General features: G+C 49.5%; 193 protein-coding genes, 5 rRNA genes and 12 pseudogenes (2 of these 210 running past the window's edge). 95 read left to right on the top strand and 115 right to left on the bottom strand.

Going from position 1 to position 230,686, the window contains the following annotated elements:
• Nucleotides 1-35: the beginning of a hypothetical protein gene (locus O3276_RS15960; protein ID WP_269672214.1), read on the bottom strand. 1,240 nt of this gene lie to the left of the window's left edge; the window shows 35 of its 1,275 coding nt (coding positions 1-35); its start codon is at nt 33-35; the stop codon falls past the left edge of the window.
• 271 nt (nt 36-306) lie between these two features.
• Between O3276_RS15960 and O3276_RS15955 the strand changes: the two genes are divergently transcribed.
• Nucleotides 307-1,017, top strand: a complete 711-nt coding sequence (locus O3276_RS15955; protein WP_269672213.1) for a hypothetical protein — start codon at nt 307-309, stop codon at nt 1,015-1,017.
• Nucleotides 1,018-1,778: 761 nt separating this feature from the next.
• Entirely contained in the window at nt 1,779-2,108 is a 330-nt protein-coding gene (locus O3276_RS15950) for a hypothetical protein (RefSeq protein WP_269672212.1), read from the top strand.
• 60 nt (nt 2,109-2,168) lie between these two features.
• On the opposite strand, the gene O3276_RS15945 is transcribed toward O3276_RS15950, so the two are convergent.
• The 13 genes and pseudogenes from O3276_RS15945 to O3276_RS15885 form a co-directional block, all read right to left on the bottom strand.
• The gene (locus O3276_RS15945; RefSeq protein ID WP_269672211.1) at nt 2,169-3,401 is read right to left on the bottom strand and encodes a BaiN/RdsA family NAD(P)/FAD-dependent oxidoreductase; all 1,233 of its coding nucleotides are present in this window, start codon (nt 3,399-3,401) and stop codon (nt 2,169-2,171) included.
• Nucleotides 3,402-3,630: 229 nt separating this feature from the next.
• The gene (asd, locus tag O3276_RS15940; protein WP_269672210.1) at nt 3,631-4,116 is read right to left on the bottom strand and encodes an archaetidylserine decarboxylase; all 486 of its coding nucleotides are present in this window, start codon (nt 4,114-4,116) and stop codon (nt 3,631-3,633) included.
• Nucleotides 4,067-4,618 (bottom strand): phosphatidylserine decarboxylase, encoded by a 552-nt coding sequence (locus O3276_RS15935; protein WP_269672209.1) that lies wholly within the window; start codon nt 4,616-4,618, stop codon nt 4,067-4,069. The genes asd and O3276_RS15935 overlap by 50 nt, the downstream gene beginning before the upstream one ends.
• Before the next feature lie 288 nt (nt 4,619-4,906).
• Nucleotides 4,907-5,332: a F0F1 ATP synthase subunit epsilon gene (locus tag O3276_RS15930; RefSeq protein ID WP_269672208.1), complete on the bottom strand. Its 426-nt coding sequence runs from the start codon at nt 5,330-5,332 to the stop codon at nt 4,907-4,909.
• Between the two features lie 82 nt (nt 5,333-5,414).
• A complete protein-coding gene (atpD, locus tag O3276_RS15925; protein WP_101747441.1) occupies nt 5,415-6,791 on the bottom strand; it encodes a F0F1 ATP synthase subunit beta in 1,377 nt (458 codons plus the stop codon).
• 40 nt (nt 6,792-6,831) lie between these two features.
• A pseudogene (atpG, locus tag O3276_RS15920) lies at nt 6,832-7,693 on the bottom strand (F0F1 ATP synthase subunit gamma).
• 99 nt (nt 7,694-7,792) lie between these two features.
• Nucleotides 7,793-9,337: a F0F1 ATP synthase subunit alpha gene (gene atpA, locus O3276_RS15915; RefSeq protein WP_209276722.1), complete on the bottom strand. Its 1,545-nt coding sequence runs from the start codon at nt 9,335-9,337 to the stop codon at nt 7,793-7,795.
• Between the two features lie 186 nt (nt 9,338-9,523).
• Complete coding sequence (locus O3276_RS15910) at nt 9,524-10,063, bottom strand: F0F1 ATP synthase subunit delta (RefSeq protein WP_286196553.1); 540 nt, start codon at nt 10,061-10,063, stop codon at nt 9,524-9,526.
• 14 nt (nt 10,064-10,077) lie between these two features.
• Entirely contained in the window at nt 10,078-10,548 is a 471-nt protein-coding gene (locus tag O3276_RS15905; protein WP_269672207.1) for a F0F1 ATP synthase subunit B, read from the bottom strand.
• 125 nt (nt 10,549-10,673) lie between these two features.
• Entirely contained in the window at nt 10,674-10,925 is a 252-nt protein-coding gene (gene atpE / locus O3276_RS15900) for a F0F1 ATP synthase subunit C (RefSeq protein WP_020581950.1), read from the bottom strand.
• A 110-nt stretch (nt 10,926-11,035) separates the two neighbouring features.
• On the bottom strand, nt 11,036-11,917 hold the full coding sequence (gene atpB / locus O3276_RS15895) for a F0F1 ATP synthase subunit A (protein ID WP_269672206.1): 882 nt from the start codon (nt 11,915-11,917) through the stop codon (nt 11,036-11,038).
• 153 nt (nt 11,918-12,070) lie between these two features.
• Entirely contained in the window at nt 12,071-12,556 is a 486-nt protein-coding gene (locus O3276_RS15890) for a F0F1 ATP synthase subunit I (RefSeq protein ID WP_269672205.1), read from the bottom strand.
• Nucleotides 12,557-12,895: 339 nt separating this feature from the next.
• Nucleotides 12,896-13,798 carry a LysR substrate-binding domain-containing protein gene (locus tag O3276_RS15885; RefSeq protein WP_269672204.1) on the bottom strand — a complete coding sequence of 301 codons (903 nt, stop codon included), beginning with the start codon at nt 13,796-13,798 and terminating at the stop codon, nt 12,896-12,898.
• 874 nt (nt 13,799-14,672) lie between these two features.
• Between O3276_RS15885 and O3276_RS15880 the strand changes: the two genes are divergently transcribed.
• Nucleotides 14,673-15,323, top strand: a complete 651-nt coding sequence (locus O3276_RS15880; RefSeq protein WP_269672203.1) for an outer membrane beta-barrel protein — start codon at nt 14,673-14,675, stop codon at nt 15,321-15,323.
• 50 nt (nt 15,324-15,373) lie between these two features.
• On the opposite strand, the gene O3276_RS15875 is transcribed toward O3276_RS15880, so the two are convergent.
• The 4 genes and pseudogenes from O3276_RS15875 to O3276_RS15860 all read right to left on the bottom strand — a co-directional run.
• Nucleotides 15,374-16,546, bottom strand: coding sequence for a glutathionylspermidine synthase family protein (locus tag O3276_RS15875; protein ID WP_269672202.1), 1,173 nt, complete (start codon nt 16,544-16,546; stop codon nt 15,374-15,376).
• Nucleotides 16,546-17,082: a DUF1190 domain-containing protein gene (locus O3276_RS15870; RefSeq protein WP_269672201.1), complete on the bottom strand. Its 537-nt coding sequence runs from the start codon at nt 17,080-17,082 to the stop codon at nt 16,546-16,548. Before O3276_RS15870 ends, O3276_RS15875 begins: the two co-directional genes overlap by 1 nt.
• 19 nt (nt 17,083-17,101) lie before the next feature.
• Nucleotides 17,102-17,512, bottom strand: coding sequence for a DUF350 domain-containing protein (locus O3276_RS15865; protein ID WP_101747451.1), 411 nt, complete (start codon nt 17,510-17,512; stop codon nt 17,102-17,104).
• 80 nt (nt 17,513-17,592) lie between these two features.
• A pseudogene (locus O3276_RS15860) lies at nt 17,593-18,186 on the bottom strand (DUF2491 family protein); the annotation flags it as partial.
• Between the two features lie 159 nt (nt 18,187-18,345).
• On the opposite strand from O3276_RS15860, the gene O3276_RS15855 reads away from it, so the two are divergent.
• Nucleotides 18,346-18,978 (top strand): LysE family translocator, encoded by a 633-nt coding sequence (locus O3276_RS15855; protein ID WP_101747453.1) that lies wholly within the window; start codon nt 18,346-18,348, stop codon nt 18,976-18,978.
• On the opposite strand, the gene O3276_RS15850 is transcribed toward O3276_RS15855, so the two are convergent.
• The 3 genes from O3276_RS15850 to O3276_RS15840 form a co-directional block, all read right to left on the bottom strand.
• Nucleotides 18,979-19,668 (bottom strand): PspA/IM30 family protein, encoded by a 690-nt coding sequence (locus O3276_RS15850; RefSeq protein ID WP_269672200.1) that lies wholly within the window; start codon nt 19,666-19,668, stop codon nt 18,979-18,981.
• 30 nt (nt 19,669-19,698) lie between these two features.
• On the bottom strand, nt 19,699-20,325 hold the full coding sequence (locus O3276_RS15845; protein WP_269672199.1) for a YjfI family protein: 627 nt from the start codon (nt 20,323-20,325) through the stop codon (nt 19,699-19,701).
• A 155-nt stretch (nt 20,326-20,480) separates the two neighbouring features.
• A complete protein-coding gene (locus O3276_RS15840) occupies nt 20,481-21,884 on the bottom strand; it encodes a TrkH family potassium uptake protein (RefSeq protein ID WP_269672198.1) in 1,404 nt (467 codons plus the stop codon).
• A 449-nt stretch (nt 21,885-22,333) separates the two neighbouring features.
• Here O3276_RS15840 and O3276_RS15835 point away from each other — a divergent pair, with 449 nt between their 5' ends.
• The gene (locus O3276_RS15835) at nt 22,334-22,549 is read left to right on the top strand and encodes a hypothetical protein (RefSeq protein ID WP_269672197.1); all 216 of its coding nucleotides are present in this window, start codon (nt 22,334-22,336) and stop codon (nt 22,547-22,549) included.
• A 194-nt stretch (nt 22,550-22,743) separates the two neighbouring features.
• Here O3276_RS15835 and O3276_RS15830 read toward each other — a convergent pair whose 3' ends face one another.
• The 4 genes from O3276_RS15830 to O3276_RS15815 form a co-directional block, all read right to left on the bottom strand.
• Nucleotides 22,744-23,028, bottom strand: a complete 285-nt coding sequence (locus O3276_RS15830) for a hypothetical protein (protein ID WP_269672196.1) — start codon at nt 23,026-23,028, stop codon at nt 22,744-22,746.
• Nucleotides 23,029-23,076: 48 nt separating this feature from the next.
• Nucleotides 23,077-23,826 (bottom strand): hypothetical protein, encoded by a 750-nt coding sequence (locus tag O3276_RS15825; RefSeq protein ID WP_269672195.1) that lies wholly within the window; start codon nt 23,824-23,826, stop codon nt 23,077-23,079.
• Between the two features lie 119 nt (nt 23,827-23,945).
• On the bottom strand, nt 23,946-24,299 hold the full coding sequence (locus tag O3276_RS15820; RefSeq protein WP_269672194.1) for a hypothetical protein: 354 nt from the start codon (nt 24,297-24,299) through the stop codon (nt 23,946-23,948).
• 9 nt (nt 24,300-24,308) lie between these two features.
• Complete coding sequence (locus O3276_RS15815) at nt 24,309-24,503, bottom strand: hypothetical protein (RefSeq protein WP_269672193.1); 195 nt, start codon at nt 24,501-24,503, stop codon at nt 24,309-24,311.
• Here O3276_RS15815 and O3276_RS15810 point away from each other — a divergent pair.
• Nucleotides 24,503-24,682, top strand: a complete 180-nt coding sequence (locus O3276_RS15810; protein ID WP_269672192.1) for a DUF29 family protein — start codon at nt 24,503-24,505, stop codon at nt 24,680-24,682. The two genes, O3276_RS15815 and O3276_RS15810, sit on opposite strands and share 1 nt — an antisense overlap.
• Here O3276_RS15810 and O3276_RS15805 read toward each other — a convergent pair.
• Together O3276_RS15805 and O3276_RS15800 are read right to left on the bottom strand one after the other, a co-directional pair.
• Nucleotides 24,675-25,451, bottom strand: a complete 777-nt coding sequence (locus O3276_RS15805; RefSeq protein ID WP_269671653.1) for an IS5 family transposase — start codon at nt 25,449-25,451, stop codon at nt 24,675-24,677. The two genes, O3276_RS15810 and O3276_RS15805, sit on opposite strands and share 8 nt — an antisense overlap.
• Nucleotides 25,452-25,572: 121 nt before the next feature.
• Nucleotides 25,573-26,826 (bottom strand): ISL3 family transposase, encoded by a 1,254-nt coding sequence (locus tag O3276_RS15800; RefSeq protein ID WP_269672191.1) that lies wholly within the window; start codon nt 26,824-26,826, stop codon nt 25,573-25,575.
• 99 nt (nt 26,827-26,925) lie between these two features.
• On the opposite strand from O3276_RS15800, the gene O3276_RS15795 reads away from it, so the two are divergent.
• Complete coding sequence (locus O3276_RS15795; protein ID WP_332328277.1) at nt 26,926-27,267, top strand: DUF29 family protein; 342 nt, start codon at nt 26,926-26,928, stop codon at nt 27,265-27,267.
• Between the two features lie 239 nt (nt 27,268-27,506).
• Here the strand turns inward: O3276_RS15795 and rrf are convergent.
• From rrf to O3276_RS15780, 3 genes are all read right to left on the bottom strand, one after another.
• Nucleotides 27,507-27,622: ribosomal RNA gene (gene rrf, locus O3276_RS15790) — 5S ribosomal RNA — on the bottom strand.
• 168 nt (nt 27,623-27,790) lie between these two features.
• Nucleotides 27,791-30,819: ribosomal RNA gene (locus tag O3276_RS15785) — 23S ribosomal RNA — on the bottom strand.
• 305 nt (nt 30,820-31,124) lie between these two features.
• Nucleotides 31,125-32,666, bottom strand: a 16S ribosomal RNA gene (locus tag O3276_RS15780).
• Nucleotides 32,667-33,847: 1,181 nt separating this feature from the next.
• Between O3276_RS15780 and O3276_RS15775 the strand changes: the two genes are divergently transcribed.
• On the top strand, nt 33,848-34,735 hold the full coding sequence (locus O3276_RS15775) for a hypothetical protein (protein WP_269672190.1): 888 nt from the start codon (nt 33,848-33,850) through the stop codon (nt 34,733-34,735).
• A 133-nt stretch (nt 34,736-34,868) separates the two neighbouring features.
• On the opposite strand, the gene O3276_RS15770 is transcribed toward O3276_RS15775, so the two are convergent.
• The 11 genes and pseudogenes from O3276_RS15770 to O3276_RS15720 form a co-directional block, all read right to left on the bottom strand.
• Entirely contained in the window at nt 34,869-36,620 is a 1,752-nt protein-coding gene (locus O3276_RS15770; protein WP_269672189.1) for an ankyrin repeat domain-containing protein, read from the bottom strand.
• A 179-nt stretch (nt 36,621-36,799) separates the two neighbouring features.
• The gene (locus tag O3276_RS15765; RefSeq protein ID WP_101747000.1) at nt 36,800-37,690 is read right to left on the bottom strand and encodes a ParB/RepB/Spo0J family partition protein; all 891 of its coding nucleotides are present in this window, start codon (nt 37,688-37,690) and stop codon (nt 36,800-36,802) included.
• Nucleotides 37,691-37,693: 3 nt separating this feature from the next.
• Nucleotides 37,694-38,504 (bottom strand): annotated as a pseudogene (locus O3276_RS15760) (ParA family protein).
• Between the two features lie 16 nt (nt 38,505-38,520).
• Nucleotides 38,521-39,195: a 16S rRNA (guanine(527)-N(7))-methyltransferase RsmG gene (rsmG, locus tag O3276_RS15755; protein ID WP_269672188.1), complete on the bottom strand. Its 675-nt coding sequence runs from the start codon at nt 39,193-39,195 to the stop codon at nt 38,521-38,523.
• 126 nt (nt 39,196-39,321) lie between these two features.
• Nucleotides 39,322-40,176 (bottom strand): hypothetical protein, encoded by an 855-nt coding sequence (locus tag O3276_RS15750; RefSeq protein ID WP_269672187.1) that lies wholly within the window; start codon nt 40,174-40,176, stop codon nt 39,322-39,324.
• A 215-nt stretch (nt 40,177-40,391) separates the two neighbouring features.
• Nucleotides 40,392-41,084 carry a YiiX/YebB-like N1pC/P60 family cysteine hydrolase gene (locus O3276_RS15745; RefSeq protein WP_269672186.1) on the bottom strand — a complete coding sequence of 231 codons (693 nt, stop codon included), beginning with the start codon at nt 41,082-41,084 and terminating at the stop codon, nt 40,392-40,394.
• A gap of 80 nt (nt 41,085-41,164) precedes the next feature.
• Nucleotides 41,165-41,989, bottom strand: coding sequence for a shikimate dehydrogenase (gene aroE, locus O3276_RS15740; protein ID WP_269672185.1), 825 nt, complete (start codon nt 41,987-41,989; stop codon nt 41,165-41,167).
• 18 nt (nt 41,990-42,007) lie between these two features.
• Nucleotides 42,008-42,931, bottom strand: a complete 924-nt coding sequence (gene hemF / locus O3276_RS15735) for an oxygen-dependent coproporphyrinogen oxidase (RefSeq protein WP_269672184.1) — start codon at nt 42,929-42,931, stop codon at nt 42,008-42,010.
• A gap of 29 nt (nt 42,932-42,960) precedes the next feature.
• A complete protein-coding gene (locus tag O3276_RS15730) occupies nt 42,961-43,515 on the bottom strand; it encodes an L-threonylcarbamoyladenylate synthase type 1 TsaC (protein ID WP_269672183.1) in 555 nt (184 codons plus the stop codon).
• A gap of 240 nt (nt 43,516-43,755) precedes the next feature.
• Complete coding sequence (gene dprA / locus O3276_RS15725; protein ID WP_269672182.1) at nt 43,756-44,889, bottom strand: DNA-processing protein DprA; 1,134 nt, start codon at nt 44,887-44,889, stop codon at nt 43,756-43,758.
• A gap of 119 nt (nt 44,890-45,008) precedes the next feature.
• Nucleotides 45,009-46,010 carry a LysM peptidoglycan-binding domain-containing protein gene (locus tag O3276_RS15720; protein ID WP_269672181.1) on the bottom strand — a complete coding sequence of 334 codons (1,002 nt, stop codon included), beginning with the start codon at nt 46,008-46,010 and terminating at the stop codon, nt 45,009-45,011.
• Nucleotides 46,011-46,353: 343 nt separating this feature from the next.
• Between O3276_RS15720 and O3276_RS15715 the strand changes: the two genes are divergently transcribed.
• The 7 genes from O3276_RS15715 to O3276_RS15685 all read left to right on the top strand — a co-directional run bounded on the left by O3276_RS15715 (nt 46,354) and on the right by O3276_RS15685 (nt 54,568).
• Nucleotides 46,354-48,195 (top strand): extracellular solute-binding protein, encoded by a 1,842-nt coding sequence (locus tag O3276_RS15715; RefSeq protein ID WP_269672180.1) that lies wholly within the window; start codon nt 46,354-46,356, stop codon nt 48,193-48,195.
• Nucleotides 48,196-48,278: 83 nt separating this feature from the next.
• A complete protein-coding gene (gene def, locus O3276_RS15710; protein ID WP_101746989.1) occupies nt 48,279-48,776 on the top strand; it encodes a peptide deformylase in 498 nt (165 codons plus the stop codon).
• Nucleotides 48,776-49,720: a methionyl-tRNA formyltransferase gene (gene fmt, locus O3276_RS15705; protein WP_332328120.1), complete on the top strand. Its 945-nt coding sequence runs from the start codon at nt 48,776-48,778 to the stop codon at nt 49,718-49,720. Before def (O3276_RS15710) ends, fmt begins: the two co-directional genes overlap by 1 nt.
• Before the next feature lie 17 nt (nt 49,721-49,737).
• Entirely contained in the window at nt 49,738-51,057 is a 1,320-nt protein-coding gene (gene rsmB / locus O3276_RS15700; RefSeq protein ID WP_269672179.1) for a 16S rRNA (cytosine(967)-C(5))-methyltransferase RsmB, read from the top strand.
• Nucleotides 51,058-52,431, top strand: coding sequence for a Trk system potassium transporter TrkA (gene trkA, locus O3276_RS15695; protein WP_269672178.1), 1,374 nt, complete (start codon nt 51,058-51,060; stop codon nt 52,429-52,431).
• A 92-nt stretch (nt 52,432-52,523) separates the two neighbouring features.
• Nucleotides 52,524-52,928, top strand: a complete 405-nt coding sequence (locus tag O3276_RS15690; protein WP_269672177.1) for a hypothetical protein — start codon at nt 52,524-52,526, stop codon at nt 52,926-52,928.
• A 188-nt stretch (nt 52,929-53,116) separates the two neighbouring features.
• A complete protein-coding gene (locus tag O3276_RS15685; RefSeq protein ID WP_269672176.1) occupies nt 53,117-54,568 on the top strand; it encodes a TrkH family potassium uptake protein in 1,452 nt (483 codons plus the stop codon).
• Between the two features lie 111 nt (nt 54,569-54,679).
• Here the strand turns inward: O3276_RS15685 and O3276_RS15680 are convergent, their stop codons facing one another.
• Nucleotides 54,680-55,474: an HMG-box domain-containing protein gene (locus tag O3276_RS15680; protein WP_269672175.1), complete on the bottom strand. Its 795-nt coding sequence runs from the start codon at nt 55,472-55,474 to the stop codon at nt 54,680-54,682.
• A gap of 450 nt (nt 55,475-55,924) precedes the next feature.
• On the opposite strand from O3276_RS15680, the gene glyQ reads away from it, so the two are divergent.
• From glyQ to O3276_RS15650, 6 genes are all read left to right on the top strand, one after another.
• On the top strand, nt 55,925-56,890 hold the full coding sequence (glyQ, locus tag O3276_RS15675; RefSeq protein WP_269672174.1) for a glycine--tRNA ligase subunit alpha: 966 nt from the start codon (nt 55,925-55,927) through the stop codon (nt 56,888-56,890).
• Nucleotides 56,890-59,001, top strand: a complete 2,112-nt coding sequence (gene glyS / locus O3276_RS15670) for a glycine--tRNA ligase subunit beta (RefSeq protein WP_269672173.1) — start codon at nt 56,890-56,892, stop codon at nt 58,999-59,001. The genes glyQ and glyS overlap by 1 nt, the downstream gene beginning before the upstream one ends.
• A gap of 57 nt (nt 59,002-59,058) precedes the next feature.
• On the top strand, nt 59,059-59,637 hold the full coding sequence (gmhB, locus tag O3276_RS15665) for a D-glycero-beta-D-manno-heptose 1,7-bisphosphate 7-phosphatase (protein ID WP_269672172.1): 579 nt from the start codon (nt 59,059-59,061) through the stop codon (nt 59,635-59,637).
• Entirely contained in the window at nt 59,637-60,407 is a 771-nt protein-coding gene (locus O3276_RS15660) for a lysophospholipid acyltransferase family protein (RefSeq protein WP_269672171.1), read from the top strand. The genes gmhB and O3276_RS15660 overlap by 1 nt, the downstream gene beginning before the upstream one ends.
• 589 nt (nt 60,408-60,996) lie before the next feature.
• Nucleotides 60,997-63,786 (top strand): tetratricopeptide repeat protein, encoded by a 2,790-nt coding sequence (locus O3276_RS15655; protein WP_269672170.1) that lies wholly within the window; start codon nt 60,997-60,999, stop codon nt 63,784-63,786.
• A gap of 87 nt (nt 63,787-63,873) precedes the next feature.
• A complete protein-coding gene (locus tag O3276_RS15650) occupies nt 63,874-64,545 on the top strand; it encodes an RING finger protein (RefSeq protein ID WP_269672169.1) in 672 nt (223 codons plus the stop codon).
• Nucleotides 64,546-64,614: 69 nt separating this feature from the next.
• Here O3276_RS15650 and lpcA read toward each other — a convergent pair whose 3' ends face one another.
• The 5 genes from lpcA to dnaA form a co-directional block, all read right to left on the bottom strand.
• Nucleotides 64,615-65,199, bottom strand: coding sequence for a D-sedoheptulose 7-phosphate isomerase (gene lpcA, locus O3276_RS15645; protein WP_269672168.1), 585 nt, complete (start codon nt 65,197-65,199; stop codon nt 64,615-64,617).
• Between the two features lie 65 nt (nt 65,200-65,264).
• Nucleotides 65,265-67,679 carry a DNA topoisomerase (ATP-hydrolyzing) subunit B gene (gene gyrB, locus O3276_RS15640; protein ID WP_269672167.1) on the bottom strand — a complete coding sequence of 805 codons (2,415 nt, stop codon included), beginning with the start codon at nt 67,677-67,679 and terminating at the stop codon, nt 65,265-65,267.
• On the bottom strand, nt 67,672-68,898 hold the full coding sequence (gene recF / locus O3276_RS15635) for a DNA replication/repair protein RecF (protein ID WP_442876526.1): 1,227 nt from the start codon (nt 68,896-68,898) through the stop codon (nt 67,672-67,674). The genes gyrB and recF overlap by 8 nt, the downstream gene beginning before the upstream one ends.
• Nucleotides 68,899-68,921: 23 nt before the next feature.
• The gene (gene dnaN, locus O3276_RS15630; protein ID WP_269672166.1) at nt 68,922-70,025 is read right to left on the bottom strand and encodes a DNA polymerase III subunit beta; all 1,104 of its coding nucleotides are present in this window, start codon (nt 70,023-70,025) and stop codon (nt 68,922-68,924) included.
• A gap of 62 nt (nt 70,026-70,087) precedes the next feature.
• The gene (gene dnaA, locus O3276_RS15625) at nt 70,088-71,722 is read right to left on the bottom strand and encodes a chromosomal replication initiator protein DnaA (RefSeq protein ID WP_442876525.1); all 1,635 of its coding nucleotides are present in this window, start codon (nt 71,720-71,722) and stop codon (nt 70,088-70,090) included.
• A gap of 1,143 nt (nt 71,723-72,865) precedes the next feature.
• Here dnaA and O3276_RS15620 point away from each other — a divergent pair.
• The 12 genes from O3276_RS15620 to O3276_RS15565 all read left to right on the top strand — a co-directional run bounded on the left by O3276_RS15620 (nt 72,866) and on the right by O3276_RS15565 (nt 87,896).
• On the top strand, nt 72,866-75,091 hold the full coding sequence (locus O3276_RS15620) for a hypothetical protein (protein ID WP_269672165.1): 2,226 nt from the start codon (nt 72,866-72,868) through the stop codon (nt 75,089-75,091).
• A gap of 170 nt (nt 75,092-75,261) precedes the next feature.
• Nucleotides 75,262-75,396, top strand: a complete 135-nt coding sequence (rpmH, locus tag O3276_RS15615) for a 50S ribosomal protein L34 (protein WP_081622094.1) — start codon at nt 75,262-75,264, stop codon at nt 75,394-75,396.
• 30 nt (nt 75,397-75,426) lie between these two features.
• The gene (rnpA, locus tag O3276_RS15610) at nt 75,427-75,804 is read left to right on the top strand and encodes a ribonuclease P protein component (RefSeq protein ID WP_101748624.1); all 378 of its coding nucleotides are present in this window, start codon (nt 75,427-75,429) and stop codon (nt 75,802-75,804) included.
• A gap of 223 nt (nt 75,805-76,027) precedes the next feature.
• A complete protein-coding gene (yidD, locus tag O3276_RS15605) occupies nt 76,028-76,366 on the top strand; it encodes a membrane protein insertion efficiency factor YidD (RefSeq protein WP_347710303.1) in 339 nt (112 codons plus the stop codon).
• Nucleotides 76,342-78,006 carry a membrane protein insertase YidC gene (yidC, locus tag O3276_RS15600; protein WP_269672163.1) on the top strand — a complete coding sequence of 555 codons (1,665 nt, stop codon included), beginning with the start codon at nt 76,342-76,344 and terminating at the stop codon, nt 78,004-78,006. Before yidD ends, yidC begins: the two co-directional genes overlap by 25 nt.
• A gap of 218 nt (nt 78,007-78,224) precedes the next feature.
• Nucleotides 78,225-79,493 carry a type IV pilus assembly protein FimV gene (locus O3276_RS15595; RefSeq protein WP_269672162.1) on the top strand — a complete coding sequence of 423 codons (1,269 nt, stop codon included), beginning with the start codon at nt 78,225-78,227 and terminating at the stop codon, nt 79,491-79,493.
• Nucleotides 79,481-80,980: a LysM peptidoglycan-binding domain-containing protein gene (locus tag O3276_RS15590; RefSeq protein ID WP_269672161.1), complete on the top strand. Its 1,500-nt coding sequence runs from the start codon at nt 79,481-79,483 to the stop codon at nt 80,978-80,980. Before O3276_RS15595 ends, O3276_RS15590 begins: the two co-directional genes overlap by 13 nt.
• Nucleotides 80,977-81,285, top strand: coding sequence for a LysM peptidoglycan-binding domain-containing protein (locus O3276_RS15585; RefSeq protein WP_269672160.1), 309 nt, complete (start codon nt 80,977-80,979; stop codon nt 81,283-81,285). Before O3276_RS15590 ends, O3276_RS15585 begins: the two co-directional genes overlap by 4 nt.
• Nucleotides 81,286-81,351: 66 nt before the next feature.
• Nucleotides 81,352-82,740, top strand: coding sequence for a tRNA uridine-5-carboxymethylaminomethyl(34) synthesis GTPase MnmE (mnmE, locus tag O3276_RS15580; RefSeq protein ID WP_269672159.1), 1,389 nt, complete (start codon nt 81,352-81,354; stop codon nt 82,738-82,740).
• Nucleotides 82,741-82,867: 127 nt separating this feature from the next.
• Entirely contained in the window at nt 82,868-84,295 is a 1,428-nt protein-coding gene (locus tag O3276_RS15575) for an F-box/WD repeat-containing protein (RefSeq protein WP_269672158.1), read from the top strand.
• A gap of 252 nt (nt 84,296-84,547) precedes the next feature.
• Entirely contained in the window at nt 84,548-86,056 is a 1,509-nt protein-coding gene (locus tag O3276_RS15570) for an F-box/WD repeat-containing protein (RefSeq protein ID WP_269672157.1), read from the top strand.
• 367 nt (nt 86,057-86,423) lie between these two features.
• Complete coding sequence (locus tag O3276_RS15565; protein ID WP_269672156.1) at nt 86,424-87,896, top strand: WD40 repeat domain-containing protein; 1,473 nt, start codon at nt 86,424-86,426, stop codon at nt 87,894-87,896.
• An 86-nt stretch (nt 87,897-87,982) separates the two neighbouring features.
• Here the strand turns inward: O3276_RS15565 and O3276_RS15560 are convergent, their stop codons facing one another.
• From O3276_RS15560 to O3276_RS15530, 7 genes and pseudogenes are all read right to left on the bottom strand, one after another.
• Entirely contained in the window at nt 87,983-90,190 is a 2,208-nt protein-coding gene (locus O3276_RS15560; protein ID WP_269672155.1) for a TonB-dependent receptor, read from the bottom strand.
• A 116-nt stretch (nt 90,191-90,306) separates the two neighbouring features.
• Nucleotides 90,307-91,422 (bottom strand): iron chelate uptake ABC transporter family permease subunit, encoded by a 1,116-nt coding sequence (locus O3276_RS15555; protein ID WP_269672154.1) that lies wholly within the window; start codon nt 91,420-91,422, stop codon nt 90,307-90,309.
• Nucleotides 91,406-92,234: pseudogene (locus tag O3276_RS15550) on the bottom strand (iron chelate uptake ABC transporter family permease subunit). The gene O3276_RS15555 and the pseudogene O3276_RS15550 overlap by 17 nt, the downstream one beginning before the upstream one ends.
• A gap of 83 nt (nt 92,235-92,317) precedes the next feature.
• Nucleotides 92,318-93,241 carry an iron-siderophore ABC transporter substrate-binding protein gene (locus O3276_RS15545; RefSeq protein ID WP_269672153.1) on the bottom strand — a complete coding sequence of 308 codons (924 nt, stop codon included), beginning with the start codon at nt 93,239-93,241 and terminating at the stop codon, nt 92,318-92,320.
• Nucleotides 93,242-94,072 (bottom strand): ABC transporter ATP-binding protein, encoded by an 831-nt coding sequence (locus O3276_RS15540; protein ID WP_269672152.1) that lies wholly within the window; start codon nt 94,070-94,072, stop codon nt 93,242-93,244.
• Nucleotides 94,073-94,189: 117 nt separating this feature from the next.
• The gene (locus tag O3276_RS15535) at nt 94,190-94,582 is read right to left on the bottom strand and encodes a hypothetical protein (RefSeq protein WP_269672151.1); all 393 of its coding nucleotides are present in this window, start codon (nt 94,580-94,582) and stop codon (nt 94,190-94,192) included.
• Nucleotides 94,564-95,838, bottom strand: coding sequence for an MFS transporter (locus O3276_RS15530; RefSeq protein ID WP_269672150.1), 1,275 nt, complete (start codon nt 95,836-95,838; stop codon nt 94,564-94,566). The genes O3276_RS15535 and O3276_RS15530 overlap by 19 nt, the downstream gene beginning before the upstream one ends.
• A gap of 247 nt (nt 95,839-96,085) precedes the next feature.
• Between O3276_RS15530 and O3276_RS15525 the strand changes: the two genes are divergently transcribed.
• From O3276_RS15525 to O3276_RS15505, 5 genes are read left to right on the top strand one after another with little or no spacing between them, the layout of a single operon-like run.
• Nucleotides 96,086-97,960 carry an IucA/IucC family protein gene (locus O3276_RS15525; RefSeq protein WP_269672149.1) on the top strand — a complete coding sequence of 625 codons (1,875 nt, stop codon included), beginning with the start codon at nt 96,086-96,088 and terminating at the stop codon, nt 97,958-97,960.
• 29 nt (nt 97,961-97,989) lie between these two features.
• Complete coding sequence (locus tag O3276_RS15520) at nt 97,990-98,259, top strand: hypothetical protein (RefSeq protein ID WP_269672148.1); 270 nt, start codon at nt 97,990-97,992, stop codon at nt 98,257-98,259.
• The gene (locus tag O3276_RS15515; protein ID WP_269672147.1) at nt 98,229-99,017 is read left to right on the top strand and encodes a GNAT family N-acetyltransferase; all 789 of its coding nucleotides are present in this window, start codon (nt 98,229-98,231) and stop codon (nt 99,015-99,017) included. The genes O3276_RS15520 and O3276_RS15515 overlap by 31 nt, the downstream gene beginning before the upstream one ends.
• Nucleotides 99,014-100,840, top strand: coding sequence for an IucA/IucC family protein (locus O3276_RS15510; RefSeq protein ID WP_269672146.1), 1,827 nt, complete (start codon nt 99,014-99,016; stop codon nt 100,838-100,840). The genes O3276_RS15515 and O3276_RS15510 overlap by 4 nt, the downstream gene beginning before the upstream one ends.
• On the top strand, nt 100,837-102,174 hold the full coding sequence (locus O3276_RS15505; RefSeq protein ID WP_269672145.1) for a lysine N(6)-hydroxylase/L-ornithine N(5)-oxygenase family protein: 1,338 nt from the start codon (nt 100,837-100,839) through the stop codon (nt 102,172-102,174). The genes O3276_RS15510 and O3276_RS15505 overlap by 4 nt, the downstream gene beginning before the upstream one ends.
• A gap of 143 nt (nt 102,175-102,317) precedes the next feature.
• Here the strand turns inward: O3276_RS15505 and O3276_RS15500 are convergent, their stop codons facing one another.
• From O3276_RS15500 to O3276_RS15485, 4 genes are all read right to left on the bottom strand, one after another.
• Complete coding sequence (locus tag O3276_RS15500; RefSeq protein ID WP_269672144.1) at nt 102,318-104,387, bottom strand: F-box/WD repeat-containing protein; 2,070 nt, start codon at nt 104,385-104,387, stop codon at nt 102,318-102,320.
• A 201-nt stretch (nt 104,388-104,588) separates the two neighbouring features.
• Complete coding sequence (locus O3276_RS15495) at nt 104,589-105,788, bottom strand: ABC transporter ATP-binding protein (RefSeq protein WP_269672143.1); 1,200 nt, start codon at nt 105,786-105,788, stop codon at nt 104,589-104,591.
• On the bottom strand, nt 105,785-107,269 hold the full coding sequence (locus O3276_RS15490) for an ABC transporter permease (protein WP_269672142.1): 1,485 nt from the start codon (nt 107,267-107,269) through the stop codon (nt 105,785-105,787). The genes O3276_RS15495 and O3276_RS15490 overlap by 4 nt, the downstream gene beginning before the upstream one ends.
• A gap of 167 nt (nt 107,270-107,436) precedes the next feature.
• A complete protein-coding gene (locus O3276_RS15485; protein ID WP_269672141.1) occupies nt 107,437-108,447 on the bottom strand; it encodes a Fe(3+) ABC transporter substrate-binding protein in 1,011 nt (336 codons plus the stop codon).
• A 671-nt stretch (nt 108,448-109,118) separates the two neighbouring features.
• Here O3276_RS15485 and mnmG point away from each other — a divergent pair.
• The 5 genes and pseudogenes from mnmG (at nt 109,119) to O3276_RS15465 (ending at nt 113,523) form a co-directional block, all read left to right on the top strand.
• A pseudogene (gene mnmG, locus O3276_RS15480) lies at nt 109,119-110,998 on the top strand (tRNA uridine-5-carboxymethylaminomethyl(34) synthesis enzyme MnmG).
• Between the two features lie 296 nt (nt 110,999-111,294).
• Nucleotides 111,295-111,483: pseudogene (locus tag O3276_RS25815) on the top strand (Tn3 family transposase); the annotation flags it as partial.
• A 354-nt stretch (nt 111,484-111,837) separates the two neighbouring features.
• Complete coding sequence (locus tag O3276_RS15475; protein WP_269672140.1) at nt 111,838-112,404, top strand: TetR/AcrR family transcriptional regulator; 567 nt, start codon at nt 111,838-111,840, stop codon at nt 112,402-112,404.
• Nucleotides 112,405-112,412: 8 nt separating this feature from the next.
• Nucleotides 112,413-112,919 carry a GNAT family N-acetyltransferase gene (locus O3276_RS15470; RefSeq protein WP_269672139.1) on the top strand — a complete coding sequence of 169 codons (507 nt, stop codon included), beginning with the start codon at nt 112,413-112,415 and terminating at the stop codon, nt 112,917-112,919.
• 265 nt (nt 112,920-113,184) lie between these two features.
• Nucleotides 113,185-113,523: a YjhX family toxin gene (locus O3276_RS15465; protein ID WP_269672138.1), complete on the top strand. Its 339-nt coding sequence runs from the start codon at nt 113,185-113,187 to the stop codon at nt 113,521-113,523.
• Nucleotides 113,524-113,712: 189 nt separating this feature from the next.
• Here O3276_RS15465 and O3276_RS15460 read toward each other — a convergent pair whose 3' ends face one another.
• The 4 genes from O3276_RS15460 to O3276_RS15445 form a co-directional block, all read right to left on the bottom strand.
• The gene (locus tag O3276_RS15460) at nt 113,713-114,006 is read right to left on the bottom strand and encodes an ArsR/SmtB family transcription factor (RefSeq protein ID WP_269672137.1); all 294 of its coding nucleotides are present in this window, start codon (nt 114,004-114,006) and stop codon (nt 113,713-113,715) included.
• Between the two features lie 112 nt (nt 114,007-114,118).
• Nucleotides 114,119-114,709 carry a YhgN family NAAT transporter gene (locus O3276_RS15455; RefSeq protein ID WP_101745362.1) on the bottom strand — a complete coding sequence of 197 codons (591 nt, stop codon included), beginning with the start codon at nt 114,707-114,709 and terminating at the stop codon, nt 114,119-114,121.
• Nucleotides 114,710-114,802: 93 nt separating this feature from the next.
• Complete coding sequence (locus O3276_RS15450; RefSeq protein WP_145999792.1) at nt 114,803-115,033, bottom strand: hypothetical protein; 231 nt, start codon at nt 115,031-115,033, stop codon at nt 114,803-114,805.
• Between the two features lie 191 nt (nt 115,034-115,224).
• Complete coding sequence (locus O3276_RS15445) at nt 115,225-115,791, bottom strand: gamma carbonic anhydrase family protein (RefSeq protein ID WP_269672136.1); 567 nt, start codon at nt 115,789-115,791, stop codon at nt 115,225-115,227.
• A gap of 310 nt (nt 115,792-116,101) precedes the next feature.
• Here O3276_RS15445 and prlC point away from each other — a divergent pair.
• Both prlC and O3276_RS15435 read left to right on the top strand, forming a co-directional pair.
• Nucleotides 116,102-118,134: pseudogene (gene prlC, locus O3276_RS15440) on the top strand (oligopeptidase A).
• Between the two features lie 141 nt (nt 118,135-118,275).
• Nucleotides 118,276-118,530 (top strand): YheV family putative zinc ribbon protein, encoded by a 255-nt coding sequence (locus O3276_RS15435; protein WP_269672135.1) that lies wholly within the window; start codon nt 118,276-118,278, stop codon nt 118,528-118,530.
• Between the two features lie 315 nt (nt 118,531-118,845).
• Here O3276_RS15435 and O3276_RS15430 read toward each other — a convergent pair whose 3' ends face one another.
• Entirely contained in the window at nt 118,846-119,496 is a 651-nt protein-coding gene (locus O3276_RS15430; protein WP_101745357.1) for a hypothetical protein, read from the bottom strand.
• A 416-nt stretch (nt 119,497-119,912) separates the two neighbouring features.
• Between O3276_RS15430 and O3276_RS15425 the strand changes: the two genes are divergently transcribed.
• From O3276_RS15425 to O3276_RS15400, 6 genes and pseudogenes are all read left to right on the top strand, one after another.
• Entirely contained in the window at nt 119,913-120,818 is a 906-nt protein-coding gene (locus O3276_RS15425) for a hypothetical protein (RefSeq protein ID WP_269672134.1), read from the top strand.
• A 204-nt stretch (nt 120,819-121,022) separates the two neighbouring features.
• Nucleotides 121,023-121,952, top strand: a complete 930-nt coding sequence (locus tag O3276_RS15420; RefSeq protein ID WP_269672133.1) for a hypothetical protein — start codon at nt 121,023-121,025, stop codon at nt 121,950-121,952.
• Between the two features lie 774 nt (nt 121,953-122,726).
• Nucleotides 122,727-123,914 carry a cytochrome c oxidase subunit II gene (gene coxB, locus O3276_RS15415; protein WP_269672132.1) on the top strand — a complete coding sequence of 396 codons (1,188 nt, stop codon included), beginning with the start codon at nt 122,727-122,729 and terminating at the stop codon, nt 123,912-123,914.
• 11 nt (nt 123,915-123,925) lie between these two features.
• Nucleotides 123,926-125,519, top strand: a pseudogene (ctaD, locus tag O3276_RS15410) (cytochrome c oxidase subunit I).
• Nucleotides 125,520-125,534: 15 nt separating this feature from the next.
• Nucleotides 125,535-126,098, top strand: a complete 564-nt coding sequence (locus O3276_RS15405) for a cytochrome c oxidase assembly protein (RefSeq protein WP_269672131.1) — start codon at nt 125,535-125,537, stop codon at nt 126,096-126,098.
• Nucleotides 126,099-126,184: 86 nt separating this feature from the next.
• Nucleotides 126,185-127,075, top strand: a complete 891-nt coding sequence (locus tag O3276_RS15400; RefSeq protein WP_269672130.1) for a cytochrome c oxidase subunit 3 — start codon at nt 126,185-126,187, stop codon at nt 127,073-127,075.
• A gap of 3 nt (nt 127,076-127,078) precedes the next feature.
• Here the strand turns inward: O3276_RS15400 and O3276_RS15395 are convergent, their stop codons facing one another.
• Entirely contained in the window at nt 127,079-127,294 is a 216-nt protein-coding gene (locus O3276_RS15395) for a DUF2909 domain-containing protein (RefSeq protein WP_101745351.1), read from the bottom strand.
• A 117-nt stretch (nt 127,295-127,411) separates the two neighbouring features.
• Between O3276_RS15395 and O3276_RS15390 the strand changes: the two genes are divergently transcribed.
• The 5 genes from O3276_RS15390 (at nt 127,412) to O3276_RS15370 (ending at nt 131,441) form a co-directional block, all read left to right on the top strand.
• Nucleotides 127,412-128,113, top strand: coding sequence for an SURF1 family protein (locus tag O3276_RS15390; protein ID WP_269672129.1), 702 nt, complete (start codon nt 127,412-127,414; stop codon nt 128,111-128,113).
• Between the two features lie 7 nt (nt 128,114-128,120).
• Nucleotides 128,121-128,705 (top strand): redox-active disulfide-containing membrane protein, encoded by a 585-nt coding sequence (locus O3276_RS15385; protein WP_269672128.1) that lies wholly within the window; start codon nt 128,121-128,123, stop codon nt 128,703-128,705.
• 73 nt (nt 128,706-128,778) lie between these two features.
• Entirely contained in the window at nt 128,779-129,870 is a 1,092-nt protein-coding gene (locus O3276_RS15380; RefSeq protein ID WP_269672127.1) for a COX15/CtaA family protein, read from the top strand.
• Between the two features lie 2 nt (nt 129,871-129,872).
• Nucleotides 129,873-130,775 (top strand): heme o synthase, encoded by a 903-nt coding sequence (gene cyoE, locus O3276_RS15375; protein ID WP_269672126.1) that lies wholly within the window; start codon nt 129,873-129,875, stop codon nt 130,773-130,775.
• 9 nt (nt 130,776-130,784) lie between these two features.
• Complete coding sequence (locus O3276_RS15370; RefSeq protein ID WP_269672125.1) at nt 130,785-131,441, top strand: SCO family protein; 657 nt, start codon at nt 130,785-130,787, stop codon at nt 131,439-131,441.
• 118 nt (nt 131,442-131,559) lie between these two features.
• Here the strand turns inward: O3276_RS15370 and O3276_RS15365 are convergent, their stop codons facing one another.
• The 7 genes from O3276_RS15365 to O3276_RS15335 all read right to left on the bottom strand — a co-directional run bounded on the left by O3276_RS15365 (nt 131,560) and on the right by O3276_RS15335 (nt 138,883).
• Nucleotides 131,560-132,804: a hypothetical protein gene (locus tag O3276_RS15365; protein WP_269672124.1), complete on the bottom strand. Its 1,245-nt coding sequence runs from the start codon at nt 132,802-132,804 to the stop codon at nt 131,560-131,562.
• 284 nt (nt 132,805-133,088) lie between these two features.
• Nucleotides 133,089-134,642: a hypothetical protein gene (locus O3276_RS15360; RefSeq protein WP_269672123.1), complete on the bottom strand. Its 1,554-nt coding sequence runs from the start codon at nt 134,640-134,642 to the stop codon at nt 133,089-133,091.
• A gap of 615 nt (nt 134,643-135,257) precedes the next feature.
• Entirely contained in the window at nt 135,258-136,040 is a 783-nt protein-coding gene (gene znuB, locus O3276_RS15355) for a zinc ABC transporter permease subunit ZnuB (protein WP_269675998.1), read from the bottom strand.
• Nucleotides 136,040-136,813, bottom strand: coding sequence for a zinc ABC transporter ATP-binding protein ZnuC (znuC, locus tag O3276_RS15350; RefSeq protein ID WP_269672122.1), 774 nt, complete (start codon nt 136,811-136,813; stop codon nt 136,040-136,042). The genes znuB and znuC overlap by 1 nt, the downstream gene beginning before the upstream one ends.
• 13 nt (nt 136,814-136,826) lie before the next feature.
• Nucleotides 136,827-137,306, bottom strand: coding sequence for a Fur family transcriptional regulator (locus tag O3276_RS15345; protein WP_269672121.1), 480 nt, complete (start codon nt 137,304-137,306; stop codon nt 136,827-136,829).
• A 134-nt stretch (nt 137,307-137,440) separates the two neighbouring features.
• Nucleotides 137,441-138,430 carry a homoserine kinase gene (locus tag O3276_RS15340; RefSeq protein ID WP_269672120.1) on the bottom strand — a complete coding sequence of 330 codons (990 nt, stop codon included), beginning with the start codon at nt 138,428-138,430 and terminating at the stop codon, nt 137,441-137,443.
• Nucleotides 138,431-138,475: 45 nt separating this feature from the next.
• Complete coding sequence (locus tag O3276_RS15335; RefSeq protein WP_269672119.1) at nt 138,476-138,883, bottom strand: DUF2782 domain-containing protein; 408 nt, start codon at nt 138,881-138,883, stop codon at nt 138,476-138,478.
• A gap of 93 nt (nt 138,884-138,976) precedes the next feature.
• On the opposite strand from O3276_RS15335, the gene polA reads away from it, so the two are divergent.
• Nucleotides 138,977-141,724, top strand: a complete 2,748-nt coding sequence (polA, locus tag O3276_RS15330) for a DNA polymerase I (RefSeq protein ID WP_269672118.1) — start codon at nt 138,977-138,979, stop codon at nt 141,722-141,724.
• Nucleotides 141,725-142,625: 901 nt separating this feature from the next.
• Here the strand turns inward: polA and O3276_RS15325 are convergent.
• Both O3276_RS15325 and O3276_RS25810 read right to left on the bottom strand, forming a co-directional pair.
• Nucleotides 142,626-146,516: pseudogene (locus O3276_RS15325) on the bottom strand (NAD-glutamate dehydrogenase domain-containing protein); the annotation flags it as partial.
• 455 nt (nt 146,517-146,971) lie between these two features.
• Nucleotides 146,972-147,406: pseudogene (locus tag O3276_RS25810) on the bottom strand (hypothetical protein); the annotation flags it as partial.
• 800 nt (nt 147,407-148,206) lie between these two features.
• Here O3276_RS25810 and rpmB point away from each other — a divergent pair.
• The 4 genes from rpmB to O3276_RS15305 all read left to right on the top strand — a co-directional run bounded on the left by rpmB (nt 148,207) and on the right by O3276_RS15305 (nt 150,878).
• Entirely contained in the window at nt 148,207-148,443 is a 237-nt protein-coding gene (rpmB, locus tag O3276_RS15320) for a 50S ribosomal protein L28 (protein ID WP_101745336.1), read from the top strand.
• A 33-nt stretch (nt 148,444-148,476) separates the two neighbouring features.
• Nucleotides 148,477-148,644, top strand: coding sequence for a 50S ribosomal protein L33 (gene rpmG, locus O3276_RS15315; RefSeq protein WP_034834535.1), 168 nt, complete (start codon nt 148,477-148,479; stop codon nt 148,642-148,644).
• A 211-nt stretch (nt 148,645-148,855) separates the two neighbouring features.
• On the top strand, nt 148,856-150,181 hold the full coding sequence (gene trhP / locus O3276_RS15310) for a prephenate-dependent tRNA uridine(34) hydroxylase TrhP (protein WP_269672117.1): 1,326 nt from the start codon (nt 148,856-148,858) through the stop codon (nt 150,179-150,181).
• 31 nt (nt 150,182-150,212) lie between these two features.
• Nucleotides 150,213-150,878 carry a hypothetical protein gene (locus O3276_RS15305; RefSeq protein ID WP_269672116.1) on the top strand — a complete coding sequence of 222 codons (666 nt, stop codon included), beginning with the start codon at nt 150,213-150,215 and terminating at the stop codon, nt 150,876-150,878.
• Nucleotides 150,879-150,928: 50 nt separating this feature from the next.
• Here the strand turns inward: O3276_RS15305 and O3276_RS15300 are convergent, their stop codons facing one another.
• On the bottom strand, nt 150,929-151,351 hold the full coding sequence (locus O3276_RS15300; RefSeq protein ID WP_101745333.1) for an H-NS family histone-like protein: 423 nt from the start codon (nt 151,349-151,351) through the stop codon (nt 150,929-150,931).
• A 429-nt stretch (nt 151,352-151,780) separates the two neighbouring features.
• Here O3276_RS15300 and O3276_RS15295 point away from each other — a divergent pair, with 429 nt between their 5' ends.
• Complete coding sequence (locus tag O3276_RS15295; protein WP_269672115.1) at nt 151,781-153,625, top strand: Na/Pi cotransporter family protein; 1,845 nt, start codon at nt 151,781-151,783, stop codon at nt 153,623-153,625.
• A 128-nt stretch (nt 153,626-153,753) separates the two neighbouring features.
• Here the strand turns inward: O3276_RS15295 and O3276_RS15290 are convergent, their stop codons facing one another.
• Nucleotides 153,754-154,800, bottom strand: coding sequence for a hypothetical protein (locus O3276_RS15290; RefSeq protein WP_269672114.1), 1,047 nt, complete (start codon nt 154,798-154,800; stop codon nt 153,754-153,756).
• 312 nt (nt 154,801-155,112) lie between these two features.
• On the opposite strand from O3276_RS15290, the gene O3276_RS15285 reads away from it, so the two are divergent.
• The 3 genes from O3276_RS15285 to O3276_RS15275 are packed head-to-tail and all read left to right on the top strand — an operon-like array spanning nt 155,113 to nt 157,063.
• Complete coding sequence (locus O3276_RS15285) at nt 155,113-155,865, top strand: site-specific integrase (RefSeq protein WP_269672113.1); 753 nt, start codon at nt 155,113-155,115, stop codon at nt 155,863-155,865.
• Nucleotides 155,862-156,014, top strand: a complete 153-nt coding sequence (locus tag O3276_RS25805; RefSeq protein ID WP_269672112.1) for a hypothetical protein — start codon at nt 155,862-155,864, stop codon at nt 156,012-156,014. Before O3276_RS15285 ends, O3276_RS25805 begins: the two co-directional genes overlap by 4 nt.
• Nucleotides 156,011-157,063, top strand: a complete 1,053-nt coding sequence (locus O3276_RS15275) for an IS91 family transposase (protein ID WP_269672111.1) — start codon at nt 156,011-156,013, stop codon at nt 157,061-157,063. The genes O3276_RS25805 and O3276_RS15275 overlap by 4 nt, the downstream gene beginning before the upstream one ends.
• Nucleotides 157,064-157,324: 261 nt before the next feature.
• On the opposite strand, the gene O3276_RS15270 is transcribed toward O3276_RS15275, so the two are convergent.
• The 3 genes from O3276_RS15270 to O3276_RS15260 are packed head-to-tail and all read right to left on the bottom strand — an operon-like array spanning nt 157,325 to nt 158,811.
• Entirely contained in the window at nt 157,325-157,627 is a 303-nt protein-coding gene (locus tag O3276_RS15270) for a hypothetical protein (protein ID WP_269672110.1), read from the bottom strand.
• 51 nt (nt 157,628-157,678) lie between these two features.
• A complete protein-coding gene (locus tag O3276_RS15265; RefSeq protein ID WP_269676063.1) occupies nt 157,679-158,245 on the bottom strand; it encodes a hypothetical protein in 567 nt (188 codons plus the stop codon).
• Entirely contained in the window at nt 158,185-158,811 is a 627-nt protein-coding gene (locus tag O3276_RS15260) for a ShET2/EspL2 family type III secretion system effector toxin (protein ID WP_269672109.1), read from the bottom strand. The genes O3276_RS15265 and O3276_RS15260 overlap by 61 nt, the downstream gene beginning before the upstream one ends.
• A gap of 144 nt (nt 158,812-158,955) precedes the next feature.
• Here O3276_RS15260 and O3276_RS15255 point away from each other — a divergent pair.
• Nucleotides 158,956-160,396, top strand: a protein-coding gene (locus O3276_RS15255; RefSeq protein WP_442876524.1) for an ISNCY family transposase whose coding sequence is annotated in 2 segments (ribosomal slippage) — nt 158,956-159,395 and nt 159,394-160,396 — 1,443 coding nt in all. Because the reading frame shifts where the segments join, the coding sequence is not laid out codon by codon here.
• A gap of 94 nt (nt 160,397-160,490) precedes the next feature.
• Here the strand turns inward: O3276_RS15255 and O3276_RS15250 are convergent.
• Both O3276_RS15250 and O3276_RS15245 read right to left on the bottom strand, forming a co-directional pair.
• On the bottom strand, nt 160,491-161,267 hold the full coding sequence (locus O3276_RS15250; protein WP_269671653.1) for an IS5 family transposase: 777 nt from the start codon (nt 161,265-161,267) through the stop codon (nt 160,491-160,493).
• A gap of 179 nt (nt 161,268-161,446) precedes the next feature.
• Nucleotides 161,447-161,728, bottom strand: a complete 282-nt coding sequence (locus O3276_RS15245; protein ID WP_269672108.1) for a hypothetical protein — start codon at nt 161,726-161,728, stop codon at nt 161,447-161,449.
• Between the two features lie 456 nt (nt 161,729-162,184).
• Here O3276_RS15245 and O3276_RS15240 point away from each other — a divergent pair.
• Nucleotides 162,185-162,366 (top strand): annotated as a pseudogene (locus O3276_RS15240) (transposase zinc-binding domain-containing protein); the annotation flags it as partial.
• Nucleotides 162,367-162,443: 77 nt separating this feature from the next.
• Here O3276_RS15240 and O3276_RS15235 read toward each other — a convergent pair.
• Nucleotides 162,444-163,949 (bottom strand): Ppx/GppA phosphatase family protein, encoded by a 1,506-nt coding sequence (locus O3276_RS15235; RefSeq protein ID WP_269672106.1) that lies wholly within the window; start codon nt 163,947-163,949, stop codon nt 162,444-162,446.
• 408 nt (nt 163,950-164,357) lie between these two features.
• Between O3276_RS15235 and trxA the strand changes: the two genes are divergently transcribed.
• The 5 genes from trxA to O3276_RS15210 all read left to right on the top strand — a co-directional run bounded on the left by trxA (nt 164,358) and on the right by O3276_RS15210 (nt 169,660).
• Nucleotides 164,358-164,681 (top strand): thioredoxin TrxA, encoded by a 324-nt coding sequence (trxA, locus tag O3276_RS15230; protein ID WP_101745329.1) that lies wholly within the window; start codon nt 164,358-164,360, stop codon nt 164,679-164,681.
• 331 nt (nt 164,682-165,012) lie between these two features.
• Nucleotides 165,013-166,272 (top strand): transcription termination factor Rho, encoded by a 1,260-nt coding sequence (rho, locus tag O3276_RS15225; protein ID WP_101745328.1) that lies wholly within the window; start codon nt 165,013-165,015, stop codon nt 166,270-166,272.
• A gap of 312 nt (nt 166,273-166,584) precedes the next feature.
• A complete protein-coding gene (gene ubiD, locus O3276_RS15220; RefSeq protein ID WP_269672105.1) occupies nt 166,585-168,054 on the top strand; it encodes a 4-hydroxy-3-polyprenylbenzoate decarboxylase in 1,470 nt (489 codons plus the stop codon).
• Nucleotides 168,055-168,415: 361 nt separating this feature from the next.
• Complete coding sequence (locus O3276_RS15215; RefSeq protein WP_269672104.1) at nt 168,416-168,853, top strand: hypothetical protein; 438 nt, start codon at nt 168,416-168,418, stop codon at nt 168,851-168,853.
• Nucleotides 168,854-169,012: 159 nt separating this feature from the next.
• Nucleotides 169,013-169,660 carry a TetR/AcrR family transcriptional regulator gene (locus O3276_RS15210; RefSeq protein WP_269672103.1) on the top strand — a complete coding sequence of 216 codons (648 nt, stop codon included), beginning with the start codon at nt 169,013-169,015 and terminating at the stop codon, nt 169,658-169,660.
• Between the two features lie 108 nt (nt 169,661-169,768).
• Here the strand turns inward: O3276_RS15210 and parC are convergent, their stop codons facing one another.
• The 6 genes from parC to cdd form a co-directional block, all read right to left on the bottom strand.
• A complete protein-coding gene (parC, locus tag O3276_RS15205; protein ID WP_269672102.1) occupies nt 169,769-172,024 on the bottom strand; it encodes a DNA topoisomerase IV subunit A in 2,256 nt (751 codons plus the stop codon).
• 114 nt (nt 172,025-172,138) lie between these two features.
• Entirely contained in the window at nt 172,139-173,599 is a 1,461-nt protein-coding gene (locus O3276_RS15200) for a di-heme oxidoreductase family protein (protein WP_269672101.1), read from the bottom strand.
• A gap of 250 nt (nt 173,600-173,849) precedes the next feature.
• Entirely contained in the window at nt 173,850-174,632 is a 783-nt protein-coding gene (locus O3276_RS15195; protein ID WP_269672100.1) for an FAD-dependent monooxygenase, read from the bottom strand.
• Nucleotides 174,633-174,637: 5 nt separating this feature from the next.
• Nucleotides 174,638-175,135, bottom strand: coding sequence for an FAD-dependent monooxygenase (locus tag O3276_RS15190; RefSeq protein WP_269672099.1), 498 nt, complete (start codon nt 175,133-175,135; stop codon nt 174,638-174,640).
• A 190-nt stretch (nt 175,136-175,325) separates the two neighbouring features.
• A complete protein-coding gene (locus O3276_RS15185) occupies nt 175,326-175,589 on the bottom strand; it encodes a hypothetical protein (protein ID WP_269672098.1) in 264 nt (87 codons plus the stop codon).
• 35 nt (nt 175,590-175,624) lie between these two features.
• Nucleotides 175,625-176,533 carry a cytidine deaminase gene (gene cdd / locus O3276_RS15180; RefSeq protein ID WP_269672097.1) on the bottom strand — a complete coding sequence of 303 codons (909 nt, stop codon included), beginning with the start codon at nt 176,531-176,533 and terminating at the stop codon, nt 175,625-175,627.
• A gap of 172 nt (nt 176,534-176,705) precedes the next feature.
• Here cdd and O3276_RS15175 point away from each other — a divergent pair, with 172 nt between their 5' ends.
• Nucleotides 176,706-177,692, top strand: coding sequence for an ankyrin repeat domain-containing protein (locus tag O3276_RS15175; RefSeq protein ID WP_269672096.1), 987 nt, complete (start codon nt 176,706-176,708; stop codon nt 177,690-177,692).
• A 287-nt stretch (nt 177,693-177,979) separates the two neighbouring features.
• Complete coding sequence (gene murI, locus O3276_RS15170; RefSeq protein WP_269672095.1) at nt 177,980-178,870, top strand: glutamate racemase; 891 nt, start codon at nt 177,980-177,982, stop codon at nt 178,868-178,870.
• Here the strand turns inward: murI and O3276_RS15165 are convergent.
• A pseudogene (locus O3276_RS15165) lies at nt 178,846-179,966 on the bottom strand (TRAP transporter substrate-binding protein). The gene murI and the pseudogene O3276_RS15165 overlap by 25 nt on opposite strands.
• Nucleotides 179,967-180,180: 214 nt before the next feature.
• On the opposite strand from O3276_RS15165, the gene O3276_RS15160 reads away from it, so the two are divergent.
• Entirely contained in the window at nt 180,181-181,170 is a 990-nt protein-coding gene (locus O3276_RS15160) for an ankyrin repeat domain-containing protein (protein ID WP_269672094.1), read from the top strand.
• A 118-nt stretch (nt 181,171-181,288) separates the two neighbouring features.
• Here O3276_RS15160 and uvrD read toward each other — a convergent pair whose 3' ends face one another.
• Nucleotides 181,289-183,466, bottom strand: coding sequence for a DNA helicase II (uvrD, locus tag O3276_RS15155; protein ID WP_269672093.1), 2,178 nt, complete (start codon nt 183,464-183,466; stop codon nt 181,289-181,291).
• Nucleotides 183,467-183,693: 227 nt separating this feature from the next.
• Here uvrD and O3276_RS15150 point away from each other — a divergent pair, with 227 nt between their 5' ends.
• Entirely contained in the window at nt 183,694-183,870 is a 177-nt protein-coding gene (locus O3276_RS15150; RefSeq protein ID WP_163372284.1) for a hypothetical protein, read from the top strand.
• Between the two features lie 243 nt (nt 183,871-184,113).
• On the opposite strand, the gene O3276_RS15145 is transcribed toward O3276_RS15150, so the two are convergent.
• On the bottom strand, nt 184,114-184,764 hold the full coding sequence (locus O3276_RS15145; protein WP_269672092.1) for a hypothetical protein: 651 nt from the start codon (nt 184,762-184,764) through the stop codon (nt 184,114-184,116).
• A 209-nt stretch (nt 184,765-184,973) separates the two neighbouring features.
• Between O3276_RS15145 and znuA the strand changes: the two genes are divergently transcribed.
• On the top strand, nt 184,974-185,915 hold the full coding sequence (znuA, locus tag O3276_RS15140; protein ID WP_269672091.1) for a zinc ABC transporter substrate-binding protein ZnuA: 942 nt from the start codon (nt 184,974-184,976) through the stop codon (nt 185,913-185,915).
• Here the strand turns inward: znuA and O3276_RS15135 are convergent.
• Nucleotides 185,908-186,192 (bottom strand): Lar family restriction alleviation protein, encoded by a 285-nt coding sequence (locus O3276_RS15135; RefSeq protein ID WP_269672090.1) that lies wholly within the window; start codon nt 186,190-186,192, stop codon nt 185,908-185,910. The two genes, znuA and O3276_RS15135, sit on opposite strands and share 8 nt — an antisense overlap.
• Before the next feature lie 110 nt (nt 186,193-186,302).
• Nucleotides 186,303-187,157, bottom strand: coding sequence for a formyltetrahydrofolate deformylase (gene purU, locus O3276_RS15130; RefSeq protein WP_269672089.1), 855 nt, complete (start codon nt 187,155-187,157; stop codon nt 186,303-186,305).
• Nucleotides 187,158-187,318: 161 nt separating this feature from the next.
• Between purU and def (O3276_RS15125) the strand changes: the two genes are divergently transcribed.
• Nucleotides 187,319-187,930 carry a peptide deformylase gene (gene def, locus O3276_RS15125; RefSeq protein WP_269672088.1) on the top strand — a complete coding sequence of 204 codons (612 nt, stop codon included), beginning with the start codon at nt 187,319-187,321 and terminating at the stop codon, nt 187,928-187,930.
• Between the two features lie 65 nt (nt 187,931-187,995).
• On the opposite strand, the gene O3276_RS15120 is transcribed toward def (O3276_RS15125), so the two are convergent.
• The 8 genes from O3276_RS15120 to O3276_RS15090 form a co-directional block, all read right to left on the bottom strand.
• Nucleotides 187,996-188,340 (bottom strand): hypothetical protein, encoded by a 345-nt coding sequence (locus tag O3276_RS15120; protein WP_269672087.1) that lies wholly within the window; start codon nt 188,338-188,340, stop codon nt 187,996-187,998.
• A gap of 47 nt (nt 188,341-188,387) precedes the next feature.
• A complete protein-coding gene (locus tag O3276_RS15115) occupies nt 188,388-188,969 on the bottom strand; it encodes a hypothetical protein (protein WP_269672086.1) in 582 nt (193 codons plus the stop codon).
• Entirely contained in the window at nt 188,944-189,558 is a 615-nt protein-coding gene (locus O3276_RS15110) for an NUDIX domain-containing protein (protein WP_269672085.1), read from the bottom strand. The genes O3276_RS15115 and O3276_RS15110 overlap by 26 nt, the downstream gene beginning before the upstream one ends.
• Complete coding sequence (locus tag O3276_RS15105) at nt 189,555-190,130, bottom strand: nucleotidyl transferase family protein (RefSeq protein ID WP_269672084.1); 576 nt, start codon at nt 190,128-190,130, stop codon at nt 189,555-189,557. The genes O3276_RS15110 and O3276_RS15105 overlap by 4 nt, the downstream gene beginning before the upstream one ends.
• Before the next feature lie 365 nt (nt 190,131-190,495).
• Nucleotides 190,496-191,371 carry an endonuclease/exonuclease/phosphatase family protein gene (locus O3276_RS15100; RefSeq protein WP_269672083.1) on the bottom strand — a complete coding sequence of 292 codons (876 nt, stop codon included), beginning with the start codon at nt 191,369-191,371 and terminating at the stop codon, nt 190,496-190,498.
• Nucleotides 191,372-191,522: 151 nt separating this feature from the next.
• Nucleotides 191,523-192,305, bottom strand: coding sequence for a thiol:disulfide interchange protein DsbA/DsbL (locus O3276_RS15095; protein ID WP_269672082.1), 783 nt, complete (start codon nt 192,303-192,305; stop codon nt 191,523-191,525).
• Between the two features lie 174 nt (nt 192,306-192,479).
• Nucleotides 192,480-192,758 (bottom strand): c-type cytochrome, encoded by a 279-nt coding sequence (locus O3276_RS25800; RefSeq protein ID WP_442876523.1) that lies wholly within the window; start codon nt 192,756-192,758, stop codon nt 192,480-192,482.
• Nucleotides 192,670-193,086, bottom strand: coding sequence for a c-type cytochrome (locus O3276_RS15090; protein ID WP_442876522.1), 417 nt, complete (start codon nt 193,084-193,086; stop codon nt 192,670-192,672). The genes O3276_RS25800 and O3276_RS15090 overlap by 89 nt, the downstream gene beginning before the upstream one ends.
• 350 nt (nt 193,087-193,436) lie before the next feature.
• Between O3276_RS15090 and yihA the strand changes: the two genes are divergently transcribed.
• A complete protein-coding gene (gene yihA, locus O3276_RS15085) occupies nt 193,437-194,096 on the top strand; it encodes a ribosome biogenesis GTP-binding protein YihA/YsxC (protein WP_269672081.1) in 660 nt (219 codons plus the stop codon).
• Between the two features lie 23 nt (nt 194,097-194,119).
• Here yihA and radC read toward each other — a convergent pair whose 3' ends face one another.
• Entirely contained in the window at nt 194,120-194,791 is a 672-nt protein-coding gene (gene radC / locus O3276_RS15080) for a RadC family protein (protein WP_332328273.1), read from the bottom strand.
• A 130-nt stretch (nt 194,792-194,921) separates the two neighbouring features.
• On the opposite strand from radC, the gene coaBC reads away from it, so the two are divergent.
• The 4 genes from coaBC (at nt 194,922) to slmA (ending at nt 198,335) form a co-directional block, all read left to right on the top strand.
• Nucleotides 194,922-196,172 carry a bifunctional phosphopantothenoylcysteine decarboxylase/phosphopantothenate--cysteine ligase CoaBC gene (gene coaBC, locus O3276_RS15075; protein ID WP_269672080.1) on the top strand — a complete coding sequence of 417 codons (1,251 nt, stop codon included), beginning with the start codon at nt 194,922-194,924 and terminating at the stop codon, nt 196,170-196,172.
• A 38-nt stretch (nt 196,173-196,210) separates the two neighbouring features.
• The gene (gene dut / locus O3276_RS15070; protein WP_269672079.1) at nt 196,211-196,666 is read left to right on the top strand and encodes a dUTP diphosphatase; all 456 of its coding nucleotides are present in this window, start codon (nt 196,211-196,213) and stop codon (nt 196,664-196,666) included.
• Between the two features lie 167 nt (nt 196,667-196,833).
• A complete protein-coding gene (gene argB, locus O3276_RS15065) occupies nt 196,834-197,736 on the top strand; it encodes an acetylglutamate kinase (protein ID WP_269672078.1) in 903 nt (300 codons plus the stop codon).
• 8 nt (nt 197,737-197,744) lie between these two features.
• Nucleotides 197,745-198,335, top strand: a complete 591-nt coding sequence (gene slmA / locus O3276_RS15060; protein WP_269672077.1) for a nucleoid occlusion factor SlmA — start codon at nt 197,745-197,747, stop codon at nt 198,333-198,335.
• 60 nt (nt 198,336-198,395) lie between these two features.
• Here slmA and O3276_RS15055 read toward each other — a convergent pair whose 3' ends face one another.
• The 6 genes from O3276_RS15055 to pyrE form a co-directional block, all read right to left on the bottom strand.
• Nucleotides 198,396-199,337 (bottom strand): hypothetical protein, encoded by a 942-nt coding sequence (locus O3276_RS15055; RefSeq protein ID WP_269672076.1) that lies wholly within the window; start codon nt 199,335-199,337, stop codon nt 198,396-198,398.
• A gap of 90 nt (nt 199,338-199,427) precedes the next feature.
• Nucleotides 199,428-200,021, bottom strand: a complete 594-nt coding sequence (locus O3276_RS15050; RefSeq protein WP_269672075.1) for a nucleotidyltransferase family protein — start codon at nt 200,019-200,021, stop codon at nt 199,428-199,430.
• On the bottom strand, nt 200,008-201,009 hold the full coding sequence (locus O3276_RS15045) for an XdhC family protein (RefSeq protein WP_269672074.1): 1,002 nt from the start codon (nt 201,007-201,009) through the stop codon (nt 200,008-200,010). Before O3276_RS15045 ends, O3276_RS15050 begins: the two co-directional genes overlap by 14 nt.
• A gap of 243 nt (nt 201,010-201,252) precedes the next feature.
• Nucleotides 201,253-203,508, bottom strand: a complete 2,256-nt coding sequence (locus tag O3276_RS15040; protein ID WP_269672073.1) for a xanthine dehydrogenase family protein molybdopterin-binding subunit — start codon at nt 203,506-203,508, stop codon at nt 201,253-201,255.
• On the bottom strand, nt 203,505-204,044 hold the full coding sequence (locus O3276_RS15035; protein ID WP_269672072.1) for a (2Fe-2S)-binding protein: 540 nt from the start codon (nt 204,042-204,044) through the stop codon (nt 203,505-203,507). The genes O3276_RS15040 and O3276_RS15035 overlap by 4 nt, the downstream gene beginning before the upstream one ends.
• Before the next feature lie 152 nt (nt 204,045-204,196).
• Nucleotides 204,197-204,874 carry an orotate phosphoribosyltransferase gene (gene pyrE / locus O3276_RS15030; RefSeq protein ID WP_269672071.1) on the bottom strand — a complete coding sequence of 226 codons (678 nt, stop codon included), beginning with the start codon at nt 204,872-204,874 and terminating at the stop codon, nt 204,197-204,199.
• Nucleotides 204,875-205,437: 563 nt separating this feature from the next.
• Here pyrE and O3276_RS15025 point away from each other — a divergent pair.
• Nucleotides 205,438-206,211: an exodeoxyribonuclease III gene (locus tag O3276_RS15025; RefSeq protein ID WP_101746440.1), complete on the top strand. Its 774-nt coding sequence runs from the start codon at nt 205,438-205,440 to the stop codon at nt 206,209-206,211.
• A gap of 491 nt (nt 206,212-206,702) precedes the next feature.
• Complete coding sequence (locus tag O3276_RS15020) at nt 206,703-207,917, top strand: hypothetical protein (RefSeq protein ID WP_269672070.1); 1,215 nt, start codon at nt 206,703-206,705, stop codon at nt 207,915-207,917.
• A gap of 88 nt (nt 207,918-208,005) precedes the next feature.
• On the opposite strand, the gene O3276_RS15015 is transcribed toward O3276_RS15020, so the two are convergent.
• Both O3276_RS15015 and rph read right to left on the bottom strand, forming a co-directional pair.
• A complete protein-coding gene (locus O3276_RS15015) occupies nt 208,006-208,593 on the bottom strand; it encodes an AAA family ATPase (RefSeq protein ID WP_269672069.1) in 588 nt (195 codons plus the stop codon).
• Between the two features lie 296 nt (nt 208,594-208,889).
• On the bottom strand, nt 208,890-209,606 hold the full coding sequence (gene rph, locus O3276_RS15010; RefSeq protein ID WP_163372308.1) for a ribonuclease PH: 717 nt from the start codon (nt 209,604-209,606) through the stop codon (nt 208,890-208,892).
• Nucleotides 209,607-209,868: 262 nt separating this feature from the next.
• Between rph and O3276_RS15005 the strand changes: the two genes are divergently transcribed.
• From O3276_RS15005 to O3276_RS14995, 3 genes are all read left to right on the top strand, one after another.
• Nucleotides 209,869-210,738 carry a YicC/YloC family endoribonuclease gene (locus tag O3276_RS15005; RefSeq protein WP_269672068.1) on the top strand — a complete coding sequence of 290 codons (870 nt, stop codon included), beginning with the start codon at nt 209,869-209,871 and terminating at the stop codon, nt 210,736-210,738.
• A 119-nt stretch (nt 210,739-210,857) separates the two neighbouring features.
• Nucleotides 210,858-211,472 (top strand): guanylate kinase, encoded by a 615-nt coding sequence (gene gmk, locus O3276_RS15000; RefSeq protein WP_101748579.1) that lies wholly within the window; start codon nt 210,858-210,860, stop codon nt 211,470-211,472.
• Nucleotides 211,473-211,617: 145 nt separating this feature from the next.
• Nucleotides 211,618-213,174 carry a hypothetical protein gene (locus O3276_RS14995; RefSeq protein WP_269672067.1) on the top strand — a complete coding sequence of 519 codons (1,557 nt, stop codon included), beginning with the start codon at nt 211,618-211,620 and terminating at the stop codon, nt 213,172-213,174.
• 143 nt (nt 213,175-213,317) lie between these two features.
• Here O3276_RS14995 and O3276_RS14990 read toward each other — a convergent pair whose 3' ends face one another.
• Nucleotides 213,318-215,135: an aminopeptidase P family protein gene (locus tag O3276_RS14990; protein ID WP_269672066.1), complete on the bottom strand. Its 1,818-nt coding sequence runs from the start codon at nt 215,133-215,135 to the stop codon at nt 213,318-213,320.
• Nucleotides 215,136-215,356: 221 nt separating this feature from the next.
• Here O3276_RS14990 and rpoZ point away from each other — a divergent pair, with 221 nt between their 5' ends.
• From rpoZ to O3276_RS14975, 3 genes are all read left to right on the top strand, one after another.
• Nucleotides 215,357-215,608, top strand: a complete 252-nt coding sequence (gene rpoZ, locus O3276_RS14985) for a DNA-directed RNA polymerase subunit omega (protein ID WP_066016900.1) — start codon at nt 215,357-215,359, stop codon at nt 215,606-215,608.
• Nucleotides 215,609-215,693: 85 nt separating this feature from the next.
• Nucleotides 215,694-217,826 carry a bifunctional GTP diphosphokinase/guanosine-3',5'-bis pyrophosphate 3'-pyrophosphohydrolase gene (gene spoT / locus O3276_RS14980; protein ID WP_269672065.1) on the top strand — a complete coding sequence of 711 codons (2,133 nt, stop codon included), beginning with the start codon at nt 215,694-215,696 and terminating at the stop codon, nt 217,824-217,826.
• 174 nt (nt 217,827-218,000) lie between these two features.
• Nucleotides 218,001-218,387 carry a RidA family protein gene (locus O3276_RS14975; protein ID WP_101748583.1) on the top strand — a complete coding sequence of 129 codons (387 nt, stop codon included), beginning with the start codon at nt 218,001-218,003 and terminating at the stop codon, nt 218,385-218,387.
• Between the two features lie 669 nt (nt 218,388-219,056).
• On the opposite strand, the gene O3276_RS14970 is transcribed toward O3276_RS14975, so the two are convergent.
• The gene (locus O3276_RS14970) at nt 219,057-219,914 is read right to left on the bottom strand and encodes an SDR family oxidoreductase (protein WP_269672064.1); all 858 of its coding nucleotides are present in this window, start codon (nt 219,912-219,914) and stop codon (nt 219,057-219,059) included.
• Between the two features lie 195 nt (nt 219,915-220,109).
• Between O3276_RS14970 and O3276_RS14965 the strand changes: the two genes are divergently transcribed.
• Both O3276_RS14965 and recG read left to right on the top strand, forming a co-directional pair.
• Nucleotides 220,110-221,018 (top strand): hydrogen peroxide-inducible genes activator, encoded by a 909-nt coding sequence (locus tag O3276_RS14965; RefSeq protein ID WP_269672063.1) that lies wholly within the window; start codon nt 220,110-220,112, stop codon nt 221,016-221,018.
• A 17-nt stretch (nt 221,019-221,035) separates the two neighbouring features.
• On the top strand, nt 221,036-223,120 hold the full coding sequence (recG, locus tag O3276_RS14960; RefSeq protein ID WP_269672062.1) for an ATP-dependent DNA helicase RecG: 2,085 nt from the start codon (nt 221,036-221,038) through the stop codon (nt 223,118-223,120).
• 36 nt (nt 223,121-223,156) lie between these two features.
• On the opposite strand, the gene O3276_RS14955 is transcribed toward recG, so the two are convergent.
• From O3276_RS14955 to O3276_RS14940, 4 genes are all read right to left on the bottom strand, one after another.
• The gene (locus O3276_RS14955; protein WP_269672061.1) at nt 223,157-223,603 is read right to left on the bottom strand and encodes a hypothetical protein; all 447 of its coding nucleotides are present in this window, start codon (nt 223,601-223,603) and stop codon (nt 223,157-223,159) included.
• A gap of 55 nt (nt 223,604-223,658) precedes the next feature.
• Complete coding sequence (locus tag O3276_RS14950; protein WP_269672060.1) at nt 223,659-225,116, bottom strand: hypothetical protein; 1,458 nt, start codon at nt 225,114-225,116, stop codon at nt 223,659-223,661.
• A 268-nt stretch (nt 225,117-225,384) separates the two neighbouring features.
• Nucleotides 225,385-225,810, bottom strand: coding sequence for an Mpo1 family 2-hydroxy fatty acid dioxygenase (locus O3276_RS14945; protein ID WP_269672059.1), 426 nt, complete (start codon nt 225,808-225,810; stop codon nt 225,385-225,387).
• Between the two features lie 164 nt (nt 225,811-225,974).
• Complete coding sequence (locus tag O3276_RS14940) at nt 225,975-227,534, bottom strand: SulP family inorganic anion transporter (protein WP_269672058.1); 1,560 nt, start codon at nt 227,532-227,534, stop codon at nt 225,975-225,977.
• Between the two features lie 905 nt (nt 227,535-228,439).
• Here O3276_RS14940 and O3276_RS14935 point away from each other — a divergent pair.
• Nucleotides 228,440-229,981 (top strand): 16S ribosomal RNA (locus O3276_RS14935).
• Between the two features lie 305 nt (nt 229,982-230,286).
• Nucleotides 230,287-230,686: ribosomal RNA gene (locus O3276_RS14930) — 23S ribosomal RNA — on the top strand (it continues 2,727 nt past the right edge of the window).

Genomic DNA, 230,686 nt, shown 5'->3' with positions numbered 1-230,686 from the left:
GGCGTATTTACCGACTGGGCACGGCTGGCATCCACAGCTTCTCTCCTCTATTGGCTCCTATGACTTGTTTTCAAACAGGTCCCTCTGATTCACCTTTCAGTTTTAATTATCAGTAAGATCTGTCAACTCAGAGCAAGGAGCGCCATGTAGCCAGATTATGTCTGTATCCTGCGAGACTGTTATGACCTGCCGTTCCAAGTCAAAAAAACCAAGGTTAATAATGATAGGTAGTATTCTTACTGCTTGAAAGTCCGATTGTCTTAGGGCCTGTTTCTTGCAGATGCCCTAAAACCAGGAGTCGTTTCCATGCCCATACAACGTTCCACTTCTCTCCAAAACCTCGCACAATCCCGGTACGTTCATGAGCTGGCCAGCAGAACAGCTCCCAAACAACCAAGCATTGCGCAGGCCGCTTTGCGTTTTGCCAATGTCCATACATCTTTAGGCTCTGGTAATATTGGGATTGGTCATTTAAGTACGATAAAACCCTGGACACCCAGCTTACCTGATGCAGATGAGGTCAATGACATCATCCATGCATCACGACAGAAAAGAAAAAAATATAACTTCGAAGAATATATCTCAGAAGTTAAAAAAGTTAAGGCGGGTAACTGTGGCGAAAAAAGCAATCTTGTCTGTTATTTTCTGTCACAACAACCCGGTCCGCTGATTTACTACCGCGTCTCCCTCTGGCCGAATGGTCATTGCTTTGTGGTAATGGACCAGAAGCCCAATGTAGAGGGGGTGTTCCCCAATAATTTTAACGATTGGAATGACCAGGCCGTAATTATTGATCCATGGGCCGGTATCTGTGCACCCGCACGACACTACCCCGAACTATGGCATATGAAGGTTGATACGATGGCTGCAGTGGGCATTGAGCTAAGAGCCCCTGCCCATGAAGAAGGCCAGTGGCTGAAGGCTGATGTACCCTATTGGAAAAACATGCTGGAAAAAAATAAAAAATATGTGTCCGCCAAACGCCCTCCGCTGCCATCCTGGTGTCGGTTGGTGTAGAGCCAGTCTATACCCGTCACCTTTCAAATGGTTACAAAGTGCCCAAAAAGCACTTGTCATCTCCATATTGAATTGTGTGTGTTGGAGAGGAACTTTTAGCAGAAAGAATAGTCTTGAACTTTAATTCAACAATTCAATAATTTAATAACTCAATGGATATTTTTGATAGCTCACCTTCATGCAATCTTGCTTTTACCGATATTTATTTTGGCTCATTAGATTTAATTGAACAAAGATATCAATTTGCTACCAGGAAACGACCCTCAACCTATCAGGGAAGGTCTGTTCAGCCCCTGTGCCATTCTTGCTCTTTTAACCATCTTCAGTCAGACATACACCAACAGAATCCTCATTCATTGCATGAATTTGATATTAAAACTCTAATACTTTCCTATGCAGTCGACGCAGCGCTTCCTGAAATACCACAATCAGTTCTTGATGAACATATTCCCTGGCATACTGATAAGGACCCCGATAAATTCTCATCAACGCCAAATACTCCTTTTATTCAGCAGACATGCTTATCAGGGAGTGAATCTGAGATCAGGGAGCCAATACCAGACAGCCATTCAAGTCCAGATGATCAGTTAACCAATCTTCCTGTCGTATCCTTCAGTCCACAAGATTTACCATCAATTACTGCAGCTGACCCGCTAAACCTGAATCAAACTGCAAGTGATAAACAAACGAACCTGGCAAGAGAAATTGTTGATGATAAAGCTTCAATAATTGAGCGCAGAAGGGTGTACAAAAGGGAGTACATGAGACAACTTCGCAAAAACCCCGTTTACCTTGAGCGCCAAAGGGAGCGCCAAAGGGAGCGCATGAGAGTGCTTCGCAAAGATCCCATTTACACCGAGCGCCATAAGCAGCGCCAAAGGGAGCGCTACCGGAATGATCCCGATTTTGCAGAACGCATAAGGAAGCGCCAAAGGGAGAACCAAAGAAAGCTCTACCTCGTAGAGCACAAAAGGAAGTACCAAAAAGAATGCCGAAAAGAGCGCTACCAGAATGATCCCGATTTCGCAGAACGTGTAAGGAAACGCAACAGGGAGTACAAAAGGAAGCTTCGCAAGAAATCCGGCTGTTGAAGATGGCTGCGCAGTTCATGTTTAGAAGGCGGAATTGGTATTATTCCCCCGGCAATAAATTCACACATACAACCCGGCACAGTACCCCGAAGCCCAGGCCCACTGGAAGTTGAACCCGCCGAGGTGGCCGGTGACATCCAGTACTTCACCCACAAAATAAAGCCCTGGCTGGTTCTGGCTTTCGAAGGTTTTCGATGAAATATTGTTGGTAGCTACGCCGCCCAGAGTGACTTCGGCTTTTTTATAACCTTCAGTGCCCGCTGGCATAAATACCCAGGATTCCAGGCTTTCGGCCAGGCGTTGCAGCTCAGTTGCAGAAAACTGGTTCATGGGCTTACGACCACTGTCTGTCAATTTTTGCAGCTCTCCATAAGTGCATAGAGCGGTTGTCAGACGTTTGGTTAATTTATCGGAGAGTACTGAGCGAATTTCAGCCCTGGGTTTTGCTTCTCTGAGTTCATTCAACCAGTCTTCTATGGCGATACCAGGTAGCCAGTTGATGGAAACTTTATTGCCAGGCCGCCAGTAGGAGGAGATCTGCAATATGGCAGGCCCACTCAGTCCTCGGTGGGTAAAGAGGACATTCTCCCGAAAGCTCTGGCCATTGCAGCTGGCGACGACATCGGCACTCACACCGGATAACTCAATAAAGTGGGCCAGCCACTGTTTGTCCATGGTGAATGGCACCAGGCCTGGCATCCTTTCAATTAAATGATGACCGAACTGCTCAGCCAGTTCATAGCCAAGACCGGAAGCGCCCATAGTGGGGAATGACAAGCCACCGGTGGCCACCACTAACGATGTGCAGCGGATTTCTCCCAATGTGGTGTCCAGCATAAAGCCTTCTGCATCATCCAATGGTTTAACGTGATGTAATGCTGTTTTCAGGCGAATGGTGACACCGGACTTTCTGCACTCTTCCACCAGCATCTCTACGATGTCGCTGGATTGCTGGTTGCAGAACAGCTGCCCCAGGGTTTTCTCATGCCAGGGAATCTGGTGCTTATCCACCAGCGCCTGAAAATCCCACTGGGTGTAGCGGGCCAGTGCCGATTTGCAGAAATGGGGATTTTTGGAGAGGTAGTTTGCCGGTTCAGCGTACATATTGGTGTAGTTGCAGCGGCCACCACCGGAAATCAGAATTTTCTTGCCAATCTTGTTGGCATGGTCGACGACCAGTACCCTTCGGCCACGATCACCTGCCGTCAGTGCACACATCAACCCGGAAGCCCCCGCTCCCATAATAACGGCATCGTATTGCATGGATGGTAATAAGGGTTGATTTACTGGCATAGAGGTCTTGCATCTGATAATGGGAGGCGCGAACTATAGCGAATATAAGAAGAAGGTTCCAGAATCCGATTTTTTTGGCACAGAGTGCACATACTTCAAAACAAACAGCCATTTATGCATAGGAATACATCAGGCTTTTTTTCCGGAAGCTGCTTCGGTCCCATTCAGGTGTATCATCGCGAAACCTCCTGACCAATGACTGAGGATGATGTTTACCCGTTTTCCATGCTTATTTGAGAGAGCCTATTGCCTCTCCCATTTTAATTTTCTTACCTGTGATTAAACTCTCTTGCCAATCAACCTTATCTTTTCCAAAAAGACATATCACGGTTGAGCCAATACGAAACGCCCCCAGATCATCTCCAATACGAAAGGGTAAATCATTAAAACTCTTTTCATGAATGTGTGCACGTTTCCCACCTTTTCGATGAGGCTCAATTACCCCATTCTCCCAAACGGTTTCAATACTGGATACATTAATTGCCCCTACCATAATCATTGCCATAGGGCCCTGGGCTGTATCAAAAATACAAACTAACCGCTCATTCTTGACGAACAAATTATCAATATTTTTTGCCGATTTGGGACTAACGGAATATAACTTACCCGGAATATGGATCGTCTTTTTCAGTTTTCCGGATATGGGCATATGAAAACGGTGATAATCACCAGGTGATAAATAGATATTGGCAAAACTCCCCCCCCTGGAAAGCATCAGAAAGCTCCTGATCTCCACCTAATAAATCTTTGATATTGTATGTATGTCCTTTGGCCTGGATAAGTTCTCCTGAATCTATTTTCCCGGCCTGGCTAATTGTTCCATCAACAGGTGAGGCAACTTCTGTCATTGAAGCAATGGGTCTGGCATCTTTTTCCAACTTTCTCGTAAAAAAGTCATTGAAACATTCAAAATCTTCAGCTCGCTTTTTAGTCGCCTCTTGAAGATTAATGTTATGCATCCAGATAAATTTGCGGATTAACCAGTTTTTTATAACCTTTGTTTTGCATTCAGCTAATTTTCCAAACAGGTTGGAGAAAGTTTTGTGTGGTAACTTCATCTGAAGCTTAATCGTCAGTTTTTCAAAAGAGTTTGCTGCGATTTTTCTTACTTTCAATCCTGCCCATTTTTTCTTTCTGACATTTGTCTTATGAACATCTTCAGGACTAAATGTAACTTGCCGGGCTGTTTTTTCAGGTATGATAGCTGACGGATTCATAATTAATTCTTCCTTGATTTATTGAGTACTTCAACAAATTAATCAGGTTGATGTGAAGCAATTATCCACTATTAATTTATTACTCAAATGCCTGGTATAGGTTTGCCCATAAGAAGTGTCTTGATACGATAAGGTAAGCTCACTAAATACTATTTACTATTAAACTTTAGTCTCCATAAAGTAGCTTTATTTGTTAACTCAATGATTAATAAGATAAAAATCAAGATATGATTTAATTGAAAAAAAACCCTGCAAAAGCAGGGTTCTTTGACAGCACAAGAACTGGACTTATTTGCCCAGTTTCTTGCGAACCGCCTGAAGGGTTCTGAGCTGGGCAGCTGCTTCAGCCAGTTGGGTGGCTGCCCTGGAGTAGTCGAATTCGCCACTTTGGTGTTCCAAGGCTTTTTCTGCCTGACGCTTGGCTTCTTCAGCCGCCGCTTCATTCATGTCGTCGGCTCGCAGTGCCGTATCCGCCAGGATCTTGACCTGGTTTGGCTGGACTTCCAGGAAGCCACCGGACACGTAGAAGACCTCTTCTTCACCATTTTGGGTAATGAGTCGGATCGGTCCGGGTCTCAGTTCGGTCAGCAGCGGAGTATGCCCGGGGGTAATGCCCAGGTCTCCCATGGAGCCGGTAGCAATCAACATCTCTACCTGACCTTTGAAGATCGCCTGCTCGGCACTGACGATGTCACAATCTACGGTTGATGCCATTGGGTGCTATCTCCTCAGAGTTGCCCGCTGCCCGCCTCCCGTAGGAACATGAGTCTTTTCGGGCAGCGAGCAGCGGTCTTATTTACATGGACTTGGCTTTTTCAACCGCTTCGTCAATGGAACCGACCATATAGAAAGCCTGTTCTGGCAGCGCATCAAACTCACCTTCCAGGATGCCCTTGAAGGCACGAATGGTGTCTTTCAATGGCACATATTTACCCGGAGAGCCGGTGAACACTTCTGCTACGAAGAAGGGCTGAGACAGGAATCGCTCAATCTTACGGGCGCGGGATACGGTCTGTTTGTCTTCTTCAGACAGTTCGTCCATACCCAGAATGGCAATGATGTCTTTCAGCTCTTTGTAGCGCTGCAGTACTGTCTGCACACCACGGGCGACGTCGTAGTGCTCCTGGCCAATGACCAGAGGGTCCAGCTGGCGAGAGGTAGAGTCCAGTGGGTCGATGGCCGGGTAAATACCCTTGGAAGCGATATCACGGCTCAGTACTACGGTGGCATCCAGGTGGGAGAATGTCGTTGCAGGGGATGGGTCAGTCAAGTCATCCGCCGGTACGTATACCGCCTGAATAGAGGTGATGGAACCGGTCTTGGTGGAGGTAATCCGTTCCTGCAGTACGCCCATCTCTTCCGCCAGGGTTGGCTGGTAACCTACCGCAGACGGCATACGGCCCAGCAGTGCCGATACTTCGGTGCCCGCCAGGGTGTAACGGTAGATGTTATCGATAAACAGCAGTACGTCACGGCCTTCATCACGGAATTTTTCCGCCATGGTCAGACCGGTCAGGGCGACACGCAGACGGTTTCCGGGTGGCTCGTTCATCTGGCCGTACACCAGCGATACTTTGTCGATAACGTTGGAGTCGGTCATTTCATGGTAGAAGTCGTTACCTTCCCGGGTGCGCTCCCCGACACCGGCAAATACCGAGTAACCGGAGTGCTCGATGGCGATGTTACGGATCAGCTCCATCATGTTGACGGTTTTACCCACACCGGCACCACCGAACAGACCCACCTTACCACCCTTGGCAAATGGGCAAACCAGGTCGATGACCTTGATCCCGGTTTCCAGCAGCTCGTTGGTGGCGGCCTGATCCGCGTAACTGGGTGCCTTACGGTGAATGGCCGCTCTCTCTTCTTCACCAATAGGGCCTTTTTCATCAATAGGATTACCCAGGACGTCCATGATACGTCCCAGGGTTTTGGTACCCACAGGCACCTGAATCGGTGCTCCCGTGTTGGCAACGTTCAAACCACGGGCAACCCCTTCGGTAGAGCCCATGGCAATGGAACGAACGACACCGTCACCCAGCTGCTGCTGAACTTCCAGTACCAGATCCTTGCCATCAACATTCAGTGCGTCATACACTTTGGGCACGCTGTCCCGTGGGAATTCGACGTCGATGACGGCACCGATAATTTGTACGATACGACCGCTACTCATAGTCTTTCCTCACCCCTTAATCTTTTAAACGGCCACGCTTTTAAACAGCCGCAGCACCGCTGACAATTTCAGACAATTCCTGTGTGATCGCAGCCTGACGGGCCTTGTTGTAGACCAATTGCAGGTCATCAATCAGGTTTCCGGCATTATCGGTGGCACTCTTCATGGCCACCATTCGAGCCGCCTGTTCACAGGCATTATTTTCAACCACCGCCTGGAACACCTGAGACTCGATATAACGTACCAGCAGGCCATCCAGCAGCTCTTTGGCATCAGGCTCATACAGGTAGTCCCAGGGTCTCTTCAGGGACGCGTCATCATCTGGTACCAATGGCAGCAGTTGCTGCACTTGCGGCGTTTGGGTCATGGTGTTGACGAAGTCATTGTGCACCACAAACAGACGGTCAATTTGCCCCTCGTCGTAACGGTCCAGCATCACTTTAACCCCACCAATCAGGTCGGCAATGTTGGGTGAGTCCCCAATATGCGCCATGGCTGCCACGACGTTACCACCATAGCTGCGGAAAAAGGCGGCAGCCTTGCTGCCAATCAGACAGAGGTCGATGCCGACACCCTGGTCAGTCCACGCCTTCATGCTTTCTACAGTCTTCTTGAACAGGTTAATGTTCAAGCCACCGCAGAGACCACGGTCAGTGGAGACGATAATGAAGCCAACACGTTTGACCTCACGCTCAACCATAAAGCTGTGCTCGTACTCTGCATTTCGCGTTGGCGATGTGTCCTACCACCTGACGAATACGCTCAGCGTATGGGCGGCTGGTTTCCATCCGCTCCTGGGCCTTACGCATCTTGCTGGCAGCCACCATTTCCATGGCGCTGGTAATTTTCTGTGTGCTTTTAATGGACGATATCTGCGTCCGTATCTCTTTTGCCCCGGCCATAATCAGTTTCCAGTTGTCAGTGATCAGTGGTCAGTTATGGGTGGCCAGTTGCCAGTCAGGCTGTTCACTGCCCACTGACAACTGCCCACTGACAACTGATCACCATGTCTGGGTGGCCTTGAACTTCTCAATAACTTCTTTAAGGCCTGCTTCAATCTCGCCGTTGTAGTCCCCGGACTCATTGATGGTCGCCATCAGCGCACTGTGCTCAGCATTGGCATAGCTGATCAGGGCGGCTTCAAAGTCACCAATCTTGTTCAGGGCCACATCTGCCAGGAACCCTTTCTCAGCGGCAAAGATGACCAGCCCCATTTCCGCTACCGACATGGGGGCGTACTGGGTCTGCTTCATCAGCTCAGTCACCCGCTGACCATGCTCCAACTGCTTACGGGTGGCTTCATCCAGGTCAGAAGCAAACTGGGCAAACGCCTGCAGTTCACGGTACTGGGCCAGTGCCAGACGGATACCACCGCCGAGCTTCTTGATGATCTTGGTCTGGGCCGCACCACCTACCCGCGATACCGAGACACCGGCGTTCATGGCAGGACGGATACCGGCGTTGAACAGGTCGGTTTCCAGGAAGATCTGACCGTCGGTGATGGAGATAACGTTGGTGGGTACGAAGGCTGATACGTCACCGGCCTGGGTTTCGATGATGGGCAGTGCGGTCAGGGAACCGGTCTTGCCTTTCACTTCACCGTTGGTGAACTTCTCAACGTAATCCGCATTCACCCGTGCCGCACGCTCCAGCAGACGGGAGTGCAGGTAGAAGACATCGCCAGGATAAGCTTCACGGCCCGGTGGACGACGGAGCAGCAGGGAAATCTGACGATAAGCCCAAGCCTGTTTGGTCAGGTCATCGTAGACGATCAGGGCATCTTCACCACGGTCACGGAAGTATTCCCCCATGGAGCAGCCGGCAAACGGTGCCAGAAACTGCATGGCCGCAGGATCAGCCGCACCGGCTGCCACCACAATGGTGTGGTCCATGGCACCGTGCTCTTCCAGCTTGCGCACCACGTTGGCAATGGTGGACTGCTTCTGACCCACAGCAACATAGACACACTTAACGCCTGTGCCTTTCTGGTTGATGATGGCATCAATAGCCAGCGCGGTTTTACCAGTCTGACGGTCGCCGATGATCAGCTCACGCTGGCCACGGCCGATGGGCACCATGGAGTCAACGGCCTTGTAACCGGTTTGCACCGGCTCATCCACCGACTGACGGGCGATAACGCCGGGTGCTACTTTTTCCAGGGGAGAGGTCTGCCCGGTTTGCAGGGCACCTTTACCATCAATGGGGTTACCCAGGGCATCGACTACACGCCCGAGCAGTTCATTGCCCACGGGTACTTCAAGAATTCGACCGGTGCACTGAACGGTCTGGCCTTCAGCCAGATCGCCGTAGTCACCCAGGACCACTGCACCGACAGAGTCACGCTCAAGGTTCAGCGCCATACCGTAGACATTGCCCGGGAACTTGATCATCTCCCCGTACATGGCATCCGCCAGACCATGAATACGTACAATACCGTCAGTTACGCTGACAATCGTGCCCTCATTCTGGGCTTCACTGGACACATCAAGCTGCTCGATTCTGCTCTTGATGATGTCACTGATCTCGGAAGGATTCAGTTGCTGCATAGCTTACCTGCCCCACTTAACCACAAAAGTACAGTTTTATTGATTCTCAACCCGATGGCTTATTCCGCCCTGGGCACTATTGCTGTTGGCACCTGACAGAAGCCTGAGTGAAAAACTGCACCTTTGGGCTCATGAGCGCCGCGGCCTCCTACTCTCTATTGTTGAGCTCAAGGCTGTATTGATTACTCAGGAAATCATCGCATCGGCCAGCTTGCCCAGCCGGGCACGGAGACTGCCATCAATGACCAGGTCACCCGCTTTGACGATAACGCCACCTAAAATGCTACTGTCGATCTCTGTCACCAGTTGCACAGAACGTCCAAGTCTGGCCGCCATTTTTTCTGCCAGTTTATCTTGCTGCTCCTGACTCAGGGGATACGCTGACGTCACCTGCACCTGCTGGGAACGTTCTTCTTCCGCTCGCAACCGGGCATACAGGACAGCAATTTCAGGCAGCAGTTGCAGACGACGATGTTCTGACAACACCCGAAGGTAATTCTCAAACGGCTGATCCAGTGAACCGTCGCCCTGACACAGTCCGATAATGGTTTCTGCCTGTTGCGCACCACTCAATTGCGGATTACCCAGCAGCTCAACCACTTTCTGGTATGCGCTCACACTGGCACAGAGCGAGAGCATGTCAGACCATTCGCTCAAACGTGATGCATCACGGGCATATTCAAATGCCGCTTTGGCGTAGGGACGGGCACAGGTTGTTAATTCCATGATCTCCAGCCCTCTTAAAGTTCCGCCGCCAGATCATCAACCAGCTTGCTGTTCGCTGCCTCGTCCAGACGTTCACCCAGAATTCGTTCGGCACCGGCAATAGCGAGGCTTGCCACCTGCGTCCGCAATGCTTCACGAGCCCGGTTAGCGTCCTGCTCAATTTCAGCAGCAGCAGCGGCCTTCAGGCGGTCACCTTCAGCACGGGCCTGTTCTTTGGCGTCATCGACAATCTGGTTTGCGCGCTTGTTGGCTGACTCAATGATGCCCTGGGCTTCAGCTCTTGCTTCTTTCAGCAGTTCAGCAACCTTGTCATTGGCCTGAGCCAGGTCTTTTTCTGCTTTATCAGCAGCAGCCAGACCATCGGCTATTTTTTGCTGTCGGTCACTCAGCGCTTTGGTCAGAGGTGGCCACACATATTTCATGCAGAACCACACAAAGAACATAAAAGCGATGGATTGGCCGATCAGAGTTGCATTTAAATTCACGCCAACACCTCTTTTAGTTAATGTCGTTGGCTCCTTTCAGAGCCTGGCCTTTTCTCAACGCAGGTCGGCTCCCGGGGGAACCGACCTGCGTGGCTTGGCACCTGGTCGGGCATTAACGTCTTTGCTTAGAGCAGTCCAACGAACGGGTTAGCAAAGGTGAAGAACAGGGCAATACCAACGGCAATCATTGGGATCGCATCCAGCAGACCCGCAACGATGAACATTTTGGTTTGCAGCATAGGTGCAGTTTCCGGTTGACGGGCAACCCCTTCCAGGAATTTGCCGCCCAGCAGGGCAAAGCCAATACCCGTTGCCAGCGCCGCTACACCCAGCATGATGGCAACACTGATTACTGTCAGACCAACTACCAGTTCCATATTTCCTCCCGACTTTTCAGGTCGTGTGTTGTGAGATTCAGTGGTTAGTTAAAGTAAATTTATCCAGTGGGCAGCTCTCCTGAAGGATACGCTGCCCGGTTACCTTTCACTCAGTGTTCTTCATGAACGCTGCTCAGATAAACAATGGTCAGGGTCATGAAGATGTAAGCCTGAAGGGTAATAACCAGAATGTGCAGGACAGCCCAGCCAAAATGCAGTGGCAGCTGCGCCCAGCCAATCATGGCAATCAGGATAAATATCAGTTCACCGGCATACATATTGCCGAACAGTCGCAGCCCCAGGGAAACGGGTTTGGCTAACAGGGACACCGTTTCCAGCAGCAGGTTGACAGGAATCAGAATAACCTTCGCCAGCGGATTCTTGCTGGAGAATGGGTGTAAAGCCAGATCAGAGAACAGGCCAGACACACCTTTCACCTTGATCCAGAAGAAGAGCATCAGGAAGAAGACACTGATCGACATGGACATGGTGATGTTCGGGTCTGTCGATGGCACGATCTTCATGTAGGGAATGCCTGCCAGTGTTGCCAGACCGGGAATCCAGTCCACAGGAATCAGGTCCATCAGGTTCATGAAGAAGATCCAGACAAAAATGGTCAGGGCCAGGGGTGCAATCAGTGGGTTTTTGCCATGGAACGATTCGCGAACGCTGGTGTCAACAAATTCGACAATGGACTCAATGGCATTTTGCAGCTTACCGGGAACGCCAGCTGTGGCATTTTTGGCAACAAAGCGGAACAGGAGAACAAACACAAAGCCGAGGAACACCGACCAGAGCATGCTGTCTACATGAATTGCCCAGAACCCCATTTCTTTGGCTTCAGCGGGGGTCAGAGCAAAAGTCCAGGTTGGCTCGGTGAGAACACCCTGAGGATGCCCATAAGCATCAACTCGCTGATAACCAGCAGGCAGCTGACCATACGTCAAATTCTGCAAGTGGTGCTGTATGTATTCAGTAGCAGTATTTGCCATGGCTAATCCTGTTCATCATCCATTACATTGTCAATATCAAAGCTGCCCGACCCTCAACATCCGATCTGAAATCAGACCAGGCCGTAAGCAGCTTTTCCACTTAAACACTCTTCAGCAATCAACCGCCATGGGCGGGGCGTTGTCTACCAACCATTACTTGACTGGCTTTTGCCGACGAACCACCAGCAATGGAGCAAACCAGCTGACTGCCTGAACCATGATAAACGTTCCAAACAGTGCCAGGGGTTCCAGCGGTTTAACCAGGGTAAACACCAGAATAAAACCCGCTGTGGTCAGAACCAGTTTGCCAGCTTCTCCACGGTAAAATGAGCTGACAATCAGTTTTGCCGAGCGTGCGCCACGATAGCGGAACGCTCGCCATACAAAATATGCATTGGGCAGTGAGCAACAGAGTCCTCCCAGAAACGAAGACAATGCAAAAGTGATTCCCAGGGGAAGCAGTGCCAGGGCCAGCACCGCGGATACCACCAACTGGGCGACAATAACACGATGCACTGGTGGCTGTTGGAGCCACATGTATTGACGATGATCAGAACGACCGGACTTGCGGCTGGCAAATCCAGACCAGTCATCACGACCCATTGCTATCTGCTGCTTCCAGGCTTTTGCTTCTGACATACTTCCGTTAACTACTGCTCAGTTATCTTTCCCCGCTTTCATCAGGAAAAGGGGGAGCAAAAGATTATTGCATGCACACCGCGTAATACTTTGTTGGATTATGTCAGTACCTGTTATTTGATTGATGATTTCTGACATCCCAGCGGCCGCAGTATATGGGTAATAGTACCTATATTCAACCGAAACCATACCTACCAATTAATATTTCACAAAGTCATAAAACATAGAATTCGGTAGAACAGCCGGTCAGCACGCGCCGTATAAGGGAAAAGGGAATATGCCCTGACATTTAGCTGGTAAAAGCAGCGTCTGAGAAATCAAATGCCCTGTGTATAGAAATCAAACGTTTTCAAAGGGCTTGCTTGCAAGGATGAATTGGCACAGCTGAGTAAAAACTGTACTTTTGTACTTTCTCTTATGGGTCAAAAGATAAAAATGACGCTTCAGGTTCAGCCCTGTCACCCCAATCGTTGCCATATGCCCGGTATCCAGAGTGGACTTTGCCGCCAGACTTGAAATACAGGCGATGCCAACACCGTCACTGACCGCCTGTTTCACCGCTTCTGAACGGTTCAGCACCATGGCAACCTTAGGCGACGACAACTGAGTAGCAATCATCTCATCGAACAGTTCCCGCGTACCCGAGCCCGGTTCTCTTAATACCCACAACTCATTGGCCAGTGAAGAGAGTGGAATATTGCCCTTATTGGCCAATGGATGATCCGGACTGCAAATAATCACCAGCTCATCTTCCAGCCATGTGGTTACCTCGATATCCGGATGCAGGCAGACACCCTCAACGACCGCAAGATCTGTGTTGAAATCCAGCAGCCGCTGCTCAATGACGCGGGTATTATCAATTTCCAGATCAATTCTGATACCGGGATAACTCTCCCTGAATCGGGCAAGCATTTTGGGCAACAGGTTATTGCCTATGGTGGAGCTGGCATTCAAAACCAGAGAACCCGACTCATAGGATCCATCCCCGGCAAACTGGTTTTCCAGCTCCTTTGCGCGATCAATCAATTCGGATGCCTTTGGCAACAGGGCACGACCGGAATCATTCATCTTCAAACCTGCGCCCTGATTACGGTCAAACAGTGGTCCCAGGTGTTTTTCCAGTTCCGATAACGCCATGCTGGCCGCTGGTTGAGAAATATGCAAACTCTCAGCAGCACCAGTCACCCTTGCGTACTGAGCCACCGCCCGAAATATTTCCAGCTGACGAAGCGTAATATGCATTTAATGTACAGCCTATTCCATCAACAGAATCAAGGCATAAGAATACTTGATAGGCTCACAAAGTATTATTGATTTTTATAATAATTTCACCGACATATACTAAAATCATTGTTATCCCATCACTGAATTTATTCAGTTAATTCGAGTTGTATCATGAAAAACAGTGGTATCAGCGGCTGGGTTGAGCTGAAGAAACAGACCCCCTATTTTGAAACGATCGTAACTTGCAGACGCATTCTCAGAAAGACAACGCCGTGGAATGATATGGCACTCTTCTTTAAAGAAGCTGACAAGCATATTAAGTAGTCCTCAATTAGTATCTTGGTAAAGTTGTTAATATCAGCCACTTTTAAGTGGCTTTTTTATTATTGTCAAAACAAAAACGCATAATACATCAAACCAGAACAACCGCTATCGATATTAATCTGAAAATTCTAAAAAGCATTAAAAACAAATATTAATTTCCACATCTTGAACAAAAATAAAATTGCATAAATGTTTTAGCGATATTTTCAATATTCCAAAATATATTCAAAACTTCTATCTTAGCAATCAAATTCAAAAAAGAAATTTCACCAGCTTTTTAATTTACACTCACCGTGTTTATGCTTTAGAACCAACCACCCTTAATAAAAATTGTACCTTAGTACACTAAATGAAAATGGCAGAAACCAAATTTGTGTTCTATATAAACTCATTGATTAATAACGAAACGCTGTTTTTAATAGTTACTATGAGTTCAAACTTTAAGGTGTCCTATCTTATTTACTCAGAAATTAAGCTATTTTAGCAACGATTCCTTATTTCGAGTCTGAGCTATTGCACATAGATAAGGCTCGTAATTTCTTATACACACATTTGATATGGAATAACCATGAAAAAGATAACGTCACTATTAACCGCGCTTGCGGTTTCTGCGGTTTCTTCATTTGCCCTGGCTACCGGGTGGGATGATGGCTGGACGGATAATGATATTTTTGTTGGCCTTGAAGGTGGCTATGCCAAGACCAAAGTAAAGCTTGACGGTACCGGCTCATCGGTTGATGACAGTGACAATACTGGCTTTTTCGGGCTTCGCCTTGGCGGCTTTATGGATGACGAGGCCAGAGTCTATTTCACTGCTGGTTATCTTAAGCCGAAAGACGCTCAATGGGGCTCTAACGGTGTCGATTTTAAAGTTCACGACATTAAGCAGCTTAACCTTCTGGTTTCTGCCGATTATCTGTTTATGCCTGAATGGGATGTTCAGCCGTTTATTGGTTTAACCCTTGGTGCCACAGAAACAAAAGCCAGTGGGTCTTTTACTTCAGGCGGCACGTCAGTTGAAGACAGTTTTAAAAAGAAATGGGGCTTTGCCTACGGTGCCCAGGCAGGGGTAATTTATCAGATTGACAATATCGATCTGGAAGCTGGTGTAAAATACCTGACTAACGGCATTTCTAACCATTTTCAGGGGCTTGAGGATACCAAACTGAAAGTAAACGACTCTTGCCAAGCTTACGTTGCCGCATCCATCCACTTTTAAATGACTCACCAAAGGCCCTGCTCCGTTATCAAGTCAGGGTCTTTTTTTAACTACTCCCTGATTACATGCGGCACAAACCTTGAGCTGTCCCGGGTTATCACCGAGTTATCTTCCCTTATACCGATACCTGCAGGACGATCAGCAATAACCCAGCTGCCGATCAGAGTATGATTTCCGGCAAATACCGGCAGAGGCTGATATTTCTGTAGAACATAGCCACTATCGACATAGGGCCCATCAACGGTCACCGTCGTCTTACCATTGTCCATCACTGCGATGTTTGCACCTTCTCTGGAAAAAACCGGTTTCTTAACGTAGTGACTTCCCAGGTCATCTCCCGGTTTTTCATCCTCGAAATAGCAGGGTAAAAGATTAGGGTGTCCTTTAAATTCCTGCCACAGAAGGGGAAGGATGGCTTTATTTGACAGAATGGCCTTCCACGGAGGCTCGAAAAATAATGTATCGCTGCCCGGAAGGTAACTCCCAAACGCTTCTTCAAACATAAACTCCCAAGGGTAGAGTTTAAACATTCCGGGAATGGTTCTATCTTCCAGGTCGGTAAACTGGCCCTCCGGACTGATACCGATGTCCTCAGTGTAAATAAACTGTGTGCCAAGCCCTGCCTGAACAGCACAGTCACGGAAGTATTCAACGGTTCCATAGTCTTCTTCGGAGTCCTGGCTGCAAGAGAAGTAAAGTGGCTCACCGGCCATCTTCTGCTTTTTCAGTAGCACCAGTGCTTCAATCAGCATTTCCTGAATGATATTGAACTGATCGATGTCTGGCGGAAGCTTCTTCTCTTCCACCATCTGCTCCAGCCAGAGCCACTGAAAAAAAGCGGATTCATATAATGATGTGGGCGTGTCTGCATTATATTCATAGAACTTGGCAGGTGATTGACCATCGTATGAGAAATCCATTCGTCCATACAGATGGGAATCCCTTCTCAACCAGGAATCACGCACATAGTCCCAGAAAAACCGGGGAATTCGCAGACGCTCCATCAGCTGTTCTGAATTCACAGCTTGATCCACCAGATGCAGACACATCTGATGGATCTCTGCGGTAGGATCTTCTATATCCTGCTCGACCTGATTCATGGTGAACTGATAATAAGCAGTCTCATCCCAATAGGCTTCCCCACCAATAGTGTGGAACTTAAACCCAAGGGACTCCGCCAGTCTGGTCCAATCTTTTCTTGGCGCAGAGGTAATACGCAGCATTATCCCCCCCAGCTTCCTCGTGCGGCAGAACGGCTGCCAAAACCACCACGCTTCATGGTAGTACTTTTTATTGAAGGCTTGGTCAAAGAAGGCTTGGCCGTTGCTTTTTTATCAACGATGACCTTTCCCTGCTGATAACTGCTGCCAACCCTATCGTAGTTCCCCGTCCGGAAAAAACCGCCACTGCCAAGATAGAGAGGAATAACCGTAAAAGAGCTTCTGCTTGAGCCAGGCTCTGCGGCAAGCATAAAGCCTTCCATGGTTGGAATATACTCTCCGGAAGCCAGTTGCTGACATGTCGTGCCGAAGTCCTGCTGGCAGTCTGAGACGGCATTATATTTGGGTGCCATCATTAGATGGTTCTGCCAGGCCTTGTTGTATTCATACCGGCAAACCGAATCGGATATCACGCCATCACTGATGCAACTGGCTACGTCTTTATAAACCAGCGCTTCTCTGGCGGAGTCTGTGCAGCCACTGAGCACAAACGGAGCGGTTCCCATAATGGCAAGCTGCAACTTCTTTGAACGCTTCATTATTCCCTTAACTCCGGTACTAATAGGTCAAACAGGCAGCGTTCAATAAACCGGCTGCGATTGATACTCCCCCCAGCCAGATACCAGAAGCCAGCTTATTGTCTGCAATATGCTCTGAGATTTGCGGAATAAACAGTCTTAGTCCAAAAAATGTAGCCAACTGAACAATCAGGGCAACACCGCCCCAGAGCGCCATATCCACCAGGTCAATCGAGTTTTCAATGACACTGGCCAGGGGCAGAACAAAGCCGATTAAACTGCCAGCAAAAGCAATGGCAGCAGCCGGCACATCCGCCCTGATCAATTTCATCTCTTCATGGGGAGTACACCAAGTGTAAACCAGGACATAAATCCCCGTTAATACCAGCGCAACGGCAAAATAGGCAAGAAAAAGAGGAACTCCGGCCAAATAGTCGGTAATGGCGATCATATTGTTACATCCTGAACATTATTGGAACTGACTGACAAGGATACCCTTGCCAGACCGGAAATTCATTCATGCCGTAATGGTCAAGTGATCGTCATGGCTGAAAGATCAAGATCAAACCCTAAACTTACGACAGCTGTAGCTTCATCCTCACCGCTGAACTCAAGGGACGCCAGGAGATATTCATAACGCTCACTGCCACTGATTTGTCGCTGATAGAGCATGGCCAGATGGTCTACATCATAAGCCGTTACCGACTCATCACGACTGTGAACCGTTTCCGTGAAATTGACCGGTTCAATCCGACCGGGAACCGCCTCATCCCAGACCCGGCGGTAATCTGTTTCATTCAGCTCAAAGCGCTTATCACCAATCAAACCAGAGTCACTGACCCAAAGGCTCGCACCGCTCTCACTGGCAATGTTATGGGTTTGTGCAAAGACAAAGAATTTTATGTCATCAATGTTCTGCGTTTCATAACCGCCACTGGTTGATATCTGAATAAAGCCATCATCCGACGTATAAAAGCGGCACAGCGAGGCACCGGCCCCTAAATCAATGAAGCCTGCTGCCTCAATCGTCTGAATCCCTTCTGGCAAGGTGAATCCCAACTGTTCACGGATCATCTGGAAAGGTAACAAATCCAATTCAACCGCACTGCCCAACCGCAAATTAAGCGGCGATGGTAAAGAAACACTCTTGCTTTCGTCTTCTTCTTACGTTTAAACCAGTCAAAGATCATAAAAACAAACCACCCTTTGAAACGCTTGATAGAGAAATCGGGACTATACTCTTAAACCCCTGACAGATGGCTACGAATAGAAAGAGAACGCGTTATGTCTGAGTCATCACTGGCGCTATTTCTGATAGCGACCCTGATCCTTGCCCTGGCTCCGGGGCCGGATTTACTGTATATCACCACCCGCGGGCTTTCCCAGGGAGCCATGGCCGGATTCATTTCTGCACTGGGTGTTCATACCGGTGTACTTATCCATACTATCATTGCATCTCTCGGGCTGTCTGCCCTGATAGCCTCGTCCACCATGGGCTTTTCGCTGATTAAATATGCCGGGGCGGCTTATCTCTGTTACCTGGGAATCCGAACGCTCTTTTTTTCGAAAGGTGAGAATAGCAATGAACAGTGTATTTCCAACGCCGCCCTGAAAAAGATTTTTTATCAGGGTGTGATTACAGATGTGCTGAATCCGAAAGTCATTCTTTTTTTTCTGGCTTTCTTTCCGCAATTCATTGATCCGTCGAGCCCCTCGGCTCACATTGATATCTTAATGCTCGGCCTGACGTTTGTGCTGGTAGCCTTTCCGATTGATGCAGCTGTTGGGCTGTTTGCTGGCAGTGTTGGCAAACAAATACTCCACTGCAAGCAACGCATGCAGTGGGGCAAATGGATGACAGGCTCAGCGTTCATTCTTCTCGGCATCGGGACAGCATTTACCTCGCCCCCATCATGACTAACCCTGACGAGCCTTCAGACGTTCCAATACGCTGGAGGCATCAGCATCCCCCTTGGTGATACCCGCCGCCTTGAGTTTGGCCTGCAGATCATTCTCAGCAGTATCACCGGAAAGTTCACTGGCCGCTTCCATCTGGGCAGCCCTCTCAGCCTGCCGTTGTTTGATTCGTTCCAGAGAATCGGTCGCTGTCGCCATTTTTGAGTTAACACCGCTGTGTTTGGCGGCACAGGCAGCCTGTGCTTTTTGTACGGACTCTGTCGCTTTAACCGTATCAACCTGCTGCTTAAGACGACGAAGGTTGGCTTCTGCATCCGTAATGGCCTTTTTCAGGCTGACGATGCTGCCCGCAAAGCTCTTTTCCATTTCCAGTTCTGAATGAAGCTGCGCCTCATACTCGGCAATCTTACTGGCAACATCTGTAGCCAGCGATTCATCGCCCTGATCCAGGGCTTTTATGGCGTAGCCTTCATACTCAGCCACTTTTTCCTTCAGCTCGGCACACTTTTGTGAGGAGAGTTTTTGCTTGGCCATGATGCCAGCCAACTGAGTCTTGGACTGCTGCAGCTGATCACTCGCCTCACGAATTTCCTGATCCAGAATACGCAAAGCATTGCTGTCTGCAATCGCTTCACCGACTTCGTTGGTCGCCCCTTTCAGGGCCGTCATCACTTTACTCCAAATGCTCATGGTATTTACCTGTTTTAATGCTTGATGGTATTAAGCCACTGACTCAGAAGCCAGGTGATTCCCATAGGCTTCTGTCGCCTTGATGGCATTGGCTGCCAGTGTTTCTATTTCCTGCACGATATTCTGCAGTGAAGACGATGAACTCAGTGCACCAAAAATGGTGTAGTACTCATTGCCATCCGGAAAGCGATCCAGACTGATCGTCGACAGCGGAAATAATTTGTGAGTACGCAAAACCTCATCATTTAACGCAACCGGGTCCTTGACCAGTGAAAAAGGCCAGAGCACCGCATCGGCAATAATCTGCTCCCCGGAAACCGTCAGGTAGATAGGCAGATCACCAAACTCAACCATACTGATTTCCAGACAGGGCTCAGTCCCATCCACCAGATTCAACACCGCATTACCACTGGTACTCAGTGGGTCATTAGCCAACGCTTCGTATAAGCTTTGAATCGTCCAAACACTTGATGACTGGGTCATGATGGTAGGTCCTGGTGGTTGATAGGAATCGATTTGCCGTAGTTGCTGCTCAATGTCCCGCAGCAGGCTGGCGTTTTCTGGCATAATCCAGATTTCTTTTTTTACCAGCCCCTGCTCTCTCATCCTGGAGCGAAACTGTCGCTGATAATGTGCAGCGTTTTTCCGCAAGGCCATGAATGAACTCTCTGTATCAGTGGGTTGCCTGACCAGTTCAGTGATCAGGCAACCCATTACATGTAACAAATATTACATGTAATATAAAGGTCGTATTATTTTTTTCAACTGCCTGCTATGTAAACTTTTTATCACGCTTGCGAAAAGATAGCGTCTTATCGTCGCCAATACGCCGACGTAAACATCACCAGAACGGTAATGACCTCCAATCGTCCCATCAGCATGCCCGCTGCCAATACCCACTTGGCCATATCGGGCAGTGGTGCAAAGTTTCCTGCAGGACCAATAATGTCTCCAAGCCCCGGCCCAACGTTGGCAATGGCTGTGACCGCTCCTGTCAGGCTGGTAATAAAGTCCAGCCCCATCAAACTGAGTAGCAGTGTGATAATGCCTGTCAGCATCAGAAAGAAAAAAGTGAACCCGACAAATGAGCGAATAATATCAGAGGTCAGTGGCTGACCATTGTATTTCATGCTGAAGCAGGCCCGGGGGTGGCTCAACAGCTTCAGCTGCACATTAAGTAGCCTCAGCCCCAACTGGAAACGAAAGATCTTAACGCCACCAGTGGTAGAGCCTGAACAACCGCCAATAAAACTCAGGAAGAAAAATGAAGCTCCGGCAAAACCTCCCCACATTGAGTAGTCGGTAAGGGCAAAGCCAGTGGTACTTATGACAGATGTCGTATTGAAGGCAACCAGAGTCAGTGCAGCAAAAATGCCGTAGTCAGAATTCAACACTAACCAGGCTGTCATGGTGACCCAGAGAAACCCAATCAGTTTAAGAAAGCCCCAAACCTGACAATCTTTCCACAACGGCTCGGCATTACCCGACAGAAATCTTACCAACAGAACAAAGGGAAGACTGCCCACCAACATAAAAATGATGCCAGTCCAGTGGATGGCAGGGTTGTCAAAATGTGCCATTGATGCATCGGAGGTGGAGAAACCACCGGTTGAGAGCGTTGCCATTGCGTGGTTGATGGCTTCAAAAGCCGTCATTCCTCCCATGTAATAGGCCATGGCACACAATGCGCTCAACCCCAGGTATATCTGAACGATCCGCTTGGCAATCACACCGGATCGGGGCATTACTTTTTCCGACCAGTCGGAAGACTCACTCTGAAACAGACGCATACCACCCACCTTAAGAAAAGGCAGAACCGCAACCGCCATGACAATAAAGCCAATCCCCCCCAACCATTGAAGGACTGAGCGCCACATCAAAATACCCGGATTCATATCATCCAGACCGACCAGCACCGTAGAGCCCGTGGTGGTAATGCCTGACATGGTTTCAAAGAATGCATCGGTAAAACTGATTTCTGTTTCAAAAATAAAAGGCAGCGCACCAAACACACAGACCAATATCCAGCTTGAGTTGGTCAACAGGAAAACCTCCCTGGACCGGAATCCAAAGGCTTCTGTTTTGCACGACCAGCTTAAGATACCACCCACGACAAACGTCAGCAGTGGCGACAGTGTGAAAGCCAGGTAGTGAGCAGGCGTATTAAAAAAAATATTAGTAACCAGCGGGATACACATCAGTGCCGCCAGCGTCATCAATAATAGTCCAATGACGTATAGTACAGGTTTGTAATGCATGGTCTTAAAGAAACTTGAGAGCTTTTGCGTTTTGTTCTCGAAAAATAATGATCTGGCTCATCAGGCCTATGGTCTGAAACTTTTTTTGGTTCAGCAGGTCTGAATGACGGGAAAACAGCCAACGGCCAATTATCAGAAAACATTATTATCAGTATGCGCAGGTGTGTCTGTAAAAGCTTACACCTAGCCACTCTGTATATTCCCATACCAATCCATGAGCCAGATGATGGGGGAGAAGTCATTGTATCAACCATCTTAACACGACGGCTGACTATGAAAAACTGAGGTAAATCACCACAGAGGTTGAATAGTTATGGGTACAGACATACATGCATACGCTGAGTTCAGAAATAATGTTGGGCAATGGGAAGAAATCCCGGACTATAAACCTTTAAGCGATCGCGATTATGATGTTTTTTCATTTGTTGCCGGTGTTCGTTTCAGAAACGACTTCCTATAACTATGACAAGCCCTTGCGAGACAGAAACATTGAAGCGACTCGTGTTCCCGAAGAGTTCGTTACTCATACTGTCAGAGAGGCTCTGGGTGAAGGTTATTTTCAGGACCTGGCTCAGCTACAAAAGAGTAAAGCAGAGCGCATCGTCTTTTGGTTTGATTCATGACGCTGCAGTTCTTCAAGCCCATGGGAACAGTAGTATTTGAACTCTTGCCCTATTCATTCGTAACTAAACAACAACCTGGCTGCATGCTTGCCAACAAAAAAATCCCGATAAATTGCTTTATCGGGGTTTGCAGCCTTGAGCAAACTCAAGGTAAACGACATTGATTTCGATATGGCAAAACTCCCCAAAATTCATCATTGTTTCTTCATAAAAATGACCGACAAGGCCATCAATAAAGAAAGCCCATTCCGTGTTGTCAGCAATAGAAAACTACCGGGAATAATCAGTAGCGACAGCCAAAGCAGATGGTAATAGGCAATCCCTGACAGGAGCACTCCAACAAGAAGCATCAGCATACACAGCGCTACTGCGACCATCGGTGGAACAACCATGCCAGATTCCCTTGCCGATGAAATAATGCCCAACCATAGCCAAAGGTCAATTAATATAAAAACAACCAAAACGATATTGCTAAACACCGGAGTAACTCCTGGATCCTCGGGAAGCAGGATTATAGACGAGTCACATTATTCAAACACATCAGAAAACGCATCATAAGTCATATCGTACAAATCAACCTGATGGATGTGCCGTCTTACCACCGCGTCACAGGCATCATCATCAACCTCAGTGTTTTTCACGGATTTGGCAGGCACAAGACCATGATGCGCTTTTTTATCCAGAAAATCAGAGAGCCCAGTTACCAGTTCTGGAAAAAACCGTTTTATATAATCCACAAAAAGACGCATGGCACTCTCATTGCCCATCATCTCTGAATAATATTCATAAAATCCAAGATTGTGCCTGATGGTATTCAAAATCATCCTGCGCCTTTTAGGCCAGTTCGCCCGGGCATAAGCCTCTGGCTGCATCGTCTCAGTAATGCGTTTCCAGGTGCTCAGGGGAAATGGAGTCGGAAAACAGCACTCGCCATCATCATTGATCACGGTCACCGGGCTGCCATCAAACGTCACATAAACATCCAATACCGGCGCTTCGTCGGCAAAATAGTAATCCATACTCTGGGCCATCTGGATAATTTTTGTTCTCAGTGGCGCAGATACCCGCACCTTTTTCATCCGTTTAAGTGCTTCCTGATAACTCAGGATGCAGTCATGATCTTTGCGGATATAACCATGGCAAGAAACCTGGTTGCCAACAATGGCCGGGAATACACTGTTCAGCGCTGCCGCCACTTTTGATCGCACTGGAAATAAATCACCCCAGTCCACCTCCACAGCATAGGCATAAACATACTCGCGGATTATTGGGTTCATATGAATTCCTTTTCATAGACATTCTGCACGGTACACTCCCTATAATTCAGCAAAATGACTGTCGGGTGAAGCCTTCATTGGCAAAAGCCACGATATTGCTCAATCGTTCAGATTAGCCTTCATAATGCACAGCACGACCAGTACAACTCGATCCGGCCTTGTTTCAGCACCAGATAGTCGTTGCGGGTGACATCGGTATAGCGGCTGCCATTGGCTTCATGGATCAGAGAAGCCTGTGCCCGGTCATCTATCTGTGCTCGCCACACTTCGGTTTGGTTATGACCGTTGTAAGCCGGGGCATCCCATTGCAGGATTACGGCACCAAAAATGCCGTTGGTGGACAGGCCGTTGGCTGCGGTGGATGTATCCAGCGCTGTTACTCCACTCTCTCCATCACTATCTACCGGGACCGTGATTTCTGGCTGAACCGGTTTCAGGGTATCAGTAATGGAACCCACGGCAGAGGCAGGCAAACTTAACCGCTAGCCTATTTCTTTGGCCAGTCCCAGTTCAGCCAGCTCGCTGTGCAGTACTGCCTTGTCTCCGGCATTGCCGCTGCGACCGGCCAGGCAGTTCAGGAACTCGTGCACATAGCGGTCTACGCTGGCGGGCAGCGCGGGAAATTTGGCCATGGGTAGCCTAAAATAATGAACAGTAAATAAAAAGGATGCAGGCAATGCAGAACAGCAAAAACAATCTTTATGATACCGACTATGAGCAATGGGCAGAGCAGCAAAAACAGTTTTTACAATCCGGCCAGCTTGATCGGCTTGATATAAAAAACCTGCTGGAAGAATTAGGGCAAGCCGTGAAAAACAATCGTCGTTCCCTAAGAGGCTGTTTTAAAACTACTTAAACCTTCGTAGCATTATGCGAATCATGCATATATAAACGAAGGCTTCTGAACTCCTTGGCAGCTGTTCATAGTCTTTAGATAAACGTCTGGATCCTTCAAACCAGCCAAAGGTTCTCTCCACAACCCAGCGCCTGGCTTGAACGACAAACTTTCCCCGTGGGCGTTTTGTGATTTCAAGTTCCCTTTTGGGTTTGAAGCGATAAAACCACTCTTCAAGGTAACCCCGGTAGCCACAATCAGCCCAGACTTTCCGGATGTTTTTAAAGTATTTCTTAAGGTGAGCCAGTATGAATTGACCTGCAAAACTATCACTAAATGCGGCTGCGTGTACCCATACCACCAGAATCAGGCCAAGAGTATCAACAGCTATATGACGTTTTCTGCCTTTTATTTTCTTCCCGCCATCATAGCCTCGATCCCCCCCTTTTACCGAGGTTTTCACGGATTGGGAGTCAATGCTTGCTGCTGTTGGTTGTGGCTCTTTGCCCGCCTGAATTCGCACCTGGTCACGAAGAGCATCATGCACCTTCTTCCATGTGCCATCTTGTTTCCAGATTCGAAAATAGGTGTAGACAGTACTCCATGGTGGAAAGTCAGAAGGCAGCATTCGCCACTGACAGCCTGTTTTAGTGAGATAGAATATGGCATTCAATATCAGACGATAACTCCAGTCGCGTGGTCGCCCATTTTTTGGAGTATCATAGCCAGGGTCAGGGAATAGAGGCTTGAGGATTGCCCACTCGTCATTGGTCAGGTCGGATGGATACATAATTATCCTCCTTAAACTAATCAGATACTGTAGTTATAGACGACGTTGAGTTTTTTATCCTGAGTTAATGGTCAGTAACTTTTACAACAGTCTCTAAAGTCCGGTTTGAAAATTTGCCTCGTCAGTAAAATCTGTGGGTCATTTCCGGTTCAGGTAACTTGCCAAGCGCATGATATAACGCAATTTCCGCACATCTGTAGGTTCTGAAACCGTATGATTTTCTCGTAGTGAGTTTTATCTTGGTGTTCAGACCCTCAACGATACCGCTGGAATACGCCTTTTTCGCCTTGAACCAGTTCAGGATAAGTGGCTTGTGTCGTCGAACAGTTTTAGCAACTTTCTTCATCGGTTCTATCTTTGATCGCATCACTCTTGTACACCACCGGTCCAGGTATTTTCCTGCCCAGTGTGGTGAAATGTAGTCCCAGAACACTTGGAACTCTTCTCTGAGAAGATAGGCTCTGACACTTTTGAGGTTGTACTGAAGCACTGTGTTCAGCTTGATCTCTTCTTTCTCGGTCAGGTTCTCTTTTCGCTTGAGCAGACACCAGCGTGTTTTTTTCAGCACCGGTTCATAACCATCTGCCTGAAGCTGTTTGTGTTCCGTGGCCCTGACTTCATCAATGGCCTTATTCAGCATGGCAACGATATGAAAGCGATCCAGAATATGTAATGCTTGGCTGGCAAACACCGCAATCGCTTTTACGTAGGGTTGCCACATATCAGAACAGACATACTCCAACCGCTGGCTACGCTGTGTACCCAGGAAAGCGAAGAAGCTGCGAATCGTAGCTTCGGTACGCTCCTGACCAACCCATAGTAGCCGTGTACAGTCGCGATCAATCTGGTAGACAACAGTCAAGTATTTATGGCCGATCTGATACGCCACCTCATCAACACCAATGGCCTTGATATTATCAAGTGAACGATGCTTCTTGCCCCACTCAACCACATACTCAACAGCATGGAAGACCTTCTCCCACGAGGTATTGAAAGTACGGGCGACCTCCTTCCAGGAGAGCTTTCTAGCCCAGTTTGCCAGAAACTGCATGTAAACTTTGGTGAGTTCCTTCTTGCCTTCAGCCCATGGAACCTGCTCAACCTTTACGCCACATGTCTTGCATTCAACCCTACGCATTTTGTAGAGCAGAAAAACCCTGATTCCCCAGAGAGGGACAAACTCGAAACGACGTTCAGCAAGACGGTCATAGCCCGGAGCTGGTTGCTGACATCCTGAGCAAATAGCATGGCCGTTCTTGCGTGGGACCACGATGACATTGAATACTTCAGAGCCTTGATAGAGACCGAGTTTTACATCCTGATAAACAAATGACTTGAGTTTATGAACTTTATTGAGGATAGTTTTTATCAGCATCAGCGGCGTTTCTTCTTGTTTTTGTCTGCAAATAAAAACATACCTGAAATCAGCCGCTGGTGCTTTTTTTTTCAAATTTGTTGATTTCTACCCACAGTTATCCCTGAAGAGCCGAAAATTTTAATACTGCATCTATTTAAAATGGACTATCAGCTTCGGGTGCTTCAAGACCCCTGGGTGCAGGCTAAAGTGATTCATACCTGGCTGCCGAGCATCAACAATCCTCGCAGCGACATTACCGACCTTCTGGCAGACAGCCCATCCCTGAAGCATCATCTGAGGGATGCTATTGCGCAAAGTTATCCAATGGCCAGGGCAGAAGCTGTTGAACAGATGAACAAATACATTCACTCTCCCCAAAAACGGCTGACGGCCAGCAGCTTTCCCGATACTTGCCCCTGGACTTTTGAACAACTGATGTCGCTGGATTTATACCCTTAAAGCTCCGCCATGGAACTGGCCACAATCACAGCAGTCATGGTACCAGTGCCTGCCAACTCAAACTGTAAAACCATCTGTCTAGTAAATTGGCAACCAATCGGGCTCCACTCCCCAGCTTTCTGCAAAAAATACTGTCACGATGATTATTTTGAAGTGAATATCTATAGCACAATGCAAAAACCCCGACAGATTGCTCTATCGGGGTTTGCAGCCTTGAGTTTACCCAAGGTAAATATGGTGCCTGGCGATGACCTACTCTCACATGGGGAGACCCCACACTACCATCGGCGATCGGTCATTTCACTGCTGAGTTCGGGATGGGATCAGGTGGTTCTAACCTTCTATGGTCGCCAGGCTAAACTTTTTTGAGTGGGCAGTTTGCAGTTGGCAGTCGCCAGTTGACTTCTACTCACTCTGGAATCCTTCATTAAGCTTTCTTGCTGTACACTCTTTGCGTATGGCGGTTGACTGCCGACTGGTTACTGTCGACTGCCCACTGTCTTTTAAATCGCTTTGGCGTTATATGGTCAAGCCGCACGAGTCATTAGTATTGGTTAGCTCAATGCCTCACAGCACTTACACACCCAACCTATCAACGTCATAGTCTTTAACGGCTCTTTAGGAGGATCTAGTCCTCAGGGAAGTCTCATCTTGAAGGGGGCTTCCCGCTTAGATGCTTTCAGCGGTTATCCCGTCCGAACATAGCTACCGGGCAATGCGTCTGGCGACACAACCCGAACACCAGTGGTCCGTCCACTCCGGTCCTCTCGTACTAGGAGCAGCTCTTCTCAAACTTCCAACGTCCACGGCAGATAGGGACCGAACTGTCTCACGACGTTCTAAACCCAGCTCGCGTACCACTTTAAATGGCGAACAGCCATACCCTTGGGACCGGCTTCAGCCCCAGGATGTGATGAGCCGACATCGAGGTGCCAAACACCGCCGTCGATGTGAACTCTTGGGCGGTATCAGCCTGTTATCCCCGGAGTACCTTTTATCCGTTGAGCGATGGCCCTTCCATGCAGAACCACCGGATCACTAAGACCTGCTTTCGCACCTGCTCGAGATGTACCTCTCGCAGTCAAGCGTGCTTGTGCCTTTACACTAACCGTACGATGTCCGACCGTACTTAGCACACCTTCGTGCTCCTCCGTTACTCTTTGGGAGGAGACCGCCCCAGTCAAACTACCCACCACACAATGTCCCCGATCCCGTTTCGGGACCCGGGTTAGAACCTCAATATTGCCAGGGTGGTATTTCAAGGATGGCTCCACGATGACTGGCGTCACCGCTTCCAAGCCTCCCACCTATCCTACACAGGCAACATCAAGATCCACTGTGAAGCTGTAGTAAAGGTTCACGGGGTCTTTCCGTCTAGCCGCGGATACGCTGCATCTTAACAGCGATTTCAATTTCACTGAGTCTCGGGTGGAGACAGCGTGGCCATCGTTACGCCATTCGTGCAGGTCGGAACTTACCCGACAAGGAATTTCGCTACCTTAGGACCGTTATAGTTACGGCCGCCGTTTACCGGGGCTTCGATCAAGAGCTTCTCTCACCACCACATTGCTCTTGCTGACTGCGTTAAATGATTCCGCTCGCTCAGTCATTTTTTTGTAAACTCCTTCGCTCGCTCCATCATTTGCCTTGCAGCAAAAGCAATCTGGAGGTGAGATAACCCCATCAATTAACCTTCCGGCACCGGGCAGGCGTCACACCGTATACGTCCACTTTCGTGTTTGCACAGTGCTGTGTTTTTAATAAACAGTCGCAGCCACCTGGTATCTTCGACCAGCCTCAGCTTACGGAGCAAGTCCGATCACCAAAGCCGGCGCACCTTCTCCCGAAGTTACGGTGCCATTTTGCCTAGTTCCTTCACCCGAGTTCTCTCAAGCGCCTTGGTATTCTCTACCTGACCACCTGTGTCGGTTTGGGGTACGGTCCCTTATGACCTGAAGCTTAGAAGTTTTTCCTGGAAGCATGGCATCAATCACTTCAGCTCCGTAGAGCCTCGTCATCAATTCTCGGCCTTGAGGTTTCGGATTTGCCTAAAACCCCAGCCTACGATCTTAAACGCAGACAACCAACGCTGCGCCGACCTAGCCTTCTCCGTCACTCCATCGCAGTCAAAAGGGGTACAGGAATATTGACCTGTTTCCCATCGATTACGTCTTTCGACCTCACCTTAGGGGCCGACTCACCCTGCGCCGATTAGCGTTGCGCAGGAACCCTTGGTCTTCCGGCGGGGGAGCTTCTCACTCCCCTTGTCGTTACTCATGTCAGCATTCGCACTTCTGATACGTCCAGCATGCTTCTCAACACACCTTCAACCGCTTACAGAACGCTCCTCTACCGCACACACAAACGTGTGTACCCGTAGCTTCGGTGTCTAGTTTGAGCCCCGTTAAATCTTCCGCGCGAGCCGACTCGACCAGTGAGCTATTACGCTTTCTTTAAAGGGTGGCTGCTTCTAAGCCAACCTCCTGGCTGTCTGGGCCTTCTCACATCGTTTCCCACTTAACTAGAACTTTGGGACCTTAGCTGACGGTCTGGGTTGTTTCCCTTTCCACGACGGACGTTAGCACCCGCCGTGTGTCTCCCGTGATTGCACTCATCGGTATTCGGAGTTTGCATGGGGTTGGTAAGTCGGGATGACCCCCTAGCCCAAACAGTGCTCTACCCCCGATGGTGAGACACGAGGCGCTACCTAAATAGCTTTCGAGGAGAACCAGCTATCTCCGGGCTTGATTAGCCTTTCACTCCTATCCACAGGTCATCCGCTAGCTTTTCAACGATAGTCGGTTCGGTCCTCCAGTTGATGTTACTCAACCTTCAACCTGCCCATGGATAGATCGCCCGGTTTCGGGTCTACTCCCAGCGACTGTTGTTCCTAAGAACACGCCCTATTAAGACTCGGTTTCCCTACGGCTCCCCTAAACGGTTAACCTTGCCACTGAAAGTAAGTCGCTGACCCATTATACAAAAGGTACGCAGTCACACCACGAAGGTGCTCCCACTGCTTGTACGTACACGGATTCAGGTTCTATTTCACTCCCCTCAACGGGGTTCTTTTCGCCTTTCCCTCACGGTACTGGTTCACTATCGGTCAGTCAGGAGTATTTAGCCTTGGAGGATGGTCCCCCCCTCGTCCGAAGACAGTTCAGACAGGATTTCACGTGTCCCGTCCTACTCGATTTCACAATGATTGGCCTTTCGTGTACGGGGCTATCACCCACTATGGCGACACTTTCCAGAGTCTTCCACTAAACCAAAAATTACTTAAGGGCTGGTCCCCGTTCGCTCGCCGCTACTGGGGGAATCTCAATTGATTTCTTTTCCTCCGGGTACTTAGATGTTTCAGTTCCCCGGGTTCGCCTTCCAGACCCTATGTATTCAGGTAAGGAATAACGGCTTACGCCGTTGGGTTTCCCCATTCGGAAATTCCTGGATCACAGCTTGTTTATCAGCTCCCCAAGACTTATCGCAGATTACCACGTCCTTCATCGCCTCTGACTGCCAAGGCATCCACCGTGTACGCTTAGTCACTTGACCATATAACCCGAAACGATTTACTTTCGTAAATCATTAGAGGTCAGTCAATACAACTACCTTTAACGATCAAATGAATTTCTTTCGAAATTCATCGCCATACACATTAGCTATTACCTTTCGGTAATTAACTTGAGAGTGTCTCAGCAAGAATTTTCTTTAAACGATTTAACCGAAGTTAAATTATTTAAATCAATTCAGCTTAAATTTGGATTCCACATTTTTAAAGAACAATGACTAATAAAACTGCGCATGCAGTTTTATCATCAAACAATTCGTGTGAACGCTTATGGACGTCGGTTTTCGTTTAAGGAGGTGATCCAGCCCCAGGTTCCCCTAGGGCTACCTTGTTACGACTTCACCCCAGTCATGAATCACTCCGTGGTAATCGTCCTCCTTGCGGTTAGACTAACTACTTCTGGAGCAACCCACTCCCATGGTGTGACGGGCGGTGTGTACAAGGCCCGGGAACGTATTCACCGTGACATTCTGATTCACGATTACTAGCGATTCCGACTTCATGGAGTCGAGTTGCAGACTCCAATCCGGACTACGATGCACTTTCTCAGATTAGCTCCACCTCGCGGCTTGGCAACCGTCTGTATGCACCATTGTAGCACGTGTGTAGCCCTGGCCGTAAGGGCCATGATGACTTGACGTCGTCCCCCACCTTCCTCCGGTTTGTCACCGGCAGTCTCCCCAGAGTGCCCACCATAACGTGCTGGTAACTGAGGACAAGGGTTGCGCTCGTTGCGGGACTTAACCCAACATCTCACGACACGAGCTGACGACAGCCATGCAGCACCTGTCTCTGCGTTCCCGAAGGCACCCTTCTATCTCTAGAAAGTTCGCAGGATGTCAAGGCCAGGTAAGGTTCTTCGCGTTGCTTCGAATTAAACCACATGCTCCACCGCTTGTGCGGGCCCCCGTCAATTCATTTGAGTTTTAACCTTGCGGCCGTACTCCCCAGGCGGTCTACTTATCGCGTTAGCTGCGTTACCCGTCGTACAAGACAACCGACAACTAGTAGACATCGTTTACGGCGTGGACTACCAGGGTATCTAATCCTGTTTGCTCCCCACGCTTTCGTACCTCAGCGTCAGTATCAGGCCAGAGTGTCGCCTTCGCCACTGGTGTTCCTTCCTATATCTACGCATTTCACCGCTACACAGGAAATTCCACACTCCTCTCCCGTACTCTAGCCACCCAGTTTTGGATGCAGTTCCCAGGTTGAGCCCGGGGCTTTCACATCCAACTTAGGTGGCCGCCTACGCACGCTTTACGCCCAGTAATTCCGATTAACGCTCGCACCCTCCGTATTACCGCGGCTGCTGGCACGGAGTTAGCCGGTGCTTCTTCTGTGGGTAACGTCACAGCTGAAGGGTATTAACCTTCAACCTTTCCTCCCCACTGAAAGTGCTTTACAACCCTAGGGCCTTCTTCACACACGCGGCATGGCTGCATCAGGCTTTCGCCCATTGTGCAATATTCCCCACTGCTGCCTCCCGTAGGAGTCTGGGCCGTGTCTCAGTCCCAGTGTGGCTGATCATCCTCTCAGACCAGCTACGGATCGTCGCCTTGGTAGGCCTTTACCCCACCAACAAGCTAATCCGACGCAGGCTCATCTGATAGCGAAAGGTCCGAAGATCCCCTCCTTTCCCCCGTAGGGCGTATGCGGTATTAATCCGGATTTCTCCGGGCTATCCCCCACTACCAGGCAGATTCCTACGTGTTACGCACCCGTCCGCCGCTCGTCAGCGAAGTGCAAGCACTTCCTGCTACCGCTCGACTTGCATGTGTTAGGCCTGCCGCCAGCGTTCAATCTGAGCCATGATCAAACTCTTCAGTTTAAATTTTTCATGCGAAAAATTTATATGCTCAATAGAACTTACTGCAAATTAACGAGTATGTTCGCTTAAGCGTCGCATTTAACTATTAACAAAAGGCGTTAACCTTTTGTAACCGATGCAATCGCACAAGCGCCCACACGAATTGTCTGATATCTTGTTAAAGAACTGATTGAATCATGGTGATTCAATCGCTGGTTCAGCAGTCAGTGCCGATCAGCAAGGCCGCCTATCTTACCGTGGCGACCTTCGTTGTCAAGCAATCATTTTTCAGAAGCTTTCCAACTCGCTGACGTTGCCCGAAGCCCTGTCAGCGGAGGCGCATCTTACCGCGCCAGTTTGATTTGTCAACCGGTTATTTTTCATTTACTTCCAAACAACCATTTTCAAACCGCACTTCCCGGTCAGCGATGATGATTCATTCTGCTGATCCGTGGGTGACCGTTTGGGTCAGTCCGTGGAAGTGAGGCGCATGATAGAGAAATTTTGACTTTAATCAATAAGCGACAGTCGTTTTACGTACAATCACCTAGAACAACCGATGTAATAAAATATTAGTAGTACTTATGAGCCAGTCTATGAACACACCGCCCGTTTGATTGGCTGCGCCGGACTCAGGAATTTTTCACGACAAAAATATTACTGCCTGAAACTTTTCATCCTGTTTCATGATCCAAAGGGCTTGAACGTGATAACAGGAAATTCAAATGCAAGCCGCCCAGCCATTTCCGTCATTTACTGCAATGCTTTCTGGTAGAGCCCTCCCTGACAATCCAGCGACAAATAATTCCTCTGGGCTTCCTCCTGATCTCATCAACACTTTTTTCCACCATGGTGTCAGGATTATCACTGAGCTGCCCCCATCGTACCTAAATGTAGAACGTTGTAGCAGGGATCACATCCTCGGAGACATAGTCCAATGCTATCAAGGGCATTTACTGTGTCGTCATTGCGTACACCATGAGCAGTATAAACAACCAAACTTCCCCCCGGGTGATTTATCTGACTACCGTTGCCCTATAGATAAAGACGCCCTTTTTCCGGACACCAATTCAACCCGGGAAATCAAATTTGTTTATCAAAGTCAATGCCCTTCAAACACCACCTATGGAAACACTGGTTGCACATGGCGCGGGTCTTATAACGATATCAAGGGTCATCTCGACAGATGTGAAAATATTCCCATGAAAGACAGGATAAGAATGCTGCAACACGATATTTCAGAGGATTCCCGAAGGATAGATCAGCTTGTTGATGAGATGAAAAGGCTGGAATGGCTACTCTCAAAGCCACAACCATCTATCGAGAGTAGGATGGCATCACTGGATCAAGGTATGGAGTTAATGAAACAGCAAATGCAACAAATTACCCGGGAATTTAACGAAAAACTTCAGGAGCTGAGAACGTCTCCCAGTACCTCGTTACCGCCTGACTTTAAGCAACTCTACAATAATATAGAATCTCAGACTGAAGAAAATCGTCTCGCTATTGCTAATATCAAAAACGACATTACCAATGCACTTCAATTGATGAGTCAACTCAGGGATGTTGATCCCGCTACTTTGCGTCAGGTGGCTGGAACCCTTAAAGTCAATGCCTTACAGGACAAAACAGCATCCTGGAACGGTACCCTGGTATGGAAGATTGATGGATTTGCAGCCAAACGGATGGAGGCGATCAATTGCAACCCGGAGTCCATCTATTCACAGCCATTCTGTACCAGCGAATTCGGGTATAAAATGCGAGCAAGGGTCTACCTGAATGGTGATGGATCAGGAAAAGGCACCCATATCAGCTTGTTTCTGGCTTTAATGAAAGGTGACTATGACGCTATTCAGCGTTGGCCGTTTCGACAAAAAATTACTTTTATGATCCTCGATCAGTATGGTGTAGATGACAAGTTTGACGCTTTCTCCCCCGACCCGAATTCCTCATCTTTTCAACGACCAATAAAGCCAAGTAACATTCCCTGTGGCAACCCTCAGCTCCTGGCACTCTCCAGGCTGGAACATGGATACGTTAAAGATGACACCATGTTTATAAAGATTGTTGTAGATACCAGTCAGAGATGACACCCTGCCGAGGGATTAAATGAACAGTCAGTAGAGATAATAGAAAGCTCCCATTGTTGTACAGAGGTGTTCTGTAACACTCGTTGCCATTATGCAATCAGGAACACCGTCAGAGGTTCATAATGCGTATTTATCATCCGGGCTCATCCACTGAACCCGTTTCACCAAGTAATCTCTTAAGCAGCTGTTCATTTTCAACCGATAACTCGCAAGCCAGCTCCTGTTGATGTTTGCAGATCGTTTTATGAAGTGCTTTGTGTGACAGCAGCAGTTGCCGCAATGATCCAAGCCGATGTTCTAAAAGCCAGTCGTACAATCGAATATCTGAATAGTTAATTGAGGGATTATCTTGAGAATCTTCATCTTCATCCTCATCACTATCTTCAATATCAGAGTCTATCCCCTCGTCACTCTCAGTTCTTGCAAAACGACGTCTGTCAGGCTCCAACCCTACCCTGATAAAATCGCTGGTTGGTGCGAAGAGCATAGCTTCCATACGTTTCATGAAAGCATCAGTGCACGATTGCATAACAGGCCCATAGGGCAGGTAGATGAAAGGCCGAAGACTCATCCCTGCAGGGTGCTCAGCCCTGGCTTGTGCCAGCAAGTCGCCTAGCTTCACTCTATTCTGATCACTCAAATCCCTGGCAATCATGTTGACCGTGTCATCAATTAGATAGAACACATCCTGATAGCCTTTTAGCAGTTTACCGATATCCTCTGCCCTGGTTTCCATTAAGGCGTCCGAAATAGCCCCCTTCAGAGCGTCAATATTTTCGGGAAAATGATATTTATAGGCAGTTTTCAGGACGTAACTGCATAATTCCAGCTTTCGATTAAACTCGCCATCTTCATCTTCTCCGAAGGTACTGAAACAAACGGCAAGCAATGTTTGGCCATCACCATCAATACCGCTCAGGGCCAACCCTGATTTTATCCAGAAGAGAAGCACTTCGATATCTCGATAGAAGTCATAGGGAATCATTTTACTGACAAAAAGCGATGCTTCACTGGTGCATTGACTGATATCTAACCCATGGTGAGCAAGCAACCCCAGTTTTTCGCTATCAAGTCTGCGATTTTCGATCATTGTAGTAATCGGAATGTATTGGGAACGATTGCCGACATCACCGACACTGGCTCCTGCCCGCAACAAAAGAACGGCTATACCATTCCATGAATATGAACTCAGCGCATTAGACAGGGCTGTGTTGTTGTCGTTGTTCAATGCATCAAGGGTTGCCGGATTTTCCCTGACTTTTTTCAGCAATATGGCCATAAGCTCCCGGGTGGCACCAGCGGAGCAGACAGTGTGTAATGGCGTATTGCCCAATCGATCCGTCGTCAGCGATGCTCCGTGACTCAAAAGCCAGGTAACTACGGTATCTGGATGAACCGGGTACCGAGGCCGATTCAGACTATTCCGTCGAAGGATACAGCTCGCTTTACAAAACTGGTGCACCAGGGTTTCCCCGGCAAAATTAATAGGCTGATTGATATCAACCCCATCCTGACTCAAATACCATTGCAGTTTCTTCAGAATATTTGGGTCATGCACGGACAGTGGTGAGTACCAATACACCGTATCATGGGACCCATATACAGATGTTTGGCATATATTGCGGACTTGTTTGGCGTAAATATCGATGACCCTGTTCTGTAACAGCGTATCTAATTCCTGAATGTCAGCATTGTCGCTAAACAGCATATCGCACTGGCATTGTGGGGAGCGGATCAATTGTGTTGTGGGGTTTTGGCACACAACCGACTGACCATTGAATTCCCCTGCATTGCCAGACTGCATTGACAGGTGGTGGCAAACCACAACGGGAAAGGGAAGAAGCGATTTGAAGGCCGTAAGATCCTCAGGAGAGACGGTATTCATAATAAATCTTCCAAAGTGCGTTTTTTGTGAATTTCAATCAACAGCAATCCATTTGAAAAAGCGCAGTTCGATCATTGAAGATAACCAGATAGCCAGTCTGGTATAAGCTGGGAGATAATCAAGTATTATGCTTGGGATGCGCCCCGGGAAAGAGCGCAGAGGAGATCAAAAAGCGGTATTTACTGGATATGGGCCAACACGCCATCCAGCTCATCCAGTGAATTGTAGGAAATGACCAGCTTGCCTTTTCCTTTGGCACTGCACTGAATGGCAACCCTGGCTCCTACCTTTTCCGACAGCTCATCTTCAAGCTGCTTTATATTAGGGTCAAGCCGCTTAACGGTTTTTCCGCCTTTTTCCTTTTCCTGCTGGATTCGTCGAACCAGTGCTTCCGTCTGACGAACAGACAATCCCTTTGCGGTCACGGTTCGGGCTACTTCTAACTGATCCAGTTCGCCCAGGGAAAGCAACGCTCTGGCATGGCCCATTTCCAGGTCGCCATATTCCAGCATTTTCTTTACTTCAGGGTTCAGGGCCATCAGTCGCAAGATATTAGCAACGGCAGCCCTGGACTTACCGACGGCCTGGGCCACTTCCTGCTGGGTCAGTTCGAACTCTTTTTGCAGTCTGGAAAGTGCAATCGCTTCTTCAATTGGGTTCAGGTCTTCCCGCTGGATGTTTTCGATCAGTGCCATGGCAATGGCAGCTTCATCGGGAACATCACGAATCAGGGCAGGAACGTCCGCAAGGCCTGCCAGCTGTGCTGCACGCCAGCGACGCTCACCGGCAATGATTTCATAGCGATTCTGCCCGGCCGGACGAACCACGATAGGCTGCATGATGCCCTGTTCTTTAATACTTTCAGCCAGCTCTTCCAGGGCATCAGGGTGCATGTCTCGGCGGGGCTGGTACTTGCCACGCACCAGAAACTCAACGGGCAGGTCTTTCATTGTCCCATCCAGTGACTCCTTGACCGGTGATGGCCCGGCAAGATCATTGGACAGGGATGCCGGTAGCCTGGCGCTTCCCAGCAGTGCATTCAAGTTAGTACCGAGACGTTGTTTCGCCATGGGTCAGTGAGTTCCTGTTTTCCTTGTCGACTTGCCGTTAAGCCCCTTGATGTCATGCTTGCGTACCAGCTCGCCGGCCAGGGCCAGATAAGCCACCGCACCACGGGAGTTCCGGTCGTAGGCCAGTACCGGCTTACCATGACTCGGTGCCTCGGCAAGTCGAACATTACGGGGAATCACGGTGCGATAGACCTGATCACCAAAATGGTTGATGAGCTGTCTTGATACTTCGGTGGTCAGCGTCATCCTCGGGTCATACATGGTGCGCAGCAGACCTTCGATGTGCAAGTCGGGATTGATGGTTTCCCTCAGGCCTGCAATGGTTTCCATCAGGGCAGTCAGACCTTCCAGTGCATAGTATTCGCACTGCATCGGGATAATCACCCCACGGGCAGCCACCATGGCATTAATGGTCAGCATGTTCAGAGAGGGAGGGCAGTCAATCATGATAAAGTCGTACTGATCTTCAACCCTGGCAAGGGCGTCATGGAGTCTGGATTCCTTGCGATCCATCTCCATCAACTCAACCTCTGCTGCCGTCAGGTCGGCGTTTGCCCCCAGAACATCATAACCGCCATCCCGGGATGGCAGGATTGCCTGTTCGATATCACAGCGCCCGGTCAGTACATGGTAAACGGACCATTGCTGAGCATGTTTGTCGATTCCGCTGCCCATGGTGGCATTCCCCTGGGGGTCAACATCAATAAGCAGTACCCGCTGCTTACTGGCCGCCAGGGAAGCCGATAGGTTAACGCAGGAAGTGGTTTTGCCAACCCCCCCCCTTCTGATTGGTTACCGCTAGAATTTTAGCCACAGCCGTTTAATACCATTCAATGCCTGTTACGCAAAATGACAAGATGACGATCGCCGTCTGTACCCGGTACCTTTAAAGGCTCACAGCCAACCAGCTCAATTTCGTGACGATCCATCAATTCCTTCAATTCTTCTTCAGGATATAGCCCTTTCATGGCCAGATAAACACCTGAAGGCGATAATAAGTGTTTTGTACCATCTACCATATTAACCAATGAGCTGAATGCCCGTGAAGTAATGGCGTCAAAAGGCACATCCACCTGAAAAGACTCTACGCGGGAATTAGCAACTGCCAGGTTATTGAGCTGAAGGTCCAGTTTTGCCTGAAGCATGAAGCGGGTCTTCTTGCCATTGCTGTCCAGTGTCGTGAATTGTTTATCGGGGTACATAATCGCCAGAACCACGCCAGGCAGCCCGGGGCCTGAGCCTACATCCAGAATCGCCTCACCGGAAATATGGGGAACAATACTCAGACTATCCACAATATGCCTGAAGACCATCTCTCTGGGATCACGGATGGCGGTGAGATTGTAGGCTTTATTCCACTTGTTCAGCAGCAGAACATAGCGGGTCAGCAAATCCGTTTGAACCGGGGACAAATCAAGACCGAGTGATTTGGCACCCCGGCCAATGTCGTTCTGTAAGATCTGAGCCAGGGAGTGGTCGGTTAATGATGATGGGGAAGCGTTCATGGATTCCTTCAGCCAGCGGGCGGTAAGCCTTGCAGTGACGATAAGCTATCTGGATGCCGTCTGGCTTTACTGATGAGAATAGATAACTGATCAGTCTATTTCATAACTTTGATAAAATCGACGCAATCATTCATTCATCGCCTGCAGGGATGCCTGTAAGCCGGCCAACTGTCCTTTTACTTTTTGATAGGCTTCATAGGTTTTGATGGTTTCTGCCAGCCTGGCATCTCTCTCAAGTGGCTCTTTGTCCGGATCATAAACAGCGGTTACATTTTTCGCTAACTCCAATGCCTTCATTGCTTCCACGCAAATACTGACGTTATTGGGTAATCTCGTTGCAGGTTGAGCCACAGGCTGCTGACCATTAGCATGTCTGCCATGATCCTTTGCCACCTGTGCATTAACAACCTCCGCCTGTACATTAACAATCTCCACCTGTTTTCCCAGTTGTGCCGCATAGTATCCAACAAGTGACCTTTTCAATGCACCGCAGCGCATCGCCGTGGCGTAGCAAACCACATCCTGGGCCTCTTTTGAATCGATATCCACCCGGGGGACACAGGTTGCCCATGTACGCTCAATTTTCGAGCACTCAAGTCGTAATTCGAGAATAGCGTCGGTCAGCTGTGTTTTTTTCTTCCGGCGTGCAGCAAGCTCATCTGGTGGATCACATTCTGTTGAACTCTCAGGGGCCTCTGCCCCTGCTGGCTTTTCATTTTTCTCCTGAACACCAGCCTGAGGGGGAGAATCATCAGGCACGTCAGGCAAGGTAATGCTGAACTCCTCCAGTTTTTTGGGTGCAGCATTTTGGTGTCTGGCTGAAGGAATATAGGGGACAACATGTTGCGGCACGGCAGGGAGCATATCGATTATGTCATCATCATCTGGATCACGATTCATAACATCATGAGCCACAGCCATCAGATCCTGCATGACAGCCTCAAAGCCAGGAATAGCCAAAGCGGGAAAGTCGGGTGCCATGGAACTACCTCATTCACAAACTGAAAACTATTTTCTCACTGCGCGCAGACATTCACTTTTTAGAAAAGTTTCAACAGCAGTAGGGGGATTGTGTGGTTGCCGCAGATCACCCGCTGACTGATTAAATTAAGACAGCAGTCTATCAGGCAGGAACATAAAATGAGGTTAATCAAAACTGGTGCAGAGCTGATCAGAAAACGGTTCAGGCCAGTGTTCTAGGCCAGAGTCGACCCTGGCTCCAGGCTGCATAAATCCTGACAACTTTTTGCCGGAAGTGATCCAAGACGATTAACGGACATTAGCTTGTCGGAGCAGGAGAGCAGCGCCGGATGTGAGCCGGGAAGCCCTTCCGGGATCTCCTGGCCAATGGCTTGATAATGGTCAACCCAGAACGGCATCAGCTCTCCGGTTGCCATATCCCGGAAACTCATGGGTGTTTCTTCAAACAGGAAAATGCCTTTATTGGCATGGCGAAACGCATGAACAATTAATTCACTGCAATACCAGCTTTTCTGGTGTTCTTCCTGATTCTGCCGGTAGTGAGGGTCATAGGATACCGCAAGCTGCTGCTCTGCAAACGCCAGAGCATCCGGTACCAGTGCCGAGTAGCTCGATGCCAGCCGACAGACCAGGACACACGGTCTGCCATGGTTGTCTAATACCGAGCTGCTGACAAAGCCATCCAAAGCAGTTTTCTGCACCCGGGGCATGACAGCCTCTATAACCATGCCATCTCCGTCATAGAGCGCAACATGATTAATGGCTGCACCATCCCGACCCGAAAAGAGCCGACTGATAACCCATTCGGCTTCTCCACCTGAGCGCAGTTGAAAAAGCAGGTCACCTGGCAAGAGGTCTTTGGCGATCACATTAGCTGGCATTACAGTGACTGGCAGCGCTTTATCCATAACGAACCCAATATCTGAAGATCATCCCGTAATGGCGGTACAGGCAATATAAAGAATCATGTTCAGGAGTATAGAACCTGTCAGGCCATTTCATTCCGCAACAGGTCAAGTACCTGACGGGTATCAGGACGAACACCACGCCAAATGGCAAACTGCTTGGCCGCCTGTTCAACCAGCATACCAAGCCCGTCAATGGTTTTACCTGCCCCCTGCTCACGACACCAGCGATTGAAAACGGTTTCATCGGCACCGTACATCATGTCATAACAGCAGGTGTTCTGATCAATAATATGGCCGGGTATGGGCGGTATCTCTCCCTGCAGGCTGGCAGCGGTGCCGTTGATCACCAGGTCAAAACGGCCCTCTATATCGTCGAATCCACAGGCTGAAATGGCTTTATCCGTAAAGAGTTCAACCAGCGTATCAGCCTTGCTACGGGTTCGATTGGCAATCACAACCTCAACCGGTTGCTCGGCCAGCAGGGGCTCAAGCACCCCTCTCACGGCACCACCGGCCCCCAGAATAAGTACCCGAGCGCCTTTAATGGTTACACCGTTATTTGCCTGAAGGTCTGCCACCAGGCCAAGCCCATCGGTGTTGTCCCCATGGAGCTGGCCATGTTCCTGCCACAAGGTGTTTACCGCCCCGGCTTTTTCTGCTCGCGACGTTCTCTTCTGCGCTAACTGCCACGCCTCTTCCTTAAAGGGTAAGGTGATACTTAACCCCAGATCACCGTTTTCAAAGAATTCATCAATCGCTTTTTTAAAGCCGCCAACGTCAACCAACAGGGCGGTGTAACGCAGACTTTGGTCAGTCTGATCAGCAAACAGTGTGTGAATGACCGGTGATTTGCTGTGGGCAATAGGGTTCCCCATTACTGCATACGTGTCTACTGGCCCAGCCATGATTCAGACCCTCTTGATTTATGCCCAGTCTCTTGGTTTTAAAAATTCGTCATACAGTCGTGCCTCTTCACTGCCAGGCTCTGGACTCCAGTTGTAATCCCAGCGTACATGAGGCGGCAATGACATAAGGATAGACTCCGTACGACCGCCGGACTGCAGACCAAACAAAGTACCCCTGTCGTATACCAGGTTGAATTCCACATAACGGCCACGCCGGTACTCCTGAAAACGCTTGTGCTGCTCCGAGTAAGGCAGGGATTTACGGCGCTGTACAATGGGCAAATAAGCATCAATAAAGCTGTCGCCAACCGACTGCATAAACTCAAAACTGCGTTCAAATGGCCACTCATTCAGGTCATCGTAGAACAGTCCGCCGATCCCCCGGGGTTCATTGCGGTGTTTAAGGAAGAAGTATTCATCACACCACTTTTTATAGCGGGGGTAGACATCATCCCCAAAGGGATCACAGGCCTGTTTGGCCACCTGATGCCAGTGCTGACAATCTTCTTCAAAGCCGTAGTAAGGCGTCAGGTCATAGCCGCCGCCAAACCACCAGATCGGTGCTTCTCCATCTTTATGGGCGATCAGCATCCGGACATTGGCATGGGACGTTGGCACAAATGGATTATCCGGGTGGATCACCAGGGAAACCCCCATGGCCTGAAAACTTCTGCCAGCCATGTGTGGTCGATGGGCAGTGGCGCTGGCAGGGAGCTGATCCCCGGTTACATGGGAAAAATTCACACCGGCTTTTTCAAACACCGTGCCCCCTTCAAGCACTCTGGCTTTACCGCCACCATCCCCCTTGTTGCCGGAGCCAAGGTAGTCCCACTGGTCTTCCCTGAAGGAGCCCCTGGTTTCTTCTGCTTCAATCGCGGTGCAGATGCGATTCTGCAAATCCAGGAGGTATTGCTTTACGAGATCTACAGACGGTTCTGACATTCCGGGACCATTCCTGAGTTTTAGTAATATTAGCCAGCCCTTACCAGCTGCCCCGAACGCAGGTCCTGAATCTTTGAGGGTGTTTTCTGCTCTCCGGTTTCGCCGGGAACAATGCCATCCAGCAGTGAGCCAAACACGTCCTCTACACCAGAAAACGTTAACAGCGGGTCCTTACCGGCAAGGTTTGCTGACGTAGACACTATCGGGTGCCCTGTTGCTTCACACAGTGTTTTCACCAGTGGATGCGCAGTAATACGAACAGCAACCGTATCAAACTGCCCCCTGACCCAGTCGGGTGCCCAGCCAGCAGGGTCTGGAATAAGCCAGGTATAAGGACCTGGCCAGGTAGACTTCAGCCGGGCTCTTTCTTCACAAGAGAGGGGATTAAGTAGCGGGAAAAACTGATCCTCTGAAGCACCAATCAGAATGACCCCTTTTTCAACCGGTCGCTGTTTGATGTCAAGAATCCGATAAACAGCCTGCTGGTTCCAGGGGTCACATCCCAACCCCCATACGGCTTCTGTGGGGTAAGCGATGACACCGCCACTTCTGATTATTCTGGCTGCCTGATCTACATCCATCATGAAACATCTCTCAGAGATAACTCTCAGCTAGTTAACGGCTGTCGGAGAACAGCGTCTTTCGCAAGAACTGCTTCAGCATTCGCCAGATAGTCAGCCCGAAATTACAACACACAGGCTACTGAACACACAGGCTACTGATAGTTTCCGAAGCATCACCAGTAAGGTTCGCTAGTCTAGCAAGAGAAGTTCAGAAGCAACACCCGGAAATGTAAAGCACGATCCTTTCCGCTGATTCACAAATCAGCCAAGACGAATAAAACCACCGGATGTGGACTCTATTACGCCATCAAGCTCCATTTCGGTCAGCACCACAGAAAGCTCCGCAAAGGGAATCCCGGACAGTGTGCTGATTTGATCTGCACTGACAACGTCAAACCCCATCACTTCAATAACTTTAAGCCGCAGTGGGTCGGTCTCTTTGCGACTGGGAGTGGATGGAGAGAATTCATTCATAACACCATGGAGCTGTGGTGCGAGTTCAATTAATACATCATCAGGGCTTTCTACCAGCACTGCACCTTCACGGATCAGCTTATGACACCCTCGGCTTAACGGGTTCAGCACCGAACCCGGTATGGCAAAAACCTCACGCCCCTGCTCCGCAGCCAACCTTGCCGAGATTAATGAGCCGCTTTCCAGTGCGGCTTCAACCACCAGAACGCCAAGGGATAAACCGGACAGAATACGATTGCGACGGGGAAAGTTACCGGCAAAGGGTTTTGTTCCCAGTGGGTATTCACTGACGATGGCCCCCTGACTGGCAATCAACTGATAAAGATCCTCATGCCTTGCCGGATAAACCTGATCCACACCGGTACCCAACACGGCGACTGTCGCACCATAACAACCCAGTGCGCCCTGGTGGGCCGCCGCATCGATTCCCAGTGCCATACCACTGGTAATCACCAGGCCACTTCTTGATAAGTGTTCACAAAACTCCCGGGCCACCCGGCGACCATTGGGTGTCGGCCTTCGGCTACCGACAACGCCCAGCTGTGGCTCACTGATTAGCTGACTGTTACCAATGACGTAGAGCACAACCGGTGCATCAGGCAGCTCTTTCAGCGCTTTGGGATAGAGATGGGAGTCCGGTGTCACAATGGTATGGGCCTGACTGGCTTCCAGCCATGTCTGTGTCAGGTGCAACTGTTTCTGAATAGATGGGTCTCTGTGGGCATTGACCAGCAAACTGGCCAGTTTCTCCGGAATAATCTCTTTCAGTTGGTTAAATGGTACGGAAAAAAGCTGGCTGGGATGTTGGAATTTGTCGATAAGCTGGCTGGATTTGATGGGGCCCAGCCCCGGAATCAGGGAAAGGGTTAGCCAGGGGAGCAGTTGTAACCAGTCCTTCTGGTTGGTATCAGTGTATATCATTGAATTCTCTTTCCGGAGTTGTGTGGCTTATTCTGGTTATTAACAGCTCTGTCCGAATAAGCCACACATCCAATGAAGCACCCGTAAACATTCGGGCTGTTGTTTGAATAAATGGTTACTTATGGTTGTGGGCTCCGGAGGATATAGCCAACTTCAATATCCTCTTTAGCTGATAGCACAATACCATAGCTCATTTTTTCAAAAGGTCGATAAACCATCACCAAACCGATTCTCTCGGATGGCAGAGTAACCTGTTCATTGGTAAATGGGTCCAGGGCTTCCTGTGTCTTTCGATAGACGGCCAGGACATCCCCCTGCCTGAGACGTTCCCGTTCTCCTTTGTTGATAACCACCGTATCAAACTTGGAAACCTTTTTGGTGTTGTTCAGGCTAGCGGTGACAATGCCTTCTAAAGGTGCAGTCGGCGCTCTTGGAAAAAACGTCGTGACCAATCCGCTGGCATCCTGGCTGACCACCCGGTCACCGGGTTTCATCTCCATGTTACTTTCCTGCACGACCATGGAGGCAACCCCTTCCCTGACATGACTCAAGTTGATGGTTCCCACATCAATACCAATAAGCCCCAGCAATTCATCGGTTTCCGGGTCAACAATCTGCTGACCACGGCGGACGACATCAAATCGCAGGTTGTGCCCGGCAAAATCGCCCCGTGCGTATATTTTATCCCCGGCCCCTGAAGCCAATTTGCCATCTTTCGCAGCAAACACATAAGGTGCGTTATTCAGCTGCTCCTCGCTGGAAAAGACATGACCGCCCTTTAAATAACTTTGCACAGCACTCAAAGGAATCGCCGGGATTGCTGACTCTCCGGGCTTCACCCGGATTTTTGGTGTTAATTTAATCGTTCGACCTGGCTTCCCGCGACTGGCAATCATCAGCCTGGGCTGGCCATTGATATAAACCAGACTGACGACATCGCCAGGGTAAATCAGATGGGGATTCTCTATCTGGGGGTTAGCGTGCCAGATTTCCGGCCATAACCAGGGGCTGTCCAGAAACGTAGTGGATATATCCCAGAGGGTATCGCCTTTCTCAACGGTGTACCTGCTGGGGGAGTCTGCCTTTACCGGGCTATCGAATGCCAGTCCCAGTGAAGACATGCAAAGCAGGATTCCTGCCAGAGCAAAGCGTCTCATTGTCGTCCCGATCCCTTGAATAGTTTTTAGTTTACGTTAGGGCCTGTTGAGTTTTTGTGTGCCACACCAGATTTTCTTCGCTTAGACCATCCGAACAGTGTATCAACCGCTTCAGCCTGTGGGCAATCGGCTCTCTGTTAGTTCTCGGCGTTCATATCTGATTCTCAAGATCAGGTCACATAAATCGCCCTGCATTCTCAGCGCTGGATCAGGAAGAATAAGGCTACTATTAGTTGTTGTTGTAGTTTCCTGAGCCAGTATCCCGGTGTGGCTTTGATAAAGGAGCGGCCTGGATAAAGGAGCGACTTTGAAACAGAACAGCCTGATGTTTCTGGCAGTGTTAGCCTCTGTTGTCAGTTTGCTGGTGATGGCAGAAACGCCCATCCTGCATAAGTCACACGGACTCTCACGATTTGACGATCTTAAATACCCGGAAGGCTTCAGTCACTTCGATTACGTCAATCCTCATGCCCCGAAAAGAGGCAAACTGAATATTGCCGCCATTGGTGTCTTTGATACGTTAAATCCATATTCCCAAACCGGAACCCACATCTCCCAAATCTCACCGCTGCGATTTTTTACTCTGGGTTTTCTCGGTTTGAACGAACCCCTGATGGTGGGGACGGGCGCTTACAGTCCGACCGGCGATGAAGCCCGCTCTGCTTATGGCCTGATTGCCCAATCAGTGGAGTACCCTGACGACAGCCAATGGATAACCTTTAACCTCCACCCCAACGCCCGCTTTCATGATGGCCATTCGATTACGGCAGAGGACGTTGCGTTCTCTTTTGAGTACCTGCGCGCCAAAGGCCCGGTCAAATATCAGATTCAGCTTAAGCCCATTGCGCGTGTTGAGGTTCTTGATCAACACCGGGTTCGCTTTCACTTCAAGAGGTCTGGCAACCGGGATCAACTGTTCTGTGCTGCCGAGCTGCCAGTTCTGCCTGTGCACTACTGGCAAGACGGGCTTAACGGAAAATCCAGACTGACGCCGCCACTGGGCAGTGGCCCCTACAAAATCACCCATGTGGAAGGAGGGTCATCGGTTACCTTTACCCGGGTTAAGGATTACTGGGGGAAGGATCTGCCGGTAAACCGGGGCAAATACAACTTCGATCAGATCACGCTCTATTTCTATCGGGATCTGACCACCGCCTTTGAAGCTTTTAAATCCGGGGCGCTTAGCCTCTATTTTGAACCCATTGCCAAAAACTGGACCAGAGCCTACAACTTTCCCGACATCATCTCTGGCAAAGTGATAAAGGCTGAAATTCCAACCAAAATGATTATTGGCAGCCCAATGGTCGTGTTCAACACCCGCCGGGCTCCCTTTAATGATATTCGGGTAAGAAAAGCGCTTGGCTATCTGCTGGATTTTGAGTGGAGCAATCGGACACTGTTTGAAAACGCCTATGTCCGGGCCAACAGTTACTTTCCAAACTCCATATACGCCGCTTCAGGTCTGCCCTCTGCCCATGAACAGGCGCTGTTAGCCCCATTTCGCACGCAACTGCCCGATGCCCTGTTCCATCAGCCATTTTTATCCCCCAAAACCCGGGGCGATGGTTCGATCAGAGCCCAACAGCAACAGGCTCTGGCACTATTGAATGAAGCAGGCTGGCAGTTCAAGGGGGGCAAACTGGTCAACCAACAGCAAGAACCGCTGACGTTTGAGCTGATCACTTCCAGTCATCTGGCGGACAGGCTTGTTTTGCCATTTAAAAAGAACCTGGCCAGCATCGGTATTGAGCTGAAATACCGGGTTCTCGACATCAGCAACTATTTACAGCGAGTGAGAAAGCTGGATTTTGATACCATGGGTAATGCCTATTCCCTGGGACTCTCGCTGGGCAGTGAGCTATTCAGGTACTTTCACTCCAGTAATGCGGATATACCCGATACCCAGAATCTGGCCGGTATCAAAAACCCGGTGATTGATGCGCTGCTGGAGAAAATACCAAGAGCCGGGAGTCAGAAAGAGCTGGAAACCATTATTCACAGCCTTGACCGGGTGCTGCTTTGGAATCACTACGGTATTCCACTCTGGTACTTTGGCAAAGTCAGACTTGCCCTCCAGAGCAATATCAAGCGACCGGCAATAACCACGGATTACCCAATGATCATCAATACCTGGTGGCAGGCGGAATAAGTCCGGCTAGGTACAGACTGAATTTGCAGATATACTGAAAGGTCAACAAACTTCATTATCGACTGCCTCACCTGAGATCACTGATGGCTCTACTGGAAATACTTGAATACCCTGACCAAAGACTTCGTACGGTTGCCAAACCTGTAGCGGAGGTCAATGACGACATTCGACGTATCGTTGATGACATGCTGGAGACCATGTACGACGCCAAGGGCGTGGGTCTGGCGGCAACCCAGGTGGATATTCATCAGCGCATCGTGGTTATGGATCTTTCTGAAGAGGGTAACGAGCCCCAGGTGCTTATCAACCCAGGCTATGAGCCCATCGGCGATGAAAAGTCCGACTTCCAGGAAGGCTGTCTATCAGTCCCCGGCTTTTATGAACTGCTGGACCGCTACGCTCAAGTGAGACTCACCGCTTTAGATCGCGATGGCAATGAGTACACACGGGATTACGACGGACTGGCAGCGGTCTGTGTCCAGCACGAGCTGGATCACCTGGAAGGAAAACTGTTTATCGACACGCTGTCCCGCCTGAAACAGGACCGTATCAGGAAAAAGCTTGGCAAAAGAAAACACTGATGAAAAGCCTTCGAATTATCTTTGCCGGAACCCCTGAGTTTGCCAGTGCACACCTTCAGGCCATTCTGGATAGTCAACACCAGGTGATCGCCGTCTATAGCCAGCCGGACAGACCTGCAGGGCGTGGTCAGAAACTCCTGCCCTCACCGGTCAAATCCCTAGCTGTTACCCACAATATTCCCGTTTTCCAGCCAAAGTCCCTGAGAAATGCAGACGCTCAGCAGGAACTTGCCGCTCTGGATGCAGATCTGATGGTGGTGGTTGCCTATGGTTTGATTCTGCCACAGGCGGTGCTCGACACTCCAAAGCTGGGCTGTATTAATGTGCATGGCTCCATTTTGCCAAGATGGCGCGGAGCAGCCCCGATTCAGCGGGCTATTGAAGCCGGTGACACTGAGTCCGGTGTCACCATTATGCAGATGGACGCCGGACTGGATACCGGCGACATGTTGCTGAAAGCTTTTTGCCCCATCCACCCAACCGATACCGCATCGGACCTTCATGACCGTCTGATTGCAGTGGGTCAGCCTGCTCTTGTTCAGTCGCTTGATGACATTGCCGCTGGCCATATTCATCCGGAAAAACAGGATGACAACCTGGCAAACTACGCCCATAAGATGAGTAAAGAAGAAGCACGGCTGGACTGGCAAACATCCGCACAGGCCCTGGACCGGCAGATTCGGGCATTCAATCCCTGGCCTGTGGCGATCACCGCGTTGGATGACACGAACATCCGTGTCTGGGAAGCAATAGCCCTGGAAGAAGGCACAACCGAAGCACCGGGAACCCTGATCAAGGCTGATAAAGAGGGTCTGGATATTGCCTGCCATGAAGGCACCCTGCGCATTAAACGGCTGCAGTTGGCTGGAAGCCGTGCAATGACGGTGCAGGAGCTGCTGAACAGCAAAAAAGCGATGTTCAGCACCGGAAAACAATTCAGTTAGGCGCTTTTTTACCTGATATGGCTAAACAATCTTCTGTTCGACAGCTGGCAGCACGGGCGATCACCCGGGTAACTCTGGGCGAATCACTGGGCAGTGTACTGCCGCAGTTGCAGGAAAAACTGTCAAAAAAAGACCAGCCATTATTGGCTGAGCTTTCCTATGGCACACTCCGTTACTACCACCGGCTGGATGCCTGGCTTAAGTTTCTCACCGAGAAACCCCTGAAAGAAAAAGAGCAGGACATTCATAACCTGATTCTGGTTGGTCTGTATCAACTGTTCTTTACCCGCATTCCACCCCATGCCGCCATTGGTGAGACGGTACAGGTAACCCGGACCATGGGTAAGGCCTGGGCCAGGGGCCTGGTCAATGGCATTCTCAGAAATGCCCAGCGCCGGGTTGAAGAGTTGCATGACCTGGAAGAGCGCAGCCCGGTGTGCGACTGGTCACACCCGAAATGGCTGATCAATACCATTAAACGGGCCTGGCCAGAGGATTATCAAGCCATTCTCACGGGTAACAATCAGCCTCCTCCCATGACCCTCCGGGTTAATGAACAGAAGATCAAGCCCGCCAGATACCTGAAAAAACTGCTGGATGACTGTATCACGGCGAAACAGTCCAAAATTGCTCCACAGGCCATCACCCTGGTCAGGCCCAGTGCCGTGGACAAACTACCCATGTTTCATGAAGGAGCTGCCAGTGTTCAGGACGAATCAGCCCAGCTGGCAGCGACCTTGATATCGGCAAAACCCGGTGATCATATTCTCGATGCCTGCTGTGCGCCGGGGGGCAAGACCTGTCACTTGCTGGAACTGAACCCGGATATTACCGTGGATGCACTGGATGCCGATAGCGTCCGCCTGGAAAGAGTGGCTGAAAATCTGCAAAGACTGGGTTTGACGGCGAATGTTCTGTGCGGTGACGCGACAGATCCCGACAGCTGGTTCCCGGGCAAGGCATACGACCACATTCTTCTGGATGCCCCCTGCTCAGCAACCGGCGTTATTCGTCGCCACCCGGATATCAAACTGCTGAGAAAGGCAGAAGATATTGATGCACTGGCTCAGCTGCAACAGAAAATCCTCAAGGCTATCTGGCCGCTGTTGAAACCCGGCGGCACGTTACTTTACGCCACCTGTTCCATCATGCCTCAGGAAAACCATCTGCAGATTGAGCAGTTCCTGTCAGAAACACCCGACGCCAGATTGCAGTCCATTGACGGTCCATGGGGTCACGATACCGGGTTTGGCAAGCAGCTTTTTCCCGGCTCTGGCAGCTCTGTAAACAGCGGCGACGGATTTTTTTACAGCCTGATGGTAAAGATGGATTCCTAAATGAAAATTATCATTCTCGGTGCCGGTCAGGTGGGTGGCACACTGGCAGAAAACCTGGCCAGTGAGGAAAATGACATTACCGTGGTCGATACCGATGCCACGCGACTTCGTGAGCTGCAGGATAAAATCGATATACGAACCATCCAGGGCAAGGCATCGTTTCCCGGGGTTCTGAAACAGGCTGGGGCCGATGAAGCCGATATGCTGGTGGCGGTCACCAACAGTGATGAAGTGAATATGGTGGCCTGCCAGATTGCCTACACACTGTTCCACACGCCGTCCAAAATTGCCCGTATCCGTCAGGCCGCTTACCTGAAAAATGAGAGCCTGTTTGCCAATGCCGCACTGCCGATTGATGTTCTTATCAGCCCGGAGCAAGTGGTTACTAACTACATCAACCGACTGCTGGAGCGTCCCGGAGCCCTTCAGGTTCTCGATTTTGCCGAGGGTCGTGTCCAGCTGGTGGCTATGAAGGCTTATTATGGCGGCCCGCTGGTGGGTCACGAGCTTCGTTATATCCGTGAACACATGCCCAATGTGGATACCCGGGTTGCCGCCATTTTCCGCCGTGGCAATGCCATCATGCCCAAGGGGAACACCGTGATCGAGGTGGACGATGAAGTCTTCTTTATTGCTGCCCGTGAAGATATCCGGGCCGTGATGGGCGAGCTTCAGCGGCTGGATGATGACTACAAGCGCATCATTATTGCCGGTGGTGGCAATATCGGTCTGCGCCTGGCTCAGGCCGTGGAAGACCAATACAAGGTCAAGATCATTGAACACAATATGGAACGTTGCCAGTTCCTGTCAGAAACGCTGACCAAAGCCATGGTTTTCTGTGGCAACGCCTCCGATAAAGAGCTGCTGATCAGTGAGAATATCGAAGATACCGATATCTTCTGTGCGCTGACCAATGACGATGAAGCCAATGTCATGTCCTCCATGCTGGCGAAGCGTCTGGGGGCCCGTAAGGTCATGGCACTGATCAACAATCCCGCCTATGTGGACCTGGTGCAGGGCGGTGAAATTGATATTGCGATTTCTCCACAGCTGGCCACGATTGGCAGCCTGCTCAAGCACGTCAGGCGTGGCGATATAGTAAACGTTCACTCACTGCGCAGAGGCGCTGCTGAAGCAATCGAGGCGATAGCCCATGGTGATGAGCACAGTTCCAAAGTGGTGGGTAAAACCATTCAGGAAGTGGAGTTACCCCAGGGCGCGACCATTGGTGCGATTGTTCGTAATGATCAGGTGCTGATTGCTCACGATACCACCCGAATTGAGTCCGGCGATCATGTGATTCTCTTCCTGACCAATAAGCGCAAAATCCGTGAAGTTGAGCAACTCTTCCAGGTTGGTCTTGGGTTCTTTTAAACCATTGCTTTGTGGTTATCCATCACAGGAAACTATTCCTGACAACTGATGTCCAAGGGAGCTAAATACGATAGCATCGATAGGAAACAACCTTGGACACAAGACTGACCGCCAGCAGAACGGCCACGCCGCCTGATCCTGCCAGTATCGGAACTGACCAGCAAAGCACCGACCTCATTAAAAGATGGTCCACTGCTGGCCGACCTGTAGCAATAGTGAGCCCAATGGTTTCTGTCAAAGCAGATACACCCGTTCATGCAATGACCGGAACCACAACAGCACAAGATGTCACCATCGACCAAGAAACGGCCTACCGTTGGCTGCTAGCGGCATTCCGGATGAGTGAACAACAGACAACAGGTCATAATGAAAGCTCAGCCCCCTCAGCAAGCGGTGGAGAACTGCTGATGAGCAACCCGGCTGCCACCAATGATACAGAGTCTGACTTGTTGGTAACGTCGGTGATTGATTTACCACCCAGGTGTAATATCCTTTAGCCCCCTTTTTTATCTGACAAAAGTCGTTCAGGCTTTATTTTTCCCATGGATTGGGAGTAACCTGCTACAGCATAAAATTAGAATTTCTTATAGCCATTATAAGAACGCAACATGGCAGTTTGTTTGAGCGCCCGGCAATTTCTTACTCCATATCGCCGGGTGCTTGCACTGGATGAAGCAGGAGCACCATGCAGTTTCAGGTTATTCTTCCCATTTTGGGCATTTTGTTAATTTTGTTCAGTACGTCCAGCCTTCCTCCGATTGTCGTGGCACTGCTTTATCAAGAGCAGGAAATGACCATTTTCATCTACACCTTCCTATTGACACTAATGCTGGGCGTTCTCCTCTGGTTCCCTTTCCGGCATATCAAGGATGAGTTGCGCACCCGTGAAGGGTTTCTGGTCACGGCGCTGCTCTGGATTGTTCTGGGCGCAGTGGGTTCACTGCCATTTCTATTGATGGAAAGCCCGGCACTCAGTATCACCGACGCACTGTTTGAGTCCATGTCCGGCTTAACAACCACGGGAGCCACCATTCTGACCGGCATTGAGCACCTGCCCCGCTCTATTCTGTTTTACCGACAGCAGCTGCAATGGCTTGGTGGCATGGGGATTATTGTGCTGGCAGTGGCCATTCTGCCGATGCTGGGGATCGGCGGTATGCAGCTCTATCGCACAGAGACTCCAGGGCCGGTTAAAGATTCAAAACTAACGCCCAGAATTACCGAGACCGCCAAAGCGCTCTGGTTTCTTTACCTTTTTCTAACGGCCGCCTGTGCCCTGGCCTACTGGTTAGCGGGGATGAACCTGTTTGACGCGATCTGCCACAGTTTCACCACCATCGCCATCGGCGGTTTTTCTACTTACGATGCCAGCATGGGCCACTTCAACTCCCCCATGATTATCTCTGTCGCCATCTTTTTCATGCTGATTGCCGGGATCAATTTCGCCCTGCATTTTACCGCCTGGCGCAATAAGTTATTGACCCACTATATTCAGGATCCGGAAGTTAAGTGGTTTCTGGCCATTCTGGGTGTTGTTGGCGCAATCACCGTTGCAACACTCTATCTTTCTGATACCTACTCCCTGACCAAGTCGCTCCGCTATGGTCTGTTTGAAGTGGTATCCGTAGCCACAACCACTGGCTACACCTCATCCTCCAGCTTTACAGCATGGCCGACGTTTCTGCCCCTGCTGTTGTTTTTTACCAGTTTCATGGGGGGGTGTGCAGGCTCTACCGCAGGTGGAATGAAAGTCATCCGGGTTGTTCTGATTGCCAAACAGGGAATGAGAGAACTACGTCGTCTAGTTCACCCTAATGCAGTCTTCACCATCAAGATTGGCGGCAAACCCGTGAGCCCAAGGGTGGGCGAAGCGGTATGGGGGTTCTTTGCCACTTACATTTTGATGTTTGTTCTTCTCTTTCTGGCTTTACTGGCAGCAGGTTTAGACTTTACTACGGCATTTTCAACCATTGCTTCCTGCCTGAATAATCTCGGCCCTGCGCTCGGCGAAGCAGCGTTCAGTTACCAGGGCCTGCCCGATGCCGCAAAGTGGATTCTTACGTTTGCCATGCTACTGGGACGCCTGGAGATTTTTACACTACTGGTGTTGTTTACTCCAACCTTCTGGCGTTATTAATGCCATTACAGCGGCCGGAACAAAGGTAACATATTCTAAATAAAGCAGCGGTTAACCAAAGGCAGGATCAATAAGAACCATGGAAGGAGTCTACGGTTGGAATGCAGAGGATTAAAGTCCGTCCATCAGGCTCTCACCCCCCAGAACCCTGAGCCATTGAGATTCATCCAATGGATTCAAAAACTCAGCAATCTCAGACTCGGTAAAGCTTACCACGCCTGATTTGAGCTTATTATCGTCCCCCTTATTTGAATAAATAAGACTGATATCTGTTTGACAGGAAACATCCCTGAAGGCCAAATCCTGACGCAAGGGAGCGACATTATTGTTGTCAGGAGTCTGGGTACTATGATCTGTTAAGCCCGAAGGGCTCAATACTTTATGCGTTACCTGGTTTGGCTTAACACGGGTATGAGCAACGCTTGACGCCTTTTGAGCGATCACGGATTTCTTGTCTGATTGCCGTACGTCAGAAACAGGATTATTACCAGAACGCTGCCTTTTGGGATGGGCTACTTTCCGACCTGTTACAGTTTTACCTTTTAACTCGCTTTCAGCATTGGATTTTTTGCGCTTTCTGGGGTGATACTTGTAATCAGGATACTTTTTTTTGTGTTCATCCCTTTCTAATGTGGCTTGCTTAACAAAACACTCCTTCTCCTTCTCTGACATTTTTTTCCAATCTTCGGCCACCAGTTTGGAGAATTCACTTTGATGGTATAATGCCTTTACTTCCTTTGCCCTCATGCTGCGAAAAATAATAAATGCATTCCTGGGCCTGGGTACGTGATTGTGCTTTGATTTTACAGAGGCAGTTGTTTCCACCTTTTTTCTATTATTAGTTTCAGGCTCCCTCGCAGGATAAGAAAACGGCGCACCAACTGGACCAGAATTCGTTACATGCACTGTTAAAAAACCTCTCTAAAATCGGCTTGGACAACTTTTTGAGCTTTTAAGTTCCCAATAGGCACCCTTAATGTTTACCCACATTGTTCACAACTTATCCACAGCTTAAACTTAATCGCACAAACCGGTATACTCCCTCTCTATTTTTACAGTCGAACCCTGCGAGTGATCACTCATAGGGAAACCTGCGCCAGGTGAATAAGTAGCTAACCATATGAAATCATATATTTCTGACTCCTTGTTCAGGCACTCTGCTTCGTTACAACTCCGGTCACATAGCTACGGCTATGCTCCCTCCGTTGTACCTCGCATAGCACCTGCCCAAGTAGCCAGAAATATATGATTTCATATGGCCAGCTACTTAAACCGGTCATCGATAATTGCTCGCAACACAACGCTCAATGTTCAAAAAACGACCCGTTTACATTTGAGCCTCCAAGAGGTAGAAAAGTGACTTCCCAGAGCACACCAGATATCTATACATTCCAGGGGCTGATCCTCGCCCTGCAACAATTCTGGGCCCAACAGGGCTGCGTTATCATGCAACCACTGGATATGGAAGTGGGTGCGGGTACTTTCCATCCAGCCACTTTTCTGCGAGCCATCGGCCCGGAAAACTGGAACTCGGCTTATGTTCAGCCCAGCCGTCGCCCTACCGATGGCCGTTACGGTGAAAACCCCAACCGCCTGCAACATTATTACCAGTTCCAGGTGGTGATGAAGCCATCCCCCGATAATATTCAGGAGCTGTACCTGGAATCTCTCCGGCAACTGGGCATTGATCCACTGGTTCATGACATTCGTTTTGTCGAAGATAACTGGGAGTCGCCCACACTGGGTGCCTGGGGGCTTGGCTGGGAAGTCTGGATGAACGGTATGGAAGTCACCCAGTTCACCTATTTCCAGCAGGTCGGCGGTATTGAGTGTTACCCGGTTACCGGCGAGATCACCTACGGTCTTGAGCGCCTGGCCATGTATATCCAGAATGTCGATAACGTGTATGACCTGGTCTGGACGGTGGGTCCACAGGGTCCGGTCACTTATGGCGATGTGTTCCATCAGCAGGAAGTTGAAATGTCCACCTTCAACTTTGAGTACGCTGACACGGAAGAGCTGTTCAAACAGTTCGATTTCTTTGAACGCGAATCCCGGAAGCTGGTTGATACCGGCCTGCCTCTGCCGGCTTATGAGTACGTTCTGAAAGCTTCACACACCTTTAACCTGCTGGATGCCCGCCACGCGATTTCGGTGACGGAACGTCAGCGTTTTATCCTGCGCGTCAGAACGCTGGCCAGGGCAGTCGCCAAAGCTTACTTCGACAAGCGTCGTGAGCTTGGTTTCCCCCTAGCGGATGACAGCATTCGTGATGAAGTTCTGGCATCTCTTGCCAAAGAAACCGCGCAGGAGGAAAAATAATGAACACATCTCTGAATAAAGCACATAAAGAAGACTTCCTGATTGAGCTGGGCACGGAAGAGCTGCCACCAAAGGCATTAAAAAGCCTGTCTGACGCGTTTACCCGGGGCATTCTTTCCGGTCTTGAACAGGCCCAGATCACATTTACCGATTATGAGTCGTTTGCCGCCCCCCGTCGTCTGGCTCTGCTGATCAAAGGCCTGGATACCGCACAGCCGGATCAACAGCTTGAGCGCAAGGGGCCTGCAGTCAAAGCCGCCTATGATGCCGAAGGCAACCCAAGCAAGGCCGCCCTCGGTTTTGCCCGTTCCAACGGGGTAGATTTTGCCGACCTGGAACAGGAAGAAACACCGAAAGGTGCATGGCTGGTCTACCGCTCGGTCAAACCGGGTCAGGCCAGCAAAGATTTGCTGCCGGAAATTATTACCCAGTCTCTGAATAACCTGCCCATTCCCAAACGTATGCGCTGGGGTGCCAGCCGTACCGAGTTTGTTCGTCCCGTTCACTGGCTGCTGATGCTGCTGGGCAATGAGATTATTGACTGCGAAATTCTCGGCCTGAAAGCCGACAACACAACCCGTGGTCACCGCTTCCACGGGAACCTGGAAATCATCATCAACAACCCTGCAGACTATGCCCAGGTTCTCCATGAACAGGGCAAAGTGATTGCCAACTTTGCAACCCGTCGCGACATTATCCGTGAGCAGGTTGAACAGATGGCTGCCACGATTAATGGTCATTCGGTGATTGATCCGGACCTTCTGGATGAGGTCACCGCGCTCAATGAATGGCCAGTCGCTCTCTGTGGCCGTTTTGATGATGACTTCCTGGCCGTTCCATCGGAAGCACTGATCTCTTCCATGAAAGGCCATCAGAAATATTTCCATGTGGAAAACAGTGCTGGGAAACTCCTGCCGCACTTTATTACCGTGGCCAATATTGACAGTGCCGAACCTCACCTTGTTGTGGCAGGTAATGAGAAAGTCATTCGTCCGCGTCTTGCCGATGCCAAGTTCTTCTACGACACTGACCGTAAACATACACAAGACGATCGTCGCGAAAAACTGAAACCCATTGTCTTCCAGGCACAACTGGGTTCAGTGTTTGCCAAAACAGAACGTATCGCACGACTTGCTTCTTACATTGCGCAAACGGAAGGTGGTGATGCGAAGCTTGCTGAACGTGCCGGTCAACTGTGCAAGTCTGACCTGGTGTCGGAAATGGTGCTGGAGTTTCCCGAGCTGCAGGGCATCATGGGTCAGTACTACGCCGACAACGACGGTGAAAATCCCGAAGTCAGCAAAACGCTGTATGAACAGTACATGCCTCGCTTTGCCGGTGATCAGCTACCTTCAACACTGATTGGCTGTGCCGTTGCCATTGCCGATAAGGTGGACACCATTACCGGTATTTTCGGTATCAATCAGCTGCCAACCGGCAGTAAAGACCCTTTCGCACTGCGTCGTGCCAGCATCGGTGTGCTGCGAATCATTGTTGAGAAGAAACTCAATCTTGATCTGGAAGCACTGATCGATCAGGCGATTCTCGGCTATCAGGAGCAAGGTGTTTCTCTGCCCGCACTGGACAACCTTAATACGACAGTCGTCAATTACATGCTGGAGCGTTTTGATGCTGCTTATCAGGAAGAAGGCATTGCGGTTGAGATCATCAACTCCGTCAAGGCATTGCGCCCTACCCGGCCACTGGACTTTGATCGTCGTATAAAAGCCATTACCCGCTTCAATGCCATGGATGAAGCGGATGCCCTGGCTTCTGCCAACAAGCGAGTATCCAATATTCTGGCGAAAGCCGGGGATATCATTATTCCTGACGCGCTGGATGAGACACTGCTCAGCGAAGTTTCTGAACTTGAGCTTGCCAACATTGTGTTTGCCAAGAAAGAGGAAATCGCCCCCGCTCTGGCAGAAGGTCGTTACGCGCTGGCCATGGAGAGTCTGGCGGCATTAAAGGCACCTGTTGACATGTTCTTTGACCAGGTGCTGGTCAATGCCGAAGATGAAGCTATCCGCCTGAACCGCTATGCCCTGCTGAAACAATTGCGCAGCCTGTTCCTGCAGGTAGCGGATATCTCTTTGTTACAGAAAAGCTAAGCACAACCTGATAAAGTGCGGCACCAGCCGCACTTTTTTATGTGTTTCAGGAGCACTATGACCAGGCTTGTTATTCTGGATCGGGATGGCGTGATCAATGAAGATTCAGACCAGTACATACGGTCTGAACATGAATGGCTTCCTATTCCGGGAAGTATTGAAGCCATTGCCCGTTTGTCATCTGCGGGCTATCGTGTCGTCGTAGCGACCAACCAGTCCGGGTTAGCCCGTGGCTACTTCACTGGCAAAGCGCTCAATGCCATGCACGACAAGCTAATCAGGCTGGTCAAAGAGCAGGGAGGTCATATTGATGGCATCTATTACTGCCCACACGGCCCGGATGACCACTGTCAATGCAGAAAGCCGGCAACAGGGCTTATTGACCAGATTTTTACCGACTACGATGCCAGCCCGGCAGAAACCTGGGTGGTGGGCGATTCACTGCGTGATCTTCAGGCAGGGGTCAGCAGTGGCTGTAAAGTTGCCCTGGTACTGACGGGTAAAGGCGTTAAAACCCACACTAAACTCATCGAACACCCGGAAGCGATTTCTGGTAGCCTATCTGGTAGCAGGGATGTAGCTGTTTATAACAATCTGAACAGCTTTGTAGAAGAACTACTTTCAGAGGGATTTTAATGTCATCAGCTGTCGGTTCTGCAACTACCCGGGCAGTGACCCGGTCAATGGCCACTACCTTTTCTGTTTTAAGGACAACTGTCTTTTATTTGTCGCTGGCAGTCTGGACCGTGTTCTGGGCAATGCTGATGATTCTGTTTATCTACCCTTTCAGGTTTAATCTCCGTCATCGCATTTTTGTCAAAACATGGGCTGTTGTATCAGTATACCTTTGTCGTTTAATTTGCGGAATTCGATGGCGTGTAACCGGAGCAGAGAATATTCCTGATTCTCCCTGTGTCATTATCAGTAACCATCAAAGCACCTGGGAAACGTTTTTCCTGCAAACCTTATTAACTCCCCAGACTCAGGTGATCAAACAGGAGCTACTGAAAATCCCCTTCTTTGGCTGGGCTTTTCAAAAAATCAGGCCCATCGCCATTAATCGTAAGGATGCCCGACAGGCACTTCAGCAGGTCAGAGAGCAGGGCAAAGCGGCACTTGCCCATAACGTCTGGGTCCTTATTTTTCCGGAAGGAACACGCGCGCCTCCCGGTGAACCGGGCAAGTTTTCCCGTGGTGGCGCAGGGCTGGCGAAAGCGGCGGCGGTGGATATTCTTCCCATAGCCCATAACGCCGGTGTTTTCTGGCCGAACAGCTCCTGGATAAAACGCCCCGGAACGATTCAGGTAGAGATCGGGCCCGTCATCAAAACAGAATCCCTTTCGGTGGCAGAAGTCAATGATACCACCCGTGACTGGATTACACGTGCACTGCAAACGATGCAATAACCGACTGCTATTTATCACTCCTTGCATTGCTGACCACCTATGACTTCGATCAGATCCAGGCAACCTTGGCCCGGGTAAAGCCTTCTTCGTGGCAACCTACCAAAGCCTGGTGGTAAAACCAATCGAACTTTTTAACTCTCGTGATGAGTATGAATATTTGATACGTTCGTTCATTTTGCGATTTCAGAAAAATCCGAAGAGGTTGGTTTTGCCCTGCTATACTCAGCCGGTACCAGGTCTGATGCCATGACAATAATTATTAAAATACTTGTGTTTAAATTGAGTTTTTCTTTCGTGGTGGCAAACAATGTATGGGACCCACCGTCTTTTATTATCACCGTGAATAAATGATTCACCCCATATCAACGGATCCTGCATTGCATTGAATGCGCTGAAAGCAGGAAAAAGTGTCCAAAGAATTAATAAGTAGCTAACCATATGAAATCATATATTTCTGACTCCTTGTGCTGGCACTCTGCTTCGTTACAACTCCGGTCACATAGCTACGGCTATGCTCCCTCCGTTGTGCCTCGCATAGTACCAGCCCAAGTAGCCAGAAATATTCGATTCCATATGGCCAGCTACTTACATGGATAATAATAACGCGCATCTAAACGTTCATAACCCTTTATGGCATCGTCATCGGGCTATGAAATACCACAGAAATAAGACAGCCCCCTATGAGAGGCCAGGCTTTAACAGATCCATAAGATACCTACAAAAGCCACAAGGGGCATCCAATGCCACGTCTTATATACCCAGAAGCCAGGGCACCTCAGAAAACAGGAAGGAATTTCAACGTTTTCATCATCGTCCCCCATCCCACTCTCAACCGGGTGCAGGCTATCATCGACAGGGGGAAATTCCCGGTATTAATGAAGGGTTCAGCTGTTTAAGCGCAGGGGATAATGATCATGCCCTCAAATTAGCAGAAGAGATATTAAGGAATAATGCCAGCTTGAGTCGGCGTAACTATCTGCGTGCAAACCTGCTTAAAGCCAGAGCCCTGTTGAATTCAGGGCTGCTTAATGATTGCCTGCGATCAATAGAACAGGTAAAACCTCCCCTTAACAAATGGTTACTGATGACAAAAGGCAAAGCACTGCAAGGCAAAAAACTCATGTTTGAAGCGCTGCTTGTTTTTAAGGACATTTATAAAAATCACTCAATTAAGGGCAACGATAAAAGAAATAATTATCTTACCCTTGGCATACATTACCAGCGCATGGGAGAGCATCAGGAAGCACTGACAATCTTTATCAAGCTGCGCACTGACCTCTCCGGACATGAAGCCACTCCCTGCAACGACAAGCAAGTAGAACTGGCCCTTGGCTGGCTATACCAGGACATGGGTCTGTATCAGAAGGCGCTGACAATCTTCTGCAAGCTACGTGCCGACCTCTCCGGACATGAAGCCACTCCCTGCAACGACAAAAAAGTAGAACTGGCCCTTGGCCGACTATACCAGAGCATGGGACTACAGCAGAAAGCGCTGACGATCTTTATCAAGCTGCGTACTGACCTATCCGGGCATGAAGCCACGCCTTGCAACGACAAGAAAATCGAACTGACCCTGGGTCGGCAATTCCAGTACATGGGACGATATCAGGAGGCGCTGACGATCTTTATCAAGCTGCGCACTGACCGCTCCGGGAGTGAAGACACACCCTGCAACGACAAAGAAGTTGAACTGGCCCTTGGTCGGCAATTCCAGCTCATGGGACGGTATCAGGAGGCGCTGACAGTCTTTAAGACGCTTCGCACCGATCGTTCCGGACATGAAGACAACCCCTGCCACGACAAGGACGTAGAGTTAGCCCTTGGTCGGCTTTACCAGGACATGGGACTGCATCAGAAGGCACTGGCGATCTTTAAGAAGCTGTACTCCGCCCACGCCGGGCATCCAGGGACTCCCTGCAAAGACAAGGAAGTTGCTCTGGCCCTTGGCCGGCTATACCAGGACATGGGACGGCATCAGGAGGCGCTAATGATGTTTTTGAAGCTGCGTACTGACCGTTCCGGGCATGAAGACACACCTTGCAACGACAAGGAAGTTGAACTGGCCCTTGCCGTGCAATACGACTGCATGGGATGGCATCAGGAGGCTCTGACGATCTTTATCAAGCTGCGCACCGACCGCTCCGGGCATGAAGGCACTCCTTGCAATGACAAGGACATTGAACTGGCCCTTGGTCGGCTATACCACTACATGGGACGGTATCAGGAGGCACTGACGATCTTTATCAAGCTGCGCACCGACCGCTCCGGGCATGAAGGCTCGCCTTGCAACGACAAGGACATTGAACTGGCCCTTGGTCGGCTATACCACGATATGGGACAGTATCAGAAGGCGCTGAAGACCTTTATCAAACTGCGCATCGCCCGCTCTGTTCATGAAGGCACTCCCTGTAACGACAAGGACATAGAGTTAAGCATTGGCCGACAATACGAGTACATGGGACGGTATCAGGAGGCGCTGACGATCTTTACCACGTTGCGCACCAACTGCGCCGGGCATGAAGACACTCCTTGCAATGACAAGGAAATTGAACTGGCCCTTGGTCGGCTATACCAGCACATGGAACTGCATCAGAAGGCGCTGGCGATCTTTAACCAACTGCGCACCACCCGCTCCGGGTATGAAGGTACTCCCTGCAACGACAAGGACATAGAGTTAACCCTTGGCCGACAATACCAGTACATGGGACGGCATCAGGAGGCGTTGACCGTCTATAAGAATCTGCGCACCGACCTCTCCGGACATGAAAGCACTCCCTGCAATGACAAGGACATTGAACTGGCCCTTGGTCGGCAATACCAGAGCATGGGACGATATCAGGAAGCACTGGCGATCTTTATCAAGCTGCGCAGCGACCGCTCCGGGCATGAAGGCACCCCCTGCAACGACAAGGAAATTGAACTGGCCCTTGGCGACATTCATGTCGATTTAATGAACTGGCATCAGTTTGACCAAATGCAACTTGGTAAAAAGGGGTTTGCCGGGCCTGAAGTGGACTTGTGTACCAGTATCCGTTACTTCAGAGAGTGCATTTATTCTGGTCAAAGCAAGGAAATTCCAGGGCTTTTGGCTAAAGCCATTGAGCATGGATGTAATGCAATAGAAAAAAGTCAATATCTCGATGCATCATCTTTTAGTCAGTTAGGGCACTGCCTTCGTATCGCAGCATTATTACCTGTTGAGAAAACACAGGATTTCTTTTCAAAAGATGAATTGAAAAACCTGGTTTCTCACTATTTTACCGAAGCTAACCAACTGCACCCTTACCGACAGGACCGGCTAAAAACTGAAGACTGGAGGAAAATAGAGCGTACTTTTTTAGCAAGGCTACATGCAGGACTTAAGACTGTCCGAGAATAATCTGGGTTCCGGAAAAATTCAGCCATAGGGAACCAGAGCCATATAAAGATGTCCTAAGGTTTCAAAGCAGTAAAAACAAGAGATGTTATGAACGTCACTAACGGTGTTTCATGCTCTATATGTCATGACGTAGCAAACTGTGAACTCATCCAACTGACCTGTGGGCATGTATATGGCCGATCATGTATGCGACTATGGTTAGGTACTTCTGACCAAAGGCACTGTCTGCTGTGTGCACAACCATTCACTGATTATGATTTGCAGCGGATAAATTATGTTCCGTTGTCTGAACGTGTGGTTGCTGTTTCGACCGCAGCCACTAGCATTTTTAAACAACATTGCCCGCAAGTTATTTTGCGTGGCTTATATATACTCACGTCTGCAACACGTGTGGCTTGTGCCGGGCTTCTTATAGGTTATATTTTCACTGCTGATAAAGATTTCCAGGCTGAACTCTTAGACGCTTTGCCGAATGCCATTGGTCATACTTTGGCCACTTATGTGACTGTCTGCACTATCCTGGCTCTCGGTTCTGCTGTTGGTTCTTTCGGATCTGCGGGGGGAGTTTCTAAAGTTTTCGGAACGGCTGTCGGGATGACTTCCGGAGCTTTAACATCGGCTTGTGCCTGTGACATATATGGCGATACCAATGGCATCCGGTTCCCCACCACACTTCGCAACGCAATTATAGCTTTAGGGGGGGTCATTGCCGGTGCCAGTGCCTTTACCGCCTATGGTATAAAACCGATCAACCGTTAGACGGGGCTGAACACCCGGCAGATTATGACCCTCCCACAACTCCAAACAACCGGTATAACTGTGGTTTTTTTATTCCATATATTTTTCAACAAGCTGAATCATAATATGGATTGCCTTGATATGGACCTCCTGAATCCGATCCGCATAACCAAAGTGAGGCACACGAATTTCAACATCCGCCATCCCCGCCATCTGGCCGCCATCTTTGCCTGAGAGCAGAATAACCTTCATCCCTTTTGTTCTGGCCGCTGCTACCGCCTTGATAATATTCCCGGAATTACCACTGGTGCTGATGCCAAGCAGTACGTCCCCTTCCCTGCCTACCGCTTCAACGTAACGTGAGAAGACATACTCATAACCAAAGTCGTTGGATACACAGGAGATATGACTGGGATCGGAAATAGCAATAGCCGGATAGCCAAGACGGTTTTCACGGAAACGTCCGGTCAACTCCTCAGCAAAGTGCATGGCGTCACAGTGGGAGCCGCCATTACCACAGGACAGAACCTTGCCACCGGCTTTAAAGCTTTCAGACAATAACCTGGCAGCAAGATCAATGGATTCAAGATTGGCGTCATCATCCAGGAATCGGCTCAGTACAACCCTCGCCTCTTCCAACTCCTGTCGAATCATTGCTTTACATTCTGGAGACATTAGCAGAGCACCTGAGAATCAAAAAAGAAAAAAGTGCCGGTTAAAACCGGCACTACTGAATTGGATTAAATATCGAGATTGGCAACATTCAATGCATTGCTTTCGATAAACTCTCTGCGGGGTTCGACATGATCCCCCATCAGCGTATTGAAGATCTGGTCAGCGGCAATCGCGTCTTCAATGGTGACCTTCAGCATTCTGCGGACATCCGGATCCATGGTGGTTTCCCGCAACTGTTCCGGATTCATCTCACCCAGCCCCTTATAGCGCTGGATATAGTGTCGTTTGGTGGATTCGCTCATCAGCCATTCCAGAGCTTCTTCAAAGGACGATACATCCTTTTTGCGCTCCCCTTTCTGAATAAAGGCACCTTCTTCGATAAGCCCCTGCAGTTTATTACCGAGAGAAACCATCTTTCCGTAGTTGGCAGAAGAGAAGAAGTCAGCATTCCAGCGATAGTGACTATCAATACCGTGGGCAATAACCGTTACCTTGGGCAGCCAGACATTGAGCTCCCGGTCTTCCTCTACAGAGAAAGTCATGGTACTACCTGCGGCTTTCAGTTTATCAATTCTTTCACTCAGCTGGGCTACCCAGGACTCCATTGTGCTCTTGTCAGCCAGACTCTCTGCTGTGACTTCTGGCATGTAGATCATTTCACGAAGCACTGCAACTGGATAAATACGAGACAGCTTATCAGCCAACTTATGGACACCTCTGAACTCTTTTACCAGGCTTTCAAGTGGCTGGTCACTGATCCCTGGTGCATTATCGTTAACATGCAGGCTGGCATTTTCAAGTGCAGATTGAGTCAGATAAGCATCCAATGCAACATCATCTTTCAGGTATTGCTCCTGTTTGCCACGCTTAACCTTGTACAATGGCGGCTGGGCAATGTAGATGTAGCCATTCTCAATCAGCTCAGGCATCTGACGGAAGAAGAAGGTCAACAGCAGTGTACGGATGTGCGATCCATCCACATCCGCATCGGTCATGATAATGATGTTATGGTAGCGGAGTTTTTCAATATTGAACTCCGTACGACCAATGCCACACCCCAGGGCTGTAATCAGGGTTCCGACTTCCTGGGAGGAGAGCATCTTGTCAAAGCGGGCTTTCTCAACATTCAGGATCTTACCCTTAAGCGGCAGGATCGCCTGAGTCTTCCGGTAACGCCCCTGCTTGGCTGACCCACCCGCTGAGTCACCCTCCACGATGAAGAGTTCAGACAGCGCCGGGTCTTTCTCCTGGCAGTCCGCCAGTTTGCCGGGCAAGCCGGCAATGTCCAGGGCACCTTTACGGCGGGTCATTTCACGGGCCTTGCGGGCCGCTTCACGGGCCCTGGCAGCATCCAGCATCTTACCGACAACCGCTTTGGCTTCCTGGGGGTTTTCTACCAGGTAGTCCGCCAGGTATTTGCCCATCTCCTGCTCTACCGCGGTTTTTACCTCGGAGGACACCAGCTTGTCTTTGGTCTGGGAAGAGAATTTAGGGTCCGGCACTTTGACAGAGATGATTGCCGTCAGACCTTCCCGGGCATCATCACCGGAGGTGGCCACCTTGGCCGTCTTCTGGAAACCTTCCCGTTCGATATAGCCATTCAGGCTTCGGGTCAGCGCCGCACGGAAGCCCGCCAGGTGTGTTCCACCATCGCGCTGGGGGATGTTATTGGTAAAGCAGAATACCCCTTCCTGGAAGCTGTCATTCCACTGCATGGCCACTTCCACACCAATACCGTCTTCCCGGGTCATGTCAAAGTGGAAGACTTTATTGATGGTGGTTTTATTCTGGTTCAGATGTTCCACAAAGGCCTTCAGACCACCATCGTATTTGAAGTCATCAACCTTGCCGGTGCGCTCATCCGTCAGCTGGATATAGACCCCCGAATTCAGGAACGAAAGTTCACGCAGGCGCTTGGCCAGAATGTCATAACTGAACTGAATATTTGAGAAGGTCTCCGGGGAAGGAATAAAGTGCAGTTCCGTCCCGGTAACGTCCGTTTCACCAATCACCTTTAACGGCTCTTCCGGAACCCCTTGATGGTACACCTGCTGATGAACCTTACCATGGCGGCGGATGGTCAGTTTCAGCTGGCTGGACAAGGCATTAACCACTGACACACCCACACCGTGCAAACCGCCGGAAACCTTATAGGTGTTGTCATCAAATTTACCACCGGCATGAAGCACCGTCATGATGACTTCAGCGGCAGAAACGCCCTCTTCCTCATGAATATCCACAGGGATACCACGGCCATTATCCTTAACCGTGATGGACTCATCCGGGTGAATAATGACCGAAATCTTGTCACAGTGACCCGCCAGCGCCTCATCGATGGAGTTATCAACCACCTCAAACACCATGTGGTGCAGACCGGTACCATCATCGGTATCACCAATGTACATCCCCGGGCGCTTGCGGACAGCATCCAGGCCCTTGAGGACCTTAATATTGGATGCGTCGTAGTTTTGTTCACTCATGCTCTATCTCCAAAGACTCAGCCCGGCGAATACTTTGCTGACCAGGGTTCTCATGTGATGTAACAGTAACCTGCCCATGTTTCACGTGAAACATTTTCAATTCCGTTTCAGGCAACCAGCAATGTTCCAGTGCCTCCTTCTCAACACAGGTGATGAAGGTCTGGCAGTTCATTTTTTGAAACAATCGACAAAGCTTCTGTCGATTAGGGGTATCCAGTTCTGATGGCAGGTCATCGACCAGGAAGATGCACTGTTTGTCTTGCAGCTCTTTGTATAGAAAGCCCTGAGCAAGTTTCAGTGCACAGACCACCAGTTTTAATTGACCTCGTGAGAGGATATCAACCGCACTGCCTTTGCCCATCCGAATCCTTAAATCTGCCCGTTGCGGCCCGGCATGGGTATAGCCCGATTGGACATCTCGTGCCAGTCCGCTACTGAGTACTTCATGCAGCTCTCTCTCCCTATCCCAGCCTCGGTAATATTGGATAGAAAGATTATCCAGATCGGCCAATTCCGAAAGCACCTCATTGAAGACGGGCGTCAGTCTCTCGATATAGTCGCCGCGTAACACGTCGATGGCATTGGCCGCTTTGGCAAACTCTATGTTCCACGAAGTCAATTCAGAACCGTTTATTCTACCATGACGGAGCAGACTGTTCCGCTGTTTCAGTGCCTTCTGCATGCGTTTCCATAGCGGGAAAAAGTCATGATGTTTCACGTGAAACACGCCCCAATCAATAAAGTTCCTTCGCAGCTTTGGGGAGCCTTCAAGCAAACGGAAGGTGTCCGGATTAATCACCTGTAAGGGCAGTAACCTGGCCAGCTCAGAAGTGGACTTCAGGTTCTCTCCGGACACCCGTATCTGCAGTGTTTCATCCCGCAGGTTTCTGGAAACACCTACCGGTATGGATCCCGATGACACACCGATTCGACCAAACACCGTACAGACCTCGGCATCACGATTGATCACCGGTTTAATTCGGGAGGTCCGAAACGATCGGGCAACCCCGAGAAGATGTATGGCCTCAAGCACGCTGGTTTTACCACTGCCATTGAGCCCGTAGAGCACGTTTACAGAAGGGGAAGGGGTAAGCGAAACAGAGGAGAGGTTTCTAATATCGGTTATGGAGAGCTGTTGAATCATATTCTGTTTATTTCCGAACCTGAGTAGCCCGGAAGCCGGATCAGGGCGAGTGTCTGATGCCACCACATCAGACACTGACTACTTCTGCCGACAGGCTGTTACAGCCTCATAGGCATAACAACATAGGTGGAGTCACCAGACTCAGACTCCTCAAGCAGCGCACTGCTGTTCGGGTCGGAGAGGGTCATCTTGATGGCCTCACCAGACAACACAGAAAGCACATCCAACAGGTAGCTGACGTTAAACCCGATCTCCATGGAGTCACCATGATAAGCCAGGCTCAACTCTTCTTCGGCTTCTTCCTGCTCCGGGTTGTTAGCCATTACCTTAAGCTGGCCATCGGAAAGAATCAGGCGGATACCCCGGTATTTCTCATTGGACAGAATAGACGCACGCTGGAATGTCTGACGCAGTTCCTGGCGATCACCAATAATGATCTTGTTGCCGCCTTTCGGGATTACGCGCTCATAGTCTGGGAATTTGCCGTCCACCAGTTTGGAGGTGAACATAAAGTCGCCGGTTTTGGCTCTGATATGATTCGCTCCCAGGGTAATATGAACGCTCTCTTCCCCTTCGGTGAGCAGACGTGCCATCTCAAGAATACCTTTACGGGGCACGATGACCTGATGCTTGTCCTGCTGGTTGATATCGGCTTCCACGCTGCACATGGCCAGACGATGACCATCGGTAGCCACCGCACGAAGACAGTTCTGGCTGACTTCCAGCAGCATGCCGTTCAGGTAGTAACGGACATCCTGCTGGGCCATGGCAAAGCCGGTACGGTCAATCAGGCGACGAAGACGTGACTGACCAATGGTAAAGGATACCGATCCGGCCTCCTCTTCAATACTGGGAAACTCATTGGCTGGCAGCGTGGAGAGGGTAAACCGGGACCGGCCAGCCTTGACCTTGACCTTCAGATCATCCTGATGCACTTCAATCAGAGTGTTTTCAGGCAGGGACTTACAGATATCCATCAGCTTTCTGGCCGGTACCGTAATCTCTCCGACTTGGGCAACATCTTCCAGAGCGACACGGCCAACCAGTTCGACTTCCAGGTCAGTACCGGTTAACGAGAGCTGGTTTCCATCGACTACCATCAACACATTGGACAATACCGGCAGCGTCTGTCTGCGCTCAACCACACCTGCAACCAGCTGAAGTGGCTTAAGCAATGCTTCCCGATTAATGGTAAATTTCATCGCTTTCCTTTCTCTTGATATAAAAAGGTATTCACCTTTTTATGAGGTTGAATAAGGTGGAATTAACTTGTCAGTGAGCGCAACAGGTTTTTGTAATCGCTTTTGATCTCGTTATCCACTTCGACCAGTTCTTTTACTTTACGGCAAGCGTGAAGAACGGTGGTATGATCACGTCCGCCGTAGGCATCACCAATCTCGGGTAAACTATGACTGGTCAACTCTTTAGAGAGAGCCATGGCGATTTGCCTTGGCCTTGCCACAGAACGGCTGCGACGCTTGGAAAGAATATCCGCCACTTTGATCTTGTAGTACTCGGCAACCGTCCTCTGGATATTATCTATACTGACCTGTTTGTCCTGTAAAGCCAACAGGTCTTTCAGGGACTCGCGGATCAGATCAATATCAATACGGCGCCCCATAAAGTGCGCACTGGCGATCACCCGCTTCAGGGCACCTTCGAGTTCACGCACATTGGAACGGATTCTCTGGGCAATAAAGAAGGCGGCTTCAGGGGGCAGTTCTACTTTCTGCTGTTCTGCCTTTTTCATCAGAATGGCAACGCGGGTTTCCAGTTCGGGCGGCTCCACAGCTACCGTTAAACCCCAGCCAAATCGGGACTTCAGCCGCTCTTCAACGCCGCTGATCTCCTTTGGGTATCGGTCACAGGTCAGAATCATCTGCTGACCACCTTCCAGCAACGCATTGAAGGTGTGGAAAAACTCTTCCTGTGAGCGCTCTTTACCGGCAAAGAACTGGATATCATCAATCAGCAGCGCATCAACAGAACGATAGTACTTTTTAAAATCATTAATGGCATTCAGCTGCAGTGCCTTCACCATATCCGCAACAAAACGCTCGGAGTGTAAATAAACCACTCTGGCATTACGGTTCTGCTTGACCAGGAAGTTACCCACCGCATGCATCAAGTGAGTTTTACCCAGACCAACACCGCCGTACAAGAACAGCGGGTTGTAGGAAGCACCGGGGTTTTCTGCCACCTGTCGAGCGGCCGCCAGGGCCAGCTGGTTTGATTTACCCTCAACAAAGGTTTCAAAAGTGAAACCAGTGTTCAGCGAACTGTGATGCTTGATAGACCCTTCCACTTCAACCTGCCGCACCGGGACAGGCTCTTCAGACGTAGCACTCACCGACTCTTTCAGTGGGTTAACCTTGATCTGGGCGGACTCCTCTGTCTGCCTGCTGTCATCTTCCTGAAAACCGGAGTCTGATACCAGATCCGGCTCCGGGGTATTGTCCTGCGCAACCGTTAAAGCCGACACCAGCTCATGGGTAACCACGGAACGCTCAATAGCGGCGTGTTTCAGCGGGTTCTCAATGGGTTTCTCAGAAACGGTCACCGTTGCCGCAGGCTGAATCTCTCTGGGTGGCACTTCCCTGAGCTGAGGCTCTCTTGGCCGTGCAGATCGCTTGCTCAGTGAGGGGGGCCGACGATTGGACACCGCCAACGCAACGGCTGGAGAGTCCCCATCGGACAGTTCATCCAGAATCTCTTCGATTCTTGGCAAAAACTTCTCTTTCACCCAGTCGGCAACGAACCGGTTGGGAGCCAGTAAGCACAAATCGTGTTCGTCCCCCATCACTTTCAGAGGGCGAATCCAGGTATTGAATTGCTGAGAAGACAGCTCATCCTGCAGGATATCGATACATTTTTGCCACAGCTCAAGGGGCACAGGCACTCTCCTACTCTCCTACTCTCCCGCTCTCCCACCCATCTCCGGATATAGATAAGGATCAGGATCAGGATTTGATACGGGTATCACTGAAGCCGGTCAGACAGCCTGCTGAAGACCTTCAGGTATGAAATAACGATTGGATAGACAAAAGAGAATTGTATCCTTTCTGGCAAAAGTTATCCACACCTGCAAAACAAGACAAGAGATCATCCGCCATGAACAATATCCTTATATTTCAATGAGTTGAAAATAAAACCGGCATAATGCGGAGGAAAATATTGCTTGCTACTCCCTGTGGGTAGGTCCGTTTATGAATAGCAATAAACCTTATGATTTTCCTGTGGGTAAATTGAATAACAAGCAATCTGTGGATAACACTCATAGTTATCCACAAGTCATCAAGACCAAAACAACAACATACCTCCGGGATTTCTACAAAAAAGCACACATCCTCAAAGGCAGACGATAACTGGCATAAACTGAGTTATCCACAGAAAAACCCTGCCTAAATAATTACATTAAAATCAAAAACACATCACATAAGAGATAACTTATCTATTTATATATCTATGAATCACGGCCTGGTGATTAACATTATTTGATCTTTTGTACTAACTTGAACAGGGTGTTTAACAAGGTCATACCAACAAAATAAAATTCATTCATTATGTTAGATCCGCTATCAAGGCTGACGGCTGTGCTGGAGGCACAAATGCCCATGGCCAATAATGAGGCCACAGGGCACTTGGCTAGTCAGGGTGCTTTCGGGCGATGTGTGAAGGATGCCAGTCAAACAGAAAAGAAGCTGCCCGAGCAGTCTGTGGCCAATATAAACTCGACTGCCCGGGAAGGTAGGGATGGGCTCAGGCAGATCTCAAAGGGAACCGCTTTTCAGCAGAACCGGTACAAGATAAATCCTTTGTTAGAAATGGAATTTATGCCGACATACGGGGGATTTGAGCCAATCGGGTACTATTGTTGCCTGGGTAGGAATCAATTGCAGAGTAAAATCAATCTGTTCCGTAAAATGATTCCAAAGTTGACCCTGGAAATCGGTCAAATTGCCAGGGACAAAACTTGTCAATGTTCTCTGAGAGGATTCAGCGTTGGTGTTTTAACTGCCTATTCGTGCAGGATGCGTTGAGTTTGGATCCATCGATGAGGAACAGCTGCAAGCTCCACGGATTGGAACAGCAGATGTGCCATTATGACGATCAGCTTGTGGAGTGTTTGCTCAGTTACCAGCCAGATACTCCTGATGAACAGCAAGAGCTGTTTATTATGTGTATCTGGTATCTGAGCCTGCTGGTAATTTCTGATAGAGGTCGAAGCGCTAACACTCTGGTGATCAACCGCAAGGTGGTCGCTCTTTTGGACGATGGCCTAATCCGGGAGATTGATAAAGAGAGAGCCCGGCTGCGTATGTCCTGCCTCTATTCGGTCGATGATCCCACCATGGGCGATCAGAGATTGTCGAAGATTCTGTTTGGCCAAATCATGACTTCGTTGGGGAATACCCGCTGTTACAGTCTTGATATTGCCAAATGTGAAAAGCTGTATGACATTGTTGAACAACTGGTTACCTCAGACCCGATATTCCGCCTGGAACAGGATGCTGAGGATTTGCCCACTCAATGGCAGCAGATAAAAGCGCATTTGCTTGAATTAACCACCACCACAATCCGGGACGTCAAGGGCATAAGAAAGGATTTTATGGGCGTTGGCGAATTCGATGAGACCTGTACGCTCGAGTATGCGTTCTACTGTCTTGGTTTCTGGCAAAGCGGATTCTGCTCGCCGGACATTGGCCTGATCGCTTTGCAGACTCTGTACCAGAACCGCTCGCTGTCATCCGTTAAAGAACTATTGGTAAATTCGCAGAAAGCGGCCTGTAACGATGGCCAGGATAATCCGGCGCTGTATGCCCTTATGGAGTTTCTGATCAATTATGCCTGTGAGGATAGTGTTGCCAGAGTCGAGAATGATGACGTGAGATATTACCTGAAAAGCCTGATCTTTTATCTGGATGGACAGCTCGACAAGGCCATTGCTCAGGCCCGGTTATCCCGTTTTCCTGAAGCTTTCTGGCTGCTTGGCTCACTCCAGATGAGTCAAGAAAATGCGAATACTGAAGAAGCCATTGCCAGTATTGAATCAGCCATTATGCGTGGTGTGGAAGCCGGCAAGCTGAAGCTGGCTCTGCTGTTGTTAAAATCCAGGGAACCGGACCTGTTGAAAATTTCCGATTTACTCAATGATGTGCTGGAACACTATGGACGTTTAGGCGCAGTCAAGCTGCAGAGTGAGCTGGCTGAGGTCCGCGACAGCCTGGAGTTAAGTGCTGAAGCCAGTTCAGTGGTGAATTCCCCTGCATTGGACGATGACTGGCTGCTGAGTGATGACATGCCAAAACGGTCATCCGCTGTAGCCCCCAGAAATAAAAACAAAGGCAAGCGGTCCAAATATAAAAGAGCGGGCTCCAGGGGCGGCAAAGAGCGTTCAGCAGCCGACAGCGACAACCACAAAACAGGCAGGGCAAATAAAGCAGCTGGTGCTGACAACCGGCCGACAGTGGATATTGCCCAGGCCGTTGTTCCGCAACGTCAAACCCAATGGCTTACCCAATATGAAATGGCGATCCTGAGTCTGTCGGTGACCCATGCCATATCCTGCCAGGGGTATGACCATGCCTATGAGTTGCTCCTGGCAGCCAATGAAAAGGTCAACTGGGATTTTCAGCAAGCCACCATCGCCCGGCTGGATTTGTGGCGCCTGCGGGAGCTGGCCAATAACCGCCAGCATTTGCAGTTGTTAAGTCAGTCAGTGCAGGCAGGGGAGCAGACCATTGAATTCTCGGTAATCCCCCAGCAAAGCCCCCTGCTTGGCCAGTTCGGGCTGGCCCGGAGTGAGTGCATTCCCCTGACCGCCGACGTCAGTGCGGCCCGTGATGCACTGCGTCATCTGGTGATCGATAAAGCATTAAACTGGCTCTGTTTTCTCCATGCAGAACCGTTGGCTCTGGAGGATCTCAAACGGCGATGGCAAGATCATCCGCTGGAGACGGCCAAACAGCAGTTAACAGATTTTGAGCACAGTCTGTCCATGGCGTTTACCACCGCTTCCTATCTGTCAATGCTTGGGCATCTTTACGGAGATATTGCCCGGGACCGGGACCCTGCTGATGGTATCGAAGAGATCCGCCGGATCAGGGCATTGTCGGCCGCGTTTTACGAGGCTGCCAACAAGTTCAATGAATGGCGCAACCGCCTGAAAAATGATGGTGTATTAAACAGCCGGATCGCTAAGGCCACCCCTTTGGGCAACCTGCAGAAAATTCGTGCAATGCAGGGCAGAGCCAGCCGAGAAAATTGAAAACCAGCTTTACGGCGATGATCATCAACCCGGGACGGAAAGAGCGAAGGAAGTGTAGGGAGAAACAACGGGTGGTAATACGGTGCTTCTTGACAAATGCAAATTGACGCTAACCCTGCAATTACTTAGAATGCCCGTCTTTTGTAAGTCCATTAAGACGAGTAACCACGATGAAAAGAACTTTCCAGCCAAGCAACCTGAAGCGCAAGCGTAACCACGGCTTCCGTGCGCGCATGGCTACCAAGAACGGCCGTGCGGTAATCAACCGTCGTCGAGCTAAGGGACGCAAGCGTCTGTCAGCCTGATCAACCGCCTGTGGCTAAGAGAGCATCAGTGTGAGCTTATCTTTTAGCCGTGCATCACGGCTACGCTCCTCGGCTGATTTCAAACAGGTATTTGATACAACGGATATCAAGGTATCCAGCAGACAGCTTCTGATACTGGCAAAAGCCAATGAGCTTGGCCGGGCAAGACTGGGACTGGTGGTTGCCAAAAAAAATATTCGTACTGCCGTTGGCCGAAACCGGGCCAAACGTCATATCCGGGAAACCTTTCGTCTGCAACAGGATGAAGTTGGTAACCTGGATATTGTCGTTCTGGTCCGGAAAGGTTTCAGTGATCTTAATGACAGTGACCTGAACCTGCTACTCAACCAGCAGTGGCAAAGGTTGAAACGAAGGCTGCACGAATGGGAAGCGTCGGCATCACGTTGATATCCAACCTGAAGAAAATGCCAGAGTTAACAGGAAGCCCCGGGGTTTTTCCTGTTCGGCTCGACCAGGCTCAGAAAGCTTTCTTATAAACAGCCGCAGTTGAGTGTCGACTGTCTGAGGCTGTTGCCCGCACAGGGCATGTTAATAAGCAATAAGGCTTTGATCTGGCTAAAGGCTTGGTATAGAGCCAGGGGCTTTCTACAGGACTAAGGGCGCCGACAAAATGAAGGCATTTATGGGCAGATTAGCAACTATCCCCCGATCATTGCTGACCGGACTGATCAGGATATACCGCTATGCGCTAAGTCCTCTGATGCCCAGCCGGTGCCGCTTTTACCCCTCTTGCTCTGCCTACGGCCTGGAAGCCCTAAATCGTCATGGTTTTCTGACTGGTAGCAAGCTTATCTTGCTCCGACTACTGAGGTGCCACCCCTGGCATCCAGGAGGATTTGACCCGGTACCGGAAAAAGATTCTGGTGATCATCGGACACAATCAGACAATCATATTCATTCACCTGAATGTGTGGCCCGGAACTCATGGATTTCCAAAGAACACTCCTGATCGGCGCTATTGCTGTAGTTGGTGTTTTAACACTGCAGCAATGGAATGAAGACTATCCCGGTACGCCGAAGTCGGCATCCGTCGCTCACTCCGTATCCAGCAGTCAAGCTGGTTCCGATCTGCCGTCGCTGACTGATGGCAACGCTATTCCCGCCACCGACGACGGTGCGGTAAAACCTTCTGACCAGCTTATCAGCGTCAAGACCAATACCATCGATGCGCTGATTGACCCTGCCGGTGGCGATATCATCAGCCTGACCCTGCCGCAATACCCGGCATGGTTGCCGGAAGAAGGTGAGCCAACGGTGCCTTTCCAGCTTCTGGTGAACAGCCCGGACTGTCAGGGAGAAACCACCTGTGTCTTCACTGCACAGAGTGCGCTGGCAAAAACCGATGGCCCGGACGCGAACAACCTGCGCGGGATTTACCAGGTAAAGCAGGCCAGTTACACGCTTGAGGATGGTGAGAACACGTTGACCGTTGACCTGCATAAAACCATGGATGGCGTCGACATTACCAAAACCTTCACCTTCTATCGTGACCGCTACGATGTTGCTGTTCATTACCAGGTGATCAATAACAGCAATAAGGTGTGGCGTGATCAGTTTTATGCCCAGCTGAAGCGGGATAATTCAGAAGATCCAAGTCAGCTTAACTCCAAAGCGCCAATGAATACTTACCTGGGCGCAGCGGTTCGTTCGAATGATGAGCCGTACACCAAGCTGCCATTTGATGATTTTTCTGATAAGGCATTTGCAGAGCGGGTTCAGGGTGGTTATGCCGCCATGCTCCAGCACTACTTTGTCAGTGCCTGGGTTCCTGATCAGCAGAAAGCCCATCAGTATTACACCAAGCAGAACAAAGATGGCTACAACTTCGTCGGCTTCTATGACGATGCCATGGTGGCTCAGCCCGGTGAAACCATTGAGACCGGTGCCACTTTGTATGTTGGTCCAAAGAACCAGGAAAACCTGAAGTCTCTGTCCGATGGTCTTGAGCTGACCGTTGACTACGGCATGCTCTGGTTCCTGGCGCAGCCACTGTTCACCATCCTGAAGTGGATTCACTCGCTGGTTGGTAACTGGGGCTGGTCCATCATTCTGCTGACGGTACTGGTCAAGGCGGTATTCTATCCATTGAATGCCACCAGCTTCCGCTCCATGGCGAAAATGCGCAAACTGGGGCCCAAGCTTCAGGAGATGAAAGAGAAGTATGGCGATGATCGCCAGAAAATGTCTCAGGCCATGATGGAGCTGTACAAGAAGGAGAAGGTCAACCCGATGGGTGGCTGTCTGCCGATTCTGGTCCAGATGCCGGTGTTCATTGCCCTGTACTGGACTCTGCTGGAGTCGGTGGAGTTGCGTCAGGCCCCGTGGCTGGGCTGGATTCACGACCTGTCCCAGATGGATCCGTACTTTATCCTGCCACTGATCATGGGGGCTTCGATGTTCATTCAGCAGATGCTGAACCCGACACCACCAGATCCTGTGCAGGCTAAAGTGATGAAGATGATGCCGGTGATCTTCACCTTCTTCTTCCTGTTCTTCCCGGCGGGTCTGGTTCTGTACTGGGTGACCAACAACGTGCTGTCGATTATCCAGCAGTACATTATTACCCGCAAAATCGAACAAGAAGGCTAAGCCTTCTGCGAAGCAGCTTTCCCGGTTAAAGCTGCTTCGCCCCCCTCTTCTCCTCCCCCTCACTTTGAGAAAACCCTCTTCTGAAAAGTGCCTGCCCATACGCATGCTGATGCGGTAAAAAATAGCGCCTGAATTTTCTACAGTTGCCGGGGGCTGAACCGATAAACAGTTAGTAACTTGGCCTTCCCACGTTGGGCTAACTGGATAAGATCAGCAACATGATTAAAAAACTGATAAGCACAGCCATAGTAAGCAGTGTTATCGGGAGCGCATCAGCCAATCCTGAGCTGGGGTATATGACCATTGGTACTGATCAGTACCAACTACTCAATGCGACCATTGCCATTGATGCTCTGCCGTCAGAACTTACCAATAAGAAGCTGAAGGTGAAGCTTGGGTCTATTACCGAATTTTCCCGGCATAATATTGAGTATGACAAGCAGGTCTCCAGTCTGCGCTTTAAAGTGGCCAAAGATAGCGATGGCAAGCCGCTGATCAAGGTTCGCTCCGTTCGGGAAATTACCACCAACAAATTGCAGGCTGTGATCAAGTTGACGGTGGGGAGCCAGAAAATTTATGGCATCTATGATTTCAAGTTAACGCCCGGTAACGAACAGCAGGTTACCTTTAATCTACTTAACGCTGACCATAAGCCTGAACAGCCGATCACCACCGCTAAAGCCCGACAGCCCTACGCTTCGGTTCAGCCATTACCCTCTGAGACCAGTATTACCGCGTCAGACGCTAATGTTTTTACGCCGTCTTCCGCCGGGCATTACCGGGTCAAGGCGGGGCAAAGCATCAGTGGCATTGCCATGGAGTTGCTGCCCCGGTATCCGGGGGTGGCCAACTGGCGAACCCTGATGAACCAGCTGGCCTCTCTGAATCCAGAGGCCTTCATTAATGGTGATATCAATAAACTGCGGGTTAATACGCGGTTGCAACTGCCAGGAACGCTCCAGGGAAACAATCAGGTATCATGGGCTTCGGTAAAAACATCTGATACTGCCAAGCCTGCGGGCAAACCCAACGTTGCACACAGTCAACACGGGCAAGCACCTTCGACGGTCAGCCACTCGTTAAACTCAACAATTATCATCAAAGACCTGCCAGAAGGCCTTGCCGGTAAAGACAACCTTAAGGTTCAGTTGGGCTCAATTACCGACTATTACCGACAAGGCATCGATTACAATCAGCAGGTTGCAGGTCTTCAGTTTGATTTAACGGCGAATAGCAACAAAGAAACGGTGCTCAGGGCTCGCTCGACCCGTAACATCAATGCCAGGCAACTGACGGCTGTGGTCAGGTTTTCGGCGGGAAGAAAAAAGGCCTATGGTATTTATGAAATTCGTCCCGGCAACAACGGACGACACATTGCTTTTAATCTGTTAGATATCAAGGGCAGGAAAAAGCCACAAGTTGTCAAGAATAGCGCCCCGGCAAAAACACCGATGACACCCCTAAAAAACAGGCGTTGGCGGCATTAAGCAGCAAACTGAAGTCCTACGAACAGGAACCGAACCACTCTTCCGACCAATCGGTTCATCAGGATACCTCACCGTCAAAGACCTCTGGTGATGTTGCCAAAACAGAGGCATTGGCAGCATTGCGTAAGAAACTGGATGGATATAGACAGGCCAGGGAAAACCGTCCATCCGGGACAGCAGATAACGTATTGACCGGCAGGATCAACCGTAACGATGCTCAACCCTCGTCGATGGCAGGGCAGAAAACGTACCGCGTTGCCAAAGGTGAAAGTCTAAGCTCCATCGCCATGAAGCTAAGCAACGCTTACCCGGGCAGCTGGCGAGAGGTCATGAAAGGTCTGGTGAGCAGTAACCCTGGCGCATTTATCGGCGGTGATATTAACAAGCTACGTGTAGGAACCCTGTTAAACCTCCCTGACGCCGGTCATTCTGATCGTCTTGATAAAGCCATGCCCCGTGGCAATTTGATGGCAGGACAGAAAACGTATCGGGTTGTCAAAGGTGACACGCTAAGCACTATCGCCATGAGGCTAAGCAAGGCTGACCGGGGCTCAATGGGCTGGCGGTGGGTAATGAAAGGTCTGGTGAGAAATAACCTTGATGCATTTATCGGCGGAGATATCAACAAGATACCCGCTGGAACTCTGTTAAACCTCCCTGATGCCCGTCAAAATGATCATCTTTATAGAGTCGCGGCTGGCGACAATGTCAGTACGATTGCCTGGAGAATGAAGTATAAATATCCCCATCCCACTGGGTGGCGAGGGGTGATGCAACAGATCGTTTATATGAACCCCGGGGCTTTCACTGACGGTAATCCAAACAGGCTTCGGGCGAATGAAATACTGATCATGCCCGATGCCGGTGTGGTGGAGATTGAGGCGGAAAATCAGGAGTTGGCTGAACAGCAGCCAGAAATAAAGAGATCAAACGCTGATAATCACCGTAAGCGGCAGGAATTACGGCAGAAGTTGGCCGAAATAGCCAAAAAGAGGGCCGCTGCCGCTCAGCAGTCATCAGCAGCACAGGCAACCGATACGCAAAGCAGTCAGCCGAAAAAAGCACATCAGGCGTTAACAACGCAAGAGCGGATGTTCTCTCCCACTTCAAAGCAAGCAGAAGCGCAGACAAGAAATACTGATTTTCACCGTAAGCCGGAAAAAACGCATCAGACGTTGGCAAAGCTGGACCGAAAAATGCCATCGAGGTTTACAGAGCAGCCGGTGCAGCAGAAGACAGAAACTATTTATAAGGTCACTGCCAGTCAAAGTCTTGCTGCCATTGCCCATGAGCTGATACCCGATTATCCACAGTACGACAGCTGGTATGATTTACTCCAGGAACTGGCAAAGCTAAACCCCTCACTGTTTGTAAATAATGATATTGGTGCGATCAAAAAGGGACTGTGTTGCAGCTACCAGAGAAACAATCCCCCAAACACACTATGGATGGCACATCGACATCATCCAAATCGGTGGAACGTATGAAAGGGGAACCCCTCAGCGTCAGACAGCCTGAGGAAACCACAGGGAATGTGACCGCCCCTTCATACAACAAAATCAGTAACTCACTGCTATCCAGAACCGGTAAGGCTCCGGTATACAAGGTCCCTGAAGGCTATACCATCAGCATGGTGGCGATTAAGCTGTTACCTCTGTATCCGGACTATGACAACTGGACATCCTTGATGAAGGACCTCTATAAACTCAATCCGGATGCTTTTATCAACAAAGATATCAACAAGCTCCGTGACAACAGCCAGTTGAAACTGCCCCGCAAGATAAGCTCATGATCCTGTACTAAAACAGGCACCGGGCATAGACTATGCCTCCGTTTTAGCAGTTACCGATGGCTCGTTATGTCTGATTTCAGCAACCTTCACCAGGATACCATTGTCGCCCAGGCCACAGCCCCCGGTCGGGGAGGCGTGGGTATTATTCGGGTGTCGGGTTCTGATGCCCTGCGTGTGGCAAGAGAAGTACTGAAGCTGGAGCCTAAACCGCGCTTTGCCCACTACACCCCATTTCATGATGCCTGTGGCCAGATTCTCGATGAAGGCATCGCACTTTATTTTCCCAACCCCAACTCCTTTACCGGTGAGGATGTGCTTGAGCTTCAGGGCCATGGTGGCCCCATCATCCTTGATCTGCTGCTGAAACGCATTCTTGCCCTGGGCGTCCGTCAGGCCAACCCCGGGGAGTTCTCCGAGCGGGCTTTTCTGAATGACAAACTGGATCTTGCCCAGGCTGAGGCCATTGCTGACCTGATCGACAGCACTTCCGAGCAGGCGGCACGTTCCGCCTTACGCTCACTGCAAGGCGCTTTCTCACAACGGGTCAATACACTGGTTGAGTCGTTGATCGAACTGAGAATCTATGTCGAGGCCGCTATTGATTTCCCGGAAGAGGAAATTGACTTCCTGAACGATGGCAAAGTCACCGGTGAGCTGGCCAGTATCGCGCAACAGCTTGGTGAGGTTATCCGTGAAGCGGGCCAGGGCGCGATTCTCAGGGATGGTATGACCGTAGTGATTGCCGGTCGGCCCAATGCCGGAAAATCCAGCCTGATGAATGTTCTGGCCGGCCGGGACACGGCCATTGTCACCGATATTGCCGGCACTACCCGGGATGTATTGAAAGAGCATATCAATATCGATGGCATGCCACTGCATGTGATTGATACCGCCGGTCTGCGTGAAACCGAAGACCGGGTGGAACAGATTGGTGTCGAGCGGGCGTTTAAAGCCATTGAAGAGGCTGACCGGGTGTTGCTGATGGTGGATGGATCATCAACCGAGGCAACCCATGCTCATGATATCTGGCCTGAGTTTGCCGACCGTTTGCCCGTTCAGGAGAAACTGACCATCATTCGCAATAAAATCGACCTTACCGGTGAACAGCCCGGGTTTTCAGAAGTGGATGGTGTTCCGGTTATACGACTTTGTGCCTGTAATGACCAGAAAAGCGAGCACGGGGTTGATGCTCTCAAGGCGCATCTGAAAGCCTGCATGGGATTTGAAGGTGCGGTGGAAGGTAGCTTTTCTGCCCGGCGTCGTCACCTGGAGGCGTTGCGACAGGCGGGAGAGTACATTGAGAACGGTCGTCAACAACTGGAGCACCTTGGAGCCGGTGAGCTGCTCGCTGAAGACCTTCGCCTTGCTCAGAAAGCCCTGGGAGAAATTACCGGAACCTTTTCCAGTGATGATCTGCTGGGTCGCATCTTTTCGTCCTTCTGTATCGGGAAGTAACCTATAAATATCGGGGTTGGCAAACTGAATGATCCACATTTTTCATAATGTGGATTCAGCAAGCGGTTAAATCGGATTTATTGTCTTTGCAGGAAAGAACTTTAAAACTGTTTACCGGTCAGAGGATGTGAAAAGAAATATCGCTGATATTGATACCATTTACCCTGACCACTACCCGGGAACAAGCCCGTCTGGTAACCAGGCAGGAAAAACAACGACAGAGGGGGTTTTGGTTGTTCCTCCGGAACAGGTGTCGCCTTTACTGGCATTGCCAAATGAGCTCCTGATTAAAATTTCTGACTACCTGTCTTTCGTTGATGTTAGCCACCTGGCTACAACCAGCAAGCGCTTGATTACACTTTTCAACACAGAAGAAAAACTGAAAAAACTGGCCGCTCAATATTATGGCTCTGCCTCTGATGCCTATAGAAAAATGATTGAAAACAGGGATATACCTGCTGTTCCGGGCAATGAAATTTATGACCCTTTATTACGGCTTGCTTATCATCGATGCTTAAGCAATCAATACCTGGCTTCTCTGGAAAGTAATACCCTGCAAACCTCTGTGGCGACGCTGAATGATACCTCCGGGGTGATCTCAGTCACGTTATTGTCTGATGGGCGGTTGGCTTCCTGTGCTGGTCAGACCATAAAGGTGTGGGACCCAGGCAAGCCCGGGCAGCAATGCGTCATGACACTCCATGGGCATACCTCCCTGCTGAGCTCTGTCATAGCATTGGCCGATGGGCGGCTGGCTTCCTGCTCTGAAGACAAAACCGTAAAGGTGTGGGATCTGAGCAAACCCGACGACCAGCAATGCGTGGCGACGCTCAACGGGCATACCAGGGAGGTAGTTTCAGTTACGCAATTACCCGACGGGCGGCTGGTTTCCTGTTCTTATGATGGGACTATTAAGGTGTGGGACCTGAGCAAACCCAACGGCCAGGAATGTGTGACGACGCTGAATGGGCATACCGATGGGGTAACCTGTGTTACGACATTGCCCGATGGGCGGCTGGCTTCCTGCTCTCTTGACGAGACCATTAAGTTGTGGGACCTGGGCAAGCCCACCGGTGAGGCATGTGTGGCAACGCTGAATGCGCTCCGCTGGATGTTCACAATCACGCCATTGCCCGATGGGCGGCTGGCTTTCTGTTCTCATGATGGGTCTATTAAGGTGAGGGACCTGAGCAAGCCCAACGGCCAGGAATGTGTGGTGACGCTGAATGGGCATACCGATTGGGTGAGGTCAATTGCGCTATTGCCCGATGGACGGCTGGCTTCCTGTGGTGATGATCAGACTATTAAGGTGTGGGATTTGAGCAAGCCCAACGGCCAGCAATGTGTGGCAACACTGAAAGAGCATACCAAAGACGTGTTCTTTGTTACGCCATTGCCCGGTGGGCGACTGGCTTCCTGCTCTCTTGACGAGACCATAAAGTTGTGGGACCTGGGCAAACCAGACGAGCTGCAGTGCATGGTAACGCTGAATGGGCAGCCGACTTCCTGCTCCCCCCCGCCCGCGAAAAAGAAGAAAAATCGCTTAATGATGTAAAAATTACCGGTGGTATCTGGAGTGAGAGTTACCGCACAATGGCCTGCCTTGAGTCCTGATCATGTTTCCGGGACCGGATTCCTGCATTCACTAATTCATTTATTTATTGAGTTAACGACATTTTTATCATCGGGTAGGGAAGTGGATAGAGATTTACTCTTTATCGGGGCCCAGTGATATAACCTGAGTTCAGGCTGCTGATTCTTGCATTTCGAGAAAGAACTTTAGAGCTGTTCACCGGTCAGAGATGGTGTGAAAAGAAATATCGCTAATATTGATAATATTCCACCTAACCACTATCAGGGAAGCAACCCGTCTGATAACCAGTCAATAGAAAAAACTACGAAGGGGGTTTCGGTTGTTCCTCCGGAACAGGTGTCGCCTTTACTGGCATTGCCAAATGAGCTCCTGATTAAAATTTCCGACTACCTGTCTTTCGTTGATGTTAGCCACCTGGCTACAACCAGCAAGCGTTTGATTACACTTTTCAACACAGAAGAAAAACTGAAAAAACTGGCCCTTCAATATTATGGCTCTGACCTTGAAGCCTATAGAAACCTGATTGAAGACAGGGATATACATATACCTGCTGTTCCGAACAATGAAATTTATGACCCGGTATTACGGCTTGCTTATCATCGATGCTTAAGCAATCAATACCTGGCTTCTCTGGAAAATAATACCTGGCAAGCCTGGGTGGCGTCGAAAAGGTATACCGTCGAAATGAACTCAGGCACCGCATTGGCCGATGAACGACCGGCTTCCTGCCTACGGCTTGCTGATCATCGAAACGCAAGTAATAAATACCTGAAGTCTCTGGGAGTTAATACCCAAAAAACCTGCGTGGCGACACTTAAGGGGCACTCTGAAAGGGTGACCTCAGTCACGGCATTGGCCAATGGGTGGCTGGTTTCCTGCTCTTTTGACAAAACCCTGAAGGTATGGGATCTGAAGCAGCCCTACGGGCAGCAATGCGTGGTGACACTCAATGGACATAGTGACAGGGTGAACTCCGTCACGACATTGCACGACGGTCGGCTTGTTTCCTGCTCTGATGACAAGACCCTGAAGGTGTGGGATCTGAACCAGCCCGACGGGCTGCAATGCGTGGCGACGCTGAATGGGCATACTGGCAGGGTGAAATCAATCACGACACTGGCCGATGGGCGATTGGCTTCCTGTGCTACTGACGGGAGCGTAAAGATCTGGGATCTGAACAAGCCCGACGGGCAACAATGCGTGGCGACGCTGGAAAGTCATAAGTCATGGGTGTACTCAGTGACACAATTGCCTGATGGGCTCCTGGTTTCCTCCTCTGAGGACAATACCGTAAAGGTGTGGGATCTGAGCAATTTCCGGGGGCCTCCATGCGTGGCAACGTTGAATGGGCATACTGACAGGGTGAATTCAGTCGCGCCGCTGGCCGGTAAGCAGCTGGTTTCCTGCTCTTCTGACCAGACCGTCAAGGTATGGGATCTGAGCAATCTTTACGGGCAGCCCTGCGTGGCGACGCTGCGTGAGCATACCGGTGTGGTGTACTCAGTCACGTTATTGCCCGATGGGCGGCTGGCTTCCTGCTCTTTTGACAATACCGTAAGGGTATGGGATCTGAGCTTGCCCGACGGAGAGCCGTGCGTGACGACGCTGCATGGACATACCGACTGGGTGATCTTTGTTACGTCATTGCCCGGTGGGCGGCTGGCTTCCTGCTCTGCTGACAATACCGTAAAGGTATGGGATTTGAGAGAGTCCAACGGGTAGGGTAGCCATGCGTGGCGGCGTAGAATGTACACACCGACAGGATGAACAAAGTCATGGATGGCTGGCTCCTTGTTCCTCTTCATACAAAGAAGAAAAATCGTTTAATGATGTAAAAAATAGCAGTGGTATCTTAATGAAAGTTGCCACGCAATGGCCTGCCTTAAGCCCTTAATTTGTCTTCAGAACCGGATTCATGCGCTCATTAATTCATTTATTTACTAATTAACGACTTTTTTATAGTCGGGTCAGGAGGCGAATAGGGCTTTACTCTTTAGCAGGGCGGAGTGATATAACCTGAATTCAAGCAGACTGAATTATTATATTTCCGGGAAAAGAACTTTAGAGCTATTCACTGGTCAGAGACTGCATGGCTAATCATATCGCTGATAATGCTAACGGTTCTTCCCCTCATTATCCCCGGGAAACATATCCATCGGGCAACCAGACAGGGAAAAAAACTACTGCGGGGATTTCGGTTGTTCATCCAGAACAGGTGTCGTCTTTAATGGTATTGCCAAATGAACTCCTGGTTAAAATTTCTAACGACCTGTCTTTTGTTGATGTTAGCAGCCTGGCTTTAACAAATAAGCGTTTAATGACACTGTTCAACACAGAAGAAAAACTGAAAAAACTGGCCATTCGATATTTTGGCTCTGCCTTTGAAGCCTATAGAAAAATAATTAGAAACAGGGATATACCCGCTGTTCCTGGCAATAAAATTCATGACCGTTTATTACGGCTGGCCTATTACCGGTTCGTCAGCAATCAATACTTTGCTGATCTGGGAAGCAAAGCCTGGAGAGCCTGTGTGGCCGTTCTGAGAGGGCATAACAGGAGTGTGAACTCAGTTACGGCATTGGCCAATGGTTTGCTGGCTTCCTGTGCTGATGACCGGGCCGTGAAGTTGTGGGATCTGGGCAGGTCAGGTCGGCGCAAATGTGTGGTGACGCTAATTGGGCATACTCAAAGGGTGAACTCAGTTACGGCATTGGCCGATGGGCGGCTGGTTTCCTGCTCTGATGACCAGACCCTGAAGGTATGGGATTTAAGCAAGCCAGACGGCCAGCAATGTGTGGCGACACTGTATGGGCATACCTATCGGGTGAACTCAGTCACGTTATTGCCCGATGGGCGGCTGGCTTCCTGTTCTAATGATCGAACCGTAAAGGTGTGGGATCTGGGCAAGCCCGACAGCCAGCAATGCGTGGCGACGCTGCATGGGCATGGCGACTGGGTGAACTCAGTCACGGTATTGCCTGATGGACGGCTGGCTTCCTGCTCTAATGACAATACCGTAAAGGTGTGGGATCTGGGCAAACCCGACGGTCAGCAGTGCGTGGTGACACTGAGAGGGCATACTAACTGGGTTCAGTCCGTCACGGTATTGGCCGATGAGCGGCTGGCTTCCTGCTGTTATGACCAGGTCGTAAAGGTGTGGGATCTGGGCAAGCCCGACGGCGAGCAATGTGTGGTGACGCTGAATGGTCATACCGGCATAGTGTTATCAGTCACGCAATTGCCTGATGGGCGTCTGGCTTCCTGCTCGGGTCCTTATGACCTGAGCGTAAGAGTGTGGGATCTGAGCAAGCCAGACGGTCAGCAATGTGTGGCAATTCTGAAGGGGCATTCAGCTTGTGTGAAATCCGTCACAGCATTGCCTGATGGGGGGCTGGCTTCCTGTTCTCTTGACGGGACCATAAGGGTGTGGCGTCTGAACAAACTCGACAAGAAGCGACGGAGGGTGACACCCCATGGAAAACACAACCGGTTGAACTCAGCCCAGACCGGTGGGCGGCTGGATTCCTGCTCACCTCCCACGAAAAAGAAGAGAATTCGTTGATTGTTAATGTAAAAACAAGCTGTCGTATATCAGCAATCTGACAAACTGAGCCCGCAACGAAATGTCAACAGGCTCTTGATGCCTTATCAGTACTCGACCCGGTAGCTCAGGTTATAGGCTCGACCTTCAGCCTTGTGTGCACTGATACCGCTATAGGTTGTCCTGGCCCACTGGCTGTATACGGTCTCGTAGTCCTTATTCAACAGGTTGGTTATTCCTGCTTTAAGGGTGCCCATGGGAAGGTCGTAGGAAACCAGAAGGTCAACGGTTGTGTATCCATCAATTTCACGGTCCGTCACCGTCTGGCTGGAAGAGCTGTAACTTTTCCCCTTGTCATAATCCAGGAAGGTCATGGATTGCAGGCGGACATTAAGATCTCCCTGATCATAAGCGACAAACGTTGTAAATTTCTCCGGTGAGACATCCGCTGCTTGCAGGTCCAGCCACTCCCCTATTTCCTTGTAATAGCTGCGTCCTTCAGTAAAGGCGTAAGTACCGCCGAGGTACCAGTAATCATTCAGGAAATATTCAATAGCCCCCTCAATGCCGTAGACTTTTCTTTTTTGATCCAGCAGGTCTACATTGTAGTCTTCATTAAAGGCAATGGTTTTGTCCGATTCATTGTAGAAGACGGAGACATTGGCAATGATATTGTCAAAGTTACCCCGCCATCCAAGCTCGAAACTATCCGTCTTGATGGCATCGAGGTTAGCTTCAGAAATATTGGTGCCATTCAGTAGCGGGTTAGCAGCAAGGGGACTATCCGGGGAGACCGTATTACGCAGAATTCTCGACGCATCAGGCACATCAAAACCCTGTGAGTAATTCGTGAACAGCTCATTACTTTGATTAAGGCGGAAGACCAGGCCAAGATTAAACAGCGTATCATCGTATTTTCTGACGGCACCCTCCAGCGGAGTTCTTGATGCCTCTGGCATAAACCAGGTTTCAGCAAGAGGCATATGATCACTGATATCCAGCCTTGCACGTTCATGCCGGATACCACCATTCAGCGTCAGCTGTGTGGTTAAATCATAGGAGGTTTGCAAATAAAGCCCAAGGGTTTTGGTTTCAACATCAGGACCATATTCATATTCTGGGCCTGTGGGCTCAATAACTCTGCCACCACTGGCTATATATTTTGCTAAATCATGCAGCTGCCCTCTTTGCTCGCCATCGTCCACATCATAATCAAGACCATAAGAAAGCCTGAGCTGATTATTCAGTGAACGGTCAAGGTTCAGTTTTACTCCAAAAACTTCAGCGGTAGACGTCGATTGGTTTACAAATGTATTGGCACCAATGACATTGGGATAGGGAAAGAATCGGGCTTCACGCTCACGATAGTAGGTCTGGGCCTGAAGGTTATTGCCCAGGAAATCGTCGTCTTTATAAACAAGGTCAATAGACTGTCGCTGACTGTAAGGCTGTTTTTCCAGCTCAAGTCCTTTCAGGGCTGCGGGTGCGTCGGCAATATTGCCAGTCGGTAAGGATGAAATGTCGGGTGCATAATCAGAATCCATCTGGTCATCAAAGAATTGCAGCGTTGCCTCCAGTCGCTGCTGGTCGGTCAGGTCATACCCAAGTTTAATCAGCGCATCTTTGCTATCGGTATCCATGCGGCTGACCTGGGATTGGTCAGGGTTAACCCGGTTACCGTCTGCATCAAAAATACCGCCACGACTTTCATAGGTGCCACTGAGCAGGTAGTCAAAGGCACCGGAGCGGCCACTGATATTCTGGTTAAGTGTCCAGGTGGTCAGTTCATCACCGGATACTTTGAATCCTGCTTCCGAAGCAAACTGCAACTCATCGGTTTCAGGCTTACGGGTAATGACATTGATAATCCCGCCAGTAGCGCCACCACCATAAATTGCACTGGCACCGGAGATAACCTCGATGCGTTCAATATTTTCTGGCCGGATAGAGTTCAGTTGTCGGCTGATCTGACGGTTCTCCGCTTGGGATATGCCATCGATCAGGACCAATACTTTCCGGCCACGGAGACTCTGGGTTCTGTCTGTCACCGTTTGCGTGCTGGGTCCAAACCCGGGAACAGCCTGTTCAAGAATATCCGCCAGCTTCTGTCCCGGCTGGGACTGCTGAATAATCTCCTGCTGGCCGATTACCTGAACCGTGCCAGAAATATTGGAAACACTGGATTTTGACCGGGAGGCGGTAACCACTATCTGGTCCAGGGTGGTCACCGTTGTCTCTGATGCTGCTGTCGCCTGAGCGGCGGTAACCAGAGAAATCGCCGCCATGAGTGGCAGAGGTATTTTTTTACTCTTCATTTTTCGACTTTCCCATGAGTAATGATTGTCATTCTTATTAAGTCCTTATAGTTATGCAGGACCTGCTTCCTGCAGGCCTCTTTACTTCTTTTATTAAGTTAACGACGTCTATTAAATTAACGACGCTGCATGTATTTTCCGCTGAGCAGCAGAAGAATGAAGTAAATACCACCGGCACCGGAAACCAGAAGGCCTGAGGGTATTTCAAAGGGAGCGATAACGGTTCGTGATAACCAGTCACTGCTGACCAGTAACAATGCCCCGGTAATGGCTGCTGCCGGAATAAGATGGCGGTGACTGGACATACCGGTCACTCTGCAGATATGGGGAGCCATCAGTCCGACAAAGGACACCCCGCCTACGGCAGCCACACTGAAAGCACTTAGCAACGCGACGATGACCAGCAGCAGCGCAATGGTTACGGATACACGGATACCGAGCAGCGTGGGCAGATAGGCACCAAGCTGAAGAATATCGAGCCTGCGCCACATCATCCACAAAATGGGAAGCAGGATTATAACGGCTGAAAACAGGGGATAGGTGCGTTCATCCGTCACGGCATAGGTGCTTCCGGACAGCCAGATCAGCACTTCACTGGACTGATTGCTGCCCAGAACCAGCACCATACTGATCAGGGTGGCGGCAACCGCAGAAAGGCACAGACCGCCCAGGGCAAATAATAGTGGATTGAAACCGGTCAGACGGCTCAGGGTCAGCAACAGGATCAACGCAAAACCACTGCCGGATATGGCTAACAGCATCACACCAAAACTGTCTATTCCCGGGTAGAGAACGGCACCCAAAACAATAAATAAAACAGCGGTTGTCGTTAATCCCGATACGTCCGGGCTGGTCAGTGGGTTTCGGGTTAATGTTTGTAACACGAGACCGGAAACCCCAAGTGCCGCACCCGCAAACGCAGCGCTCATGACCCTGGGCCAGCGCAGATGCATAAATGTCATCTCTATCAGGCTGAGGCTCAATCCCATCAATATCAGACACAGTAAGGACAGAACTGCCAGAGTTCGGTTCGGGTTCATAGAGAACAGTGCACGTATACCTGTTTCTCCCGTCGTTGCCCCCAGTGCACCGACCCGGTTTCTCCGCGTCAGTAGAAAGATCATAAACGGGGCTCCAACAATGGTGGTCATGACGCCAGCGGGAAAGCTGTAATGGGAGTCCGAGACCATGATCGGGATCAATCGTGCGGCGATATCAGCACTGAGCAGCAACCATGCCCCCCACCACCGAAGCCAGCAGCAGTCGCGACCATACCGACTGACAGCCCAGGCCCCGGGCAATATGAGGCGCAATCAGCCCAACAAAACTGATCATCCCTACCTGACTGACGACGGTAGAAGACAGGATCACGGCAATCAGCAACGAAAAGCCAACGGTATGTCGTACATTTACCCCAAGGGTTTGGGCCTGTTCTGCCCCCAGGGCAATCAGGTCAAGTTGCCGGGCAAAGAATAACGCGATAAGGGTGAACAGCAGGATTATTGGCCAGCTGTGCTGAACCGCCTGAAAATCGAACTGGGAGATTACCGGCCCCCCAGGTATACAACCCATCCAGACGGTTTTCGAAAAACATCAGCATGCCAGCACTGATAGCACCAAAAGAGAGGGTGATTGCCATCCCCACCAGCACCAGGTTAACCGGCGAATGACTGATGGCACTGGCCAGACGGAAGACCAGTAATGTGGTGATTATTGCGCCGGTGAATGCCACCACGACCGGATATTGCCCGGTAATATCCGGCAGCAATACCGATCCCATCACAATCGCAACCATGGCCCCGGCATTAACGCCCAGGGTTGCAGGACTGGCAAAGGGGTTCCTGGTTGCGCCCTGAATCAGTACTCCGGCCGCGCCCAGGGCTGCACCACAGAGTAAAGCCATCAGGGTTCTGGGCAGTAACAACCAGGTAACAATGGTTACATTGAGGGGCTGATGCCCGCGGATACTTCCGCCCGGTACTGACGATGGAAAAAATGGCATATCAACCAGCAAACTGGCGTCAATGCCTGATGGGCCGGTCATTAATGATATTGCCACAGCCCCCACATACAGCAGAAATACCGACAGGAAGACGGTGGTTGCTTTAAAGGGTACGGAGTAATTCATTATGCCTCCGGTGCCAGTTGTGACACGATTGCCGTTGCCATGCGGCTTGCGGACAACGGTCCTCCGAAGGACCACAGTGCCGGCAAATAGTGAACCCGCCCTTCCCTGACCGCCGGGATAGCCTGCCATACCGGAGAACGGGTCATGGCCGGAAGGTCATCAGGCTGACTACCGATAATAAGCAGGCTGGCATCACCAATGGTGGTCAGCTTTAACAGGTCAACATGGGTAAAGTCCCGCCCCGGCAGAGCGCTGTGCCAGCTATTCACCAGACCCAGTTCATTAACGATGGCCCCCGCCATGGACGCATCGGCATAGACCCTGAGCCCAAGGCCCATTCCCACAAATTTACCAACGACCACTGACTGTCCGGTCATACCGGCTTGCTGGATATGACGCCGTGCCTGACCCATTAGCTGCTCCATTTCCCGCAGCTTTTCCTCTGCCAGAGTCGTCTGATCGGTCAGCCGGGCGACAGAGCGGAAGACACTCTGCATCCTGTGGTAGTAGTTTGAAGGGTTGTCTGTTGTGGGATACTGGGTAAACAGCACCGTGGGAGCAATGGCTTCCAGCTCTGAAATAATTCGATTGTGTCGCCATTGGTAGCCCAGTATTAAATCCGGCTTGAGCGCTGCAATGGCCTCAAGTGATGGTTCGGATCTTAAGCCCAGCTCCCGAACCCCGTCTGGCATTATCGGACTATTGGATTGCCACTCCTTATACCCTTTGATTGACGTGACACCCGCAGGTGTAATGCCCAGGGTCAGCAACATTTCTGCCTGGGTCCAATTAAGGGCGGCAATCTTATCGGGTCTTTTTTCGTCTGAATCGAAAGATGATGCCCCGGCTGACTGGGCAGCAGTTGCGAGTAGCAACAGTAAGGTAAAAGCAGCGTGTAGCCCGGCATTGAAAGAAACTGACATTCAGGCAACTTCCTTGTCTGATACACTCGGCACCGGCTCTGGTGAACTGTTCGCTGATGGCAAAAACAGGTGGTGATCATAACCTTCTGGCTGAACCCTGGTGGTTTTAACACCAAACACATCAGCAATAACGTCCGTGTCGATTACCCGGTCCGCCCTGCCCTGTCGTACCAGCTCTCCCTGGTTCATCAACACCACATCATCGCTGAATTGCAGCGCCTGATTAAGGTCATGAAGAACCCAGACGACTGTCGTATTTTGCTCAAGGTTCAACGTCCGGACGATATCGAGCAGCTGGAGTTGATGGGCAATATCAAGCCATGAGGTGGGCTCATCCAGCAATAAAATGCCGGTCTCCTGGGCCAGTACCATTGCCAGCCATACCCGCTGCATTTCTCCTCCGGACAGGTGATCGACCCGTTCCTTGGCGAAGTCCACCATATCTACCCGAGCCAGCGCTGTGTTGATTGCCCGGTGATCACTGGCTTTCATCCGGCCAAAGGGGCCTGCATGGGGGTAACGGCCACAGGCGACCAGTTCAGAAACTGACATTCCCAGGGGCACGGGTGAGTGCTGAGGTAACAGTGCCAGCTTCCGGGCCAGTGCTTTTCTGTGCCATTGCACCAGCGGTTTTCCAGCGAGTAACGCTGCTCCGCTATCCGGCGTGATCAAACCGGAAAGCATCTTTAACAGCGTGCTTTTGCCCGAACCATTAGGTCCGAGAATGGCGGTTATTCGGCCGGGAGCCAACTCAAGGCTGATCGGCTTGATCACCTGCTTGCCATTAACACGGTAACTTGCCTGATTAAGGCGGAGTGTATGATTGGACATCCATTTTTCTTTTTTTGATGAACTGTGTCGTTTGTCTCAGGCTGATCCGTTTACTGCTGGTTTATTGATCAGTTGTTTTGAGATGGTTGCGAATGATATTGATTATCATTTGATCCTTCAAGTGATTTTCTTGTTATCCTGTATTTGATCCATTGCCCAATCCCTTGCTTCGCTCCAATCCAGGCAAGCCTTCATGGGAAACGGCATGGCATTTTGCATGTTTTTACTGACCACACGGTCGCCCTCTTGTTCCGAGCCAACCAGTCTGGCGACACCGGAACAATATAAGCCCAGCAACTGCCGCTTCTCCTTAAACCAGAGCCCGAGCAATTTACGGGCAACCGGTGAAAACTGACTGTCAGGCTTCGCCAGTATCACCATGCTGAAGGGCTCTTTTCTGTCCAGAAGCCCGGATAACTCATGTAACCAATCCCGTGCATCCTGATCCGTTGCCGGATCATTAAAGCGGATGGTAACCATGGGCCAACCCATCATTTGAATCGCAGACATAATGACTTCCCGTGTTTATGATCAACCCATAAAAAAGTGATCATCAGTGATACGCTGGCAACCAGCACCCCGACCAACTCCTGTTGCCAGCCATTACTGTTAATCGTGCCGACCAGCAAAGCACCCAGCGTATAGCCAATGGTATGAATCATAGTGAGCATGCCGGTAAGAGCACCCTGCTGACTGCTGGCCTGAGCAGATGCCAATGCCGTATAGGCGGGGGTTAATAAAGCAACCGAAGCGGCGCTGATGGTCAGTCCGCTGGCCAGCCAGAACAGGCGCTCACCGGTCACCATGAACATAGTGCCGATCAGCAACAACACACTCCCACACTTCAATGCCATGACCAGATTTCGCTGAACCCACCGGGCAGCGACCAGATGGGCAATAATGGTCGACAGTGCTGCCAGCATCATCAGGATTGACAGTAATCGGGTGGTGGTGACTCCGTCATGAACAATAAGATAAAGTCGAGGACCGGCCAGGTATTGCAGAAAACCAAACAACGTGGTGACTGAGCACGCCAGTAACAGCAACGGCCAGGTCTTTGTCATTAATCCCAATAAGCGCACATTGCCATTACTGGCTGCTGACATCTTGTCATGCCTGACTGATACAACGGGTAAGATGACTAGCAGAATGAAGAGAACCATAGCCAGCAGCGATACGACACCGATGGGAAAAGCGCTTCCCCAGCTGATGAATATGGCTGGCACCAGGGGACCTGATAGCCGACCCACATTAATACTGGCGGTGATGCGGCTGAGCATTCTGGCTCGATTTGACGGACTACTGTCGTCAATTACCCATGCCTGAACTGCCGGGTACAAGCCAGATGCAAGCAGCCCATAGACGATGCGGGCAGAGAACATTAAGAAAATTGCCTGCTGTTGAGTCAGCACGCCAGACACTACTCCCTGAATAGACAGGGTCAGCATCAAAAAGCTCAGGGCTATGCCGGCAGTACCCGAGATGATTACAGGTATACGACCATATTTGTCTGATATCCGTCCCCAGATGGGGGCCGATACGGTAAACAATCCGGTACCGAGAGCAACCATGGCGCTGAGCACACCATAGCCAATTCCGGTCTCTTCCAGAATGGCTGGCAGGCTGATCAGCAGTGTTGTCTGGCCAGTTCCCAGCAGGAATACCGCGATCAAACGACAAAAGTTATTCCGGGCAGGGTTTTGTTCGAAAGAGCATTGCCCGGAATGGGTGTCTGTTGAAACGTGATATAACGCATTTTCCGGCATGTTCAATTCTCAATGCTGCACATTTATTATTCAATTTGTTGTAAATGATAATTGTTATCATGTAGGATGACAACCCAATCCAGAACGGGATCGATTTTAAAAAGTGAAAGTAACAGACCGTTGAAAAAGAAAATGGGTTGGTGAATAAGTTAAGAATTGATGACCAAACCGTAAGTAGTTAACCATAAAAACTGAAATAATAATGATGTCCTCAGATTCAATACTGAAATCGTCGGCTGATACAATAATGTCCGGCATATCCCCCGATAGCGTGAATGCTCAACGGCGAAGTGATGCGGCTATTGTCAGAAACCAGGCTGAAGTGCTGAGCGCTAACTGTTTTTTTAATGCGCTCCTGCGGGAATGGCAAGGCTGGACATTACATAAAGTTAATGAGTTTAAAGTGATAGAGCGTTATCGATCACAATTGAACTCAGCCACCGGGAAGAAAATTGACCATTTGATCAATATCCCTGTTCATGATGTATCGCTATTGGTATGTATCAGTCACTTTTCAATAACCGGGCGTCACCAGTTTTTAATGCCAGTCATTTTATCGAGCCCGGCAAAAGCAACGGCTACTCCCATCACTTTTATGGAGGCCGTTCAGTTGCTGGTAGCCGGGGATATTCTCTGGCAGAGCGATCCACAGAGCCGGAGAAATTTCCTGGAGCGGGTTCATCACAGTGTTAACAATATTGAAACCAATCTGAGAGCCCGTCAGCCATCATTAGACGACATTTTTAACGGTCCCGGGGATTTTCAGGCTTCAGAACAGTCACTGCTGACAGGGCACTCTGTCCATCCCTGCCCGAAAAGTTATGCTCAATTCAGCCAGGATGATGCCGCCCGGTATATGCCTGAGTTTGGTAGCAGCTTCCAGCTCCATTGGTTTGCCATAGACTCCGACCTGCTCGATGCCGACAGTGTTCATACACTGTCGTTCAGTGAACTGACCAGACAACTGGCAGAAGAAGACCAGAGCTTTCCAGCTGCGTTACTCCACGGAACCCCGGAGCATCAAACGCTCTTGCCCACCCATCCATGGCAGGCCCGGCAGTGGCTGAAAAGCAGCTACATACGTCAGTTGATCAAGGAAAAGAAACTGATTGATTATGGATTAAAGGGCAGTGACTGGAGAGCAACATCATCTGTGCGTTCCCTGCATGCCAGCCACTCGTCTTTCATGTTGAAGTATTCACTCAGCGTAAAACTGACCAACTCTGTGCGCCACCTGTTACCTAAAGAAGTGATTCGCGGCAAAGAGATCCATCAGGTGAAATATCATACGTCCATTGGCACGAAAATGAAGCAGCGCTACCCGGACTTTGAGGTGATCACCGAGCCTGCCCATGGGGCGATCAGGGGACCGGATGGGCAGATATTGCCAGAGACCATGATGGTTCTGCGGGAAAATCCATTCAATAACGTTCAAACATTGAGGTCAACCGAGTTACTGGCCAGCCTGACCCAGGATAATCCTGACGGTGCATCAAGGCTGGTTTCACTGATCCGGAAACTGGCTGACAAAGAGCAGCTTCCACCAGAAAGAATAGCTGTTCGCTGGTTTAACAAATACCTGTCAACCGTCGTAGAACCGCTGATGATTGGACAGTCAGACTTTGGTCTTTTATTTGGTGCCCATCAGCAGAACCTGTTGATCACTCTGAAACAGGGTTATCCCCGGAAAGTCTATTTCCGTGATTGCCAGGGAACGGGCTACAGCCATACCGCCCGTGAACTTCTGGCGGAGACGATCTCAGCAGAAACCAGACAGCAGGAGCATCATGTGGATGGTGAACTGGGCAACTGGTTGTTTACCTATTATCTGATCATCAATTCCACCTTTGGTGTCATCAGTGCCCTTGGGGCCGGGCAAGTCACTTCAGAATCTTCACTGCTGATGGCCCTTAGAGAGTTTCTGATGAAACTCAGAGCGTCTGATCCCAGGGATACAGGTTGTCTGGACTACATTCTCAATAGCCCTGAACTCTGGTCAAAAGGCAACTTTTATTGCTCTTACTGCGATATGAATGAGAACACCCTGGAAAATCCTCTGGCAGTGTATCACCCGCGATCAAACCCACTCGTGGGATTGTCACAGGACGAACTTCTACCTTAATCGCCAAAAATCCGTAAACAGGGACAGCAATGACAACAACAATGAAACTTCCGGGAAAAACACTGCCGGGTATTCTGCATCCGGAGATAACACTGAAGCCTCTCAGCGCCAACACACTGTTGATCAATGATGCTACCACTTCACTGCATTTGAGCATCTCTGGCTCCGACAGGCTGGTTATTTCTCCGGCCAATAGCTCCGACCTGCAGGACAGGATTCCCGATCATCTTATGGCGGCAGGCTGGATTATCTGTATGCAAATCATCCAATGCTGGAACAAATTCACTTGTCCCCCCTGATATCTGAACGGCTGGAGCCAGAGTCATGGCGACATGATATCGATCAGACCTCCGGGGAGAGCATCAACGTCAGAACCGGCTTTTACCAGAATCGTACGCTTTGGCATTGGCAAAACAACAATGTACTGACGCCAGAAATCTGGACGGAAAACAGCAATGGCATTTCCCACCCGCTGCGACCGTTACAACCTTCCAGTGTCGTTTATCAGCGTTATGATTATCAGAATGATCTCACTATTTCGTTCCGCTCCATTGATCCGGAGGACGACCTGGCCACTTTTCATCAGTGGATGAATCAGCCGCGAGTTGCTGAGTTCTGGGAACTGGCAAAGAGCAGGGAAGAGCTGCGCAACTACCTGCAAACACTGCTCAAAGACAGAAAAACCTGGCCCCTGGTCGGCAGCATTAATGGTGAACCTTTTGGCTACTTTGAGCTTTACTGGGCGATGGAAGATCGCATTGCTCCCTATTATGACTGCCAGCCATGGGACAGAGGTTTTCATCTGCTGGTGGGAAACCCGGACTTCCTGGGAAAACGGTTTTCCAACAGCTGGACCAAATCCATAACCCACTTCCTCTATCTGGACGATCCGAGAACCGGCCGACTGGTTGGCGAGCCAAGGGCCGACAATCGGCGTTTATTGAAGTTGCTGGCACCTGCCGGCTGGTCGTTTGTCAAAACGTTTGATTTCCCCCATAAACGGGCAGCCCTGGTAAACGGTTATCGACGTACGTTTTTCAGGGAGGTACAGCTATGAATCAGGCGGTCACACAGTCTCTACTGAAGAGTCCACTGAAGGCCGACTCCTCCTCTTTCTGGTTACAGGCTAATCAACGTTTGCTGGCCAAAAGTCTCAGTGAACTGAGCTGGGAAGAAGCAATTTCACCACTGGAGCTTGATAACGGTGATTTCACCCTGGAGCTGCAAAGTGGCACCAGCTATCAGTTCGCCGCCTGGCGAACCGTCTGGGATCAATTGATCATTGACCCGGCCTCCATTACTCGTACCGGACCTGATGGTCAGTGCTCGTCATTTCCCGATGTCAGTCAGTTATTTATTGATGCCCGGACAGAGCTTCATCTCACGTCGGTAATATTGGCAAATTTTCTGGAAGAGCTGGCCAACACCCTGATGGCCGAAGTTCGGGTACAGCAGAACTACCATCAAAAAGCTGCCGCTGAGTTGATTGACCTGACCGATGATGAACTCCAATGTTATCTGGATGGTCACCCGAAAGTGACCGTCAGCAAAGGCCGTATCGGTTGGGGGGGCAATGACTATAAGGCCTATGCCACCGAATTTCTGCCGGAGATTCAACTGGAATGGCTGGCCGTCAGCCGAAACCATTGTCAGCTATCCAAAATAGATGACCTTTCTGAGCAGGCATTATTGTCTGCAGTGCTTGATACGCAGGCTCAGGCTAAGCTTTTAGACGTCTTTCATGGAAGGAATTTAACAGCAGACGCGTATTTCCTGCTGCCGGTTCACCCATGGCAATGGCAAAACAAGCTGGTGAATTTATTTGCTGGCGAGCTTGCTGCGGGTCGTATCGTTCATCTGGGGGTTTTTGGTGACCCGATGTTGCCGCAACAGTCTCTGCGTACGCTATCAAACCGGCAGAGACCCAAACAGTTGAACATTAAGCTGCCGCTCTCGATTTTAAACACCTCCTGCTATCGGGGTATTCCCGGTCAATACATCAAGGCCGGGCCGATGATATCCAGGTGGCTGGCCAATATTGTGAATACTGACCCAACGCTGGCAAACCGAGGCGTCATCATCCTTGAAGAGCCCGCAGGTGCCTTCTACCCCAACCCGATATTTACCCAGGTTGAGGATGCTCCCTATCGCTATCATGAGATGCTGGGCTGCATCTGGCGACAGAGTGTACACGACAAAATCAAGACATCTGAACGTGCTGTCCTGATCTCCACCCTGTTTCAGCGCGATGGTTTCAATGAACCACTCATCCATGAGTACATTCGCCGTTCAGGGCTGTCAGCCAGACAGTGGTTGACCCGACTGTTCAATTCGGTGGTCATCCCACTCTACCATTTGCTCTGTAAATACGGTGTTGGCCTGGTGGCCCACGGCCAGAATGTCACGGTGGTTCTTGAGCATCATCAGCCTGTCCGTGTTGCCCTTAAAGATTTTCAGGGGGACTTGCGTCTTATTGATCAGGACTTTCCTGAGCTGGAAAGCCTGAGTGACTATGCCCGCTCAGTGACTACGAGACTGCCCGCTGAATACCTTATCCATGACTTGCAGACGGGGCATTTTGTCAGCGTTCTGCGCTTTATTTCCGCTTGTCTGGCAGAAAAAGGCCTGGCGGAAAAAGGGTTTTCGGAGGTGGACTTTTACGGACTCCTTGGTAAACAACTGCAGTTGTATATGAAAGCACATCCGGAACTGAACGGGCGCTTTAAACTGTTTGACCTGTTCCAACCGGAAATGGCCCGTGTTTGCCTGAACAGAGTCCGATTCAAACAGGGTTATGGTGACGCCAGTGAACGTCCACTGCCGGAACTGGGAACACCACTTAACAACCCATTAGCAACGACATTCAGGGACGTGCCATGAGATTGCAAAAAATCACGGATTGCGAAACCGATATTCTGGAACTGGCCGGACTGGGTGCCGGGCCATTCAATTTGAGCCTGGCCGCCCTGCTGGATAGTCAGCCCACCATTTCAACCCGGTTTTTTGACAAAAAAGCAACCTTTGGCTGGCATCCTGGCCTAATGCTTCCAGGGGCTCATATGCAAACTTCCTGCCTGAAAGACCTGGTTACCGCTGTTCAGCCCACAAGCCCATGGTCGTTTATTTCATTTCTGGTCAATAAAGGGCGTTTTTACTCATTTCTCTCCACCGAAAAAATGGTCATCAGTCGTACAGAGTTTGTTGAATACCTGAGCTGGGTGGCAAATAACCTGAGTTCGGTCACGTTTGATACTGAAATTCGGGAAGTCAGCTTTACCGATCATCACTTTGTGCTGAAGTCTGACCATCAATCCTTTAAAGCCAGGAATCTCTGTCTGGGCACCGGCAAATCACCCTATACCCCGGAGTGTACCCGGCGATGGCTCGGCCCGGACTGCTTCCATGCCGGTAGCCTGATGACGCAGGATGTAGATTTAGCCACTAAACGGGTGGCGGTTATTGGTGGCGGACAGACCGGGGCCGAAGTCTTCCTGAACTGTCTGCGGGGCCAATGGGGAAAGGTTGCCCAGGTGAACTGGGTATCCCGGCGAGCGGGCTTTGAACCCCTGGATGAAAGTCCCTTTACCAATGAGTATTTCACCCCGGGCTATGTGGGCCAGTTTCTGTCACTGCCCAGTGATAAAAAAGAGCGCATCGTCAATTATCAAAAGCTGGCAAGTGATGGAATTACCCCGGCCTATCTGCTGGAACTCTACCGGGAGCTTTATGACCGAACCTATCTGGGCAATGGCGATATGAGCTGGCAATTGCTGCCGGACCGAACGTTAGCAGATATGTCCTTAACGTCCACAGGCTATTATGATCTGCGTTTATTCAATGCATTGTCAGAATGCGATGAACAGCTGGCCGCTGACGTGGTTATTCTATGTACTGGCTTTCAGAATGCACTGCCCGAGTATCTGGAACCTATTCGGGAACAGTTAACGCTGGATCAGCAAAATCGATTCAAGCTATCCCCAAGTTTTAAAGTGGCCTGGGATGGCCCGGAAGACCGACGGATTTATGCGGTGAATGCCGGTTTGCACAGTCATGGCATTGTTGAGCCGCAGTTAAGCCTCACGGCCTGGCGCTCAGCAACCATCATCAATGACTTGATGCACGAAGACGTCTTTCCGGTCAATCAACCGTCCGGTTTTATCCACTGGCTGAGTAATACGGATTTTCTGCCCAATGGCAAAGGAGAAAATGGGTAGTCTTTTTTCCACCGGCCTCTATCTACAAGGTTGGTAGAATAGTCCTTGAAATTCAGATTAAAGAAGGGCATGCAGTCTGGTGTAAGAGGCTACCTGAGAATGGCCTGCCCTATCGGGCAGCTGCTGCTACATTCATACGGTGGCTATTCTTGGTCAACCTTCCGGGATCTCGGTAAATGCATTCTTTGTTGCCTGTCAGGTTCCCGCTCGATCCGCCAAAAAGACAGGATTTTCCGGTCACCATCCATAGAGCAGACCTGTATGGAGTGACCGCAAGGACTGAATTTGAAGCTGTCAATGCAGCCCTCCGCTTGCAGGCGGCCCTTTTCCTGCCAGACACCCTTTGGGGTTATGCCCAGTACAACCAGGCAAGATTTGTCGTTAACATCAAGGCCAGCAAAAAGGGACCCACCGTGATTAAAATCAGGTTCACAGAGTCGTAAATCAGAGTCCGGGGTTTGCCGGACCCATTCACCGTATTTCTTTTGCACCTGGATATCCAGCCTCCCCCGATCATCAGTACAAATAATCGAGTGTCCGTCCGGGCTGAGCTTCTGGGCAGTAGGAACAGCGGAGTTTGCATTCCTGCGAGGATATCTACTGTCACAAATATAAGTAAACGTGTGCTGGCAGTGCCACATTCCTGCCCCATTCAATTGCCAGACCATTGCAGATCCCTCCTGAAACAGCACAAATACCGAGGAGTCCACATTGAATGTCACCATTGAATCAGGCAAAACCACGCGGGGCTTATGGAAATAGTCATGATCTTTTATTTCCGCTACCCAACCGTTGTTATCCGTTAAATGCCAGATATCAAAATTATCTTCGCTATGAACAACCAGATACTGACTATCGGGACTGAAGGTTACTTCCAGTGATATACTTAGGACGGGGTGGGGCTGATGTTTAGTGATTCTTATGGTTTCAGACCATCGACCGTTATCACCAAGACTAAAAACAACCACGAAGAAATCCTCTACATGTATTTCCATGTTGTTGGAATCTTCCCCGGCATAATTGAAACATGCCGCAAAATGTTGACTGTCCGGACTGAATGCAATTGTGTCAAAACCTCCTATATCATCAATATCAATTCCTGTTTTTGTCAGAGCCGTTGTATACATGTTAAATTTCAGTATCCCGTTGGCAAGCCAGCGGCCATCCTTTTGTTTTCCAAAGAATCCGATACATTCTTCAAGATCAATGGCAATATGATTGCTGTCCGGGCTGAAAATACTGTAACCCCGGGGGCAATCACCTTTGATTGCCCATTGACCATTCAATTCCCGACTTAAAATCCGGCCATGCGTGGTGTATGCAGAATAAATCAGAGATTTGCCATCGGGTGAAACCTGAAAAGATAAATAGTTAACATCAATACTTTGTTCATTACCAACATGGGGAAAAAGCTCAGCGACAGTCATTTGCTGTGTTTCAGTCCATAAGCCTTTCCCATCCCGCTGAATAATCGACAGTAAAGCGTCTTTAGCGCCATAGGTTTTAAAAGCAGGTCTATCAGAGGGGGGAGGATCAACAGAGATAAAAACAGTATTGTCATGGTATTGATCAATGCTATTAAAACAATCGAAGAAACAGCGCCCCTCAATAGTGAATTCCCTGTTCCAGCAGCCATTACTTCCCGCCGTCCAGATAGAACTCTGAGAGCCGTGACGATCATTAATGAGCAGCCGACTGTGATTCTCATTGAGAAAGTAATCAATGATGTTATCTTCCCTGCCAAATGAGTTTTGCAGCACAAATTTAAGTGAGGTGGCATTAATGGTTTCATTGCGTAAATGATCAGCGTGATATGCGCAGATTGCCGGAAAATTTTCAGTACAATACGATTGCCCGGCAATGACTTGTATTTTTGATGTCTGCAGACAATGAATCAGTGGCAGATTGGTAATACTCAGGTTCCGGTAAAACAGCTGTTCATTCTTACTCAGATTCCCGTAGCACCGAACAACTTCAAATAATCCGTATTCATTCAGGACAGTGTGCATTCTTCTGGAAACAAGTGCCAAATTACACGCGTCCTTAAGCGGTAAATAATCGGTAATTTTCAACAATAATTCCACCGGTAGTGAGGTAATACTCCACCTGTGAAAATGAGCTGATTGTTCAGGAATAACCGGATTCGTTTCACTCAGACAAGGTTCATCTGGTTTTTCCTGTGCATGAGGCAATGGCAAGATAAACTCTCTCATCAGGTCACTCCGGAAAAATCCGATTAAGAGGTTAGTCCAGAGATGTCATATCTGAAATAATTCTCAGGACTTTGTCGCGCTAAGGGATTTTTTGAGGGAACGCCGTACCGGGGAGTACGGTCCACTGAGCAAAACTCATTTAGAGCGGCAAAGGACAAACGGGAGCAAGCTTATAAAATATCCGGGTTAGCCTGACATCAGTTATGTTTGGGCGTCATGGTGTGGTTCGTCTTTTTGGCGTGCGTTCAGGCCATCAGCATCAAACAACACCAGATCATGGGGAATAATGCTCAGTTGGACGTTGGCATTCCCGGCTACCGGATTTGAATGCTCTGCCACCAGCTGATAACTCCCCTGGCAACAGTCCAGATGAATCTCGCTGCGTATACTTTTGCCCATAAACTGCTGCCGGGTAATGGTGGCCTGTGGATAAGTATCGGTAGAGGTTTGAGACAGTAGGCCTTCAGATTTATCCACAGCCGAGAGGGCCACCATCTGCGGTCGGATAAACAACTCCAGGCTTGTGCCTGCCTTTTCCACAGAGAGCGGTTGGGTGGATGCCACAACGCCTAACGGGGTGCTCACATGAAACTCATCTTCAATGGTGGCCGGCAGAATATTGCCGGCCCCCATAAAGTCGGCAATAAAACGGTTATCAGGGTAGTGATAGATATCGAAGGCCGTCCCCTGCTGCATGATTCTGCCCTGCCCCATGACGGCGATGGTATCCGCAAAAGCAAAACCTTCTTCACGACTGTGGGTCACAAACAGTCCGGCGACTTTTTGCTGCTTCAGGATATCCCGTATTTCCCTGACCAGATGCTGACGGACCTGGCTGTCGATATTGGAAAACGGCTCATCCAGCAACAGAATGGAAGGCTCGTTGGCCAGAGCCCTGGCGATGGCCACCCGTTGTTGCTGCCCTCCGGACAGTTCATGTGGATAGCGCTGGTCAAGACCAAAAAGGTTTACCAGCTGCAGCATATCCTGAACCCGTTGCCTGACCTGTTCGGAGGTCTGTTGGTTCTGGCCGAAGGCTCCCTTAAGTCCAAAACTGTTAAGTCCAAAACTGATGTTGTCAAACACCGTCAGGTGGGGAAACAGGGCATAATCCTGAAAGATCATGCCGATGCCCCGCTGCTCTGGCGGTGTTATCCGGGCAGCTGAGCTGACTTCCCGGCCATGCAGTTCAATGGTGCCGGATACCGGTTGAATCAAACCGGCGATCGCTTTTAATAAGGTCGACTTACCACAGCCACTGCGACCCAGCAGGCAGACAATTTCACCATCCTCTATGGCCAGGTTTACCCCGGACAGGACCAGAGGATCGGCAGTGGCGCTGCTTTTTCTGGCTGACCGATCATAAGCACAGGCAAGTTCAGTGATGTTCAGGGCACTCATTGCTGTTCCTGCCTTTCCAGAGAGCGATTAAGCATAATAAGGGGCACCAATCCTACCAGAACCAGCACCAATGCGGCAGGTGCCGCATATTCCAGCTGCTCATCAGACACATATTGGAAGACCCGGGTAGCCAGTGTTTCAAAATTAAAGGGGCGCAGTAGCAGTGTGGCAGGCAGCTCTTTCATACCCTCAATAAATACCAGCAGCAGCCCTGCCAGCATGCCTTTGCGAATTAACGGCAGATGCACACGCTTGACCATTTCCCCGGGGTTACACCCCAGGGTTCGGCTGGCCATATCCAGTGACGGAGACACTCGCCCAAGACTGGACTCAACGCTGCCCACAGCAACAGCGGAGAACCGCACCACGTAGGCAAACACCAGGGTAATGGCAGAGCCACTGAAAATAAGCCCAACCGGTGACTGGTGCCAGTGAATCAGCAGTTCGTTGAGCACATTATCCGAGAGCGTCAGAGGGATCAGTACCCCAATGGCCAGAACATTGCCCGGCAGGGCGTAACCGGTGGCGGCCAGGCGAGCAGGGATACGGGAAAAGCTCGTACGCTGTAAGCGCTGATAAACGCCCAGGAACAAGGCAATAAAGCAGGCAACTGCAGCTGCGGAACCGGAAACCATCAGACTGTTGATACCGTATTCAAACAGAGCACTGCTCCATGAATCATCGAAATAGGCAATCAGGTACTCCACCAGCACCAGGGATGGCAGCAAAAAGCCCAGGGTGACCAGCAGCCAGCACCAGCCGATAGCCAGCCATTTTGACCCGCCGGAAAGCTCGATCAACTCCCGCTGCTCCTGCCCGGTATTTTTCTGGTACAACTGCTGTTTACGACGGCTGTATTTTTCCATGCTGATCAACAACATGACCACCAGCAACATCATGGCCGAGATTTTTGCCGCCGCATTCAGGCTGCCATAACCTAGCCAGGTGTCGTATACCGCCGTGGTTAATGTGGGCACGGAAAAATAGCTTACCGTGGCAAAATCACCCAGGGCTTCCATGCCCATAAGCGCCAGACCGGTAATGATGGCGGGACGGGCCATGGGCAGGGTTACCCGGAAAAAACTGTGCAGAGGTGAGCAACCTAACAGTCGGCTGGCCAGGGTCTGGCTTTTCGATTGCTCAAGAAACGCGGTTCTTGCCAGCAGATACAGATAGGGATAAAGCACCAGGGCAAGCACTATAATGGCACCGCCCAGGCTGCGTATCTCCGGGAAGGAATAGTCTGCGGCTGACGTCCAACCCGTGAGCGCTCTGAGAAAACGCTGCACTGGTCCGGCAAATTCCAGCAGGTCGGTATAGATATAGGCAATAACGTAGGATGGCATGGCCAGTGGTAAAACCAGTAACCACTGGAGCTGATCTCTTGCCGGAATCCGGGCATTGGCCATCACCCAGGCGGCAGGGATCGCCAGAACAGCCCCAAGTCCCCCTACCCCGAGAATCAGAAGAACACTGTTCACGATGTAGGTGGTCAGGACAGTATCCCAAAGATGGTCAAATAACTCACCGGCAGGGGCGAGAGCCTCCAGGACCAGGGCGATAACAGGGGGAAAAAAGCAAAAGGGCCAGCAGCCAGCTGCCAGCCCTCCAGTAGGTTGGTAAGTTGTGATTCATGCACTAATGAGATCTATAGATCAAATTTTACTTCGTCCAGAAGACGTTGAGCCTTGGTTCGGTTGGCGGCAATGTCTGAAATAGGCAGTGGATCCGCCTTGAATTCTCCCCATGCCGCCACGGTGTCAGACACTGGAACGTTCGGGTTGACCGGGTATTCCATATTGTCCCGGGCATAAATGGACTGAGCCTCTTCACTGGCCAGGTACTCCATCAGCCTGAGGGCATTATCCTTGTTCGGTGCGTACTTTGCCATCACCATGCCACTGATGTTGACATGGGAACCCACCGTCTTCTGGTTCGGGAAGTTAATATAAACGGCATCAGCCCAGGCTTTCTGATCATCATTCTCCATCATCTTGCCAAAGTAGTAGCTGTTACCCAGAGAGACATCACAAACCCCCTCTTTGATCGCTTTGACCTGGGCCCGGTCATTCCCCTGGGGACGACGGGCCAGGTTGGCTTTTACCCCTTCCAGCCACTGTTTGGTTTGTGCTTCACCGTTATGGGCGATCATCGAGGCGACCAGACCAATATTGTAGGGGTGCTTGCCGCTGCGGGTACAGATCTTGCCTTTGAACTTGCTGCTGGCCAGGTCTTCGTAGTTGATATCAACGGGCTTGTCGCTGCGTTTGGAGCTGTAAATATTCCGCACCCGCATGGTTAATGAGTACCACTGGTTGTCCGGGTCCCTTAAGTGCACAGGGATGTTTTCATTAATGGTTTTACTGTTCACGGGTTGTACCAGTTGGCGATCAACCAGATCAAAAAGACTGATCATGTCGGAAGTCAGTACGACATCTGCCGGGCTGAATTTGCCTTCCCGCTCAATACGCTCCTCCAGACCTTTCTTGGCAAATACCACGTTCACCTTTACGCCCGTTTCCTGTTCAAAGTCTTTCAGCATGGGCTCAATCAGAAAAGGCTGACGATAAGAGTAGATATTGACCTCTTCAGCAGCCTGGGCCAGCAAAGAAGAGCACGAAATCGCAATAGCGGAAGTAATAGAGAGGAGTTTTTTCATAGCAGTCTGCAAACAAGAATTATTATCGTTTGCGAATTGTACTTATTTTCCCTGACTTCGCAACTGCTTTATTGCGCTGTGGATAAATTCAATGGCGATAAATCCGCCAATTACCCGGTAGATCCCATCACAGCGGGTTGTCGGGCAAATTACCCGGGCATTATGGAAATGTGGAAATATACACAGATAAGTTATGAACAACGCAGGGATAACCTTTTTATAAAATCACCCTGTGGATAAAGTCGTTTTTTTCCACAGTTTAATGACAGGTTAACTAAAGCTTGTGACCAGCAATATAACAGGGTTGTTCAATTTATAAAATATTGAAAATAAAGATTTTTATCTGCTTATCCACAGATTTTATCAACACTAATATCAATAAAAAAAATAAGATAACATTAAAAAACAGCTATTCGCTGTTATTACTGTTGTTTACCTGAAAGAACTTCGTCGTTTGATAAGAAAAAACCAAACTTTTTGGGCAGATCTACTGGCTGTGAGTAAAATTACGTGACCGGTTGCCACTCACGCCCGTTATGCATGCCTGGTTATCGGGCTGGCCCTGTGAAGCCTTCAGGTCACGCTTATCCAATGATGGGTCACAGCACTGGCTAACCGGTGTATAATTGCTAGCCTTATCTTCTCTTGATAACAGGTGACAGACGTTGGCAGTGGATTTCCCAAAACAATTTGATGTGATTGTGATCGGTGGTGGTCATGCCGGTACGGAGGCCGCCCTGGCGGCAGCTCGTATGGGCGTTAAAACGTTGTTGTTGACCCATAACATCGAAACGCTGGGGATGATGTCCTGTAATCCGGCCATTGGCGGGATTGGTAAAAGTCATCTGGTCAAAGAGGTGGATGCCCTTGGCGGTGCCATGGCAACCGCGACGGATCTTGCCGGTATCCAGTTTCGGGTGCTCAATGGCAGAAAAGGACCGGCGGTCAGGGCTACCCGGGCACAGGCTGACCGGGCACTTTACAAGGCCGCCATTCGTTCGATTCTGGAAAACCAGGAGAACCTGTGGATATTTCAGCAGTCTGCGGATGATCTGGTGGTTGATGACAACACCAGCCAGGTGCGTGGTGTCGTGACCAACATGGGTGTTCGTTTTCTTGCTGCGAACGTTGTTCTGACCGCAGGTACTTTCCTGGGTGGTCGAATTCATATTGGTCTGGAAAACCACAGCGGTGGCCGGGCCGGTGATCCGCCCTCCATTGCCCTGGCCAACCGGCTGAGAGACTGCCCCTGGATGTTCGACGCCTGAAAACTGGGACGCCTGCCCGTATTGATGCCCGAAGTGTGGATTTTTCCGTGATGGAAGCGCAACCGGGGGATGCGCCGATGCCGGTGATGTCTTACCTTGGCACGGTTGAGCAGCACCCTGAACAGGTGTCCTGTTATATCACCCATACCAATGAGCGTACCCACGAGATCATCCGTGGAGGGCTGGACCGTTCACCCATGTTTACCGGGGTAATTGAAGGGATAGGTCCGAGGTATTGCCCATCCATTGAGGATAAAATTACCCGGTTTGCGGATAAAACCTCCCATCAGGTCTTTCTGGAGCCGGAAGGGTTATCCACCCATGAGCTGTATCCCAATGGCATCTCGACCAGTTTGCCCTTTGATGTGCAGATCAACCTGATCCAATCCATCCGTGGCCTGGAAAATGCCCATATTACCCGTCCCGGTTACGCCATCGAGTACGATTACTTTGACCCGAGAGGGCTTAAGTACTCTCTGGAAACCAAAGCCATTGGTGGCTTATTCTTTGCCGGTCAAATCAACGGAACCACCGGCTATGAAGAAGCGGCGGCACAGGGCCTGTTGGCGGGCATGAATGCGGCACTCAGGGCACAGGATAAAGAGTCCTGGTGCCCACGTCGTGATGAAGCTTACATCGGTGTGCTGGTGGATGACCTGATTACCAATGGCACCAGTGAGCCTTACCGCATGTTTACCAGCCGGGCAGAATACCGGTTGATCCTGCGGGAAGATAACGCCGACCTGCGCCTGACGGAGAAAGGCCGGGCACTGGGGCTGGTGGATGATCAACGGTGGATGGCCTTCAGTGACAAGAAAGAGCGTATTGAGAAGGAGTCTGAGCGCCTCAGAGTAGCGTTTGTCCATCCCGGTAGTGATGCTGCCCGTACCCTGGAAAATAAGCTCAGCAAACCTTTAAGCCGTGAATACAGTCTTCTGGAACTGCTGCGTCGTCCGGAACTGACCTATAACGATGTGGCCGGACTGGTGGGAGACGCGGAAACCCATGATCAGGTCGCGGAACAGGTGGAGATACAGACCAAGTATCAGGGCTATATTGACCGTCAGACCGACGAGATAGACCGTATGCGTCGTTATGAGAATACCCGCATACCACCGGCGCTGGACTACACCTTGATCGAAGGGCTTTCCAACGAGCTGAAGCAGAAGCTGACGGATGCCCGTCCGGAGACACTGGGCCGTGCTGCCCGTATCCAGGGGATGACACCTGCTGCCGTATCTCTATTGCTGGTTTATATGAAAAAGCGCTCTATGGCTGCTTAATTGATCCGGTTACCAGTTCCTGATGGATCAGGCACTGGTAACCTGCCCTGCCTGATTACGGGGTATTGCACCCATTCCCTCGAAAAGTTCACTGTACAAAATTAAACCAATTTTATTAACCTGAAATATGTCGCCCTGGATACGTTACCTGTATTTCCGTTACCGGGAATACTAATGACAAGCTGGTCACTTCATTCTGTTATCTGGTGCGTAAATACTGAGAAGCGTCTAAAGCCCACGGCCAACAGAAAGTCGCAGAAGAGGTCCTTTTTCAGAGCAGTTGGAACACTCCAGAACTGAGCTGGCCGAGAAGCGCAAGCTCACCATTTTTAATCAGGCTGAACAAGCCTATCAACCGCAGGCTGATTGAGCAGGAATGGGATCAAATTCAGCACATTATTTGCTCGCTGAGCCGCAAGGCCATTCAGCAGAGCAAAGTGATCAGAAAACTTTCCAGCAACAAACGAAAAAGCAGAACCCTGTCGGCACTGATTGAAAAATGCCATAAAGACGGCAATCAAAGAGTCGTTGATATGATTGCCGGCTTTTCACCGGTTGCCTGGAGCCATATACAGCTGGCAGGAAACTATGTCTTTGGCGACCATCATGCTGTTAAAACTCTACAGTATGCTGGAGAGCGTTGACCCTCTGGCAAACCATGAGCCTGAAGATCAGGAGTATGCGGCTTAGCGCCGCTGACCTATTCTCGTGATACCTCAGGGAAACTGCTTATGACCTATGTATAAAATCAACTTGCCATTAAAGCTGATTTCAAATACCGTGCATGACACAAACCGACCAGTTGGTATGTATGGTTTGTTCAGATACAGGTGAATCCCGTGGACAGAAAGCAACTAATTCTTCACACCGCTATCGAACTGTTTGCAACAAATGGCTATGAGAAGACATCCATCGCCACCATTTGCGAACACGCCAAGGTGTCAAAGGGTGCCGTCTTTCACCATTTTAAAAACAAGGAAGAACTCCTCAGAGAAGTGTTCCTCCATATGGCCGAGGCTGTCAGTGAAGCCGAGGAAAAACTTAGTGACATCAACGGCGAGCTACCTGCTAACGAACGGCTAGTAATTCTTCTGGAGCATATTTTTTCAGGGATGGCTTTACCCGAAAAGCAGCTGACTCACCGGTTTGAATTCCAGACACTCTGCCAACCTTCGATGCGGATAGTTTTAGAAGATTTGATTGAAAAGCGGTACCAACTAATGATGGCTCAGTTTCAGTCAGTTTTGCGAGATATACCTTCGGCTGTGGGCGTTGTTGACAGTCATATGCTGATCGCCGAGATAGACGGTATCGCTTTGAATTACTTGTTTGCAAACGATGACTATCCACTGGAAAAAATCAAACAGCGATTCATCAAAAAGTACCTGTTATTACTGGGTTTTTAGGAATTGAAATGAAAACACCTTACGACATTCAATACGAAGCCTTCGCTGCGGCTGGCGGCCTGTATGATGAGCGCCATGCAAAACTGTATGCACAGTTCGCCGACGACCTGATTGCAGACGGCAGTTTCTCTATCGTCTATGAAGGTGTGGCACATGGATGCTACACCCCGATCACCATCGACACGGCACCACATCTTAAGTGCTACGTTCTGGCACCTCTGGCGGTGCTGCCTGAATATCAGGGTAAAGGTTACGCCACCCGACTGATGGAAGAAGCTGAAGCGCAGCTGGATGCTGACGTGATCTTTGTAATGGGTGAACCGTTCCACTACGGTAAACGCTACAACACACCCCATAAGGTCCTGCCGCCAGTAAGAACTCAGGCACCTCTGGAGTGTTGGTTTGCCCGAGAGTTGACTCCGGGCACTATGGATGGTGTTGGAGAATCCACCTCCAGCATAACCGGACCTTACGCGGCTCCGCTAATGTGGGGACACCCGAGCGAACAGGTGTGATAGTCAGGGGGGCGTTTTCCGCCCCCTCCCTCTGCATGTTCGATATTTGAGACCAACACAAAGATTTGATCAGCCAGGGATTTCAGGAACCCGGCGTTCAAACATTATGTATTACTTCTGAATCAACGGAGAGTTTTTGCCAGAGCCCGTCTAATCCTGTGTTCATAGTCCAGGTCACATAAAAGTCTGTTGACATTCCATTGCCTCAGCTGAAAGAGAGCGGAGGCTGTGTTGTCATAAGTTAATAAAGATTAGGTCTGCTTCATTGAATATATCAAAGCGTGATCAGCGAGTTTTACATGTCCTCGCATTGGGCGGGGAGATCCGTTGCTACCGTAATGAAAACGGTAAAATCAATGACATCATTTGCTACACACGCGACGGTTATGTTTTGTCCAATTTTACGGACGAGATTTTTAAACCTCTGAAGAGTAAAAAACTCATCAGCTCGAAAAATAGCGCCCCCTATCGCATCACACAGCTGGGTGCTAGGAGACTGTCCGAGAATAGCGCCCGTAGCGAGGATGGCAGTAAATTGAGGATAAAAATTTCGTTTTGTGAGGTGAATAGCGGGGCTATTTGCCGAACAAAACGGAATTTTTAGACCAATTTGCTGCCACCGCAGTAGGGCAGCCTATTCTCGGACAGGCTCCTAGTTCCGTTCAATCACAAATGATGCAGCGTTAGTGCTGTATCATTTGTCTTTCAAATAAAAACAGCTTAAGAGGGACGTAACACCAGTGGTGCATATGGTGCACAGTGAACTTTTCGAGGGAATGGGCACAATACCCCATTACGTTGACTCATCCGCACAACACTCCTCGCTGAGAAACCCCATGACCTCATTGAAGGTGGCGAACTGGGGAATGCAATACAGTGTCCTGCCATCCCGCTTCTGCTTAACCAGACCCACAGAGACCAGGGCTGAAATATGGTGGGAAAGGGTTGAACCCGGAATGTCCAGCTCTTTTTGCAGGGTTCCCACCGGCACACCCTGATGGCCTGACCGGACCAGGCGTTTGTAGATTCCAAGTCGTGAAGGGTGACCCAACTCTTTCAGAGCCTTGGCGCAGGTATCTAGATCCATGGTAGAAAACTTATGCGGCAAATAGTTCGATGATAGTGGAAATATGGTGGGTTTGTACAGGAACTGCTTCCGGTTTGTTGATTGTTTTCAGGAAGCAGTCAGTAAGTATTTACTAAGCCGAGTAGTGAGCAATACCATCCATAAACATCTGCACCGAGAGCATCACCAGGATCATCCCCATCAGCCGCTCAATGGCAAATATGCCCCGACTACCCAACAGTTTCATAATTTTACCCGACATCATCAGAATGGCGGCGCTCAATGCCCAGGAGATAAAAACGGCCATGGCCAGTGGCCACTGATTTCCCGGATGCTGGCTGGAGACCAGCATCAGTGTTGCCAGAATGGATGGGCCGGCAATCAGGGGAATCGCCAGGGGAACAATAAAGGGTTCACCGTCTGGGGTACTGCCCATGATGCCACCACCCCGGCTGGATGGGAAAATCATGCGAATGGCGATAATAAACAGGATAATCGCACCGGCAATACTGACCGATTCCTGCTTCAGATGCAGTGATAGCAGCAGGTATTTTCCGGCAAAAAGGAAGATCAGAAGAATAACCAGGGCAATCAGCAGCTCTCTGATAAGCACCTTGCTACGCCTCTGTTCAGGAACGCCTTTCAGAACTGAGATAAAGACAGGCATATTGCCCAAAGGATCCATGATCAGGAATAGCAGTATAACGGTTGAATAAATGTCCATGTTTAAAAAGCCAGCTGTGTTTATCAGGGCGCGCTTATAACATATTCACCAGAGGCATAGAAAGACCTCCGGTGGGATATTCAGGGCAATAAATCAGCCAATGACACTTTGACGGGCAAGGATATTCAGCAACCGGGAATCGTGGCTCCTGCCATCACCATTGCCGTCAAGATCAATGGTTTCCTCCAACTGGAGCTTGAAGTGGTGCTTATCGGCGGCTTCCCTGGCTTCCCTTAATTGTTCGGCTTTTAAGGCTGCATCGGCTAACTCGGCTTGTATATAAATAGGGTTGTTTTCCTGGCTCACATCGTAAAGTTGGCTCATATGAAATTCCTTTTGCAAGTGAATGAAAACAGTCATAGCTTGTATTGATAAATTCAGATTAGTTATGACCAGTCTGTGAGTCATTACTACTTAAGTCATAAGGATGATTAAAAAATGCAGGGGGAGTAATTAACGTTATGATTTTTAAGTGGTACTAAGGACTTGATCAAGGGCTGGATGCAGCCCTTCTACTATTTATTAAGAGCCTGACTATCAAGAGCCTGATTATCAAGATAATTATCTTTCAGTTTGACATAGTTGCCAGCGGTGTACTGGAAGAAACTGCGCTCTTTTTCCGATAGTTCCCGTGTTTTTTTGGCCGGGTTTCCCTTGTAGACAAAACCACTCTCAAGACGCTTGCCCGGGGGAACCAGACAACCGGCTGCGACAATCACCTCTTCTTCCACCACGGCACCATCCAGAATAATGGCACCAATACCAATCAGACACCGGTTATGGATGGTACAACCATGCAAAACCGCTTTATGCCCGACCGTTACCTCATCACCAATGGTCAACGGATGGCCAGCGGGGTGGTAATCACTGGCATGGGTAATGTGCAGAACTGAACCATCCTGTATGCTGGTTCTGTCGCCAATACGGATGGAATGCATATCGCCACGAATAACCGCCGTTGGCCATACCGAGCTGTCATTGCCGATCGTGACATCGCCAAGCACAACTGAGCTCTCGTCGATATAGACCCTTGCGCCAAGAACTGGCATTTTATTATTGAAGCTTCGGATGGCTTGACTCATTGAGCAGGGCTCCTCTGGTGTTTCTGCCTCAGTGGATGCAAATAATGGCTAGGAGGCTGTCCGAGAATAGACTGCCCTACTGCGGTGGCAGCAAATTGGTCTAAAAAGTCGGAATTTTTTAGTAAATAGAACCACTATTGACTAAAAAATTCCGACTTTTTATCCTCAATTTTCTGTCATCCTCGCTACGGGCGCTATTCTCGGACAGCCTCCTGGTGCATTGACCGGATTCTGCTTGAATTCACCGGATGACGCACCCATCTATTACCAATAATTACCATGAAATTTAAAAAGTATAGAGAGCTGTCTTATGATTAACCCGCTACTGGAATCCAGTGAACTTCCCCCATTTTCCAAAATTCTGCCGGAACATGTAAAACCCGCCATTGAATCCATTATTGCTGATAATGAAAAGGCACTTGCCAAGTTACTGGCTTCCGGTGCCGCTTTCGGATGGCACTCTTTGCAGGAGCCCCTGGATCAGTTGGATGACCGGTTGGGGCAGGCATGGTCACCGGTTGGTCACATGAACGCAGTCGTCAACAGTGAAGCACTGCGGGAAGCGTACAATGGCTGTTTGCCGTTGCTATCTGAATACTCTACCCGTCTTGGCCAGAACCGTCAGTTGTTTGAGGCTTACCAGTCTCTGGCAGATTCTGAAGCGTTTAAGCAGCTGGACAGCGCTCAGCAGAAAGTCATTAACGATAACCTCAGGGATTTCCGTTTAGCCGGTGTTGCCCTGGAAGATGAACAGAAAGCCCGTTACGGCGAGATCAAAAAACAGCTGTCGGAACTGACCAGCAAATTCTCTGACAATGTTCTGGACGCCACCATGGCCTGGAGCAAGCTGATTACCGATGAATCGGAGCTGGCCGGATTACCCGAGTCTGCCCTGGCCGGGGCAAGGCAGCTGGCCGAGTCAAAAGAGAAAGCGGGCTGGTTGTTGAATCTGGATTTTCCAAGCTACTTTCCGGTGATGACCTATTGCGATAACCGGGAGCTCAGGAAAGAGGTTTACACCGCCTTCTCTACCCGCGCGTCTGACCAGGGGCCAAATGCCGGGGAGTTTGATAACACGGACAACATCAAACAGATCCTGCAGCTTCGCCATGAACTGGCCCGGTTACTGGGTTTTGAGAACTACGCTGAATACTCCCTGGCTACCAAGATGGCCGAGTCACCGGATAAAGTCATTGAATTTCTGCAAGACCTGGCCGCCAAAAGCAAGCCCCAGGCGGAGCAAGAGCTGGCGGAACTGAAAGCGTTTGCCAAAGCAGAGTACGGCGTTGAAGATCTTGCAGCCTGGGATGTTGGCTATTATGGCGAGAAACTCCGGCAGCAGCGATACGCCATTTCCCAGGAAGAACTGCGCCCATGGTTCCCGGCGGAAAAAGCCATTGCCGGAATGTTTGACGTGGTCAATCGACTCTATGGCGTTGAGTTTGCCACGGTGGATAACGTGGATACCTGGCATAAAGATGTGCGCTTTTTCAACATCACCAGAGAAGGAGAGGTGATCGGTCGCTTTTACCTGGACCTTTATGCCAGGGAACATAAGCGTGGTGGTGCCTGGATGGATGTCTGCCGTTCCCGCTGGCAACAGGATGGCAAGTTACAACTGCCGGTGGCCTACCTGACCTGTAACTTCACACCGCCGGTGGGCGATAAACCGGCGCTGTTAACCCACGACGAAGTGGTGACCCTGTTCCATGAGTTTGGTCATGGCTTGCACCACATGCTGACCAAAGTGGATTATGCGGCGATTTCCGGCATCAGCGGCGTTGCCTGGGATGCCGTCGAACTGCCCAGTCAGTTTATGGAGAACTGGTGCTGGGAGAAGGAAGGGCTGGCCATTATCTCCGGCCATTTTGAAACCGGTGAGCCGCTGCCGGAAGCGATGCTGAATAAATTGCTGGCGGCAAAAAACTTCCAGTCTGCCATGATGATGGTCCGACAGCTGGAGTTTTCTCTTTTGACTTCAAACTGCACAAGGAATATCGCGATAACATCGATGTTCAGTCCTTGCTTGATCAGGTGCGCCAGCAGGTGGCAGTGGTGCTGCCGCCATCCTTCAACCGTTTTCAGAACAGTTTCAGCCATATCTTTGCCGGTGGCTATGCTGCGGGCTATTACAGCTATAAATGGGCTGAGGTGTTATCCGCTGACGCGTTTTCACGCTTTGAGGAAGAAGGGATTTTTAACCGGGAAACCGGTGAGTCCTTCCTCCATGAGGTGCTTGAAAAAGGCGGTTCTGCTGAACCTATGGAGCTGTTTGTCAACTTCCGCGGCCGAGCGCCAGAGATTGATGCGTTGCTGCGACACAGCGGTATTCAAACGGCTTAATGGCTGGGCTTTGCAGTTATTTTGCCCCAACCATGATAAGTTTTGCCGTTAAATGACGGCTATTTGAAATAAATACGCAGCAGAGCGCTTGAGGTGCTTTCTGTTGCGTATAACTGTCACATCAGTCAGGGATTAAGAGCCATGAAAACCAAGCGCTTTATTGCAGGAGCGGTATGCCCTTCCTGCGGCACAATGGATTCAGTTCGAATGTTCCGCAGTGAGACTGAGCGGGATTACCGGGAATGCGTGGAATGCGGCTTCAGCGATGAGATGGAAGTCAATCCGAGGCTGGAGGGGAATTTGCCAGAGGCCCGTATTGCCCGGGAAGAGAGTATTCTGGAAGATCATACCGACATTATTCGATTTGTTGATGAACCACCGGTAAAAAAGCAGTAAGGGTACATTGATGATGGTCTACCTGACTGCGTGAGATAATCGGATTTTGCCAACCAACCAGAGCTGCCCGGCAACAACCAAGGGCAAGTTCTGTTGATATGTTACCACCAGTACCGGTATCCACGAATCCTGAAGAAGTGCAGTAGTTTTCCATCCAAATAATCGAAATGCTGCATTATTTCGTGCCTTGAACGGTGTTTGGGGGGGGGGGTTGGAGGTTGCATGGCCTTTCTCCCGAAGGGTTACCCGGAAATAGAAGTCGCTGCAAAAGGTGAAATGGCAGGAGGTTGAGCTGGTTCAACCTTAGGCATCGGTTCAGGCCGAAGCAGTAAATTTAAGCTCAATACCCAGGTTGTTGGAAAGGCAGTTCCAGCGTGACCAGATCCTGATCCACTCCTCAGCACTGCGATCATGGATAAACTCCCTGAATTTCTCTTCATGATAAATCGCTTGCGAGCGCATCATCTGATCCACCGTTTTATCCACAATCACATCCAGCGCATTGGCAAACTTTTCCCCCAATATTGAATGAACAATCAGGTTCGCCCAGGTCATATTCATGGGGATGAGCGTTGATCCGGTTTTTACAAGATATTGGTCGTTTACTTCTTCAATAAGCCGATGGGCAAAATAGGCTTTATCAAGCAATAAATCGAGCCCGGAAACGGGTTGATCCCGGGTTATGGCCGCCATAAAGTTTTCTTCAGCAATATCCAGAAATGGTGAGATAAACCGGTGAATACCCACTTGCCGGGAGGCTTCATTAAGCGCTTCCAGAAAATCCGGCACATGGTCAATATAATCCATCGTAAAGATCAGCAATGTCTCACAGGCATTATCATCAGGCAGCTCAATCGTGCGATGTAATTGTTCAATCCGATCACTGATAAGCGTTTGCAGATGTCTGCTTTGCGCTTCCAACTCTTTGACCTGAAGGATTAACTGTCGGATTGCCTGTACATCCATATTGACCCCCTGTGTTCATCCATTCGTGCCAGCAGGAATGACTGGCAATGGCTGTCTGGTAGATGTTTAAAAGACCATAGTACCAACTATAAAACAAGAGATGGTAAATATTCCTTTTTCATATATTTCAATATTTTTATAAATAAAAAATAATATAAAAAACACTGCAAAATAAGGGTTTTTCTAAATTTTGGAACTGGTTGTGCAGTCAAAAAAATGGCACACAATATATGCCATGCCAGCTTTTCCCAGAGGCATCTCAGGGGTATCTGGAATGATAGAGATTTTTTTCAACAAACCGGAACTATCTGTTGTTCAATTGGATCCAATGACCGCGAAATGATAAGCGATGGAAGTCGTCAATTTTGTCTGCCTGAAATCTATGGCCTCAAATTAACTAAAGGGTCTATAGAGCTATGCCTCCGTTAGCAAGTTCCAATGCTCAGCCAATATCTTTACCACCGTCTGAACCAGAGGTCAGCGAAGCTGCTATCGCAACTGCATTCAATAGCAACGTTCAGATAACACCCTCCTGTTCACGCCAGCTACCTGATTCCGGGGAGCGTCCAGAGCTCTCGCTGGATGAACAACAAATTACTGCTGTTAAGCCTGGTGTCGTAAAAACAGAGCTTGGCAAATCACCGACGAAGTTTCAGGAAAATGATATATTGCTGATTTACCCGCAAGGTTTTTCTAACCACTCAAGCTTGGGTTTGCACGTAAATCCCGGAAAACTGAAAGATGCTCTTAGACGGCATATCCATGACATATTGGATTATCGTTGGGTATGTGATCAGATCGAAGATGAACCCACTCGGGAAGGAGAACAGTCATTAGCGGATTCAATAATAACAAGGTTGCCTGCAGCGTTATATGAGTTCCTGAACAAAGACTGGTCTGGTAGAGACTGGTTTGTCCCCGAGGAGTATCAAGCTCTGGCGAAGTTCCACTTTGCATTCATTTTTTTCGATGAAGACGATCTTTTGAATTACGAAGTATGTGAAGAACAAGGTTGGGAATACCCAAGTTATGGGTACGAAAAGTGCAGTGAATTTAAAAAATTTTTGATAAAGGAGTGCTTGCCTCTGCGCAAAGGCTGGAGCGAAGACGAAGTGCAGTATATTGAGGCGTGGCTGAAATACGAATTGGGACGTTTTCAGAAGTATCCTGACCGAGATCGTGAGAAGCGCTACTATTGCCATTATGGCCAATTAAAAGCTGGTTTTGTGTCAATCTGCGACAATAGTCACTGTATGCATGAAAAACGGGCTGCATATAATCGCATTAAAGAGCTTGAGAGCCAGGTGGAAAAATTGTCATAAGACTCCTTGTCTTATCAAGTAAGGAATTGTCCGAGGGCAAAAAGGCCATCGGTCCTTGCCTCTGGCAATGGTCGGCAATTGCTGGAACTGATGATTAAAGATGGCAAGTCTCTGCTTACTGCTGGGTCGACAGAAATACATTAATTCACTCGTTCGGATAAATCGATAGAATCCGATTATCAAATTAAAGGATATGAATTAGCTATGCATCCGTTAGCAAGTTCCACTGTTCAGACCCCTGTACTTATGCCCGAATCAGACAATTGTCCAATTATTGCCACTGGAGGATCCAATGGGTCAGTTTATGAGGCTCCTGCCTGTGCACGCTATATTCCCAATCAACAGGTCTGCGCAGGGAGTCCAGAGCAGTCGGTGGATGAACATCTGATCACTGCTCTAACGTCTTGTGCCGTAAAAATAAAGCCAGAACAGCCTAAGGTAAAGTTTCAGGAAAATGATTTATTGCTCGTTTATCCCTGTAATTCTCACCTCGGACGCGCTCCCGGTCTCGATTTGGAGATCAACCCGGAAAGACTTAAAAACAGGCTTGAATATCAGATAACTGAATTTTTGAGGAATCGATGGATAAACGGAAAGAGAGAAGATGGCCCTACTAAGGATGAAACAAAGTCACTGGCTGATTCAATATTAGCAAGGCTGCCTGCAGAACTGACTGAGTTCCTGAACAAAGACTGGTCTGGTAAAGAGTTGTTCGCTCCCGAAGAGTATCAGGCACTGGCCCGGTTCCACAGTGCAATGATCCTGGCTAAACATGAGCGTATTAATTATTTGTGGGCATTCGTGAATGACGAAGAGTGTGAAGACGTTAACGACTTTATTGTTAAAAATAATATTCCCCTGAGCATTCTCTGGAGCAAAGACGATGAAGAATTTCACGAATTTTTTAACAAGGAGTGCATGCCCCTGCGTGATGGCTGGAGCCTGGATGAAATAAAGATTATAAGGTATTGGCTGAAAAGGGAGCTGAGTAAACCCGTTAAAACGTGCCACTATGGCATATTTAAAGCCGGTTGTGTAACGGTCTGCGACAACTGTCAATACAGTGTTATTGAAAACCGGGAAATGTATGAGCGCTTCAAAATGTTTATGAGACAGAAGCAGAAATTGTCGTAACACAGCCATTTTTGCAGGTGGCTTAACGTTTATTTCATAAGATCCCAAAGAGGCAACGGCGAACCCTGTTTATAAAGGGTGATAGAGCCTGGTTAGACTTACTGCTTCTCTGATTTTTGCACAGGGGATTGTCTTTAGTTACAACAGAATGTCTTGGTTATAAATTTTTGCACCATAGAACCTAAATAAAATATTGTTTAATTACAGCCCTTTACAGGCGTGATATGGGAAATGTCAGGAGTCTATTAAACGACATTTATAGTATTTTAAAATTGGCGATTTCATTTTCTTTCAGCATGTTGTTTAATGGTTTTTTAGAACTATACTCTATAACGATTATTGTCAGACTTAGAGTGTTCTGCTTTGAATGATTTGCCATAGTATTTTTATGGCATGAGGTGTTGGATTTGCAGTTATGTGTTTGCTAAGCAGTTTGTTTTGGTCTCAATACTGATTGCATATCTGCTCTTGAATAGATGTAGTGGGGTTTTTCAGATCAGATAATTATAAGTAATCTCGCTTCCTCTCAATAAACCATCTGTGGTTTACCTGCGTAAATGACACAAACGGGCTTTATCATGGGGTGGAGACGATGAACGCTGGTAACAACACAAGACCATTGGAAAGGTCGGTATCGTGACACAGGCAACCGGACGAAAAACTGCTCCGTTGGCAGTCGCACCTCTGAGAAGTAAAGCAGCGCAACAAATCTGCACAATAATAATAAGAAGTTTCCGCTGCGATCAGCGGATAGTCAGGGGATGTAAGGGAATAATGATGCAGCAGGCGAAATCTCTCTTTCTTCTTCTTGCGGGACTGGCTGTAACGGGTAGTAGCCGTGCTGCATGGGAAGTCAATATGACCGAAGGTGTGACGGCGGTCAGCCGGAATATCTACGGACTCCATATGACCATATTGATGATCTGTGTCGTGATCGGCCTGATTGTCTTTGGTGTCATGTTTTATTCCATTTTCAAGCACCGTAAATCCAAGGGCGCAGTAGCTCACCAGTTCCATGAAAGCACACTGGTTGAGATCGTATGGACATCCATTCCTTTTCTGATCCTGGTGCTGATGGCCATTCCGGCGACCAAAACGCTGGTGGAAATCTACAATACTGACGAGGCTGATATTGATATCAAAATTACCGGCTATCAATGGAAGTGGCAGTATGAATATGTCGGAGAAGATGTCTCTTTTTTCAGTAACCTCAGTACACCCCGGGAACAGATCAGAAATGTTCGGGACAAAAATCCCAACTATCTTCTGGAAGTGGATGAGCCGCTGGTGATTCCTGTGGATAAAAAGGTTCGCTTTCTGGTGACCGCTGCTGATGTGATTCACTCCTGGTGGGTGCCGGCCCTGGCAGTCAAGCGCGACGCTATTCCCGGATTTATCAATGAGGCCTGGACCAATATTGAAGTGCCCGGTACTTACCGAGGGCAGTGTGCCGAACTGTGTGGTAAGGATCATGGCTATATGCCCATTGTGGTTGAAGCCAAGTCACAGGAAGACTATGACGCCTGGCTGCAGGCGAAAAAAACCGCAGCGGGCAAAGAGCGTGAGCTGACCGATAAAACATGGACCATGGCGGAATTGATGGACAGAGGTGAGCAGACCTACACCAAGGCTTGCGCTGTATGTCACCAGCCCAACGGTGTCGGCATGCCGCCGATCTTCCCGGCGCTGAAAGGCAGCCCGATGGCCACTGAAGCGGATCAGATCGGGGCGCATGTCGATATTGTTATGAACGGTAAGAAGGGCTCGGCAATGCAGGCCTTTGCCGGCCAGCTGAGTGAGGTGGACCTTGCTGCCGTGATCACCTATGAGCGGAATGCCTGGGGCAATGACACCGGTGAAATGGTGACCCCTCAAGAGATTGTGGAGTACAAGAAAACTGGCGAATACGCAGAAGATCCGGCCAAGCAGACCATGCCAGATAACCAGCAGGCGAGCCTGTAAGGAGAGTAGATATGACTTCGGTAACAGATACTGCTTCTTCCCTGGATCAGGAGCATCATCACGGGCCTGCCAAAGGATTGATGCGTTGGGTTCTGACCACTAACCACAAAGATATTGGCTCCATGTACCTTTGGTTCAGCTTCATTATGTTTCTGACCGGTGGGGCCATGGCCATGATCATCCGGGCTGAACTGTTCCAGCCCGGACTGCAGATTGTCGAGCCGGCTTTTTTCAACCAGATGACCACCATGCACGGTTTGATCATGGTATTCGGTGCCGTTATGCCAGCTTTTGTCGGGTTGGCTAACTGGATGATTCCCATGATGATCGGGGCTCCGGATATGGCCATGCCGCGGATGAACAACTGGAGCTTCTGGATTCTGCCCTTTGCTGCCGTGATGCTGGTGAGCACCTTGTTTATGGAAGGGGGGGGGGCCCAACTTCGGCTGGACCTTTTATGCGCCACTATCAACAGACTATTCACCGCCTTCAACAACGTTTTTCATCTTTGCCATTCACATGCTCGGGATCTCTTCCATCATGGGGGCGATTAATATCATCGCGACCATCCTGAACCTCAGGGCTCCGGGGATGACCATGATGAAAATGCCCATGTTTGTCTGGACCTGGCTGATCACGGCTTATCTGCTGATTGCGGTAATGCCAGTGCTGGCGGGTGCAGTGACCATGATGTTGATGGATATTCATTTCGGTACCAGCTTCTTCAATGCCGGTGGTGGTGGTGATCCGGTACTGTTCCAGCATATTTTCTGGTTCTTCGGGCATCCGGAAGTCTACATCATGATTCTCCCCTCCTTCGGTATTGTCTCCGCCATTATTCCGGCATTTGCCCGCAAGCCCCTGTTTGGCTATACCTCCATGGTGTACGCCACCGCCAGTATCGCCTTTCTGTCGTTTATTGTCTGGGCACACCACATGTTCACGGTGGGCATCCCGCTGATTGGCGAGCTGTTTTTTATGTACGCCACCATGCTGATTGCGGTACCCACCGGGGTGAAGATATTCAACTGGGTGACCACCATGTTCCGGGGTTCCATGACCTTTGAAACCCCGATGCTCTTCTCCACGGCGTTTGTGGTGCTTTTTACCATTGGTGGTTTCTCAGGGCTGATGCTGTCAATTGCCCCTGCTGATTTCCAATATCACGACACCTATTTCGTGGTGGCTCATTTCCACTATGTACTGGTGCCGGGGGCAATTTTTGCCATCTATGCTGCCTGCTACTACTGGCTGCCAAAATGGACTGGCTACATGTATGACGAGACGCTGGCCAAAGTGCATTTCTGGATGTCCTTTATCGGGATGAACCTGACGTTCTTCCCAATGCACTTTGTCGGGCTGGCGGGCATGCCACGCAGGATTCCGGACTACGCACTGCAGTTTGCCAACTTCAATGAAATGGCCAGTATTGGTGGTTTTATGTTTGGAACCACGCAGCTCCTGTTCCTGTTTATCGTGATTAAATGCATCAGGGGGGGAGCAAAAGCCGAGGCCAAGCCCTGGGAAGGTTCTGAAGGGTTAGAGTGGAGTGTGCCATCACCAGCGCCCTATCACACCTTCACCACACCACCGGATGTAAAGTAAACGACAGGAGTCTGTATGAGTGAACAGGATAGAGAGCAGCCTGAAGCCATTGAGCATTCAACTCGCCGTACTGTCATTCGCTCCATACTCGTAGCTTTTGGCATGTTCGGTTTTGGTTTTGCCATGGTGCCACTGTACAACGTGTTCTGTCAGGTGACTGGCCTGAACGGCAAGACCGATCCTGACCCATACATGTACAAGGCGGCAGAAGCCAAAGTGGATACCAGCCGCGATATCAAGGTGCAGTTTGTGGCCACGAAGAATGCGGGCATGAGCTGGGACTTTTACCCCAGTACTCCCCAGGTCACGGTGCATCCCGGTGAACCGGGCCTGCTCAACTTTGTTGCGAAAAACCCCACGGGTAAAACAATAGTGGGCCAGGCCATTCCCAGTGTGACGCCGTTTGAAGCCACCAACTTCCTGCATAAGGTCGAGTGTTTTTGTTTTACCACACAGACGTTGCAGCCATGGGAAGAAAAGGTGATGCCACTGCGGATTATCGTCGATCAGGATCTGCCGAAGCATATAAAAAAGCTAACCTTGTCTTATACGCTGTTTGATGTAACCCATTTGAACTGAATGTTTTGAGCTTTATTTTCTAAAGAAGATTGTTCGGGAGAAAAGGCGTACTCCCTGTCAGATCAGGAGAGGTGAAAGAAAGTATTATGGCTACCGAAGGTACCTACTACGTTCCGGCCCAGAGTAAATGGCCAATCATTGCGTCTATTGGACTTTTTCTGACCCTTCTCGGGGCCGGCATGATGATGAATGACATGAGCGCCGGTGTTAAGGACTCTAGTGCACACTATGTGTTTTACGCCGGTGGCCTGATTATGGCCTGGATGCTGTTTGGCTGGTTTGGCAATGTCATTCAGGAGTCCCGGGCCGGGCTTTACAGTCCGCAGATGGACCGGACATTCCGCTGGGGAATGTTCTGGTTTATTTTTTCCGAAGTGATGTTCTTTGCCGCACTGTTTGGTACCCTGTTCTATGTTCGGGTTCTGGCCGTCCCCTGGCTTGCCGGGGAGGGTGAAGGGGCGATGACCCACGAGATGCTCTGGCCAGATTTTACTGCGAGCTGGCCACTGATGGTGAATCCGGACAATGCTCTTTTTGTGGGCGCTGCTGATGTTGTGGATCCCTTTCACCTGCCGTTGTTGAACACGCTTCTGCTGGTTGCTTCCAGTATCACACTGACACTGGCCCACCACGCACTGCGCGCTAATGACCGCTACAAGATAAAACTGTGGTTGATCCTGACGCTGGTGCTCGGCACCGCATTCCTGTTTTTCCAGGTTGAAGAGTACATTGAGGCCTATAACGAACTGGGGTTGACCCTCAGTGCTGGTATTTATGGCTCAACCTTCTTCCTGTTGACCGGTTTTCACGGTGCACATGTAACCCTGGGAGCCATTATGCTGGCGGTGATGCTGGTGCGGGTTTTTCAGGGGCATTTTGAGGCAGATAACCATTTTGCCTTTGAAGCCGCCAGCTGGTACTGGCACTTTGTAGATGTGGTATGGGTTGGACTGTTTATTTTCGTATATCTGATTTAACGGTTATCGATACAACCAGGGTGCCTGGCTGTGGATATCTCCATGAAGCCAGGCGGCGACAATAATCACCATAATCAAAACAGTGAGACCGATACGAACTTTCAGGGAGTTCAGCAGTTTGGGCGAACTCTTCTTCTCAGTCAGCAAAAAATAAAAGCCGGTACCCAGACTGATAACCACGGCAATAAAAAGAACAATAACGACGAATTTTATCCACATATTCCTGGCTCAAGAAAGTTATCCACAAGGCAAACTCCTGAGATGAACTCAGTATTTTCCACACTTTCTGGGACACAATAGCATAGAAAGACCGTTCACTTGATGTTTGGATTCAGATTGAAGTTGACCCTGTTAGTGATTGCCACCCTGCCGGTACTGGTGAGTCTGGGCTTCTGGCAACTATCACGGTACGAGCAAAAGTTGATGCTGGAGCAGGCTTATGAGTCTCGCCATGCTCTTGAGCCGTTGTCACTTTCCCAGGCTCAACGCCACGAAGATCCTTTGTTTCTCCCTTTTACGGTGAGCGGCCAGTTTGACCTGGATCGCTACTTTCTTTTGGATAATCAGGTTTTCCAGGGCGAGGCCGGATATGAGCTGTTCATGCCGTTTCTGACCAATGACGGAGCATGGTTGCTGATTGACCGAGGTTGGATTGTCGCAGGTGATCGGGAACGACTGCCCGAGGTGATGACAGATCCGGAGCATCTGATACTGACCGGCTTTGCGTATAAGCCTCTGGGTAAACCCTTTATGCTGGCGGAAGACATCTGGGAAGAAGGCTGGCCGAAACGCATCCAGGCGTTTGACCCATTGAAAATATCGGAAGCCATAGAGAGCACGACGCCGGATTTTTACATGGTGCTCAGAGCCGGCCAGCCGGGTGCTGAACAGATGCGCCCAACGGTGATTAATCTGAAATCAGAGAAGCACTTGGGCTACGCCTTTCAATGGTTTGCCATGGCACTGGTCCTGCTCTTGCTGTATGGGTTCCAGATGATTCGCTCAGGTAAGAAGCACAAGAACAAGCATGACATGTGAGGTGATCATGACCAAGACAACCACGAATAAGAATCGGCTGCAGCTTGCCCTTGTCATTCTGATCCCATCCATGGCCATGGGGTTGGCCTGGATTATGTACTTTACCGGGGCATGGATACCAGAAGGAAGAACCAATAAAGGCGAGCTTTTACTACCACCGGCCCAGTTTGCCGCACTGCATCTTCAGGATGGTGAAAAGCGTGTAGATGCCGCAGAAACAGAGGGCCTCTGGCGAGTGGTGGTGTTTGGCAGTGCCCGTTGTGAAGAGTCTGATTGTGTCGCCAGCCTGTATAAAACCCGTCAGGTGCATATTGCCCTGGGAAAAGAGTCTGAACGGGTGACCCGGTTTTACATTGCTCCGGAAAAACCGGTGCCCTCCTCAGAACTTGAAACGGAACATCCGGGCATTTACTGGCTGAACGCAGACAAAAACCATGTGCAAACCGCACTCGGTCTTAAGCACTGGCCAGAGAACCGTATTTTTATCATTGATCCGCTGGGTAATCTGATCATGGGATACCGGGTTGATCAGCCCGGCGGTGATGTGCTGAAAGATCTGCAAAAGCTGCTGAAAGCGTCCAATATCGGTTAATGGGTACTAAATGATTATTGAGTCATTGGTTTTTGTTTAATGTGGTATTTTTTGGTTAAAAAAAGGGTTGGTAATGGGTAGTCAACTCACTGGAGTGGCAATGAAGAAAAAAGGATTTTATCTGGCGCTGATCGCAACGCTGCTGGCAAGTATTGTGGTTGGTGTGGGTGCCTATACCAGGCTGGTGCATGCCGGGCTGGGCTGCCCTGACTGGCCCGGCTGTTATGGTTTTCTGACTGTGCCGGATACTCAGCAGGAGATTGCTCATGCCGAGTCACTCTTTCCGGAGGCCCCGGTTGAAGTTGATAAGGGGTGGGCAGAGATGATCCACCGTTATGTGGCTGGCACCCTGATGCTTCTGGTGTTGATGATTGTTATTCAGGCATTCAGACACCGGCGTGAGCCGGGTCAGCCGTTCAAGCTGCCCATTCTGATCCTTGCACTGATTACCCTGCAGGCCGCTTTTGGTATGTGGACCGTCACACTAAAACTGTGGCCCCAGGTTGTAACTGCTCATTTACTGGGTGGTTTTGCCACCTTCAGTCTGTTGTTTCTCTTAACGTTGAGGTTGTCCGGCGTGCATCGAGAAAAGGTGCCGCATAAGCCGTTTTTGTTCCTGAAGTGGCTGGCAGTATTCAGTCTGGTGCTGGTGGTTGGTCAGGTCAGTCTGGGTGGTTGGACCAGCTCTAACTATGCAGCTCTTGCCTGCTCTGATCTACCAATGTGTCAGGGGCAGTGGCTCCCACCCATGAATTTTGCAGAGGGATTTGATGTCGGGCAGGACATTGGTCCGAATTATCTGGGCGGGCAGCTGCATGCTGAGGCCAGAACCGCCATACATTTTGCCCACAGAGCAGGGGCAATACTGATAGTAATATTACTGACGTTGCAAATGCTTATTGCGCTCAAGGTGTCTTTCAGGGTTGGCGGTTCTGTAGGGTCAACGGTTCGAAAACTGATGCTGCTGGTTATGGTTATGTTGACGGTCCAGGTGGCTCTTGGCCTGAGCAATATCATCTGGAGCCTGCCGCTGAGCATTGCCGTAGCCCATAACCTGGGGGGGGCCTTGTTGTTGTTATCACTGGTGGCCTATAACTACTTCTTATTCGGTGGTGCTCTTAGGAAAAGTGGTCTGAACAACAGTTTGCAGGAAAGAGAGGGCTGAGCATGAGTCAAAGTAATGTATTACCGGCAGGGAGTGCCCACTGGAAGGATTATCTTGAGCTGACCAAGCCGAAGGTGGTCGCGCTGATGATCTTAACGTCGGTTATTGGTATGTACCTGGCAACACCCGGTTGGGTACCGCTGGATATTCTGTTCTTTGGTAACCTGGGGATTGCTCTGTGTGCTGGTGCCGCAGCGGTGATTAATCATGTCGTTGACCGACAGATCGATACGATGATGGCGAGAACCCATAATCGTCCGGTGGCCACTGGTCGGGTTGAACCGCTCCAGGCAGTCATTTTTGCCTTTATTATTGGTTCGCTGGGAATGGCCATGCTGTTTGTGCTGGTTAATCCTCTGACCGCCTGGTTAACATTCGCGTCCCTGATGGGCTATGCAGTGGTCTATACGCTGATTCTGAAACGGGCAACACCACAGAATATTGTTATTGGTGGTTTGGCCGGGGCGGCTCCTCCCCTGCTCGGCTGGACTGCCGTGGCCGGACAGTTTGAAGGCCATGGCCTTTTGCTGGTACTGATTATTTTTGCCTGGACGCCGCCTCACTTCTGGGCACTGGCGATCCATCGCAAGGAGGAGTATGCCAAAGCGGATGTTCCCATGTTGCCAGTTACCCATGGTGAGGCTTACACCAAACTTCATATTCTGCTCTATACCATTATCATGTTTATGGTCACCCTGTTGCCATTCCTGACGGGTATGAGTGGGGTGATCTATCTGGTGGGTGCAACCATTCTGGGAGCACGCTTTTTATACTGGTCCATTGTTCTGCTCCGTGACAGCAGACCTCATGCCGCCATCAAGACCTTCAGGTTTTCAATTACCTATTTGATGCTGCTATTTGTGGTGTTACTGGTGGACCACTATTCATTTTATCTCTGGGTGTAAGGAGTCCCTGTGGACACAGAAAGGAGTAAAGGGGTGAAAAAGACGGTCACTATTTTACTGGCAGCCGTCGCTGTTGTGCTCGGGGTGACGGCGAATAAATTTATCAACAAGCCAGCGTTATCCAAAGAGCAGCTGCAACAGATGGGAGCGGTGGTGTTTGAAACACCCAGGGCTTTCACCATGGATGGGTTGGTTGACCATAACGGCCAGCCATTTGTTGCAGAAAATCTTAAGGGGCGCTGGAGCCTGGTCTATTTCGGTTTTACCTTCTGCCCTGATATCTGCCCGGCAACGCTCAGTCAGTTAAATAAGCTGGACGCACTGCTCAAGGAGAAATCGCCAAGTCTGGCGAAAGAGATGCAGTACCTGATGGTGACGGTGGACCCACGAAGAGACACCCCTGACAAACTGAAAGGCTATGTGCCCTACTTTAATAAGGACTTTACCGGCATTACCGGAGAAATCGCTGATGTTTATAACCTGGCGGTTCAGATGAATGTCCCGTTCACCCCGGTGGTTGATCCTGAGGATGAGTTTTATCTGGTGGATCATGGTGCCAATCTGGCCCTGGTTAATCCGCAAGGACACTATCACGGGTTTATACGGCCACCGTTGGAACCCGGTAAGCTCAGGACTGTGTTGTTAAGTATTGACAAGAGTCATTGAGTCTTGATTTTTACAATCTTTTTGATGTTAAAGCCAGCGAATGCTGGCTTTGCAAATTAATAGAGAGTGCCAACCAAAAGTTTTTTCAGGGCAGTGGTCCGATCGAAAGTACGATGGGTCAAGAATCGGTCGGAATCATTTCAAGCTCGATAAATTTACTGATTTCATAAACCAGATCAATGGCTAAATTCGCCAGTTGTGTGAAGTTTTCAGCTTCCTCAGGCGTTCGTATTTTATGTTTGAAATTATTTCTTTTATTCATGTTCATTAAAGGTGTCTTGAAGAAGGCGTGAATATCAAGAAAGGTTTCAATACCATGTGGCTTTAACAATTCCTCATCAAGCTGGGCCAGGTCGAGAACAGGAATGGTGGTTCTTCTTTGATGATAATCAATCTCTTCCTGGAGATCTTCTTCTGGTGTGTGCGCTTCAATAAAGCGCAGATGATAATGTTCCATTAGCAAATTGATTAATGGTTGTTTAATTTTTTTTATGTAATTAATAATTGCTTTTTTTTGTTGATTGGTTTTACTGTTTGCTTCATCATCCAAGGGTTTATAATCAGGAATTTTAGTGGCTAAAGCTACCAACTGTTCCATGTAGGTGACTAATGGGTGATTTGGCAGCCATCGGATGAGTTCCTTTCTGTACGCAACAGCGTCATGATATTTTGTGATGATGACATCGATAGCAGTGTCCGCTAATGTACGCTTGAGAGGAGCATTCAAAGTAGTTGTTTTATCTGTTGTCGTACTGCCCTTTAAAATGGTTACATCAGAATACCGATTATAAAGTTGATCAGTAATCACTTTAGCAGCCATCGCAACTGATCCATCCGTTGTTTCTGTAAGTACTTTTGTATTTTTAGCAAATCTTGGTAATTCTTTTTCATCACGGATCATTCCTAAATATATTGCCAATTCTCCTACTTTAGGTTTAAGTTGAAATGGTTCTTCGATAACCAGAATTTTTCTGGTTAAAAGTTTCCCTGCCATTCCTTTAATAAACCATGAAGTTAACTCCTCATTTTCTTCTGGCGAAGGTGTTTTTGCAGGACGTTGTTCCACGGAAACACTGGGCTGCTGCGAAGCTGGTTCTGCTTTTTTCAGTGCTCTTTGAGAAACTACCCTTGGAGTACTAATATCAAGATCTCTTTTTAGTAATATTTGGATATCCGCAGGCAGTATGCCAATTTTTCTAAAGCCGTGCTCAACGCAGACCAGGTAATGTTTTCCTTCATCAATATCAACGGATTCAACTGGATCCTGTTCAGTTGAGACAAAATTTTTGGGTGAAATCTGTAACCGGGCAAACGATTGAGCATATTCGCTGTGTTCAGAAATATTTGGAAAATTTATTTTCATAACTTCTCTTGTTACTTCCTGCCTAAATTTTGGTCAGGGTGAAATTCTCAAAAAGCTTTAACTCAGTTTACCAGTGCGTAATGTAATTGACCTGGGGCTTTCACGGTCTTTATTGCTCCAATACAACATAGAGTTTTCAACAGTCTGGATGGCAATGGAACCTGTGCCAAATTTTTTGATGTTAAAGCCAGCGGATGCTGGCTTTTACCTGAATCTGTGTCGACTCTTAATCAATTCTTGCTTTTGCCATCCTCGCTACGGGCAGTCTATTCTCGGACAGCCTCCTAGAGGCTACCTTGAAAGTCTATCAGCATCTCGACAACAGTTTGCTTCAGGGGAAATGACTCCATATTGATTATTTGGTCAGTAATCGTTTGAATGGTATTGGGGAGATCGGGATTGTCGGGTTTGGCAAGGCGTAATAATTTCCTCAAAGTATCAAGAAAATAAGTCTCGGAGCTTCTTTTTTGCACTTTTTCATCATGAACCTTTTTCAGAATTTGGGATGCAAGTGTCTCAATGTCAAGATATGCACGATAGCTGTTGTTCAGCTCAATAGCCCAATGAATATCATCGTTATTAATAGCTCTTTTTATGAGTGTATCCACAGCCTCTTGGCTCCAACAACGGCTGCTTGCCAGTTGTTTTTGACAGGCTTCTTTTGCAAAACGATAAATGCCTTGAAAATATGGATCAGGTTTGCTTGCCAGCTTTTCCAGAATCATGATATTCGCCGCTTTGGTATCTTGCTCGCTGACAAACAAAGGGAGTATCAGTTTAAGCAGAGAACGCTCATTTTGATCTATAGCCTTAACAATCGCTTCTTTGAGTTTCGCTGGGTCCATCGTTGCCTGGTAGCGGGCCTTCAGTTCAGCTGCCCACTCCAAACCTTCACGACTTATGGTACTGACTGCCTTTGACATCGCGGCATCGACGGCAGTTTGGTCCATAACACCGTGACTTAGCAATGTGCTGATAAAGCTCATGTAATTGGAAAAGAAACCGTCATAACGCAGATCAAGAAGCTCCGGGGAGCCATCTTGCGGCTGTGTTGCCACGGTTTTTAAAATGTAATGTAGGGTAAACTGACAAGTCTCGTCATCTTTATTGTACAGATGCAAGATGCTTTGTAGATTTCGGCTTTTTTCATCATAAGTTTTTTGCAGTTGTTCCTTCAATTCTGAAAAGTCCAGGGAGAATTTATATTCATCTCTCATGGTTTTTGCGTCATAGAATCTACCTTTTGAAACAAGATAATCAAACGCCTCTTTAAGTGCACTTTCATTTGGTATTTTTGATTCAACCAGTTGGTTGACCAATACACAGTTTGTATGGCCTTCGTTTTTCAGTACTTCTTGCAAAAAATCGGAAACAACTGTTTTAGAGGCATCATCATTGGTCATTAATTCCAATGCTAGCTGGATTTTATTCTTGGCACATGCCGAATCAGAAGGATGACTGGGCGATGGTGGTAGTGCATGCCACAAAACTTCCTTTAATTGAGTTGCATTGAGTGTGAGCCCGTATCGGCTTTTCAGTTGCCATATTGCTGGAAAGTTATTGGAGCTTATCGCCTCGTCCATAAGAGGCTTTATAGCATCCAAAGTCAGCGGGTCACAGTTTACCGATGTTTCCACGACCGAGAGCGTTGGGTCTTCGGTTTTGGGATTGTCACAGTAATGAAGATGTACTGAACCAGCTACACGCCAATTATTCGGATCATCCTCAACTACTTTCGTTTTACAGACGGCACAAGTAGCAGTATACGGAAGGCTGACGTCTAGATCAGCCAGTTGTCGGCAGTGCTCATGCCAATTCCTGGAACATTGATTATGCATCAAGTGTCTACATGGAGATAAGATAACTACAGGTTCATGATAGAAACCGTGAATATTTTCACGATAAGGGTTTTCACAAGTATCATTTAGACAAACCGAACACTTATGTCTTTCAGAATTACACATCGAGCGATATGAAACATTCATAATATTCACCATGAATTTTATAAGTCAGGTTTTAATGTTGTTAGTGAGTTATTCCAGATCGAAATTATTATTTAAATCAAGATAAACAAAGAAACACATTATTCTTGTTACCCTCAGATCAGCTTGACTAAAGTACTTAGTCTTTGTTTAAACATTAAACACGTAATCTATAGTTGTTAAATAATGTGTTATCAAGAACATCAATTTCAAACTGACTTTTCTTAAAGATCAAATTCATGAATTGGCTAGTGCATGATTTCAAAAAGCTATAAATAAACTGACGAAGCCGGCTCGAAAATAATTATGAAAAAATCACCAGTTCGTTTCGAACCTTGATGATTGATCGTTGGGATATTTTGTTTAAAGGAATTGCTGCCGGGGAGGAATTGGTATTAGCTGCCAGCCCTGTCACGTATACGACCTTGGGCTGATCTCTCTGTTGTGAATTCGTGGACTCAGGTTTTATTATTACTTATTTTTTATCAACCGGGTGATTAAAAAAAGTAAAAAGCTGGCCACAACCACTGAAGGAGCAGCAGGCGTGTCCAGAAACCATGAAGCCGCCAGGCCTCCGGACACACCAAGGATGCCAAGCAGCGCTGAAAAAATCACCATCTGCTCTGGTGTGCGCGCCAGCCGCTGGGCGGTCGCTGCCGGAATAATCATCAGGGAGGTAATCAGCAGGACACCGACTATCTTCATGGCTACGGCGATCACCAGGGCCATTAGCAGGGTTAGTGTCATTCTGAGTTTCCTGACCGGAATGCCCTCCACCTGGGCCAGCTCGGCATGAACAGACATGGACAACAACGGTTTCCAGAGCCATGCCAGTGTCGCCAGAACCAGGGCTCCTCCTCCGTAAATCCAGTAAAGGTCCGAGGGGCCGGTTGCCAGCAGGTCACCGAACAGATAGGACATCATATCTACCCGAACATTATCCGCAAAGCTGACGGTGACCAGACCAATGGATAGCGAACTGTGGGCAAGGATTCCCAGCAGGGTGTCGGATGCCATGTGTTGTTTTTCCTGGAAGCTGACCAGGATAGCGGCGATCATCAGTGAACTGGCAATAACGGCCAGGTTGATATTGATATCCAGCATCAGCCCCAGTGAAACCCCCAGCAGAGCAGAGTGAGAGAGGGTATCGCCGAAATAAGCCATACGTCGCCAGACTACAAAGCAGCCCAGTGGTGCTGCCAGCAGAGCCACGCCATAGCCTGCCAGTAAGGCAGATAAGAGAATGTCCGGCATCATTGTTTTCCTTCAGATACAGGGCTTTGTGGCTCAAGAATATGTCCGTCAACGCCATGATGGTGGTCGTGATGGTGAGTATATACCGCCAATTCGTCTGACGCTCCACCAAACAGGCGAAGGTACGCCGGGTGTTGCTTAACCTGGTGAGGATGGCCGGAGCAGCAGACATGCTGATTGATGCAAATGACCTTATCGGTGGATGCCATAACCAGATGGAGGTCGTGGGACACCATCAGCACGGCACAGTGCTCCCGGTCTCTGGACGCGTTGCGAATCTCCGTGATCAGCTGGTAAAGCTCCTTTTGGCCGGTGACATCAACCCCTTGCACCGGTTCATCCAGCACCAGAAGGTGTGGTTTATGCAGCAGTGCCCGGGCCAGCAGAACCCTTTGCAGCTCACCACCCGACAGCGATTGCAGGGGAGACTGGAGCACATGGCTGACGCCGGCTCGCCCAAGGGCGTCGTGAACGGCGGTTAAACGACAACCGGTCAGTCTAAGGAACCGGTTGACCGTCAGTGGCATGGAGTCATCAATATGAAGCTTTTGCGGCATGTAGCCAATGCGCAGCCCTTTTCTGACGGAGCGCTGGCCGGATGTGGATTCCTGCAATCCAAGGGCTACCCGTACAAGGGTGGTTTTTCCTGCACCGTTCGGGCCTATCAGGGTAACGATTTCACCGGGATTCACCTGCAGGTTGATCCCGGTCAGTACCTCTCTGTTCTGGAACTTCATCCAGATATTGCTCAACTCTATTAATGGTTGATTCATAATATGTGATTATTCAATTCGTTTTGCAGTTGGTGCATAAACCAGCCAGCTCTATTGAGGCATCCGCAATGATAAAGCCGTGTTCACTGGCACAGTCTTCCAGGGAATGTTCAATGGCCGGGTGTTCAATTTCAATGGTGGTCCGGCATTGGGTACAGATCAGAAAGCAGCTGTTATGTGGCGTGCTCGGATGGCAGCAGCCAATGTAGGCATTGATGGATGACAAACGATGGACCAGCCCTTGCTCCCGGAGAAAATCCAATGCCCTGTAGACGGTGGGAGGCTGGGCGGGTTTGGACTCTCCCTGAGTCAATTCTGCCAGTATTTCATAGGCCCCGACCGGGCAATGGCTCTGCCAGATCAGCTCTAACACCCTTTCTCTGAGGGGCGTCAGGCGAATATTGCGACTCCGGCAAAGCAAACGGGCTTTATTCAAAGCATCTTTGATACAGTGCTGATGGTTATGGTCTCTGTAGGGATTAAAGCAAGACATGATCCGATCGAATAAACTGATGTATGTTATAATATAACGCTTTCCGGGGTTTCATATCTACAAAAGTAAAATTAAAATCAAGTGAAACTCTTCCTGAAGTTCCAGTGGATACTGATTCAATAGATACCAACCAATCAGATTAATTCTGCCAGCGCAAGCTCTGTTCGTTTTCTCAGCATATCTCTGAATTTATTCGGATCAAGAAAATGGCGCAGGAGATTTGCCTCATGCTCATTATCTGCCTGAGTTTCCGGATATACGAAGGTAATCAGCCGGGAAATCCAGAATCTGAAAGCGGCCAGCCGCAACATGATTGGCCAGGCTTTTTGTTCATTCTCAGTAAAAGGCCGGATCTGTGCATAAGACTCGGTCAGTGCTTTTAAGCGCTGGCTATCCAGTTCAAGCGTATCAGTAAGACACCAGTCGTTTACAGTAACCGCCAGGTCATAGATCAGCCAGTCATTACAGGCCTGATAGAAGTCGATCACGGCTGAGATTCTGCCCTGATCAAACAGTACATTATTATGAAACAGGTCGCCATGAATCAGCCCGGTTGGCAGGTTGTCAAACGCAAGCAAAGCATCAGAGAAGCTGTGCCATTGCTCAGCCATAAAGTGGGCATCATCCTGGCCAAGTAATGGAATGAGTCTTTTCTGCTGGGCATCAAGCCAGGCAAGTCCCCGCTGGTTCTCCTGATAAAGGGAGGAACCTTGTCCTGCCTTGTGGATTTTTGCCAGCATCGCACCAATCTGTTGGCACTGCTCCAGAGAGAGGTTTCCGGCGTCAGGGTGCTGCCCGGCAAAGCATGGCACAATCAGCGCCGGTTTGCTTTTTACCGACTGGAGAGCAACGCCACTCTTATCCCGAATCGGGTTGGGCACAGGCAGGCCGAACGCTTTAAGCTCATCCGTATAGTGGATAAAAAATGGCAGCGTGTCGGCGGGCAGATACTCAAAGAGGGTTAATACATAGCGCTGGCGACTGCCCTTGTCATCAATATCCAGAAAGTAGTTGGTATTTTCAACGCCACTTTCAATGCCCTGGAAGGACGTTAAGTTACCCAGGTCATAACGAATCAGAAGTTGCTCGACATCCTGTTGTGTCAAATGGGTATAAACAGACATGAATTCCCTGTTCCTGGATGATTATATCTATGGTTCTGTTGGTACTTAGTGCCACTCAAAAATGGTCCATGAAGGCACTAGCAGGATACGTTTTGTTGGATCAATGGGGTTGCCTTCGTTATCTGAGGCAATCAGGTAGTAGGGCTTACCTACCTTGGGAATCACCTGAACCGCATAAAGCTGGCCACCGACCCGGTACTCTTTATAAGTCCTGGAATCACCGGCACGAATCACGACCGATGTGTCATCCCTGTTCTCCAGCGCTTCAGGGCGCAGGTGCCTGGGAATCTTTTTAATGGCTTCATCAGTAAACACAACCGCTCTCTGGCTCCTATCCGTATGGGCTGTTGGCTGCTCCGGCTTTGCACCTTCCGGACTTTGTGCCGCACAGCCACAAAGAAACAAGGGTAAGAACACCAGACCCAACTGCGCTCTTTTTATCAAGGGTTTCATCAGGAGCCTCATGATAATTGCGGTGGAAACCATTAAACTGCTGGGGAGCATTCTATACCCAGTTACCCAGAATCGTAAGTGAGTCCGTAATCCATGTCAGAACAAGCCAGTACGCCGCCACTCATACTCGTCGACGGCTCATCTTACCTTTATCGCGCCTTTCATGCTTCTGAGCGGGCCAATCTGCGCACGGCTGATGGTCGACCAACGGGCGCTATCCGGGTCATGACAAACATGTTGCGCAGTCTGATGCGTCAATATCAGGATAGCCATGTTGCAGTCATTTTTGACGCCAGGGGAAAAAACTTCCGCCATGACCTGTACAGTGAGTACAAAGCCACCCGTAAACCAATGCCGGACGACTTGCGCTCACAAATAGAACCCATACATCACATTGTTCGTGCGCTTGGCCTGCCTCTGTTAATGATTGAAGGCGTTGAGGCGGATGATGTGATTGGAACGCTGGCCAGACAGGCAACCGAGAAAAAGATCAACACCATCATTTCCACGGGCGATAAGGATATTGCCCAGCTGGTGACTGAGCATGTGTCGCTGATTGATACCATGAATGATGCGTATACCGATCAACAGGGTGTTGAAAGTAAGTTTGGTATTCCTGCCAGCCTGATTATTGACTATCTGGCATTGATGGGTGATAGCAGCGATAACATCCCGGGTATGCCGGGTGTTGGTCAGAAAACAGCATTGGCTCTGCTTAATGGCATCGGCAGTATCGATGAGATTGCCGGGCGGTTGGATGAAGTGGCTGCGCTTGGTTTTCGGGGGAGCAAAAACTTTGCTGAGAAGTTCACCGAGCACAAGGACATTGTGTTGTTGTCCCGGCAGCTGGCTACCATCAAGACCGATGTAGAGCTGCCGGTTTCCATTGAAAGTCTGGAAATGCAGCCCCTTGATAAAGAGCAACTGTTAGCGCTGTTTAAAGAGTACGAATTCAGGACGTTGATTGCCGAGTTGGAGAAAGAAGGCTCTGTTTCCGATGGCAAGGAATCTGACGAACAAACATCAGGCGCTACCGGTGAGTATTCAGTGGTGACTGAGGAGACCGAGTTTCTTGACTGGATAGCACAGCTGGAATCGGCAGAACTGTTTGCGTTTGATACCGAAACCACCAGTCTGGATTACATGGTGGCTGAACTGGTGGGTGTTTCATTTGCCATTGAGCCTGGCAAGGCGGCTTATGTGCCCGTTGCCCATGATTATCTGGGAGCACCAGCCCAGCTGGAGAGAAACTGGGTACTGGAAAAACTCAAGCCTTTGCTGGAAGACCCGGCAAAACAGAAAGTAGGTCAGAACTTTAAGTACGACCAGAGCGTGCTGGCCCGATATGACATTCAAATCAAGGGGGCCGCTTTTGATACCATGCTTGAGTCCTACTGTTTGAACTCCATCGCCACCCGGCACAATATGGATGCCCTGGCTGAGCATTACCTGAATCATAAAACCATTAAATATGAGGATATTGCCGGCAAAGGTGCTAAACAACTGACGTTTAACCAGATTGAGCTTGAGAAAGCGGGCCCCTATGCGGCAGAAGATGCGGATATTACGCTACGTCTCCATCTTGCCATCTGGGAGCAGTTACAGGCTGAGCCTGCGTTGATGGCGGTGTTCCGGGAAGTAGAAATGCCGCTGGTGGATATTCTTTCACGTATTGAGCGCCATGGTGCTTTGGTTGATGGTGTCCTGCTTAAACAACAGAGTCTGGAGATTGGCCAGCGTCTCAAGGAACTGGAGCAAGCAGCCCACGATGTGGCAGGACAGGCATTTAACTTATCATCACCCAAACAGTTGCAGGAGCTTCTGTTTGATAAGCTGCAACTGCCGGTTATCAAGAAAACGCCCAAGGGGCAGCCATCAACTGCTGAAGAGGTCTTGCAGGAGCTTGCCCTGGACTATGAACTGCCCAAGCTGATTCTTGAGCATCGTAGTTTAAGCAAGCTCAAGTCCACTTATACAGAGAAACTTCCGCAGATGATTAATGGGGCGACGGGTCGAATCCATACCTCTTATCATCAGGCAGTCACCGCCACTGGACGACTATCCTCCTCGGATCCTAACCTGCAGAATATTCCCATTCGAACACCGGAAGGTCGCCGGGTGCGACAGGCATTTATTGCACCGGAAGGTTACCAGCTGGTGGCGGCAGATTACTCCCAGATCGAGCTGAGAATCATGGCGCACCTCTCTGGTGATAAAGGTCTGCTGGATGCTTTTGCCCATGGGCTGGACATCCACAAGGCGACGGCGGCTGAAGTCTTTGGCGTGGCGCTTGATGAGGTAACGGGTGATCAGCGACGAAGTGCCAAAGCCATTAACTTTGGTTTGATCTACGGCATGTCGTCCTTCGGACTCGCGAAACAGCTGGGGGTATCCAGGAAATCGGCACAGGAATATATCGATCTGTACTTTGCACGTTATCCGGGTGTTTTAAGGTACATGGAAACAACCAAAAACTTCGCACGGGAAAAGGGGTATGTGGAGACAATATTGGGTCGTCGTCTGTATCTGCCGGAAATCAATGCCAGAAATGGTATGCGCCGTCAGGGTGCTGAGCGAACAGCGATCAATGCACCTATGCAGGGCACTGCTGCAGATATTATCAAGAAGGCGATGATCAGGGTTGATGAGTGGCTGCAAGCGTCGGGGCTTGATGCCCGTGTCATTATGCAGGTCCACGACGAACTGGTGCTTGAAGTTGCCAATGAGAGTCTTGAGGCCGTTGTTGAAGGGATAAAAGTGCAGATGTCCAGTGCTGCCGAGCTCAGTGTTCCACTATTGGTTGAAGCCGGTATGGGGGATAACTGGGATGAAGCCCATTAGTAAAGGTTTCAATGTATTTGATGGGTTTCTTTTATCAATGACACCCAAATTCCGTTCGTCCTGAGCGGAGTCGAAGGGCGTAAACACCTACCCTGAATAAAGACTGTGCCAATCACCCTTCGACTCCGCTCAGGGTGAACGGAGAATGTACACATCAAGCTCATTGAAACCATGTAGCTGCTTTATGTGTAATTAAAGCGAAGCCACCAGTTTGTAAGTTTTTTGTAAGCGGTGGAACTTTATTACCATATTGCTTGTCTCATATAGTGAGTCTCAAATGAGTTGCTCCTTGTGTGTTAAGTGTGTTGGTGATGTTGAAGCGGTATATGCCTCCCCGCATCTATCGTGTAAAGCCAGTGTCCTTTTTCAGGATGCTGGCTTTTTTTAAATTTTTTTTATTTTTCAGGGAACTTTTTGGAGTTTTGCTTGTCTGAGTATATGAGGATGAGAAAAAGGCAGTAGTTCGATTCTGATTTCTTGTTGCTCACTGTGTGTTTTGTGTTGACATTAACTTGAGTGGTAGGCTGCCCCCCTGTAGCCGAAGCTATATAGCCAGTATCCTTCCCCCGGATGCTGGCTTTTTTTTCTGCCGAATTTTTATCCAACCGAGTCTAAAGAATGGCCTTTGTTGACCGTTAAAGAACCTGAGGCGGTGGGCTTGGTTGATTACTTTCATGGGATGCTCGGAGTTTTTCAAGCTCGGAGTTTTTCAAGATAGTCACCCGGATCACGATAAACCCTTAGCTGTGTACTTTGTCGATGTTGCTGTAACAGACGTCATGAAACGGTCATCCTCCCCTGATGACCGTTTTTTTTGCCTGTATTGTTCATTTCTTTATCTCTCTATTGACCAATTTGCTGCCACCGCAGCAGGGCAGTCTGTTCTTGGTCAGCCTCCTTAGCTTGAGGTAATAAGCGACAGTTCCTGTACAGCTACCGACAGCATGGCAAGGTTTTGCTCTCTGGCGGATTGTATTTCCCGGATTGTCGCTTTCCAGCGATCAATCAGCTCAGCATTTTTTTCCAGCCACCGGTTAAGGCGTTCTTCCGGCTTTCCCTGTGAATGGGTCAGAACATGGATACAATTATCATTGAGGGTTCGATCCAGCTGATCTTTCAGGGATGATTGTGCCTTGCGTTGCCAGAGGTCGTTAACCGGCAGTTGACGAATACGTTCTCTTAACCAGGGCAGGCACAGATAATCTTCAAGGGCAAAAAAGACAGAGGCCACATCAATAACGGTAAATTGATATTCATTCGCCACACTGACCATAAACAGTACGTAATAAAGATAGCGAAGGCCCGCACAGGTTTCCGCCAGCGTTTGCGGCAACTGTGCTTCCTGAAGCCGGGTAACCCTGCCACCCAGCCATGCGCAATCTTCCTCTCCCAGCAGCTCCGCCAGTTGTCCGCTGACGGCACAGACGCCCGGTTTATAGTTACTGATGAGCGACTCTATATCCATAGGGCAGCCATGACTCTTCAGCAACCAGATGCAGGCTTTTTCGATATGCTGCTGTACCCGGAACAGTTCTACTCTCTGGATATCATCTTTGACATCAAAACCCAGGCTTTCAAACTGATCCCAGATGGATGGAATGGAAAAGATCTCTTTTATCGCCATAAATGCCCGGACACAATTAAGCTCCGACTGTCGGGTTTCCTGATGGATATACTCAATAAACGTCGCTCCCATCCGGTTGCCAACCTCATTGCTGAGATGGGTCGCCAGTATTTCAGTTTTTAATGGGTGATGTCTGATCTGATCAGGGAACTGGTTGCGCAGCTGTGATGGAAAATAGTCCAGCAGCTTTGCCGCCAGTATCGGGTCATCAGCCACCTTGGCTGAGACCAGGGATTCAAACAGCTCCAGCTTGGTATGGGACAAAAGAATGGCTATTTCTGGCCGGGTAAGGCCTTCGCCCGCTTTCACCCTGGCTTTAATTTCTGTATCCGATGGCAGGCCGTCCTGAGCCCGGTTAAGACGCCCTTTTTGTTCGAGATTCCTGATCAGAAAGCGATGGTCATTAAACAGCAGAACATTCTGTTGCAGGCTCAGGCTTAGCCTCTGGCTCTGTAAAAAATTATGCCTGAGAACCAGCCTGGCGATCTCATCGGTCATACTGGCCAGCAGACTATTACGCTGCTTTATGGTTATGTCACCATCATCCACCATCTGATTGAGCAGAATCTTGATGTTGACTTCATGGTCTGAGCTGTCGACTCCCCCTGAGTTGTCTATGGCGTCGGTGTTGATCAGGCCGCCCCTGCTGGAGAATTCAATTCTTGCCAACTGAGTCAGGCCCAGATTTCCGCCCTCCCCTACCGCGCTGGTATTCAGTTCACTGGCACTGATCCTGACATTATCATTAGACCGGTCCCCGGCATCGGCATTGCTTTCACTGCTGGCTCTTATGTAAGTGCCAATCCCGCCATTCCACAACAGATCCGCTGGTGCTTTCAGAATTGTCTGGATAAGTTCCGCAGGCGACAAAATGGTTTTATCCGTTGCCAGTGCAGTCCTGGCCTGCTTGCTCAAAAGAATGCTTTTCAGCTGGCGACTGAATACACCGCCACCTTCTGATAGTTTGCTGCGGTCGTAATCATCCCAGGAGGACCGGGGTAAATTAAACAGGCGCTGACGCTCATTGAAGCTGACTGAAATATCCGGATCAGGGTCAATAAAGATATGCTGGTGGTTAAAGGCGGCAATCAGACGAATATGGTTGGAAAGTAGCATGCCATTGCCAAATACATCACCGGACATATCACCAATACCGATGACCGTAAAATCCCGGGTCTGGGTATCGATTTCACGCTCCTTGAAGATCCTTTTTACCGACTCCCAGGCACCCCGGGCAGTGATCCCCATTTTTTTATGGTCATAGCCCTGGCTGCCACCAGAGGCAAAAGCGTCCCGCAGCCAGAACCCATAGGATTGGGATACATCGTTGGCGATATCGGAAAAGCTGGCGGTGCCTTTATCCGCTGCCACCACAAGGTAAGGGTCATCATCATCGTAGCGAATGACGTTTTCAGGAGGGATGATGTTTCCGCCCTGCAGGTTATCGGTCAGATCCAGAAGTCCGGAGATAAATGCTCGATAACATGCAATCCCTTCCGCCTGTATTTCTTCCCTGGAGCCATTGGCCGGGAGATTTTTGGTGACAAAGCCCCCTTGGCCCCGTGGGGAACAATAATGGCATTTTTGATCATCTGGGCTTTGACCAGCCCCAGAATCTCGGTGCGGAAATCCTCCATTCGGTCTGACCATCGTAATCCTCCCCTGGCAATCTTCCCGCAGCGCATATGGATGCCTTCAAAGCGAGGCGAGTAGACAAATATTTCAAACATGGGCCTTGGCTGAGGTGAGGTTGGAATCTTTTCCGGTTGCAGTTTGAACGACAGATAACCTTTTGGCTCCTCCTGTTTCTGATAGGCGCTGGTTCTCAACATGGCCTCGATGACGCTGAGAAAGTGACGCAGGATCCGGTCTTCATCAAGGTTGGCGACACTGTCCAGCAATTGGTAAATCCGGTCAGAGCAGGCACTGGCCATGTTATGGCGATCACCACGGAAATCCGGATAAAAACGAATGCTGAACAGGTCTACGATTTCACGCACCACCGATGGGTTGCTGTTCAGCACTTTCTGCATATAGCTCTGGCTGAAGGGCACTGGCAGTTGCATCAGGTATTTGGACAGAGCCCGGATGAGCACAACCTGCTCCCAGTTCAAACCGGCTGAAACCACCAGGCCGTTGAACCCGTCATTCTCCATATCCCCCTTCCAGGTGCGAATAAACACCTCCCGGAACTGCTCCCGCAGGTGGGTATCTTCAAGGTTGGTCTGGTTTGAGGTGTCAACTTCCGGCGGGTTTATTTTGGCTGTCAGAGCGTTATCATGGCCATCAGGCTCAATACTGAAATCAAGCACCCAGGCATGTTCCTGTCGATAGGGAGTGATGGCGTAAGGCCTCGCACTGCGAACCCTGACGCCCATTTGCTCAAGAATGGGAAGTACATCTGAAAGTGCCAGGAGAGGCCCTTTACCAAGCACCCGAAAGTGCCACCGATAATGGTCGGTAACCGGACGGTAGAGACTGGTTCTTATTTGATGGCTGTCTTTTAACGATTCCAGACGTTGAATGTCTGCTACTGCCTGTCGGGGGGTAACGTCCTCCCGGTAAGCGGCGGGAAATGCCGGCAGATAACACTGCGCCAGCCGGTTACCCGAAGCCTCACCAAATGCCTCTTTTAACGCCTGTTGCAGGTGATCTGTCCAGTTCAGCATCGCTTCATGAATCATGGCTTCCAGCCGTTCAACATCGATATCCTGCTGGCTGGCATGACGACAATGCACGGTAAATTGCAACTGCGCCATTGGGTTTTCCGATAGCTGAACATTGAAATCAATACTGTTACCACTCAGCTCACTGAGCAGGATCTGTTGCATCTGTAAGCGAAGTTCTGTGTTGAAATTATCTCTGGATACGTAAATAAGCACCGTAATAAAGCGGTCATAGGGGTCGGGACGAAGGAATACTTTCAACTGCCGCAATTCATGACAGTCAAGAATCCCGTTAATGACGCCCTTAAGTTGTTCAAAACTTGCCTGCAGGAGCTCGTCCCTTGGGTAGTTGTGAATAATGTGGCGCAGGGCATTACCCCGGTGGCTGTTTATCGGGCAGCTGTTGCTTTTTAAAAGCCTGGCCACTTTCTTTCGTATCAGCGGAATATTATCCAGCGGAACGTTGTAGGCGGTTGAGGAAAACAGTCCGAAAAAACGCCATTCTCCGGTGACTGCACCGGCATCGTTAAATTGTTTTATCCCGATATAGTCCAGGTGTGCGGATCGATGAACCGTTGAGCGGCTGATGGATTTGGTGATAACCAGTAACTCAGGTGCCTGAATTTGTGAGGCAATATAGGGGGACAGTTCTTGCTCTACCGGATGCTGATGGGAGGCCTCCCGAAACGTCCCCAGACCGGTTTTGCTGTTGGCGCGCAGTCTTAGTGTGTTGGACCCATGGATGATCTCGTAATAGCGGAAGCCGATGAACAGAAAATTGTCTTTTTTCAGCCACTTCATAAAAGCAAGCGCTTCTTTCTGTTCAGCATCCGGTAATGGCACAGGGTGGCTTTGACACCATTGAATGGCATCATCCAGCCTGGTTTGCATGGCCTCCCAGTCAGAAACCACTTTATGAACATCCGCAACGATAGCCCGAATACCGGCAGCGACTTTTTCTAAATCCAGTTGTTCCGGTTGGCGGTCTATTTCAACCCGAATAACGGCCTCGGTTATTTCTGCCTGTGGCGTGCTGATGGCTTGCAGCTGACCTGTACTGTCCCTCGCTAACCGAAGAGTGGGGTGATTCAGGCTGTAAACTTTTATTTTCTGACGATCAAGCTCCATCAACACAGAAGACACCAGAAAGGGCATATCATCCGTGATAATTTCAACAATGCTGTGTGTGGAGTGCCAGTGGTGGGTTTCCGGTTCCGGGTTGTAGACGCGGATCTTGATTTGTTCCGGCTGCCGGGCCTGTAGAAACTGCCAGAGGCAAAGGAGTGCGCCATAGCAGTCATCGGTATTGATCCGGGTCAGGTCTTTGCTGGCAACTCCCCGGTAATAGGCATCAGCAAGCGCCTGTATTTGCTCATATTCTTTGGTAGACATGCGCTTTGCCAGAAGCGATTGAACCTGATTAACGATGATGGCTCGAAAATCGGTAAAGCGGTCCATGATATTCCTCTGTCACTGGAATTGAGTACGGCAAACTGTCCCACCTGATTTGCCGGGTTATAAGTAGTTAACCAAATGAAATCATATATTTCTGACTAAGTTGTCAGTCACTCTGCGGCGTTGCAACTCCGGTCACATAGCTACGGCTATGCTCCCTACGTTGCGCCTTGCATAGCAACTGCCCACTTAGCCAGAAATATATGATTTCATTTGGCCAACTACTTACCATAACTGTCAATGCTTATGGGCCAGAATAAATTGATCACCACGACGTACTGTCATTGGTTTTCCGCAGTGACAACTTTTGGGTGACATCGATCAACACCGCTGTATAAAATTGCGTTTGCTCTATTGGCAATGAGCCGATTAAGCAGTGTCTGGTTGCGTTAACAATGTCAGCTTGGCTTTGCTGACAGCCTTCTTGTTGAGCTTTTCTGACAAGCTGCTCGTCAAGCCTCTCGTCAAGATAGTCGAGAAATAGCTAAAATGCCTTGGGATTGCTGATTTTGCGGGGGCTAAGCATAATCCGTAGCCCTGATGGAATTTGCAAGCGGCATCCAATTCTGGTATAAAGCCCGATCTTTGTATGAGGGTAGCTGCTGATGAGTCTTGAAGGTCTCTTGACTCTGTAACCATGGGCAGATCTGCCCGAAGCAGACACTGGAATTCAGTTAAGTTTTCCGGCCTCATGGCTGGTGATTTTGGTTTAAGAGACGGTTTGAGAGGCCATCCACATGTCCAAGGTTTGTCAGGTTACCGGCAAGCGCCCGGTTACCGGGAACAATGTTTCCCACGCTCAGAATAAAACCCGTCGTCGCTTCGTGCCTAATCTGCACCACAAGCGCTTCTGGGTTGAAAGTGAAAAGCGCTTTGTGCGCCTGCGTGTTTCTGCAAAAGGCATGCGTATTATCGACAAGAAAGGCATTGATGCCGTTCTGGCTGATCTGCGCGCCAGCGGTCAATCTTTTTAAGTCGAGATAGCTAACTTAGCAGGAGCATAAATCATGGCTAAAGGTATTCGTGAGAAAATCAAGCTGGTTTCCAGCGCAGGCACTGGTCACTACTACACCACCACCAAGAACAAGCGTAATACGCCTGACAAGCTGGTGTTCAAGAAGTATGACCCGGTTGTTCGCAAGCACGTTGAGTACAAGGAATACAAGATCAAGTAAATCTTGTTTGCTTTGCTCTGGTCCGTATCAGGCAAATTGATACGGACCGCCACTCACTTCTGTTGCGCTTTCCCCCCTCTGTTAATATTCCTGCTCAGGATCAAAACCTGCTATCCCCTGCTTTGCACTTAGTAACTGTGTGCGCTCACTACTGTTGCATTGTGGTTGCACTGTTATAATGCGCGCCATTCAAGAACATCAGCTGTAGGTCATGATGAAACCGGAACTCCTTTCGCCAGCGGGAACACTGAAGAATATGCACTTTGCTTTTGCCTATGGTGCAGATGCTGTTTATGCTGGCCAGCCCCGCTATAGTCTGAGAGTCCGCAATAACGACTTTAAACTGGATAATCTGAAAAAAGGCATCGATGAGGCTCACGCCCTGGGCAAAAAACTGTATCTGGCCAGTAATATTGCGGCCCATAACAGTAAGGTGAAAACCTATCTCCGGGATATGGAGCCGGTGATTGCCATGGGGCCTGATGCACTGATCATGTCCGATCCGGGTTTGATTATGATGGTGCGTGAAACCTGGCCGGATATGCCCGTCCACCTCTCGGTTCAGGCGAACGCAGTGAACTTTGCCACGGTAAAATTCTGGGCCAGGCAGGGGGTTCAGCGGATTATTCTGTCCCGTGAGTTATCCCTGGAGGAGATTCAGGAGATCCGGGAAGAGTGCCCTGATACGGAGATTGAGGTGTTTGTTCATGGTTCGCTCTGTATCGCGTACTCGGGCCGCTGTCTGCTCTCCGGTTATATCAACAAAAGAGACCCGAACCAGGGAACCTGCACCAATGCCTGTCGCTGGCAGTATCAGGCCCATGAGGCGAAAGAGACTGAGAGCGGTGATGTGATTCCGGTCAGTGGCAGCCCGGAAATGGTTACTCCAACCCTGGGGACTGGCGAAACATCTGACTCTATTTTCCTGCTGCAGGAAAGGGGGCGTCCGGACCAGTATATGCCTGCTTTTGAAGACGAGCATGGCACTTATATTATGAACTCCCGGGATCTCCGGGCTGTCCAGCATGTTCGTCGCTTGACGGAGATGGGCATTCACTCCCTCAAGATCGAAGGGCGCACCAAGTCTTTTTATTATGTCGCCAGAACCGCCCAGGTATACCGTCAAGCCATTGATGATGCCGTAGCGGGTAATCCTTTTGATATGGGCATGATGGACACTCTGGAGAATCTGGCCAACAGAGGTTATACCGAAGGCTTTTATCGTCGCCATGTGCACGATGAGTATCAGAATTATGAAACCGGTAACTCACGGGAAAGCAAGCAGCAGTTTGTCGGTGAAATTGTTGAGTTTGACGATCAGCAGCTGACGGTGGATGTGAAAAACCGCTTTGAGTTGGGGGATACCCTGGAGCTGATGACCCCCAAAGGCAACTATGTGTTCAATCTGGAGCATTTGGAAAATCGCCGTGGTGAACGTATTGATGTAGCTCCCGGATCTGGCCACCTGGTAAAAATACCAAAGCCTGACGGTGTTTTGCCAAATGCCCACTCACTGCTGGTGCGTAATCTGCCCTAATCCGGTGATATTCTGAGTCGATAAGATCGTTATGGATCTTACGACTTTTACCAGTATTTTTTCCGGCTCTGCCTATAAGCCGTTAAGCCAGCATCGACAGGTGATCCTGGATGCCCTGGTGCTATTGAACAGGCAGTTGCAGAGCCGGTTAACTGCCGATGACCAGTGGCATGAACGGGCGAAATGGCTTGTTGATTTTCTGCCCGCCGTGGAAAAACTGGAGCAGGAAATTCTGGCCAGACTCAACCAGCCAACATTGACCGCGCAGCCCAAGGGGCTGGTGCTCTCCCTCTTACAGACTCAGAATAACCTGGCACACCTGATCTGCCGACTGGCTGAGCGATTAACGTATCGACCTCCCAGGCTTACTGAAGATTTGCAGCGTTCTGTTGAACAGTTGAATCAACACTTTGCCAGCGTTGTTTATAGCTTGAAGTCAGGTGTTGCAAAACAGGACCGCCTGAGTATCGCAGGATTTAGAAAACAACAATCCCGGGCTTTGCTGGAGGTTAATCAGGAAGTAAAGATAGCTGTGGATGAACTGCGGAATATGATTTCAGCCTGCAAAGGTGAAGTCTTCCAGCATGAAGGCGAATTGGACCCACTTGATATGGCCCTTTTACTACTGTCCCTTGAAGATATGGATGACCTGACGCTCTGGATTCGCTCAATGGTCATCCACATGCAACAGCTGTAACTGATCAATGTCGGTGAGATGAGAAGCGGGATTGTTACAGAATCCTGACTTTACTTAATAATGCACTCTGCCCGCTTTTTCTGAGTTTTTTCCAGGTACTCCTGAAAGTCTTTTGGTAGTCTTCCAGTGGTTGAGCCCTCCCAGTACACAGTTTGTCCGGCTGGATTTTCATATTGAAAGGTATGCTTTGCGACAGTTCGTCGGCGTTTGCCCGTTTTGCCCGGGTCGTTAATGTTGTCCAGATCTGAGAGCGTAATACCAAGTTCCGCCATTTCTTTGTGTATAGCGACAATGTCTTTCATCTTTTTCTGTCGTTTTGCATCCTCTTTCACCCTGGATTGCAATTTTTCCTTATGTACCCCTTTCAGGCGGTCCAGAATTTTTTCCAACTCCTGAACACTGACATCTTTGAATAGCGAGCGAATCCGGGATTTACTACCTAGCCGATGATGTAACTCATCCAGTAATTTCATTGTATACCCTCAATCTACTGGAGCCTTTGACCGTATGAGGCAATAAATAATGCTTCAACACGGACATTAAGAAAGTCGACAAATATCTGTAACGCAAGACTGGAACGGTTACCTGTCAGTTATGCAGGTATGGGGTAATTCACAGAATGGTTCTGCTTATTACTCGTTCAATATGAATAAAAGTAATGTATTTTGTTTGATTGGCAAGGAAATGGTGAGTTTGACCCTTATAAAATGCTGCTCTTCATTTTACTGGTTACCCCTGTTAACAGTCGGTTACTGCCCTCTATTTATCAAGTTATAAGGCACATGTTTTATTCAGATACATTGGAGGGATCCTGTTTACCCGTCGATAACAGACGCTATAGCCCCGTATTTTCTGCTCATGGCGATTGGGGGTTAACGGTTGGCCTGGATAAGTGACTAAATATGCTCGGACGCGTTGTTCTTCCAACAGCACTGCTGCTATTGACTTACGGCTTTTGGGTTAGCTCAGAGCTGCAGGTGATCACGGCAGGTGTGGTTATTTTTCTGCTGGGCATGGTTTATCTGGAAAAGGGGTTTAAGGTCTTTACAGGGGGGCTGCTTGAGGCGTTCCTGCAGAAAACCACCGACAGTCTCTGGAAAAGTCTGGCTTTCGGTATCACCACGACCGCTGTCCTGCAGTCCAGTTCGCTGGTTTCCGTCATTGTTATTTCATTTCTCAGTGCTGGACTGATTGGTCTGGCTGCCGGCGTTGGCATCATTTTTGGGGCAAATCTGGGCAGCACTGTCGGTGCATGGTTAGTTGCCTTGTATGGTATGAAGTTAAAGCTGATTTCCTATGCCATGCCCTTACTCGTTTTCGGTTTGATTTTGAGGAGTCAGCGGGAGAAAACATTCAGTGGCTTCGGCTGTATTTTGCTGGGTATAGGCTTTCTCTTTCTTGGTATTCATTACATGAAAGAGGGTTTTGAAGCATTCCAGACTGTGATTGATTTCAGCAGCTTCTCCATGGAAGGAATGCAGGGCATTCTGGTCTTCACACTTTTTGGTGTTCTGGCCACCATCATCATGCAGTCCACCAATGCGGTATTGGTGCTCACCTTTTCAGCCCTGGCAGCAGGTCAGCTGACTTACGATAATGCGTTAGCACTGGCTATCGGTTCTAATATCGGTACAACCATAACGGCAGTGCTGGGAGCGATGGGGGCAAATGCAGCAGGGAAGCGATTGGCTGTGGCACATATTACGTTTAATGTGGCCACCGCTGCTCTGGCTATCCTTTTGTTGCCCCAGTTAAAGGTGCTTGTGAATTTTACTGCGGGACTCTTTCCAATCGGGGCAGACGACTACACTCTGAAGCTTGCGCTGTTCCACAGTCTCTTTAATGTCATGGGAATAGTGGTTCAACTTCCTTTTTTCCAGCTGCTTATCCGTTGGCTGGAGACGCTTTTTGTTGATCCTGACAGGCAGTCTCATCTGAATCTTGCCACTGAGGACAATCCTGCCATTCACAGGGCGCGCTACTTAACCCCGGCAACACTGAATTATCCGGATACGGCGCTAAGAGCCCTGACCCGGGAGTGCGACCATTTATACAGAAATACACTCGAACTGATCTGTTATGGGATATATCTTACCGGCGACAAGCTGAGGGAGTCGGACAGTCTGACGGATCTGGTCAACAGCTGGATGCGCGATGATCAGCCATGGACCATAAAAGAGCTGTATATCCGACATATCAAAGGTATCTATGCGGACATTATTCACTATTCAGGAGCCATAGAAGGGAATCTTCCCAGAGCGCAGGTGCAGGAGTTATTTGCACTTAAAGTTGCCTGTCGTGATTTTGTCCAGGCCATCAAACATGTCAAGCATATCTATAAAAATATGGGGCATTACCTGCATTCGGATAATGAGCAGATACGCCACCAATACAACCAGCTCAGACTGTGCCTTGCCTCAGTCCTGAAGCTTATTGATGTATTGGGAGTACGACGAAATTATGATCATATTCGTCAGCATGCGGAACAGTTAAAGCAGGAGCTGAGCGAGCAGGATGAGCAGATGCACAGAAAACTGAATGAACTTATTCGCTCCAATCAGGTTGATTCATTTATGGCCAGTTCCTTGATGAATGACAGTGCCCATGTACATGATGCCTGCACCAGTCTTATTGATGGGGCCGTGATTATGTTGACCAGGGATCGCGAAGAATATCAAGAGATCGATCTTAATTTTGAGGCTCGTTCTACTCCTCCAAAAAACGTGGCTGGCTCTTTTGAAAAATGAGTGGGCCATGAATCACTCACTGACCGACCTCGTTCAGGTTTCCAGACTCGGGAGAAGCGACAACTATTATGGCAGTGACTCCAAGGGGATTTTCACACCCATAAGCTCATCAGCGAAGCGGATAACTGCTAACTCTGCTGCCCTGATTTCGTCATTAGCAAGTTGGGTTTTTTGGCAGCCCCGGCGAAATTCAACACGAGATTTGCGTCGGCAAAACGGCCCAGATCTGTTGAACAAATACCAACTTCTTCTATCAATCTCTCAAATTCATCCTCAATTTCATCCGTCAATATCTTAACATTCAGATGATCCTTACTGGTTGCCAGTGATAACAACAAGGCCGCTTCATTGCTCAGGGTGGCCGGGTTGTCGCTGTCCTCCGTCAGCAGTGCTATCAGGAGCCAATTCTGGTTGTCTTCCAGCAGCACGCACAAACTTGACTTCGGGTTGAACAACGCCTCCTGAATCCGCATGTATGTCTGAGCCAGCTCTTTGGCACATTCAGGCTGCCTCGGGTAGCTCAGACAGGCAGCAAGGTGGGCGACGGTTTCCCGGTTAAAGTCACCATAGGGTACTGGCTTATCCAGACATCCGAAGCCCCAATCGCCGGTAATCTGCCTGCCTGCCAGGGTTAATGTATCTTTCAGCAGCGTCTGCTGTTGCACAGTAAATTCTGGCTCCGGGAATGCACAGACAATAAAGTGCTCCAATAATGGTTGTCGATAGTGGTTGAATGTCGTTGGTTGACCCTGGTATCCCTCGTGATGGGTAATTTCCAGCAGATTGTCTTTCGCCGCTGTGTTTTTTAACATCACGCCGGGATCGGTGTATGGAATGTCATGGAATTTCTCAGCAAAAAACTGAATTGATTCCAGATCCGTGCAGTTGTTAGCGGCCAGCAGGATTTTTAAGGCGTTCAACTGGCTGGTTTCTGTAACCAGGATTGAATGCAGATTAAAGGCAGTGGTGAAGTTATGGCACATGTATGCGAGTACATAAGCAGGAACATTTTTCAGATTTTCACCCAATTGATTAAGCCGGTTGGCCAGGACCTCCGCCCCCGGCTGATTACCAAAACTTTCAGTCGTGTAATGGCTTATTGATTGTTCCGTCAGAAACTGTTGGACAGGATGAGCCAAAATGGTCTGGGTTGTGCTGGTAGCTGGAATAGTCATAGAAACACCTGTTAGTTAGTAGGGACATCCAGTTTCCATAAGCTACACGCAAGCTAGAAAAGCCAGTGATATCCTGAATTTATATCAAGCAGGCTGAGTGAACAGCACTGATCGTATGTAGACCTGTCAGGTCAAAGACCCGAACAGTTCGTCCGTACTGTTTTGACACTGTGCGGTCAGATTAGTTCCTCACCACGTTGTTGAACCAAGCCGCTAACGCGGCAAAAAATACCGTTCATCCAAGCCACCCCACCATTTCCAATACTTCCTGATATCCGTACCACTCCGGTGCGGCTTATATAAGGAAGCAACATGGAACGTTCTGAACAAAAACGGTTTGACAAACTGTATCAAAAACACCTCACCACCCTGAAACTCCAGGGCAAAAGCCCATCCACCATTGATCTCTACAGCAGGCCTCTGCGACGGGTGGCAGCCTTCTTTGATCGTTGCCCCGACACACTCAAACCCGATGACCTGAAAACCTACTTTGCGGCACTGGTGGAATCCCACTCATGGAGCACGGTCAAAACTGACCGCAATGGGCTGCAGTTTTTCTGGAAACACGTGCTGGGGAAACCCTGGCAGTTTGTGGACATCATTAAACCACCCACCGTTAAAAGCCTTCCGGTCATCCTGACCACCACTGAAATTGAGTTACTGCTCAATAAGGCGCGGAAGCTGCGCTATTACACCATTCTTCTGACCCTTTACAGTATGGGTTTAAGGCTGGCTGAAGGTCTGAACCTGACCATTTCCGACATTGATGCACGGCGAATGAAAGTTCATTTACGCAACTGCAAAGGAGGAAAGGATCGCTACGTGGACCTTCCCCTTCGCACCCTGAAGGCCTTGCGGCGCTACTGGGCTACCCACCGGAACCCAACGTTTCTTTTCCCTGAAGGGCAGACGGCCAATCAGCGACACCGGGCAACTCAGCCTATGAGCCGCTCCTCCACCCAGAAAGCCATGAAACATCTTGTGGAAGAGTGCCGGATTCATAAAAAGTCAGCCCCCACAGTTTACGACACAGCTTTGCTACTCACCTTATGGAGCAGGGAGTGAGCCTCAGGGCCATTCAGGAACTGCTCGGGCACATGTGCCCAAAAACCACAGCCATCTACACCCGGTTAACCGAAACCACCCAGCTGAATACCCGCAGGATTATTAATCATCTAATTGATGAGCTGGATTTGAAAGGAGACGACCAATGAACCTCTCCGATATAGCCGATCAATATGCCGACCGTTTCCTGGAGAAATACAGTCAACGTCTTCTACCCAGCCAACTCAAGGCGCTCAACGCCATACGGGGTTGTCGAACCCCGGCTTCCGGTATGACGCTGCTGGAATGCAACGGCTGCCAATTACGGGAGCAAAAACCATTGTCCTGTGGACATCGTCACTGCAATCGCTGTCAGAACACCGATACCAGCGAATGGTTGCAACGGCAAAGACAGAAACTGTTGCCCGTTGAATACTTTATGGTGACCTTCACCTTACCAGCGCAACTGCGGGCTCTGGCTTGGCAACATCAACGACAGGTGTACGATTTACTGTTCAGAACAGCGGCTGATACCCTGAAACAGTTTGGAGCCAATGACAAAAAACTGGATGCTGACCTGGGAATGACCGGCGTCCTGCACACCCACAGCCGACGGCTGGATTACCATCCCCATATACACTTTGTCGTGCCCGGTGGTGGCATCAATACCCGACGAAAAGAGTGGCGCAAACTCACCGGTCACTATCTTTTCAATGGCAAGAACCTGGCCATGGTCTTTCGAGCCAGACTCCTTCGCGCCCTGGACGAACAGGGACTACTATCACTGAGCCTGAAAACAAGGCTGCCCAAAGAGTGGGTCATCAATTGCAAACGGGTGGGCAAAGGATTACCGGCACTTGAATATCTATCCCGGTATCTGTACCGGGGCGTGATCAGCGACAACAATATCCTGGCCAGCAAACGGGGAAAGGTGACCTTCTCTTATCTCAACAGTGAAACCGGCAAAAAAGAGACGCGAACCCTGCCAGGAGAAGACTTCCTGTGGCTGGTACTGAAACATGTATTACCCAGGCGTTTTCGACGATCGCGGGATTATGGATTTTTACACAGCAACGCAAAAAAACAATTATCACTGGTGCAACTGGTTTTACACGTCATGGTCAAAGCAGTAGAACCCGTGATTCGTCCGCAATTCACATGCAGGCGTTGCGGTGAACTCATGAAGCACGTTGCATTCAGTTTCCTGAAACCGACTTGAGTCGTTGATATAGCAACAAACAACGCCATTCACAAACAGGGAGAAGATGTAAGCTCAGCCAGACAGATATGACAAACCCCAGACTACCGTAATGCAGTGGTCGGGAGACACTCATCCTGAATAAATAGCGTTCTGAAAAAACGCGCTGATTCAAGATCCGCCAGAAAAGTAAACTTCAATAGACCTTCCTCACCAGAAATCAACCCGGGCTTGTGCAACAACAGGATAAGATTGCGGCTGGGCACAATCTATCCTTATTCGTTATGTACGTTGTTGAACCAAGCCGCTCACGCGGCAAAAAATACCGTTCATTCCAACCTGTGAGAAATATTCCGGCCCTGCTTCTTGACCAGAAACTGCATGCCGAGACCAGATACAACCCGAATCAACATGCCGTTCTTTCAACCAATTGTCGTCCAGCCAAAAACCTGATGTTGTTTGGCTGGTAGCAATGGTCTTGCCAGAAGACGACAACAGATAGTCTGAGTAAAGTTCTATGGCGTTATTTTTCATGCCACCAGTTAATGGCTGATTTTCAGCATAATGTGTAACTTGAGTTACCAATATGGATTATATCCGTTTTCTGGTGAATCCCTGACGGAACAAAAGGGACACTTATTCCTCACTGAGTAAACTTTCTTTAACTTTTTCATCCAGACTACTACGCATTATCGCGTTTTTGTATAACATCACCATTTCTTGATCAAAACCTAATTGAGATGGCATAATGCTTTTACCATTATCGGCTGAAGCTAACATAGTCTGCTTTACCGTATCAGGGAATGTTGAATTGAGCACCAGTTCAACGTAAGTAATCATTGAGTCGTGATTGCCACTGTCAAATGTAATGCGCAGTGCAGAAATACCCTTGTCCGATTTCGCAGTCAGCAAGGCCTGTTTATCGTCATCATCAAGGCCGCTCTTCATGACCATAGCCCAATAGGCCTTGATACTGAGTACATGATCATATTTCATTTCCATATAAAGTCCGGGTTCACCATGTGGTGATTTTGCCACTAGCAGTGCTTTCTTGCCATCCGCATCCAGAGTTCGCAGGTAGTTATCAATCTGGAGCCCTACACCAGGATTAGATAAATGCCCCTTCTTCACTATGAGAAACATCATGTCGTGACTAACTTCAGGCGGAAGCCAGACCAGGGCGGTGCCAGGCTCGGTTTCCAAATCTGTCGATAACAACACACCGCCTTGATTTTTGGAAAGTGGAACACCACTTTGTGAAGGTCAGGCATAAGGTCACGGATACTCAACTTTTTCAAAGCATGTTGATCAGAAACAATGAGTCGCCGCACCCTCAAGGTATCATTGGGGTCATAAAATGATACCTTGATCTCCGGTTCACCGGGTAAACATTGCATTCGCAAAGCCATGGCATGGCGATGTGCAAAAAACAAATAGGATTTCTCTTCGTGGCCCTCACTCTTTTGTTGTTCAAGGGCCACCTGTAAAGCCACCCCCACTTCATGTAAGCCAAAATAATAAGCTTCCCGGACGGGGACGCTAGTATGTGAGCGGAAGATATTTGGCATTTGGCAATCCTCCTTGATGCCACTGTGCTGACTGATTTTGTCCAATGTATCAATGTATGAAAATTTACCAGCCTCTTTGGTGCCAAATTCACCGGTTGCAAACGCATAGGCCAGATGTCTGCACGCTATCATATCCCCACTAACAGTATTGTTAACCTCACAATTGAAGTTTTCAAATTCACCCTTTGAAAAGTATTGCAAGATGCCCAGGTCGCCGGGAGAGAGATTTTCAGTAAAAGATCTTTTAATTAGTGCTTGTCCGAAAACCCATCAGCCCTTGAAAACAGCAGTCTGTGACCTAACTTAATCATTGAAGATTTCCACTGACAGGCTGTTTTCTCACTCATGCGCCAAACCATCAAGCCACAAATGCAGTTAGGCGAGGTCGATATCTCTGCCATCACCTTCAACCCCAAATCCAGGGACGACATACCCCGCCTCTTGCGGGCTTTTCAGCATATCTGGGTCACCCCAGAGCTGAGAGAGCAGGTTTTTCAAGCCCTTGAGCGAATGATACCCGCCAGCCGTGACAATGGCCGCCCAGGTATGGATCTCTGGAAAATACTGATTTTTGGCACCCTGCGTCTGACCATCAACTGCGACTACGACCGCCTTCAGGAGCTGGCCAATGAACACGGTACGTTGCGGCAAATGCTCGGACACGGACCATACTGTACCCACTCTTATCACATCCAGACTTTGCAGGATAATATCGCCCTGTTCACCCCGGAAATACTGGACGAGATCAACCAGATTGTGGTCAATGCCGGTCACCAGCTGGTAAAAAAAAGAAGAGCGGATATGCGCCCGCGCTGACTCGTTTGTCGTAAAAACCAATGCCCACTTTCCAACGGATATTAACCTGCTCCGGGATGCCGTTCGCAAGATGATCGAGTGGGCAGCCTGCCTGTCGTCAGAGCAGCAGGAAAGCCTGTGGCGACAGAGCAACTACTTGCAGGATCAGCACAAAAAGCGTTTTCACAAAGCCCGTAACCTGAAACGTTCAACGTCGTCTAATGAGTCGCTTCGTGAAGCACGACAGCATGATATCGAAATCGTCCATGCTGAGTATGTAGCCTACAGCCAGAAGCTTATCCGCAAGGCTGAAATAACCTTGAATCTCTTGAAGACACGGATACCCGGAGACTTGCGACTGAAAGAGCTGGAGCACTGGATAAAAGATGCAGACTACCAGTGCCAACTGATTATCCGTCGTGTACTGAACCACGAAACCATTCCGCACAGTGAGAAGGTTTTTTCGTTATTCGAACGCCATACGGAATGGATCAGTAAAGGAAAAGCTGGCGTTCCTGTAGAACTCGGCCTCAGGGTGTGCGTGATTCAAGATCAGTTTGGTTTCACGCTTCACCATTTGGTCATGGAAAAACAGACTGATGACCAGGTGACTGTAGCCATTGCTAAAGGCGCAAAACAGCGGTTTCCTGAAGTATCGCAGGTCAGTTATGACCGGGGATTCTGGTCAAAAGAGAACCTTGAAAAGCTGGAAACATTTCTTGACCGAGCCGTCTTACCCAAAAAGGGGCGATGGTCTGAACAAGACCGGAAGCGTGAACGACACCCTGATTTTGTCAGGGCAATGAAGAAGCATTCCGCGGTAGAGTCCGACATTAATGCACTTGAGCAGCACGGGCTGGACCGATGTCCGGACTCAGGGATTGACGGTTATCGTCGGTATGTTGGCCTGGCGGTTTTAGGAACCAATCTGCACCGCTTGGGCTCTATACTGCAAAAGCAATCCAGTCAGGCTGTCAAAAAAGCAGCCTGAACGGGAGAAGCGTGCCAGAAAACAAACGATCATCGTTGGGTGAAGATTACGGACACCCGAAAAACGGGAAAATGATTAAGAGGCTGTTTTAAAACTACTTAAACCTTCGTAGCATTATGCGAATCATGCATATATAAACGAAGGCTTCTGAACTCCTTGGCAGCTGTTCATAGTCTTTAGATAAACGTCTGGATCCTTCAAACCAGCCAAAGGTTCTCTCCACAACCCAGCGCCTGGCTTGAACGACAAACTTTCCCCGTGGGCGTTTTGTGATTTCAAGTTCCCTTTTGGGTTTGAAGCGATAAAACCACTCTTCAAGGTAACCCCGGTAGCCACAATCAGCCCAGACTTTCCGGATGTTTTTAAAGTATTTCTTAAGGTGAGCCAGTATGAATTGACCTGCAAAACTATCACTAAATGCGGCTGCGTGTACCCATACCACCAGAATCAGGCCAAGAGTATCAACAGCTATATGACGTTTTCTGCCTTTTATTTTCTTCCCGCCATCATAGCCTCGATCCCCCCCTTTTACCGAGGTTTTCACGGATTGGGAGTCAATGCTTGCTGCTGTTGGTTGTGGCTCTTTGCCCGCCTGAATTCGCACCTGGTCACGAAGAGCATCATGCACCTTCTTCCATGTGCCATCTTGTTTCCAGATTCGAAAATAGGTGTAGACAGTACTCCATGGTGGAAAGTCAGAAGGCAGCATTCGCCACTGACAGCCTGTTTTAGTGAGATAGAATATGGCATTCAATATCAGACGATAACTCCAGTCGCGTGGTCGCCCATTTTTTGGAGTATCATAGCCAGGGTCAGGGAATAGAGGCTTGAGGATTGCCCACTCGTCATTGGTCAGGTCGGATGGATACATAATTATCCTCCTTAAACTAATCAGATACTGTAGTTATAGACGACGTTGAGTTTTTTATCCTGAGTTAATGGTCAGTAACTTTTACAACAGTCTCTAAGTTTTGATCAAAAAAGGAGGCGACTGGTATGAGCGACCTGTTTTGTTTTCAAAAAAATTTTGTAAGTGCCTGTTGAGTCGGATTATTCATGGGTTTTCTGACAGGCACTAATTAAACTGACCTCCTCTGAAGGATTGACCTTTTTCAACTGGTAGTCACGCCCCTCTGCTTTAAGTTTTTCAATTTTACGGTCAATCATGGAGCCTTGCGGTATTTCTGAATTAATACCATTGTCTTTCGGAATATAGCCCTGACTGTCATTCGGCGGGTTGCCTGTCTGTTTTTGAGTCTCTGGCTGCTGATTGTTTAAGCAATCCTGCTGCGGGATGTTTGCCGAAATATTCTTGTTATTGATTCCATCCATGATGATAATCCATTGTTTAATATTAAATCAGGGTTAATTATCGTCGTTACTTGAGTTATCTGAATATGGTTGGTAAGGACTTTTCGGTCGAGAATTAAAGGGTTTTCTGAGAGACTTAACAATTCCTCAACCGTTTGAAAGTATCCGCCAAGTGGTAGGTGGAAATATAAGTATCAATTCATTGATTTTCCACAACAGAATAAAGCCCAGTTGATTGCTCAACAAACATCTTGTGGAAGAGTGCCGGATTCATAAAAAGTCAGCCCCCACAGTTTACGAGACCGCTTTGCTACTCATCTTATGACGCAGGGAGTGAGCCTCAGGGCCATTTCAGGAACTGCTCGGGCACATGTGCCCAAAAACCACAGCCACCCGGTTAACCGAAACCACCCAACTGAATACCCGCAGGATTATTAATCATCTGATTGATGAGCTGGATTTGAAAGGAGACGACCAATGAACCTCCCCGATATAGCCGATCAATATGCCGACCATTTCCTGGAAAAATACAGTCAACGCCTTCTACCCAGCCAAATCAAGGCGTTCAACGCCTACAGGGTTGTCGAACCCCAGCTTCTGGCATGACGCTGCTGGAATGCAACGGCTGCCAATTCCGGGAGCAAAAAACCTTGTCCTGTTTTTTAGTGCCCGGTGGCGGCATCAATACCCGACGAAAAGAGTGACGCAATCTATCCTTATTCGTTTATGCACGTTGCTATGCCACCAGTAACTTGAAGCCTATTTTTGCCAGATAGCTTCGTTCTGAGTCAAAGTACGCTTCGGTCAGAGGGTGTTGTTCTAACCACTCTTCCGGGAAAAACAGGGATATGGTAGAGCCGGATAAGCTTATGGAATATTCCGGTAAGGTATCGTCGCGACCATGACTCAGCACATTGGCAATGCGCAGCAGGATAACCAGCCGCATCAGCTTGCGTGATACCGCCTTGGGCCAGGTGGAAAGGAGTGACTTCGATATGGAACGTCTGTGGCCCCTGACGAGCAGCGCAAGTTGCTGCTGCTCTCTCTTGCTGAACCCCATCAGGTCAGAGTTATCAATCAGGTAAGCACCATGACGGTGGTACTGTGTATGGGAGATATCAAGCCCTATCTGGCACACACGGGCAGCCCAGGACAGCAGCTCAAGGTCGCAGTCACCCAGTTCCCAGGTAGCAGCCGTCATGGCAAAGCAGTTCCGGGCATGATTCATGACCCTGAAGGCCTGTTGCTCATCAACATGATAGCGGCTCATCAGGGCATTTATGGTTCGCTCCCGAACGTCTTCGTGGCGGTCCCGCCCGAGCATGTCGTGCAGAACACCCTCCCGAAGTGCACCGTCAGAGTAATGCATGCGTTCGATGCCAAAGGCATCGAAGCCTGCCATGAGAATGGCCAGGCCTGCTGGAAAAATCGCCTGACGATCAGGCTTCAGCCCGGGAAAACGAACACGGCCGATCTGGTTAAACTTCAGGACTTTGAGCTTGAGCATCTCCAGATTTTCCCGGGTGATGGTATCACTCTCTCCCATGGCCTGAAGAATGCTGCTGACCGCACGGATTGAACCTGATGACCCTACGGCATCAACCCAGCCCAAACGGGTAAATGATTGTTCAATATTGAGTAATTCCAGTCGTGCGGCGTAATAAGCGGACTGGAATCGTTGTGGTGTGAGTTCTCCGGTGCCAAAGAAACGGTCGGTAAATACCACACAGCCCATGTGCAGGCTTTCCATCAACTTTGGCTCAAAACGTTCGCCAATAACAAACTCGGTACTCCCGCCACCGATGTCCATCACCAGGCGGCGCTCATTATCATCGGACTGGGTTTGGGCAACACCCAGGTAAATGAGACGAGCTTCTTCCCTGCCCGCGATAATTTCAACCGGGTAGCCCAGGATAGACTGGGCCTGGTCAACAAAAGCATCGCTGTTCCGCGCCTTACGCAGGGCATTGGTACCCACGACTCTGACCGCTTGAAAGGTATTGCCAGCGAGGTACTGAGCAAACTGTTCCAGGCAACTGAAGCCCCGCTTCATGGCTGCAGCCGTTAGCTCGTCGTGCTGGTTAAGCCCAGCAGCTAACTGAACCTTTTTGCCCAGCCTTTCTACTGGCCGGATTTCACCCTGATCCACCCTGGCTACGATCATGTGAAAGCTGTTTGAGCCAAGGTCTATGGCGGCTACCAGAGGTAGACTGCCGGACTGTTCACGCCCTTGTTTTGTCATGATATTTCATAGCTAATATATTGAAAATGTTATATTTTTCAGTGCTTTCAATGCTCGTTTTAACAACCTGACAATACCGGGTTGCAGACTGGAGCATAACCGATGTTAAAAGGTTAACTTTAATCGAGTTATGCACACAAATCCTACTGGCTGTATTGCCCTGGGCAAAGCTACACTGATGACTGAAAAACAGGCCTGTGTCATATGGCAATCTTATAAGCCTCCATGCTCAATGGCATTTTTATAGAAAAAAAAGCCACAAAATTCCATGAATCAGGCATAATAGGTCAGTTCTGGGCCGGTGATATCTTTTGGCAGCCTGTTTGGCTTGCCCTCGGTCAAGGCTCCTGAGTTTACTTTAAACACTTTTAAGTACTAATTAAGTACCCTGGTTAGGAGATCCATTCCATGAGCGAAATTGTCAAAGTGACAGATGACTCCTTCGAAGAAGTGGTTCTGAAGGCGGAAGGTCCGGTACTGGTTGACTATTGGGCTGAATGGTGTGGTCCTTGCAAAATGATTGCCCCCGTTCTTGATGAAATTGCCCAGGACTACGACGGCAAACTGACCGTCTGCAAGCTGAATATTGATGAGAATGAGGCAACCCCGCCAAAATACGGTGTGCGTGGTATTCCTACGCTGATGCTGTTTAAGGGCGGCAACGTAGAAGCTACGAAAGTGGGTGCCCTGTCCAAATCACAGCTGACCGCATTTTTGGATAGCAATCTGTAATTGCTGGTCATTGGTGGTTGTGACAGACCGTTACAGCCACTTGACTGGCCTCAATTTTATAGCCATTTGATTAAATTTTTAAATCAATTCAGTTGACGAAGTCTTAATTCTTGATTATTTTCCAGAAATGGATATAGACTGTAATTACACAGGGCTGTCAGGAATCTTCTGACCTCAGGGATATGGCCCAGACAGGGCAGCCGTTATAAACACTCGCAGGCATCAATCAACACTTAGCTGTCCTTTATCATAATAAGTCAAATACTTTCTGATCTTCCTGCAAAGACAACGGCCACTTACCTTTCAATTTAACATTCGCACACTACTGGTTATGCATCTTACCGAACTGAAGAAAAAGTCTGTTCCTGAACTTCTGGCGATAGCGAATGAAATGGGTCTCGAAAACCTTGCCCGTTCCAGGAAGCAGGATGTAATTTTCACCATACTCAAACGCCATGCACGCAGTGGTGAAGACATCTATGGTGACGGTGTTCTGGAAATTCTCCAGGATGGTTTTGGATTTCTCCGTTCCGCTGATAGTTCCTATCTGGCGGGACCGGACGATATTTATGTTTCCCCAAGTCAGATTCGCCGGTTTAATCTGAGAACGGGCGATACGATTTCCGGGAAAATTCGTCCACCGAAGGAGGGAGAAAGATATTTTGCCCTCCTCAAGGTGAATGAAATCAATTTTGACCAACCAGAAAATGCCCGCAATAAAATCCTGTTTGAAAACCTTACGCCATTGTTTCCCCAGGACCGTCTCACTATGGAGATGGGAAATGGTGCAACAGAGGATTTAACCGCTCGAATTATCGACCTGGTAGCTCCCATCGGCAAAGGTCAGCGTGGCCTGATTGTCTCTCCTCCTAAAGCGGGTAAAACACTGATGCTGCAAAATATTGCGGCAAACATTACCCGTAATAATCCGGAGTGCTACCTGATTGTTCTGCTGATTGATGAGCGCCCGGAAGAGGTTACCGAAATGTCCCGTTCCGTGCGCGGTGAAGTGGTCGCCTCTACCTTCGATGAGCCTCCTTCACGTCATGTGCAGGTTGCCGAGATGGTGCTGGAAAAAGCCAAGCGTCTGGTAGAGCACAAGAAAGACGTTGTTATTCTGCTGGATTCCATTACCCGTCTGGCCCGTGCTTACAACACCGTGATTCCCTCTTCCGGCAAGGTGCTTACGGGTGGTGTGGATGCTCATGCCCTTGAGCGTCCGAAGCGTTTCTTTGGTGCTGCCCGTAACATTGAAGAGGGTGGCAGCCTGACCATTCTGGCAACCGCACTGGTTGATACCGGCTCCAAGATGGATGAGGTTATCTTTGAGGAATTCAAGGGTACCGGTAACATGGAACTCCACCTTGACCGTCGGGCGGCTGAAAAGCGGGTCTTCCCTGCTATTGGTATCAACAAGTCAGGTACTCGCCGTGAGGATCTGCTGACCACGGAAGAAGAGCTTCAGCGTATGTGGATTCTGCGTAAAATCCTGCACCCAATGGATGAAATTCAGGCCATTGAATTCCTGCTGGACCGTATGAAGCACACCAAGACGAATGAAGAATTCTTCCAGTCCATGAAACGGAAGTAATTTTATTCCCACAGGAAGGACTGTGAGAAGGATGTCGATCACGATCACAGTCTCTGCCGGGGGATAAGGCCAAAGCACCCTGCAAGCCTGTTTCTACCAATGAGCCATTGCGCAACTACCTGGTCAGACTTTGATCTTTCAGTCCGTTCATTTTGCGGGCCGAAAAGACCGTGAAAGGCAAGCTTCGGTTATTCGATCCTCATAATCAGACAGCAATAATCTCTTTATCACCTGTTTCGACTGACGTAGTTTTCACTGTTCAGGAGAAAACTGCCAAAGCCTGAAAAAGTCAGAGCCAAAGAAGAAATATTCATGAAATACAAGGATCTCCGGGATTTCATTGATCAGCTGGAAAAACAGGGGGAACTCAGGCGAATCACGTTTGAAGTTGACCCGGTTCTGGAAATGACTGAAATCTGTGATCGAACCCTGAAAAAAGGGGGGCCCGCCCTATTGTTTGAAAACCCCAAAGGCTTCGATATGCCCGTGTTGGCGAACCTGTTTGGCACGCAGAGGCGGGTTGCCCTGGGGATGGGGCAGAAGGATATCGGTGCACTGAGGGAAGTGGGTGAGCTGTTGGCCTACCTGAAAGAGCCGGATCCCCCAAAAGGCTTGAGAGATGCCATTGAAAAGCTGCCGCTGTTCAGGCAGGTGCTGAACATGGGACCAAAGGTGGTTAAATCGGCACCTTGTCAGGAAGTGGTAGTGCAAGGTGATGATATTGATTTAACCCGGCTGCCAATTCAGACTTGCTGGCCAGGGGATGCTGCACCATTGATCACCTGGCCCCTGGTCATTACCCGTGGCCCGGAAAAAGAGCGACAGAATCTGGGCATTTATCGTCAGCAGCTGCTTGGTAAGAATAAATTAATCATGCGCTGGCTATCCCATCGGGGTGGGGCGCTTGATTTCAGGGACTGGCAGAAAAAACACCCGGATACCCCTTTTCCGGTATCAGTGGCTTTAGGCGCTGACCCCGCGACCATTCTTGGTGCTGTGACACCGGTCCCTGACTCATTATCAGAATATGCGTTTGCCGGTCTGTTGAGGGGTAGAAAAACCGAGTTAACCAAAAGCCGCACAAATGATTTGCAGGTTCCTGCCAGTGCCGAGATTGTCCTTGAAGGTTTTATCTATCCCGGAGAGATGGCGGATGAGGGCCCATACGGCGATCATACCGGCTATTACAACGAGGTTGAGTCATTCCCGGTGTTTACCGTTGAATGTGTGACACACCGGCGCAACCCCATTTATCACAGCACCTATACAGGGCGCCCGCCGGATGAACCGGCAATACTGGGATTGGCTTTTAACGAAATATTCGTCCCTATTCTCAAGAAGCAGTTTCCTGAAATTGTTGATTTTTATTTACCGCCAGAGGGTTGCTCTTATCGGCTGGCAGTCGTTACCATGCGTAAGGAGTATCCGGGGCATGCCAAGCGGGTTATGCTGGGTGTCTGGTCATTCCTGCGACAGTTTATGTACACCAAGTTTGTGATTGTGACCGATGATGATGTCAATGCCAGGGACTGGAATGATGTGATATGGGCAATGACTACCCGTATGGACCCGAAAAGAGACTCAGTCTTCATCGACAACACGCCCATTGATTACCTGGATTTTGCTTCTCCCGTTGCCGGACTGGGATCAAAGGTCGGCTTTGATGCCACCAACAAGTGGGAAGGTGAAACCAGCCGGGAGTGGGGAACAGCCATTTCGATGACAGATACCATTAAACATCGGGTTGATGCTATTTGGGATCAGCTTGGCATCGATAATTAATACGTATGTAGCATATGGCTTCAGGAAGCCCGGGGTTCCTGAAGTTTTAAGCGTTAGAGGTAGCGGTATTCGTGCAGAACAACCCAGTTTCCACCCAGTCTTGCCAGGTTGCCAATCTTCAGTTGTTATCGGAAGGTATTTACCGTGTCATCCTCAAGCCTCATGAGGGCTATTTCCCGGACTACCGGGCAGGGCAGTACCTGGAGATTCTCCTGGCAGGTGGTGAAGCCTGCGCGTTCTCCATAGCCAGTCCCCGGTTCCCGGTCAAAAGGAGCTGGAATTACATATTCAAAAGTTATCTTCCAGCGCTAATTCCATTGAACTATTCAATGAGCTTGAGCAGGGGAGCATTTCAATCCGAATGCCAAAAGGTCAGTGCTTTCTTGCAAGTGTTCCGGCTAAACCACTGGTGTTTATCGCTGCGGGTACCGGATTTGCCCAGATGAAAAGCATGATTGAGTTCTCATTGAACCAGCCAGGGCATCAAGATATCTACCTGTACTGGGGGGCTCGTTCACCGGAAGGGTTTTATATGCCTAATCTTCCTATTCACTGGGCTTCTTCTCAATTTCACTACCACCCGGTGGTCAGTGATGCGCTTGGAGAAGCGGGCTGGCAAGGGCGTCATGGGCTTTTGTTTGAGGCGGTCATAGACGACAAAAACCTGCTCCTTGGCAGTGAAGTCTTTATCAGCGGATCTCCACAGATGGTTTATGCAACATTTGATGCACTGGTAGCAGAAAATTTCCAGGCGAAAAATATTCACTCTGATGTCTTTGCATACGCGCCGAGATCTTGATAAGGCTTAATTACATCGACAGTAGAAAATTCATATAGTTTAATAAAAACGACAGTATTTTTTATTTGAAAACTGTCGTTTTTTATTAAGCCGTGGAAAAAGCCCGTCCCTTGTCTATATTCAAATCGAGTATAATCAATGCAAGGTACGGTATTCAGTATGCAACCATCACCCTCAAAAACAGATCAGGCAGGATTAAAAAATAGTCGGGTCCGGCAGAAAAACATTCAAATTATTCTTCAAGCCGCAGAAGATGAGTTTGTCGCCAGTGGATTTAAGGGAGCGTCTATTCGCGATATTGCCCACCGGGCTGGCTTGCCAAAAGCGAATGTGCACTACTATTTCAATAGTAAGATTGAGCTATACGGTGCGGTGCTCAATCACATCATGGAGCTATGGCAGTCTGTTTTCAGTGGCCTCAACCCAGATGATGATCCTGAAACGTCATTAAGACAATTTATCCGGGCCAAAATGAAATATGTGCTGGCTCATTCAAATGCGTCCCGCATATTCAGTAGTGAAATACTGCATGGAGGGCAGCATATTAAAGAGCATTTGCAGCCTTTTAATGACTGGATTCAGGAAAAATCCGAGGTTATTAATGGTTGGATTGCCCAGGGTAAGATGAGACCGGTTGATCCTGTTCATCTGTTATTTACCATTTGGGCAACGACTCAATACTACGTCGACTATGGTCCCCAGGTTGCTTCTGTTCTGGGTAAAGAGGACCTGGATGCCGAGGACGTGGAAGCCTATACCGAAAGTGTCTGCCAGATGATATTGGGTGGCTGTGGAATCAATAACTAAAACAAACTTTTATAATGCTCTTTCAGTCATCACATTTGTCCATGGGGGAAGTCCATCGGAATAAGCCTTGAAAGGCTTATCCGAAAAGACGCTTAATCATTCTGCAGGTTACCCTGCAGAAATTACTTCAACCTTATCCACTTTCTGAAAGCCCCTGGGAAGCTTGTTGCCACGTCTTCCCCGCTCACCACGATAATGCCCAAGGTCTGTGGCTTTCAGAGTCACATGGCGTTTGCCTGCGAAGAGTGTCAGCGCATCACCGTCATTGATGATGGCAAGCTGAGTCATCAGCTCACTTCTTTCGGCCGCACGGGCAGAGGCAATATTAATAATTTTATTGCCTTTCCCTCTGCCAAGCTTGGGAAGGTCCTGCAATGGGAATACCAACATTCGCCCTTCATTGGTGATGGCGGCCAGCATCGGGTTGTTGCCGCTTACGGGCATTGGCGTCAGTACGTGGGCATTTTTGGGCAGTGTCAGCAGGGTTTTTCCGGCCTTGTTTTTACTGACCATATCGGAAAATTGCGCAATAAAACCATAACCCGCATCACTGGCCAGCAGATAACAATCACTGGCGTCACCAACACACAAACCTTCAAAGGTTGCGCCGGAGGGAGGATTGACTCGTCCGGTTAATGGTTCACCCTGCCCTCTTGCCGAAGGCAGCGTATGGGTCAGAACGGAGTAGGCTCGCCCGGTAGAATCGAGAAATACTGAAGTCTGATTGCTCCGCCCTTTTGCAGATAAACGATAACCGTCGCCAGATTTGTAATTAAGCGTCAATGGATCAACATCATGACCTTTGGCGCAACGTACCCAGCCTTTATTTGACAGTACGACGGTGACAGATTCAGAAATCATCAGATCTGATTGTGATAATGCCTGGGCTTCAGATCTTACGACGATAGGAGAACGACGATCGTCGCCAAAACTTTCAGAATCCGATTTGAGCTCTTTTTTTATAAGCGTCTTAAGACGTCTTTCTGATCCCAGGGTCAACTCAAGTGAATTGCGCTCCCGCTCCAGGTCGTCCTGCTCTGCACGAATCTTTACTTCTTCAAGTTTGGCCAGATGCCGCAATTTGAGGTCAAGGATGGCTTCGGCCTGAATATCAGAAAGCCCGAAGCGCTCCATAAGAATGGCTTTGGGTTTATCTTCTGTACGGATGATTTCGATAATTTCATCAATATTCAAAAAGGCGATCATCAAACCTTCAAGAATATGAAGTCTGCTGAGCACTTTATCCAGCCGGTGTTGTAAACGGCGACGTACCGTTTCACTGCGCCAGGTAAGCCACTCGCCCAGCATTTTGTCGAGCGCCTTAACCTGGGGGCGTCCATCAACACCGATCATGTTCATATTAACCCGGTAGGTTTTTTCCAGGTCAGTGGTGGCGAACAGGTGGTTCATCAGGCTGTCGGTATCTACCCGGTTGGACTTGGGAACGATCACCAGACGAGTCGGATTTTCATGGTCGGATTCATCCCGCAGGTCAGCCACCATTGGTAGCTTTTTGGCCTGCATCTGCGCTGCGATTTGCTCCAGAACCTTCGCCCCGGATGCCTGGTGTGGCAGGGCCGTCACCACAATATCACCACTTTCCTGCTGGTAGACCGCGCGCATTCGTAAAGAGCCCCTGCCTGACTCATACATTTTGATCAGGTCTGACCGAGGGGTAATCAGCTCAGCTTCCGTTGGAAAATCAGGCCCCTGAATATGTTCACAAAGCTCGGCAACCCCTGCCTTTGGGTTCTCCAGCAGGTGAATACAGGCGTTGGCCACTTCACGCAGATTGTGCGGTGGAATGTCGGTTGCCATACCAACGGCAATACCGGTGGTACCATTCAGCAAAAGGTTGGGTAAGCGCGCTGGCAGTATGGATGGTTCTTCCAGTGTTCCGTCAAAGTTTGGCACCCAGTCCACCGTGCCCTGGCCAAGCTCTCCCAGTAACGAGTCAGCATATTTAGCCAGGCGGGACTCGGTATAACGCATGGCGGCAAAGGATTTGGGGTCATCAGGCGAGCCCCAGTTGCCCTGTCCATCCACCAGTGGGTAGCGATAGGAAAAAGGTTGTGCCATCAACACCATGGCTTCGTAGCAGGCGCTGTCTCCGTGGGGATGAAACTTACCGAGCACATCACCCACGGTACGGGCAGACTTCTTGAACTTGGCGGTATTTTTCAAGCCAAGCTCACTCATTGCATAGATAATGCGTCTCTGGACAGGTTTGAGGCCATCCCCTATGTGGGGCAGGGCACGATCCAGGATGACGTACATGGAGTAATTCAGGTACGCGTTTTCGGTATACGCTCTCAGGGACTGACGTTCAACTCCATCGTCGCCAATAATGATCTGCTCCGCCATGCTTAAACCTGTTTCAGGACTCTGATAATAAATCCGTCATGATAACAAGTATCTTTCTTGTTCTAAAAGTTATGGTGGTATCACAATAAGATTTTTTAACCACACTGGCAGAAATCAAAGCGATTCGATAAAAGCCACCAGGGCCTTTCGCTCACGGACATTCATCTTTAACACATTGCCCCGGGACTGTTTGGCTTCCCCGCCATGCCAGAGGATCGCTTCCATTAAGCTTCTGGCGCGACCATCATGCAGGAAGCCGGTTCTTCGATCCAAAAGCTGGGTATGGCCAATACCCCAGAGCGCCGGTGTGCGCCATTCTCTCCCAGTGGCCAGAAACTCCGGGCGTCCATCTGCAAGTCCCTCCCCCATATCATGCAGAAGAAAATCACTGTAAGGCCAGATCAGTTGATTCGCCTGCTCCTCCTCAATAACGGTCATGGCGGTTTCCGACTGAACATCCATGGACGCCGTTCGGAAACTGGGTTGATGACAGCCCGCGCAGCCTGCTTCATTAAATAATTTCTTGCCCTTTAGCACCTCTGGCTTTTTGGCATTGGTGCGAACAGGCACTCCCACATTACGGCTGTAAAATACCACTTTATCCAGAACAAAGTCAGACACATCCGGTGCCGCACCGCTGGGAGCCTCCAGGCAATCCTTTTGCCACTCAGTACAGGATTCATCTGGAAACAGGCTGGTGGTCAGCCCCATATCTCCGTTGAATGCTGCAGCCGACTGCTGTCGCAGAGTTGGCACCCCGGCTTTCCAACCGAACCGGCCAATGGAGGTTCTCTGCTTCTGGATATCCCAGACCCGGTTGGCTCTGCCTGAAATACCGTCACCATTCTGATCTTCAGGGTCTTCATTCGCCAGCAGGCTGTTCTCGGAAATGGCTTCCAGCAGGCCGATGCCGATCATTGATGGCGTAATCCGCATGGATATCATGGTGTGTTCAGCCAGGGGCCCATAGCCAAGGTTTTCCATGGTGAATATGGGTTTTCGAAGCTCAACCTGATGACCATCGGCAAAGGCTACCTTGAAATATTCAAAGGTAACCCTGACCCTCCCTTCAGGCTTGACACCCTCAAGGGCATTAACCTGCAACTGTCCACCGTAGGTAGGCTCAGGAATCACGCCTGTTTTTTTCAAGCGTTTCTTCTGCTCATCAGTGATTGCCGGAATGCTGAGCCGAACCAGAACCGAGGCATCGGTCACCTCCCCATCTTCTGGTGCATGGCCTCTTCGATCATGAATATGGCAACCGCTGCAGCTGGGAGTATGAAACAGAGGCCCTAACCCATCGGAAGCCAGATCATCCCCGGATTCCGGTTGCCAGTCCTGGCGGAACAGCGCATTGCCTTTATGAAAGTTTAAACGGTTAAATACCGGCATATTGGCGGAAGGCTTGGCAATGGTATTAAACCCGGAAACCCAAACAGAAGCAGTGCCACCGGGCATATCTTCCCCCGGCTGGAACTGTTCATAAGCTGGCCGCTTCTTATAGTTTTCGGAAAAATCACAGCCAGCCAGCAAAAACAGCAGACTTAAGACGATGAAAAAGGGGTTATTAGTCATGATCATCCTTGAAATCAATCCTTCATAACAGTTGCTGCCCGGGAAGCCTGAAGCACGATGAGCGTGCTTTAAATTGAGACTTTCTTAATGTGTTATTTTTGTTTATTTGCAATGCTGTTAATCGGCAAAAGTCCGACAATAATCAATTGCCCGGGCTAACGGTGATATGCAAATGAGCCGTCAGCACAGAGTGTCAGAAATCATGGCGCTGAACACACCGCAGGCCATAACAACAAGACCAATATTGGATTTATCGTTTTTTTCCGGTGGCCAGCCTGGGCTGTTTGCCAGAAAGCCCCATGGCGTACTTCATCACCTGGTTGATCGCAGGTGACAGCTTGCCAGCCAGAGTCAGACCGAGATTTCGCAGAAGCTGCAGCGGCTTACTCTGATTACTGAAGGTATGGTAAAAAGCATCCATGGTGTTCATCATCAAGGCATTATCGCTTCGCCTGGCCTGTTCATACCGGGCAAGAACCTCCGTGCTGCGGGGGTTTTCACCGGCCCTCAAGGCATCCACCAGAATTTCAATCAGCCAGGCGGCATCCTGCAAACCGAGGTTTACCCCCTGTCCTGCCAGAGGGTTTATCGTGTGGGCTGCATCGCCGGCGAGAACGACCCCCTGGCGGAAATACTCAGTAACATGGCGGCGGGCAATAGGAAAAGCACCACGCTCATGGAGCTGAATAACATCCGGCAGTTCAGCAGGAAATGTGGTTACCAGCGCTTCAATGAAGTCCTCTTCGGACAGTGCCAGCAGTTCCCGAACTTTCTCCGGATGGTTATACCAGACAATCGATCCATAACTTCTGCCGTTAATATCCGGCAGTGGCAAAAAGGCCTCCGGGCCTGTCGGGGTAAAGGCCTGCCAGGTCATGTCCTGGCAACCGCCGGCAATTTCGACCGTTGCCACCAGGCATTGCTGCTCATAGTCCCGTTGCTTCATGGCCAGCCCGGCAGCCTGGCGAACCCGTGAGTTAGCACCGTCTGCCCCCACTAAAAGATCACCGGAAAAGCGACGACCATCGGACAACTCAATCACCGGGGGCGTCGAAGAGGTATGAATGGTTTGAATACTGACCGGGCTGAAAAAGAGACGGATGGGTAAGATTTGATGGCTTCTAACAGACCTGACTGAGTCACCCGGTTTTCCACAATAAAACCCAGCTGCGAGTGATGAATCTGCCTGGCGTCAAACATCACCCGGTTGGCTCTTGAATCTATCTCTTTGCCAAAGGGGGAATGCAGTTTTTCCCAAACCGCCATACGACGATATGGCGTCATACGCATGGACTGCATATGTGGCCATGCGCCCAGTTGGCGAAGAATTTCCTCCGATGCAGTGCTGAGTGCAGATACTCGCAGTTCAGGTAGTGCGTCCGCCGGTAATGGCGATGGCGCACAGTGGTCGAATAAGGCAACTCTTATTCCCTGCTGGCCGAGGCCACAGGCAATCGTGGCACCCACCATACCTCCACCGACAATAAGTACATCGTAGTGTTGCCGGTCATCACTTTGTGCGTCTGTTCTTTTCATAAGCAAGCATTGTATGTAAGCGTCAAAAATCCGTGCAGCAGCGCACACCATCAATCTTCCCGATCAGGATCTTTTCACCGGGAATGGAATTAGTCAAATGAAGTGTCCGGGGGCACCCTTCGGGGGAAGATGCTATTGGCTGAGCAGGGATTATTGAGAAAGAGTGTTAACTGCAGTCTGGTGATGGCCTTCACTCATCGGTCTGGCCATCATTAAACTCTTTGGTATTTCTCTCAGTGATTTTTTTCTTTTTGCGCCGGTTTTTTTTACGGGCTTTACGCATTTCCAGAGATTTATCCCGACCCTTTCTTGAGCCTGAGCGATCAATGTAAGACTTGTGGTCTGTAGAGGAAGTATTGGCACTGCTGTCATTGTGACCCGTACTGTCGCCATTGCCCTGGCCGTAGTCAAGATGGGGAGAGGATGATGAATCAATTCTGTAACCGGAACTCACAATCTGGCCTCCTTGCTCAATGAGTTCCTATAAGTTTATACAACGAAATAGCGTAATTCTGTTCCTGTGTGACTAATGATTGAATCTGCCATGGCCCTATGAGAGATAGAGGCCTGGTTTTCAACCATAACCGCGTCAATAATCTTACCCGGTGCCTTGGTCAGGCTGGATAGGCGGAGATTAACCAGGGCGGCCTCTACGGCGGTCATTCCCGGATTGAAGGCTACGTTTTCAGCATATCTACCAGAAATTATATCTCCATTATCTATAAGAAGAGCAACGCCTGAGTGACAGCCAGAATAAGGCGCATAACTCCGGCGGGCCGCTTCTGTTGCTGCATTGACCAGCTTATCAGCAGGGTCCGGGCTCTCGAAGGAGAGCAGCGATGGGCTCATCAGTCGAGTGCCTTGTTTCAGGTCGCCGGGGCCAAAGGCGTCTGGCAGCAGGGTTGAGATCCTATAGTGGCGCTGCTGGTCACTATTGAGCTGACTGACCAGAATATCCACCTGGTCGATCCCATTCAGTTCGTTCATAAACTGTCGACAGTGCCCACAGGGGGCTTCATTGACCATCAGGCGGCGCAGTCGGGTTTCTCCCTGGTGCCAGGCATTGCAGATCGCTGCCTGTTCGGCGTGAATGGCCATTTTCAGAGGCTGCCCGGCTATTTCAAGGTTTGCACCCAGATAGACCGGCCCTTGTCCTTCCGGTCGAAAGCCTTCAACAATCGCCCCAACGAAAAAATTTGAGATCGGGCAGGTGCTCATGGCGGCAGCGAGAGGCAGCAGTGCTTTGAGAAGATGCTCCGATGGCATCTCCATTAAGCCCTGAAGCTCATTCACCTGTTCTGGCTCAAGGCGGCCCTGCTGGTGAATCAACTGTTGCAGGATATCCGCAGCATTAGCCGGGAACTGAGCCAGTTGATCCTGAAAAGCTCTGTGATTCATAGCGTTACTCCGGTGACAGGATTCAAGGCTGCTTATGTACTACGGAAAAGAGAGAATTTCCATTGCTCTTTTTCAATGGTTTGCAGGGCTCGAAGAGATATGGATTTACCAGTAACAGAAACGGAATCACACTTTAGCTAAAGTTAATCGAGGATTGATTAAAAAGGATTTAATGATGACCTTCCACACCAATGGACTATACAAACCCGGGAATGCCCCAACAAAAATCCCTGAACATGAAGGTGAATTTCCGGAAAAATCCGGAAAAATCGGCAAAGAGGGCAGTTGGAATGGGAGAGCAATAAGTGCGACCCCCAGTCAACAGCAGGTTCCGAGAGTCGGTCCAGAGGTGCACAGTGATAAAAGCAACTGGACAATTACCAAAGCCATCTCAGGGATCGCCAGCAGCATCAATAACAGGATGTGCGGTCAGTCCGCCAGGGCGGCAGAGGTCTCCAAGGTATTGAAGGAAAATAATGTCCGGATGTTTACCAAACATCTCAAGGCGATGAGGAATGAAGTAGTAGCACATAACAAAAGGTGTGTGGAAAATAATCGGCAATCAGAATTAAAGTTGTTGCAGGAACCTATACAGCAACTGTCAGTCAACAATAAGCCCCTGCTTTATGCCCTGGCAGAATCCGGCAGTCCTGAGATGATTGCCGCACTGTGCACCGCCGATAAAATCGCTCCCAGAAGTTTCTATACGGTCCCGGTATTTCAGGATGCTGCTATGAGCGACTATGTCGAAGACAGTCTCCACAAGGGCGAGTTAAATGAGGCCAGTTGGTGGTGTCATTCAGGTACACCCGTTCATTATGCGTTAAGCTCCGGCAACTATGAGGCGGCAAAAGCCTTTTTGCAACACGGCGGTAGTCTTATTGGTTGCGAAGAAATCCTCAGCAAGATACCCCAGGATGTCAGGGATCAATTAGGGGAGGCTCTTTTGGCTCAACAGAGCGAGCTTGAGCCAAAACTCTTGAATATGAGACCGGTTATAAACCGTCTGGAGGATGAGCAAAAAGCGGAAAAAATGGGTGATGGTATCGAGAATCCTGACCCGGTCTTCAGTAAGGATAGACTTGATATCACCACACTCGGAGCAATGGCAGTACAAATTGATAAAGATCTTCAACTGCTTCAGTCTCTGGCTGAATGACCGACGTTAGTTATCGCGTCTTAAGCCTCTTTGGGGTCTTCCCCTGCCCCCATCCTTCTTGCTTTTCTCCCTCCCACACCCGCAGAGTTGTCCAGATGCAGGCGGGTTGCAGGGCGGCATGTGACCAAAGATAATGCACTACCTTCAGATTACCGTCTCACAGACTTACTATTAATGGGGAACAACGCTTATTGCGTCATCAATGGCGGTTGGAGAAACTTCATCACTCTGTTGATGGTCAAAAGCTGAATAAACCATTTTTGTGGAAACATCTTGTGAAAACAGCCGTGAATACAAAGGTAAAGCCGATCGTTATTTTTGATTCCGGTGTCGGCGGCCTCAGTATCTATCAGGAAATAAAGCAGGCTTTACCTTATGCTCCGGTGGTTTACTGTTCCGATACTCAGGGGTTTCCCTACGGCCCAAAGCCCGAGCAGGAAGTGATTGAGCGTACCAGCCTCTGCCTGAATGCGTTAGCCGAACAGTTTGACCCCTCGCTCGCCGTCATTGCTTGCAATACCGCCAGTACCATCTCACTGCCCAGGGTACGCGAAGAGCTGGATTTCCCCGTTGTTGGCGTAGTGCCAGCCATCAAGACGGCCAGTGAGTACTCAAAAAAACGCTGCATCGGGCTTCTGGCGACACCGGGCACGATTGCCCGCAGCTATACCGACCAGCTGATTGATGATTTTGCCGGGGACTGTCAGGTGATTCGAGTGGGTTCCAGCGAATTGGTACAGATGGCTGAACGGCACCTTCGGGGTGAGCTGGTTTCAGAGCACGATCTGCACCGGATTCTGGGCCCTTTTTTTGCCGAAGAACAGGTACCGGATGTGGTAGTTCTTGGCTGTACCCACTTCCCTTTGCTGAGAACAGCGTTGCAGCAGGTATCTGCCGACATTCACTGGATCGACTCAGGCTCTGCTATTGCCCGCAGGGTTGTCAGCCTGTTGGACCCGGCCGGGTTTGATGCAGAGTCAGCACCGCTCGATCTCTTTATGCACACAGGGCTGGATGATCAGGTAAGTGCCCTGGTTCCAGCGTTGGAGAAAATGGGATTTGTTGCCCTGAGACATTTATCCGTCGGGTCAGAGGTGATGACGCCACCATCACAGGGTGACGGTGGCGTCCATTGCGGCAAGAACGTTGTCAATTACTCAAAAGATCGGGCTTCATAAAAAGCGACTTCTGAAATACTGTGGTAAGCCTTGGACTGCTCGCGGAACTCGCTGAACGATTGATAAACCCGTCCAGCCACATCGCTGGTGTCCGCAACTTCCTCGGTAATCTCATCAGCCACCTTTTTCAGTTCAGCAAGTACGTCATCCGGCAAACGTTTTACGGTTACCCCGTGCTCATTCACCAGCTGTTGCAACGCCGCATTATTCCGTGCGGTGTACTCATCAATCATGTCCTGGTTTGCCGCGCGGGCTGCCGTTTTGACAATGGCCTGCAGGTCTTCTGGCAGTTTATTCCAGGCATCCAGATTGATGGTGAATTCCATCATGCTGCCTGGCTCATGCCAGCCCGGATAGTAGTAGTAAGAAGCGGCCTTATAGAAACCAAAAGCCAGGTCATTGTATGGGCCGACCCACTCAGTCGCATCAATAGCGCCGGTCTGAAGCGCTGTAAATAGCTCGCCACCGGGGATATTCACAGGAACCCCGCCAAGGCGCTGCAGTACTTCACCGCCCATACCCGGGATGCGCATTTTCAGACCTTTCAGGTCATCCAGGCTGTTGATCTCCTTGTTGAACCAGCCCGCCATCTGAACCCCGGTGTTGCCACCGGCCATCGGTTTCACATTGAATGGTTTATACACTTCGTCCCAGAGTGCCTGCCCGCCACCATAGTGAATCCAGCTGCTGATTTCCTGGGCGTTCAAGCCAAAGGGAACGGCAGTAAAAACTGGGTGGCCGGGTCTTTACCCTTCCAGTAATAAGCGCCACTGTGACCCATATCCGCCGTGCCGCTGGATACGGCATCAAAGACTTCCAGAGGTGGTACCAGTTCACCGCCGCCATACACTTTGACGGTCAGTCGGCCATTACTCATTTTATTAACGGACTCGGCAAAGCGCTCAGGCGCGATACCCAGACCCGGGAAATTTTTGGGCCAGGACGTCACCAGCTTCCACTCGATGGCTTTTTGAGCTTCTGGTGCTAATGATCCGGTATTGGTGGTTTGCTGCGGTTGTTCACCCTGGCCACAGCCTGCCAGTGCTGCAACTGCGGCAGCGACGCCGAAAGAGGACAATAAATTACGACGTTTCATGTAAGGACCCTGTTTTCGTAATCTTATTTATGGGGAACACGACAGAAGCATAGTAATTGGATAGGTGGAAGCTGACAAGCTGCCATTAATAACGAGGCTTCGACGCAGGAGCCTCAGGGCCTGTTGAGGTTTTGTTGCGAACAGGAAAAAAATGGCAGTTACTCAGGATAAGGAACTTCCTCTGCGGCTTATTGTCTCATGGCAGTTAATAGTCATGAATACAGGTGCAAACATGGATAGTGTCAGGGTTAATACTGGCGATCAGTTGTTTAAATGTAGTATCTGTCAGGAGCAAGATGGCGGCACCACAAACGAATTTGCTGGCCGGTTGCAAGTCAAGGCATCGTGTCAGTACGGATGCCAGCTTCACCTTGGTTGTATTCCCCTACTGACTGATCAGCAGCAACTTAAACTGGGCCAACGCCGCTGTTCCGAATGTCAGAAGCTTCCCGTGCTGCCATTGCTTTGCGAATCCAAATCGCTAGAGGAGTACGCCTGCCGCTCCGGAAATTGGCGAGCACTGGCACTGATTCTGAAGATTAAAGCCGATCATGGTGCCAGCATACCTTTGGATAAACGTCTGTTGTTAATTACTTTGCAGGAAAGGAATAGCAAATGCCTGGAGCTTTTGTGCATGGCGGGCGCGAATGTCAACGCTACCTTAAGCGATGGATCCACCCTTTTACACATGGTCGCCTTTTGTGGTGACACCGATTCCCTCAAGGTGATGCTCAAGACCCCGGGAGTGAATGTCAGTGCCCTCGAAGACGATGGTTTCACTCCTTTACACTGGGCTGCCACAAATGGTAACCCCTGTCACACTGATTGCCTGAAATTGCTGATTGCTCACCCCGGGGTGGATATCAATGCCAAGGATGTCTATGGTCTCACTCCTTTACACTGGGCCGCCGCAAAGGGTAACACCGATAGCCTGAAGTTGCTGCTCGACACCCCGGGGATAGATATCCACGTTACCTGTACATTTGGCCTCACTCCTCTGCACCACGCAGCCAATTGGGAAAGGGTCGATTGCGTGGAAGCGCTGCTCTTCAAGGGAGCGAATGTCAATGCCGTCGCTACTGAACGCCCTGGCATCACACCACTGGACCTCGCCAAACACAGGAGCAACCCTGCGTGCGCAGAACGCCTGATTGCCAAAGGGGCAAAAACGTCGCAGGAGCTGAAAGCACAGCAGCAGGCATAGGCAGGAAATATGCACGCTTCTAAAGGTGCCGCCAGGCTTTGATTCTTCGTCAAGCCCCAGTACTCAGCCCGGACGGTGTTAACAGAGGAACGCTGGAAACGGGTTTCCAGCCATGCCCTTAGATTGGAGACAGGTTGGCGTAAGCCATCATCAACCATTTAGCACCTTCAGAATCAAAATTGACCTGCACCCGGGCCTGGTTGCCATCACCTTCGTAATTAATCACGATTCCCTCACCAAACACGTTGTGATGGACGCGTTGGCCCAGTGACAGACCATGGTCAGGGGATGCCGGTGCCATGCGAGTCGCTACCGGTCGGGTAATGGTGCCACCAAGGCGCACTTCCTGGAGCAGTTCACCGGGGATCTCCCGAATAAAACGGGAAGGGCGGTTCATGGTTTCACTGCCGTACAGACGTCGGCTTTCGGCATAGGTCAGATACAGGGTTTTCATGGCTCGGGTAATACCCACATAACAAAGCCGACGCTCTTCCTCAAGGTTGCCTTCATCCAACGACATTTTATGGGGGAATAACCCCTCCTCCATACCGGCCAGAAAGACCAGCGGAAACTCCAGCCCCTTGGCAGAGTGAAGCGTCATCATCTGCACGCTGTCCTGGAACTGATCGGCCTGACTGGTGCCCGCTTCCAGTGCGGCATTGGCCAGGAAGGCATCCAGGGGCGTCATGGTTTCGGTTTCTTCCCCCTGCTCGTCATCAAGGAACAGTTCGTCCATATCAAACTGACGACAGGCATTCACCAGTTCCTCCAGGTTTTCCACCCGGGCCTGACCTTTCTCGCCTTTCTCTTTGCTGTGGTGGTCAATCAGGCCGCTCATGGTGACCACATGGTCGGATAGCTCACCCAGATCCAGTGTTTCACCGGCATGGCTCAGGGACTCGATCAGTTCCACAAAAGTGGCCATGGATTTACCCGCCTTACCGCCCACCGCTGAGGCTGCCACCAGGTTCTTTAATGCCTGCCAGAGAGAAATACCCTGACTACGGGCCGCCTCTCTGAGCTTTTCTACAGTTTTCTCACCGATACCCCGGGTGGGAATATTGATCACCCGCTCCAGAGAGGTGTCGTCATCCGGCGAGCGGACAAGCCGGAGATAGGCCAGAGCGTTTTTGATCTCTGCCCGTTCAAAGAAGCGCTGCCCACCGTAGATTCGATAGGGGATCGCAGCCCGGAGCATCGCCTCTTCAAGAATACGGGACTGCGCATTGGACCGGTAAAGGATGGCAATATCGCTGCGGGCCGTGCCTTTGGTGATGGCATCTTTAATCCGGTCAGTAATAAATCGGGCTTCGTCCATCTCGTTAAAGCCAGCGTACAGGTGCACTGGCTCGCCTTTATCACCATCGGTACGCAGCTCTTTTCCCAGACGATCCGGGTTATTGGCAATAACGGCATTGGCGGCCTGCAGGATATTGCCGGTAGAGCGGTAATTCTGTTCCAGCTTGATGGTCTGGGCATTGGGGAAGTCATGGGTGAACTGACGTATATTCTCAATTCTGGCACCGCGCCAGCCATAAATGGACTGGTCATCATCACCCACCACCATCAGCTTGTCCTGGTCTCCCGCCAGCAATCGCAGCCAGGCATACTGCACGGCGTTGGTATCCTGAAACTCATCCACCAGAATGTATCGGAAACGTTCACGGTAATGCTGGAGAATATCGGCCCGCTTCAGCAGCAGCTCGTGTGCCCGCAGCAGCAGCTCCCCGAAGTCCACCACTCCCACCTGTTCGCAGTATTCATGGTAGCGTCGATAAACATCAACCATGGTGCGTTCGAATGGGTCGTAACCGGGATCGATGTAATCGGGACGAAGTCCTTCATCTTTTTTGCTGTTGATAAACCACTGGGCCTGACGTGGCGGCCACTTCTGTTCATCCAGCTGCATGGCTTTCATGATCCGCTTGAGCACGCGCAGCTGATCGTCGCTGTCCAGAATCTGAAAGTTTTCGGGCAGCCCTGTTTCCTTCCAGTGTGCCCTGAGCAGACGGTGGGAAAGACCATGAAACGTACCCACCCACATTCCCCTGGGGGCGATGCCCAGCAGTTCCTCAATACGTGAGCGCATCTCTGCCGCGGCCTTGTTGGTGAAGGTTACCGCCATCACCGAATAAGGGGACATGGCTTCAGCCTGCACCAGCCAGGCGATCCGGTGGACAAGCACGCGGGTTTTACCACTACCGGCACCGGCCAGAACCAGCATAGAGCTGACGGGAGCTGCAACAGCACTGCGCTGTGCATCATTCAGTGAATCAAGTATTGAGGTTACGTCCATAAGAATCTTTCAGTCAGAAGTCGATGCCCCCTGGTGATGGGGAGAGTATTTTCCAGAACAGTGAGAGTTTAGCGAAACTGCGCCATGAGGTCTTGTAATGGTTGATTTGTGCGATTTATCGCACATTTTTATACGACATGAGTAGTTGTCGTACGAGCAGTAATTTAATATTTTGGTAATCGTAATCAGGCATCATTTAATAACAAATACAAGAAGAGGATGCTGTTATGGGAAAAGGTAAAAAAGCCGAGAAAGAGTTCATTCTGGATGAGCACCTGATCCGTCCTGAACTTGAGCAGAAAGGTTCCAAGCGTTCCCTGCAAATCCGCAGAGCACTTGAGGATCGGGAAGAAGACAAACGGCTCAGCGCCATCTTTGGGGAAGATTACTGGGAAGGCATCTAATACCAACTCCACCTTCTAAATATGAACTGCGCAGCCATCTTGAACCGCTGGATCTTCGTTGGAATTCCTCGCAATAGCTTTGCTATTACTCGTCATTCCGCCTTGCCCAGCGGTCCAAAATGACTTGTTCATTATCATATTTAGAAGGCGGAGTTGGTATAACCACTTCAAATAACTGCGAGCCTTTGCTTACTCCCGGGTAGAGGTTTGTTTCCCTTTCGTTAATGGTCCAGGAGGCGTCTATTATTTTCCCCGGCCAGCAAGATTCCAAAAAGGGCTCTCAAAAAGATATAAAGCCAGGGTCCCGGGAAGCGAATGCTTGGCATCAAGTTTGATGAAACCCATACTCTCGTCTTCTTCAATAACGAATAGTTGATAGAGAAGAGTGGCCATTTCTGAGCAGATCACATTTTTGGGCGTGAGTTGTGATCTGTTTTGGTACTTCTCCAATCGCCTTCTGGCTGCGTCTCCAAAAGCACACGAGCCAAGCCCTGCGATAGCTGAACGATATCCTTTCCAGTGAGCACTGGAGAATCCAACTCGTTGCTGTGTTGTTCCTTCAAAATCCTGAACACCCGAGTGGCGATGCCCACGAGACCAAAGGTGAGCAATATCGCAGGCCCCTAAAGCAGTGAGAGGGTCACCCTTGAAACGAAAAAACACGGCTTGCCTGTGTTTGTTCAGATTACTTGTGTACACTCCCAGCATCTTGTTCGAGTGAACCAGCAAATTGTTACTGCGACCAACAATCACAGTGTGTTCAAACACGAAGCTGTCATCACCAGAGACCGTTACATAGAATCCGATATCACCACTTCTGGTAGCCAGAGTGGGGCCATTACAAAGCGGAGTCAGGCTTGAATACTTACATGGAAGTTTTGTCCAGTATGGCACGAATATTCCCCGATAGTAGTATTGAGATAACCTAAGGGATAATCCTGAAAGGCTGATTGTATGACAACAGAACTCTTTAAGTTTGAAGCTTGCTCATGCCGTTAGCCTTCGGGGCAAAATTGACCGCCTTCAGTGTAGACCATTCATCCTGATACCTATTTAGATTGAAGTGTTATATTATAACGCTTTCCAAAAGAAGCGGTTTTCGTATGCAGTTTGTCCCCATTAAACAGTTGCTGATATCAGTGTTGCTAATGACTGCCAGCTTTTGTGCGCGTGCAGAATCACCAAAAGTGCTGGCCAGCATCAAGCCCTTGCAGCTGATTGCCCAGGCGGTGACGGAGGGGGTGACTGATACTGAGGTATTGTTGCCTCCGGGAAGCTCACCTCACAGCCATAGCCTCAAGCCCTCTGATGCCCGCAAGTTAAGAAATGCGGATGTCATTTTCTGGGTAGGCCCTTCAATGGAGACGTTCCTGCCCAAAATGCTGGCCTCGGCAAAGGGGGTAAAAGCCGTATCCGCGATGGACATGCACGGTATTCGCCTGCGCAGCAGTGAAGAGCATGAGCACCATATTCACGAGCATGGAGAGCATCACGATCATGGTGACTATGACCCTCATATCTGGTTGAGCACCGATAACGCCAGAGTTATTGCCAGAGAGATGGCCCGGGTGTTGATGTCTGTGGACAAGGTTAACCAGTCTCGCTATCAGCGTAATCTTGCTCTGTTTCTGAACAGCATGGACCAGACGGACGTGCGCAACGGTCAAAAAGTAGAACAATCAGGCAGGCAGCCATTTTTCGTTTTTCATAATGCCTATGGCTATTTACAAGAGCAGTATGGATTGGAAGTTGCCGGCTATTTCACCCTGAATCCTGAGCAGCAACCCGGGGCCCGGCACCTGGTAAGCCTGAAGGGGCAGTTGGACAAAGCGGGGTCAGCTTGTATTTTCCGGGAACCACAGTTTCAGCCTGCTTATATTGAGCGGCTGACAGAAGGGCTTTCCGTACGAGTTGGTGTACTTGACCCATTAGCAGAAAATATTCAATCCGGACCTGAAAGCTATGCGAAGTTTATCAACCAGCTTGTGGATAATATCACCAGTTGTATTCAGGGTACGGTGAAGAAGAGTGATAAACTCAGCTGATCAGGCTGATACCCATCAGGTTGCCAAGCAGCAGACTGATGATAATCGACGCTGGCAGTAGCCCTGCCAGCAATGTTACCCACATTTTCAGATTTGCGTACTCCTGGCGAAGATTCCAGCGTTTTGCCACATATCTCTTATCTTCATCCATTTCTGTGGATAAACCACAGCCAGTGCAGCTGACCTGCCACATTTTTACCCGTTGACTGCCTTTGCCGATGATCAGGTCGGCAAATATGGCTTTACCCCGGCAACAGGGGCAGGACTGTAGTTTCATGACTCTTCCCTGAGCGATATCTGCGTCATGGATTGGTTATACCCTGTGTATTCATAGCTTATGCACAGACTTTCACAGCTTATCCACAGGATGGCGGCAATCGTATAGCACTATCCTAAAATAATGGTCTTGCTGCCATCAACAATAACCCGGTCTTCGATGTGATACCTCAATCCCCGCGCCAGTACACTTTTCTCGACATCCTTTCCTAAGCGCACCATATCTTCTGGCAAGTGGTGATGCCCAACCCGGATGACGTCCTGCTCGATGATCGGGCCCGCATCAAGGATTTCCGTCACGTAGTGGCATGTGGCACCCACCAGCTTAACGCCTCGCTCGTAGGCCTGATGGTAGGGCTTGGCACCCACAAAGGAAGGCAGAAAGCTGTGATGGATATTAATGACACGGTCGGCATACTGCTCACACAGTTGCGGTGGCAAAATTTGCATATAGCGTGCAAGTACAACTGTATCAACACGGTACTGCTCCAGCAGTGATGTCATTGCCTCGAAGGCCGATGCCTTATCCCCTTTATCCACAGGTACATGGTGATAGGGAATACCATGCCACTCCACATAGCTGCGCAAATCTTCATGATTGGAGATGACACAGGGTATTTCCATGTTCAGGTCGCCACTTCGCCAGCGGTAAAGCAGGTCAGACAGGCAGTGGGCCTCTTTACTGGCCAGAAGGGCAACACGCTGTGGGATTCCTGAGTCATTGATGCGCCAGTCCAGACTGAGTTTTTCAGCAACAGGGGTGAAATGATGTTTAAATTCATCCAGAGAAAAAGGCAGACTGTCCGCTTTGATTTCGTTGCGCATGTAAAAGCGCCTGGTCACTGGATCAGAGTGATGATTGGCTTCAACAATCCAGCCGCCGTGTCTGGCGATAAAGTCACTGACGGTGGCTACGATGCCTGTAGCGTCCGGGCAGGAAACAAGTAAGCGATAAGTTCTGTTCATGGTGCTTAATAAACGTAAATTGAGCAGCAATTATAAGTAGAAGTCGCTATGAAATCATATTTTGCCTGATGCTGATCAGTGCTTCAGTGGAATTTTCACCGTTCTGCGGGGTCATTAAGTTACACTGATTGATCATAACCAGATGTGGAGTGGTTCTTGTCATGATGCGTTTGCCTGATAGCCCGGATCTGGTCATCATGGGTGATCCCCTGCTTTTTCAGCAACATCAACAGGTGTGTGTTGATGATATATTGACCGATGATTTCCAGCACAATCTCCAGACTCTGCGTAACAGGCAAATTGAGGCAAACGGTATTGGTATTGCCGCGCCTCAGATTGGCTGGGGGTCAAGGGTATTGTGCATAGGCGTGACTGAAGAGACGAAATCACGTTATCCCGCCGTGCCCGATATTCCGCTTTCATTCTGGATCAATCCCCAGATCATAGAAGTCAGTCAGGAAACCTGCTGGACATGGGAGGGGTGTTTGTCCGTTCCGGGTATCAGAGGATGGGTGAACAGACCGGCAAACGTCAAAGTCAGGGGCTTTGATGATCAGGGCAATATTATTGAGGCTGTTCTGGATGGGTTTGCCGCCAGGGTTATGCTGCATGAAATTGATCACCTGGACGGGATCTTGTTTCCGGAACGGGTTGATGAAACAACGCTGATGGTGCCCAATATATCAATGGAAACCCAGAGCCGCTGGCCGGAAAACTGGCCAACCATCAATGCCCGAATAACACCACCGGGGATGATTTCGGCGGAAAGATAGCCTGCTGACCAGGCATTAAGAATTCATATGAAAGCCATCTGGCTCTGACGATCGCCGATTTTCAATTAAAAGATGCTGTCATCACCATCTTCCAGAAGCTGCGTAGTATCCGCATTACTCCTGAGACTTTCACGATATCTGCGACGATGGAGTAGTTTTGCCTGAACAACATCGGGAAACTCAGTAAACTGGATGATCTGCTTATCAATTAATAGATCGATCACATCCTCAAGTACCCGGATGAAATCGGCATCAGAAGACGCCATAATGCCGGAGCTGATTTCCGGATTATTGTGCAGAAAGAGCATCAGGCTTTCGTCGTCCATCCCAGTCTGTTGCCACTCATTGGACAGTGGTTTCTCTGAAACGGCACACACCTGATTATTATCATCCCTGAGTACGTAGAGCATGTCCTTTTCTCTCGTTTTTGATTAATTGGTATCCGTTTTCCGGTGCCTTATTGAAGCGGCATGGCAGCCACCAGATCAGCAATCAGTCTGCGGCTCACATCGTAGGCCGCTTCACCAGGTCGCCCTTCTCCCAGGCCATCTATGCTCCAAACCAGGTCTCCCGATGATAAATCATTAACTTTCAAACTCAGAGCTGTGGAAAAGCGATTCTGCTGGTCAAAGTGCCATTCAAGAATTTCAGCGGATATGGAGTACTTGATGTGTTGACTGATGGCCCACACGCGCGCTTGCTCAACCTGGAACACCTCGGAAAGGTAATCCGGAACCGAGAAAGTTTTAGGTAAGTGATAAATTGTAGGGTTTTTTATACCTTTCGAGGGCAGTTGGACCAACAACATACGTTCAAGCTGAATAAGATCCTCGGATGGGACTTTAGCGTGGCTGATAAAGGGGAATATGGTCCAATTATTATCCTTTGTGAGCTTTTCCTGCTTCAATTCAGGGAAAATCTTGCCGTTGGTCTGGCATCCAGCGAGCGTCACCGCAAAAAAGGTGACAATAAAGATAAAGGCATACCGTTGCCGGAGCCAGGTTGGGAAGAGGTTATTTTTCATGTTGGCATAACTCATGGTGATGCAGCTTAAGCCATTGCAATGCAATGACCGCTGGAGCATTGGCAATCCTTCCGTCTTCCACCATATCATAAGCTTCCTGGAAGGGAAGAACATGAACCTTGATATCCTCCCCTTCATCGGCAACACCGAAAAGGCCGCCAGCAGCCGTGGCGTCTACCAGACCACAGAACAGCTTGAGCTTTTCGTTACTGGCACCGGGGCTGACATAGAAATCCGAGACCGGCATTAATGAGGTAATCTGATAACCGGTCTCTTCCTCTACTTCGCGCAGGGCAACTTCTTCCAAGGTTTCGCCAGGCTCACTGATGCCGGCAACCACTTCCAGCAACCAGGGGTCATCGTCACTCAAAAAAGGCCCCATGCGGAATTGCTCCACCAGAACTACCTGGTCATGCACCGGATCAAACAATATAACGCCCACAGAGGGTGGCCTGACGGTGGCTTCACGGATCAGGGGACGGCTGATTCCCCCGTTAAAGAGCCGATGCGTAATCGTGTATTTAAAGAGCTTCAGAAAGCCTGAATAAACCTTTGCCTCTTCCTGAACCTGTACATCGCGGGCATCAAGACCTGAAAGCTTCATGGGTTCCCTGTCTGGTATAAGTTGTTATTGATAATAAAGGCCTGAACAGAAGGTAGCAGCATATTCAACCCCTGCTGAAGATCATCGGCTATTTTTGCGGATTCAAGAATATTGCGGACCTCACTGCTGCGGATGGCCACCCGTTCAGTGGCAGTAAAGATCGGCCACGTTTCCTCAATTTCCTGTGATTTATAAAATCGGTTCCAGGTTTCAGGCCTGGCATTATCCGGCCCTCTGATGAAGGACAGTGTGGCTTTATCCTGGTACTGACTGGTCAAGGCTGCCATCAGGTCATAGGTGTATACCGGCCTGCCGGGATTCTGTTCCAGCAGTTCTGCTTCCAGGTCACATACCTCCAGGGGGCAGCCAGCTTCTGCTTCATCAATAAAGCATTGCAGCATCTGCACACGGAGGCCGAATGGCAGAGGGTTTTTGGCAAAAGCATGAAAGGCACTGGGAACCAGCAGGATGCAGTCATGGCAGGTGGCTGCCTGTTGTAACACATCCAGATGCCCAAGTGTTGGTGGGTCAAATGCTGAGCCAAAAACACCCAGCTTGATAGGGCTCATCATTGAGTCTCCGTGTTTGATGGTATCCGCGCTGACAAAAGCGTGGCTTCATTATATCGATTTTACAGGGTCTACCGAAGGCAACCAGACAGTGGGTTTATTCCGAAGCGGTTAAAGATTCATTACGTACCCGGTGCGGGTTTTTTACTGATAGGCAAATAATGTGTGTCAGGTAAGATGCACCTTCTGGAATGACTCCCCTTCACTGAAACAGTGATGGCTTTTTTTTCGAGGCCCGATATCTCCCTCCTTACTTCCCCCCTTGATATCGGGCCTTTTTTATTTTTTCCTGCCTTGTGGTAGTCGACCAGCATTGCTCATATACCCTGCCAACAGAGCCTGAGAAGCTTCAGCCCTATTTCGATGAATCACACTTTGCTCAAGACGGAGTCAGGCACCCGGATTTCCACAGATACCGGCAAATGGTCCGTGATGGGCATATCGATAACGCCAAATCGATTAACAATCAGGGATGGGCTGATCAGAATATGATCCAGAGAACGCTTGGGTTGCCAGCTGGGAAAGGTATTTTGCCCCCAGTGTGCCGCATGAAGGGAGGTATTTTTCAGCGGTGAGTCATTGAGTAATTGATCTGCGTGGGTGTTCATATCCCCCATCAGCACCACATGCTGATTGTGCTGCACAACATCACGGATATAGGAAAGCTGGATATTTCGGGTCCTTTTGCTCAGGGCCAGATGCATCATCACCACCGTAAGAGGCTCCTCAGGGTTGCCAAAGCGGGCGACAATCGCACCCCGGCCGGGAATGAGTCCGGGCAGTTTATGGTCTTCCAGCGATAGAGGCTCAAACCGGCTAAGAAAGCCATTACTGTGTTGTGCCAGCTTACCAAGGTTGCGGTTGATCTGGTGATACCAGTAAGGGAAGTGTCCTTTTAGGGCCAGATATTCAGTCTGGTTAATAAAGCTGCTGCGAATACTGCCACCGTCGGCTTCCTGCAAGGCAACAAGGTCAAAGTCAGGAAGAACGCTGGCAATCCGGTCAAGGGTCGCCTGGCGTTTGGCGTGAGGCAGAATATGCTGCCAGCTGCGGGTCAGATAATGGCGGTATTGCTGCGTATTGATGCCCACCTGAATATTAAAGCTGAGCAGCTTGAGGGTCTTTTTGTTGAGCTGACGGGGGAATCCATCCGGTGCCGAATGATGAATATGCCCGGAACGGTACTGACAACGCTGCCGGTGTAAACGTCGTCGAATGGCACCTGTAAGGGTTCGAATGGGCATAGTGTTTTACCGCCAGAAATGGACAAGGGAAACTGATAGACAGATATTAAAGGCCTTTTATCCGACTTCCTGCAAAGAATGCTCGATGATTTACCAAATGAAAGTGGTTAAAAGCCAGAATGTTTGACATTTAACCACTGCTGCAATGTTTCTAACCTTTCCGATCCTGTTTAACTTTCCGGATCAGGTAGTCGGCAATTATTGGCATATTAGCCAGTGATCCAGCCAGCCCGGGTTCAACCACATATCTCCCATCGATTACGATGGCGGGTACACCAGACAGCCTGTAGCCTTTCAGTTTGGAGAAGGCTTTTTGCAGCTGATTATTAACACCGAAACCCTTGAACGCTTTATTAAACGCCTCAGGTTCAACACCAAACTCCCGATTCAGGAACTCGGCCATTTGTTCACCGTCCTTGAGCTGATTTCGGCGGTTCTGTATTTCACTGAAGATACCGGCATGAACCTGCTCTTCCAGTCCCAAACTGCGCACAGTATAGTAAAGCCGGGCGTGGGTCTGCCAAAGGTTAGGGCCGAAGAAACCGGGCGTTCGAATAAACTCAACATCACCAGGCAAGGTCTGTTGCCACTGTTCAATCCTGGGCTCCAGCGCGTAACAGTGTGGGCACCCGTACCAGAAAATGGAGACTACCTCCACTTTCTCCGGTATGGCATCCGTGTTGACCGGATTGGATAAAACCCGATAGTGCTGGCCTGGCTGAAATAATTGCGGTGGACCGGATTGAGTAATGGTTGATGCTGATGAGGTATCACCGGCTGCTGAGTGCGTGGTCGTGCTGGCCTGAGCTACCGGGGTATTTTGAGTAACGGTCACCTCCTGACTCTGTTGGGCATCAAACAGATAACCCGCTGCGACCGTGGCGATTCCCAGGAATGCAGCGATACCTAATATACCCTTCGTTTTTTTTATCATACGGGAGTCCTCTGTTTTTCATTGTTATTCAGGGATACGGCGCTTTATAGACGACACATTACGCCAGCATCTGACGAAAAGGAAGTCTGATCAAGCAGGCAGGTCTGGATGAGAGGAAAATGACAGAAGCCGGTAAGACTCAGACTTCTGTCAGTGATCAGGTAAAAGAAACGATCAACGAAGACCGCTGATGTAGTGAGAAACCGCTTCGATCTCTTTATTGCTCATCTTCTCGGCAATGGTTCTCATGATTTTGGTGTCACCATCGTTGGTTCGATCACCTTCACGAAGATCGCGCAGCTGCTTGGCGGTGTACTCTGCATTCTGGCCCGCCAGTAAGGGGAAGCCCGCCAGGAAGTTACCCTTACCTGTGGGAGAGTGACAGCTGGAGCAGGCCGGAATACCTTTCTTGGCATCCCCCACCACGGTAAAGTGCTTGACCCAATGTGACATACTTGGCGTCTGTTGCTCCCTGAGGGGCAGGCTGACTGGCAAAGTAAGCCGCCAGGTCAGCAATATCCTGCGTGGTCAGAGCGCTGACGAAGGGCATCATCTCTGGCACAGAGCGCGAGCCATCCTTGATTTCAGTGATCTGTTTGATCAGGTAACGCTCCCCCTGACCGGCGAGATTTGGCCAGTTTGGAGCAAGACTGACCCCTGTGGCACCATGGCAGGCGGCGCAGGTCGTTGCTTTGCTCTTGCCAGCTGCTGCATCGCCTTTGGCAAAGGCGATGCCCGTTATCCCCAAAGAAATTACCAGAGTGAGAATGACTTTTTTCATTACCTGACCCAGTTACGGCGTTTGCCTCAAATGGCTGTTATTATTCATCAGACCTGACAGCTTTTATTGTTTAGCGAAACAAGACCCATACAGAGATTCGCATCTGCTTTCTGTCTGCTTCAGCATCAGGTGACATGACGGCATGTACCTTGAACGACGATAGTATAAACTACTCAACCGGCGACCGGTACAGGCAGAGCGATATCGATCCGTTGGAAGTGATACCCGGGAGTCGGACAGACTCCCGTCGCCCGTTTGCTGATCTCTTTTACGTGATTTATTGAGTCCCGTGCTTATTTATCATCGGCTTATTGGCAATCAGCAAAGATTACTGGAATAGATGAAACCCCATGAGTGATACCAGATCTTCATTAAATTACCGCCAGGCCTCTTTTTACAAGAGCGCGGCCAGGCTAAGCCAGTGTCCGGAGAATGAAGGTCGTGAAGTGGCCTTTGCAGGCCGTTCTAATGCAGGAAAGTCCAGCGCCCTGAATGCGCTGACGGGTTCCAACAAGCTGGCTCGTACCAGTAAGACGCCGGGAAGAACCCAGCTCATCAACTTCTTTGACGTGCAGGATGGTGTCTTTCTGGTGGATCTTCCGGGCTACGGTTATGCCAAGGTGCCTGAAGCCATGAAGCAAGAGTGGCAGCATCACATGACCGATTATCTGGAGCGCCGTGAGGCGCTGGTTGGCCTGGTGCTGTTGATGGATATTCGTCATCCGATGAAAGAGTTCGATCAGATGATGCTTAACTGGAGTGTAAGTGCAAACTTACCGCTGCACATACTGCTCACCAAGGCGGACAAACTGAAACAGGGGGCCGCCAAACAGGTTCTGAACAGCCTCAAAAAGGATCTGTCCCGATTCCCACAGGTGAGTGTTCAGTTATTCTCTTCCCTCAAGAAAACCGGTGTTGATCAGCTCTCTATGAAACTGGATGAGTGGTTTCTTGCGCCTGAGCCCGATGACATTTATGACGGTGACGAGCACCCGGAGTCTGATGATTAGGTTTCACTGCTGAGCATGGAAAGCTAAACCAGGCCACGTTCCGCCATGGATAGTATCTTCCCCTGTCCCACAATCATATGGTCCAGCACCTGAATATCCACCAGTTGCAACGCCTCTTTCAACCGTTGGGTAATGCGAATGTCAGCCTGACTGGGCTCAGGATCGCCCGATGGGTGGTTGTGACAGAGAATCAGTGATGCCGCATTCAATGCCAGCGCCTGCTTCACCACCTCCCTGGGATGAACGGTGGCTGTGTTCAAGGTGCCCTGAAAGAGTGTCTCCAGCGTAATAACCCGGTGCCGGGTATCCAGAAAAAGACAGGCAAACTGCTCCCGCTGAAGACCCTGGAAGTGCAGCTGCAGGTACTCCCGGGTTGACCCCGGGCTGGAGATAACATCGGAGTTGGCTACCTTTTCACGCAGTACCCTTCGGCAAAGCTCCAAGGTGGCGCTGAGCTGCGTGGCTTTGGCAGGCCCAAGGCCTTTAACGGACATAAGATGCTGGTGGCGGGTGGTCAGCAGTTTTTCCAGGCCACCAAACTGTTCCAGCAGATGGCTGGCCAGTTCCATCACGTTCATACCCTGGCAACCGGTTCTTAACAGCAGTGCCAACAGCTCCGCTTCAGTGAGGGCTGCAGGGCCCATAGCCAGTATCTTTTCTCTGGGCAGCAAATGATGACTCCGGGCTTGTATGATGGTTATGCCGTCAGCTATTCACTGCTATGATGGAGCGGATTTATGGTGAGTAGCCCATGGCGTTCTGTGCGGTTCCTGACTACTCAGACAAAAAATTGCCGGTTTAATTCCCTGAGGAAATTTGCAACCTATGCAACAGCTAAGTAACAAACGCATTGTTCTTGGTGTTACCGGTGGCATTGCTGCTTATAAGAGTGCAGAGCTGATTCGTCTGCTGACCAAACTGGGGGCTGATGTCCGTGTGGTCATGACCAGTGCCGCCTGTGAGTTTATTACCCCGTTAACCCTGCAGGCACTGTCCCACAACCCGGTGCATCTGGATCTGCTCGACACTGGGGCAGAAGCGGCCATGGGGCATATCGAACTGGCCCGCTGGGCGGATGTGGTTCTGATTGCCCCTGCCACGGCTGACTTTATTGCACGACTGGCCGGTGGCCATGCGGATGATCTGTTAACCACCCTGTGCCTGGCCACCAGTGCGCCTATCTGTCTGGCACCGGCCATGAACCAGGGGATGTGGCGTGACAGTGTGACTCAGCGAAATTGTGAAGAGCTGCTGGAGCGGAATATCCATTTGTTTGGCCCGGGTGATGGCAGCCAGGCCTGTGGTGATATCGGCCCGGGCAGGATGCTCGACCCTGAGCTGATTGTGGAAAAAACATCGGGGCTGTTCAGCCATGATATTCTCACCGGGGTGAATATCATGATCACCGCTGGCGGCACCCGCGAAGATATTGATCCGGTTCGCTATATTTCCAACCACAGTTCCGGAAAAATGGGCTTTGCCATTGCCGAAGCGGCGGTTGCATCCGGGGCAACGGTTACCCTGATCAGTGGCCCGGTGAATCTGGACACACCGGATCGGGTCAGGCGGGTGGATGTGGTCAGTGCCAGGGATATGCATCAGGCGGTTCATGACCGGATAGCCGGTGTGGATATCTTTATCGGTTGTGCTGCTGTCAGTGACTATCGCCCTGCCGAGGTTGCCCGGGAAAAGATCAAGAAAGACCCTGACAATGGCAGTGAAACTCTGGAGATTAAACTGGTACGGAACCCCGACATTATTGCTTCGGTCACTGCTCTGGACACACCGCCCTTTGTGGTGGGTTTTGCCGCAGAGACGCACAATGTGCTGGGCTACGCTGCGGATAAGATGCGCCGCAAGAAGATGAATCTGGTGGTGGCCAATGATGTGGGTGACCGGGAGATTGGCTTCAGCAGCGACAGCAATGAAGTCACTGTCATCGGCGAAGCGCTGGAAGAGCCATTGCCAAGAGCATCGAAAAAAGTGGTGTCCCGCAAGCTGCTGCAAATTGTTGCCCGCCGTTTCAGAAAGTGGAAAAGCCAACAGCCCAAAACTGAAACTGATGAACAGCCTTGAAAGGCATTTCACGGTAAATACACAGGGAATTAAACGACATGAGAACACTGAAAACCCGTATTCTGGATCCACGGCTGGGCACAGAGTTTCCATTGCCGGAATATGCCACAGAAGGCTCAGCAGGTATTGATCTGCGAGCCTGTCTTGAGCAACCGATGACCCTGGAACCGGGGCAAACCCAGTTGCTGCCTACCGGTATGGCCATCCACATTGAAGACCCGTCCCTGGCGGCAATGATCCTTCCCCGCTCCGGCCTGGGTCATAAGCATGGCATCGTTCTGGGTAATCTTGTGGGACTGATTGACTCTGACTACCAGGGGCAGCTGATGGTCTCCTGCTGGAACCGGGGAAATACCACGTTCACGATTCAGCCGGGGGAGCGTATTGCCCAGTTAATACTGGTTCCCGTGGTTCAGGCCCGACTGGAGATTGTGGCAAGCTTTGATGAAAGTGACCGCGGTGCCGGAGGCTTTGGGCACTCCGGAACCCACTGATTACGGCTTTTTGTCACCAGGGCGTGGCTGATTGTGCCAGGCCCGCCACCAATAAAAAATAACCAGGGCCTGTTGATGTTTCGTTGCCATTTCAAATTGAGCCCGCCACGAAACGTCAACAGGCCCGGACACCATGCTCAATCAGTTAGAGCACCCCAGGAGGAGTCATGGATAAGCCTGCTTTATCCTCTCAGGAAATAGCCACGGTTCTGACCGAGGCACTGCCCTATTTGCAACGCTACGCCGGTAAGACCGTCGTCGTTAAATACGGTGGCAATGCCATGGAAAACGACGAACTGAAAAACAGCTTTGCCCAGGGCGTGGTCTTGCTGAAGGCGGTGGGTATTAATCCTGTGGTGGTTCACGGTGGCGGTCCACAGATAGGCGATATGCTGAAACGGCTGAACATCGAAAGCCGTTTTGTGCAGGGCATGCGAGTCACCAACTCCACTACCATGGATGTGGTACAGATGGTATTAGGCGGACTGGTGAACAAGGAGATAGTGACACTTATCAACAACAATGGCGGGCGGGCTGTAGGTGTTACCGGCAAGGATGGTCGATTTATTCGTGCCAAACGGTTGCTGGTGACCGAGATGACCCCGGAAATAACCGCACAGGAGATTATTGATATTGGTCAGGTGGGCGAAGTGGAATCCATCGACACCGACATTATCACCATGTTGCAAAACTCCGATTTTATTCCGGTGGTTGCGCCTATCGGGGTGGATGATGCCGGTGCCTCCTACAATATCAACGCCGACCTCGTTGCCGGACGCCTGGCCGAAGAGCTGGTGGCAGAAAAGCTGTTGTTACTGACCAATACGGCAGGCCTGCTGGATAAGGATGACAACCTGCTGACCGGACTGAACTCAGAGCAGGTCGAAGCATTAATTGCTGACGGAACTATTTATGGCGGTATGCTTCCCAAGATACAATGCGCGCTTAATGCCGTGAAGTGCGGTGTAAAAACAGCGCACATCATTGACGGCCGGGTGCCACATGCCGTTCTGCTTGAACTGTTAACTGACCGGGGAGTGGGCACCCTGATAACCGGAGATAGTGTTTAGTACTCATAATGGATATGTCTCAGAAAATTTCTCGCAAGCAGCAGATTCTGGAAGCCCTGGCTCATATGCTGGAGACGGCTCCGGGGAACCGGATTACCACCTCGGCCCTGGCCAGAGCGGTGGGTGTCTCCGAAGCGGCCCTTTACCGTCACTTCCCGAGCAAGGCAAAAATGTTTGAAGGGCTGATCGAGTTTATTGAGGAGACGCTGTTTTCCCGAATCTCGCTGATTCTTTCTGAAGAGCCTCATGTGACTGCACGGTGTGAAAAAATCCTGCTGTTGCTGATTGGCTTCTGTGAGAAAAACCCCGGCTTGACCCGTATCCTGACCGGGGATGCATTGGCTGGTGAGACCGAGCGGTTGCGCCAGCGTGTGACTCAGCTGTTTGACCGTCTGGAGACACAACTCAAGCAGACGTTACGTGAAGCGGAAATCAAGGAAGGTGTGCGACCCCGCCTGACCGTCAGCGTAACGGCAAATATGATGCTGGCTGCTGCCGAAGGCCGGATTGCCCAGTATGTTCGCAGTGAATTCAAGCGCAAGCCCACGGAAAACTGGGCGGATCAGTGGCTAATTCTTTCTGCGGCGGCGTTTAGATAAGTTCTGGTTTTCCTGGTGTCTGGCCATGGTCAGGCACCGGATACCTGACCAATGATTCCATTATGACCGGTATAAGCTGATGGCTTTGCCATTCATAATAATTTGCAGTTCATTCTTTGTTGCTTTAATCACCTGAATTCGCTTTTCCTCTGCGATGCGTCTGCTTTCCTCGTCACCAATGGCGTCTTTTTCCTGTTTCCGGCGAATCGAAAAGATGATCTGGTTATTGCTGAGCTGCCAGGTACCAAAACTCTTTTCCGATGCGAGCGTTCCCAGTTTCTGAAAGAACATGTCAAAGGAGCCACTGTGATCGAGGTTCCAGTCCATGGCAATATCTTCACGAATACGCCACTTTCCAACCAGTTGTTCACGGGTAACAGCCTCAATATCCGTCAGGTTCTTCTGCTTTAACAATGTTTTCAGCCGCTCGGCAGAAGCGGTGTATTGCTGCTTCAGCAGGGATTTCTCACGATTATACGTGGCCGCCCGGTCACTGTAGGTTTCCTTCTGCTCCTTCAGGTTGTCCAGCTCTTTGTAAAGGTAGTCCGGTGCTTTATCCCCTGCTTTTTTAATCTGCAGACGCTTGTCGTCAATATTTTTGGCCAGGATGATTTCAAGGTTCTGCATCTCGCTCACCTTTTGCTCAAGTTCATCCAGTTTGCGATACATGGCGTCGTATATTTCATCCGGACTGCCATAAAGAAAGAGCAGCTCCTGATCAATCTCTGCCTCACGCTCTTGCTGAGCCACCCGGGATTCAAGGTTTTCCAGTTGAACCTTCTGATGGTTGGTCAGTACCGGGGGAATGGTGTCAATGGTGCGGCCATTCCTGTCAAGAATGCTGTATCCCAGGTGAACGAATTCACTGGGCATATTGGATGAGAGAACCGTCACGCCCTCGTGGTTTTTATATTTGTACAGGTTCTGCGCCGCAGCCGGATTGGCTACGGTTGCAGACAGTATGCCCGTCAAGAACAGTATCAATAGCTGTGTCAGTCTCATACTTCGCAGGTATCTCTGTTGGCTTTATTTTCTGCTGCGTATCAGCGTTTCCGGATGATTTCACTATACTCAGGCAAGTTGGTCAGGATCTCAAGCGTAATCAATATCCTTGATCACGCCTTCGTCAGATGTTTCCAGCAAAATCGGCTGGTGGATCTTAAGAATAGATTTAGCCCCTGCATCACCACTGAGTAACTTCAAATCTGCCTGAAGAGACGCCGGAAATAACACGGGGTGAGCCGGAATCGGATCTTCAGATTGATAGATCGGCCTGATGATTTTCTTGAATTCATGTTGTCTAAAACCTGCAATAAGGCGCTGGTAAGTATCAGGTTCGATGTGGGGCATGTCTCCCAGGCAGAGAAGGATATTCTGATCGTCAGGAATATGGTCAATGGCTTGCACAATGGATGAACTCATACCTTGTTCAAAATCAGGGTTGTTTGTGTAGGAAAGCCGGTATTTATCCAATGCACGTTTAAGGCGGTGATCCTGCGGTCTGACGATGACTAAAACGTGATGGACATGGGGCTGAGCATTCAATGCACTGCGGATGGCCATAGGGATGCCGTTAATATCATGCATCATTTTATGGCCGTTAAATCGCGTACCTTTACCGGCGGCTAAAATAACCGCCGTTATTTTCTCGCCAGAGTTCGATGCTGAAATGCTAACGGATGTCACAGGCGGCCGTCTGACTGAGTTGATCTTCTTTCTTTTCCAGTGCCTTACCAGGCTGTATGCCATTTTTAATGGCTGTGATTTCAGCAAGAATAGACAACGCAATTTCAGCCGGGGATTTACTGCCGATATTTAATCCCACCGGGCCATGGAGCTGGTTAACTTCAGCTTCAGTGAAATCAAAGTGTTCCCTGAGGCGGGCGCGGCGTTCCTGGTTGTTGAGTTTCGAGCCAAGGGCACCAACATAGAAGGCATCGCTTTTTAAGGCGGTGAGTAACGCCATGTCGTCTACTTTCGGATCATGGGCGACGGCGACAATAGCTGTACGAACATCCACGTTTAAATCCTGAATGATATCGTCAGGAAAACCTGGTAACAGCGGCAAGCCTGGTAAGGGCCAGTTGCTCCGATAATCAGGCCTGGGATCACTAACCAACACTTCAAACCCAAGGCCCCGGGCAAATTCAGCCAGGTATCGGCCAGTTTCACCGGCACCAATCACCATTAAGCGCCAGGTTGGGCCAAATACGTTTTGCCAGTGGGTTGGTGACAGCTCGGGTGCCTGTTGTTGCCAGGTAAGATAAGTCACCTGACCCGTTTCCAGGCTTACCTTTCTTAAGCAGGTTTTTCTGGTTGCAATATGATCAATCAGAAATTTAACATCTTTAATATCATTAAGAGGTTCCGCCATCAGTTCTAAAGCACCGCCACAAGGCAATCCAAAATGGTGACGCTCTTCGGCCGTTTCTCCGTACATGATTTTTTGTACAAATCTGACCGGGTGTTGGGCTAGCTGTTCGATCAAATCTTCTTCAACACAACCGCCACTGACACTGCCAAAAAAACGACCAGAAGAACTTACTGCTAAAAGGGAGCCTACCGGGCGGGGGGAAGTGCCCCAGGTTTTAGCCACACTGACGAGGGTAATGTTCTCGCCTTGCTCAAGGCAGGATAAACAACCATTTAATACTTCTAATTGTGAACCTTGCATATTGTTTTAATTAAACCTTTGCACATAACGGGTCTTCGTCCCTCGGACAGGCTCCTAGGAGCCTGTCCGAGAATAGACTGCCCTACTGCGGTGGCAGCAAATTGGTCTAAAAATTCCGTTTTGTTCGGCAAATAGCCCCGCTATTCACCTCACAAAACGGAATTTTTATCCTCAATTTTCTGCCATCCTCGCTACGGGCGCTATTCTCGGACAGGCTCCTAGGGACGAAGCACCCCACTCAAATTAACTCAGTTTAAGAGGCAAGCTTCTTAAACGCTTACCCGTTGCGGCAAAGATGGCATTGCCCACGGCACCGGCAATGGGCGGTAAACCGGGTTCACCGACACCCGTTGGTGCTTCATCACTTTCTACAATGACTACCTCAATGTCTGGTGATTCATTCATTCGCAGTATCGGGTAATCATGGAAGTTACTTTGCACCACTGCACCGTCTTTAACGGTGATCTCACCGTAAAGGGCAGCGGTTAAGCCAAACAGGATGCCACTTTCCATTTGCTGGATAACGATTTCAGGGTTAACCGCTAAGCCGCAATCCAGCACACAGGTCACTTTGTGAACTTTAATTTGACCGTTGTTCACCGATACCTCTGCGATTTGAGTCACGTAAGACAGGAACGAAGCATGAACGGCTACACCGTGATAGTGACCTTCAGGCAAGGGTTTTCCCCATCCCGCTTTTTCGGCTGCCAGCTTCAGCGTGTTCGCCAGTCGAGGATTACTTTTTAAGTGTTTCAGGCGATAGGCGACAGGGTCTTGTTGTTGCGAAATGGCCACTTCATCCATCATGCTTTCTTTAAAGAAGCCACTGAATGAGTGACCAACACTGCGCCAGAAACCTACTGGTAGGCCCGGATCAACCGTCACGTGGTCAACGGATTTATGGTTGGCATCATAATCTTCGAATAAGCCTTCGACGGAAGTAGGATCGACCGTCCAGCCGTCAAACAGGCCGTAACCCGCTTTACTGATCCAATCAACCATACCGTCAGGCAGGAATCCCGGCATCATGGCATCGGTCACTTCGTCGATGGTATAGGGCAGGATGTTTGGACCAGAACGTTTAACGTTCCAGCTGTCAATATTACCGTCTTTGTCCAGGCCCACCTGAAATTCAGCCATGGATGCAGGACGATAATAATCGCGTTTTGTGTCGTCTTCACGACTCCAGATCAGTTGCACCGGAAGACCCGATGCTTTGGCTATGGCAACGGCTTCCGCAACATAATCGCTTGATATACGACGTCCGAACCCTCCTCCCAGGAACGTACTGTGAACAGTCACATCGTCTTTTGCTACATCACCGTAAAAGGCGGCTAATTTGGCAGCAACACCCGGGTTTTGGCAGCCTGTCCAGATTTCTAATTTGTTACCGGTGAATTTCGCCGTGCAATTCATCGGCTCCATTGTGGCGTGGGCCAGGTAGGGGGCCCAATACTCTCCGGACACAACCGTATCAGAGGTTGTTAATGCCTCGCGACCGTTGCCTTCTTCGTGTGCATTATCGGATTCATCGCTATCCAATGCTGCTTTAAATAACTGTTTGCCGTTGCCTGCTTCAGTGGAGTCACTGGAAAAGTTCGACAGGGTCTCCGGTAATTCCCATTGTACGTCCAGCACAGGCAAGGCGGCTTTTGCCTGATAGTAATGATCCGCCACCACGGCCACACCGTTAAAGATGCTGACCACGGCTTTGACGCCGGGCAGGCTTTTCACTTTGCTATCATCAAAGCTTTTTACGGTGCCACCCAATACGGGGCAGCGCTTTAATGCCGCCCGGTGCAGGCCGGCAAACTCCACGTCCAAACCAAATTCTGCTGAGCCTGTGCTTTTCGCTACGGCGTCCAAACGTTTTGAGTGTTTACCAATGTATTTGAAGTCTGCTTTTTTCCTGAGCGGTGTCTCTTCAGGAAGACTCAAATGAGTAGCCACTTTGGTAAAGTCACCGTAAGGCAGCTTTTTACCATTGGCGACAATCATGCCGTTATCCGTTTGAATTTGATCCAGCGGCAGTTGAAGTACTTGTGCGGCCGCCTGTCGAATCACCATACGGACATTGGCCGCCATTTGCCGCAGCGGAATAAAATGCACACGAATGCTGTTGCTACCACCGGTCAGTTGCAGTCCATATTCCGGGTTTGCATATTCTTCGTGAGCGCCAACGTTTCTAACCTTGATTTTACCCGGATGCACGTCGAGTTCTTCCGCCAGCATGGTGGTCAGGCCCGTGTACACACCCTGGCCCATTTCGGAACGGGGAAGATAAAAATAAATGTCATTATTGGCGGTAATTTGCAGCAATGCATTGGGTTGCAAATCACCGTCCATAGCATTGGGAAATGTAACACTGGCACAGCCCGTCAGTGGAATTCCCACCACTAAGCCACCACCGACAATACCCATTTTTTTGAGAAAGCTACGGCGGGAGCTGTTTTCTAATGTCTGTTTGTTTTGCGTTAGTGGTTGTTCAGTGGCACTCATGATTGCACCTCCTGTGTCTCCGGTGATGCAGTTGCCGCTGGATCAAATACCTGAACCGCTTGCAAACGGCCTTTGCCATTTCTTAAATCTGCCGCGGCATTTTTGATGGCTTTTTTCACATTGGGATAGGTGCCGCATCGGCAGATATTGCCGCTCATGGCGATGTCGATATCGCTGTCACTGGGGTCGTTGTTCTGGCTTAGCAATGCGGTAGCACTGATGATTTGCCCACTTTGGCAATAGCCACACTGGGGAACGTCGGCTTCAACCCAGGCGTTCTGCAAAGTGGACATCATTTGTGGGTTACCAAGGCCTTCAATGGTGGTGATATTTCGATTGGCCACGGCTTGAACCGGCATGATGCAGGTTCGGGTACTCACACCATCGATTAGCATGCTACAGGCACCACATAAGCCCATACCGCAACCAAATTTTGTGCCTTTCATGGTCAAATGCTCACGAACCACCCAGAGCAACGGTGTATCTCCCGGTGCGTCGACATTTACCGTTTGTCCATTTAACTTAAAGCTAATCACGTGTGCCTCCCCCGGCTGTGTCAGTTTCTTATTAGCTAAAATACTTTTTTATCAGAAGACGATTGTCGTCAATATTTCTATATTTTCATGGATCCTGCGCCGCAGCCAGATTGGCTACGGTCGCACTTTAACAAACAGTATGAAGGACGACCTCATACCCCATAGGCATCTCTGTAGGCTTTAATTTCCGGTGCATATCGGCGGATCTCCGGATGATGTTCACTATACTCAAGCAAGTCAGACAGGGAAACAATACTTAACACCGGAATATTGAAATCACGCTCCACTTCCTGGATGGCAGAAAGCTCTTTTAGCGTTGTGGACTCTCCTGGCGTTGAAGACTCCCCCTGCCCTTTTTCCTGACGATCCATGGCGACCACAACGGCTGCGGGTGTCGCGTCTGTTTGCTCAATAATGGTCATCACTTCACGAATCGCTGTGCCTGCCGTGATAACATCATCAACAATCACGACCCGCCCTTCCAGGGGCGCACCGACAATATTCCCTCCTTCACCGTGATCTTTGGCCTCCTTGCGATTGAAGCACCACGGCACATTCCGGTTATGCTTTTCAAACAATGCGACGGCGGTCGCAGTAGCCAGGGGGATACCTTTGTAGGCCGGCCCAAACAGCAGGTCAAATTCAAGCCCGGCATTGACCATGGCTGAGGCATAAAACTGACCAAGTTTGCTGATGGCTTCACCGCTATGGAATAACCCGGCATTAAAGAAGTAGGGAGATTTTCTTCCGGACTTCAGGGTGAACTCGCCAAAACGGAGCACTTGCTGCTCAATGGTGAAATCCAGAAATTCTTTTTGGTACTGATGCATCGAGAGGGTCCTGTTCGCTATATGCCCGTAGTGCCGGACTCAAGGGCTGATCTTATACCAATATACGACTCTAAATCCCCTGTGTGAGGTGTTATTTCCGAGATATTGTGCAATTTATAATATTGGTTGCATCCCGGTCTGCAGGTGTGAAATTACGGAAACCGTCAGGTGTCACTTCGTCAGAACTGCAGGCTGCTGTATAAGAGACCGGATTTATGCGGATAAACATACGGAAGGCGACCCGTTATCATTTGTCCGATATAATCCAGAAATTTCTGTGTTCAACCGTACCATAAGAATGTTAATCATGCCTTATAATAGGGGTGAGGGCTCTTACCAACTCTGTCGTACAGTTGATGCAGGGTTAATCCCGGTTGAGTAACTGTATCCTTGAAAAGCTTAGACTTTAGCCGTCGTTCATCCTGATCAAAGCAACTGCTGCTCAGGCTGAGATTTGCTCAAATGGTTTTGCAGGTCTTCAGTTTCTGTTTTTCCGGTTACTGTCTTGCCGAGGTAATAAGCTTAATGCCAGAGCATGTAAACGGCCTGGTAAGGTGTATTCGATGAGAGTTATCAGTTTAAATTGCGAAGGCATTAAAAACGCACGGGAAAAAGGCCTGTTTGACTGGCTCCTGGAGCAGGATGCTGACCTTATCTGTCTGCAGGATACTCGTGAAGACGAGCAGGTGATTGAGGATCAGTATTTTCTTGATGGCTACTTTGGTTATGCTTTCAGTGGGTATAACAGGGCTGAGCGAGGCGGTGTAGCCATCTATACACGTCATGCTCCCAAGGCCATTATCAGCGGCCTTGGTATTCCTGAGGTTGATGAAACCGGCCGTTACCTTCAGGCAGACTTTGACAAGATCAGTCTTGTCAGCCTGTACGTGCCGGAAGGTGACACTGAAGAAAACCTGAATTTCAAGTACCGTTTCCTGGACGGCTATTCCCACCACTTAAGCAAACAACGTCGTAAGCGTCGTGAGTTCCTTATGTGTGGCACCTGGAACATTGCACACCGCAAGATTGATGTGGCTAACTGGCGTGATGCCCAGGAGGTTTCAGGTTTCAATCAGGCGGAGCGTGGCTGGATGGAAGGTTTGCTGGGTGATATGGGCTTTTTTGATGCTTACCGTGAGGTTGACCGGGAGGCGGGCAAGTACAGCTGGTGGCAGGATGAGTATCTGCGCCATGACAATGTTGGCATGCGCATTGATTACCAGATTATCACTCCGGGCATGCGTCACCGCGTGCTGAATGGCGGTATCTACAAGGGTCAGGCCTTCTCATCCCATGCACCGGTCATCATTGATTATGACTGGGAGCTGGGGTTCTGACTATTTTCTGAAACTGATTCATCATTTTGTTGTTCCCGGATAAATGGGAACATTGCTGAAAAAGGAGAGAGTCAACGACGTTGGCAATCTCCTTTTTTTATTTTTAGTGAATAAAAAAGAATAAAGTATTTGGTTTGACCAATCACTCTGTAATATGTCGATTTGCAGCCCGTTGTGTATGGAACTTTTTAAATAGACACACAGTCAATATCACAGTTAAAAACTGCTGGCAGGTTAATTCAGGAGTGCTGGTTGCCATGAATATTCACCCCAAACCCGCTCAGTCATTCTGTCCTGTCGTTCAGACTCGGGATGCAGCCACGCAAACAGAAACAAGTGCTATCAATCACCTTGGAAAGGATGTGAAACTTATTGCTCCCCGTTATTTATATAACACCTGTTTTCCTCACCAAAGAACGAAGGTATGCCAGGAGGAGTTGTCCCGAAAAATCAAAATTATCAGAACAAATGCGTCATTGATTAATTTTCCATTGATTGAGACTACCTTACTGGCTAAATATGGCTTGTCCAAATGCATTGCCAAAGAGCAGGGCAAAAGATTTATTGCCGAATGCGCCATCGCCACGGCCATTAATGTGCAAATGCCTATTGGTAAAACAGAGGGCAGACTGGAAGGCGGAGATCTTCAATATTTGGGTGAGTGTATTAACAGCCTGGAAACTCTGATGGTAGAGGGGTGGAATATAGAAGCATCGAAACGTCTGAAGAAAAACCTGTTTTATGAAACAACGCGAATCACCATTCCGTACGAAAACCTGAACAGTGACCGAAAAGCTGCGGTCAGGAACTATATTCTGAAAAACCAGACACTCTTTGTTAACGATGCAGCCACGGAAAAAACAACTCAAGCCCTCAACCTGTTCAGATATCAGTTAGCCTATCAGAATGCTCTGGGTCTATACCCCCCGACACCCCAACTATTCGACCTGAGTTCCCCACAAACAATCATCGATATTGAGGCTAACAGAGTGTTTCCGGGGGATGAATCCGGCGTACAGAAAATCCGGGGTGTCCTGCAGGCAAAGATGACCCGGGTGCTGGCACAAATGACCAACCCTGACTCAAAGCTGGTCAGTATGATGCTGGACGATAAACGCGCTGCTGGCATGCTGGCAGCTGGCGACAAACAAATCCTCAGAACAGCATTGACTCATCGCCATGCCCAAATGCCCATACCTGGCCCTGAGGCATGTCTGTTTTATTTGCAGTTCGCATTTGAATTCAGGGCGAGTCTGATGTCTTCAGGCCTGGACCCAGAAGCGCTGTCTTCTATAATTGTTGGCTGCCTGAATATGCATCAACTTGCAAAACGGGATCAGAAAATCCAGCAAGTGAAGATATCTTCGGAAAGTTTATTGAAGGCCTGGTCACAAAGCAGCAGGATCTTATCGGTTTTATCGTACATAGAAACATCAAACGACATGGAAGCAATGGTCAAAGAGTGTGGTAAACAACTGACGTATGTACCGGATACCAACTTTTTCAGGATGATTAATAACCCATGGGTTTGTGAGAAATTCAAGATTACCCCTCAATACGCCCCGGAGTATCACCAGAATAACCAAGCTGGCAGCAGTTCAGGCCCGGGCTTTATAGCTAACTCAGGCAACGATACTCGAAAACGACCAGCAAATAGCGATGATACTCTTCCGCACGCCAGTAAAATGGCCCGCCCAACAGAGTAAACAGGACATTGGGTACTTTGTCGTAAAATGAGTGTTCGTGAATAAAGAACCGCAAGTCATCCATTAATAAGAAAAGATTAATGTACTTTTATTTTCTGATGAAGCTTTGGATCATCTGGATACATTCGTCGGTTCTTTTTTCAATATCAGTACTTTCCATCATCAGGATTTTTCTTTCAGATATTCCGGGATCGACGGTGTTGCACAGTACCCACTGATCAATATCTTTCTGGAAAATGATATCGTCACTGCGAATGCCATCACTCTCCAGTGCAAATTTTCCTGTTGGCAGATAGCAATAAGCATCAATCTTCTGGCTAATGGCGTTGGCCAGCTTGAGCATATAAGGGCTGATAGGGGTCTCGCATATTTTCAGCCAATATCGATGGTAGGCAAGTAATGAGGGAGGACCTGTATCGATAATGCCATGACCTTGCAGATTTTCTGTCCACTCAAGCATGGCACCCAGTGCTGAGCCAGCCATAGCCGTGGAAGTCACCTGACGGATTGCCTGATCTTCAACTATTGCGTCGCGAGGCGTCTTATACTTCAGATGTTTTGCGATTTTCCGGTAATAGTCGCTGAACAGCGACCATTCACTCCCAAGCTCTTTCAACAGAGCGTTACAGAGCGTTGTTTTACCCGTTCCATGGGAACCAATGAGTGCAATAATCATACTGCTGACCTGTTACAGAGTAAGTAGCTAACCATATGAAATCATATATTTCTGACTCCTTGTGCTGGCACTCCCGGCAACTGCTCCTGCGTTGCTCTAGCTCCTGCATCCATGCAGTCGTGCTTCGTTACAACTCCGGTCACATAGCTACGGCTATGCTCCCTCCGTTGTGCCTCGCATAGTACCAGCCCAAGTAGCCAGAAATATTCGATTCCATATGGCCAGCTACTTAAGAACCCGGCATATAGCCGGGTTCTATTAAAAATAGCTCAAGCAAAAGGGCAGGCAGTAAAGTGTCATTCTGCTAACGCTTTTTTCTGTAACTCGATAATTTCCTCAATACCGGATCGTGCCAAGGCCATCATCGCCAGCATTTCATTCTGGCTGAAAGGGGCTGCTTCTGCCGTTCCCTGGACCTCGATAAAGCCGCCAGCATCTGTCATTACAACGTTCATGTCCGTTTCGGCACTGGAGTCCTCAGGATAATCAAGGTCAAGAACCGGGCTGCCTTTGTAGATTCCCACGGAAACGGCGGCAATCATGTGCAGGAAAGGATCACTTTTGACCATCTTCTTCTCCTGCATATAGCGCAGTGCATCCACCAGTGCCACACAGGCTCCGGTAATTGAGGCTGTGCGTGTGCCACCGTCGGCCTGAATCACATCACAGTCAATATTAATGGTGTTTTCCCCGAGCTTTTTCATGTCTACCGCCGCACGCAAGGCACGGCCGATCAGGCGCTGAATCTCCAGCGTCCTGCCACCCTGCTTGCCTCTGGAGGCTTCCCTTCCCATCCGTTCCGTGGTGGACCGGGGTAACATGCCGTACTCGGCGGTGATCCAGCCCTGGCCGGTTCCTTTGAGAAACCGGGGTACACCGCGTTCGACCGACGCGGTACAGATGACTTTGGTATCGCCAAACTCAACGAGCACAGATCCTTCTGCGTGTTTGGTATAGTTGCGGGTGATGTTTACATCACGTAATTGGTCTGCCGTTCTTCCGCTAGGGCGCATTTGGGTTACCTTGGTATGTCTGAAAAAACGTGAGCACTGCAAAATTTGCGGAATTATAACTGTTCAGTGGGTTTTCGGGAAAATAGAGTTTGAATAATCAGCTCTCTTTGTTGATGCTGCGTTATTAAATCAATGACATACGCCCAAGTGGTCAGTATTTTTAGAACTATAGTTTTTCCAAAATCTTATCTCATCGGTTTATTTTGTGGATAAACTTCTGAAATAATGAGTGTTTATTAGCCCACCGATTAAAGAGTATTTCATGACTTCCAGCATGACGGCATTCGCCCGTGTTCAGATACAGGAGGATTGGGGAAGCCTGGTATGGGAGATTCGATCCGTTAATCACCGTTACCTTGAACCCCACTTCCGTCTCATGGAACAGGCACGGGAGATCGAGCCTGCGTTGAGAGAATTGATTCGTAAGCAACTGAAACGAGGCAAGGTTGAATGCAGCCTGAAATTTCAGCTGGTTGAGAAAGAGCAGGTGCTTGACCTGAATCGTGTCCTGCTGGAAAAGCTGCAACTGGCAGTGCGTGAGGTTGAGGCGCATTTTTCCCGGGTGGCACCGGTCAATCCTCTTGAGGTTCTGCAGTGGCCCGGCGTGCAGAGCAATGAAGAGACGGAAATGGCCGTTGTTCATCGGGCTGCCATAAAAGGGTTCAACACAGCGCTTATTCAACTGAATGAGATGAGGCAGCGGGAAGGACAGGAGTTGCAGTCTTTCATTGAGGCCCGTTTGGATAAAATGGGGGATGAGGTGCGGCGGCTTCGTGGGTTGCTGCCGGAAATTCTGCAAAACCAGCGTGAGAAAATCCTTGATCGACTGGCTGAAGCCAGACAGGAGTTAAATCCGGAGAGGCTGGAGCAGGAAATGGTGATGCTGGCTCAGAAGATGGATGTCGATGAAGAGCTGGATCGTCTGGAAACGCACATAGCGGAAGTGCGCCGAACACTGACAAGCCCCGGGCAGGGAGCGGTCGGACGGCGATTGGATTTTCTGATGCAGGAACTCAACCGGGAGGCAAATACCCTGTCGTCCAAGTCCATTCATGCTGGCCTTACCCAGACTGCTGTTAATCTTAAGGTCCTGATCGAGCAAATGCGCGAGCAGGTTCAGAATATTGAATAGGAAACCTTGTATAATCAACAAGTTATTTTTGTTATGTGGTAAGTAGCAGGGCTTGTTTCTTAGTCTGACTTATCCTGAAGTACATAGGTTTAAAGCAGGGAGCCTTCCCTGGAGTGTTCATGAATATTGGCAAACTTTATATAATCGCTGCCCCTTCCGGCGCTGGCAAGACAAGCCTGGTAAAGGCCATGGTGGAATCTACGCCCCATGTGCGTGTGTCGGTCTCTCATACTACCCGGGGTATCCGGCCTGGTGAGCAGGATGGCGTAAACTATCACTTTACCTCTGTCGAAGGCTTCCGGGACATGTTGAGCAAAGGCATGTTTCTTGAGCATGCTGAAGTCTTTGGTAATTATTATGGAACCTCGGCACACTGGGTTCGTGAACAGCTGAACAAAGGTGAAGATGTTATTCTGGAGATTGACTGGCAGGGGGCGCAGCAGGTTCGCCGTTTGTTGCCTGATGCCGTATCAATCTTTATCCTGCCGCCTTCTCTTGAGGCTCTGAGGGAACGGTTGATCGGGCGGGCTACCGATGACCTTTCGATCATCGAAAGACGTATGTCTCAGGCGGTCAGTGAAATGTCCCATTATGGTGAGTTTGACTACCTGGTAATCAATGATGAGTTTGATCTTGCCTTGCGGGATCTGCAAACCATTATTCGCAGCCAGCGCCTGTCAATTAATTGGATGCAGCACTATAAAGAAGATCTGATTAAAGGTCTCATAAACTGAGTGATTAAGGGTAAGTAGTTGATCAAAAAAGGTCATATTTTCTGATCAGGTGTCAGTCACCCCGTAGCGTTACAACTTGGGTCGTATAATGGCTATGCTCCCTGTGTTGTCATTGCACAGTGACTGTTCATTCAGGTAGAAATATATGATCCCATTTGGCCAGCTACTTATCAGCCTTAAGCAACAAGCTATATTTAAATCCATAGAATTAAAAGGAAGTAATGCTATGGGTGTGAACAGAGTACCTGGTGGAAACGTTCCAAGGTATGATCAGAAACATCAGAAGTCTGACAAAGGTCAGAATTCCGCACAGGATAATCATCATAAAGTTGGTAGTGTCTCCTGTGACAGTCAAGTTAGAAAAACGAATACTGAACATTACCAGGTTGATCATGCAGCAATAAAGCCAAAACAGGTCGATGCTCTGGATCATCCTTCTGATACTTTTATGAAGCGTAATGGTGAGAAAAGTCATCAGTCTGATCGAGATAAACCACCAAAATTCCTTTCCAAAGTGGCTAACAAGGGGATCAAGGCTAAATCGGCAGAAGAGGCAAGAGGTGCAATCCAAAAGTATTTCCAGCTGCTGAGGAGATCTTACTCCAGAGAGGCACCTCCTTCACCAGAAATAAGAGAGCAGTTATATAACGACGTTGTCAAACTGTCTGCCAGGGTAATGAGCTTTGAATTTACCGCTGGTCGGGATAAGGATAAGGAAAAAACGCTTGGTCTAACTGCAGAGCTTCTTCAACAAATGCTGAGTGGCCTGAAAACCTCTTCTGCTGAGTTTGTCAACAGCCAGGTGACAGCCGTTCTTTCCCTTGGAATGATGACCCCAGAAGATAAAGCGTTTCTTTTTGGCTCCTGCCTGAATACTCAGATTATTTCTGTGGATAAATACACTGCTGACATAAGAAATTTAGACAATAAAATTTCTAGCCTGAAGACGAAGTTAGCTGGTTCAAAGCAAGGTGAGGCGGAAAGCCTGCAGCGTAGAATCAAATCTGCGGGTACTGAACGGGCTGATTTAGAGAGAAAGCAGCAGCTGCTGGTATCTAAAGAAGTAGGGGGGATGCATGGCCAAAAAGAGTTTTTCCAAAGCTGCTATGAAATTATGATGAAGCAAGTCAGGTCTGAAATCAGGGTTGGCTTAAAGAAACAATTAAAGCAAAAAAATAAAGCAAATTTTGCTGAAGGAGAGAAGTTGGTTAACCAAATAATGGGGAAGATGGATTCAACCCTTCGTAGTAAAGCTGAGTCTATAGCTAAAAACGCAGCCAACCAGAAAAAGGGTATTCAAGCGGAAGATGTCTATCAGAAAAAAAGAACCGACCTTTTTTTACTTCTGAATGAAGAGGTTTCAGGGCTTCTTGGAGGTATAAAAGAATCTTCTGACGTAAAACCTTTACCTGTGCATAAAAATGATGCAGTGCCAGCTCATAAAGTTGATGATAAAACAAGTTTTGATAGAAACAGTGGGTCACGAAAGCCTGTGCACAGGAAGAAGAGCCCTGAAGCTAATCAACTGTCGACCTCAGTCACGGAAGTATTAAAAGAAGCTGTTGATAAGGAGGATCACAATCCAGAAGCTCCTGCAGCTATTCAGCACAAGCCTTCTGATGTTAAGAATCAGGCCGCAGTTAAGGATCTGATCAAGTTTTTTGAAGACGTTGCTGAGAAGCACAGAATTGAGGATAAGTAGTAAACCCAATGAAATACTCTTGGGTACCATTTGCCCAACTACAGAAAATGGGGTTCTCCGGCTTTAACCAATCTGGCTATAAACTACGCTCGCCCGCTGGCCTTTTGTAATACCAGCGAGCGGTATAGTGTTGTTTCCTTATTTTACAGAGACTGGGTCGCTTCCCTCAGCCATTCAAAATCTTGCCCCTGGAGTTCAGGTGAAAGCGCCTCCCTGACCATTTCGTGGTACCCATTCAGCCAGTTGATTTCTGTATCCGTCATCAAATCTTTCAGCAGCGGGCGAGTGTCAAAGGGCGCAAGGGTCATCGGGATGAGTTTATAGAACTTGCCAAACTCATTCTCAATGTCCTCCGCGATCAGCATTATATTCTCAAGCCTGACACCATGTTTGTTATCCCGGTAAATGCCGGGCTCGTTGGTCACCAGCATGCCGGGCTTCAGGGCAACGTCAAACCATCTCGGGCTGATGCTCTGGGGGCCTTCATGCACATTCAGGAAGTAGCCCACCCCGTGGCCGGTACCGTGATTAAAGTCGATACCTTCACTCCACAAAGGCTGCCGGGTAATGGCATCCAGCTGTATTCCCCGTGTTCCCTCCTTGAACCTGGCCGTTGCCAGGGCGATATGGCTTTTCATCACCAGGGTATAGTCTCTCTTCTCCTCATCCGTCATCTCACCGCAGGCAAATGTGCGGGTGATATCCGTTGTTCCATCCGGGTATTGAGCGCCTGAGTCGATTAACAGCAACCCTTTGGTTTGAATGGAGTAAGCGGACTCTGCATCCGCCCGATAGTGACAGATAGCTCCATGGGCGGCATAACCGACAATCGAGGGAAAGCTGACCCCCTGGAAATGCTCTGACTCTGAGCGGAACTGCAGCAGCTGCTCATCAATATTGACTTCATTCAGCTGCCCTGTGGGAATATTGCTTTCCAGCCAGCGGATAAAGCGAACCATGGCAGCGCCATCACGGCGATGACACTCCTTCATCCGCTCTATCTCAGTGCTGTTTTTGATGGCCTTCAGGTCGGTGGTGGGCAATCTGTCTTCGATCAGGTGAATCGGTGCAGGAATGGCGGAGGCCAGCTGGTAACCCGTGGTGGCCGGGTTGATCATCAGGTGAGTGTTATCCGCAAGCGTTGACAACCTATCCAGGACTTCATCATAGGCCGCCAGCTCTACACCAGCCTTTGCCAGGGCTGACAGCGCATCCGCTGCTATTCGCTCTTTGTTGGTAAACAGCGTGATGCTGTCCGGTGAAATCAGGGCATAGGCAAGAAATACCGGGTTACAGTCAATGTCAGACCCCCTCAGATTAAACAGCCAGGCAATATCATCCAGTGTGGTGATAAGAAGCTCTGTTGCTTTTCGCTCCTTGAGAATCTCCCGAACCTCCGTGACCTTCTCTGTGAGGGTTTTACCGGCATAGGTGTCCTGGTGAATAAAGACGGGCTCAGCAGGCCGTGCTGGCCTGTCGGTCCAGATATCATTCAGCAGATCGTGATCGAATTTCAACGTAACGGATTTAGCCGCCAGTTTCTTTTCGAGATTTCTGACGTGGCTCAGACTCAGAGTGGCACCATCGAAGCCAATGCAACCCTGCTCAGAGACTGCTTCTGTTACCCAGTCAACCATTGATGGGACGCCGGGCTGACCATCTTTCATCAGGGTGATTTCTGAGCCTGCCAGCTGTTCTGAGGCCTGAATAAAGTAGCGCCCGTCTGTCCACAGGGCTGCTTTATCCTGTGTTACTACCAACGTACCAGCAGAGCCAGTAAAGCCAGAGAGCCAGGCCCTCCCTTCCCAGTGGGGGGCTACATACTCACTGTTATGGGCGTCGGAAGACGGGATAATCCAGACGTCAATGCCATATTCAGTCATTGCACCACGCAGATCTTGCAGCTTTTTGGTGCTCTTTGGGCTCTTGGTTGAGTCAGAGCGGTTCGGGGTATTCACCATGTATCTATTCCGGGCTTTTGGCCATTCGGCGAGTTAGTGTTGGGCAGGGTTTTTTTCTACTTAGATGATGCTTACGAATACTATAATCCGCACCCTTCATGGAGCAAACACTAACCCTGCTAAAGCTTGTCTGGCTACAGGTCGTAAAGTACACTAAAGGGTCAGGCAAACCGGCATTAAGGTTCTGTTTCTGAACCTGATTCTAATTGATGGAGTAAAACGTGGCTCGAGTAACTGTAGAAGACTGTCTGGATAACGTAGATAACCGCTTTGAACTGGTGATGGTCGCCTCCAAGCGTGCCCGCCAGCTGACCATTGGCGGCAAGGACCCCAAGGTAGACTGGGAAAATGACAAGGCAACCGTGGTGGCTCTGCGTGAAATCGCCGAAGGCCTGGTAACCCCTCTTTCCGTTGATGACCGCACGGTTGATGACGATGAAGCAGCAATGTTTCTCGCTGGTGTAGAACAATAAGCGTTTTACCTTCGTACTATCTTTGGATCACAAGCTTTAGAAGATAAGAAGGTTCAATGGATGATCTGCGCTTAAGGAGCGGACTTTGCTGACCATCGATGAGTTTGCCGGCCGCTTGAAGTCCTATCTGAATCCCGAGCAGGTCAACCTGGTTCGTCGGGCCTACTATTATGCGGAGCAGGCCCATGACGGACAAACCCGCCGCAGCGGCGATCCGTACATTATTCATCCCCTGGAAGTAGCCTCCATTCTTGCCGATATGCACATGGACCATCAGAGCCTGATGGCCGCCATGTTGCACGATGTCATTGAAGACACCGGTATCGAAAAGCAGGACATTGCCGGGCAGTTCGGTGATGTGATTGCGGACCTTGTGGATGGGGTCAGTAAGCTGACCCACATGAACTTTGAAAACAAGACGCTGGCCCAGGCCGAAAACTTCCAGAAAATGGCGCTGGCCATGGCCAAGGATATCCGCGTCATTCTGGTTAAGCTGTCAGACCGCCTCCACAATATGCGCACGCTGGGTGTGCTGAGGCCTGACAAGCGCCGTCGTATAGCCAAGGAAACGCTGGATATCTATGTGCCCATTGCCAACCGTCTTGGCATGCACACGCTCCGAATAGAGCTGGAGGATCTGGGCTTCTTTGCCATGTACCCCATGCGGGCCCGGCTGATTCGACAGGCGGTGCGCAATGCCCGTGGCAACCGTAAAGACCTGGTCAGCCAGGTTCAGCAGGCGATTGCGGCCCGTCTGGAAGAAGAAGGCCTGAAAGGCCGGGTAGTGGGTCGTGAAAAGCATCTGTACAGCATCTACAGCAAGATGAAGAACCAGAGTAAGTCCTTTGACGACATCATGGACATGTTTGCGTTCCGAATCATTGTGGACAAGGTGGACAGCTGCTATCGGGCGCTGGGCATTGTCCATAACTTCTATAAGCCCATTCCCGGGCGGTTCAAAGATTACATTGCCATTCCGAAAGCCAATGGCTATCAGTCGCTTCATACCACCCTGTTTGGTATGCACGGTGTGCCCATAGAAATCCAGATCCGGACCCAGGAAATGGAAGATATGGCCAATAATGGCATTGCTGCCCACTGGCTTTACAAGTCCGGAGAAGAAGCGCTGTCCGGCAGTCATGCCAGAACCCGGCAGTGGCTCAAAGGCGTACTGGAACTGCAGAAAAATGCCGGAGACTCTCTGGAGTTTATTGAGAACGTGAAAATCGATCTCTTCCCGGATGAGGTGTATGTCTTTACCCCCAAAGGGCATATTCTAGAGCTGCCCAAAGGTGCGACAGCGGTTGACTATGCTTATGCCGTCCATACCGATGTGGGTAACACCTGTGTAGCCTGTCGTATCAATAAACGTCTGGCGTCACTCAGTCAGCCGTTGCAGAGTGGTCAAACGGTTGAAGTGGTTACCGCGCCCGGTGCAAGACCCAATGCGGCCTGGTTGAATTTTGTTGTCACGGGTAAAGCACGATCCAACATTCGCCACTTCCTCAAGCATCAGCGCAGAAATGAGTCAATTGCCCTGGGCCGACGTTTGCTGAGCAAAGCACTGGTCAGTTTTGACAGCAGCCTTGAGCAAATCAGTGAAGAGGTCATTCGCCAGCAACTGTCCGTGTTTGAACTGGATGACCTTGATGGGCTGCTGGAAGATATTGGTCTCGGTAACCGTATGGCCTATATCGTTGCCAAGATACTGGTTGAGCCCGGTAGCCTGCCTGAGAACAAGAGTCAGCTGGACCTGTCCAACAGTGAGAAACCGCTCTCCATTCGTGGCTCTGAGGGCATGGTCATCAGTTTTGGCAAGTGCTGCTATCCAATACCGGGAGACCCGGTGGTTGGCCATGTCAGCTCGGGCCGTGGCATTGTTATTCATACGGATACTTGCCCGAATGTCTCTGAAATTCGACACAATCCCGAGAAGGTTCTGGAAGTTGAGTGGGATAAGGACGTCTCCGGTGAGTTTACCGTAGAACTCAGCGTAGAGCTGGAGCATCACCGTGGTATGATTGCCTCTCTGGCTACCGCCATTACCGCAGTGGAAGGCAATATTGAGAAGATCAGTATGGTCGAGCAGGACTCCCGTTGCAGCATCGTTCAGTTGCTGCTCAGTGTTCGTGACCGGGTGCATCTGGCCAAAATTATTAAACGACTTCGGGTTATTAAAGGCGTTTACTCGATTATTCGACGACGTCGGGATTCATAAACGTCTGTGAATTAAAGCATTACAAGAAAAAACCGGATGCTGCACCGCAAAAACACAGTATCCCGTAAATATCGCTCTAAATCCTTGAAATATAATGTTTACACCCTAGTATCGGGTGTCTTCTTTTCTTTTTTTCCATGGGCTTCTGATTCCCAAGCTTAAGAGAGTAGATCGATGAGTAACCGACAGACGATTAATACTGATAAGGCACCCAAGGCTATTGGCACCTATTCTCAGGCGGTAAAAGCAGGAACCACTGTTTATATCTCGGGCCAGATTCCACTGGTTGCAGACACCATGGAATTATTGGAGGGAAGCTTTAAGGAGAAGACCCGCCTCTGCTTTGAAAACCTGAAAGCCATTGCCATGGCGGCTGGCGGAACCCTTGGCGATGCTGCCAAGGTGACAATTTACCTGACCGATATGGCGAACTTTGCTGAAGTCAATGAGGTCATGGCTGAGTTTTTTAAACAGCCGTATCCTGCCCGTGCCGCTATTGGTGTCAAAGAGTTGCCAAAAGGTGTACCGGTTGAGGTAGAGGCTATTCTGGAACTGAAATAAGTTTTTGCAGTGATAGCAGCTCCTGGTCATCTTGAGTCAGGGGCTTTACGGATATTCTGCGGCGAACATTGCTTTTTGGTTTGATTCTTTGGCAGCTTTCTGATGTATCAATAATCACAATGGGTCGAGTTGCATTGTCGATACTGGGTTTAGTCTGGAGTCTCAGGCAGTGTGAGCACTCAGAGTAGAACTGGCAGTGGCTCTGCCATTGCATATCAAAAATTTCTGAGTGATGTTTGCCGGATTCATTCTTGATACAGCCTTGCCCTGCGGGTAATGAGTGCATTGCTATATCACCCTGCCCTCCGGCAATTTCATTAACAGATCGTCCTGAGTGGCAATGCGCTGACAAACTGCTCTTGGTGTTTTCTGCATTGAGGCTCTGCACCCTGTTGTGTATTGGTGCGACAGAAGTGGATGGGGCGGCGCTCACAATCTTGTGCTCTTTCCAGTGGTTAATAACCCTTAGAAAGATTTTTAAAGCGATAGTTCAAAAATAATGAAGTGAATTGTGGTTCGACATGCCCATCAACCTGTCTTGTGGATAACTCTGTGAATTATATCTTGGTAAGCCGTTAATAAGCCTGTATTAACGGTCGTTCAGGTTTTTCTAGCCTGTGGATGATCAGGCTCTGCTGGCTGTCAGTCTGCCCGCAGAACCTGCCTGATTTAATCCCTGTTATGGAGCAGGCTGGTATAACCACTTTTGTAATCAGGAAAGTAAAATTTATAACCTGTCTCAATAATCCGCTGGTTAGAGCACCGTCGATTACCCCTTTGTGGCGATGGAAAATTGCTATTGTCTAATGCCACATTCAATTGCTCACCAAGCCATTGCAGCACATCAAACGTGGTCGCCGGGGTACTGTCAACGCCGAGATATAAGTTATCCACCGGCAGATGATCCATATCGCGCCGAATAAGGTGGGCGATGATGCCGGCGCAGTCTTTCTGGTGAATTCGGTTACTGTATACGGCGGGCTTTATCGGGCAGCCTTCACCTTTCAACACCCGGCTGATCAGCCGGTTTCGGCCGGGTCCATAAATCCCGCCAAAACGTATGGCCGTGCCAGGGAAGGGAGCATGCTGTAACCGTTTTTCTGCGGCCAGCATGATTCGACCATTGAACTTCACCGGCTGGGTGGCCGACGTTTCGTTCACCCATTCGCCATTACTCTGGTGGAAAGTGCTGGTGCTGGAGGTGAAAAAAATACGTTTTGGCTGGTATTGCTCGTTCACCAGACGGTTAAGAATATTTTGCAGACCATCAATGTAAGCCTGTTGATAATGCGCTTCCGTTCGTCCATTAGAGGCGGCGGCATAGACCACGTAGTCAATCTGTTCAGGCCAGTCACCGAGCATTTCGGCATTAAACAGGTCACCCCGGATAGGGTTAACGTCAGCAGGCAACCTGGCAATATTTCGCCGTAACCCCCAGACATTAAAGCATTTCATGGCGGTTAACTGCCGGGCGAGTTCACAGCCGACATCGCCACAACCCGCAATCAGTATATTGAGCTTATTCATAGCTATAGTCTATTGGTTGGTATAATCTTTGGAAAAAACATAATGGCAATTTCGTTTATATGGCTGTATAAATTTACAGTATTATAGATGGCACGAGCATCCTTGCCAGTCTTTCAGGGCTTTTAGGAGCTGAAGGCTTGATATGAACTCAGGGCTGTTTATCGAGCTGTCTTATCAAAACAGTTGAAAATCATTATGACACTGACAGAACTTCGCTACATTGTCACCCTTGCTCAGGAGCAGCACTTTGGCAGAGCTGCCAGTAAGTGCTTTGTCAGCCAGCCAACACTGAGTGTCGGAGTCAAAAAGCTGGAAGATGAACTGGGTGTTGCCCTGTTTGAGCGAACCCGGAATGCGGTTCGTGTTACCCCAATGGGTGAATTGATCGTCAGTCAGGCCCAGAAAGTTCTGGAAGAGGCCTCGGCCATCAAGCAACTGGCGAAAACCGGTCAGGATCAGCTCAGTTCTCCCCTGCGAGTGGGCGCGATCTACACCATTGGCCCTTACCTTTTTCCCCATCTGATTCCTCAACTGGCACAGTCCGCCCCCAATATGCCGCTGTATATTGAGGAAAACTTTACCGCGGTTTTGCGCAAAAAGCTGCGTCTGGGGGAACTGGATGCCATTATCATTGCCCTGCCCTTTAATGAACCGGATGTGTTAACCAGGCCGCTTTATGATGAGCCCTTCCGGGTATTGTTGCCAGGTGGTCATCCCTGGGAATGTCAGAGCGAAATTGATCCGGCTGACCTGGCCCAGGAAAAGCTGCTGCTGCTGGGCGAAGGCCACTGTTTCCGTGACCAGGTACTGGAGGCCTGCCCGATGCTGGCCAGTAAAAAAGAGGCGGGCGATGATGGCAGTGGTATTGAAGCAACCTCACTGGAAACCATCCGACACATGGTGGCGTCGGGTATGGGGATCAGTGTGCTGCCACAGTCAGCCGTTGTCGATCATCACTACGCGCCCAATATTCTCAGCACCCGGCCATTTCGTACGCCAGCACCTGGCAGGACGGTGGCCCTGGCCTGGCGCGCCAGCTTCCCGAGGCCGAAGGCAATTGATGTGCTTTCTAATGCCTTGAGGCAGTGTTCGGTTAATCAATAAGTGGGCCTATGGTGAGTATGAACAGGTCATTACACGATATTCCGGTAACCACGTTAAAAGGCGTTGGTGATGCCTTGGCCGGGAAGTTGGCCAGAATCGGCATTGTCACTATTCAAGACCTGCTGTTTCACCTGCCAATGCGTTATCAGGACAGAACCAGGGTAACGCCCATCGGCACACTTCAGCCTCAAACCGATGTGGTGATTCAGGGGAAGGTGCTGGCATCGGATATCATGATGGGAAAACGTCGCAGCCTGCTTTGCCGGGTCGGTGACGGGTCCGGCTCCATAAGCCTGAGGTTCTTTCACTTTACCGCTGCCCAGAAAAACAACCTTCGGCATGGGGTTGAGATTCGCTGCTTCGGAGAACCCCGGCGGGGTGCCACGGGGCTTGAGATGTATCACCCTGAATACCGGGTGATCAAAGCCGATGCCCCGGCGGACGTTGAAGAGACATTAACGCCGGTCTATCCGGCCACAGAAGGTCTGACCCAACAGCGAATCCGCAGTTTGTGCGAGCAGGCATTGAAGCTGCTCGCCGATGAAAGCTCTCTGCAGGAGCTTCTCCCGGAGCAGATTCGGCAGCAATATCACCTCAGCTCACTGGTGGAAGCCGTTCGACTCCTGCATCAGCCGCCACCGGAAGAGTCGATGATAGTGCTCAGCGAAGGGCGGCATCCTGCCCAGCAACGTCTGGCTTTTGAGGAGTTATTGGCCCATAACCTCAGTCTTCAGCAGCTCAGAAGGCGGGTACAGGCGATCGGTGGTTTTGCCATGCCACCAAAAAGCCGGTTAACCCAACAGTTATTGGCGCAACTGCCCTTTTCCCTGACCTCTGCCCAGCAGCGAGTGGCCGATGATATCAGCCAGGATATGGCCCTGGAAAAGCCCATGCTGCGACTGGTGCAGGGGGATGTTGGTTCGGGCAAAACCGTTGTTGCCGCCCTGGCCGCACTGCAGGCGGTGGAAAATGGTTATCAGGCCGCAGTGATGGCGCCAACGGAAATTCTGGCGGAGCAACATCAGCTTAACTTCGCAAACTGGCTTAAGCCGCTGGGTATTGCCACGGCTTTCCTGTCCGGAAAAACCAAAGGTAAAAAACGCCAGGAGATTTTAGCCCGGATCGCTTCTGGCGAAGCCATGGTTGTGGTTGGCACTCACGCCCTGTTTCAGGACGATGTGATATTCCATAAGCTGGGCATGGCAGTGATTGATGAGCAACATCGATTTGGCGTTCATCAACGCCTGGCACTGCGGAAAAAAGGGGCAAACAATGGCGGGCTCCCTGACCAGCTGATTATGACCGCCACCCCGATCCCCAGAACATTGGCCATGAGTGCTTACGCCGATCTCGATGTTTCTGTGATTGACGAGCTGCCGCCGGGACGGACACCCATCAACACCGTCGTTATAGGTGACGACCGTCGTGAAGAGGTCATTAAACGCCTCAAGGCCGCCTGCCTTGAAGGACGCCAGGCTTATTGGGTATGCACGCTGATCGAAGAGTCCGAAGCATTGCAGTGTCAGGCCGCAGAAGTGACGGCAGAGCAATTGCGAGAAACACTTCCAGAGTTGTCTATAGGTCTGGTTCATGGCCGGATGAAAGCCAGTGAAAAGGCAGAGGTGATGAACGCTTTCAAGGAGGGGCATCTGCACCTGCTGGTGGCAACCACCGTTATTGAAGTGGGTGTTGATGTACCCAATTCAAGCCTGATGATCATTGAAAACCCGGAAAGGCTGGGGCTGGCCCAGTTGCATCAGCTTCGGGGGCGAGTGGGTCGAGGGAATATTGCCAGCCACTGTCTGCTGATGTACCACGCGCCTTTATCCCGGCAAAGCAGGGAACGTTTACAGGTGATGAGGGATTCGAATGACGGCTTTGTGATCGCCGAAAAAGATTTGCAGCTAAGAGGCCCGGGTGAGGTTTTAGGTACCCGACAAACAGGTTTGGCACAATTCCGGGTTGCTGATCTGGAGCGGGATCGTGACTTGCTGATGGCTGTGCGCACGGCTGCTCAGGAATTAATTCACCAGTCACCAGAAGCAGTAGAGCCGTTGGTGAATCGCTGGCTGAGCAAGGGGGAGGAGTACGCGAATGTTTGATAAAGTTGCCAGGGGAATCCACAGCAGGTCAGTTAATTATTGGTCGGCCTCCCGTGAACCTGTATCGGGCATGATCTGCCAGAAGGAAACAACCTCTGGCACTGAAACTTCACCATTGTCAGGGGGCAAACCGGTGACCTTAAGACTTCGGCTGCAAGGGCTGAAGCAAAATTTCGCAATACTGTTTTCTGTTTGCAAACGAGCCCTTTCCTGCCAGTTCCCGTCTGCCGTCAACGCGAACAAAATCAGGCCGCGAGTATTGGTTTCAGGAACTACAGCCAGCAGGTAACCTTCTTGATTGAAATCTGCTTCTTTGATGGAAAATTCGATGCGTTGCCTGACCCACTCACCGGCAGGTCCACCAACAGACTTACGCTGATAGATATCCGTATGGCCCGCAGGATCATTGCAAACAATGGTTTCACCGCTGGGGCTGATTTTTGTCAGGGACTCAGCCGGAAATGTTTGTGTCCGACCCCACATTCCGGACTCCGCCTTGCGCCAGATTGTTACGCACCACCACCTCTTTCTAATGAATTCACAAGGGTCCACAGAAAAATGAATCATACCACCACCGCAAGGGGGGGGGCTCCTGAACAGAAGGCCGCCATTGGTCGTCAGCATTTAATTCCCAGATATCCAGATCATCTTCAGTGGTGATAATCAGACAGCGACCATCGGGGCTGAAATCAGGTTGAATATCGTAATAACGACTTGGACAATCGCAGGTTTTGATAATTCTCTGTTTTTCACGCCACTGCCCTTCCGGGTCCGGGGCAAAAATGACGACAAAGAAATAATCTCGTCGAATAGAAGCGTTGTAGCAATCATCGCCGGCATCTTCAAACCATGTGGCAAAATGGCGGTTATCCGGGCTGAATAGCACTTGGAGATCAAAATCATACTCGCTCACTTTATCGCCACTGGGTGTGAGTTTCAGGTCATCATCAGGATCTTTAACAATAATGTCACCCGTTTGTGACCAGGATTCATCGTCTGCCTTGCTCATCACTGTAATGAATGATCCACTATAAAGCACAAGATGTTTGCAGTCGGCACTGAACAGTAAATCATGATTAAGACCTGTATGAATGTTGCCTCTATTGACCCACCGGCCATCGGTACCCCGACCGAGAATAGCACCAGATTGTCCCGCTTTAATACAGACCAGTGACCTGGCATCAGGTGACAGGTACATGGAGGTCGTAAACGCTGACTGACATTGAGGAAAAACGTCACCCGTTGTCAGTTGCTGTTGCTCAACCCACGCACCATTCCGGCATTCATAAACAGACAGTAAGTGCTCTTCACCACTTTTGTAGCAAAACAATCCCATACTCCCAAAGCTTGCCGGAACGGATTGAGTGACAAATAAAATATGGTCGGCATTCTGATGACTAAAACTGGTAATGTGATCGTGTTTGATTTCAGCTTTCCTGACCCAGTGACCGTGCTCCAGAGCCAGAATATCACTGTAATTGTCCGCCTTCCTCTCGGTGAGGATGGGAATATGATCATGCAGATGATGGGTAAAGCGTTTAACATTTAAGCTGCCACGGGGTATAAGGGTCAGTGCTGCCCCATCAAGAATCTGCTGGCGCAAATGGCGGGCATAAAATGAGTAAAACGCCGGGCCCAGTTGCGCCGGAAAGCGTCGAACAGAAAATATAGACAACGATCTGAGGTGCTCAAGGAGTTGCTGACTGGACTGAATGATTGCCCGGCACGAAGATTGCCTTTGCCTGGTCAGGGAGAGGAAGTACTGGACCTCTGCCAGGCCGCATGACCGCAGACGATCAGCCGTTGTCGGCGATGCTTGTGCAAAATTATTGATTTCGTTAATTGATAAATAGCTGGCGATTTTGGTGAACACTTCCTGGGATACGCGAACCCACCGGTGATCAAAGCGAGCCATATCACGGGCTACTTCAGGCTTGATTTCATTGCCCAATGTATTGATATCGGTACTGGTCTTTAACCTCATTGCAGGTGACATAATGTTAAACCCCCAAGGAGACTCAGGCAGTCAAGTATAGTCCTGCTGCAAGGATGGTCAGGCACAATCTGCGAGGCAGAATTAACAGGGCAAATATCGTACTTTTCCGCGACCAACTCTTTACATCTGTAAAAGCGACCGATAAAACAGGTGTAGACTACCTTCGATCAGATCTTGTCCAGCCAGGGTGGCTGGCAAGATGCTGAAGAGGCCATTGCCATGGTAAGGAGGGATGAGCGACAGTGGTCACCCCTTTAAAAGAAGGGATTCAATAATTGATATTGAGCTTTCTAAACAGGAAGCCCAGGCACCACAATGGCCCAATCAACAGAAACTGCAGATCCTCAAAAAATGACGGCTTTTTCCCTTCAACCTTGTGACCAGCAAACTGAAAGATCCAGGCGACGATAAAAATCGCAATACTGGCCTGTAAGACATAAGCTCCAAGCGCTTGAGAGATGGCTGCTGATGCGGCAAAGACAACAATCATGGCCAGCGACAGTTTGAAGGAGAGCTTGAAATAGAACAGTAGGGTAACGGCCATCATCGCCCAGGTGGCAACGGGGCTGAATGCCCATAGTATACCGATAATGCTGAAAAGGATGGCTGGCACACAGATCCAGTGGATCAATTTATTGGTGGGATTCTGGTGGCTTTCGCCATATTCCGTGAACCACTGCTCGACGGTTTTCATAGCTAAGACGCCTCTTTATATTCTTATTATTGACACGAGGAGGTAATTTATCACCTGCTGCCACGGTTCTCAATTGGTGTCTGGTCAGCTATCCACGGGCATAAAGTTGCATCCATTAAAAAGCCCGGAGTTCAGTCCGGGCTTTGAGTTATGCGGGATGATAATCAGGCATTGGTAGCAACAAAGTACTTGGGATCTTCGATGACGTTCACTTCCACCAGGTTACCCGCCTTTTTCAGCAGCTTTCTGCAGTCATTGCTGAGGTGGAGCAGGTGTAGCGTCCTGCCACTGTTCATATAGCGCTCGGCCAGCGTATCAATGGCTTCAAGCCCGGAATGGTCACAGACCCTGGAGTCCCGGAAGTCGATAATCACATCTCTGTTGTCGTCTTTTGGCGAAAACTGCGTCAGAAAGTGTGTGGTGGAACCAAAGAAGAGTGGGCCATGCACCTTATAAATCGTTGAGCCATCCTGGTCTTCCAGTTTTGTGATTTTGATCTGTTTGGCATGCTCCCAGGCAAAAATCAGGGCAGAAACAATAACGCCGACAATAACCGCCACAGCCAGGTCCGTCAGAACGGTCACTACCGAAACCAGTACCAGCACAAAGGCGTCCCCTTTGGGCACTTTGTTCATGATTCGGAAGCTACTCCACTCAAAGGTTCCGATAACAACGATGAACATAACACCAACCAGGGCAGCCACCGGAATCATTTCGATTAATGAAGAAGCAAAGAGGATAAAGGTCAGCAAGAATAACGCCGCAGAAATACCAGACAAACGGCCCCGGCCACCAGAGTTCACATTGATCATACTCTGGCCAATCATCGCACAGCCACCCATGCCGCCAAAGAAACCGGTAACCACATTGGCCACACCCTGACCCACACACTCCCGGTTACTGCTGCCGTGTGTTTCGGTGATTTCATCAACCATTCTCAGGGTCAGCAGTGACTCAATGATACCGATAGCGGCCAGAATCAGAGAGTAGGGTAAGATGATCGTCAGGGTTTCAAAAGTAAACGGCACTGCAGGAATGCTGAATGCCGGAAGCCCGCCCGCAATACCGGCAACATCACCAACGGTTCTGGTATCCAGATTCAAACCGAGGGCGAGAGCGGTGACCACAATGATGGCGGCCAGAGAAGAAGGAATGGCCGTGGTCAGCCTGGGCAGAAAATGGATGATGGTCATGGTTAAGGCAACCAGCCCGAGCATCAAATAGAGCTCACTGCCTTTCATCCAGGCAACATCAATAACACTGTTTTCCAGGAAAGAGCCGGTTAACCAACCGGCTTCACCCTGAACACCAAACTGACTCAGCTGCGCCAGGAAGATCACGATGGCCAGACCGTTTACAAAGCCAAGCATCACCGGATGGGGGACCATTCTGATGAACTTGCCGAGTTTGAATAGGCCGGCGAGCACTTGAATAATACCCATCAGAACCACCGCCGCGAACAGGTACTGTACCCCGTGACTGGCAACCAGGCTGACCATCACCACGGCCAGGGCACCCGTTGCTCCGGATATCATCCCCGGGCGGCCACCAATGGCAGCGGTAATCAGACCAACAAGAAAGGCGGCATATAAGCCGACTAGAGGTTCGACCCCGGCAACGAAGGCAAAGGCGACAGCTTCTGGAACAAGAGCAAGTGCTACCGTTAAACCGGAAAGAAGATCATTCTTTAAGGTGGCAACGTTTCTGGCGTGGGGTTCGAACAAGTGGTGTCTCCAGCAATATATATGAGTCTTGAAAGGTGTTAGCGGCATATAGGTGCCGGTATTGATTGTTTACTATTGGAGAATAGTAGAGCTGTCATCTGTCTGGCTGCCCGGCGGGTTATTGTGAAAAGAACCGGGAGCAAACGAGACACATAGAGTGTTGGCAAGCTGGCTGGGAGCATGGCTGCTACATTGGAACGATTGAGTATCCTGAAGCCGCTTGCCGCTTTTAAATCAGGCGCAAACTATTGTCTGTTTTGTGAAGAGCATTCTAAAGAAGAGGGGTTGTAAAGGCAATGTGATGGCTCTTCCCTATGTAGAGGCTATCAGCCACCGCTGCTTCGGAGTGTGGCTTAATTATAGGTATTGTCCTCAGGTTGTCACATAAAACATCTGCCGTATAATGCGCCCCACTTCCACGGACTGACCCAAACGGTTATCCACGGATCAGCAGAGTGAATCATCATCGCTGACCGGGAAGTGCGGTTTGAAAATGGGTTGTTTGGAAGTAAATGAAAAATAACCGGTTGACAAATCAAACTGGTGCGGTAATATGCGCCTCCGCTGACAGGGCTTGAGAGCAACGTTAGCGAGTTGGAAAGCTTCTTTCTTCTTCTGAAAAACGAATGCTTGACAACGAAAGCCGCCACGGTAAGATAGGCTGCCTTGCTGATCGGCACTGACTGCTGAATCAGCGATTAAATCACCACGATTTAATCAGTTCTTTAACAAGATATCAGACAATTCGTGTGGGCGCTTGTGCGATTGCATCGGTTAATCAGCTTCGGCTGAAAACACTTTAAGATGCTTAATTGATCAAGCGAACATACCTGTAAATTCATGTACGTTTAATTGTGACATTGAGCCGTTGTTTTGTTCTTCGGAATAAAATGACAAAACGATTTAAACTGAAGAGTTTGATCATGGCTCAGATTGAACGCTGGCGGCAGGCCTAACACATGCAAGTCGAGCGGTAGCAGGAAGTGCTTGCACTTCGCTGACGAGCGGCGGACGGGTGCGTAACACGTAGGAATCTGCCTGGTAGTGGGGGATAGCCCGGAGAAATCCGGATTAATACCGCATACGCCCTACGGGGGAAAGGAGGGGATCTTCGGACCTTTCGCTATCAGATGAGCCTGCGTCGGATTAGCTTGTTGGTGGGGTAAAGGCCTACCAAGGCGACGATCCGTAGCTGGTCTGAGAGGATGATCAGCCACACTGGGACTGAGACACGGCCCAGACTCCTACGGGAGGCAGCAGTGGGGAATATTGCACAATGGGCGAAAGCCTGATGCAGCCATGCCGCGTGTGTGAAGAAGGCCCTAGGGTTGTAAAGCACTTTCAGTGGGGAGGAAAGGTTGAAGGTTAATACCCTTCAGCTGTGACGTTACCCACAGAAGAAGCACCGGCTAACTCCGTGCCAGCAGCCGCGGTAATACGGAGGGTGCGAGCGTTAATCGGAATTACTGGGCGTAAAGCGTGCGTAGGCGGCCACCTAAGTTGGATGTGAAAGCCCCGGGCTCAACCTGGGAACTGCATCCAAAACTGGGTGGCTAGAGTACGGGAGAGGAGTGTGGAATTTCCTGTGTAGCGGTGAAATGCGTAGATATAGGAAGGAACACCAGTGGCGAAGGCGACACTCTGGCCTGATACTGACGCTGAGGTACGAAAGCGTGGGGAGCAAACAGGATTAGATACCCTGGTAGTCCACGCCGTAAACGATGTCTACTAGTTGTCGGTTGTCTTGTACGACGGGTAACGCAGCTAACGCGATAAGTAGACCGCCTGGGGAGTACGGCCGCAAGGTTAAAACTCAAATGAATTGACGGGGGCCCGCACAAGCGGTGGAGCATGTGGTTTAATTCGAAGCAACGCGAAGAACCTTACCTGGCCTTGACATCCTGCGAACTTTCTAGAGATAGATTGGTGCCTTCGGGAACGCAGAGACAGGTGCTGCATGGCTGTCGTCAGCTCGTGTCGTGAGATGTTGGGTTAAGTCCCGCAACGAGCGCAACCCTTGTCCTCAGTTACCAGCACGTTATGGTGGGCACTCTGGGGAGACTGCCGGTGACAAACCGGAGGAAGGTGGGGGACGACGTCAAGTCATCATGGCCCTTACGGCCAGGGCTACACACGTGCTACAATGGTGCATACAGACGGTTGCCAAGCCGCGAGGTGGAGCTAATCTGAGAAAGTGCATCGTAGTCCGGATTGGAGTCTGCAACTCGACTCCATGAAGTCGGAATCGCTAGTAATCGTGAATCAGAATGTCACGGTGAATACGTTCCCGGGCCTTGTACACACCGCCCGTCACACCATGGGAGTGGGTTGCTCCAGAAGTAGCTAGCTTAACCTTCGGGAGAGCGGTTACCACGGAGTGATTCATGACTGGGGTGAAGTCGTAACAAGGTAGCCCTAGGGGAACCTGGGGCTGGATCACCTCCTTAAACGAAAACCGACGTCCATAAGCGTTCACACGAATTGTTTGATGATAAAACTGCATGCGCAGTTTTATTAGTCATTGTTCTTTAAAAATGTGGAATCCAAATTTAAGCTGAATTGATTTAAATAATTTAACTTCGGTTAAATCGTTTAAAGAAAATTCTTGCTGAGACACTCTCAAGTTAATTACCGAAAGGTAATAGCTAATGTGTATGGCGATGAATTTCGAAAGAAATTCATTTGATCGTTAAAGGTAGTTGTATTGACTGACCTCTAATGATTTACGAAAGTAAATCGTTTCGGGTTATATGGTCAAGTGACTAAGCGTACACGGTGGATGCCTTGGCAGTCAGAGGCGATGAAGGACGTGGTAATCTGCGATAAGTCTTGGGGAGCTGATAAACAAGCTGTGATCCAGGAATTTCCGAATGGGGAAACCCAACGGCATAAGCCGTTATTCCTTACCTGAATACATAGGGTCTGGAAGGCGAACCCGGGGAACTGAAACATCTAAGTACCCGGAGGAAAAGAAATCAATTGAGATTCCCCCAGTAGCGGCGAGCGAACGGGGACCAGCCCTTAAGCAATTTATGAGTTAGTGGAACACTCTGGAAAGTGTGGCCATAGTGGGTGATAGCCCCGTACACGAAAGCTCATTTATTGTGAAATCGAGTAGGACGGGACACGTGAAATCCTGTCTGAACATGGGG

The organism is Endozoicomonas sp. GU-1 (assembly GCF_027366395.1).
Lineage (GTDB): Bacteria > Pseudomonadota > Gammaproteobacteria > Pseudomonadales > Endozoicomonadaceae > Endozoicomonas.
This window is presented reverse-complemented; position numbering and strand designations above follow the sequence as displayed.

What these genes read in the sequence shown, in the direction of transcription:
- dprA (WP_269672182.1), bottom strand. Translation starts at nt 44,889, where the DNA reads ATGATATACACTGATACCAACCAGAAGGACTGGTTACAACTGCTCCCC.
- O3276_RS15685 (WP_269672176.1), top strand. Translation starts at nt 53,117, where the DNA reads ATGCAGTTTCAGGTTATTCTTCCCATTTTGGGCATTTTGTTAATTTTG.
- O3276_RS15215 (WP_269672104.1), top strand. Translation starts at nt 168,416, where the DNA reads ATGCCAAAAGGTCAGTGCTTTCTTGCAAGTGTTCCGGCTAAACCACTG.
- yihA (WP_269672081.1), top strand. Translation starts at nt 193,437, where the DNA reads ATGAGTGATACCAGATCTTCATTAAATTACCGCCAGGCCTCTTTTTAC.
- O3276_RS15200 (WP_269672101.1), bottom strand. Translation starts at nt 173,599, where the DNA reads ATGACTAATAACCCCTTTTTCATCGTCTTAAGTCTGCTGTTTTTGCTG.
- O3276_RS15535 (WP_269672151.1), bottom strand. Translation starts at nt 94,582, where the DNA reads ATGTCTGCGATTCAAATGATGGGTTGGCCCATGGTTACCATCCGCTTT.
- pyrE (WP_269672071.1), bottom strand. Translation starts at nt 204,874, where the DNA reads ATGCATCAGTACCAAAAAGAATTTCTGGATTTCACCATTGAGCAGCAA.
- O3276_RS15380 (WP_269672127.1), top strand. Translation starts at nt 128,779, where the DNA reads ATGGGTAGTCAACTCACTGGAGTGGCAATGAAGAAAAAAGGATTTTAT.
- O3276_RS15525 (WP_269672149.1), top strand. Translation starts at nt 96,086, where the DNA reads ATGTCCGGCATATCCCCCGATAGCGTGAATGCTCAACGGCGAAGTGAT.
- slmA (WP_269672077.1), top strand. Translation starts at nt 197,745, where the DNA reads ATGGATATGTCTCAGAAAATTTCTCGCAAGCAGCAGATTCTGGAAGCC.
- O3276_RS15730 (WP_269672183.1), bottom strand. Translation starts at nt 43,515, where the DNA reads ATGATGGATGTAGATCAGGCAGCCAGAATAATCAGAAGTGGCGGTGTC.
- argB (WP_269672078.1), top strand. Translation starts at nt 196,834, where the DNA reads ATGGATAAGCCTGCTTTATCCTCTCAGGAAATAGCCACGGTTCTGACC.
- O3276_RS15445 (WP_269672136.1), bottom strand. Translation starts at nt 115,791, where the DNA reads ATGAGTCAAGCCATCCGAAGCTTCAATAATAAAATGCCAGTTCTTGGC.
- O3276_RS15395 (WP_101745351.1), bottom strand. Translation starts at nt 127,294, where the DNA reads ATGTGGATAAAATTCGTCGTTATTGTTCTTTTTATTGCCGTGGTTATC.
- O3276_RS14995 (WP_269672067.1), top strand. Translation starts at nt 211,618, where the DNA reads ATGATCCCATTTGGCCAGCTACTTATCAGCCTTAAGCAACAAGCTATA.
- O3276_RS15770 (WP_269672189.1), bottom strand. Translation starts at nt 36,620, where the DNA reads ATGAATACCGTCTCTCCTGAGGATCTTACGGCCTTCAAATCGCTTCTT.
- O3276_RS15955 (WP_269672213.1), top strand. Translation starts at nt 307, where the DNA reads ATGCCCATACAACGTTCCACTTCTCTCCAAAACCTCGCACAATCCCGG.
- rpmH (WP_081622094.1), top strand. Translation starts at nt 75,262, where the DNA reads ATGAAAAGAACTTTCCAGCCAAGCAACCTGAAGCGCAAGCGTAACCAC.
- O3276_RS15775 (WP_269672190.1), top strand. Translation starts at nt 33,848, where the DNA reads ATGAAAGACAGGATAAGAATGCTGCAACACGATATTTCAGAGGATTCC.
- O3276_RS15805 (WP_269671653.1), bottom strand. Translation starts at nt 25,451, where the DNA reads ATGTATCCATCCGACCTGACCAATGACGAGTGGGCAATCCTCAAGCCT.
- lpcA (WP_269672168.1), bottom strand. Translation starts at nt 65,199, where the DNA reads ATGTCTCCAGAATGTAAAGCAATGATTCGACAGGAGTTGGAAGAGGCG.
- O3276_RS15850 (WP_269672200.1), bottom strand. Translation starts at nt 19,668, where the DNA reads ATGAGCATTTGGAGTAAAGTGATGACGGCCCTGAAAGGGGCGACCAAC.
- def (WP_101746989.1), top strand. Translation starts at nt 48,279, where the DNA reads ATGGCTCTACTGGAAATACTTGAATACCCTGACCAAAGACTTCGTACG.
- O3276_RS15095 (WP_269672082.1), bottom strand. Translation starts at nt 192,305, where the DNA reads ATGATAAAAAAAACGAAGGGTATATTAGGTATCGCTGCATTCCTGGGA.
- gmhB (WP_269672172.1), top strand. Translation starts at nt 59,059, where the DNA reads ATGACCAGGCTTGTTATTCTGGATCGGGATGGCGTGATCAATGAAGAT.
- O3276_RS15565 (WP_269672156.1), top strand. Translation starts at nt 86,424, where the DNA reads ATGGCTAATCATATCGCTGATAATGCTAACGGTTCTTCCCCTCATTAT.
- O3276_RS15485 (WP_269672141.1), bottom strand. Translation starts at nt 108,447, where the DNA reads ATGAAAAAACTCCTCTCTATTACTTCCGCTATTGCGATTTCGTGCTCT.
- parC (WP_269672102.1), bottom strand. Translation starts at nt 172,024, where the DNA reads ATGGCGGAGCAGATCATTATTGGCGACGATGGAGTTGAACGTCAGTCC.
- O3276_RS15660 (WP_269672171.1), top strand. Translation starts at nt 59,637, where the DNA reads ATGTCATCAGCTGTCGGTTCTGCAACTACCCGGGCAGTGACCCGGTCA.
- O3276_RS15160 (WP_269672094.1), top strand. Translation starts at nt 180,181, where the DNA reads ATGAATACAGGTGCAAACATGGATAGTGTCAGGGTTAATACTGGCGAT.
- O3276_RS14970 (WP_269672064.1), bottom strand. Translation starts at nt 219,914, where the DNA reads ATGAATAAGCTCAATATACTGATTGCGGGTTGTGGCGATGTCGGCTGT.
- znuC (WP_269672122.1), bottom strand. Translation starts at nt 136,813, where the DNA reads ATGAATCAACCATTAATAGAGTTGAGCAATATCTGGATGAAGTTCCAG.
- O3276_RS15765 (WP_101747000.1), bottom strand. Translation starts at nt 37,690, where the DNA reads ATGGCGAAACAACGTCTCGGTACTAACTTGAATGCACTGCTGGGAAGC.
- O3276_RS15295 (WP_269672115.1), top strand. Translation starts at nt 151,781, where the DNA reads ATGCTCGGACGCGTTGTTCTTCCAACAGCACTGCTGCTATTGACTTAC.
- O3276_RS15100 (WP_269672083.1), bottom strand. Translation starts at nt 191,371, where the DNA reads ATGCCCATTCGAACCCTTACAGGTGCCATTCGACGACGTTTACACCGG.
- uvrD (WP_269672093.1), bottom strand. Translation starts at nt 183,466, where the DNA reads ATGGACGTAACCTCAATACTTGATTCACTGAATGATGCACAGCGCAGT.
- O3276_RS15025 (WP_101746440.1), top strand. Translation starts at nt 205,438, where the DNA reads ATGAGAGTTATCAGTTTAAATTGCGAAGGCATTAAAAACGCACGGGAA.
- O3276_RS15455 (WP_101745362.1), bottom strand. Translation starts at nt 114,709, where the DNA reads ATGGACATTTATTCAACCGTTATACTGCTATTCCTGATCATGGATCCT.
- O3276_RS15055 (WP_269672076.1), bottom strand. Translation starts at nt 199,337, where the DNA reads ATGAGACTGACACAGCTATTGATACTGTTCTTGACGGGCATACTGTCT.
- O3276_RS15835 (WP_269672197.1), top strand. Translation starts at nt 22,334, where the DNA reads ATGATGTTTTTTCATTTGTTGCCGGTGTTCGTTTCAGAAACGACTTCC.
- O3276_RS15840 (WP_269672198.1), bottom strand. Translation starts at nt 21,884, where the DNA reads ATGACGCTGGCGGCACTGATGTGTATCCCGCTGGTTACTAATATTTTT.
- fmt (WP_332328120.1), top strand. Translation starts at nt 48,776, where the DNA reads ATGAAAAGCCTTCGAATTATCTTTGCCGGAACCCCTGAGTTTGCCAGT.
- def (WP_269672088.1), top strand. Translation starts at nt 187,319, where the DNA reads ATGATGCGTTTGCCTGATAGCCCGGATCTGGTCATCATGGGTGATCCC.
- O3276_RS15105 (WP_269672084.1), bottom strand. Translation starts at nt 190,130, where the DNA reads ATGATGAGCCCTATCAAGCTGGGTGTTTTTGGCTCAGCATTTGACCCA.
- rpmB (WP_101745336.1), top strand. Translation starts at nt 148,207, where the DNA reads ATGTCCAAGGTTTGTCAGGTTACCGGCAAGCGCCCGGTTACCGGGAAC.
- yidC (WP_269672163.1), top strand. Translation starts at nt 76,342, where the DNA reads ATGGATTTCCAAAGAACACTCCTGATCGGCGCTATTGCTGTAGTTGGT.
- O3276_RS15845 (WP_269672199.1), bottom strand. Translation starts at nt 20,325, where the DNA reads ATGGCCTTGCGGAAAAACGCTGCACATTATCAGCGACAGTTTCGCTCC.
- O3276_RS15245 (WP_269672108.1), bottom strand. Translation starts at nt 161,728, where the DNA reads ATGGATGGAATCAATAACAAGAATATTTCGGCAAACATCCCGCAGCAG.
- O3276_RS15885 (WP_269672204.1), bottom strand. Translation starts at nt 13,798, where the DNA reads ATGCATATTACGCTTCGTCAGCTGGAAATATTTCGGGCGGTGGCTCAG.
- znuA (WP_269672091.1), top strand. Translation starts at nt 184,974, where the DNA reads ATGCAGTTTGTCCCCATTAAACAGTTGCTGATATCAGTGTTGCTAATG.
- dut (WP_269672079.1), top strand. Translation starts at nt 196,211, where the DNA reads ATGAGAACACTGAAAACCCGTATTCTGGATCCACGGCTGGGCACAGAG.
- rpmG (WP_034834535.1), top strand. Translation starts at nt 148,477, where the DNA reads ATGGCTAAAGGTATTCGTGAGAAAATCAAGCTGGTTTCCAGCGCAGGC.
- hemF (WP_269672184.1), bottom strand. Translation starts at nt 42,931, where the DNA reads ATGTCAGAACCGTCTGTAGATCTCGTAAAGCAATACCTCCTGGATTTG.
- O3276_RS15090 (WP_442876522.1), bottom strand. Translation starts at nt 193,086, where the DNA reads ATGAAAAAAGTCATTCTCACTCTGGTAATTTCTTTGGGGATAACGGGC.
- polA (WP_269672118.1), top strand. Translation starts at nt 138,977, where the DNA reads ATGTCAGAACAAGCCAGTACGCCGCCACTCATACTCGTCGACGGCTCA.
- O3276_RS15945 (WP_269672211.1), bottom strand. Translation starts at nt 3,401, where the DNA reads ATGCCAGTAAATCAACCCTTATTACCATCCATGCAATACGATGCCGTT.
- O3276_RS25800 (WP_442876523.1), bottom strand. Translation starts at nt 192,758, where the DNA reads ATGTCACATTGGGTCAAGCACTTTACCGTGGTGGGGGATGCCAAGAAA.
- O3276_RS15305 (WP_269672116.1), top strand. Translation starts at nt 150,213, where the DNA reads ATGGATCTTACGACTTTTACCAGTATTTTTTCCGGCTCTGCCTATAAG.
- O3276_RS15405 (WP_269672131.1), top strand. Translation starts at nt 125,535, where the DNA reads ATGAGTGAACAGGATAGAGAGCAGCCTGAAGCCATTGAGCATTCAACT.
- gyrB (WP_269672167.1), bottom strand. Translation starts at nt 67,679, where the DNA reads ATGAGTGAACAAAACTACGACGCATCCAATATTAAGGTCCTCAAGGGC.
- O3276_RS15545 (WP_269672153.1), bottom strand. Translation starts at nt 93,241, where the DNA reads ATGTCAGTTTCTTTCAATGCCGGGCTACACGCTGCTTTTACCTTACTG.
- O3276_RS15880 (WP_269672203.1), top strand. Translation starts at nt 14,673, where the DNA reads ATGAAAAAGATAACGTCACTATTAACCGCGCTTGCGGTTTCTGCGGTT.
- O3276_RS15825 (WP_269672195.1), bottom strand. Translation starts at nt 23,826, where the DNA reads ATGAACCCAATAATCCGCGAGTATGTTTATGCCTATGCTGTGGAGGTG.
- O3276_RS15040 (WP_269672073.1), bottom strand. Translation starts at nt 203,508, where the DNA reads ATGAGTGCCACTGAACAACCACTAACGCAAAACAAACAGACATTAGAA.
- O3276_RS15595 (WP_269672162.1), top strand. Translation starts at nt 78,225, where the DNA reads ATGATTAAAAAACTGATAAGCACAGCCATAGTAAGCAGTGTTATCGGG.
- atpB (WP_269672206.1), bottom strand. Translation starts at nt 11,917, where the DNA reads ATGGCAAATACTGCTACTGAATACATACAGCACCACTTGCAGAATTTG.
- atpD (WP_101747441.1), bottom strand. Translation starts at nt 6,791, where the DNA reads ATGAGTAGCGGTCGTATCGTACAAATTATCGGTGCCGTCATCGACGTC.
- O3276_RS15935 (WP_269672209.1), bottom strand. Translation starts at nt 4,618, where the DNA reads ATGAATCCGTCAGCTATCATACCTGAAAAAACAGCCCGGCAAGTTACA.
- O3276_RS15910 (WP_286196553.1), bottom strand. Translation starts at nt 10,063, where the DNA reads ATGGAATTAACAACCTGTGCCCGTCCCTACGCCAAAGCGGCATTTGAA.
- asd (WP_269672210.1), bottom strand. Translation starts at nt 4,116, where the DNA reads ATGCTTTCCAGGGGGGGGAGTTTTGCCAATATCTATTTATCACCTGGT.
- O3276_RS15585 (WP_269672160.1), top strand. Translation starts at nt 80,977, where the DNA reads ATGAAAGGGGAACCCCTCAGCGTCAGACAGCCTGAGGAAACCACAGGG.
- O3276_RS15345 (WP_269672121.1), bottom strand. Translation starts at nt 137,306, where the DNA reads ATGTCTTGCTTTAATCCCTACAGAGACCATAACCATCAGCACTGTATC.
- O3276_RS15875 (WP_269672202.1), bottom strand. Translation starts at nt 16,546, where the DNA reads ATGCTGCGTATTACCTCTGCGCCAAGAAAAGATTGGACCAGACTGGCG.
- O3276_RS15115 (WP_269672086.1), bottom strand. Translation starts at nt 188,969, where the DNA reads ATGAGTTATGCCAACATGAAAAATAACCTCTTCCCAACCTGGCTCCGG.
- O3276_RS15005 (WP_269672068.1), top strand. Translation starts at nt 209,869, where the DNA reads ATGACTTCCAGCATGACGGCATTCGCCCGTGTTCAGATACAGGAGGAT.
- mnmE (WP_269672159.1), top strand. Translation starts at nt 81,352, where the DNA reads ATGTCTGATTTCAGCAACCTTCACCAGGATACCATTGTCGCCCAGGCC.
- O3276_RS15120 (WP_269672087.1), bottom strand. Translation starts at nt 188,340, where the DNA reads ATGCTCTACGTACTCAGGGATGATAATAATCAGGTGTGTGCCGTTTCA.
- O3276_RS15285 (WP_269672113.1), top strand. Translation starts at nt 155,113, where the DNA reads ATGGAACGTTCTGAACAAAAACGGTTTGACAAACTGTATCAAAAACAC.
- O3276_RS15275 (WP_269672111.1), top strand. Translation starts at nt 156,011, where the DNA reads ATGAACCTCTCCGATATAGCCGATCAATATGCCGACCGTTTCCTGGAG.
- O3276_RS15135 (WP_269672090.1), bottom strand. Translation starts at nt 186,192, where the DNA reads ATGAAACTACAGTCCTGCCCCTGTTGCCGGGGTAAAGCCATATTTGCC.
- O3276_RS15650 (WP_269672169.1), top strand. Translation starts at nt 63,874, where the DNA reads ATGAACGTCACTAACGGTGTTTCATGCTCTATATGTCATGACGTAGCA.
- O3276_RS15385 (WP_269672128.1), top strand. Translation starts at nt 128,121, where the DNA reads ATGACCAAGACAACCACGAATAAGAATCGGCTGCAGCTTGCCCTTGTC.
- O3276_RS15810 (WP_269672192.1), top strand. Translation starts at nt 24,503, where the DNA reads ATGCAGAACAGCAAAAACAATCTTTATGATACCGACTATGAGCAATGG.
- O3276_RS15515 (WP_269672147.1), top strand. Translation starts at nt 98,229, where the DNA reads ATGCTGGAACAAATTCACTTGTCCCCCCTGATATCTGAACGGCTGGAG.
- O3276_RS15335 (WP_269672119.1), bottom strand. Translation starts at nt 138,883, where the DNA reads ATGAAACCCTTGATAAAAAGAGCGCAGTTGGGTCTGGTGTTCTTACCC.
- atpA (WP_209276722.1), bottom strand. Translation starts at nt 9,337, where the DNA reads ATGCAGCAACTGAATCCTTCCGAGATCAGTGACATCATCAAGAGCAGA.
- O3276_RS15745 (WP_269672186.1), bottom strand. Translation starts at nt 41,084, where the DNA reads ATGGATAAAGCGCTGCCAGTCACTGTAATGCCAGCTAATGTGATCGCC.
- O3276_RS15430 (WP_101745357.1), bottom strand. Translation starts at nt 119,496, where the DNA reads ATGGATGTACAGGCAATCCGACAGTTAATCCTTCAGGTCAAAGAGTTG.
- znuB (WP_269675998.1), bottom strand. Translation starts at nt 136,040, where the DNA reads ATGCCGGACATTCTCTTATCTGCCTTACTGGCAGGCTATGGCGTGGCT.
- O3276_RS15870 (WP_269672201.1), bottom strand. Translation starts at nt 17,082, where the DNA reads ATGAAGCGTTCAAAGAAGTTGCAGCTTGCCATTATGGGAACCGCTCCG.
- O3276_RS15865 (WP_101747451.1), bottom strand. Translation starts at nt 17,512, where the DNA reads ATGATCGCCATTACCGACTATTTGGCCGGAGTTCCTCTTTTTCTTGCC.
- glyS (WP_269672173.1), top strand. Translation starts at nt 56,890, where the DNA reads ATGAACACATCTCTGAATAAAGCACATAAAGAAGACTTCCTGATTGAG.
- O3276_RS15250 (WP_269671653.1), bottom strand. Translation starts at nt 161,267, where the DNA reads ATGTATCCATCCGACCTGACCAATGACGAGTGGGCAATCCTCAAGCCT.
- O3276_RS15450 (WP_145999792.1), bottom strand. Translation starts at nt 115,033, where the DNA reads ATGAGCCAACTTTACGATGTGAGCCAGGAAAACAACCCTATTTATATA.
- rsmG (WP_269672188.1), bottom strand. Translation starts at nt 39,195, where the DNA reads ATGAACGCTTCCCCATCATCATTAACCGACCACTCCCTGGCTCAGATC.
- O3276_RS15530 (WP_269672150.1), bottom strand. Translation starts at nt 95,838, where the DNA reads ATGCCGGAAAATGCGTTATATCACGTTTCAACAGACACCCATTCCGGG.
- O3276_RS15720 (WP_269672181.1), bottom strand. Translation starts at nt 46,010, where the DNA reads ATGTCTTCACTGGGACTGGCATTCGATAGCCCGGTAAAGGCAGACTCC.
- O3276_RS15175 (WP_269672096.1), top strand. Translation starts at nt 176,706, where the DNA reads ATGATGACCTTCCACACCAATGGACTATACAAACCCGGGAATGCCCCA.
- O3276_RS15520 (WP_269672148.1), top strand. Translation starts at nt 97,990, where the DNA reads ATGACAACAACAATGAAACTTCCGGGAAAAACACTGCCGGGTATTCTG.
- O3276_RS15045 (WP_269672074.1), bottom strand. Translation starts at nt 201,009, where the DNA reads ATGCAAGGTTCACAATTAGAAGTATTAAATGGTTGTTTATCCTGCCTT.
- O3276_RS15510 (WP_269672146.1), top strand. Translation starts at nt 99,014, where the DNA reads ATGAATCAGGCGGTCACACAGTCTCTACTGAAGAGTCCACTGAAGGCC.
- cyoE (WP_269672126.1), top strand. Translation starts at nt 129,873, where the DNA reads ATGAGTCAAAGTAATGTATTACCGGCAGGGAGTGCCCACTGGAAGGAT.
- O3276_RS15470 (WP_269672139.1), top strand. Translation starts at nt 112,413, where the DNA reads ATGAAAACACCTTACGACATTCAATACGAAGCCTTCGCTGCGGCTGGC.
- O3276_RS14955 (WP_269672061.1), bottom strand. Translation starts at nt 223,603, where the DNA reads ATGTGGGGTCGGACACAAACATTTCCGGCTGAGTCCCTGACAAAAATC.
- O3276_RS15150 (WP_163372284.1), top strand. Translation starts at nt 183,694, where the DNA reads ATGGGAAAAGGTAAAAAAGCCGAGAAAGAGTTCATTCTGGATGAGCAC.
- rph (WP_163372308.1), bottom strand. Translation starts at nt 209,606, where the DNA reads ATGCGCCCTAGCGGAAGAACGGCAGACCAATTACGTGATGTAAACATC.
- O3276_RS15855 (WP_101747453.1), top strand. Translation starts at nt 18,346, where the DNA reads ATGTCTGAGTCATCACTGGCGCTATTTCTGATAGCGACCCTGATCCTT.
- O3276_RS15015 (WP_269672069.1), bottom strand. Translation starts at nt 208,593, where the DNA reads ATGATTATTGCACTCATTGGTTCCCATGGAACGGGTAAAACAACGCTC.
- O3276_RS14975 (WP_101748583.1), top strand. Translation starts at nt 218,001, where the DNA reads ATGAGTAACCGACAGACGATTAATACTGATAAGGCACCCAAGGCTATT.
- O3276_RS15750 (WP_269672187.1), bottom strand. Translation starts at nt 40,176, where the DNA reads ATGGCACCCGACTTTCCCGCTTTGGCTATTCCTGGCTTTGAGGCTGTC.
- O3276_RS14990 (WP_269672066.1), bottom strand. Translation starts at nt 215,135, where the DNA reads ATGGTGAATACCCCGAACCGCTCTGACTCAACCAAGAGCCCAAAGAGC.
- cdd (WP_269672097.1), bottom strand. Translation starts at nt 176,533, where the DNA reads ATGAATCACAGAGCTTTTCAGGATCAACTGGCTCAGTTCCCGGCTAAT.
- O3276_RS15400 (WP_269672130.1), top strand. Translation starts at nt 126,185, where the DNA reads ATGGCTACCGAAGGTACCTACTACGTTCCGGCCCAGAGTAAATGGCCA.
- trhP (WP_269672117.1), top strand. Translation starts at nt 148,856, where the DNA reads ATGATGAAACCGGAACTCCTTTCGCCAGCGGGAACACTGAAGAATATG.
- coaBC (WP_269672080.1), top strand. Translation starts at nt 194,922, where the DNA reads ATGCAACAGCTAAGTAACAAACGCATTGTTCTTGGTGTTACCGGTGGC.
- O3276_RS15505 (WP_269672145.1), top strand. Translation starts at nt 100,837, where the DNA reads ATGAGATTGCAAAAAATCACGGATTGCGAAACCGATATTCTGGAACTG.
- O3276_RS15890 (WP_269672205.1), bottom strand. Translation starts at nt 12,556, where the DNA reads ATGTCAGAAGCAAAAGCCTGGAAGCAGCAGATAGCAATGGGTCGTGAT.
- recG (WP_269672062.1), top strand. Translation starts at nt 221,036, where the DNA reads ATGAACAGGTCATTACACGATATTCCGGTAACCACGTTAAAAGGCGTT.
- O3276_RS15420 (WP_269672133.1), top strand. Translation starts at nt 121,023, where the DNA reads ATGCATCCGTTAGCAAGTTCCACTGTTCAGACCCCTGTACTTATGCCC.
- aroE (WP_269672185.1), bottom strand. Translation starts at nt 41,989, where the DNA reads ATGGCTGGGCCAGTAGACACGTATGCAGTAATGGGGAACCCTATTGCC.
- O3276_RS15235 (WP_269672106.1), bottom strand. Translation starts at nt 163,949, where the DNA reads ATGACAAAACAAGGGCGTGAACAGTCCGGCAGTCTACCTCTGGTAGCC.
- purU (WP_269672089.1), bottom strand. Translation starts at nt 187,157, where the DNA reads ATGAACAGAACTTATCGCTTACTTGTTTCCTGCCCGGACGCTACAGGC.
- O3276_RS15950 (WP_269672212.1), top strand. Translation starts at nt 1,779, where the DNA reads ATGAGACAACTTCGCAAAAACCCCGTTTACCTTGAGCGCCAAAGGGAG.
- O3276_RS15300 (WP_101745333.1), bottom strand. Translation starts at nt 151,351, where the DNA reads ATGAAATTACTGGATGAGTTACATCATCGGCTAGGTAGTAAATCCCGG.
- O3276_RS15540 (WP_269672152.1), bottom strand. Translation starts at nt 94,072, where the DNA reads ATGTCCAATCATACACTCCGCCTTAATCAGGCAAGTTACCGTGTTAAT.
- gmk (WP_101748579.1), top strand. Translation starts at nt 210,858, where the DNA reads ATGAATATTGGCAAACTTTATATAATCGCTGCCCCTTCCGGCGCTGGC.
- ubiD (WP_269672105.1), top strand. Translation starts at nt 166,585, where the DNA reads ATGAAATACAAGGATCTCCGGGATTTCATTGATCAGCTGGAAAAACAG.
- coxB (WP_269672132.1), top strand. Translation starts at nt 122,727, where the DNA reads ATGATGCAGCAGGCGAAATCTCTCTTTCTTCTTCTTGCGGGACTGGCT.
- dnaN (WP_269672166.1), bottom strand. Translation starts at nt 70,025, where the DNA reads ATGAAATTTACCATTAATCGGGAAGCATTGCTTAAGCCACTTCAGCTG.
- O3276_RS15560 (WP_269672155.1), bottom strand. Translation starts at nt 90,190, where the DNA reads ATGAAGAGTAAAAAAATACCTCTGCCACTCATGGCGGCGATTTCTCTG.
- O3276_RS15460 (WP_269672137.1), bottom strand. Translation starts at nt 114,006, where the DNA reads ATGGATCTAGATACCTGCGCCAAGGCTCTGAAAGAGTTGGGTCACCCT.
- O3276_RS15360 (WP_269672123.1), bottom strand. Translation starts at nt 134,642, where the DNA reads ATGCATAATCAATGTTCCAGGAATTGGCATGAGCACTGCCGACAACTG.
- trkA (WP_269672178.1), top strand. Translation starts at nt 51,058, where the DNA reads ATGAAAATTATCATTCTCGGTGCCGGTCAGGTGGGTGGCACACTGGCA.
- O3276_RS15435 (WP_269672135.1), top strand. Translation starts at nt 118,276, where the DNA reads ATGAAAACCAAGCGCTTTATTGCAGGAGCGGTATGCCCTTCCTGCGGC.
- O3276_RS15930 (WP_269672208.1), bottom strand. Translation starts at nt 5,332, where the DNA reads ATGGCATCAACCGTAGATTGTGACATCGTCAGTGCCGAGCAGGCGATC.
- rho (WP_101745328.1), top strand. Translation starts at nt 165,013, where the DNA reads ATGCATCTTACCGAACTGAAGAAAAAGTCTGTTCCTGAACTTCTGGCG.
- O3276_RS14965 (WP_269672063.1), top strand. Translation starts at nt 220,110, where the DNA reads ATGACACTGACAGAACTTCGCTACATTGTCACCCTTGCTCAGGAGCAG.
- atpE (WP_020581950.1), bottom strand. Translation starts at nt 10,925, where the DNA reads ATGGAACTGGTAGTTGGTCTGACAGTAATCAGTGTTGCCATCATGCTG.
- O3276_RS15500 (WP_269672144.1), bottom strand. Translation starts at nt 104,387, where the DNA reads ATGAGAGAGTTTATCTTGCCATTGCCTCATGCACAGGAAAAACCAGAT.
- O3276_RS15110 (WP_269672085.1), bottom strand. Translation starts at nt 189,558, where the DNA reads ATGAAGCTTTCAGGTCTTGATGCCCGCGATGTACAGGTTCAGGAAGAG.
- O3276_RS15210 (WP_269672103.1), top strand. Translation starts at nt 169,013, where the DNA reads ATGCAACCATCACCCTCAAAAACAGATCAGGCAGGATTAAAAAATAGT.
- O3276_RS15425 (WP_269672134.1), top strand. Translation starts at nt 119,913, where the DNA reads ATGCCTCCGTTAGCAAGTTCCAATGCTCAGCCAATATCTTTACCACCG.
- O3276_RS15190 (WP_269672099.1), bottom strand. Translation starts at nt 175,135, where the DNA reads ATGAAAAGAACAGACGCACAAAGTGATGACCGGCAACACTACGATGTA.
- O3276_RS15365 (WP_269672124.1), bottom strand. Translation starts at nt 132,804, where the DNA reads ATGAAAATAAATTTTCCAAATATTTCTGAACACAGCGAATATGCTCAA.
- O3276_RS15340 (WP_269672120.1), bottom strand. Translation starts at nt 138,430, where the DNA reads ATGTCTGTTTATACCCATTTGACACAACAGGATGTCGAGCAACTTCTG.
- O3276_RS14950 (WP_269672060.1), bottom strand. Translation starts at nt 225,116, where the DNA reads ATGTCACCTGCAATGAGGTTAAAGACCAGTACCGATATCAATACATTG.
- O3276_RS15800 (WP_269672191.1), bottom strand. Translation starts at nt 26,826, where the DNA reads ATGCTGATAAAAACTATCCTCAATAAAGTTCATAAACTCAAGTCATTT.
- O3276_RS15655 (WP_269672170.1), top strand. Translation starts at nt 60,997, where the DNA reads ATGGATAATAATAACGCGCATCTAAACGTTCATAACCCTTTATGGCAT.
- trxA (WP_101745329.1), top strand. Translation starts at nt 164,358, where the DNA reads ATGAGCGAAATTGTCAAAGTGACAGATGACTCCTTCGAAGAAGTGGTT.
- O3276_RS15290 (WP_269672114.1), bottom strand. Translation starts at nt 154,800, where the DNA reads ATGACTATTCCAGCTACCAGCACAACCCAGACCATTTTGGCTCATCCT.
- O3276_RS14945 (WP_269672059.1), bottom strand. Translation starts at nt 225,810, where the DNA reads ATGAAAACCGTCGAGCAGTGGTTCACGGAATATGGCGAAAGCCACCAG.
- yidD (WP_347710303.1), top strand. Translation starts at nt 76,028, where the DNA reads ATGAAGGCATTTATGGGCAGATTAGCAACTATCCCCCGATCATTGCTG.
- rsmB (WP_269672179.1), top strand. Translation starts at nt 49,738, where the DNA reads ATGGCTAAACAATCTTCTGTTCGACAGCTGGCAGCACGGGCGATCACC.
- O3276_RS15495 (WP_269672143.1), bottom strand. Translation starts at nt 105,788, where the DNA reads ATGAGTGCCCTGAACATCACTGAACTTGCCTGTGCTTATGATCGGTCA.